We start from the raw sequence: 230,686 nt of genomic DNA, 5'->3' as shown, positions 1-230,686 counted from the left end.
CGTGATGAAGTCGAAGATGCTATTCGTCAGAGTACCAGCGGGCCGCAAAAGATGGTCGGGCCGCTGATTGCCGTCCCGGTGACGGAACTGTATATCGAGCTGGAAGGCGACAAACAGATCCAGCGTAAGCGCAGCTATATCCATTTCTGGCTGCCGGAGTCGTTGGTGGTTGAGGGGAATCAGAACGTTGAAGCGCGTAAAATCGGCATTTATGAGGGCCAGGTCTGGCACAATGAACTCTCGGTGAAGGCCGAGTTTAACGCTGAACGTTTGCGTGATTTAAACCATCCCAACGTCAGCGTCGGCAAACCGTTTATCGTGGTTGGCGTGGGGGATGCGCGCGGGATCGGTGTGGTGCAAGCGCCGCAGATCAATGGGGAATCACTGGCTGTTGAGCCAGGGACGGGGCTGGATGGAGGGGCTCAAGGGATCCACATTCCGCTACCTGACGCGAGCTGGGCGGAGCAAAACCTGAGCATGGCGCTGTCGTTGAATTTGAGCGGAACAGGAGATTTCTCCGTTGTTCCGGTTGGCCGTAACAGTGAAATGACTTTAACCAGCAACTGGCCGCATCCCAACTTTCTGGGGGATTTCCTCCCGGCGAAGCGCGAAATCAGCGAATCAGGATTTAAGGCCCAGTGGCAGAGCAGCTGGTTTGCGAATAACCTCGGCGAACGCTTTGATGGCGAAAAGATTGGCTGGAAGGGAATGCCTGCATTTAGCGTTGCCGTCGCCACACCAGCGGATCAGTATCAGTTAACGGACAGAGCCACCAAATATGCCATTCTGCTGATTGTACTGACCTTTATGTCTTTCTTCGTGCTTGAAAGTATGACCAGCCTGCGTCTGCACCCGATGCAGTATCTGCTGGTGGGGCTATCGCTGGTGATGTTTTATCTGCTGCTACTGGCATTGTCTGAGCACATTGGTTTTACGGAGGCGTGGATTACGGCAAGCCTGGTGGGGGCGTTGATGAACGGGGTGTATCTGCAGGCGATATTACAGAGTTGGCGGAACAGTATTTTGTTCACCGTGGCGCTACTGGGGCTGGATGGGGTGATGTGGGTGCTGCTACGTTCACAGGACAGCTCTTTACTGCTGGGAACCGGCGTGCTGTTGGTGGCGTTGTGTGGCGTGATGTTCCTGACGCGTCATCTTGACTGGCACTCGCTGGCACAGCCAAAACCAAAGCCGACAGAAATTCCGAAGCCTCAGCCTGCGCAGAGTGACGAGTTTCGCTTATGGAAATAGGGCTGTGGTGAAATGAAAAACGGCGCATAATGCGCCGTTTTTTTACCTGTAAGGATTGAATTAATCCTGCAGGTCGCCGCAGAAACGGTAGCCTTCACCGTGAATGGTGGCGATGATTTCTGGCGTATCCGGCGTAGATTCGAAATGTTTACGAATGCGGCGGATAGTCACGTCAACGGTACGGTCATGCGGTTTCAGTTCGCGACCGGTCATTTTTTTCAGCAGTTCTGCGCGAGACTGGATTTTGCCCGGATTCTCACAGAAGTGAAGCATTGCACGGAATTCGCTGCGTGGCAGTTTATACTGCTCGCCGTCAGGACCAATCAGAGAGCGGCTGTTGATGTCCAGCTCCCAGCCGTTGAACTTGTAGCTTTCGACGCTACGGCGTTCTTCGCTGACAGTACCCAGGTTCATGGTACGGGACAGCAGGTTACGAGCACGGATAGTCAGTTCGCGCGGGTTAAACGGCTTGGTGATGTAATCGTCTGCGCCGATTTCGAGGCCGAGAATTTTATCGACTTCGTTATCACGGCCCGTCAGGAACATCAGCGCAACGTTAGCTTGTTCGCGGAGTTCGCGCGCTAACAGGAGGCCATTTTTCCCAGGCAGATTGATATCCATAATCACAAGGTTGATGTCATATTCAGAGAGAATCTGATGCATTTCCGCGCCATCTGTCGCTTCGAATACATCATAGCCTTCTGCTTCGAAAATGCTTTTCAACGTGTTGCGTGTTACTAACTCGTCTTCAACGATAAGAATGTGCGGGGTCTGCATGTTTGCTACCTAAATTGCCAACTAAATCGAAACAGGAAGTACAAAAGTCCCTGACCTGCCTGATGCATGCCGTAAATTAACATGATCGGCGTAACATGACTAAAGTACGTAATTGCGTTCTTGATGCACTTTCCATCAACGTCAACAACATCATTAGCTTGGTCGTGGGTAGTTTCCCTCTGGACCCGACAGTGTCAAAAACGGCTGTCATCCTAACCATTTTAACAGCAACATAACAGGCTAAGACATGCCGGACACCCAATAAAACTACGCTTCGTTGACATATATCAAGTTCAATTGTAGCACGTTAACAGTTTGATGAAATCAACGTATCCAAATGTTTGCTTTCATCACAAAATTGCAATATTACAACTAGTTGCACGAGCTAATTAATAAATGTAATGAATCCAACCAATGCGATCCATTTTAAAATAAATTATCATGGATAAACAGAGGGATATACAACTTTTGTTAACATAAAAAGCAATAGTACAGTTTGGAAATAGTTTAGCATTTTTTACCGGATGCGAAATCCTTTTTCAGTGACTTCTGTTAAAAAAATGTAAATTTGCGCTGCGTAATATGTTGATGTGCGTCACATTATTACTTGCAGACTGACCAAAAAGAGTATCGAAATGCGTTTAACAATTATTCTGGTTGCCCCTGCCAGAGCGGAAAATATTGGCGCGGCTGCCCGTGCGATGAAGACCATGGGATTCACTCAATTACGTATCGTTGACAGCGAGGCGCATCTGGAACCCGCCACGCGATGGGTCGCGCATGGATCGGGCGACATTATTGATAATATTAACGTTTTTCCAACGTTGGCCGAGGCGCTTCACGACGTTGATTTTACTATTGCGACCACCGCGCGTAGCCGAGCGAAGTTCCATTATTACGCCACCCCGGTCGAACTGGTTCCCCTGTTACAGGAGAAATCAACGTGGATGGATCATGCTGCGCTGGTATTTGGTCGTGAAGATTCTGGGCTGACCAACGAAGAATTAGCGCTGGCAGATGTACTCACTGGTGTACCGATGGTCGCTGACTATCCTTCACTCAATTTGGGGCAGGCGGTGATGGTGTATTGCTATCAATTAGCAGGTTTAATACAACAACCGGCTAAAAACGTTGAGGTGACAGATGAGCTTCAGCTCCAGGCATTGCGCGCACGCGTTTTGCGTTTATTAGCCACGCTGAACGTTTCTGACGACATCAAACTCACGGACTGGTTGCAACAGCGAATGGGTCTGTTGGGGCAGCGAGACACGGCAATGTTGCATCGTTTTTTACATGATATTGAAAAAAACATCACAAAATAAAATTTCGAACAGTTTTTGTTGTGTAGTGTTTTGTTCTTGGTTCAAGTGGGCTCGACATGCTGTATTGGTTGAAAGTAAAAGGGCAAGCAGTTGCTCATGAACAAGTTTCGGAATGTGATCAATTTAAAAATTTATTGACTTAGGTCAGCAGATACTTTAACCCTAAAAGAATACAAGACAGACAGATAATAATTACAGAGCACACAACATCATGAAACGCATCAGCATCACTATTACCACAACCATCACCATTACCACAGGTAACGGTGCGGGCTGACGCGTACAGGAAACACAAGAAAAAGCCCGCACCTAAACAGTGCGGGCTTTTTTTTCGACCAAAGGCAATGAGGTAAACCATGCGAGTGTTGAAGTTCGGCGGTACATCAGTGGCAAATGCAGAGCGCTTTCTGCGGGTTGCCGATATTCTGGAAAGCAATGCCAGACAGGGGCAGGTCGCGACCGTTCTCTCTGCCCCCGCAAAAATTACCAACCATCTGGTGGCAATGATTGAGAAGACCATCGGTGGTCAGGATGCTTTAGCCAATATCAGCGATGCCGAACGCATTTTCTCTGAGCTGCTGGTGGGTCTTGCCGCCGCACAGCCGGGTTTCCCGCTGGCGCAGCTCAAAGCCTTTGTTGAACAAGAGTTTGCCCAGATTAAGCACGTCCTGCACGGCATCAGCCTGCTGGGACAGTGCCCGGACAGCATCAATGCCGCGCTTATCTGCCGTGGTGAAAAAATGTCGATTGCTATCATGGCCGGCCTGCTGGAAGCACGCGGGCATAACGTGACGGTCATCGACCCGGTGGAGAAATTGCTGGCTGTCGGCCATTACCTCGAATCTACCGTTGATATCGCCGAATCTACGCGCCGCATCGCCGCCAGCCGTATTCCTGCGGACCACATGATTCTGATGGCAGGGTTTACCGCTGGAAATGAAAAAGGTGAGTTAGTGGTGTTGGGGCGTAACGGCTCTGACTACTCTGCCGCCGTACTGGCCGCCTGTTTGCGTGCCGATTGTTGTGAAATCTGGACCGATGTCGACGGCGTATATACTTGCGATCCGCGTCAGGTACCCGACGCCCGACTGCTGAAGTCGATGTCTTATCAGGAAGCGATGGAGCTTTCTTACTTCGGCGCTAAAGTGCTGCACCCGCGCACCATTACCCCTATTGCCCAGTTCCAGATCCCGTGCCTGATTAAAAATACCGGCAATCCGCAAGCGCCCGGCACGCTGATCGGTGCCAGCAGTGATGACGATGATTTGCCGGTAAAAGGTATTTCTAACCTCAATAACATGGCGATGTTTAGCGTTTCCGGCCCTGGAATGAAAGGTATGGTGGGCATGGCGGCGCGCGTTTTTGCCGCAATGTCGCGTGCGGGCATCTCGGTAGTGCTGATCACCCAATCCTCTTCTGAATACAGCATCAGCTTCTGCGTCCCGCAGGGCGACTGCGCGCGTGCGCAACGCGCCATGCAGGATGAATTCTATCTCGAACTGAAAGAAGGCCTGCTGGAGCCGCTGGCGGTGACTGAGCGTCTGGCCATCATCTCGGTCGTTGGCGATGGTATGCGCACCCTGCGCGGCATCTCGGCGAAGTTCTTTGCCGCGCTGGCTCGGGCGAACATCAATATTGTAGCGATCGCCCAGGGCTCGTCTGAGCGTTCTATTTCGGTGGTGGTGAATAACGATGACGCGACCACCGGCGTACGCGTTACCCATCAGATGCTGTTCAACACCGACCAGGTGATTGAAGTGTTTGTGATTGGCGTAGGCGGCGTGGGCGGTGCGCTGCTGGAGCAGCTTAAACGTCAGCAAACCTGGCTCAAAAAGAAACATATCGATCTGCGTGTGTGCGGCGTGGCGAACTCGAAGGCGCTGCTGACCAACGTCCACGGTCTGAATCTGGAAAACTGGCAGTCGGAGCTGGAGAGCGCGAAAGAGCCTTTCAATCTTGGGCGCTTAATTCGTCTGGTGAAAGAATACCATCTGCTCAATCCGGTGATTGTCGACTGTACGTCAAGCCAGGCGGTAGCAGACCAGTATGCCGACTTCCTGCGCGAAGGCTTCCATGTGGTTACGCCGAACAAAAAGGCCAACACGTCGTCGATGGATTACTACCATCAGCTGCGTTTTGCCGCCGCGAAGTCACGTCGTAAATTCCTGTACGACACCAACGTGGGCGCGGGCTTGCCAGTTATTGAAAACCTGCAAAATCTGCTCAGCGCAGGTGATGAACTGCAACGTTTTTCAGGCATTCTTTCTGGCTCACTGTCGTTCATTTTCGGCAAGCTGGATGAAGGCATGAGCTTCTCGCAGGCCACCACCCTGGCGCGTGAGATGGGCTATACCGAACCCGATCCGCGTGACGATCTTTCCGGTACGGACGTGGCGCGTAAGCTGCTGATCCTGGCCCGTGAAACCGGTCGTGAGCTGGAGCTTTCTGACATTGTCATTGAGCCGGTCCTGCCAAAAGAGTTTGATGACTCCGGTGATGTTTCCGCGTTTATGGCGAAATTGTCGCAGCTGGATGACGTCTTTGCCGCGCGCGTGGCGAAAGCCCGTGATGAGGGAAAAGTATTGCGCTATGTTGGCAATATCGAAGAGGACGGCGTTTGTCGCGTGAAAATTGATGCAGTAGACGGCAACGATCCGCTGTTTAAAGTGAAAAACGGTGAAAACGCGCTGGCGTTCTATAGCCACTATTATCAGCCGTTACCGTTGGTTCTGCGCGGATATGGCGCGGGTAACGATGTGACGGCGGCGGGCGTCTTTGCCGACCTGCTACGCACCCTTTCATGGAAGTTAGGAGTCTGACATGGTGAGAGTTTATGCCCCGGCTTCCAGTGCCAATATGAGCGTCGGGTTTGATGTCCTCGGTGCGGCGGTAACTCCGGTGGACGGTTCGCTGTTGGGCGATGTGGTGTCCGTTGAGGCGGCTGACCAGTTCAGCCTGAACAACCTCGGACGTTTTGCCAACAAGCTGCCGCCTGAGCCGCGAGAAAACATTGTCTATCAGTGCTGGGAGCGATTCTGTCAGGAGCTGGGTAAAAGCGTTCCGGTGGCGATGACGCTGGAAAAAAATATGCCGATTGGCTCCGGGTTAGGCTCCAGCGCCTGTTCCGTCGTGGCGGCGTTAGTTGCTATGAACGAACACTGCGGTAAGCCGCTCAACGATACGCGCCTGTTAGCGATAATGGGCGAACTTGAAGGGCGTATCTCCGGCAGTATTCATTACGATAACGTTGCCCCGTGCTTTTTGGGCGGCATGCAGTTAATGATTGAAGAAAACGGCATTATTAGCCAGCAGGTGCCAGGCTTTGATGAGTGGCTGTGGGTATTGGCGTATCCGGGGATTAAAGTGTCGACAGCAGAAGCGCGGGCAATTCTACCTGCGCAGTATCGCCGTCAGGACTGTATCGCTCACGGGCGGCATCTGGCGGGATTCATCCATGCCTGCTATTCCCGTCAGCCTCTTCTGGCCGCGAAGCTGATGAAAGATGTCATTGCTGAGCCGTATCGTACCCGCTTGCTGCCAGGCTTTAGCCAGGCGCGTCAGGCGGTAGCCGAAATTGGCGCACTGGCCAGCGGTATATCTGGGTCTGGGCCGACGCTGTTCGCCTTGTGCGATAAGCCGGATACGGCGCAGCGCGTAGCAGACTGGCTGGGTAAAAATTACCTGCAAAATCAGGAAGGCTTTGTTCATATTTGCCGGCTGGACACGGCGGGCGCACGGGTACTGGGATAATCAATGAAACTGTATAATCTGAAAGATCACAACGAACAGGTCAGCTTTGCACAGGCCGTCACGCAAGGGCTTGGCAAGAATCAGGGATTGTTTTTTCCGCACGATCTACCGGAATTCAATCTGACAGAAATCGATGAGATGCTGAACCAGGACTTCGTTAGCCGCAGCGCGAAGATCCTGTCTGCATTTATTGGTGATGAGATCCCTCAGGAGATTCTGGAAGAACGCGTGCGCGCGGCATTTGCCTTTCCGGCACCGGTTGCTCAGGTTGCCGCGGATGTCGGCTGTCTGGAACTGTTCCACGGCCCAACGCTTGCATTTAAAGACTTTGGCGGGCGCTTTATGGCGCAGATGCTGACGCACATTAGTGGCGACAAACCGGTAACGATTCTGACGGCGACCTCCGGAGATACCGGGGCGGCCGTTGCGCATGCCTTTTATGGCCTGAAAAATGTGCGCGTGGTGATCCTCTACCCGAACGGCAAGATCAGCCCATTACAGGAAAAACTGTTCTGTACGCTGGGCGGTAACATTGAAACTGTGGCGATTGATGGCGATTTTGATGCCTGCCAGGCGCTGGTGAAACAGGCGTTTGACGACGAAGAGCTGAAGGTGGCTCTGGGGCTGAACTCAGCTAACTCAATTAACATCAGCCGTCTGCTGGCGCAAATCTGTTACTACTTTGAGGCTGTGGCCCAACTGCCGCAAGAGGCGCGTAATCAACTGGTGATTTCCGTTCCCAGCGGTAACTTTGGTGATCTGACTGCCGGGCTGCTGGCGAAATCACTGGGCTTGCCGGTGAAGCGTTTTATCGCGGCGACTAACGTCAACGATACGGTTCCGCGCTTCCTTGCAGAAGGTGAGTGGGCGCCGAAAGCGACTCAGGCGACGTTATCGAATGCGATGGATGTCAGCCAGCCGAACAACTGGCCGCGCGTGGAAGAGCTGTTCCGCCGTAAAATCTGGCGTCTGAATGAACTGGGTTATGCCGCTGTCGACGATGCGACGACCCAGGACACCATGCGTGAACTACATGAGATGGGCTACACCTCAGAGCCGCATGCGGCAGTGGCTTACCGCGCGCTGCGTGACCAGCTAAACCCTGGCGAGTATGGCCTGTTCCTCGGTACTGCGCATCCGGCGAAGTTTAAAGAAAGCGTTGAAGAGATTCTTGACCTGACGCTGGCGTTGCCAAAAGAACTGGCGGAACGCGCGGATCTGCCGCTGCTTTCTCATCACCTGCCTGCTGATTTTGCTGCGCTGCGTAAGCTGATGATGACCCGCGGATAACGGTTGTGCCCGCTGGCATTTTGCTTAGCGGGCCAACAAAACCTGTAGGCCGGATAAGGCGTTAGCCGTCATCCGGCCTTTTTACTATTGCTCGTGGCGTTTAAATACCAGTTCGCCGTTTCCTGATGCTTCTTCATCAAAGAAATAGCCTTCGCTGTTAAATGCGGTCAATTGTTCCGGCTGCGTTAAGCGGTTCTCAATAATGTAGCGACTCATCAGGCCGCGCGCTTTTTTGGCATAGAAACTGATGACTTTGAACTTGCCGTTTTTCTCGTCGAGGAAGACTGGTTTGATAAGCTCAGCGTTGAGTTTTTTCGGCTTCACGGATTTAAAATACTCATCCGAGGCGAGGTTGATCACCACGCTGTCGCCTTGCGCTTCCAGCGCTTCGTTAAGTTTATCGGTGATGGTATCTCCCCAGAACTGGTAGAGATCTTTACCCTTCGCATTGGCCAGACGAATGCCCATCTCCAGACGGTAAGGCTGCATCAAATCCAACGGACGTAAAACGCCGTATAGCCCGGACAGCATCCGTAAATGCTGTTGAGCGAAGTCGAAATCCGCCTCGCTGAAGGTTTCAGCCTGCAACCCTGTATAGACGTCGCCTTTAAACGCCAGGATGGCCTGACGTGCATTGTCCGGCGTGAAGTCAGGCTGCCAGTCATGGAAACGGGTGGCGTTCAGATCCGCCAGCTTGTCGCTAATCCCCATCAGCTTGCCAATCTGCGGCGCAGAGAGCTGGCGCGCCACGTGAATAAGCTGCTGGGAGTGATCCAGCAGTTCGGGCAGCGTAAAACGTGTCGTTGCCAGCGGGCTTTGGTAGTCGAGCGTTTTTGCAGGTGAAATCAGAATCAGCATATCCAGTCCTTGCAGGAAATTTACTGCGACTTTAGCAAAAAAAACGACTGAATTGATCGATGGTTGCGATTGCCGCGCTATTCGCGCGGCGTTTCATCCCAGCTATCGGGCGCAAGCTGTTGTCTGATATCAGGATAACGGCGCGGATCGAATTCTGGGCGCACCCCGAGTTTACGCTGGCGCAGATAGTCGCTGGCGATGGTATGGACAACCGGAGAAAGCAGCAGAATCGCCGTCAGGTTAGTGATGGCCATACAAGCCATAATGATGTCGGCCAACTGCCAGACGAGTGGGAAGCTGACTAACGTTCCCCCAACAACGGTACTCACGGTAGCGATACGTAATAGCCAGATGACGCGGATGTTGTCCAGCTTCAGGAAAACGAGGTTGTTTTCCGCATAAATGTAGTTGGCGACGATAGAGCTAAAGGCAAACAGAATCACAATAAAAGCCACGAATCCGGCTCCCCATTCACCCGTCAGCGAGACCATGGCTCTTTGCAGCAACTGGATGCCTTCCATTGGCACATAAGTGGTGCCATTACCCGCCAGTAAAATGATCATTGCGCTGGCCGTACAAAGAATTAGCGTATCGCCCAATACACCAATCATTTGCACAATGCCTTGTGCTGCAGGGTGTGGCGGCCAGGATGCTGCCGAGGCAGCTGCGTTCGGGGTTGAGCCCATTCCGGCTTCATTAGAGAACATACCGCGTTGAAAGCCGCTGGCAATAGCCTGGCTCAGCGTATACCCGGCGGCACCGGCCGCGGCCTCCTGCCAGCCAAAGGCGCTTTTTATGATGGTCATGATAATGCCGGGGAGCTGTCCGAAATGCCAAAGGCAGATGACGAGGCTACAACCGATCCACAGCAGCGCCATCATCGGAACAAACCATTGCATCAGGCGTGCGACGCCTTTAATGCCGCCGACGATGACCACTAATGACGCGATTGCCAGTGCGATACCGGATAAGAGGGGAGGGATGTCAAAAGCAAAATCCAGCGCACGAGAGACTGAGTTCGCCTGAACGCTGTTAAAAATCAGGCCATAGGCAATGAGTAAAAAGATGGCAAACAGCACGCCCATCCAGCGCATGCCCAGCCCACGGGCCATATACCATGCAGGACCGCCGCGAAACTGTCCCTTGCTGTCGCGCTCTTTATACAGTTGGGCAAGTGAGCACTCAGCGAATGAGGTTGCCATACCAATGACCGCCGAGACCCACATCCAGAAAATGGCTCCCGCGCCGCCGGCGGCGATCGCCAACGCCACACCTGCCAGATTTCCGCTACCGACGCGCGCGGCAAGACTGGTGCACAATGCCTGAAAGGAAGTTAAACCGCCCGGCTGCGGGCTGATGCTGTTTTTAAGACTTTTGCCAAACTGGCGAATATAGCGGAACTGCACGAACCCTGTACGCCAGGTGAACCAACATCCTGCGCCAAGCAGGAGGTAGATCATCACCGATCCCCAGAGTATTTCATTAATAAATGAGAAAAAATCAGGCATTAACATCCCTCTTGTTGATGCCGGTAAGCGCGAATAATCCCGTGTAAGCGCTACCAATTATCGACCAGTATATACCTTATAAGGTGATTGATTGCGGGAGTTTACCATAACAATGGGTATATCTTTAATTGCGCATCACGGGCTGTGAGATGCGTAATCAGGGCTGAGCAGCGGGTCGGACAATCCAGGCGGTTGCGCTGAGAGTGCGTCGTGCTATCATCAGGGAAGATCGGTTACATCCCCCTAACAAGCTGTTTAAAGAGAATCGCTATCATGACGGACAAATTGACCTCCCTTCGTCAGTTCACCACAGTAGTGGCCGACACCGGAGACATCGCGGCAATGAAGCTGTATCAGCCTCAGGATGCCACAACTAACCCTTCTCTCATTCTTAACGCAGCGCAGATCCCAGAATACCGCAAGCTGATTGATGATGCTGTAGCCTGGGCTAAGCAGCAGAGCAACGACCGCGCGCAGCAGATCGTCGACGCGACCGACAAACTGGCAGTAAATATCGGTCTGGAGATCCTGAAACTGGTCCCGGGTCGTATCTCTACTGAAGTTGACGCTCGTCTGTCCTACGACACCGACGCGTCCATCGCGAAAGCAAAACGTCTGATCAAAATGTACAACGATGCTGGCATCAGCAACGATCGCATTCTGATCAAACTGGCTTCAACCTGGCAGGGCATCCGTGCCGCTGAGCAGCTGGAAAAAGAAGGCATCAACTGTAACCTGACTCTGCTGTTCTCCTTCGCGCAGGCGCGCGCATGTGCAGAAGCAGGCGTATACCTGATTTCTCCGTTTGTTGGTCGTATTCTGGACTGGTACAAAGCCAACACCGACAAGAAAGAGTATGCACCGGCAGAAGATCCGGGTGTGGTTTCCGTAACCGAAATCTACGAGTACTACAAACAGCACGGTTACGAAACCGTGGTGATGGGTGCGAGCTTCCGTAACGTCGGCGAAATCATTGAGCTGGCAGGCTGCGATCGTCTGACGATTGCACCAGCACTGCTGAAAGAGCTGGCGGAAAGCGAAGGCACTATCGAACGTAAACTGTCCTTCTCTGGCGAAGTGAAAGCGCGTCCTGCACGCATCACCGAAGCTGAGTTCCTGTGGCAGCACAACCAGGATCCGATGGCTGTAGACAAACTGGCGGACGGTATCCGTAAGTTTGCTGTAGACCAGGGTAAACTGGAAAAAATGATCGGCGATCTGCTGTAATCATTAACGCGTGGCCCGGATATGGGTCACGCTACCTCTTCTGAAACCTGTCTGTCCTTCCCTTCGCAGTGTATCATTCTGTTTAACGAGACTGTTTAAACGGAATAATCATGAATACTTTACGCATTGGCTTGGTTTCCATTTCTGACCGTGCTTCCAGCGGCGTTTACCAGGATAAAGGCATCCCGGCCCTTGAAGAGTGGCTGGCATCTGCCCTTACCACCCCTTTTGAGCTGCAAACGCGACTGATCCCGGATGAACAGGCGATCATCGAACAGACCTTATGTGAGCTGGTGGATGAAATGAGCTGTCATCTGGTGCTGACTACCGGCGGAACGGGTCCGGCCCGCCGCGATGTAACGCCTGATGCCACGCTGGCCGTAGCCGACCGCCAGATGCCGGGCTTTGGCGAGCAGATGCGCCAGATAAGCCTGCACTTTGTGCCAACGGCTATTCTCTCCCGCCAGGTTGGTGTGATTCGTAAACAGGCGCTGATCCTGAATCTGCCTGGCCAGCCAAAATCGATCAAAGAAACGCTGGAAGGCGTGAAAGATGCTGACGGTAAGGTTATCGTGCCGGGTATATTTGCAAGTGTACCGTATTGTATACAGTTGCTGGATGGGCCGTATGTGGAAACCGCGCCGGCTGTAGTAGCATCTTTTCGTCCTAAAAGCGCAATTCGCGATACAAACGCCTGAAAGTAGCTCGATCGTGACATAAGTGCCAATGATAGTGGAGTATTGAATTGTTTACGATATAGTAATTTTTGCTTTACATATATCGAAAGACAGATTCAATAACTCCACTGACTCATGGTTTGCTATGTCACAACACACTCGACCGCTGAATCGCCAGGATTATAAAACTCTTACGCTTGCTGCCCTCGGCGGTGCGCTTGAGTTTTATGATTTCATTATCTTCGTCTTCTTTGCCGCTGTTGTTGGCGAACTCTTCTTCCCGGCAGATATTCCTGAATGGCTACGTCAGGTGCAAACCTTCGGTATTTTTGCCGCCGGATATCTGGCGCGTCCGCTGGGTGGCATCATCATGGCGCACTTTGGCGATCTGGTCGGGCGTAAGAAAATGTTCACCCTGAGCATTTTGCTGATGGCGATACCGACGCTGGCGATTGGTCTTTTGCCTACCTACGCCTCAATGGGGATCCTCGCGCCGCTGCTGTTACTGCTGATGCGCATTTTGCAAGGCGCTGCCATCGGTGGAGAAGTGCCGGGCGCGTGGGTGTTCGTGGCGGAACACGTACCGGAGCGCCGCATCGGCATTGCCTGTGGCACGCTGACCGCCGGGCTGACGGTGGGGATTCTGCTGGGATCGGTGGTTGCAACGCTGGTGAATACCAGCCTGACGCAGCAGGCGGTGCATGACTACGGCTGGCGTATCCCGTTCCTGCTGGGGGGCGTGTTTGGGCTGGTGGCGATGTACCTGCGTCGCTGGTTGCAGGAAACGCCCATCTTCCTCGAAATGCAGCAGCGTAAAGCGCTGGCGCAAGAGCTACCGGTGAAGTCGGTGGTGAGCAAACATAAAAAAGCGGTGGTCATTTCCATGCTGCTGACCTGGCTGTTATCGGCCGGGATTGTGGTGGTGATCCTGATGTCGCCAGTCTGGTTGCAGAAGCAGTATGGCTTTGCACCCGCGCTAACGTTACAGGCTAACAGTGTCGCTACCATTATGCTGTGCGTCGGTTGTCTGCTGGCCGGGTTTATTGTCGACCGGGTCGGCGCCAGCAAAACTTTTATTGTCGGTAGCCTGCTGCTGGCTTGCTCGAGCTGGTTTTTCTATCACCTGACCGGCAGCCATCCTCAGCACTTGTTCTTGTTATACGGGCTGGTAGGGTTGTGCGTTGGTGTGGTGGGAGCAGTGCCTTATGTGATGGTGCGGGCGTTTCCGGCAGAGGTCCGCTTTACCGGAATCTCCTTTTCTTACAACGTGTCGTACGCCATTTTTGGTGGTCTGACGCCAATCGCCGTGACGATGTTAATGAGCGTGTCGCCAATGGCTCCGGCCTGGTATGTGCTGGCGTTATCGCTGGTGGGGTTAGGTCTGGGGATTTGGCTGCGACAGGATATTTATCATCGCGATACGAGTGTACAGGGAGAGTTACAGCGCTTGTAAGGAATATCCCCCCGTTCGGGGGGATAGCGTCAGTTTAGTGCGCTTCACCGATCGGCAGGATGGTACGGCCAAACTGTTCGTTCAGCACTTCACCCATCGCCAGGTAAATGGCGCTTGCGCCACACACTAAGCCAATCCAACCGGCAACGTGAATGATCGCTTCGTTACCTGCAATGTTGCCAACCGCCAGCAGTGCGAACAGCACTGTCAGGCTCAGGAAGACAAACTGCAACGCGCGGTTAGCTTTCAGCGTGCCGAAGAACATGAACAGTGTGAACACGCCCCACAGACCCAGGTACACGCCCAGGAACTGACCATTGGTTGCATCCGCCAGGCCCATTTTCGGCATGATCAGGATTGCAACCAGCGTCAGCCAGAACGAACCGTAGGAGGTAAAGGCGGTTAAACCGAAGGTGTTGCCTTTTTTATATTCCAGCAGACCGGCAAATATTTGCGCGATACCGCCGTAGAAAATGCCCATCGCCAGAATAATAACGTCAAAGGCGAAGAAACCCGCGTTGTGCAGGTTAAGCAGAATGGTGGTCATGCCAAAGCCCATCAGGCCCAGCGGTGCCGGATTAGCCAACTTAGTGTTGCCCATAATTCCTCAAAATCATCATTGATTGAATGGTGAAATAGTTTCCCCAAATAACGATCACTGTCTTCGGGGCGCGGCATGATAATCAGGGGAGAGGGCACTGTCTATGATCTAACGAAGGGAAAATGAATTATTTTCCCTGTGATGGGCATCACGTTTACGCATGGTTGATCATTTTGCTAAGACAGACGATTTGAAGTACCACCGGGAACTGAGGGATTTGGTGGACGATCTGGTGAGAAATACCCATAGCCAGATGGCGCTGCTTCATGCGCGCGGCAGTGGTTATTCCAGTTCAAAGGCTTTCGCATCAACCGCGTGTCTGCCCCGCATGTTTTCTATGGCTTCTGAATCAAAATGAGTGAAATTAGTCGTCGCCAATAACTTTCAGCGTTGCCATATCAGAGGAGTTTACCGACTGGCCTGAGAAGGTGATTTTGGACACGCAGCGTTTGTTGTCGTTGTCGCTATTAATATTGATCCAGTTGGTCGTTTGTCCCTCTTTAATGGATGACGGGATGTTCAGGCTTTGGCTGGAAGTGCGCGCTGCTTTGAAGTAGACGGATGCGCCGTTAAGTTTAATATCGCCGCGATCGGCGGTGAGCTGAATGCGCTTTACTACCCGGCAAACGGGTATTCTCAGCGTGAGATCGTTGGTTGCGTTGCGGGGCATGGCAATCATCCCCAGAACTTTATGATCGTTAGCGTGCGCGGCGCTGCTCAGCAGCAGGCCCATAAGCAGGCTGGTGGAAAGGGTTAACACGGATTTCATGGAATTTCTCTTTGACGGCTGTAAAAGTGTGTGACATCAGACCATCTTACCGCCGACGGGAAACCGTTTCATGGTCGTAATCTTTTCTTTTTATTACAATTTTCACATGAATAACCGTGCTGGTGTTGATTTGTTTTGTGAATTGATTTTGATTGGAAACTATTTGTTTTTTTGCCTTTCTGCCTTTTTACCTTAATTTTATCGCCACTGTGCTAAAAAAAATTTTCATGCCCCCCTTGATGACGTGGGTTACGACCCCATCTTGTAGACAACCGCAGTGGTGAGTCTGAAAAAAAACGATTCAGGGTAGTTGAAACCGCACGTTTCGCCCTTATTACAGATTCACAACCACATGATGACCGAATTTTTAGTGGAGACGTTTAGATGGGTAAAATTATTGGTATCGACCTGGGTACTACCAACTCTTGTGTAGCGATTATGGATGGCACTACTGCACGTGTGCTGGAGAACGCCGAGGGCGATCGCACCACGCCTTCTATCATTGCTTATACCCAGGATGGTGAAACTCTGGTTGGTCAGCCGGCTAAACGTCAGGCAGTGACAAACCCGCAAAACACCCTGTTTGCGATTAAACGCCTGATTGGCCGCCGCTTCCAGGACGAAGAAGTACAGCGTGATGAAGCCATCATGCCGTACAAAATCATCGGTGCTGACAACGGTGATGCATGGATTGATGTAAAAGGTCAGAAAATGGCACCGCCGCAGATTTCTGCTGAAGTGCTGAAAAAAATGAAGAAAACGGCTGAAGATTACCTGGGCGAACCGGTAACTGAAGCGGTTATCACCGTACCTGCATACTTCAACGATGCTCAGCGTCAGGCAACCAAAGACGCCGGTCGTATCGCAGGTCTGGAAGTAAAACGTATCATCAACGAACCGACCGCAGCGGCGCTGGCTTACGGTCTGGATAAAGAAGTCGGCAACCGTACTATCGCGGTTTATGACCTCGGTGGTGGTACTTTCGATATCTCTATTATCGAAATCGACGAAGTTGACGGCGAAAAAACTTTCGAAGTTCTGGCAACCAACGGTGATACCCACCTGGGTGGTGAAGACTTCGACAGCCGTATGATCAACTACCTGGTTGACGAATTTAAGAAAGATCAGGGTATCGACCTGCGTAACGACCCGCTGGCGATGCAGCGTCTGAAAGAAGCCGCTGAGAAAGCGAAGATCGAATTGTCTTCCGCTCAGCAGACCGACGTGAACCTGCCGTACATTACTGCAGACGCGACTGGTCCGAAACACATGAACATCAAAGTGACCCGTGCGAAACTGGAAAGCCTGGTTGAAGACCTGGTTAACCGTTCTATCGAGCCGCTGAAAGTTGCTCTGCAGGATGCTGGTCTGTCTGTTTCCGACGTTCAGGACGTTATCCTGGTCGGTGGTCAGACTCGTATGCCGATGGTACAGAAGAAAGTTGCTGAGTTCTTCGGTAAAGAGCCGCGTAAAGACGTTAACCCGGACGAAGCAGTGGCAATCGGTGCTGCCGTTCAGGGTGGTGTATTGACCGGTGATGTGAAAGACGTGCTGCTGCTGGACGTTACCCCGCTGTCTCTGGGTATCGAAACCATGGGTGGCGTGATGACTCCACTGATCGCGAAAAACACCACTATCCCGACCAAGCACAGCCAGGTGTTCTCTACCGCTGAAGACAACCAGTCTGCGGTAACCATCCACGTGCTGCAGGGTGAACGTAAACGCGCCGCTGATAACAAAGATCTGGGTCAGTTTAATCTGGATGGTATCAGCCCGGCTCCGCGCGGTATGCCGCAGATCGAAGTTACTTTTGACATCGATGCCGACGGTATCCTGCACGTTTCCGCGAAAGACAAAAACAGCGGTAAAGAGCAGAAGATCACCATCAAGGCTTCTTCTGGTCTGAACGAAGAAGAAATTCAGAAAATGGTTCGCGAAGCAGAAGCGAACGCAGAATCTGACCGTAAGTTTGAAGAGCTGGTTCAGACTCGTAACCAGGGTGACCATCTGCTGCACAGCACTCGTAAGCAGGTTGAAGAAGCAGGCGACAAACTGCCAGCTGATGACAAAACTGCCATCGAGTCTGCACTGACCGCGCTGGAAACTTCTCTGAAAGGTGAAGACAAAGCGGATATCGAAGCGAAAATGCAGGCGCTGGCACAGGTTTCCCAGAAACTGATGGAAATCGCTCAGCAGCAGCACGCACAGCAGCAGGCTGGCGCAGCAGGCGCTGATGCTTCTGCAAACAACGCGAAAGATGACGACGTTGTCGATGCCGAGTTTGAAGAAGTGAAAGACAAAAAATAATCGCCCTTTGAACGGGTAATTACTGGCACGGGCGAAGAGGTTTCCTCTCCGCCCGTGCACGCATGTTAGGGGCAGATAAAAAGAGATGGCTAAGCAAGACTATTACGAGATTTTAGGCGTTTCCAAATCAGCGGAAGAGCGTGAAATCAAAAAGGCCTACAAGCGCCTGGCCATGAAATTTCACCCGGACCGCAACCAGGGTGATAAAGAGGCCGAAGCCAAGTTTAAAGAGATCAAAGAAGCGTACGAGATCCTGACCGATGCGCAAAAACGTGCGGCTTACGATCAGTACGGTCATGCAGCGTTTGAGCAAGGCGGCATGGGCGGCGGCGGTTTTGGCGGCGGGGCTGACTTCAGCGATATCTTTGGTGACGTGTTTGGCGATATTTTTGGCGGCGGTCGTGGTCGTCAGCGCGCCTCACGTGGTGCTGATTTACGTTACAACATGGATCTCACTCTGGAAGAAGCCGTGCGTGGCGTCACCAAAGAGATCCGTATTCCGACTCTGGAAGAGTGTGACGTCTGCCACGGCAGCGGTGCGAAGTCAGGCACTCAGCCGCAGACCTGTCCAACCTGTCATGGTTCTGGTCAGGTACAGATGCGTCAGGGCTTTTTTGCCGTACAGCAGACCTGTCCACACTGTCAGGGCCGCGGTACGCTGATCAAAGATCCGTGCAACAAATGCCACGGTCATGGTCGCGTTGAGAAAAGCAAAACGCTGTCCGTTAAGATCCCTGCAGGGGTTGATACCGGTGACCGTATTCGTTTAGCGGGTGAAGGTGAAGCCGGTGAACATGGCGCACCAGCAGGTGATTTGTACGTTCAGGTGCAGGTAAAACAGCACCCAATTTTCGAACGTGAAGGCAATAACCTGTACTGCGAAGTACCGATTAACTTTGCGATGGCAGCGCTGGGCGGCGAGATTGAAGTCCCAACGCTGGACGGTCGCGTGAAGCTAAAAATTCCGGGCGAAACGCAAACTGGCAAACTTTTCCGCATGCGTGGAAAGGGCGTCAAGTCTGTACGCGGTGGCGCTCAGGGCGACCTGCTGTGCCGCGTGGTGGTTGAAACCCCTGTGGGCCTGAACGACAAGCAGAAGCAACTGCTCAAAGATCTGCAGGACAGCTTTGGCGGCCCGACCGGAGAACAAAACAGTCCGCGCTCCAAAAGCTTCTTCGACGGTGTGAAGAAGTTCTTTGACGATCTGACGCGCTAAGCTTACTGCCGTATATTCTAAAAAGCCTGAAATTGGAAAATCTCAGGCTTTTATTTTTGGTTCTGTTCTCACTTCCACTCCAGGCTTACCTGTTCAACAACGATATTTGTCTCTGCTTTCTCCGGCAAGGTATGTGCGACACTTGCAAATCCGGGTAATGTCTTCCATACCAATGGGTCTCCAATAACAAAAATGTGTTTTTTAGCACGGGTAAGGGCCACGTTCAGAAGATTAGGTTTGCTCGAAGCCCATTCTGCGCCGCCGCGATTGTGTACATCACATCCAAGAACAAAAATAACGATGTCGTTTTCTTTCCCCTGAAAAGTATGGACTGTACCAACACAGCTTTTTTGCCACTCTTTAATTTCTTTATGTTTTAGTCGCGGTGAGTATTGTTGCCAGCTGGCCAGCTCTCTTTGTTCAATCAGTTCCAACAAAGCATATTTAACAGCCTTGAATGGAGTAATAACGTAAATAGACCCCAGATCTATATTTTCCGTGAGTAGACGGTCCAGCAGTGTAATCAGGCTTTGACCGTGACTATCTCGGTACTGCTTGTCTCCCAAACCGCCTCTTGAAACCAACCAGTGGTTTTCAAGTTCGCCATTGACAAGACGGCTACAGATTTTGTCTGTATCAAGCCCGTGAATCATCCGGTTATTGTATGCCAGTTTATTAGCAATACTGAACATGGGTTCGATACAACGGCGATGTACCCATAATGGGATCCCAATCCAGATGTTATTGTTCATCATCTCTAATTTGCAGCCCCAATGATTGACGCGATCGGCAACCTGTTGGACTGAGAGCTTTTCTGGATTCCACTTTTCAGCATGCTCGTGTAGAAGGTCCTGACAAAGGTGCCTAACCAGTGATGGAGAGGTGGTGAATACAGGCTCAATCTGTAACGGATCGCCCACAACGAGTACGCGTTTGGCGCGCCATATAGCGCCGACGGCCTGTTGAGGTGATGCCTGGCCAGCTTCATCGATCATTACCCAGCCAAGCTCGCCGCCTTTTACTCCATGCAGCATACGTCCCACTGAGGCAAAGGTTGTAGAGAGTACCGGGACAAACATGCATAACGTTTGCCACCAGGGGAGTGGCGTGGGCTCAAGATGAGGGGAATTTAAAAAATTCCTCAGGCGGAGCAGGAACATTTCTCTAAAGCGATCAACGCTCCACATTGCCTCGTAAAGCCAGGCTTGATGAAGATCCATCGCAGCCATAAACAACAGTGAGCGTTGGCGGTTGATCTGAGCGTTTTGCCAGAATGCGGTGCGCTGTAAGCCAGCATTATCGATGGGTTTATGGCTATCAGGTAGAGCTATTCCTGAAAACTTATCCTTCAGGCCCCGCAATTTTTGTTCTATTTCCTCGCGCTGCAGGGCAATCCTGTCTATTTCTTGCTGTAAGCGGCGTTTTTGGGCGTCTGCCTCATTCAGTTGTTTACGCTGTTCAGAAATGAGCTGTGTTTTGTGTATTAATGATGCGCTAAGCGTTAAAAGATGCTGTTGTGTGTTACGTAATGATGTCTGGTAAGTCTGTACCTTTTTACGATTGAGCAAACGAGTCAGCAGGCCAGGTGCATCGGCTTCTTCTATTTTTTGCTGTTGCTTGGCATGCTGAATCTGTTTTTCAATTACGTCCTGCTCAGCTTCAAATTCCTTAAGTGCGCTAAGCCGCTCTTGACATCGCACTGCCGCTTTTGCCATGTCCGAAGACAAAACATCAGATGAACAGTAAGGTTTTTTTGCCAGCAGTTCGGCTAATTCTGCTAACTGTTTTTGCAGCTCTTCTGTTGTTTTCAGGCAGTGAATGAAATGCTGCTTTGCTGCGGTAAAAGAGAGTTTATTGTGGCAAGACTTCCAGCGCCAAAGGCTGAGAAAGTTTTCGTTGTCCGGTCTAGCCATTTCGACTGATGTGTCGCGTAAAAAATGCTCATCAAACAGTAATCTTTGGGCGAATTTTGTACGATTTGTTTTTCTTCCAAGAGCTACTGAAATTAATCCCCAACACTGTTTTTCTGTCGCAAGAGGACGAAAGAGATGGTAATTACGCTCAGTTCCTTTTCCATCTTTATCTCTTTTATGCGCAGATTTGGGCAGGGATTTTGCTGCAACTTGATTTGCGGTCGGTGACAAATAGTCAAGAGAACGAAATTCTTCGGCCAGCGATTTCTTTTGCGGTAATTCGTTAGAGATATTTTCTACGGCTGCATTATTGGATGAGGCCACAATCATTTCGAAACCGGTCAGTTCCGGGACGATAAAGCCTTCATGGGTAAGCGTATCTTCCACATTGCTGAAGCCCGCAAGGATTCTCGCTCGTTCAACGACATTATGCGCAACTAAATCACGCAGCAACGTCGTTTTCCCCGTTCCCGGAGGCCCATTTACTGATAGTAATCCACCTTCAGCAAGCTCTTCTACCGCCGTATTTATTGCAAACTGCTGCATTAATGACATCGCGTGCTCTGGCTCTGAAGGCCAACGCCCCAGAGGCATTTTAGTCGGATGCAGCTTATCGATAATGGCTGTTAGTCCTTTCTGAGAATAGAGATCCGGGTTTCTGTGAACAAGGTGAGTGAGGTAAGTATTGAGTGTTCGGCATCGAGTGTCTTCCAATGATGACATTGCATCTTCAATATCCTCAAAAAAGAAGCTATTTAAGATGGGAAGTACTAATGCCTTTTCATTGTCGCTTATGAGGTCTTCCGTTTCGCTAGCTTCTTCTTGTTCCGTGTCCTGGCTCTCATTGTTGCCGTTAAACCAGTCAATTTGTATTGCATATTGCCATTCAGGTGCAAAGTCCGCCCATGATGTTAAATGAGTGTCGAGCAGCGTGAGAATATTGCTTGCGCGCAATACTCCCGGGCCTTTTTCCCTTACGGGCTCTAACGTAACGCAGAAATCATTGAATGTATCGGCAAGATGCATACAATCGACCGCGAAGACTGATGAGTCGAGTTTGTGGAATTGACGTTTTTTAAGATGGCCCAACGCCCAGGGTAGCGAACTTACCGACAGTTTATCTCTCGTGGGTACACCTTCTCCGTTCAACTGCATCTTAGCAAAACAGGTTGTCCCTTCCTGATCCAAGCGCTGTTCGCATTCGTCGTCATTTTCCTCATTTGTTCCAAGAACCTCCTGACTAATACGGCTGACGATATTTTTCTCAAATAGCCCTACGTGAACAATAAATGATGCCTTCGGCGGAATGTCATATTGCTGGCGTAATTTCTCTGAATGCCACGGAAGTGAAGCATCACCTAATGTAATGAGTTTTTTTAGTGGGATCAGCAGGCTTTTATCTTTTCTTTCAAGCGTATAAGGCTGAAAAAATTCTATGCGTTGCCAGGTTCTCAATATTTCTTGCGGGAGAGGTGTCGAGTCCATCTTAGCTCTTTGATTATTATCCCAATATATCAATGAATACGAGAATACTCTGATCCAAGAATTTTTGAAGATCTGAGAGGAGGAATCATTCTCTCTGGCGGTAATGGCACAGGCAGAACATCTTGATGATTGCTGAAATTTTTACTCGTAAAATCCGATCTATCCATAATGAATAATCTAATTTTAACGAGCTTTTTGAGGGTGTAAGATAGTATTTACGAAGTATTCACCCAATAGAGAGAATAAAAGTGAAACATCTGCATCGTTTTTTTAGTAGTGACGCCTCGGGGGGCATCATTCTGATCATCGCAGCCGTGGTCGCTATGCTGATGGCAAATATCGGGGTTACCAGCGGATGGTACCACGCCTTTTTGGAAACGCCCGTTCAACTGCGGGTTGGCGCGCTTGAGATCAACAAAAATATGCTGCTGTGGATCAACGACGCGTTGATGGCGGTGTTCTTCCTGTTGATTGGTCTGGAGGTGAAGCGCGAGTTAATGCAAGGCTCGCTGGCCAGCCTGCGTCAGGCGGCGTTTCCGATCATTGCCGCTATCGGGGGCATGATTGTCCCGGCGCTGCTGTACCTGGCATTCAACTATGCCGATCCCATCACCCGTGAAGGGTGGGCGATCCCGGCGGCAACGGATATCGCTTTTGCATTAGGTGTGCTGGCGCTGTTGGGCAGCCGTGTGCCGCTGGCGTTGAAAATCTTCCTGATGGCGTTGGCGATTATTGATGACCTCGGCGCTATCGTCATCATCGCGCTGTTCTATACCAGCGATCTCTCGCTGCTGTCGCTGGGTGTTGCCGCATGCGCGATCCTCGTTCTGGCGGCATTGAATCTGTGCGGTGTAAGACGCACCGGTATTTATATTCTGGTTGGCGTAGTGCTGTGGACGGCTGTACTGAAGTCCGGTGTGCATGCAACCCTGGCGGGCGTGATCGTGGGCTTCTTCATTCCATTGAAGGAAAAACACGGACGTTCACCGGCGAAGCGACTGGAGCATGTTCTGCATCCATGGGTGGCATACCTGATCCTGCCACTGTTTGCCTTCGCTAACGCAGGCGTTTTACTGCAGGGCGTCACTATTGATGGACTGACCTCGATATTACCGCTGGGGATCATTGCCGGCCTGTTGATTGGCAAACCGTTGGGTATCAGTCTGTTTTGCTGGCTGGCGTTACGCCTCAAGGTGGCGCAATTGCCGGAAGGAACGAATTTCCAGCAGATTATGGCGGTCGGTATTCTTTGCGGCATTGGCTTTACGATGTCGATTTTTATTGCCAGCCTGGCGTTTGGCAACGTCGATCCTGAGCTGATTAACTGGGCGAAACTGGGGATCCTGATTGGCTCCTTACTGTCGGCGGTTATTGGTTACAGCTGGTTACGCACTCGGTTGAACGCGTCAGCCTGACGGGATAACCCTTTTGTGACAATTTTCAGGGAGAGAGTATGTCTCATATAAACTACAACCACCTGTACTACTTTTGGCATGTCTATAAAGAAGGTTCGGTGGTTGGTGCAGCAGAAGCGCTTTATCTGACACCGCAGACCATTACCGGGCAGATTAAAGCGCTTGAGGAACGCTTGCAGGGAAAGCTGTTCAAGCGCAAGGGGCGTGGGCTGGAGCCCAGTGAGTTAGGCGAATTGGTTTTTCGTTATGCGGATAAGATGTTCACCTTAAGCCAGGAAATGCTGGATATCGTGAACTACCGCAAAGAGTCTAATTTACTGTTCGATGTCGGTGTGGCAGATGCGTTGTCCAAGCAGCTGGTCAGCAGCGTGCTGGATGCCGCTGTGGTTGAAGATGAACAAATCCATCTGCGTTGTTTTGAATCAACGCATGAGATGCTGTTGGATCAACTCAGTCAGCATAAGCTGGATATGATCATCTCCGACTGCCCGATCGATTCTACGCAGCAGGAAGGGTTGTTCTCAGTGCGGATAGGCGAGTGCAGCGTGAGTTTTTGGTGCACCAAACCGCTGCCTGAAAAACCATTTCCGGCCTGTCTGGAAGAGCGCCGATTGTTGATCCCTGGGCGCCGTTCGATGCTCGGACGTAAGTTGCTGAACTGGATCAACTCACAAGGATTGAATGTCGAGATCCTCGGCGAGTTTGACGACGCTGCGCTGATGAAAGCGTTTGGGGCAACGCATAATGCTATTTTTGTTGCACCTACGCTGTATTCGCACAATTTCTATGCCGATGATTCTATTGTTGAAATTGGACGCGTAGAAAATGTGATGGAAGAGTATCACGCCATATTTGCGGAAAGGATGATCCAGCATCCGGCGGTGCAGCGTATCTGCAATGCGGACTACTCGGCGCTCTTTACGCCAACGAACAAATGACAGACATAAAAAAACCCGCTTGCGCGGGTTTTTTCACAAAGCGACAACAAGCAGGCGATTAAGCCAGTTTGTTGATCTGTGCAGTCAGGTTTGCTTTATGACGTGCAGCTTTGTTTTTGTGGATCAGACCTTTAGCAGCCTGACGGTCCACGATTGGTTGCATTTCGTTAAATGCTTTCAGTGCAGTAGCTTTGTCGCCAGCTTCGATAGCTGCGTATACTTTCTTGATGAAAGTACGCATCATAGAGCGACGGCTAGCGTTGTGCTTGCGGGCCTTTTCAGACTGAACGGCGCGCTTCTTAGCTGATTTGATATTAGCCAAGGTCCAACTCCCAAATGTGTTCTATATGGACAATTCAAAGGCCGAGGAATATGCCCTTTTAGCCTTCTTTTGTCAATGGATTTGTGCAAATAAGCGCCGTTTAAATTGCAGCACTCGTTGCGTAGTGATGGCGCAGGATTCTACCAGCTTGCGTGGCGTGAATACAGCTTTTCCACGAGAAAAATTGCATTGGCGTGCCCGTGAAGGTCTGCAATTTGTTTCATAACAATGAAAACAATCCTCTTTCTGTTTCGTAGAAACAATCGCCGGTTAACGTTGACCGCGGTACAGGGTATACTTTCACGATTTTCACTGTTTTGAGCCAGACATGAAGCTGATACGAGGCATACATAATCTCAGTCAGGCCCCGCATGGGTGTGTGCTGACTATTGGTAATTTCGACGGCGTGCACCGTGGTCACCGTGCGTTGCTGCAGGGTTTACGGGAAGAAGGGCGCAAACGCAATTTACCGGTGATGGTGATGATTTTCGAGCCGCAGCCGCTAGAGCTGTTTGCGACCGACAAGTCACCTGCGCGCCTCACTCGCCTGCGCGAAAAACTGCGTTATCTGGCGGAATGCGGCGTGGACTACGTGCTGTGCGTGCGTTTTGACAGGCGCTTTGCGGCATTAACGGCGCAGACCTTCATCAGCGATCTGCTGGTTAAGCGCCTTGGTGTACAATTTCTTGCCGTTGGTGATGATTTCCGCTTTGGCGCTAGCCGTGCGGGCGATTTCTTGTTATTACAGGAAGCGGGCGCTGAGTATGGTTTTGATATCACCAGCACCCAAACCTTCTGCGAAGGCGGTGTGCGCATTAGCAGCACCGCGGTACGTCAGGCGCTGGCAGAAGATAACCTGCAACTGGCCGAAAGCCTGCTTGGGCATCCTTTTACTATCTCAGGACGTGTCGTTCACGGTGATGAATTAGGGCGCACCATCGGTTTTCCGACGGCAAACTTACCGCTGCGTCGCCAGGTTTCTCCGGTGAAAGGGGTTTATGCAGTTGAAGTGATGGGACTGGGTGACAAACCGTTACCCGGCGTCGCCAACATCGGCACCCGCCCGACGGTAGCAGGCGTACGCCAACAGTTGGAAGTGCATCTATTGGACGTTGTAATGGACCTGTATGGTCGCCATATAGATGTAGTACTGCGTAAAAAAATACGCAGCGAACAGCGATTTGCCTCGCTGGATGAGCTAAAAGCGCAGATTGCGCGTGATGAGTTGACTGCCCGTGAATTTTTTGGGCTAACAAAACCGGCTTAATGCCTATACGAGTTTTAAATACGGAACCGAGAATCTGATGAGTGACTATAAATCAACCCTGAATTTGCCGGAAACAGGGTTCCCGATGCGCGGCGATCTCGCCAAGCGCGAACCGGGAATGCTGGCGCGTTGGACTGATGATGACCTGTACGGCATCATTCGTGCGGCCAAAAAAGGCAAAAAAACCTTCATTCTGCATGATGGCCCTCCTTATGCGAATGGCAGCATTCATATTGGTCACTCGGTTAACAAGATTCTGAAAGACATTATCGTGAAGTCCAAAGGACTCACGGGTTATGACTCGCCTTACGTTCCGGGCTGGGACTGCCACGGTCTGCCGATCGAGCTGAAAGTAGAGCAGGAATACGGCAAACCGGGCGAGAAGTTTACCGCCGCTGAGTTCCGTGCCAAGTGCCGCGAATACGCAGCGACCCAGGTTGACGGTCAGCGTAAAGACTTTATCCGTCTTGGCGTACTGGGCGACTGGTCGCATCCGTACCTGACCATGGACTTCAAAACCGAAGCCAACATCATTCGTGCGCTGGGTAAAATCATCGGTAACGGTCACTTGCACAAAGGTGCGAAGCCGGTGCACTGGTGCGTTGACTGCCGTTCCGCGCTGGCGGAAGCGGAAGTTGAGTATTATGACAAAACCTCCCCGTCCATCGACGTGGCGTTCCACGCCGCCGATCAGGACGCAGTGAAAGCGAAATTTGGCGTTTCTGACGTCAACGGCCCGATCTCTCTGGTTATCTGGACCACTACCCCGTGGACGTTACCGGCGAACCGCGCAATCTCTCTGGCACCTGATTTTGACTATGCGCTGGTGCAGATTGACGGCCAGGCTGTGATTCTGGCGAAAGATCTGGTTGAAAGCGTCATGCAGCGTATTGGCGCGGCTGAATACACCATTCTCGGCACCGTTAAAGGCGCTGAGCTGGAACTGCTGCGCTTTACCCATCCGTTTATGGGCTTTGATGTGCCAGCTATCCTTGGCGATCACGTTACGCTGGATGCGGGTACCGGTGCGGTTCATACCGCTGGCGGTCACGGTCCGGATGACTACGTCATCAGCCAGAAATACGGTCTGGAAATCGCTAACCCGGTTGGCCCGGACGGCGCATACCTGGCGGGTACTTATCCGGATCTGGACGGCGTGAACGTCTTTAAAGCCAACGACAAAATCGTTGCGCTGCTGAGCGAAAAAGGTGCGCTGCTGCACGTTGAGAAGATGCAGCACAGCTACCCATGCTGCTGGCGTCACAAGTCACCGATCATCTTCCGTGCGACGCCGCAGTGGTTCGTCAGCATGGATCAGAAAGGCCTGCGCGCGCAGTCCCTGAAAGAGATCAAAGGCGTGCAGTGGATCCCGGACTGGGGCCAGGCGCGTATTGAATCGATGGTTGCCAACCGCCCTGACTGGTGTATCTCTCGTCAGCGTACGTGGGGTGTGCCGATGTCTCTGTTTGTTCACAAAGACACCGAAGAGCTGCATCCGCGCGCTATCGAACTGATGGAAGAAGTGGCTAAACGCGTTGAAGTTGACGGCATCCAGGCGTGGTGGGATCTCGATCCGAAAGATATCCTCGGTGACGAAGCTGACCAGTATGTCAAAGTCCCGGATACGCTGGACGTGTGGTTCGACTCTGGTTCAACCCACTCCTCCGTCGTGGACGTACGTCCTGAGTTTGCAGGCCATGCGGCAGATATGTATCTGGAAGGCTCTGACCAGCACCGTGGCTGGTTCATGTCATCTCTGATGATCTCCACCGCCATGAAAGGCAAAGCACCTTATCGCCAGGTACTGACTCACGGTTTCACCGTTGATGGTCAGGGCCGTAAGATGTCCAAGTCTATCGGTAACACCGTTTCTCCGCAGGATGTGATGAACAAACTGGGCGCGGATATTCTGCGTCTGTGGGTGGCTTCAACCGACTATACCGGTGAAATGGCCGTTTCTGACGAAATTCTGAAACGTGCTGCCGACAGCTATCGTCGTATCCGTAACACCGCGCGCTTCCTGCTGGCGAACCTGAATGGGTTCGATCCGGTTAAAGACATGGTGAAACCGGAAGAGATGGTGGTGCTGGACAGGTGGGCGGTAGGTTGTGCGCAAGCGGCGCAGGACGAAATCCTGAAAGCCTATGAAGCCTATGACTTCCACGAAGTGGTACAGCGCCTGATGCGCTTCTGCTCCGTCGAAATGGGTTCGTTCTACCTTGACATCATCAAAGACCGTCAGTACACCGCAAAAGCGGACAGCGTGGCGCGTCGTAGCTGCCAAACTGCGCTGTTCCATATCGCTGAAGCGCTGGTTCGTTGGATGGCGCCGATCATGTCCTTCACCGCCGATGAAATCTGGGGCTACCTGCCGGGCGATCGTGAGAAGTACGTCTTTACCGGTGAGTGGTACGAAGGTCTGTTTGGCTTAGGCGAAACCGAAGCGATGAACGATGCCTTCTGGGACGAGCTGTTGAAAGTGCGTGGCGAAGTGAACAAAGTCATCGAACAGGCGCGTGCGGATAAGAAAGTCGGTGGTTCTCTGGAGGCTGCAGTGACCCTGTACGCTGAACCTGAGCTGGCGGCGAAACTGACCGCGCTGGGCGAAGAGTTGCGTTTTGTACTGCTGACCTCTGGTGCGACGGTTGCGGATTATGCAGCGGCTCCTGCTGATGCTCAGCAGAGCGAACTGCTCAAAGGTCTGAAAATCGTACTGAGCAAAGCCGAAGGTGAGAAATGCCCGCGCTGCTGGCATTACACTACCGACGTCGGCCAGGTGGCGGAACATGCAGATATCTGCGGACGCTGTGTCAGCAACATCGCCGGTGATGGCGAACAACGTAAGTTTGCCTGATGAGTAAGCCTCTTTGTTCAACAGGACTACGCTGGCTGTGGCTGGTGGTAGTCGTGCTGATTATCGATTTAGGCAGCAAATACCTGATCCTCCAGAACTTTGCTCTGGGGGATACGGTGTCGCTGTTTCCGTCGCTTAATCTGCACTACGCGCGTAACTATGGTGCGGCGTTTAGCTTCTTAGCCGACAGCGGCGGCTGGCAACGTTGGTTCTTTGCCGGAATCGCCATCGGTATTTGCGTCATCCTGATGGTGATGATGTATCGCTCGAAGGCGACCCAGAAGCTGAACAACATCGCGTATGCGTTAATCATTGGCGGTGCACTGGGCAACTTGTTCGACCGCCTGTGGCACGGCTTCGTGGTTGATATGATTGACTTTTACGTCGGCGACTGGCATTTCGCGACCTTCAATCTGGCCGATACTGCTATCTGTATCGGCGCGGCATTGATTGTTCTCGAAGGCTTCCTGCCGTCGAAAGAGAAAAAAGCCGCATAAAAAAATGCCGGATGGCGCTATGCTAATCCGGCCTACAATATACTGCGATCCTTGTTGGCCCGGTAAGCGTATCGCCACCGGGCAAACAGGCGGCAGCAATTTTAAAGAGCAACCTGCATGTCTAAATCAGTACAGAGTAACAGTGCGGTGCTGGTGCACTTCACCCTTAAGCTCGACGATGGCTCCACCGCAGAGTCAACCCGCAATAACGGCAAGCCTGCGCTGTTTCGCTTGGGCGACGGTTCTCTGTCTGAAGGACTGGAACAACACCTGCTGGGGCTAAAAGAAGGTGATAAAACCACTTTTGCTCTGGAACCGGATGCCGCCTTTGGCGTGTCAAGTCCGGACTTAATTCAGTATTTCTCGCGTCGGGAATTTATGGACGCGGGCGAGCCAGAAATTGGCGCTATCATGCTCTTTACCGCAATGGACGGCAGTGAGATGCCTGGCGTGATCCGCGAAATCAACGGTGATTCGATCACGGTTGATTTCAACCATCCGCTGGCCGGGCATACCGTTCATTTTGATATTGAAGTACTGGAAGTCGAACCGGCACTGGAGGCGTAAAATGCAGATCCTGTTGGCCAACCCGCGCGGTTTTTGCGCTGGCGTAGACCGCGCTATCAGCATTGTGGAAAACGCGCTGGCTATTTATGGCGCACCGATTTATGTCCGTCACGAGGTGGTGCATAACCGCTATGTGGTGGATAGCCTGCGCGAGCGCGGCGCTATTTTTATCGAGCAAATCAGCGAAGTGCCGGATGGCGCGATCCTGATTTTCTCCGCTCATGGCGTATCTCAGGCGGTGCGTAACGAAGCCAAAGGCCGTGACCTCACGGTTTTTGATGCGACCTGCCCGCTGGTAACGAAAGTGCATATGGAAGTTGCCCGCGCCAGTCGTCGTGGCGAAGAATCCATTCTGATTGGGCACGCCGGGCACCCGGAAGTCGAAGGCACAATGGGCCAGTACAGCAACCCGCAAGGGGGAATGTATCTGGTTGAATCACCGGATGATGTGCTGAAACTGAATGTGAAAAATGAAGGAAAATTATCCTTCATGACGCAGACAACGCTTTCCGTTGACGACACTTCTGACGTTATTGATGCGCTGCGTCAACGCTTCCCGAAAATTGTCGGGCCGCGCAAAGACGATATCTGTTATGCCACCACCAACCGTCAGGAAGCGGTTCGCGCGCTGGCGGAACAGGCTGATGTTGTGCTGGTGGTCGGCTCGAAGAACTCCTCTAACTCCAACCGTCTGGCTGAACTGGCCCAGCGAATGGGGAAAGCGGCGTATTTGATTGACGATGCGACCGACATTCAGGAAGCGTGGGTGAAAGAAGCGAAGTGTGTGGGCGTGACGGCCGGAGCCTCGGCGCCGGATATCCTGGTGCAAAACGTGATTGCTCGCCTGCAAGAGCTTGGCGGTGGGGAAGCGATCCCACTGGAAGGCCGCGAAGAGAACATCGTTTTCGAAGTGCCGAAAGAGCTGCGTGTGGATGTTCGTGAAGTAGAGTAAGTCTTTCCGGTTACGATTATGAGAAGATGCCAGACTTAACGTCTGGCATTTTTTATGGAGAAACCATGCGCTTACCGATCATTCTTGATACCGATCCCGGCATTGATGATGCCGCGGCCATTGCCGCCGCGCTGTTTGCCCCTGAGCTGGATCTGCAACTGATGACCACGGTAGCAGGCAATGTGTCGGTGGAAAAAACCACCCGTAATGCGTTGCAACTGCTGCACTTCTGGAATGCGGATGTTCCGCTGGCGCAGGGAGCATCAATGCCGCTGGTGCGACCGCTGCGTGATGCCGCTTCCGTGCACGGCGAGTCCGGTATGGAAGGGTATGAATTTGTCGAGCACGACCGGCAGGCGATGGCAAAACCCGCCTTCCAGGCGATTCGCGATGCGCTGATGCATGCCCCGCAGCCCGTGACGCTGGTGGCAATTGGCCCGCTGACCAACATTGCGCTGCTGCTGACCCATTATCCTGAATGCGTATTCAACATTCACCGTCTGGTGATTATGGGCGGCTCTGCCGGACGCGGGAACTTCACACCCAACGCCGAGTTTAATATTGCTATCGATCCCGAGGCCGCCGCGAAAGTCTTCCAGAGCGGGCTGGAGATTGTGATGTGTGGGCTGGATGTCACTAATCAGGCTATGCTCGCCCCGGACTATCTGGCGACGCTCCCCCAACTTAACCAGACGGGGAAAATGCTGCATGCGCTGTTTAGCCATTACCGTAGCGGCAGTATGAATACGGGGCTGCGAATGCACGATCTGTGCGCTATTGCCTGGCTGGTGCGCCCGGAACTATTTACCCTGCAGTCGTGTTTCGTGGCGGTTGAAACCCAGGGCGAATATACCTCGGGTACGACGGTGGTGGACATCGAAGGGCGCCTGGGGCATCCGGCAAATGCGCAGGTTGCGCTGGGCCTGAACGTTGAAGGTTTCCAGCAGTGGGTGGCAGAGGTATTTGCCCGCGCGCTGTAATCAGGTGTTGTGCAACGGCACCTTCTCACTGAGATAATCAATCATCGCCCGCATTCTGGCGGGCATATGTTGATTGCGCGTCCATAGCAGCCACAGTTCCCCGCTGTAGTCGCTGATAAATTCCCATTCTGGCAGTACCTGGACAATCTCGCCATTGGCGAGTGCCTCGCTGGCGGTGAACAGTGGCAGGCTGCCGATTCCCAGATCCTTTTTTACCGCGTCCAGACGCACACCGGTGTGGTTGGCGGCGTAACGGCCATAAGTCTGAATGGTCTCCATGCGCTCACCGCGTCGAAACTTCCAACGTGAATCCGCAGGTGTCTCGCCAAGACTGATACAGCTATGCTCGCGCAGTGCCTGCGGATGCTCGGGCGTACCGTGCTTGCGTAAGTATTCGGGGGTTGCGCATATCACATGACTGACCGGCATCAGCGGTTTCCCGTACAGGCCCGGGGAGGGCGACTGGCTGATGCGCAGTGCAAGGTCGACGCCGTCGTCGATTAAATCCATATACCGGTCTTCCAGCCGAAGGCAGACGTCCACTTGCGGGTAGCGCGCAAAGAATTCGGCCATCAGCGGATGAATGACAAATCGCCCCACCGCTTTCGGCACGCTGAGGGTCAGTTGCCCTTGCGCGATGGTTTGTCGACTGCTGCCTGAGTCGACAGCCATTTGTGCCGCATGCAGCATTTCCTGCGCGTGTGCATACACAATTTTGCCCGTTTCGCTGAGCGCCAACTTGCGCGTCGTACGGTGCAGCAGCTTACTGCCCAACGCCTTCTCAAGACGTGAAGCGCTGCGGCTAATAGCGGAAGGCGTAGCACCCGAGGCTTTGGCGGTGGCGGAGAAGCTCCCTTGCTCGATAATCAACACAAAGGTAGCAAGGTCGGGAAGAAGGTTAGGATTCATTTGTGCGTACCAGGCAAAGATGCATTGAACCAGCGCAGGATTATCGCCGTCAGTAAAGTGAATATACTCTTCCCATCAAAAGGAGAGCAATCATGACTGAACGTCTTTATTACACCAGCGATAACACTGAAGGCCAGGCTAACTTACTGAGTTGCTCGGCTGAGCCGGATGGACGGTACGCGGTGGTACTGGATAGAACTCTTTTTCACCCGCAGGGAGGCGGGCAGCCTGCGGATGCTGGCTGGATTGATGATGAGCGGGTTGAAACAGTCCTCGCGCGCGGTGACGATGTGGTGCACATCGTGGCAAAACCGCTCCTCCCCGGCATCGTGAACCTGCGTGTGGATGCCGCGCTGCGTCAACTGCACGCCCGCCTGCACTCGGCAGGACATCTTATCGGCCTGGCGGGTACAGCGTTCGGCTGGCTCCCGGTGAAAGCACACCATTGGCCCAATGAGGGGCGCATTACTTTCGCCGCCGGTGAAAACGGCACGTTACCGGATACGCTATCGCTGCAGGAGAAAATCAACGCCTGGCAGGCAGACAATCTCTCCAGACAAGTGACATTCACCGATGGGTTGCGGCAGGTTGGATTTGGTCATCTCCTTGCTTATCCCTGCGGAGGGACGCATGTTGCGCATCTCTCTGAGATTGGGCCGGTGACGATTACTCAGGTGAAGATGAAAAAAGGGCAAATGATCGTCAACTACACGCTCGTGCCATAAAACCACACTCGCGAAAATATCTACGCAGACTGGCTGGTTTGTGCTCGTATTTCCGTCGTTTTCCCATCATTTTGCGCCATACTGAGTAAGTTTGACTTCTTTCCTGTGCTCCAGCAATGATTCATCCTGCGGGATGAATCATGTCTTTTACTGATATTCCCCTCTGTTTATCATTAAATTCTAATTATGGGTGTTTTCAGCTAGCGGCCTCCGGGCGCGCTGGTTACTCTGAAAACGGTTTACGCAATTTTTATAAAAGAGAATAGCTATGCATGAAGCACAAATCCGTGTCGCAATTGCCGGCGCCGGTGGCCGCATGGGACGGCAGTTAATCCAGGCCGCCATGGCGATGGAAGGTGTTCAATTGGGTGCCGCGTTAGAGCGCGAAGGCTCGTCCTTACTGGGAAGTGATGCCGGAGAATTAGCGGGGGCCGGAAAAACGGGCGTTACCGTGCAAAGCAGCCTTGACGCGGTGAAAGATGATTTCGATGTTTTCATCGATTTTACCCGTCCGGAAGGCACGCTGGCGCATCTGGCGTTTTGTCGTCAGCACGGTAAAGGGATGGTGATTGGCACCACCGGCTTTGACGATGCCGGTAAACAGGCTATTCGTGATGCCGCGCAGGAGATTGCGATCGTTTTCGCCGCGAACTTTAGCGTCGGCGTGAACGTTATGCTTAAGCTGCTGGAAAAGGCGGCGAAAGTGATGGGCGATTACACCGATATCGAGATTATTGAAGCCCACCACCGCCATAAAGTGGATGCGCCGTCAGGTACTGCGCTGGCGATGGGCGAGGCAATTGCCGGGGCGCTGGATAAAGATTTAAAAGAGTGCGCTGTCTATTCACGAGAAGGTTACACCGGCGAGCGCGTACCGGGCACGATCGGTTTTGCCACGGTGCGGGCGGGGGATATCGTCGGTGAGCATACCGCGATGTTTGCTGATATTGGCGAGCGTATTGAGATCACGCATAAAGCGTCCAGCCGCATGACTTTTGCCAATGGCGCAGTGCGATCGGCGATTTGGCTAAAATCAAAGTCAAATGGTCTTTTTGATATGAAAGATGTGCTTGATTTACGCAATTTATAGCTTTTATTACCCTTCGTGATGTGGTTATTGTAATCATAATTTATTGATTACATAGGGCAATATTTTATTGCCCTTTTATTTTTGGGTTTTTGATGTGTTTTTTATATTAAATCGTCATTTATCTGTGTTTTGTTGGGTGTTTCTGTTATCTCAATGTAAATTTTGATCAAATGGTCCACTTTTTTCTCTCTCGCATTCTATTTTTACACTCTTTACCTGCCGCAAGCGTTTTCCACCTCGAGTTAGCTGATCTTTTTGCCTGTTAAATCGTGTGATTTATCCCAGTGGCGCAAAATAATAATAAAAATTGCCCTTTTGGGTAGACTTTTACGTGGGCTATCTCTAGAATGCCGCCGTTTGCCAGAAATCCATAGGTAAGCAAATTTGCATTGATTCATGAGGTGTTAATGAATTAATATGCAAATAAAGTGAGTGAATATTCTCTGGAGGGTGTTTTGATTAAGTCAGCGCTATTGGTTCTGGAAGACGGAACCCAGTTTCACGGTCGGGCCATAGGGGCAACAGGTTCGGCGGTTGGGGAAGTCGTTTTCAATACTTCAATGACCGGTTATCAAGAAATCCTCACTGATCCTTCCTATTCCCGCCAAATCGTCACTCTTACTTATCCTCATATCGGTAATGTCGGCACCAATGAAGCCGATGCAGAATCTTCACAAGTACATGCGCAAGGCCTGGTCATCCGCGACCTGCCGCTGATTGCCAGCAACTTCCGCGATACTGAAGACCTCTCTTCTTACCTCAAGCGCCATAACATTGTGGCGATTGCTGATATCGATACCCGTAAGCTGACGCGTTTGCTGCGTGAAAAGGGCGCACAGAACGGCTGCATCATCGCGGGAGATAACCCGGATGCGGCGCTGGCACTGGAAAAAGCAAAAGCTTTCCCTGGCCTGAACGGTATGGATCTGGCGAAAGAGGTAACCACCGCGGAGCCTTATAGTTGGACGCAGGGGAGCTGGACGCTAGCCGGTGACCTGCCGGAAGCAAAATCCGCTGATGAGCTGCCGTTCCACGTTGTGGCTTACGATTTCGGTGCCAAACGTAACATTCTGCGTATGTTAGCGGACCGCGGCTGCCGCCTGACGGTTGTACCGGCGAAAACCTCTGCAGAAGACGTTCTGAAGATGAATCCGGACGGTATCTTCCTGTCCAATGGCCCTGGCGACCCGGCGCCGTGCGACTACGCAATTACCGCGATTCAGAAATTCCTCGAAACCGATATTCCGGTATTTGGCATCTGCCTCGGCCATCAACTGCTGGCGCTGGCGAGCGGCGCGAAGACCATTAAGATGAAGTTTGGCCACCACGGCGGCAACCATCCGGTAAAAGATATTGATAACAACACCGTGATGATCACCGCACAGAACCACGGTTTTGCTGTAGATGAAGCCTCCATGCCTGCCAACCTGCGCGTGACCCACAAGTCACTGTTCGACGGCACCTTACAGGGGATTCATCGTACCGATAAACCGGCGTTTAGCTTCCAGGGGCACCCTGAAGCGAGTCCGGGTCCGCACGACGCTGCACCGTTGTTCGACCACTTTATCGAGTTAATTGAGCAATACCGTCAGTCCGCGAAATAATCAGGAGTAAAAGAGCCATGCCAAAACGTACAGACATAAAAAGTATCCTGATTCTGGGCGCGGGTCCGATTGTTATCGGTCAGGCGTGTGAGTTTGACTATTCCGGCGCGCAGGCGTGTAAAGCCCTGCGTGAAGAGGGTTACCGCGTTATTCTGGTGAACTCCAACCCGGCAACCATCATGACCGACCCGGAAATGGCCGATGCCACTTACATCGAGCCGATTCACTGGGAAGTGGTACGCAAAATTATTGAGAAAGAACGCCCGGATGCGGTGCTGCCAACCATGGGCGGTCAGACAGCGCTGAACTGTGCGCTGGAACTGGAACGCCAGGGCGTACTGGCTGAGTTCGGCGTGACCATGATTGGCGCAACGGCGGATGCCATTGATAAAGCGGAAGACCGTCGTCGCTTCGATATCGCGATGAAGAAGATTGGTCTCGACACCGCACGTTCAGGCATCGCTCACACCATGGAAGAAGCGCTGGCGGTTGCCGCTGACGTTGGCTTCCCGTGCATTATCCGCCCTAGCTTCACCATGGGCGGCACCGGTGGCGGTATCGCCTACAACCGCGAAGAGTTCGAAGAAATCTGCGAACGCGGTCTGGATCTTTCCCCAACCAACGAGCTGCTGATTGATGAATCACTGATTGGCTGGAAAGAGTACGAAATGGAAGTGGTGCGTGATAAAAACGACAACTGCATCATCGTCTGCTCCATCGAAAACTTCGATGCGATGGGCATCCATACCGGTGACTCCATCACCGTAGCACCTGCCCAGACGCTGACCGACAAAGAATATCAAATCATGCGTAACGCCTCGATGGCGGTACTGCGTGAAATCGGCGTAGAAACCGGCGGTTCTAACGTCCAGTTTGCGGTAAACCCGAAAAACGGTCGCCTGATTGTCATCGAGATGAACCCGCGCGTATCCCGCTCTTCGGCGCTGGCGTCCAAAGCTACCGGCTTCCCGATTGCGAAAGTCGCCGCCAAGCTGGCCGTAGGTTACACCCTCGACGAACTGATGAACGACATCACCGGTGGCCGTACTCCGGCCTCGTTTGAACCGTCCATCGACTACGTTGTGACGAAAATACCACGCTTCAACTTCGAGAAATTCGTTGGTGCTAACGACCGCCTGACCACGCAGATGAAATCTGTCGGTGAAGTGATGGCGATTGGCCGTACCCAGCAGGAATCGTTGCAGAAAGCGCTGCGCGGTCTGGAAGTGGGCGCGACCGGCTTCGACCCGAAAGTAAGCCTGGACGACCCGGAAGCACTGACTAAAATCCGTCGTGAGCTGAAAGACGCTGGCGCTGAGCGTATCTGGTACATCGCCGATGCCTTCCGTGCTGGCCTGTCCGTCGATGGCGTGTTCAACCTGACCAACATCGACCGCTGGTTCCTGGTGCAGATTGAAGAGCTGGTACGTCTGGAAGAAAAAGTCACCGACCTTGGCATCAACGGCCTCGACGCTGACTTCCTGCGCGTACTGAAGCGTAAAGGCTTCGCCGATGCGCGTCTGGCGAAACTGGCCGGCGTTCGCGAAGCGGAAATCCGCAAACTGCGCGACCAGTACAATCTGCACCCGGTCTACAAACGCGTGGATACCTGTGCGGCAGAATTTGCCACCGACACTGCTTACATGTACTCCACCTATGAAGATGAGTGCGAAGCGAACCCGTCCGTTGACCGCGATAAAATCATGGTGCTGGGCGGTGGTCCAAACCGTATCGGTCAGGGCATTGAATTTGACTACTGCTGTGTACACGCCTCGCTGGCGCTGCGCGAAGACGGTTACGAGACCATCATGGTCAACTGTAACCCCGAAACCGTTTCAACTGATTACGACACCTCTGACCGCCTGTACTTCGAGCCGGTCACGCTGGAAGACGTACTGGAAATCGTGCGTATCGAGAAGCCGAAAGGCGTCATCGTACAGTACGGCGGACAGACCCCGCTGAAGCTGGCGCGTGCGCTGGAAGCGGCAGGTGTACCGGTTATCGGTACCAGCCCGGATGCCATCGACCGCGCCGAAGACCGCGAGCGTTTCCAGCAGGCGGTTGACCGTCTGAAGCTGAAACAACCGGCGAACGCTACCGTAACGGCTATCGAACAGGCTGTTGAGAAGGCGAAAGAGATTGGCTACCCGCTGGTAGTGCGTCCGTCGTATGTTCTCGGTGGTCGCGCGATGGAAATCGTCTACGACGAAGCCGACCTGCGTCGCTACTTCCAGACCGCAGTCAGCGTTTCTAACGATGCGCCGGTACTGCTGGACCGTTTCCTTGATGACGCGGTTGAAGTGGACGTGGACGCTATCTGCGACGGTGAAATGGTGCTGATTGGCGGCATCATGGAGCATATCGAACAGGCGGGCGTACACTCCGGTGACTCCGCATGTTCTCTGCCTGCTTACACCCTGAGCCAGGAAATTCAGGATGTGATGCGCCAACAGGTGCAGAAACTGGCCTTCGAACTGCAGGTTCGCGGTCTGATGAACGTCCAGTTTGCGGTGAAGAATAACGAAGTTTACCTGATTGAAGTGAACCCGCGTGCGGCACGTACCGTTCCGTTCGTCTCCAAGGCAACTGGTGTACCGCTGGCGAAAGTCGCGGCGCGCGTGATGGCCGGAAAAACGCTGGCACAGCAGGGCGTAACCAAAGAAGTAATCCCTCCGTACTACTCGGTAAAAGAAGTGGTGCTGCCGTTCAACAAATTCCCGGGCGTTGACCCGCTGTTAGGGCCAGAAATGCGCTCTACCGGGGAAGTGATGGGCGTGGGCCGTACCTTCGCGGAAGCGTTCGCCAAGGCACAGTTGGGCAGCAGCTCCACCATGAAAAAACAGGGTCGTGCGCTGCTCTCCGTTCGCGAAGGTGATAAGGAGCGCGTGGTGGACCTGGCAGCGAAACTGCTGAAGTTTGGCTTCGAGCTGGATGCGACGCACGGGACCGCGATTGTGCTGGGTGAAGCGGGTATCAATCCACGTCTGGTGAACAAGGTGCATGAAGGTCGTCCGCACATTCAGGACCGTATCAAGAATGGCGAGTACACCTATATCATCAACACCACCGAAGGTCGTCAGGCGATTGAAGACTCCAAGTTGATTCGCCGCAGCGCGCTGCAGTACAAAGTGCATTATGACACTACGCTGAACGGCGGTTTCGCCACAGCGATGGCGTTGAATGCCGATGCCACCGAGAAGGTAACATCGGTGCAGGAAATGCACGCGCAGATCAAAAAGTAATAAACAAAAGGTCCGGTGAATATTGCTCTAACCGGACCTGTAATATAATTTTGAAAGGGTTTCTGTAAAGAAACCCTTTTTTTGTCTTGCGTAAGGTCATTCCTGGACAAGTCCGTTTCCGTAACCACATTTTCAATGTAATAAGCACGATATTGCTCACACTAATCAACATTCAAGTCGCATACTATCCTTTATATCCACAATTTTAATATGGCTTAGTTTTTATTAATTTGGACAGGCCGTAGCCAGATTTTTAATTTGTGAAAATGGTGTGCTTATGTGTGAAAAATATGTTGAAAGACCGCTTTATTTGTTAATTGCTGACTGGATGATGGCCGAGGATCGTTGGATCACCGCAAAGGAAATTTCCCGCCATTTTGATATTGAGCACTGCAAAGCAATTAATACGCTCTCTTATATTCTGTCGGAAGTGGGAGAAATTGTTTGTGAAGTTAAGATGATCCCTAATCAGATTGCCGGTCGGGGTTGTCAGTGCCAGCGTCTGGTGAAAGTCGTGAGTATTGACTCTCATCTCTACAGCCGACTGAATCACAATTTGCAGGAGAAAAAGGTGAGCATGGCGAAAACGCCACGCCTGTCTGCCGTTCCTCCAACAGAGCTCAACCGTGAGCAGAAATGGCAGATGATGCTCTCCAAGAGTATGCGTCGCTAATAATCAGTTTGCCTGATGGCGGCATAAACGGTGATTGACGCGTAGGCCGGATAAGCGTGAGCGCATCCGGCATCAATTACTGTGCTGATTTGGGTTTTACGTCCGTTGTGCCTTTTAGGCGTGGCCGGTTTTCTTCGACCCGCGTTAAGGGCAGTGTTTCGTGTAGACCTGTGTGGCAGCGGATTGCAAGATCCTGATACTCTTTGGTGTTTAGCCGTTTCCAGTGCAGTTCCTGGTCCGTGACTTCACGCAATACGCGAGCGGGTGAGCCAACCAGCATCTGCCTTGCCTCTCCCTGAAATCCGGCTTTGACAAAGCTCATGGCGGCGACAATGCTCTCTTCGCCAATCACTGCGCCGTCCATAATGACGCTGTTCATGCCGATCAGCGCATCTCTGCCCACCACGCAACCGTGCAGGATTGCGCCATGGCCGATGTGTCCGTTCTCATGCACAATGGTATCGGTGTCACAGTAGCCGTGCATGATGCAGCCATCCTGCAAATTAGAACCAGCCTCCAGGATCAAGCGACCATAGTCACCGCGCAATGACGCGTGCGGGCCAATATAAACTCCGGCACCCACTATGACATCGCCAATCAGCACGGCGCTGGGATGGACAAAGGCATCCGGATGTACCACCGGAATCAGTTCCTCAAAGGCGTAGTAGCTCATCGTTTTATCTCGGTTTTATTGCCGGATCAGCGAATCGCTATCCGGCATCGGCTCATTAACGACCTTTCCACACCGGGTCGCGTTTTTCTGCAAACGCCTGCGGACCTTCAAGCGCATCTTCCGAATGCAGTACAGATGGATAGTGCTTCAGCACGCCGCTGCGGATGTAGCGGTAGCCTTCTTCCACCGGCATTTCGCTGGTGGTGCGGTAAATCTCTTTCAGTGCGGCGATCGCGAGCGGGGCGCTATTCACCAACTGCTGCGCCAGTTCACGCGCGCTATCCATCAGTTCGCTCTGGCTGACAACGCGGTTGACGATGCCCCAGCGCAGCGCTTCTTCGGCGCTCATTCGTCTGCCGGTCATCACCATTTCGTTGACGATTGCCGGTGGCAGCAGCTTAGGCAGACGCAGTACGCCACCGCTGTCTGGCACGATCCCGAGCTTGGCTTCCGGTAGTGCGAAGCTGGCGTTATCCGCGCAGACGATAAAATCCGCTGCCAGCGCCAATTCAAAACCACCGCCAAACGCATAGCCGTTTACCGCAGCGATGACCGGTTTATCGAGGTCGAAGATTTCGGTTAAACCGGCAAAGCCGCCTGGGCCAAAATCGGCATCCGGCGCTTCACCTTCAGCCGCCGCTTTTAAGTCCCAGCCCGCAGAAAAGAATTTCTCACCGCCGCCGGTGATAATCGCTACGCGTAATTCCGGGTCGTCACGAAAATTAAGAAACGCTTCACCCATGGCAAAGCTGGTTTTGGCATCAATGGCATTGGCTTTAGGCCGGTCGAGGGTAATTTCCAGAATCGGGCCGTTACGGGTCAGATGTAATGATTCACTCATAGTTCATCTCCAATAAATAGATTTTCCGGCAGGAAGAATTCCTACCGGAAGGGTTATTTCAGATTTTTTTTGATTATTTTTCCTGAACAATTGCGCGGCAGGTCGGTTCTTATCTCCATAAAAGAGGGAACCTTGAATTTCGCCATATTGTTTTCGCAGAAGCTGAAGAACTCGGCTTCGCTTAATGTTTCACCGTCATTAAGGACGATAAACGCTTTAATGGCTTCATCACGGATTGAATCTTTAATACCGACAACCACAATGTCCTGAATTTTCGGATGCGCAGAAATAATATTTTCCAGCTCGATGCAGGAGACATTTTCCCCGCCGCGTTTAATCATGTTGCAGCGTCTGTCGACGAAATAAAAATAGCCATCCTCATCCTGATAGCCTGAATCACCGGTATGTAACCAGCCCCCGGGCTCCAGCGCTTTGGCGGTAGCCTCCGGCTGCGCGTAGTACTCTTTGAAGATGGTTTTGCCCGGCACGCCTTTAATACAGATTTCGCCAATTTCTCCGGCGGGCAGGGGACGGTTGTGATCGTCACGGATTTCGGCTTCATAGCTAAATCCCACGCGGCCAATGGAGGGCCAGCGTCGTTTGTCTCCGGGACGGTCGCCGATAATACCGACGATGGTTTCAGTCATACCGTAGGAGGTCAGCAGCCTGACGCCAAAGCGTTCGGTAAAATCGTCTTTTTCCTGCTCGGATAAATTGAGATAGAACATCACTTCGCGCAGGTGATGCTGTCTGTCGGTTGGTGCAGCGGGCTGCACCATTAGCGTTCTGATCATCATCGGAATGCATTCAGTAACCGTCGCCTTATATCTATGCACCTGATTCCAGAACGCCCTGGCACTGTACTTCTCTAGCAGCACAAAGGTGCTGCCAGCGGAGAATGCGGGCATTGCGGCGGTACACTGACAGTCGATATGAAACGCGGGCATCACCGTCATGTAGACGTCATCATCGCGCAGGGCGATTTGCCAGGCAGAGTAGTAGCCTGCAAACCGCAGGTTGTAGTGGGTAATTACCACCCCTTTAGGCCGTGAGGTGGTGCCTGAGGTAAACAGAATTTCCGCCGTATCGTCAGTGGATAACGCGGGCGTATAGCACAGCGTGGTGGACTGGCGGGATTGCAGTTGGGTAAAGTGACTCACACCGTCGTCAGTCGGAAGCTGTTCGCCAATCAGACAGATATGATTAAGCGGGGTGCTATTTTCCAGCCGTATCTGGCGGTACATAGGATAAAACTGGGCGCTGGTGACCAGCAGACTTACCTGGCTGTTTTGCAGGATCCAGGCACTTTCTTCACCCAGCAAGCGGGCATTAATCGGTACCATGATGGCGCCAATTTTTGCCAGCCCAAACCAGCAAAAAATGAATTCCGGACAGTTATCCAGATGCAATGCGACCTTATCGCCCTTGCGGATCCCTAAGGAATGGAACAGGTTTGCCGTGCGGTTAATCTCTTCATTGAGCGAGGCATAGCTAAACTGCCGAACGACTCCTTCGCAGGATTCGAAAATTAACGCCGTTTTATCTCCGTACACCCCGGCCAGGTCGTCCCACATCTGACGTAAGTTTTGTCCGCCAACGATATCCATATTGCTTTATCCACTGAAATCAGGCGTGAGCGCTAACCATCGAGGGGTCAGCGCGTCGCGTTTATTCCTCAACTCTGGCCAGGCCTTTGCCGACCAGCTCATTTATGTCTGCTTCGCTATAACCAATATTTTTCAGAATGGCGGCAGTATCCATGCCATGTGACGGCATGCCGCGCCAGATTTTCCCCGGGTTGTTTTTAAATTTCGGCATGATGTTTGGCCCTTTGCAGGTGCGGCCATCCATTGTTTGCCACTGAGTAATAGATTCACGGGCAACGTACTGCGGGTTGCCTTCCAGTTCAGGAATAGTCAGCACCTTCGCGCAGGCGATGTTCAGCTCAGCAAAGCGCGTCTGGACTTCGGCGATGGTGTGCGTTGCCAGCCAGGCGTCCAGTTTCTCTTCCACAAGCGGGCCGTAAGGGCATTCCACACGATGGATAAGCTGGGTGCCTTCCGGGACTTCCGGTGTGCCAAGAATGTGGGCGAGGCCAATATCCTTGAAGCATTCGTTGATTTGCGTGATGCCGACCAGCTCCATGACGATATAGCCATCGGCGCATTTATACAGGCCGCAGCCAGCGTAATATGGGTCTTTGCCTTTGGTCATGCGTGGGCAAATTTCGCCGCCGTTGAAGTAATCCATCATGAAATACTGACCCATGCGCAGCATCACTTCGTACATAGCGATATCGATGCTTTCACCTTTACCCGTTTCGCGCACTTTGTGCAGGGCTGCCAGCGCTGCTGTCGTTGCGGTCATCCCGGAGAAGTAATCGGCGGTGTATGGGAAGGCGGGCATTGGCTGATCCACGTCGCCGTTTTGGATCAGATAGCCGCTGAACGCCTGTGCGATGGTGTTATACGCCGGAAGATTGGTGTACTCCTCGGTTCCAAACTGGCCGAAGCCGGAAAGGTGGGCGATAACCAGTTTCGGGTTATGTTCCCACAGCACTTCATCGGTAATACCGCGGCGGGCAAAGGCTGGGCCTTTACTGGCTTCAATGAAAATATCGGTGGTTTCCATCAGCTTCAGAAACGCTTCCCGGCCTTCATCTTTGAAAATATTCAGCGACAGGGCGTGCAGGTTACGGCGTGAGAGCTGCGGGTAGTTAGGCTGCACGCGGATGGTATCGGCCCATGCGACGTTTTCAATCCAGATAACCTCGGCGCCCCATTCGGCGAACATCTGTCCGGCGAAAGGACCGGCAATTTCGATCCCTGAAAAGACAACGCGTACCCCGGAAAGCGGGCCGAAGGCTGGCATTGGTAAATGATTCATCATTTTTCTCCTGGCATTTATGGGTGTCCATGTAGGCCGGATAAGGCGCTCGCGCCGCCATCCGGCATTGAGTGCCTGATGGCGACGCTAAGGCGTCTTATCAGGCCTACAGGTTGCGTCGTTCTATCGGTATTGCTTGAGTACCGCACGACCCAACGTCAGGATCTGCATTTCGTCAGAACCACCAGAAACACGGTCAACGCGCAGGTCACGCCAGAAACGCGTGATGCGGTGGTTGCCCGCGATACCAACACCTCCCAGTACCTGCATGGCGGTGTCTACCACCTCGAACGCGGCGTTGGCGCAGAAGTATTTACACATTGCCGCGTCACCCGAAGTAATGGTGCCGTTATCCGCTTTCCATGCGGCTTCCAGCAGCATGTTTTTCATGGAATTCAGTTTGATCGCCATGTGCGCGAACTTCTCCTGGATCAGCTGGAAACGGCCGATCGTTTCGCCAAACTGTACGCGTTGGTTGGCGTAACGCGCGGCGTCTTCAAAAGCGCACATTGCCGTACCGTAGTTGGTCAGCGCGACGAGGAAGCGTTCATGGTCAAACTCTTCTTTTACGCGGTTGAAACCATTACCTTCCCGACCGAACATGTCTTTCTCGTCCAGTTCAACGTCGTCAAAGGTGATTTCACAGCAGCTATCCATGCGCAGACCGAGTTTCTCCAGCTTGTTGACCTTGATACCCGCCTTGCTCATGTCAACAAACCACTCGGTATAAACAGGTTTATCCGGCGATGCACCATCTCTCGCCATCACCACGATGTACGGGGTATAGGCGCTACTGGTGATAAAGCACTTACTGCCATTAAGATAAACCTTACCATCTTTGCGTGTATAAGTGGTTTTCAGACTGCCAACATCCGATCCCGCTCCCGGTTCGGTGATAGCAGAGTTCCACATCTGCTTACCGGTCCCCTGGAACGCCATGATTTTATCAATTTGCTCTTGGGTACCTTCACGCAGAAAAGTGTTAAAACCGCCTGGTAATTGGTACAACACGTAAGTCGGTGCACCAAGACGTCCGAGTTCCATCCAAACAGCGGCAACGGTGACAAAACCGGCTTCAAGTCCGCCATGTTCTTCCGGGATCAACAGGCTATCGATGCCCATATCCGCCAGCGCTTTTACAAAACGCTCAGGGTAGACGCTGTCGCGATCGCACTCGGCAAAATAAGCTTCCCAGTTCTCACTGGCCATCAGTTCACGAATACCGGCGACAAACAGTTCCTGCTCGTCATTTAAGTTGAAATCCATCTTTCAGCCTCTTGATCAATTGGGTTAATAAGAATTACTTGTCTTTCCAGTGCACTTTGGCGTCTTTAATAAAGGACAGCGTCACCATGATGTTGACGAAGAACAGCGGACATCCCCCGGCGATAATTGCGGTCTGAATGGGCTTCAACCCACCCAGCGCCAGCAGAACGATGCCGATGACGCCGACCAGAACGGACCAACCGATACGCACCAACAGCGGCGGTTCTTCACCATCACGAACTTCGCGACAGGTGGACATCGCCAGGGTGTAGGAGCAGGCGTTGATCAGCGTGACGGTGGCAATAAAGCAGAGGATAAAGAATCCCCACATGGTGGCGGTGCTGAGCGGTAAAGCAGCCCAGGTTTCGATAATGGCGCGCGCCACGCCGTGTTGTTCAATTAGCTGCGGGATGTTGAGAATGTTTTTATCCATCAGCAGCAGCGTGTTGCTGCCAAGGACGGTCCACAGGATCCAGGTGGATGCGGTCAGGCCCAGTACCATCCCGAAACACAGTTCACGTACGGTACGACCGCGAGAAATACGTGCCAGGAAGATACTCATCTGGATGGCGTAAATGACCCACCACGCCCAGTAGAAAACAGTCCAGCCCTGCGGGAAGCCGCCTTTGCCGATGGCATCGGTATAGAACAGCATGCGTGGCAGATGCATCAGCAGCATGCCGACCGAGTCGGTGAAGTAGTTCATGATGAAGCTGGCGCCGCTGACGATAAACACCCAGCCGAGCATCAGGAAGCTCAGGTAACTACGTACGTCGCTGGCGATCTTGACCCCTTTTTGCAGGCCGCAGGCCACGCAAATGGCGTTCAATATGATCCAGCAGGTAATGATGATGGCGTCGAGTTGCAGCGTATGCGGAATACCGAACAGCCATTGCATACACTCGGTTACCAGCGGGGTAGCGAGACCGAGGCTGGTGCCCATCGCGAAGATCAGCGCCACCAGATAGAAGTTATCGACGATGGTGCCGAACAAGCCCTTAGCATGCTTCTCGCCAACTAACGGCACCAGTGTGGAACTGGGGCGGATAACGTCCATTTTGCGTACAAAGAAGAAGTAGGCGAACGCGACTGAAAGGAAGCTGTAGGTTGCCCACGGCAGCGGTCCCCAGTGGAACAAGCTGTACGCCAGAGCTATCTCTTTTGCGCCAACGGAGTTGGGGGCGAGAGCAAAAGGCGGGGTAGAGATATAGTAGTAGATCTCGATGGAACCCCAGAACAGCACCGCGGCGGATGTACAGGAAGCGAACATCATAAAAATCCAGCTGGCGGTACTAAACTCGGGTTTTTCGTCGCCTAATTTCTTTTTCGAATATGGGCCAAAGACCAACCAGAACCAACCGAAGAGCATGACGACCATATACCATTCGAATGCCCAACCCCAGACGTTGGTGACATAACTGAATACCGCATTAATAACGACGTTAGCGGCATCAAGATCTCTTACTGTTAGCCAACAAAGTATCCCAACAATTATTAATGGCGGAAAAAAAACCTTCGGTTCAATTCCCGACTTTCTCTTTTCATTTTTCATAAGTGAATTCCAGTGTGAAAACGAAATTTATTTAGCGTGCCCGTATGTGATTGTTTGTTTATTTGTTATTAATGATTTGTTGATAACTTTTTAACCTCTGGGGCGCCTCAGTGAGTAACTCATAATGGGTATTCACTTCCGGCTATTCTGTTATCTGTGTCACACTTTTTTATGCTGGTTATTTTGTCTGGAAATCCAAATAATTCTTTTATTAATCATAATGTTAATGTTGATTTTTTAACTTTTTTAAGTGACTGGCGTTCAATATTGTTGAACCAGCAAACAATATTGAAAATTTTCGTAATTGACATGTTTCTTTCAATATTGGTGAGGTGCATAACACTATTGAAAGTTACGAATATCAATGTGTGACATTTTCAATATTGGTGATTAATGTTTTATTTCCGAATTAAAGAGCGTGATATCTGTATTTAACACCGCCGATATAAATACGTTTCCTTCATGATTTCTGGAGATGCAATGAAGATAATTACTTGCTACAAATGCGTACCTGATGAGCAGGATATTGCGATTAATAATGCTGATGGAACACTCGATTTCAGCAAAGCGGATGGCAAAATCAGCCAATATGATCTGAATGCGATCGAAGCGGCTTGCCAGTTAAAACAGCAGGTGGGAGAGGCTCAGGTTGTGGCCATGAGCGTCGGCGGCAAAGCGCTGACCAATGCAAAAGGGCGCAAAGATGTGCTCTCCCGTGGCCCTGATGAACTGATTGTTGTCATTGACGATCAATTTGAACAGGCGCTGCCGCAACAAACCGCCACTGCGCTGGCTGCCGCCGCACAAAAATCAGGTTTTGATCTGCTTATTTGCGGCGACGGTTCTTCCGATCTTTATGCTCAGCAGGTTGGTCTGCTGGTGGGCGAAATGCTGAACGTGCCGGCGATTAACGGCGTGAGTAAAATCCTCTCTCTTACCGACAGCACGCTGACGGTAGAGCGTGAACTGGAAGATGAAGTTGAAACCCTGAGTATCCCGCTTCCTGCGGTGATCGCGGTCTCTACCGACATCAACACCCCTCAAATCCCTTCCATGAAAGCCATTCTTGGTGCAGCGAAAAAACCGGTCCAGGTCTGGTCGTCTGCGGACATTGGGCTGAACGGCGCGCAAGCGTATTCGGAACAACAGGTTGCCGCACCGAAGCAGCGCGAGCGTCAGCGCGTTGTGATTGAAGGTGACGGTGAAGAACAGATTGCCGCGTTTGTCGAGAATCTTCGCAAAATCATTTAATTATCAGGGGATGTTATGAACAAATTTTCCAGTGTCTGGGTATTCAGCGATACCCCTTCTCGTCTGCCGGAACTGATGAATGGTGCGCAGGCTTTAGGTGAAAACGTTAACACGTTTGTGCTCAGCGATGAGGACGGCGCGGCGGCATGCCATTTAGGGGCGGATCATGTCTGGCTGCTCAGCGGCAAACCAGAAGACCGTATGGTTGAAGACTACGCCGATGCGATGGCCGAAACCATTCGTCAGCACAGCGAGGGCGGCGCGGTGCTGCTGCCGAATACGCGTCGGGGCAAGCTGTTAGCGGCAAAGCTGGGCTTTCGCTTGTCGGCTGCGGTTTCAAACGACGCCAGCGCAGTCGAAGTACAGGACGGAAAAGCGGCGGTCAAACATATGGTCTACGGCGGCCTGGCGATGGGAGCAGAAACAATCGCTTCACCGTTTGCTGTGATCACACTCAGCAGTGGAACGTTTGACGCGCAGCAACCGGATACCGCTCGCAGCGGCGAGGTGCACACCGTCCAGTGGCAGGCTCCGGCTATCGCCGTGACCCGTACGGCCACTCAGGCGCGTCAGAGCAATAGCGTTGATCTCGACAAAGCCCGTCTGGTGGTCAGCGTGGGGCGCGGTATCGGTAGCAAAGAAAATATCTCGCTGGCCGAAGCGCTGTGCCAGGCGATTGGCGCTGAGCTGGCCTGTTCCCGTCCAGTGGCGGAAAACGAGAAGTGGATGGAGCACGAACGCTACGTCGGCATTTCCAACCTGATGCTCAAACCAGAACTGTACCTGGCCGTGGGGATCTCCGGACAGATCCAACATATGGTCGGCGCCAACGGCGCGCAGACGATTTTCGCCATCAACAAAGATAAAAATGCGCCGATCTTCCAGTACGCAGATTTTGGCATCGTTGGCGATGCGCTGAAGATCCTGCCTGCGCTGACGGCTGCTCTGGCGCGTTAAACCATTCGGGCAGGATGCGAAAGTATCCTGCCACTGACAGGAGTACGTATGTCCGAAGATATCTTTGATGCCATCATCGTGGGTGCAGGTCTGGCCGGTTCGGTTGCGGCGCTGGTGCTGGCTCGGGAAGGTGCACAGGTGCTGGTCATCGAGCGCGGCAATTCTGCTGGCGCGAAGAATGTCACCGGTGGGCGCATGTATGCCCATAGCCTGGAACGCATCATTCCCGGCTTTGCTGAGCAGGCCCCCATTGAACGCATCATCACCCACGAAAAACTCGCCTTTATGACCGACAAAGGGGCGATGACCATCGACTATTGCAATGGTGAAGAGGCCGCATCGTCGCAGGTTTCTTATTCCGTCTTACGCAGCAAATTTGACGCCTGGCTGATGGAGCAGGCCGAGGAGGCGGGAGCCCAGCTTATCACCGGTATTCGGGTAGATAATGTTGTGCAGCGCGAAGGCAAAGTTGTGGGCGTGGAAGCCGACGGCGATATTCTGGAAGCCAAAGTGGTGATCCTCGCTGACGGGGTGAATTCTTTGTTGGCAGAAAAACTGGGCATGGCAAAGCGCGTTGAGGCATCGCATGTTGCCGTTGGCGTAAAAGAGCTGATCGAATTGCCAAAATCGGTGATTGAAGATCGTTTCCAGTTACAGGAGAACGAAGGCGCAGCCTGCCTGTTTGCCGGTTCGCCAACCGATGGGTTGATGGGCGGGGGCTTCCTCTATACTAATGAAACGACCCTTTCTCTGGGGCTGGTCTGCGGTCTTCATCATCTGAAAGATGCTAAAAAATCGGTCCCACAAATGCTGGAAGATTTCAAACAGCATCCGGCGGTTGCCCCACTGATCGCTGGTGGCAAGCTGGTGGAATATGCCGCGCACGTCGTACCGGAGGCCGGTATGAATATGCAGCCTGAACTGGTGGGTGACGGAGTGCTGATTGCCGGTGATGCTGCCGGAATGTGTATGAACCTCGGCTTTACCATCCGTGGTATGGATCTCGCCATATCTGCAGGCGAAGCGGCGGCGAAAACGGTGCTTTCCGCGATGAAGCGCGACGACTTCAGCAAGCAGTCGCTGGGCGAATACCGTCAGCATCTCGATGATGGTCCAATGCGCGATATGCGCATGTATCAGAAGCTTCCCGCTTTCCTTGATAACCCACGCATGTTTACCGCCTATCCCGAAATGGCGGTCAGTATCGCGCGCGACCTGTTCACCGTGGATGGTTCCGCTCCGGTGCCAATGCGCAAAAAAATCCTGCGTCATGCGAAGAAAGTGGGCTTCATCAACCTGATGAAAGATGGCCTGAAAGGAGTGACCGTATTATGACATCTCCCGTCAATGTGGACGTCAAACTGGGCGTCAATAAGTTTAATGTGGATGAAGACAGCCCGCACATCATTCTCAAAACCGATCCTGATAAACAGGCGCTGGAAGTACTGATTAAGGCTTGTCCAGCCGGACTGTATAAAAAGCAGGACGACGGCAGCGTTCGTTTTGATTACGCCGGATGCCTGGAGTGCGGAACGTGCCGCATTCTCGGACTTGATACAGCGTTGGAAAAATGGGAATACCCGCGCGGGACATTTGGCGTGGAGTTTCGCTACGGCTAATAAGTACGAGGTTGTGCACCCGTAGGTCGGATAAGACGCGGTAGCGTCGCCATCCGGCAATCATGTGGCGCCAATGCCGGATGGCGGCGTAAACGCCTTATCCGGCCTACAGATGACGCTTTGCCCGTGTTGAAACAGGAAGTCGCTATGCAGCAGCCCAGGAACTTTGATGACATCAAATTTACCTCTATTCACCGCCGGATAATGCTGTGGGGAAGCGGTGGGCCATTTCTGGATGGTTATGTGCTGGTGATGATTGGCGTAGCGCTGGAACAGCTCACGCCAGCGTTGAAACTGGACGCTCAGTGGATTGGTCTGCTGGGGGCCGGCACGCTCGCCGGTCTGTTTGTGGGGACGTCGCTGTTTGGCTACATTTCCGATAAGGTCGGGCGGCGCAAAATGTTCATCATCGATATTATCGCCATTGGCGTGATATCGGCGGCAACCATGTTTGTTTCCTCGCCCGTTGAGCTGTTGGTGATGCGCGTGTTGATCGGCATTGTGATTGGTGCCGATTATCCGATTGCTACCTCGATGATTACCGAGTTCTCCAATACCCGCCAGCGCGCTTTCTCCATCGGTTTTATCGCCGCGATGTGGTATGTCGGCGCCACCTGTGCCGATCTGGTCGGTTACTGGCTGTATGATGTTGAGGGCGGATGGCGCTGGATGCTGGGCAGCGCGGTGATCCCCTGTATTTTGATCCTGATTGGGCGCTTCGATCTTCCTGAATCGCCGCGCTGGCTGCTGCGTAAAGGTCGGGTGAAAGAGTGTGAAGCGATGATGATCAAACTGTTCGGCGAACCGGTGGTGTTCGACGAAGAGGCGCCGCAGGAGACGCGCTTCCTGCAGCTGTTTAACCGCCGTCATTTCCCGTTTGTCCTGTTTGTTGCCGCTATCTGGACCTGTCAGGTGATCCCGATGTTCGCCATTTATACCTTTGGTCCGCAGATTGTTGGACTGTTGGGGCTTGGTGCCGGGAAAAGCGCGGCGTTGGGCAATGTGGTGATAAGCCTGTGCTTTATGCTGGGGTGCATTCCACCCATGTTCTGGCTCAATAGCGCGGGCCGTCGGCCATTGTTAATTGGCAGCTTTATTATGATGACGCTGGCGCTGGCCGTGCTGGGGTTAATTCCTGATATGGGAGCGTGGCTGGTGGTGCTGGCGTTTGCCGTGTACGCCTTTTTCTCGGGGGGACCGGGAAATCTTCAGTGGCTGTACCCAAATGAACTGTTCCCTACCGACATTCGCGCATCTGCCGTCGGGGTGATTATGTCCTTAAGCCGCATCGGCACCATTGTTTCAACCTGGGCGCTGCCGGTGTTCATTACCAAATACGGGATCAGCAATGTCATGCTGATGGGCGCAGGAATTTCGCTGATTGGCCTGCTGGTGTCCATCGCTTTCGCCCCGGAAACGCGAGGTCTGACGCTGGCGCAAACCAGTCAAATGACGATTCGCAGTAAGCCCGTGACCAGGGCGAGTTATTAGGAGTGTTCTGTATTTTCCCTGCAACTCAGTCAGTTAGCCTACAGTTAACTGGGTATATCACTGAAAACAACTGAAAAGCAGGGAGAACACCATGCAAAAACATATCCTGATCACCTCAATTTTTACCGCAGCAGCACTATTTACCGTAGCCGGTTGTTCCTCAAACCAGGCGGTTAAAACCACCGATGGCAAAACAATCGTCACTGACGGCAAACCGCAAGTCGATGATGATACTGGCCTGGTGTCGTATAAAAATGCGCAAACGGGTAAGACGGAACAGATTAACCGCGATCAGGTTAAGGATATGAGTGAGCTGGACAACTAACCCAGTTTTTTCCATTCATCTACTCAATAATATTGACTGTTAGCCTGCGGATTAACTGACTAAACTCACTGTTATTACAATAATGCAGTGAAACAGGCTAATCATGATCCTCATCATTTATGCGCATCCCTATCCGCAGCACTCGCATGCGAATAAGCGGATGCTTGAACAGGCAAGGACGCTGGAGGGCGTGGAGATCCGCTCGCTCTACCAGCTCTACCCCGACTTCAATATCGATATTGCCGCTGAACAGGATGCGCTGGCACGCGCTGATTTGATCATCTGGCAGCATCCGATGCAGTGGTACAGCACACCTCCATTACTCAAGCTGTGGATGGATAAAGTCCTTTCGCACGGCTGGGCGTATGGCCATGGCGGTACTGCGCTGCACGGTAAACATCTGCTGTGGGCGGTGACGACCGGCGGCGGTGAAAACCACTTCGATATTGGCTCCCATCCCGGATTTGATGTGCTTTCTCAACCCTTACAGGCGACGGCACTTTATTGTGGTCTCAAATGGCTACCGCCGTTTGCGATGCACTGTACGTTTATCTGTGATGATGAAACCCTGCAAGCGCAGGCGCGTCACTACAAACAGCGTCTGATGGAATGGCAGGAGGCACGCCATGGATAGCCATACGCTGATACAGGCGCTGATTTATCTCGGATCGGCGGCACTAATTGTCCCCATCGCCGTACGGCTGGGACTCGGGTCTGTACTGGGGTATCTTATCGCCGGGTGCATTATCGGCCCATGGGGCCTGAGGCTGGTAACGGACGCCGAATCCATCCTGCATTTTGCGGAGATCGGTGTGGTGCTGATGCTGTTTGTTATCGGCCTTGAACTGGATCCGCAACGTTTGTGGAAACTGCGAGCCTCGGTGTTCGGCGGCGGCGCATTGCAAATGGTGGTTTGCGGAGGCCTGATTGGTGTGTTCTGTATGTTCCTCGGTCTGCGCTGGCAGGTAGCGGAGCTGATCGGCATGACACTGGCGCTTTCCTCTACGGCTATCGCTATGCAGGCAATGAATGAACGCAACCTGATGGTTTCGCAAATGGGTCGCAGCGCCTTTGCCGTGCTGCTGTTCCAGGATATCGCTGCTATTCCACTGGTGGCGATGATCCCATTACTGGCAGCGAGTGGCGCATCAACAACGCTTGGGGCGTTTGCATTGTCTGCCCTTAAGGTAGCGGGCGCACTGGTGCTGGTGGTGCTGTTAGGTCGTTATGTCACACGTCCTGCCTTGCGTTTTGTCGCCCGTTCGGGCCTGCGGGAAGTGTTCAGTGCCGTTGCGCTGTTCCTCGTGTTTGGCTTCGGTCTGCTGTTGGAAGAGGTTGGATTGTCGATGGCGATGGGGGCATTCCTGGCTGGGGTGCTGCTGGCAAGCTCTGAGTATCGCCACGCGTTGGAAAGCGACATTGAACCATTTAAAGGACTGCTGCTGGGGCTGTTTTTCATCGGTGTAGGGATGTCTATCGACTTTGGTACGCTGATTGATAATCCCTTGCGCATTATCATTCTACTGGTCGGTTTCCTGGTTATCAAAACCGTCATGCTGTGGTTGATAGCGAAACCGTTGCAGGTGCCGAACAAGCAGCGTCGCTGGTTTGCCGTATTATTAGGGCAGGGCAGTGAGTTTGCCTTTGTGGTGTTTGGCGCGGCGCAAATGGCAAATGTGCTCGATCCTGACTGGGCGAAATCGCTGACGCTGGCGGTGGCGTTGTCGATGGCGGCTACGCCGATTTTGCTGGTGATTTTGACGCGTCTGGAAAAATCGGCGACTGAGGAAGAGCGGGAAGCCGATGAAATCGATGAGGAACAACCTAGGGTGATCATCGCCGGGTTTGGGCGATTTGGCCAGATAACCGGTCGTTTGCTGTTGTCGAGCGGGGTCAAAATGGTGGTTCTTGATCATGACCCGGACCATATCGAAACGCTGCGTAAATTCGGGATGAAGGTTTTCTATGGCGACGCGACCCGGATGGATCTGCTGGAGTCTGCCGGGGCGGCGAAAGCTGAAGTCATTATTAATGCCATTGACGATCCGCAAACCAGTCTGCAATTAACCGAAATGGTTAAAGAGCATTTCCCGCATCTGCAAATTATTGCTCGTGCGCGCGACGTGGATCATTACATCCGCCTGCGCCAGGCGGGCGTGGATATGCCGGAACGTGAAACCTTTGAAGGTGCATTGAAGACCGGACGTCTGGCGCTGGAAGGTCTCGGGCTTGGGCGCTATGAGGCACGTGAGCGGGCTGACGTATTCCGCCGATTCAATACCATGATGGTAGAGGAGATGGTGAGAGGGGAAAATGACGCGACTTCCCGCGCGGCCGTTTATAAACGCACCAGCGCAATGCTGAGTGAAATTATTGCGGAAGATCGTCAGCACTTATCGTTAATTCAACGCCATGGCTGGCAAGGCACGGATGAAGGTAAGCATACGGGCGACGTCGCCGATGAGCCGGAAGTGAAACCGTCAGCATAGGGTAAAAAATGTGATGTTCTGCAAACTTTACTGCTAATTGACTGTTTTTGAACTACTGTAATGCTGGCGTACCACCTTAAATAGGTCGGTTCGCCAGCAGAACGGAAAATTTTCCTGTTCATCCTCTTTCCGCCAGTCGACGAAAGATTGCGCTTTCCGTATAGTGGCGACAATTTTTTTGTATCCGGGAAACATTCAATGATCAGTCTGATTGCGGCGTTAGCGGTAGATCGCGTCATCGGTATGGAAAACGCCATGCCGTGGAACCTACCTGCCGATCTCGCCTGGTTTAAACGTAATACCTTAAACAAGCCGGTTGTCATGGGACGCCACACCTGGGAATCCATCGGGCGACCGTTACCTGGGCGTAAAAATATCGTCATCAGCAGTAAGCCAGGCACCGACGATCGCGTGCAGTGGGTGAAGTCTGTGGATGAAGCAATTGCGGCCTGCGGCGATGAACCTGAAATTATGGTAATTGGCGGTGGGCGTGTGTATGAGCAGTTCCTGCCAAAAGCGCAGAAACTGTATCTGACGCATATTGATGCGGAAGTTGAAGGGGATACGCATTTCCCGGACTACGAACCAGATGACTGGGAGTCGGTGTTCAGTGAATTCCACGATGCCGACGCGCAAAACTCTCACAGCTACTGCTTCGAGATTCTGGAACGTCGTTAATACTGTAAGTGCCGGATGGCGGTGAAACGCCTTATCCGGCCTACTTTTGTGCCAGATGTAGGCCTGATAAGCGTAGCGCCATCAGGCATAAACCTATCAGGCGTTGACCGCTTCGCCAGGATCCAGATTCAGATGGCGATTTGACGGCTGCACGAAGTACTGTTTGTCTTCCCAGCGCAGACAGGTGAGATCGCCTCCCCAGCAACACCCCGTATCCAGCGCGTAAATGCCTTCTGGCGTGCCTTTACCCTCCAGCGATGCCCAGTGCCCGAATGCAATGCTGTACGCTTCACTGACAGGTCCAGGAATGGCAAACCACGGCTTCAGCGGGGCAGGTGCGTCTTCTGGTGACTCTTTGCTGTACATATCCAACTGACCGTTAGGGAAGCAGTAACGCATGCGGGTAAAGGCGTTGGTAATAAAACGCAGGCGCGCCAGCCCGGTCAGTTCCGGGGTCCAGTTATTGGGCATGTCGCCGTACATCGCATCAAGGAAGAAGGGATACGAGTCGCTCGACAGCACGGCTTCAACATCGCGAGCACAGTCTTTTGCCGTCTGCAGGTCCCACTGTGGGGTGATACCGGCATGCGCCATCACCAGCTTCTTCTCTTCGTCTACCTGCAACAGCGGTTGACGGCGGAGCCAGTTAAGTAATTCGTCGGCATCCGGTGCTTCGAGCAGCGATGTGACCCTGTCTTTAGGTTTATTACGACTGATACCGGCGAATACGGCCAGCAGGTGTAAATCGTGATTACCCAATACTAACCGCACGCTGTCGCCCAGTGATTTCACGTAGCGCAAAACGTCCAGCGAGCCCGGTCCACGAGCGACCAGATCGCCGGTGAGCCATAGGGTGTCTTTTTCGGAATTAAAGTCTACCTGATGCAGCAAGGCTACCAGTTCATCGTAACAACCGTGAACGTCGCCAATAAGGTATGTCGCCATAGTTATTGTTTTAATGAATGAGTGTTGGAACGGCGAGTCGGAATACGGGAATATCGATGGTAAAGGCGATGCCTTGTTCATCGATCATTTCGTAATGACCCTGCATGGTGCCCAGCGGTGTTTCAATCACCGCACCGCTGGTGTACTGGTACTCTTCGCCGGGTTCGATGTGGGGCTGGACGCCAACCACGCCTTCACCCTGAACTTCGGTTTCGCGGCCATGACCATTAGTGATCAACCAATAACGCCCCAACAGCTGCACAGGCGCTCGCCCCAAATTGCGGATAGTTACGGTGTAAGCAAAAACGTAACGTTCATCATCAGGTGAGGATTGCGCCTCAATGTAGACGCTTTGTACCTGAATGCACACTCGGGGCGAATTGATCATGTTTAACTCTCCTTCGATGGCGCGTTTTCTGACAGATAGTTAGCCATCCGGCAGTATTGCGCGACAGAGATATTTTCCGCTCGCATCGCCGGATCAATGCCCAGCTCTGTCAGTACTTCAACGCTAAACAGGTTGCCGAGACTGTTACGTACCGTTTTACGGCGCTGATTAAACGCTTCGGTGGTAATACGGCTCAGCACACGAACATCTTTAACCGGGTACGGCATCGTCGTATGAGGGACCAGACGCACAACGGCTGAATCAACTTTAGGCGCTGGCGTAAATGCGGAAGGCGGTACTTCAAGTACCGGGATCACATTGCAGTAATACTGCGCCATGACGCTTAATCGACCATACGCTTTACTGTTTGGCCCTGCAACCAGACGATTGACCACCTCTTTTTGCAACATGAAATGCATGTCGGCAATGGCATCAGTATAGGAAAAAAGATGGAACATGAGCGGCGTGGAGATGTTGTACGGCAGGTTGCCGAATACGCGCAGCGGCTGTCCCATCGTTTGTGCCAGTTCGCCGAAGTTCATGGTCATGGCATCTTGCTGATAAATTGTCAGCTTAGGCCCTAAAAACGGGTGTGTCTGTAGGCGTGCTGCCAGATCGCGGTCGAGTTCAATGACCGTGAGCTTGTCCAGACGTTCGCCTACTGGTTCGGTCAATGCCGCCAGGCCCGGGCCGATTTCGACCATAGCCTGACCTTTCTGCGGGTTGATAGCAGAGACAATACTTTCGATCACAAACTGATCGTTGAGGAAGTTCTGCCCGAAACGTTTACGGGCTAAATGGCCCTGATGGACTCGATTATTCATTGGTATTAACAATCATTTTGATGGCGAGATTAAGCGCCGTAATAAAACTGCCGACATCTGCTTGTCCACGGCCCGCGAGTTCAAGTGCGGTGCCGTGATCGACGGATGTGCGAATAAAGGGCAGGCCCAGCGTGATATTCACACCGCGACCAAATCCCTGGTATTTTAGCACGGGGAGACCCTGATCGTGGTACATTGCCAGCACGGCATCCGCGTGGTCGAGATATTTGGGCTGAAACAGCGTATCTGCGGGCAGCGGACCGTTTAATTTCATTCCCTGCGCACGCAGTTCATCGAGTACCGGAATGATGGTATCTATCTCTTCCGTTCCCATATGACCGCCTTCACCAGCATGCGGGTTAAGACCACACACCAGAATATGCGGATCGGCAATGCCGAACTTGGTGCGTAAATCATGATGCAAAATGCCGATCACTTCCTGAAGCAGGGCGGGCGTAATGGCGTCGGCAACGGCTCTGAGCGGCAAATGCGTGGTTGCCAGGGCAACGCGCAGCTCTTCGGTCGCCAGCATCATAACAACTTTCTTTGCCTGTGAGCGCTCTTCAAAAAACTCGGTATGTCCGGTAAACGGGACGCCAGCGTCATTGATAACGCCCTTGTGAACCGGGCCGGTGATCAGCGCCGCAAACTCACCTTGCAGACAACCATCGCAGGCGCGAGCCAGCGTATCCACCACATATTGCCCGTTTTCTACCGCCAACTGACCCGCGACAACAGGTGCCCGCAGCGCAATCGGTAACAGCGTCAATGTGCCTGCTGATTGCGGTTTGGCTGGGGTATCTGGAGAGTATGGGAGGAGTGAAAGCGGTAAACCGAGCATCGCTGCCCGGTCATTGAGGAGTGCTGCATCCGCACAGACAACGAGTTCTACAGGCCACTCGCGCTGGGCGAGTTGAACCACCAGGTCCGGGCCAATCCCGGCGGGTTCGCCGGGAGTGATAACAACGCGTTGAGCACGAGTCATTAGTTGCTCAGAACTTTAACGTAAGCGCTGGCGCGCTGTTCCTGCATCCAGGTTGCTGCTTCTTCCGAGAATTTACGGTTCATCAGCATACGGTAAGCTCTGTCTTTCTGCGCTGCGTCAGTTTTATCAACGTTACGCGTATCCAGCAGTTCGATCAGATGCCAACCGAAAGAGGAGTGCACCGGGGCGCTCATCTGGCCTTTGTTAAGTTTGGTCAGCGCATCGCGGAAAGCAGGGTCGAAAATATCCGCTGCAGCCCAGCCCAGATCGCCGCCCTGGTTGGCAGAGCCTGGATCCTGAGAAAACTCTTTAGCGGCTGCCGCGAAGGTAGTTTTACCGCTCTTAATATCTGCCGCGATTTGTTCCAGCTTCAGACGCGCCTGCTGATCGGTCATGATCGGCGACGGCTTAAGCAGAATGTGGCGAGCATGAACTTCAGTCACGGAGATGCTCTGGCTTTGGCCACGCATATCGTTGACTTTCAGGATGTGGAAGCCGACACCGGAACGAATTGGGCCAATGATATCGCCTTTTTTCGCAGTGCTTAACGCCTGGGCAAAGATACCCGGCAGCTCCTGAATACGTCCCCAACCCATCTGACCGCCTTTCAGCGCCTGCTGGTCAGCGGAATAAGTAATAGCCAGTTTTCCGAAATCACTACCGTTACGCGCTTCATCAACAACAGAGCGCGCCTGGCTTTCAGCTGCGTTAACCTGGTCGGACGTTGGGTTTTCCGGTAATGGGATCAGAATGTGGCTCAGGTTCAGCTCGGTGCTGGCATCGTTTTGGTTGCCTACCTGCTGCGCCAGGGCATCCACTTCCTGAGGCAGGATAGTGACGCGACGGCGAACTTCGTTGTTACGCACTTCGGAGATGGTCATCTCTTTGCGGATCTGGCTACGATAGGTTGAATAGCTTAAGCCATCCTGTGCCAGACGGCTGCGCATCTGATCCAGCGTCATGTTGTTCTGCTTGGCGATGTTGGCAATAGCCTGATCCAACTGCTCATCAGAGATTTTAACACCCATCTTCTGACCCATTTGCAGGAGGATTTGATCCATGATCAAACGTTCCAGGATCTGATGACGCAGCGTGGCGTCATCCGGTAATTGCTGACCTGCCTGACCTGCATTCAGTTTTACTGACTGCATTAAGCCATCGACGTCGCTTTCCAGAACGACGCCGTTATTGACGACGGCTGCGACTTTATCGACTACCTGTGGGGCAGCGAAACTGGTATTCGCGATCATGGCGATACCGAGAAGCAGCGTTTTCCAGTTCTTCATACTTTTTCCATTTCAATTAACCGCAATGCGGATTACGTTGTAAATCAATCAGATCATAAAGCGCTTTGATACGGCAAAATGTTCGAACGTAACATTTGAGTCGTGCCGAGACCGTAGTTTGAGCTCAGGCCGCGGAGTTCGATATTAAAGCCGATCGTGTTGTCATAAATCGCGTGCTGCATTTTGTCATCCCAACCGTTCAGCTTACGCTCGTAGCCAAAGCGAATGGCGTAACAGCAGGAGTTGTACTGTAAGCCCAACATTGAATCTGCTTCTTTGTTCACGTTGGTATCGAAGTAGTAAGCACCGACAATCGACCAACGCTCAGCAATCGGGAAGCTTGCTACCGCGCCCACCTGCGAAATCCCGTTTTTATACTGATCTGCCGTAGAGTAGTAAGACGGCAAAGTAGCCTGGATATACTCCGAACTGGCGTAACGGTAGTTCAATTGCAGCATCCGGTTTTCATCGCGACGGTATTCAATACTGCTGCTGCTGGTTGCAACGCTGTCCAGACGCGTGTCGTACTGGATTCCACTGCGTAAACCCCAACGATCGGAGATGCGCCAGTAGGTATCGCCTGCCCATACCAGTGAACCTGTTTTGTCGTCATTCTCCCATTCTGTATGGTCATCGCCAGTGCGTGACTCGGTGAAATAGTAGATTTGACCCACAGAAATATTAAAACGTTCAACGGCCGCGTCATCATAAACGCGAGATGTGACCCCGGTCGTTACCTGGTTGGCAGAAGCGATACGGTCCAGACCACTATAGGTGCGGTCACGGAACAGGCCGCTGTAGTCAGATTGCAGCAGGGAGGAGTCATAGTTATTGATATGACTTTGGTTGCGATACGGGACGTACAGGTACTGCGCGCGCGGCTCCAGCGTCTGGGTATAACCCGGCGCCAGCATTTGCATGTCACGCTCGAATACCATCTTGCCGTCGACTTTAAACTGCGGCATGACGCGGTTGGCGGAATCATCAAGCTTAGTGGCATTATTGGTGTTATACCAATCCAGGTTGGTCTGCTGGTAGTGCGTTGCCAGCAGCTTCGCTTCGGTATTGACACTGCCCCAGTTATTCGACAACGGCAGATTGATCGTCGGTTCCAGGTGAACACGCGTTGCTTCCGGCATGTAATCCTTGGTATTAACGAAATGCACCGCTTGCCCATAAATCCGGGTATCGAACGGACCGACGTCATTCTGATAGAAATTAACGTCTAGCTGTGGCTGAGCGGAGTAGCTACTGTTGTTCTGATCAGCAAAGACCTGGAACTGCTTGGTCGATACCGTGGCGTCAAAGTTCTGCACCGCGTATCCGACGCTGAATTTTTGCGTGGCGTAGCCATCGGTACTGGAACCGTACTTGTTGTCAAAGTCGTTAAAGTAGCTGGAGTCGCTGACCTTGGTGTAGTCGACGTTGAAACGCCACACCTGGTCCATCACCCCAGAGTGCTGCCAGTAGAACAGCCAGCGACGTGAATTGTCATCATTCGGATGTTCGTCCTCGTACACTTTATCGGAATTCAGATAGTCGAACTCCATCAAGCCCGCACCCGCCTGGGTGAGGTAGCGGAATTCGTTCTCCCACATGATCCCGCCGCGACGGTGCATATAGTGCGGCGTGATGGTGGCGTCCATATTGGGCGCAATGTTCCAGTAATACGGGAGGTAGAACTCAAAATAGTTATTGGTGGAATATTTTGCGTTCGGGATCAGGAAACCGGAACGGCGCTTATCGCCGACGGGTAACTGTAAATAAGGACTATAAAAGACTGGAACCGGACCCAGTTTAAAACGGGCGTTCCAGATCTCTGCGACCTGTTCTTCACGGTCGTGGATAACTTCGCTACCGACGACGCTCCAGGTATCGGAACCTGGCAGACAGGAGGTAAAGCTACCGTTTTCCAGAATGGTATAACGGTTTTCCCCACGTTGTTTCATCAGGTCAGCTTTCCCGCGCCCCTGACGGCCGACCATCTGGTAATCACCTTCCCAGATGTTGGTATCTTTGGTATTCAGATTGGACCAGCCCTTCGGCCCCTTCAGAATAACTTGATTGTCGTCATAATGGACATTGCCCAGCGCATCGACGGTACGAATTGGCTCCGGCTGGCCTTCAGCCTGCTTCTGATGAAGCTGCACTTCGTCGGCCTGCAGGCGGCTGTTACCCTGTGCGATATCCACGTTGCCGGTAAACACCGCGTCATCGGGATAATTCCCTTTTGCGTTGTCGGCATTGATGGTGACGGGTAACTCATTAGTCTCGCCCTGTACCAGAGGACGGTCATAGCTCGGCACGCCCAGCATACACTGTGAGGCGAGATCGGCTGCCAGGCCCTGATGGCTATAGAGGGCACTGGCAATCATGGTGGCCAGAAGAGTGGGAATACGTTTTTTCATACGTTGTATTTATTGTTCCATCATCAGTAGCGTCGCGCGTGACAAACGGTCACAGCCTAACTTATCTCATCTTCACTTCGCTAGTATTAATCCTGCCCATTTTATACCTGCCACCTTTCAAGCTGCATCTTCGTTGTCTTCCTCGTTCACCCCAGTCACTTACATGGGTAAGCTCCAGGGGACTCACTACGTTGCGGCCTTGCTGCAACTCGAAATCCAACGGGTATAGCGTTTGTGGTGTTAGGCACGGCATTGAATGACAGGTATGATAATGCAAATTATAGGCGATGTCCCACAATTGACCGCAGCCGTAAATCGGTAAAAGCACCTTATATTGTGGGACATAGCCTGGCTGAGAGCGGAAAGATTTGGGGAGTCTATGCAGTATTGGGGAAAGATAATTGGTGTAGCCGTGGCCTTAATGATGGGCGGCGGCTTCTGGGGTGTGGTTCTGGGGCTGTTAGTTGGCCACATGTTCGACAAAGCCCGCATGCGCAAAATGGCGTGGTTTGCCAACCAACGTGAACGCCAGGCGCTGTTTTTTGCCACCACTTTTGAGGTGATGGGACATCTGACCAAATCCAAAGGTCGCGTCACGGAAGCCGATATTCATATCGCCAGCCAGTTGATGGATCGGATGAATTTGCACGGTGACTCGCGAACGGCAGCACAACATGCCTTCCGGGTAGGAAAATCGGATAATTACCCATTACGTGAAAAGATGCGTCAGTTTCGCAGCGTCTGTTTTGGTCGATTCGATCTGATCCGCATGTTTCTGGAGATTCAGATCCAGGCGGCATTTGCCGATGGGTCGTTGCATCCTAACGAACGTGAAGTGCTGTATGTGATTGCTGAAGAGTTGGGGATCTCACGCACCCAATTTGATCAGTTCCTGCGCATGATGCAGGGCGGCGCACAGTTTGGCGGCGGATATCAGCAGCAGTCTGGCGGCGGTGGCTGGCAGCAGGCGCAACGTGGCCCGACGCTGGAAGACGCCTGTAATGTACTGGGTGTGAAAACGACCGACGATGCGACTACCATAAAACGGGCTTACCGTAAGCTGATGAGCGAGCACCATCCGGACAAACTGGTTGCGAAAGGTCTGCCGCCAGAGATGATGGAAATGGCGAAGCAAAAAGCGCAGGAAATCCAAAAAGCTTACGAGCTGATTAAGGATCAAAAAGGATTCAAGTGATTGAATTGCCGGATGCGGCTAGCGCCTTATCCGGCCTACGTTAATGAATGTAGGCCGGGCAAGCGAAGCGCCCCCGGCATAAATTGGCTCAGAATTTAAAAATCCGCCGGGACTTTAAACGTCATACTGTTGCCGTATTCGGGATGCGTGATGGTTAACATCTCTGCATGCAGCAACAGGCGCGGCGCTAACGCCAGAGCTTCCGGCGGAGCATAGAAGCGGTCGCCCAGGATCGGATGCCCTAAAGCCAGCATATGCACACGCAGCTGGTGGGAGCGTCCGGTAATGGGTTTGAGCACCACCCGGGCGGTGTTATCCGCTGCGAACTCCACGACTTCATACTCTGTCTGCGCCGATTTCCCGGTCTCATAACACACTTTTTGCTTTGGCCTGTTTGGCCAGTCACAAATCAGCGGCAAATCAACCAGACCCTCGGCCGGAGCGGGATGCCCCCAGACGCGTGCAACATACTGCTTTTTCGGTTCGCGCTCGCGAAACTGGCGTTTTAGCTCGCGCTCTGCCGCTTTGGTTAGCGCGACTACAATCACGCCGCTGGTGGCCATATCCAGACGATGCACGGATTCAGCCTGCGGATAATCGCGCTGAATACGCGTCATCACGCTGTCTTTGTGCTCATCCAGACGACCTGGCACAGACAACAAGCCGCTCGGCTTGTTGACCACCATAATGTGTTCATCCTGATACAGGATGACCAGCCAGGGTTCCTGCGGCGGATTGTAGTTTTCCATCCCCATGTATGGCTCCGTTACTGATGCGTCACGACGATCAAGCGCAGGGCATCGAGACGCCAGCCCGCCTGATCCAGGCTTTCCATCACCTGCTGACGGTTGCTTTCGATTGCGCTAAGTTCGTCATCACGGATGTTCGGGTTAACGGCACGCAGCGCTTCGAGACGGGAAAGTTCTGCCGTCAGCTTCTCGTCAGCTTCTTTACGCGCTGCGTCGATCAGCGCGCGGGCTGATTTTTCCACCTGCGCTTCACCGAGTTGCAGAATGGCATGAACATCCTGCTGCACGGCGTTGACCAGTTTGCTGCCGGTGTGGCGGTTAACGGCGCTGAGCTGACGGTTAAAGGTTTCGAACTCCACCTGTGCAGCAAGGTTATTGCCGTTTTTATCCAGCAGCATGCGTACCGGCGTTGGTGGCAGGAAGCGGTTTAGCTGCAGTTGTTTCGGTGCTTGCGCTTCAACAACATAGACCAGCTCAACCAGCAGTGTACCAACAGGTAATGCTTTGTTTTTCAACAACGAAATAGTGCTGCTTCCGGTGTCGCCGGAGAGGATCAGATCCAGACCATTGCGGATCAGCGGATGCTCCCAGGTAATAAATTGTGCATCTTCACGCGACAGGGCGACATCGCGCTCGAACGTAATGGTGCAGCCATCTTCCGGCAGCCCAGGGAAATCCGGCACCAGCATATGATCGGACGGCGTCAGCACGATCAAATTGTCGCCACGGTCATCCTGATTAATACCGACGATATCAAACAGGTTCATGGCGAAGGCGATCAGGCTGGTATCGTCGTCCTGTTCTTCAATACTCTCAGCCAGTGCCAGCGCTTTTTCGCCGCCGTTAGAGTGGATCTCCAGCAGGCGATCGCGACCTTGCTCCAGCTGTGCTTTCAGCGCGTCATGCTGTTCGCGGCAGGTTTTGATCAGATCGTCAAAGCCCTCGGTATTTTCTGGTTCAGCCAGGTAGCCGATCAGATTGTTATAGACCGTGTCATAGATGGTACGGCCGGTCGGGCAGGTGTGTTCGAACGCATCCAGACCTTCGTGGTACCAGCGCACCAGCACAGATTGCGCGGTTTTTTCCAGGTACGGAACGTGAATCTGAATATCATGCGCCTGACCAATACGGTCCAGACGGCCAATACGCTGTTCCAGCAGATCCGGGTTGAACGGCAGGTCAAACATCACCAGATTGCTGGCGAACTGGAAGTTACGCCCTTCGGAGCCGATTTCAGAGCACAGCATTACCTGGGCGCCGCTATCTTCTTCGCTAAACCATGCTGCGGCGCGGTCACGCTCAATGATCGACATCCCTTCATGGAATACGGCGGCGCGGATACCTTCGCGCTCGCGCAGAACCTGCTCCAGCTGAAGCGCGGTAGTGGCTTTCGCGCAGATAACCAGCACTTTTTGCGAGCGGTGGCTGGTCAGGTAGCCCATCAGCCATTCCACGCGCGGGTCAAAGTTCCACCAGGTGCCGGTGTCGCCTTCGAATTCCTGATAAATCTGTTCCGGGTAGAGCATGTCGCGCGCCCGGTCTTCTGCACTTTTACGCGCGCCCATAATGCCGGAGACTTTAATCGCCGTCTGGTATTGGGTCGGCAGCGGCAGCTTGATGGTATGCAGTTCGCGTTTCGGGAAGCCTTTCACGCCGTTACGGGTGTTACGGAACAGGACGCGGCTGGTGCCGTGGCGGTCCATCAGCATCGAAACCAGCTCCTGACGCGCGCTCTGTGCGTCTTCGCTGTCGCTGTTTGCCGCCTGCAATAGCGGCTCAATGTCCTGCTCGCCAATCATGTCGCCTAACATGTTCAGCTCATTGTTACTCAGCTTGTTGCCTGCCAGTAGCATCGCGACGGCGTCGGCGACCGGACGATAATTTTTTTGCTCTTCAACAAACTGGGCGAAATCGTGGAAACGGCTCGGGTCCAGCAGGCGCAGGCGCGCGAAGTGACTTTCCATGCCCAGCTGTTCCGGTGTAGCGGTTAGCAGCAGGATGCCCGGCACACGTTCTGCCAGTTGTTCAATGGCCATATATTCGCGGCTGGGCGCGTCTTCGCTCCATACCAGGTGATGGGCTTCATCGACAATCAGCAGATCCCACTCGGCGTCACACAGGTGCTCCAGACGCTGTTTATTACGACGGGCAAAGTCCAGCGAGCAGATGACCAGTTGTTCGGTTTCAAACGGGTTGTAGGCGTCGTGCTGCGCTTCTGCATAACGCTCATCATCAAACAGTGCAAAACGCAGGTTGAAGCGGCGCAGCATTTCGACCAGCCACTGGTGCTGTAATGTCTCTGGGACGATGATCAGCACGCGCTCTGCGGCGCCGGACAGCAGTTGTTGATGCAGGATCATCCCGGCTTCAATGGTTTTACCTAAACCCACTTCATCTGCTAGTAAAACGCGAGGGGCATGACGACGGCCAACATCATGGGCAATGTTCAGCTGGTGAGGAATCAGGCTGGTACGTTGACCACGCAAACCACTCCACGGCATACGGTATTGTTCGCTCTGAAATTTACGTGCGCGATAGCGCAGAGCAAAGCGATCCATACGGTCAATCTGGCCGGCAAACAGGCGATCTTGTGGTTTACTGAATACCAGTTTGCTGTCGAGCAGTACTTCACGCAGCGTGACACCGGTTTCTTCGGTATCCAGGCGGGTTCCGATATAGGCAAGCAGGCCGTTTTCTTCTTTTACTTCATCGACATGCAGTTGCCAGCCTTCATGGCTTGTTATCGTATCGCCAGGATTGAACATCACGCGGGTCACGGGGGAATCACTGCGCGCATACAGACGGTTTTCGCCCGTCGATGAGAAAAGTAAAGTGACGGTTCGCGCATCCATGGCGACAACAGTACCAAGTCCCAATTCGCTTTCTGTATCGCTGATCCAGCGTTGACCAAGTGTAAAAGGCATATATGTTCGGCTCTATATCTTTAATTGCAGGCAATACTCGTCATTTTCCGGGCTAGTCCCCGTTATTGAGAGCATACGACCCCGCTACCAGGCTAATAAATCAGTGGTAGTGGTGTTAAATGGGTCCAGGAATGGAAAGGGCGCTATGGTACTGGATGGCGGCGGTTTCGTCACGCGTCAAAATAACCCCAGTTGTCCTGTGAGTAGTGTAGCAAAATTATCGTCAATAAAGGGAAGAATTCCCTCGGCAACGGGTTGGATCTGGCGGGTCAGATAATGCTCGTAATCGAGCACAGATAGCTGATAATCAACAGGTTCTGGGCCATTGACCGTCCAGACATATTTTATGGTTCCGCGATTCTGATACTGTGGCGGACGCCCCAGCTTTACATTCTGCTCATCGGCTAACCGCGCAGCGCGAACGTGTGGTGGAACATTTCGCTGGTATTCACTTAACGGGCGACGCAGGCGCTTGCGGTACACCAGTTGTTCATCCATTTCACCGGCCATCAGACGGTCAATAGTCTCGCGAACAAACTCCTGATAAGGTTCGTTACGAAAAATTCGCAGGTATAGCTCCTGCTGAAACTGTTGGGCCAGCGGCGTCCAGTCGGTTCGTACCGTTTCCAGTCCCTTAAACACCATACGTTGCTCAGCACCGTCCTGAATCATCCCCGCATAGCGTTTTTTACTGCCGGTATCTGCACCGCGAATGGTCGGCATCAGAAAGCGACAAAAATGGGTTTCAAATTCCAGTTCCAGCGCGCTGGTCAGATTTTGTTGCTTCAGCGATTGCGCCCACCAGGTGTTGACATAGCTCACCAGTTCCCGACCAATTCGGGCTGCATCGTCTTCTGAGTGCGCCTTTTTCAGCCAGACAAAGGTCGAGTCGGTATCGCCATAAATGACATCGTAACCCTGAGCCTCAATTAACGCTTTGGTCTGGCGCATGATCGCATGGCCGCGCATGGTAATGGACGAGGCCAGTCTCGGGTCGAAAAAGCGACAGGCAGTGGTGCCCAGCACGCCGTAAAATGCGTTCATGATGATTTTCAACGCCTGCGAGAGTGGCTTATTGCCACGGCGTTTTGCTTCTTCGCGCCCGTGCCAGATCTGAGTAACGATTTCAGGCAGGCAGTGCTTTTCGCGTGAAAACCAGGCGTCAAGGAAACCTTCGGTGCTGTGTTCCGGATCCGGCTGCGCCATCCCTTCGATAAGCCCCACCGGATCGATTAAAAAAGTACGAATTATTGAGGGATACAGGCTTTTGTAATCCAGCACCAGTACCGAGTCGTATAAGCCTGGGCGTGAGTCCATCACGTAGCCGCCGGGACTGGCGTGCGCGGGGACTTCACCCAGATTCGGCGCCACATAACCCGCCCGGTGCATTCGTGGCAGGTAGAGATGTCCGAAGGCGGCAACTGAACCACCGTGCCGGTCGACCGGCAGACCGTTGACCGTCGATCGTTCCAGCAGAAATGGCATGATCTCGGTTTTATGAAAAATGCGCGTGACCAACTCACAGTCTTTGAGATTGTAGGTGGCAAGCGCGGGCTTATCCTGGGCAAATCGACGGTCGATTTCGTCCATTCTGTCCCACGGATTATCAATCGACTTCCCTTCGCCCAGCAGCTCCTGTGACACCGTTTCCAGTGAAAATGACGAGAAATTCCAGAACGCGGATTTTAGCGCCTCAATACCGTCGATAATCAGGCGGCCTTTAGCCTGAGCGAAAAATATGCCGTTTTTGAAGCCATGCTCGCGCCACTCAAGCTCGCTGCTATCACGGCCAAAACGCAAGGGAATGCGGTAACGTTCGGCGTGCTGTTGCAGGACGCGTAAATCGAATTGCACGACGTTCCAGCCGATTATCACATCAGGATCGTGACGGGCAATCCAGTCATTGAGTTTTTCCAGCAACTGCGGGCGGCTTGCAACGTACTCAAATTCAAAATCAAGCGTAGAGGCGTCGCCGTTTGCCGGGCCGAGCATGTAGACAATACGCTGCCCGCAGCCTTCCAGACCGATGCAATAGAGTTCGCCGTGGCGCGTGGTTTCGATATCCAGCGATACCCATTTTAGCGGTGGTCGATAGTCAGAGTTCGGCTTCAGGCGGGCATTGACTAGCATGTCATTATGTCTGTCGCCTTCGACCCAAACAGGGGAGGTGATAAAGCGCTCCATGAGATACCGCTCAGGTGGGCGTACGTCGCCCTCATAGACGGTGACTGCGTTTTCGCGCAGCAGTTTTTCCAACCGCATGAGCTGGCGATGTGAGCGGCAATACAGGCCGGAAACAGGCTGGCGGTGGAAGTCTTGCAATTGCAGCGATTTCAGGCGATAGCCGTTTTCAGTGCGTAATAATGACATTACGCGAGGAACCTGACTGGTGGGAATAAACGCGACCGACTCCTGAGGCGCGAGCGTGACCTGCAGCGGCCCATTGTCTGTAGCCAGCCAGAATGAGACCTCAGTTCCCTGTGGGGTGTCCCGCCAGTGCCGGGTTAAAATAAAACCTGCTTGCGCCACGCTGCGTATCCATCAAAAAACCAGGCATTATTATAGCCTGGTTCTGATAGATTAGCTGTGATTTTATACAGTTGTCATACTCAGAAGAGGTTACTGCCCGTAATACGCTTTAGCACCGTGTTTACGCAGATAATGTTTATCTAACAGGGTTTGCTGCATATTCGGCAATTGCGGCGCGAGCTGGCGACAGAAGATCCCCATATAGGCGACTTCTTCCAGCACGATGGCGTTATGCACCGCGTCTTCGGCATTTTTTCCCCAGGCAAACGGACCGTGAGAGTGCACCAGCACGCCAGGCATCTGCGCGGCGTCAATACCTTGTTTCTCAAAGGTTTCAACGATCACGTTGCCGGTTTCCCATTCATATTCGCCGTTGATTTCTTCGTCGGTCATTTTCCGTGTGCAGGGAATCGAACCGTAGAAATAGTCCGCATGGGTGGTCCCCGTTGCCGGAATCGACTGACCCGCCTGCGCCCAGATGGTTGCATGGCGCGAATGGGTGTGAACAATGCCGCCAATGGTCGGGAACGCCTGATACAGCAAACGGTGTGTTGGGGTATCTGAGGAAGGTTTCTTCGTACCTTCTACAACTTCACCCGTGGCGATACTGACTACCACCATATCGTCGGCGGTCATTACGCTGTAATCGACTCCCGAAGGTTTAATCACAAACACGCCGCGCTCGCGATCGACGGCGCTGACATTCCCCCAGGTCAGGGTGACCAGATTGTGCTTAGGCAACGCCAGATTGGCTTCCAGTACCTGATGTTTGAGATCTTCTAACATGATGCTCTCCGATGAATCTTGCCGGATGGCGCTACGCTTATCCGGCCTACAAATCGCACATTCTTGTAGGCCGGATGAGGTGTTTACGCCGTCATCCGGCAGTTGTTAACGTTTGAAGCCGTAATACACTTCGTTCCAGCGCAGCGCGTCCTTAAAGGCCGGCAGGCGGGTATCGTTATCGATCACCGCGATCTCGATATCGTGCATTTCAGCAAACTGGCGCATATCGTTCAGATCCAGCGCGTGGCTGAACACGGTGTGGTGTGCGCCACCGGCCAGGATCCAGGCTTCAGAAGCGGTTGGCAGATCCGGTTGAGCTTTCCACAGCGCGTTAGCGACAGGCAGTTTTGGCAGGGAGTGCGGCGTTTGCACTGTGTCGATGCAGTTAACCAGCAGGCGATAGCGATCGCCGAGATCGATCAGGCTGGCAACCACTGCCGGGCCGGTTTTGGTGTTGAAGATCAGACGGGCAGGATCGTCTTTACCACCAATGCCGAGGTGCTGTACGTCGAGGATCGGTTTCTCTTCCACCGCGATGGACGGGCACACTTCCAGCATGTGCGAGCCGAGCACCAGATCGTTGCCTTTCTCGAAGTGGTAGGTGTAATCCTCCATAAATGAGGTGCCGCCCTGCAGACCAGTTGACATCACCTTCATGATGCGAAGCAGAGCGGCGGTTTTCCAGTCGCCTTCGCCCGCAAAGCCGTAGCCTTGCTGCATCAGACGCTGTACGGCCAGACCAGGGAGCTGTTTCAGGCCGTGTAAATCTTCAAATGTGGTAGTGAAGGCGTGGAATCCGCCCTGTTCCAGGAAGCGCTTCATCCCCAGTTCAATACGGGCCGCTTCCAGGACGTTCTGACGTTTTTCACCGTGGACTTGCGTCGCCGCAGTCATGGTGTAGGTGCTTTCGTACTCATCGATTAGCGCGTTGATTTCGCCGTCGCTAATTGCGTTCACTACCTGCACCAGATCGCCCACGGCCCAGGTGTTTACCGAGAAGCCGAACTTGATCTGCGCAGCGACTTTATCGCCATCGGTGACCGCAACTTCACGCATGTTGTCGCCAAAACGGCAGACTTTAAGGTGGCGGGTATCCTGTTTGGACACGGCCTGGCGCATCCAGGAGCCAATGCGTTCGTGCGCTTGTTTATCCTGCCAGTGACCGGTGACCACGGCATGCTGCTGACGCATACGCGCGCCGATGAAGCCGAACTCACGACCGCCGTGCGCAGTTTGGTTCAGGTTCATAAAGTCCATATCAATGCTGTCCCACGGCAGGGCGGCGTTGAACTGGGTGTGGAACTGCATCAGCGGCTTGTTGAGAATAGTCAGGCCGTTAATCCACATTTTTGCCGGGGAGAAGGTATGCAGCCAGACCACCATCCCTGCACAGCGATCGTCGTAGTTTGCGTCACGACAGATAGCGGTAATCTCATCAGGGGAAGTGCCTAGCGGTTTTAATACCAGCTTGCAGGGCAGTTTGGCTTCAGTATTCAGTGCGTTAACGACGTGCTCGGCATGTTGGGTTACCTGACGCAGGGTTTCAGGGCCATACAGATGCTGGCTACCAATCACAAACCACACTTCATAGTTATCAAAAATCGTCATTGTCGTGTCCTTAATGTGTCAGGGTTGCCAGGTCTACCGGGGCTTGTTGCGCCGGAGCGGCAGTCGGAAGGTATTGCTGTTCAGCGCTTACTGCCCACTGCTGATAGCGGCGGTAAAGCTGTTCAAAACGTTGAGCCTGCTCTGGGCGAGGTTGCAGCGTGTTTTCCACGGCGCTTGCCATCTGCTGTTGAGCGGCAGGGATATCGGCGTGTACTTTCGCGGCAACGGCGGCGAAGATAGCCGCACCGAGTGCGCAGCACTGGTCTGAAGCGACAATCTGTAGCGGACGGTTCAGCACGTCACAGCAGGCCTGCATGATGACCGGGTTCTTGCGCGCGATACCGCCAAGCGCCATCACGTTGTTAACCGCAATGCCTTGTTCGGTGAAGCATTCCATAATGGCGCGCGCGCCAAAGGCGGTGGCGGCAATCAGACCACCGAACAGCGCTGGCGCGTCGGTTGCCAGGTTCAGATCGGTAATCACCCCTTTCAAACGCTGGTTGGCATTGGGCGTACGGCGACCGTTGAACCAGTCGAGCACGACCGGCAGATGCTCCAGTGATGGATTTTTCGCCCATGCTTCGGTGAGTGCAGGCAGCAGCTGTTTTTGACTGGCTTTAATCTGGGTCTGCAGTTCCGGATGCTGTACGGCAAGCTGTTCCAGCGGCCAGCTCAGCACGCGGCTAAACCAGGCATAGATATCACCGAATGCAGACTGACCAGCTTCGAGGCCAATAAAATTCGGCACCACGCTGCCATCAACCTGGCCGCAAATGCCTTTCACCGCACGCTCGCCAACGCTTTGCTTATCGGCAATCAGAATGTCGCAGGTTGACGTGCCGATGACTTTCACCAGCGTGTTAGGCTGTGCACCTGCGCCGACCGCGCCCATATGACAGTCAAAAGCACCGCCTGCAATCACCACACTTTCCGGTAGTCCAAGACGCTGTGCCCACTCGGCGCACAGGGTGCCAACCGGCAGATCCGCGGTGAAGGTATCGGTAAACATTGGGTATTGCAGATGGCGGTTGAGGATGGGGTCGAGTTCGTCAAAGAAACTGGCTGGCGGCAGACCACCCCAGCTTTCATGCCACAAAGATTTATGCCCGGCGCTGCAGCGACCGCGACGAATATCCTGTGGGCGTACGGTGTTGGAGAGCAGGGCCGGAACCCAGTCGCATAGCTCAATCCACGAAACCGCAGCTTCGGCAACTGCGTGGTCCTGACGAGTTACATGCAGGATTTTGGCCCAGAACCATTCGCTGGAATAAATGCCGCCGATATAGCGGGAGTAATCGATCTTGCCCGGTGTATGGCACAGGCGGGTGATTTCTTCGGCTTCTTCTACTGAGGTGTGATCTTTCCACAGGACAAACATCGCATTCGGGTTTTCCGCGAACTCCGGACGCAGCGCCAGTACATTACCGTCTGCATCGATGGGGGCCGGGGTTGAGCCGGTACTGTCAACGCCAATACCGACCACTTCCGCGCGCTGCTCAGCGCTCAGTTCGGCCAGTACGGTTTTCAGCGCCGCTTCCATGGATTCAATGTAGTCGCGCGGATGATGGCGAAACTGGTTGTTTGGGCCATCGCAATACTGCCCTTCCTGCCAACGTGGGTACCACTCAACGCTGGTGGCGATCTCTTCGCCGGTGGCACATTCCACCGCCAAAGCGCGTACTGAATCACTACCAAAATCGAGGCCAATTGCAATCGCCATCGTCTTACTCCATCCAAAAATACGGGTATGGATAAACAGTAGTGAGTAGCGATAAAAACCGTCAGGCAGGATCCGCTAATCTTATGGACTAAAATGCTGTGGCATCACAAAGTGTGACGCTGTGCAAATAATCAATGTGGACATTTCTGCCGTAGTTATAGACACTTTTGTTAGCCGATTTTGACGTTGGCGTAGTACATGTTTTTTACAAAGAGCTTTTCACAAGCGGGGTTGATGGTCCATTGCCGCAAATACAGCGGCCCGCAGGGGCGACAGCGATGATGTCTGGCGTAATATGGACAAATTGTTTCTTGGCAGGACGTAGGGAGTATTGAAATTATGGCTGAAACGCAAAACGATCCCCTGTTGCCAGGTTATTCGTTTAACGCGCATTTGGTGGCCGGATTAACCCCCATCGAGGCGAACGGATACCTGGATTTTTTTATCGACAGGCCGCTGGGTATGAAGGGTTATATCCTTAATCTCACCATCCGTGGCGAAGGGGTTATCAATAATCAGGGTAAGCAGTTTGTCTGCCGGCCTGGCGATATTCTGTTGTTTCCACCTGGAGAAATTCACCACTACGGGCGCCATCCTGATGCCAGCGAGTGGTATCACCAGTGGGTTTACTTTCGCCCGCGCGCCTACTGGCAGGAGTGGCTGACCTGGCCGGCCATTTTTGGCCAGACCGGTTTTTTCCGCCCGGATGAAGCACATCAGCCGCATTTTAACGAGCTGTTTGGGCAGATAATTAACGCCGGGCAGGGAGAAGGTCGCTATTCCGAACTGCTGGCGATTAATTTACTGGAACAGTTGTTGCTCCGACGTATGGAAGCCATCAATGAATCGCTACACCCTCCCATGGACAACCGCGTCCGCGATGCCTGTCAGTACATCAGCGATCACCTGGCGGACAGCAATTTTGATATCGCCAGCGTCGCGCAGCACGTCTGCCTGTCGCCTTCCCGTTTGTCGCATCTGTTCCGTCAGCAGCTGGGTATCAGCGTTTTGAGCTGGCGCGAGGATCAGCGCATCAGCCAGGCGAAGCTATTACTGAGTACCACACGTATGCCCATTGCCACCGTAGGTCGCAATGTTGGCTTTGACGATCAGCTCTATTTCTCTCGTGTTTTCAAAAAATGTACCGGTGCCAGTCCGAGCGAGTTTCGTGCAGGATGTGAATAAAAAGTGAATGATGTATCCTGAAAGTTGTCATAACTCGCAATCTATTCAGACAATTGATGGCTTGACGAAGTTGAGAGGGGTTATCAAAATCCCTGCTTCGTAAATTTGACGGACACATTATGCAAGCATTGCTGGAACACTTTATTCTCCAGTCCGCCCTGTACTCTCTGATCGCCGTACTTCTGGTGGCTTTTTTGGAGTCGCTGGCGCTGGTTGGTCTGATTCTGCCCGGGACCGTGATGATGGCGGGGTTGGGCGCGCTGATTGGCAGCGGCGAACTGAACTTCTGGCATGCCTGGCTTGCGGGCATCATTGGTTGCCTATTGGGGGACTGGATCTCCTTCTGGCTGGGCTGGCGCTTTAAAAAGCCGTTGCACCGTTGGTCGTTCATGAAAAAGAACAAGGCGTTGCTGGATAAAACCGAGCACGCCCTGCATCAGCACAGCATGTTTACTATTCTGGTGGGGCGTTTTGTCGGACCGACGCGCCCGCTGGTGCCGATGGTTGCAGGCATGCTGGATCTGCCTGTCGCTAAATTTATCGTCCCGAATATTATTGGCTGCGTGCTGTGGCCACCGTTCTACTTCCTGCCGGGGATCCTGGCGGGGGCAGCAATCGATATTCCTTCTGATATGCAGAGCGGGGATTTTAAATGGTTGCTGCTGGCGACGGCGGTGTTGCTCTGGGTGGGAGGGTGGTTTTGCTGGCGGCTGTGGCGCAGTGGCAAAGCGGCTGTTGATCGCTTAACGGCGTATTTCCCCCGTAGCCGTTTGCTGTATCTGGCGCCGTTGACGCTCGGGATCGGCGTGGTCGCGCTGGTGGCGTTACTGCGCCATCCGCTGATGCCGGTGTATATCGATATTCTGCGCAAAGTGGTGGGTTACTGACGACACCTTTGCCGGATGGCGGCTTCGCCTTATCCAGCCTACAAAAGGTGCGACCTGTAGGCCGGATAAGGCGTTCACGCCGTCATCCGGCAACGCATTATGCTTTAATGCCCAATAGCGCCGAGGCGCTGGCGTTGCCGCTTAACAGATCGTCCGTTTTGCCCAGCCAGGCGATGCGCCCGTCGGCGACCACAATCGAGCGGGGCGCAATTCGCGCCGCATCTTCTACGCTGTGAGAAACCATCAGTAACGTCAGCTGCTTCTCGCGACAGACTTCGGCGACCAGCGTTAGCATCTCCTGGCGCAGCGCAGGATCGAGCGCAGAGAACGGTTCATCAAGCAGTAAAATAGGTTGTTCCCGCACCAGACAACGCGCCAGCGCCACGCGCTGTCTCTGCCCGCCGGAAAGCTCGCCGGGGAGGCGCTCCAGTAGAGAGTCGAGTCCCATTTGTTGGGCGATGTGGAGCATTTTCTCCCGCTGCGATGCGTTCAGTTTTAATCCCGGATTCAGGCCCAGGCCGAGGTTTTGCTGTACGCTCAGATGGCTAAACAAGTTGTTTTCCTGAAACAGCATAGAGACAGGACGGCGTGAGGGAGGTGATGTGGTGTGATCTTCACCGTCAATCATCATGGTACCGCTGGCGGGCGTGAGGAAGCCGGCAATCAGATTCAAAAGCGTACTTTTCCCGGCGCCGCTGGGCCCGAGTACAGCTATTTGCTCACCGCGCGCGACCGACAGCGTAAAGCGCATAGGCAAATGATGATAAAGCCATGTGATATCAATCAGTTTTAACATTTCGACCCGGCAATTTCTCAATAACGGTAAACAGCGTAAAGCACAGGATCAGCAGTAATAACGCCGTAACCGCGCCATCCTGACTGCGATAAGAGCCAATCTGCTGATATAAATAAAATGGCAGGGTACGGAAATCCTCATTACCAAATAACGCCACTACGCCAAAATCGCCAATCGACAGGACGCAGGCAAACGCCATCGCCTGCGCCAGCGGGCGCTTCAGGGCGCGCAGTTCAACCACTTTCAGGCGCGACCATCCCTCAATGCCCAACGACTGGCACAACATACTGTAGCGCGCAGTGACGTCACGCATTGGGTTTTCCAGCACCTTCAGCGCGTAAGGGATCGCCATCAACGCATTGGTAAAAATAACAATACCGTCGGCAGATTCGGGAAGCCCAATGGTGTTATTGAGCAGCAGAAAGAAGCCGGTAGCTAACACGATGCCCGGCATGGCGAGGATCATCATGCCGCTCAACTCCAGCATCTGACCTGCCAGCAGTTGCTGTCGGGCACGAAGTTCACGACTGCTCCATAACAGCATCATGGTGAGTACGACGCATAACGCTCCTGCTGCTAATGCGATGCGCAGCGAGGTTCCCAGCGCCTGCCACAGCACTGGCTGCATCAGTACATCCAGAACATGGCGGTTTAAGCCATCGACAACTACCGCCAGCAGCGGCGGCAGCAACAGCAACAGGGCAAGAATAATCAGGATTGCGTCAGCCAGTCGGCTGTGCAGGCGATCGTCGGGATCGCGCCAGCCTTGTAACAGGGTAGCACCGGGAGCAATCGCCCGGCTCAGACGTTGGCTGAGGAGCACCAGCGCCAAACAACAAACCATCTGGATCAACGCCAGCATGGCTGCGCGGGCAGGATCGTAATCAAAATTCAGCGCCTGATAGATAGCCAGCTCGATGGTGGTGGCCTGTGGCCCGCCGCCAAGCGACAGAACGGTGGCGAAGCTGGCGAAGCACAGCATAAAGATGAGTGCCGCGACGGGCAGAATCTGACGACGCAGCCACGGCCATTCAACAAAACGGAAGAAATGCCAGCCACGCATACCCAACTGAGCGGCTAACTGCCGCTGTTCGCCGGGAATATTCTCCAGCGACTGTAACAGCAGGCGGCTGGCCATCGGCAGATTGAAAAAGACATGCGCCAGCAGAATGCCCTGCAAACCGTATGGCGAAAACGTCCACTCCAGCCCGAATGTATGCCAGAGCGAGGCCAGCCAACCCTGGCGGCCGTAGACGCTAAGAATACCGAATACCGCGACCAGCACCGGCAGGATTAACGTCATCGCGCACAGACGCAGTAGCGCCAGACGTCCTGGAAAACGACGACGATAGAGCGCTCTGGCGAGGAAAATCGCCGGGACAACCGACAGCACAGCAGATAAAAAAGCCTGCCAGAAAGAAAAGCGCACCACGTGCCACAGGTAGTCGTCTTGCCACAGCAAGAGCCACTCTCCCTGCGGGGCGTTAAACCACAGTGCCAGAAATGCGGCCAGGGCAACGGCCACCATCAGCGTGGCGGCGGTAAGCCCTGGAACCAACCAGCCGGGGATTAACGGCTGACGGCGCGTTGCCATTCGCTAATCCATGTCTGACGTTGAGCCGCAACTTGCTGCGGCGTAAATTCCAGCGCGGTGGCCGGTTTATTCAGTTGCTCGAATCCTGGCGGCAGGGCGACTTGCGTCACGGGATACATCCAGTTGCCGGTCGGAATCGCATTCTGGAATGCCGGGGACACCATAAACTTCAGGAATTTCTCGGCCAGTTCCGGCTGCTTGCTGGCCGCAGTACGGGCGGCGACTTCCACCTGCAAATAGTGGCCTTCGCTAAAGTCGGCTGCGGCGTAGTTGTCTTTTTTATCGGCGATGATGTGATAGGCCGGAGAGGTGGTGTAGCTGAGCACCAGATCGCTTTCACCTTTCAGGAACAGGCCGTAGGCTTCGCTCCAGCCCTTGGTGACGGTGACGGTTTTGGCTGCCAGTTTCTGCCACGCCTCTGGCGCTTTATCGCCATAGACTTTCTGCATCCATAGCAGCAGACCCAATCCAGGCGTGCTGGTGCGCGGATCCTGATAAATGACGCGCCATTTTTGGCCGCTCTCTACCAGTTCTTTCAGGCTTTTGGGCGGATTCTTCAGCTTGTTCTTATCATAAACGAAGGCGAAATAGCCGTAGTCAAACGGAACGAAGGTATCGTTTTTCCAGCCGCCGGGTACGTTAACGGCGTCGTTTGCAACACCACTTTTGGCAAACAGTTTGGTTTGTGTAGCGGCTTCCAGAAGGTTGTTATCCAGACCCAGCACGACGTCGGCTTTGCTGTTTTTTCCTTCCATGCGCAAGCGGTTAAGCAGTGAGACGCCATCTTCCAACGCGACCAGTTTTAGCTCGCAGTTGCAGTCAGCTTCAAAGGCTTTTTTGATTGTCGGGCCCGGGCCCCAGTCAGCTGCGAACGAGTCGTAGGTATAGACGGTCAGTACAGGTTTAGCGAAGGCAGGCGCTGCGCACAGCAGTAAAAGCGGAAGACATTTTTTAAACACTTTGCACCTCAAGAGTTGGGTGGCAAAGGACTTGAGATAAGCCTCAAATCCCTTCGCCGGCATTATCCGGATCAGGTTCGACGGGTATCTCTCAGCCAGCATATTGCATAGCACCCCGTTGAGAACGGCGTTAGTGTAGTGATTTTGTTGCCGGGCAGCAATTAAGAGCTGGCTCTTATGGATCCGGCGGCGCAAACCACGCCGATTTAAAATCAAACCAGCCGAGGGTATTCATGCGCAGCCCGCGCATACTGCGCTGTCCCTGAATGATCAGCCAGTGGTGGATTAATGGCACAATGGCCTTTGTGGCGAGCAGCTGTTGGCACCATGCTGCCAGGCTCATTTCGCCCGTTCGCCAGCGAGCCGCATCGTTTTCCCAGTCCCGCGAGATACAGTTTTGCAGCAAAGGGACTTCGCACAAATGGGCGAACAGTGAGAAGTCCAGCGGGAGGGTAAAGTTGGCGCTGTTGAGCCAGATATCGCTGACGATTTCACCTGCATGCCATTGATCGTAGTCGATCTCCTGAATATTCAACTGTACCTGATGCTGCGCCAGCAACGTTTTCATGATCTGCGCGATAATCCGGTGTTCGATATGATCGCGATAGTAGGTGATCGTCAGCGTTTCCAGCCCGGCGGGTTTTTCACCATGGCCAGGTTTGGCGTGGTGCCAGCGGGGAAGCAAACCGTAGGCGGGAAACCACAACCGCTGGTACTGTTCATCGGCGTGGCAGATTAAATTCGTTGGCGAGAGAACGCGGCTTGCCCACTCACGGACCTCCTGATTAGCGCCACGGTGGCTACGCGCATCAAACAGCAGGTAGTAGCAGCCTTCTTCGAGGCGGCTTTCGATCGCCTTTTCATCCTCTGTGGGACCTTTTAGCGTCAACCCGCCGCCAGGTTCTTCTCCGATGTCGGGTAATACCCAAACATTAACTTCGTCGATTAGCGCCCGGTAGCCAAAGTAATCATCAAATGCATGAATTTTCAGTTGGTTATTGGTGTTGCGCATTACCGCATACGGACCGGTACCAATCGGGTGGCTGGAAAAGTTGTTTAGCGTTTCCCATTCTCGCGGCAGGATCATGGCCGGGACCTGCCCCAATAGCCAGGGAAGCCAGCGGTCTGGCTGGGCCAGATGGATATCCAGCGTCCAGGCCGTGGGAGAAACTATTTGCGTGATGTGTGAGTACAGTGGCAGGGTGTTAATGCGCCTCAGCGAGGCGATAACATCTTCCATTTCCAGCTCGCGGCCATGATGAAAATGGATCCCCGGGCGCAGGAAGAATCGCCAATGCAAAGGTGAAATTTGCTGCCAGTGATGGGCAATGTCCGCTTCCAGTTCCCCATTTTCCTCATTTACCCGAATTAAGGCACTGAAGATTTGGCGGGCGATATGGGTTTCGGAGCGGCGTAATGCCGTACCGGGGAGCAGGTTGTGCATCGGGCGATAATAGAGAACGCGCATGATATGCCGACCCTGGCGAAAGCTGCGGCCAAGGTGGGAGACCAGCATTTGCCGGACGGCCGTTTTGTCACCGACAAGCTGCACCAGTTGATCGATACGATCCTGTTCCAGTAGGTCTTCCGCGCGCTGCTGCTGGAGCGCCAGCCCGGTATAGAGGAATGTCAGTCGCGAGCGTTTACCTCGTCCAACTTCAGCTTCCCACGTCAACCAGCCACGATCCTGCATGGTATTAAGCAGCGTACGCATATGGCGACGCGAGCAGCTCAGTAGATCCGCCAGCTCGTTGAGCGTCGTGTCTTGCGTCTTACCGTCACAGCATTGCCACAGACGGATGAACTGTTGTTGCAAACGACCAGAAGACATAAAAGGGGAACTCCTGCGGAAAACTCAGCAATTTTATAATCCCTATATTAAGCCAATAATAGATTCCGATGAAGCGATGAGACAACGAAGGGGTCATCTATGCGTCAGTTCTGGTTGAAGTACTTTACCGCGACAGAAAAATCGTCCTGGTTGGCTTGCCCGAGTGCCCCGCAGCGCTTAAAGATGCTCGAAGAGCTGATGCAGTGGGAGATGACATCTGACTCCTGAATTGGAAATTGCAGACATCATGTGTGACTGAGTATTGGTGTTAATCGCCGCGCCAGCAGGTATTATCTGCTGGCTTTTTTCGTTTCAGCTGCGCTTAAAAGGAAAGATATGCTCTGGATTATGACCATGGGACGGCGCCTCAACGGCGTTTACGCGGCATTTATGCTGGTCGCTTTTATGATGGGCGTGGCGGGGGCATTGCAGGCACCCACGCTGAGTCTGTTCCTGAGCCGTGAAGTCGGGGCGCAGCCATTTTGGGTCGGGCTGTTTTACACCGTCAATGCGATTGTCGGGATCGTAGTCAGCCTTGGCCTTGCGAAACGATCCGACAGCCAGGGCGATCGACGTAAGTTGATCATGTTCTGCTGCCTGATGGCAATTGGCAATGCGTTGCTGTTTGCCTTTAATCGTCACTATCTTACGCTGATCACCTGCGGTGTGCTGCTGGCCTCGCTGGCGAACACCGCCATGCCGCAGCTGTTTGCGCTGGCGCGGGAATATGCTGATAACTCCGCGCGTGAAGTGGTGATGTTTAGCTCGGTGATGCGTGCGCAGCTTTCACTGGCCTGGGTAATTGGCCCACCGCTGGCTTTTATGCTGGCGCTGAATTACGGCTTTACGGCGATGTTTTCCATTGCCGCAGGGATTTTTGCCATTAGCCTGGTGCTGATTGCGCTGATACTGCCGTCAGTTGCTCGGGTGGAGCAGCCTGTAGATGTGCCGCTGGAACAGACCGGCGGTTGGCAGGACAAAAATGTGCGTATGTTGTTTATTGCCTCCACGCTGATGTGGACCTGCAACACCATGTACATCATCGATATGCCGCTGTGGATAAGCCTCGAACTGGGCTTGCCGGACAAGCTGGCCGGGATTCTAATGGGGACGGCAGCTGGACTGGAAATTCCGGCGATGATTCTTGCGGGCTATTACGTGAAGCGCTTTGGCAAACGGCGAATGATGATCGCGGCCGTAGCGGCAGGTGTGCTGTTTTATCTTGGTTTGATCTTCTTTCACAGCCGTACGGCGCTGCTGGTGCTGCAACTGTTTAACGCGGTATTTATCGGTATTATCGCCGGGATAGGCATGCTGTGGTTTCAGGATCTGATGCCCGGACGTGCGGGATCAGCGACCACATTATTTACCAACAGTATTTCAACGGGAGTCATTCTGGCTGGGGTGATTCAGGGGGCAGTTGCGCAAAGCTACGGTCACTATGCTGTCTATTGGGTAATTGCGGTGATTTCGGTGGTGACGCTGTGGATGACCGGGCGGGTGAAGGATGTTTAGTCCGGTGCAATCCCGGCGTCGCTGTGCTCGACCGGACGACATTTCGTATTCGCTTTTGTCGTTTTTGTAGGCCGGATAAGGCGTTTACGCCGCCATCCGGTAACCTCTCCTTACGGCCTGATCGCGTTACGCTTATCAGGTCTATCCCTCTTTTTTCATCTTGCACGTAAATGTAATGTTGATCACATAACGATCATTTTCCTCTTCCTGGATCTTCTTTTTTCTACTGTTACGCGTATACAGTTACGCGTAACAGTTATTAAAAAAGGAGTTTTTTATGAAAAACCTATTCGACCTTACCGGCAAACGCGCGTTGATTACCGGTTCCGCTCAGGGCATTGGTAACCTGCTGGCCAGCGGTCTGGCGGCGCACGGTGCTGAGATTGTGATTAACGACATCACCCAGCAGCGGGCGCAGGCGGCGGCGGACAAACTGGTGGCCGAAGGCTATCGCGCCGTTGGCTATGGATTTGATGTCACCAACGGGGAAGAGGTGGCGCGCGCCATCGCGCAAATCGAAAAGGAAGTTGGGGCCATTGATATTTTAATTAACAACGCCGGAATTCAGCGTCGTTACCCCTTCACCGAATTCCCTGAGGCTGAATGGGACAAAGTGATTGATGTAAACCAGAAATCGGTCTTTCTGGTGTCGCAGCAGGTTTCCCGCTACATGGTGCAACGCCGCCGCGGGAAGATTATTAATATCTGCTCAATGCAAAGCGAATTAGGTCGTAAAACCATTACTCCATACGCGGCGTCAAAAGGTGCGGTCAAAATGTTAACCCGTGGCATGTGCGTGGAACTGGCGGAATACAATATTCAGGTCAACGGCATTGCTCCCGGCTATTTCGCCACCGACATGACCACCGCGCTGGTCAACGATGAAGCATTCTCCGCCTGGCTGTTCCAGCGCACTCCCGCCGCTCGCTGGGGTAACCCGGAGGAGCTGATCGGCGCGGCGGTTTATCTTGCCGCGCCCGCTTCTGACTTTGTGAATGGGCATCTTCTGTTTGTGGACGGCGGCATGCTCGCCGCGGTCTGATAAATAATGGGCCGCAGTCGTGGCTTGCCAGCGAAAACAATAATCCAAGGAGTGAGTATGAATATGCTCGCAAAACTGCCAGCACGTCGCTGGTGGTATTTAATGCCGATTATTTTTATTACCTACAGCTTAGCTTATCTTGACCGCGCCAATTACGGCTTTGCCGCTGCCGCGGGTATTGAACATGACTTGGGGATTACTCAGGGAACTGCATCGTTAATTGGCGCGTTATTCTTCCTGGGCTACTTCTTTTTCCAGGTGCCGGGCGCGATGTACGCCGTTAAGCATAGCGTGCGCAAAATGATTTTTTACAGCCTGATCCTTTGGGGGCTTTGTGCCGCGGCGACCGGCTTTGTCAGCAATATCCCAACGCTGATGGCGATCCGCTTTATTCTCGGCATCGTCGAAGCGGCGGTGATGCCCGCGATGCTGATTTATATCAGCAACTGGTTTACCAAAACTGAACGCTCGCGCGCCAACACCTTTTTAATTCTCGGCAACCCGGTCACAGTGCTGTGGATGTCGATAGTCTCCGGCTACCTGATTGAAGCCTGGGGCTGGCGCGAAATGTTTATTATCGAAGGTATCCCGGCGGTGATCTGGGCGTTCTGCTGGGTGATTCTGGTACGCGACAAACCGGCGGATGCGGGCTGGTTGAGCGAGCAGGAGAAACAGGCATTACAGCAGGCGATGGATCGCGAGCAGCGCGACATCAAACCGATGCGTAACTACGGTGAAGCGATGCGTTCACGCAGCGTCATTATGCTTTGCGCGGTGCATGCGCTTTGGAGCATCGGGGTGTATGGCTTCATGATGTGGATGCCGTCAATCCTCAAAAATGCGGCGCAGATGGACATCGTGGCGGTGGGCTGGCTGGCAGCGGTGCCGTATCTGGCGGCGATTTGCCTGATGCTGACAGTCTCCTGGCTGTCCGATAAGTTCCAGAACCGTAAACTGTTTATCTGGCCGCTGCTGTTGATTGCCGCTATCGCGTTCTTTGCCTCGTGGCTGTTGGGCAACCAGTCCTTCTGGCTCTCCTACGCGCTGCTGGTTGTGGCCGCCGCCTGTATGTATGCGCCTTACGGGCCGTTCTTTGCGCTGATCCCCGAACTGCTGCCACGCAACGTCTCCGGCGTGTCGATGGGGATGATCAACAGTTTTGGCGCGTTAGGGGCATTCCTCGGCGCGTGGCTGGTGGGTTACCTCAACGGCGTGACCGGCGGGCCGGGCGTCTCCTACACCTTCATGGCGATTGCTCTGCTGGCGTCGGTGGTGCTGATGTACTGCGTTCGTGCGCAAAATGAAACCACGTCGCCGTCGGCTGAGATGGCTACGCGTTAAGGTTGAGCGAGGAGTGCAGTCGCTAACCGGCTGTGATAAGGTTCTCTGCGAGCATAATGGGCTGTTGGTCGTAGAGAACCTCATGAAAAACAATCGGATGACATTACAGGATATCGCTAATCTGGCCGGGCTGAATAAGATGACGGTCAGCCGTTATCTGCGTGACCCGAATCAGGTGTCGCAACGCAGCCGCGAATTGATTTCGAAAGTGATGGAAGAGAACAACTACATCCCCAACCGCGCCCCGGAAATTCTGCTCAACGCACGCAGCAAAACCATTGGTGTGCTGATCCCCTCGTTTCGTAATCAGATCTTTGCCGACGTGCTGGCGGGGATTGAATCCGTCACCTCGGCCTGCCAGTACCAGACGCTGATCGCCAACTACGAATATGATGCCGAGCGTGAAGAACGTGAGGTGCTGAACTTGCTCTCTTACAATATCGACGGCCTGATCCTCACGGGAAAGCTGCATACCGAGCGGATGATCCAGTACGTGCGCGCCAGCGGCGTACCGGTGGCGGAACTGATGGATATTAGCGGCCAGTATCTTGATATACAGGTTGGGTTTGATAACGAAAAAGCCGCGTTTGAAATGACGCAGGCTTTTATTGACAGCGGTAAACGCAGCATTGCTTTCTTTGGCTCGATGGATGACCCCCGAGACCTCAGCCGTTTTCGCGGCACCGAGAAAGCGCTGGCGGCGCAGGGACTGGAAGCGTACCACCTGGCGCCAAAAACTATTTCGTCGGTGGCGCTGGGACGCAAGATGTTCCAGCAGGCGATGGGGGAAAAGCCGGATATTGACGCTATTTTCTGTACCAACGATGACCTGGCGGTTGGCGCGCTGCTGGAGTGTCAGGCACAGCAGTACGATGTGCCGGGAAAAATGGCGATTGCCGGTTTCCACGGGCTGGAAATTGGCCGTGCGCGGCTGCAAAAAATCGCCAGTGTGATTACGCCACGCTTTGAGATTGGCAAAACGGCGGCGGATATTCTGATTAAGCGTTTGAACGGGAAAGCTGCGCCGGGCAGCGTCAATCTTGGCTACCAAATCTATTACGGCGATACGCTTTAGGCGAAGAGAAAGGGCTGGCCACAGTGCGGTGACCAGCGGAAGAGATTACTGCATAAACGCTGGCTGCTTGTCTTCGTACTCGGTGATGGCCGCTTCATGCTGCAGCGTCAGCCCGATGCTGTCCAGACCGTTCAGCATGCAGTGACGGCGGAAGTCGTCAATTTTAAAGCTGTAGGATTTATCGCCTGCTTTCACCACCTGCGCTTCCAGATCCACTTCAAATTTAATGCCCGGATTGGCTTTCACCAGCGCGAACATTTCATCTACCTGCGCGTCGCTCAGGGTCACCGGCAACAGTTGGTTATTGAAACTGTTGCCGTAGAAGATGTCGGCGAAGCTTGGTGCGATAACAACTTTAAAGCCGTAATCGGTCAGTGCCCACGGCGCATGTTCGCGTGAAGAGCCGCAGCCAAAGTTTTCCCGTGCGAGCAGAATGGATGCCCCTTTATATTCCGGGAAGTTTAAAACGAACTCAGGATTCGGTTGTTGGCCCTTTTCGTCCAGGAAACGCCAGTCGTTAAACAGATGGGCGCCAAAACCGGTGCGCGTAACCTTCTGCAAAAACTGTTTAGGGATAATTGCGTCGGTATCAACGTTGGCGGCATCCAGTGGGACAACCAGGCCGGTATGCTGGGTAAATTTCTCTGCCATGGTAGTTTCCTTATTTGATGCTGCGAATGTCGGCAAAATGACCGGTTACGGCGGCAGCGGCGGCCATGGCCGGGCTGACTAAATGCGTGCGACCACCGCGGCCCTGACGACCTTCAAAATTACGGTTGCTGGTGGATGCGCAGCGTTCGCCTGGGTTCAGGCGGTCATTGTTCATCGCCAGGCACATGGAACAGCCCGGTAAACGCCATTCAAAACCGGCTTCGATAAAGATCTTATCCAGACCTTCTGCTTCCGCCTGCGCTTTCACTGGACCAGAGCCCGGCACCACCAGTGCCTGCACACCCGGCGCAACTTTGCGCCCTTTGGCGATTTCTGCCGCGGCGCGTAAATCTTCAATACGCGAGTTGGTGCAGGAACCGATGAACACTTTATCGATAGTCACTTCCGTTAACGGAATACCCGGTTTCAGCCCCATATACGCCAGCGCTTTTTCAGCTGATGCACGCTCAACGGGATCGGCAAATGACGCCGGGTCGGGAATATTATCGTTCACCGAGATGACCTGACCCGGGTTTGTTCCCCAGGTGACCTGCGGAGCGATCTCTTCTGCCTGCAGGGTAACGACGGTATCAAACGTCGCGTTGTCGTCGGTTTTCAGGGTTTTCCAGTATGTAACCGCGTGGTCAAAATCCTCGCCCTTCGGTGCGTGTAAACGACCCTGAACATAGTTAAATGTCGTTTCATCCGGTGCGACCAGACCCGCTTTGGCGCCCATTTCAATGGCCATATTGCACAGGGTCATCCGGCCTTCCATGCTCAATGCACGGATGGCTTCGCCACAAAACTCAACCACGTGTCCGGTACCGCCTGCGCTACCGGTTTTACCGATAATAGCCAGCACAATATCTTTGGCGGTAATGCCAGGGGCTGCTTTACCGTTGACTTCAATCTTCATGGTTTTGGCGCGCCCCTGTTTCAGGGTCTGCGTCGCCAGAACGTGTTCAACTTCAGAGGTGCCAATGCCAAACGCCAGTGCGCCGAACGCGCCGTGTGTAGCGGTGTGGGAATCGCCGCAGACGATGGTCATACCCGGCAACGTCACGCCTTGTTCTGGCCCCATCACGTGAACGATACCCTGATACGGATGGTTCAGGTCGTACAGCTCGACGCCAAATTCGTTACAGTTCTTAATCAGCTCCTGCATCTGGATGCGCGCCATCTCACCCGACGCGTTGATGTCTTTGGTCTGGGTAGAGACGTTGTGATCCATGGTGGCAAAGGTTTTACCTGGCTGGCGTACCTGACGGCCATGCGCGCGCAGTCCATCAAACGCCTGCGGAGAGGTCACTTCATGCACCAGATGCCTGTCGATGTACAACAGTGGGGTTTCGTTTTGCGCCTCAAAGACGACGTGCGCATCAAACAATTTTTCGTACAACGTTTTGGCCATGATTACACCCCTTCTGCGACGTAACGGGCAATGATGTCGCCCATTTCATCGGTACTGACTGCGGCAGCGCCACGGGCTAAGTCACCGGTGCGAATGCCTTCTTCTAATGCGCGGTTGATGGCGCTCTCAATTGCGGTTGCCGCATCATTGGCATCCAGGCTGTAGCGCAGCAGCAGCGCCAGCGACAGGATCTGGGCGATAGGGTTGGCAATGTTTTTCCCGGCGATGTCCGGAGCTGAACCGCCAGCAGGCTCGTACAAACCAAAACCCTGCTCATTCAGGCTGGCGGACGGTAACATGCCCATCGAACCGGTGATCATGGCGCACTCATCGGACAGAATGTCACCAAACAGGTTAGAGCACAGCAACACGTCGAATTGGGATGGATCTTTAATCAACTGCATTGTCGCGTTGTCGATGTACATATGCGCCAGTTCAACGTCTGGGTATTCATTAGCAATTTCATTGACGATTTCGCGCCACAGAATAGACGTTTGCAGTACGTTAGCTTTATCAATCGACGTAACTTTACGGCGACGTTTGCGAGCGGATTCAAACGCGATACGTGCAATACGTTCGATCTCGAAACGGTGATAAACCTCGGTATCAAAGGCTTTTTCATGTTGTCCGCTGCCTTCGCGGCCTTTTGGTTGACCGAAGTAAATCCCGCCAGTCAGTTCGCGTACGCACAGGATGTCGAAACCGTTCGCGGCAATATCTGCGCGCAGAGGGCAAAACGCTTCCAGCCCCTGGTAGAGCTTAGCTGGGCGCAGATTGCTGAATAATTTGAAGTGCTTACGCAATGGCAGCAGCGCGCCACGCTCTGGCTGCTGGTTTGGCGGCAGGTTTTCCCATTTCGGGCCGCCAACGGAGCCAAACAGAATGGCGTCAGCTTGTTCACAGCCTTCAACCGTTGCAGGTGGCAGCGGCTGACCGTGGTTATCGATCGCGGCACCACCCACGTCGTAGTGGCTGGTGGTAATGCGCATGTTAAAACGGTTGCGGATTGCGTCCAGTACCTTCAGGGCTTGCGCCATCACTTCCGGGCCAATACCGTCACCCGGCAAAACAGCAATATGATAATTCTTCGACATCACACGGTTTCCTTGTTGTTCTCGTTGTTCTGAGCTTTGCGTTGCAATTCTTTTTCGACTTCTTCGGCGCGCCAGATGTTGTTCAGCACATGCACCATCGCTTTAGCAGAAGATTCGACGATATCTGTCGCCAGACCGACGCCGTGGAAACGACGACCGTTATAGTTGGCAACGATATCCACCTGACCCAGAGCATCTTTACCGTGCCCTTTGGCGGTCAGGCTGTATTTCACCAGTTCGATGTTGTACTCAGTTACACGGTTGATAGCCTGATAAATAGCATCGACTGGACCGTTACCGTTCGCCGCTTCGGCTTTAACTTCTTCACCGCAGGCCAGCTTGACGGAGGCGGTGGCGATGTCGTTTGAGCCGGACTGCACGCTGAAGTAATCCAGACGGAAATGCTCTGGCTCTTCCTGCTGTTTATTAATGAAGGCCAGCGCTTCCAGGTCGTAATCAAATACCTGACCTTTTTTATCCGCCAGTTTCAGGAATGCGTCATACAGGTTGTCCAGGCTGTATTCATTTTCTTTATATCCCATCTCGTCCATACGGTGTTTCACCGCGGCGCGTCCGGAACGGGAGGTCAGGTTCAGCTGTACCTGGTTCAGACCAATGGATTCAGGCGTCATGATTTCGTAGTTTTCACGGTTTTTCAGTACGCCGTCCTGATGGATGCCGGAGGAGTGGGCAAAGGCGCCGCTTCCGACAATGGCTTTGTTTGCCGGAATTGGCATGTTGCAGATTTGGCTGACTAACTGACTGGTACGCCAGATCTCCTGGTGATTGATGCGGGTCTGTACATTCAGGATATCTTTACGCACCTTGATCGCCATGATCACTTCTTCCAGTGAGCAGTTACCGGCGCGTTCGCCGATACCGTTCATCGCGCCTTCCACCTGACGCGCTCCGGCGTGAACGGCTGCCAGCGCGTTGCCGACGCCCAAACCTAAATCATCATGGGTGTGTACGGAGATGATGGCTTTATCGATATTTGGTACGCGTTCATACAGGCCAGAAATGATTGCCCCAAATTCGAAAGGCATGGTGTAACCGACGGTATCGGGGATGTTAATGGTTTTGGCACCCGCGTTAATAGCAGCTTCAACAACGCGAGCCAGATCGGCGATAGGGGTTCGGCCTGCATCTTCGCAGGAGAACTCCACGTCATCGGTATAATTACGCGCACGCTTAACCATGTAGACCGCGCGCTCAATGACCTCATCCAGCGTACTGCGTAATTTCGTCGCGATGTGCATCGGCGAGGTGGCGATAAAGGTATGAATACGGAAAGCTTCAGCAACTTTCAGCGATTCTGCGGCAACATCGATATCTTTTTCTACGCAGCGTGCTAAGGCGCAAACGCGGCTGTTTTTAACCTGACGAGCAATGGTCTGAACTGACTCAAAGTCGCCCGGTGAAGAAACGGGGAAACCCACTTCCATCACGTCAACGCCCATACGCTCAAGGGCCAGCGCAATCTGCAGTTTTTCTTTCACACTCAGGCTTGCCTGTAACGCTTGTTCACCATCGCGTAAGGTGGTATCGAAAATAATGACTTGCTGGCTCATGGTTTAGGTCCTTGGTTTCTTAGGGCGCCTTGCTTCGAGCATAAAAAAACCCGCGCAACGGCGCGGGTTTTTGTCTTAACTGGAGCTGACTTAATGCTGAATGTCGTCCACCAGTCTACCGCGCAATGAAGATGCGTTTAGTAGTAGTAGACCGTTGAAACGAGCAATGTAAGTCATCAATTAAGCTCCAGGCGAATGCGATATGCTTTTAGTGGTACTGGATATGAAGACTGATGTCAACCCTCACCCTGGCAAATGCCTCACTTGAGGGGGGAAGTTTCGGCAAAACTTAAGCGAATTGTGCTGAATTTTTTTGGGTACATAAAATTAATCAGTTGATGGTTGTACATGTTTTTCATGGTTTGACATATTTGAGCATAATTATTTGCATTTATTGTAACGGCGAACTGGAGAAAACTCCGCCTCTGGGATTTTTTATCCTCATGATTTATTTGTTTTTATAGTGACTATGAATGGGTTGGAACGGTGTGATACCACATAATTGATAAATTAATGTTAACTTTTAATGTATTAATAATATAAACATTTAATTAAAACTTAAATATACATTCACTGTATGTATGATTGTGTATTCGCCGCGCTTATGGTTATATTGTTTTTGAAATTTAAACATATGAATCACCGTGCAGTGACACCTGCCACACTGCGCTCGCATTGGTCTTTTGTTCATTTAGGTTTGTGCCTTTATGTTTTCCTAATTTTAATGTTTTTTCTTTTTCTCATCTTATATGTATGGTAAATCATATTAACGGAGATTATTTCTTCACTCCGTCTGGGAAAAGGGAGTTTAGAGTGACAGTGGAGTTAAATATGCCAGAAGTAAAAATAATAGATAAAACAAATATTATAGATATGGGGAAACCACAGCTTCGCATGGTTGATCTTAATTTATTAACCGTCTTTGATGCGGTGATGCAAGAACAAAACATTACCCGTGCCGCGCATACTTTGGGGATGTCGCAACCCGCTGTCAGTAATGCGGTCGCGCGCCTGAAAGTGATGTTTAATGATGAGCTTTTTGTTCGTTATGGACGCGGTATCCAGCCGACAGCAAGAGCCTTCCAGCTATTTGGTTCTGTTCGCCAGGCATTGCAATTAGTGCAAAATGAACTGCCTGGCTCGGGCTTTGAACCAGCCAGCAGCGAACGCGTATTCAATCTTTGCGTGTGCAGCCCATTGGATAATATCCTGACGTCGTTGATTTATAATCGGGTTGAGCAAGTTGCACCAAACATTCATGTCGTATTTAAATCTTCACTCAATCAAAATACAGAGCATCAATTACGTTACCAGGAAACTGAATTCGTTATTAGCTATGAAGAGTTCCGACGTCCTGAATTTACCAGTATTCCGTTATTCAATGACGAAATGGTGTTAGTGGCAAGTAAAAAGCATCCGCGCATTAGCGGCCCTTTACTGGAAAGTGATGTCTATAATGAACAGCATGCGGTGGTGTCACTTGATCGCTTCGCATCATTCAGCCAACCGTGGTATGACACACCGGATAAACAATCCTGCGTGGCTTATCAGGGCATGGCATTAATTAGCGTTCTTAATATTGTGTCGCAAACGCATTTGGTCTCTATTGCGCCACGTTGGTTAGCAGAAGAATTTGCCGATTCTTTAGAACTACAGATCTTGCCTTTACCGTTAAAATTGAACAGCCGCACATGCTATCTTTCATGGCATGAAGCCGCAGGCCGAGATAAAGGGCATCAATGGATGGAAGAGCTGTTAGTCTCCGTTTGTAAGCAGTAGCATTTGGCAGAGTAAACCGGGCGGTACATCCTGTTTATTCTGCTTTTAAGTTTATAACTGAAATTTTATGCTGAACTCTATTTTTTACGTCTGTCCAAAAGTGTCAAAAAATAGAGTAATTGCTGTAAGCTCCCATTTTTAAGCGATTTTTTATCATACTGATTGCTTATGCTGGTTTAATTCTCCGTTTATTCGCGTCTTTCCTCCTTTTTATTCTTATTTACTCCAGTGCCACCCCTTCGGAGTCAATTGCCATGCGTCATCGTCAGCGGTTAATGTGTTGTTAAACCGTAATTCATTATAAGAGTGAGGCAAGCCATGGAGATGTTGTCTGGAGCCGAGATGGTCGTCCGATCGCTCATCGATCAGGGTGTGAAGCAGGTATTCGGTTATCCCGGGGGGGCCGTTCTCGATATTTATGATGCGCTGCATACGGTCGGCGGTATTGATCATGTGCTGGTTCGCCATGAACAAGCTGCGGTACATATGGCTGATGGCCTTGCGCGCGCCACGGGAGAAGTGGGTGTTGTATTAGTTACCTCCGGACCGGGGGCGACCAACGCGATTACCGGAATCGCAACGGCTTACATGGATTCCATTCCGCTGGTGATCCTCTCCGGACAGGTCGCAACGTCGCTGATTGGCTACGATGCCTTCCAGGAGTGCGACATGGTAGGTATATCCCGCCCGGTGGTAAAACACAGCTTCCTGGTCAAACAAACGGAAGATATCCCACAGGTGCTGAAAAAAGCCTTCTGGCTGGCAGCAAGCGGTCGCCCAGGACCGGTGGTGGTGGATTTGCCGAAGGATATTCTGAATCCGGCGAAGAAACTGCCTTATAGCTGGCCGGACTCGGTGAGTATGCGCTCGTATAATCCGACGACGACGGGACATAAGGGACAGATCAAACGGGCGCTACAGACGCTGGTCGCGGCGAAGAAACCGGTTGTCTATGTGGGCGGTGGAGCGGTCAATGCTGCTTGCCATGAGCAGTTAGCTCAGATTGCTGAAGCGCTGAATCTGCCGGTTGTCTCCTCGCTAATGGGGTTGGGCGCGTTTCCGGCCACGCATCGTCAGGCGCTGGGTATGTTAGGGATGCACGGTACCTACGAAGCGAATATGACCATGCATCATTCCGATGTGATCTTTGCTGTCGGCGTTCGCTTTGACGATCGAACGACGAATAACCTGGCAAAATATTGTCCGAATGCGACCGTGCTGCATATCGACATCGATCCGACCTCTATTTCTAAAACCGTTACTGCGGATATTCCGATTGTGGGTGATGCCCGTCTGGTGCTGGATCAAATGCTCGAACTGCTGGAGCAGGAGAAATCACAGCAGCCACTGGATGATAACCGTGACTGGTGGCAACAGATTGAGCACTGGCGCGCCCGTCAGTGTCTGAAATATGACACGCAAAGCGAAAGCATTAAGCCGCAGGCGGTGATTGAAACCATCTGGCGTCTGACGAAAGGGGAGGCGTATGTGACCTCTGACGTTGGCCAGCATCAGATGTTTGCCGCACTTTATTATCCGTTCGATAAACCGCGTCGCTGGATTAACTCAGGCGGCCTCGGCACGATGGGATTCGGTTTACCTGCGGCGTTAGGGGTGAAAATGGCGCTCCCGGATGAAACGGTAGTGTGCGTCACCGGGGATGGCAGCATTCAGATGAATATCCAGGAACTGTCGACGGCGCTGCAATATGAACTGCCGGTGCTGGTACTCAACCTTAACAACCGTTATCTCGGCATGGTCAAACAGTGGCAGGACATGATCTACTCCGGGCGTCACTCACAGTCTTACATGCAGTCGCTACCCGATTTTGTGCGCCTTGCTGAGGCTTATGGGCATATCGGTATCCAGATTAATCATCCAGATGAACTGGAGAGCAAGCTGGGTGAAGCGCTGGAGCATGTGCGTAACCATCGCCTGGTGTTTGTCGATGTCACTGTCGATGGCAGTGAGCATGTCTACCCGATGCAGATTCGTGGGGGTGGGATGGATGAAATGTGGTTAAGCAAAACGGAGAGGACCTGATTATGCGCCGGATATTATCAGTATTGCTGGAAAACGAGTCAGGTGCATTGTCGCGTGTGATTGGCCTCTTCGCCCAGCGCGGATATAACATTGAAAGTCTGACCGTCGCGCCGACCGACGATCCGACCTTATCGCGGATGACGATTCAGACGGTGGGGGATGAGAAAGTCCTTGAGCAGATCGAAAAGCAGCTTCACAAACTGGTGGATGTTCTGCGCGTTAGCGAGCTGGGGCAGGGTGCCCACGTTGAACGAGAAATCATGCTGGTGAAAATCCAGGCCAGCGGTTATGGCCGGGAGGAGGTGAAACGCAACACGGAGATTTTCCGCGGGCAAATCATCGACGTGACGCCGTCTATCTACACAGTACAACTGGCGGGCACCAGCGACAAGCTGGATGCGTTTCTGGCAACCCTACGTGAAGTCGCCAAAATTGTGGAAGTTGCTCGTTCCGGTGTGGTGGGACTCTCCCGTGGCGATAAAATTATGCGCTAATCGTCAACCGTAGGCTTGGTAAGCACAGCGATATCAGACCTCATCGTGGAGGTCATGCCGGATAGCGGCATAAACGTCTTATCCGGCCTACATGTAACGTACCCGTTTGCGCTGATGCTACCTGCTGCGCTTTTTTTTGCGAAATCAGCAGTAACCAGAGACAAAAGCGGTTGCCGCAGTCATTATTCTGCGCTTAGATGTTAAGAAGTTTAACCCATGCCATCTAAAAGGTTATGGTTTGTACATTTTACGCAAGGGGCAATTGTGAAACTGGATGAAATCGCTCGGTTGGCCGGCGTTTCGCGAACGACTGCAAGCTACGTTATTAATGGCAAAGCAAAGCAATATCGCGTAAGCGACAAAACGGTTGAAAAAGTCATGGCGGTGGTGCGTGAGCATAATTACCACCCGAATGCCGTGGCGGCCGGGCTGCGTGCTGGACGCACACGTTCTATCGGGCTGGTGATCCCGGATCTTGAGAACACAAGCTATACCCGGATCGCAAACTATCTGGAACGCCAGGCGCGTCAGCGTGGGTATCAGCTGTTGATTGCCTGCTCTGAAGATCAGCCGGATAACGAAATGCGCTGTATTGAGCATCTTTTACAGCGCCAGGTCGATGCCATTATTGTGTCGACTTCTTTGCCGCCTGAGCATCCGTTCTACCAACGCTGGGCAAACAGTTCATTCCCGATTGTGGCGCTGGACCGTGCACTGGACCGCGAACATTTTACCAGCGTTGTGGGTGCGGATCAGGATGATGCGGAAATGCTGGCAGAGGAGTTACGCAAATTCCCTGCTGAAACCGTCCTCTATCTGGGCGCGCTTCCTGAATTATCCGTCAGTTTCCTGCGCGAGCAGGGTTTTCGTACCGCGTGGAAGGACGATCCGCGTGAAGTCCATTTCCTGTACGCCAACAGCTATGAGCGGGAAGCAGCTGCGCAGTTGTTTGATAAATGGCTGGAAACGCACCCAATGCCTCAGGCGTTGTTTACCACGTCGTTTGCCCTGTTGCAGGGCGTGATGGATGTGACCCTGCGTCGTGATGGGCAACTGCCGTCTGATTTAGCGATTGCGACTTTTGGCGATCACGAACTGCTCGACTTCCTACAGTGCCCGGTACTGGCAGTGGCACAGCGCCATCGCGATGTCGCAGAACGCGTGCTGGAGATTGTACTGGCAAGTCTGGACGAACCGCGTAAACCAAAACCAGGTTTAACGCGTATACGGCGTAATCTGTACCGTCGTGGTATTCTCAGCCGTAACTAAGTTTCCTCAATTGATGACGTCGGCGGGATAAGCCTCTGACGTCTTCAATTTTTCTATTCTCAGAAATAACCGCATTATATTTAAGAATATTCTTTAGAATTATCTGAAATTCATTCTTGAAATACCCCGAATTAAAAATGCAACTATCCATTTTTGGGTTATTGATACGTAACGACGCGTTACGCTTGTATTATTTTGTTACATGCTTGTATGGATTTGCCGAATTAACAAACACTTTGCTCTCGTATTGCGGCCATCTGGTGCTTACCTCGACTCTGCGCGGCGTACAGACCGATTAACTGGTACTGTTAACTCGCTGCATATTGTCCTAAAATGCCGCTCGCGTCGCAAACTGACACTTTATATTTTCTTTGGATGATATTCAGTTGTTTTAAACAATGATGAGTTGTTGGATTTTTTTCTTACAAATATTCATGACGTTAATTTGCTTCGTTTGCTGTACGGAATTTGTTCAACGCTGATATTAGCCGTAAACAATGGGTTTTTTGCTCCGCTAAGCGCCGTGACTTGCTTGACAAGGTTTTCCTCCGCTCCGTAAACTCCTTTAAGTGGGAATTTGTGGGATAAAGTGGTAATTGGGGGTGAGGCTGGCATGTTCCGGGGAGCAACGTTAGTTAATCTCGACAGTAAAGGGCGCTTATCCGTGCCTACCCGTTATCGGGATCAACTGCTTGAGAGCGCTACCGGTCAAATGGTTTGCACCATTGACATCCATCACCCGTGCCTGCTGCTGTACCCCCTGCCTGAATGGGAAATAATCGAGCAGAAGCTATCGCGTCTGTCGAGCATGAATCCAGTTGAGCGTCGCGTACAGCGCTTATTGTTGGGTCATGCCAGCGAATGTCAGATGGATAACGCTGGTCGATTACTGATAGCACCCATTCTGCGGCAACACGCAGGGCTAACGAAAGAAGTGATGCTGGTTGGGCAGTTCAATAAGTTTGAGCTGTGGGATGAAACGACCTGGTATCAACAGGTCAAGGAAGATATCGACGCTGAGCAGTCTGTTACTGGCGCGTTGTCGGAACGATTGCAGGATTTGTCTCTATAAAATGACGGAAAATTATAAACATACAACGGTGTTGCTGGATGAAGCCGTAAACGGCCTGAATATTCGTCCAGACGGCATCTACATTGACGGGACATTTGGTCGCGGTGGTCACTCACGTCTGATCCTCTCCCAGCTTGGCGAAGAGGGACGTTTACTGGCAATCGATCGCGATCCGCAGGCTATTGCCGTTGCAAAAACGATTACCGATCCCCGTTTCTCCATCGTACATGGACCTTTCTCTGCGCTGGCTGACTATGTCGCCGAGCGTGGACTGACCGGTAAGATCGACGGGATTCTACTCGATCTGGGCGTTTCTTCACCGCAGCTCGATGACGCAGAGCGCGGTTTCTCGTTTATGCGTGACGGTCCGTTAGACATGCGTATGGACCCAACACGCGGTCAGTCAGCGGCCGAATGGCTGCAAACCGCCGATGAAGCAGACATTGCCTGGGTGATTAAAACCTTTGGCGAAGAGCGCTTCGGCAAACGCATTGCGCGCGCCATCGTCGAGCGCAACCGCATCGAACCGATGACCCGCACCAAAGAACTGGCGGAAGTCATTGCGGCGGCAATGCCGGTGAAGGACAAATTCAAACATCCCGCGACCCGTACCTTCCAGGCGGTGCGCATTTGGGTGAACAGTGAACTGGAGGAGATAGAGCAGGCGCTAAAAAGCTCGCTCAGCGTGCTGGCTCCAGGTGGTCGCCTTTCGATCATCAGTTTCCATTCGCTTGAAGACCGCATTGTGAAACGCTTTATGCGTGAACAAAGCCGTGGTCCTCAGGTACCGGCTGGAATACCGATGACCGAAGCGCAGATCAAAAAGCTGGGCGGCCGTGAGTTAAGAGCACTAGGCAAGATGATGCCGGGTGAAGAAGAGGTAGCTGAGAATCCTCGTGCCCGTAGTTCAGTTCTGCGTATTGCAGAGAGGACGAACGCATGATCAGCAGAGTGACAGAAGCCCTAAGCAAAGTTAAAGGATCGATAGGAAGCAACGAGCGCCATGCCTTGCCTGGCGTGATCGGTGACGATCTTTTGCGGTTTGGGAAGCTGCCACTCTGCCTGTTCATTTGCATTATTTTGACGGCGGTTACCGTCGTGACAACAGCCCACCATACGCGGTTACTGACCGCGCAGCGTGAGCAGCTGGTTCTGGAGCGAGATGCGCTGGATATCGAATGGCGTAACTTGATCCTTGAGGAGAACGCGCTCGGCGACCATAGCCGTGTTGAACGGATCGCAACGGAAAAGCTGCAAATGCAGCATGTCGATCCCTCACAAGAAAATATCGTAGTACAAAAATAAGGATAAACGCGACGCATGAAAGCAGCGGCAAAAACGCACAAACCAAAACGCCAGGAAGAACAAGCCAACTTTATCAGTTGGCGTTTTGCGTTACTGTGCGGCTGTATTTTGCTGGCACTGGGTTTTCTGCTGGGTCGCGTTGCCTGGCTGCAAATCATCGCGCCAGACATGCTTGTGCGTCAGGGTGATATGCGCTCTCTACGCGTCCAGGAAGTGTCTACATCACGCGGAATGATTACCGACCGCTCTGGTCGTCCGTTGGCGGTGAGCGTTCCGGTTAAAGCTATATGGGCCGACCCGAAAGAAGTACATGATGCAGGCGGTGTGAGCGTTGGCGAACGCTGGAGAGCGCTGTCAACCGCGCTGAATCTCCCGCTCGATCAACTGGCTTCCCGCATTAACGCCAACCCGAAAGGGCGCTTTATCTATCTGGCGCGTCAGGTAAACCCTGACATGGCTGACTACATCAAAAAACTGAAGCTGCCAGGTATCCACCTGCGCGAAGAATCCCGCCGTTACTATCCTTCCGGAGAAGTGACTGCTCACCTCATAGGCTTTACTAACGTTGACAGCCAGGGGATTGAAGGCGTTGAGAAGAGCTTCGATAAGTGGCTCACCGGACAACCGGGTGAACGTATTGTACGTAAAGACCGTTATGGCCGCGTCATTGAAGATATCTCCTCTACCGACAGCCAGGCGGCGCATAACCTCGCGTTGAGCATTGATGAGCGTTTACAGGCACTGGTTTACCGCGAACTGAATAACGCCGTGGCGTTCAACAAGGCGGAGTCAGGCAGTGCGGTACTGGTGGATGTAAACACCGGTGAAGTGCTGGCCATGGCCAACAGTCCGTCCTACAACCCGAACAATCTCACCGGTACGCCAAAAGACGCGATGCGTAACCGTACCATCACCGACGTGTTTGAACCGGGTTCTACCGTTAAACCGATGGTGGTGATGACCGCGCTGCAGCGTGGCGTGGTACGCGAAAATACCGTCCTCAACACTATCCCTTACCGAATTAATGGTCACGAAATCAAAGACGTGGCGCGTTATAGCGAATTAACCCTCACCGGGGTTTTGCAGAAGTCGAGTAACGTCGGTGTTTCCAAGCTGGCGTTAGCGATGCCGTCCTCAGCGTTAGTAGATACTTACTCACGTTTTGGGCTGGGAAAAGCGACCAATTTGGGGTTGGTCGGAGAACGCAGTGGCTTATATCCTCAAAAACAACGGTGGTCTGACATAGAGAGGGCCACCTTCTCTTTCGGCTACGGGCTAATGGTAACACCGTTACAGTTAGCGCGAGTCTATGCAACGATCGGCAGCTACGGCGTTTATCGTCCACTGTCGATTACCAAAGTTGACCCTCCTGTTCCGGGCGAGCGTATCTTCCCGGAAGATACCGTGCGTACCGTCGTGCATATGATGGAAAGCGTGGCGCTGCCCGGCGGCGGCGGCGTGAAGGCGGCGATTAAAGGCTATCGTATCGCCATTAAAACCGGTACAGCGAAAAAAGTAGGGCCAGATGGCCGCTACATCAACAAATACATTGCTTATACCGCAGGTGTTGCGCCTGCGAGTCAGCCGCGCTTCGCGCTGGTTGTTGTTATCAACGATCCGCAGGCGGGTAAATACTACGGTGGCGCCGTTTCCGCGCCGGTCTTTGGTGCCATCATGGGCGGCGTACTGCGTACCATGAACATCGAGCCGGATGCGCTGACAACGGGCGATAAAAATGAATTTGTGAATAATCAAGGCGAGGCAACAGGTGGCAGATCGTAATTTGCGCGACCTTCTTGCTCCATGGGTGCCGGGTGCACCGGAGCGAGCACTGCGGGAGATGACGCTTGACAGCCGTGTGGCTGCATCGGGCGATCTCTTTGTCGCAGTATTGGGTCATCAGGCGGACGGGCGTCGGTATATCCCGCAGGCGATAGCGCAAGGTGTGGCTGCCATTATTGCAGAAGCAAAAGATGAAGCTACTGATGGTGAAATCCGTGAAATGCACGGCGTTCCGGTCATCTATCTCAGTCAGCTTAACGAACGTTTATCTGCACTGGCAGGCCGTTTTTACCACGAGCCTTCTGAGAAAATGCGTCTGGTCGGTGTGACCGGGACCAACGGTAAAACTACCACCACCCAATTGCTGGCACAGTGGAGCCAACTGCTTGGCGAAACCAGCGCGGTAATGGGAACAGTAGGCAATGGCCTGCTGGGCAAAGTGATCCCGACGGAAAATACCACCGGTTCAGCCGTTGATGTCCAGCATGTGCTGGCGGGGCTGGCAGCGCAGGGCGCAACGGTTGGCGCGATGGAAGTCTCTTCACACGGTCTGGTTCAGCATCGCGTGGCGGCGCTGAAGTTTGCCGCATCAGTATTTACTAACTTAAGCCGTGACCATCTCGACTACCACGGCGACATGGAACATTATGAAGCCGCGAAATGGCTGCTGTATTCCACGCACCATTGCGGTCAGGCCATCGTCAATGCGGATGATGACGTCGGTCGTCGCTGGCTGGCGAAACTCCCGGATGCGGTTGCCGTTTCGATGGAAGACCACATCAACCCGAACTGTCATGGTCGTTGGTTAAAAGCGGTTGACGTGAAGTATCACGACAGCGGGGCAACGATTCGTTTTACCTCCTCATGGGGCGACGGCGAAATTGAAAGCCGCCTGATGGGGGCGTTTAACGTCAGCAATCTTCTGCTGGCGCTGGCAACGCTGTTGGCACTGGGCTATCCGTTAGCTGATTTACTGAAAACGGCGACACAATTGCAGCCGGTTTGCGGACGTATGGAAGTGTTCAGCGCGCCGGGTAAAACCACCGTGGTGGTTGATTACGCCCATACGCCAGATGCGCTGGAAAAAGCGCTGCAGGCGGCACGTTTGCACTGTACAGGCAAACTGTGGTGCGTCTTTGGCTGCGGCGGCGATCGCGACAAAGGCAAACGTCCGTTGATGGGCGCAATCGCCGAGCAGTTTGCAGATGTTGTCGTGGTGACTGATGACAACCCACGTACCGAAGAGCCGCGCGCCATTATTAACGACATTCTGGCGGGTATGCTGGATGCCGGACAGGCGAAGGTGATGGAAGGGCGCGCAGAAGCCGTGACAAACGCCATTATGCAGGCGAAAGAAAACGACGTGGTGCTGGTGGCCGGGAAAGGTCACGAAGATTACCAGATCGTTGGCTCGCAGCGTCTCGACTATTCTGACCGCGTGACCGCAGCGCGTCTGCTGGGGGTTATCGCATGATTAGCGTAACGCTCAGCCAACTGGCGGAGATCCTCCGTGGCGAACTGAAAGGGGCCGATCTGACCCTTGATGCCGTAACAACCGATACGCGTAAAGTGACGCCGGGCTGCCTGTTTGTGGCGCTGAAAGGCGAACGCTTTGATGCCCATGATTTTGCAGACAAAGCGCAAGAGAGCGGGGCGGGTGCGCTGCTGGTCAGCCGCCCGTTGGACACCAACCTGCCGCAGCTGATTGTTAAAGATACGCGTCTGGCGTTTGGTGAACTGGCGGCGTGGGTTCGCGCTCAGGTTCCGGCGCGCGTTGTCGCGTTGACCGGCTCATCCGGTAAAACGTCCGTCAAAGAGATGACGGCTGCCATTCTGAGCCAGTGTGGTAACACCCTATATACCGCGGGCAATCTGAATAACGACATCGGCGTACCGATGACGCTGCTGCGCTTAAACAACGATTACGACTATGCCGTGATTGAGCTCGGCGCCAACCATCAGGGCGAAATCGCCTGGACCGTCGGCCTGACGCGTCCGGAAGCGGCGCTGGTGAACAACCTGGCCGCCGCGCACCTGGAAGGCTTCGGCTCTCTGGCGGGCGTTGCGAAGGCAAAAGGTGAGATTTTTACCGGCCTGTCTGCGAACGGTATCGCCATTATGAATGCCGACAACAACGACTGGTTGAACTGGCAAAGCATCATCGGCGATCGCAAAGTCTGGCGCTTCTCCCCGAATGCGGCCAACAGCGACTTTTCTGCGACCAACGTTCATGTGACCTCGCATGGCACGGAATTTTCTCTGCAAACGCCGACCGGAAGCATTGATGTCCTGCTGCCGTTGCCGGGTCGCCACAATATCGCTAACGCCCTTGCGGCGGCGGCGCTTTCTATGGCGGTAGGCGCGACGCACGAGGCGATCAAAGCGGGTTTGAAAGATCTGCAGGCGGTACCAGGACGTCTGTTCCCGATTCAACTCGCAGAAAATCAGCTGCTGCTGGACGACTCCTATAACGCGAACGTCGGTTCGATGACCGCAGCGGTGCAGGTGCTGTCTGAAATGCCGGGCTATCGCGTACTGGTCGTTGGCGATATGGCAGAGCTTGGCGCAGAAAGTGAAGCATGCCATGTACAGGTAGGTGTTGCTGCGAAAGCAGCAGGTATCGACCGTGTACTGAGTACAGGAAAACTGAGTCAGGCAATTAGCGACGCCAGTGGCGTTGGCGAACATTTTGCGGATAAAAGCGCGCTGGCCGCGCATCTTAAAGCATTGATTGCAGAACATCAGGTCATGACGATTTTAGTGAAGGGTTCACGTAGTGCCGCCATGGAAGAGGTAGTACGCGCATTACAGGAGAATGGGACATGTTAGTTTGGCTGGCCGAACATTTGGTCAAATATTATTCCGGCTTTAACGTCTTTTCCTATCTGACGTTTCGCGCCATCGTCAGCCTGCTGACCGCGCTGTTCATCTCTTTGTGGATGGGCCCGCGCATGATTGCCCGCTTGCAAAAAATGTCCTTTGGACAGGTTGTACGTAACGACGGTCCTGAATCGCACTTTAGTAAACGTGGTACGCCAACCATGGGCGGGATCATGATCCTCACCGCGATTGTTATCTCCGTTCTGTTGTGGGCATATCCGTCGAACCCGTACGTATGGTGCGTGCTGGTGGTATTGATTGGCTACGGCATTATCGGTTTTGTCGATGACTACCGCAAAGTGGTGCGAAAAGATACCAAGGGCCTGATTGCTCGCTGGAAGTACTTCTGGATGTCGGTGATTGCGCTGGGTGTAGCCTTTGCGCTGTACCTCGCCGGTAAAGATACCCCGGCTACCGAGCTGGTGGTGCCGTTCTTTAAAGATGTCATGCCGCAGTTGGGGCTGTTCTACGTGCTGCTGGCGTACTTCGTGATTGTGGGTACTGGCAACGCGGTAAACCTCACCGATGGCCTGGATGGTCTGGCGATTATGCCGACCGTGTTCGTGGCAGCGGGTTTTGCGCTGGTGGCATGGGCGACCGGTAACATGAACTTTGCCAACTATCTGCACATTCCCTATTTACGCCATGCCGGTGAGTTGGTGATCGTCTGTACGGCGATTGTCGGCGCGGGGTTAGGCTTCCTGTGGTTTAACACCTATCCGGCGCAGGTCTTTATGGGCGACGTCGGTTCGCTGGCGCTGGGCGGCGCGCTGGGCATTATTGCCGTGCTGCTGCGTCAGGAGTTCCTGCTGGTAATCATGGGCGGCGTATTTGTTGTGGAAACGCTGTCGGTCATTTTGCAGGTTGGCTCCTTTAAGCTGCGCGGACAGCGCATCTTCCGTATGGCGCCGATTCACCATCACTATGAACTGAAAGGCTGGCCGGAACCGCGCGTAATTGTGCGCTTCTGGATTATTTCGCTGATGCTGGTGCTGATTGGCCTGGCAACGCTGAAGGTACGTTAATCATGGCTGATTACCAGGGTAAAAAAGTCGTCATTATCGGTCTGGGATTGACCGGGCTGTCCTGCGTGGATTTCTTTCTGGCGCGTGGTGTGACGCCGCGTGTGATGGATACCCGCGCAACGCCACCTGGCCTGGATAAATTGCCGGAAGCGGTTGAGCGTCATGTTGGCAGCCTGAATGATGATTGGCTGCTGGCCGCCGATCTCATCGTCGCCAGCCCTGGTATTGCCCTGGCGCATCCTTCGCTGAGCGCCGCTGCTGATGCAGGGATCGAAATTGTGGGTGACATCGAGCTGTTCTGTCGTGAAGCGCAGGCGCCGATCGTCGCGATCACCGGTTCCAACGGGAAAAGCACCGTCACCACGTTGGTGGGAGAAATGGCGAAAGCGGCTGGTGTGAACGTGGGTGTTGGCGGAAATATCGGCCTGCCCGCGCTGATGCTGCTGGATGACGAACGTGAGCTGTATGTACTGGAGCTGTCGAGCTTCCAGCTGGAGACAACCTCCAGCTTACAGGCTGTAGCCGCCACCATTTTGAACGTCACCGAAGATCATATGGACAGGTATCCGTTTGGCTTGCAGCAGTACCGTGCGGCCAAACTGCGCGTCTATGAGAATGCGAAAGTGTGTGTGGTTAATGCCGATGATGCGCTGACCATGCCGATTCGCGGAGCGGATGAGCGCTGCGTGAGCTTTGGCATCAACATGGGTGACTATCATCTCAATCGTCAGCAGGGTGAAACCTGGCTGCGGGTGAAGGGCGAAAAAGTCCTGAACGTGAAAGAGATGACGCTTACCGGCCAGCATAACTATACCAACGCACTGGCTGCGCTGGCGCTGGCGGATGCTGCGGGTCTGCCGCGGGCATCCAGCCTGAAAGCGCTGACTACCTTTACCGGTCTGGCTCATCGTTTCCAGTTGGTACTGAATCATAACGGTGTGCGTTGGATTAACGATTCAAAAGCCACCAACGTTGGCAGCACAGAAGCGGCACTGAATGGTCTGCACGTTGACGGTACGTTGCACCTGCTGCTGGGCGGCGATGGGAAATCGGCCGACTTTACGCCGCTGCAACGCTACCTGACTGGCAACAACATTCGTCTGTACTGCTTTGGTCGCGATGGCGCGCAGCTTGCCGCTCTGCGTCCTGAGGTTGCGGAACACACTGAAACCATGGAGCAGGCAATGCGTCTGCTCGCACCGCATGTGAAGCCGGGTGATATGGTGCTGCTGTCGCCAGCCTGTGCCAGCCTTGACCAGTTCAAGAGCTTTGAGCAACGCGGTGACGTCTTTACCCGCCTGGCGAAGGAGTTGGGTTGATGCGCTTCTCTCTCCCTCGTCTGAAAATGCCGCGCGTACCGGGACTGGGTGTCCTGGCGTGGATCTTCGCGGCACTTAAAGGCTGGGTGATGGCTTCGCGTGATAAAGACGCGGACAGCCTGATCATGTATGACCGCATGCTGCTGTGGCTGACTTTTGGTCTGGCAGCGATCGGTTTTGTGATGGTGACATCGGCATCAATGCCCGTAGGGCAACGTCTGGCGGGCGATCCCTTCCTGTTTGCTAAGCGTGACGCGCTGTATATCTTCCTCGCGTTCTGTCTGGCGATGGTGACGCTGCGTCTGCCGATGGAGTTCTGGCAGAAGTACAGCACGACGATGCTGATCGCCTCGATCATCATGTTGTTGATCGTTCTGGTGGTGGGGAGCTCCGTTAACGGGGCATCGCGCTGGATCGCGCTGGGGCCGCTGCGTATTCAGCCTGCGGAATTCACCAAGCTGTCGCTGTTCTGTTATCTCGCTAACTACCTGGTGCGTAAAGTCGATGAAGTGCGTAACAACCTGCGCGGCTTCTTAAAACCGATGGGTGTGATTCTGGTGCTGGCAGTCTTACTGCTGGCGCAGCCTGACCTTGGTACGGTAGTGGTGCTGTTTGTCACGACGCTGGCGATGCTGTTTCTCGCTGGTGCGAAACTGTGGCAGTTCATTGCCATTATCGGCATGGGGATTTCGGCGGTGGTGCTGCTGATCCTTGCCGAACCGTATCGTATTCGCCGCGTAACCTCCTTCTGGAACCCATGGGAAGATCCGTTTGGCAGCGGCTACCAGTTAACGCAATCGCTGATGGCTTTTGGTCGCGGTGAGGTTTGGGGTCAGGGGTTAGGTAATTCAGTGCAAAAACTGGAGTATTTACCGGAAGCGCACACCGACTTCATCTTCGCCATCATTGGGGAAGAGCTGGGTTATATCGGTGTGGTATTGGCACTTTTAATGGTATTCTTCGTCGCTTTTCGCGCGATGTCGATCGGTCGCAAAGCACTGGAAATTGACCACCGTTTTTCAGGCTTTTTAGCCTGCTCCATCGGGATTTGGTTCAGCTTCCAGGCCCTGGTAAACGTCGGCGCGGCAGCAGGTATGCTGCCAACAAAAGGTCTGACGTTACCGCTGATCAGTTATGGTGGTTCCAGTTTGTTGATTATGTCGACGGCCATCATGTTTTTGTTACGTATTGATTATGAAACGCGTCTGGAAAAAGCCCAGGCGTTTACACGAGGTGCACGATGAGTGGTCAACCGAAGCGGTTAATGGTGATGGCAGGCGGTACCGGTGGGCATGTGTTCCCGGGGCTGGCGGTCGCGCACCATTTAATGGCCCAGGGCTGGCAGGTTCGTTGGCTGGGCACCGCCGATCGTATGGAAGCGGACTTAGTGCCGAAGCATGGCATTGAAATTGACTTTATTCGCATCTCCGGTTTGCGTGGCAAAGGTGTCAACGCGCTGCTTGCCGCCCCCGTGCGTATTTTTAATGCCTGGCGTCAGGCGCGCGCCATTATGAAGCAGTTTAAGCCTGATGTGGTGCTGGGGATGGGCGGCTATGTGTCCGGCCCTGGCGGTCTGGCTGCCTGGTCATTAGGCATCCCGGTTGTCCTGCATGAGCAGAACGGCATTGCGGGATTAACCAACAAGTGGCTGGCGAAGATTGCAACGAAGGTGATGCAGGCTTTTCCTGGCGCTTTCCCGAATGCGGAAGTGGTGGGTAACCCGGTACGCACCGATGTTCTGGCGCTGCCGTTGCCCGAAGCGCGTCTGGCGGGGCGTGAAGGCCCGGTTCGCGTGCTGGTCGTCGGGGGATCTCAGGGCGCACGCGTATTGAACCAGACGATGCCGCAGGTTGCCGCAAAGCTTGGTGACGCGGTGACTATCTGGCATCAGAGTGGCAAAGGCGCGCAGCAAACCGTTGAACAGGCGTATGCCGACGCGGGACAACCGCAGCACAAGGTCACTGAGTTTATTGATGATATGGCAGCTGCCTACGCGTGGGCGGATGTTGTAGTTTGTCGCTCCGGCGCGCTGACGGTAAGCGAAATTGCCGCTGCGGGTTTGCCTGCGCTGTTTGTGCCTTTCCAGCACAAAGACCGACAGCAGTACTGGAATGCGCTGCCGCTTGAGAAAGCGGGCGCCGCTAAAATTCTTGAGCAGCCGCAGTTTACTGTGGATGCCGTCGCGAACACCCTTTCCGGGTGGTCGCGAGAAACCTTATTAACCATGGCAGAACGTGCGCGCGCCGCATCCATACCGGATGCCACAGAGCGTGTTGCTAATGAAGTGAGCCGGGCTGCCCGGGCGTAATTGTGGTGATGCCTTTTGCATCGCATGAACTAAGAAGTTAATGGCTAAAGAATGAATACACAACAACTGGCAAAACTGCGTTCCATCGTGCCCGAAATGCGTCGCGTTCGGCACATTCACTTTGTCGGCATCGGTGGTGCTGGTATGGGCGGTATTGCCGAAGTTTTGGCCAATGAAGGTTATCAGATCAGCGGTTCTGACTTAGCGCCGAACCCGGTGACGCAGCAGTTGACGAATCTGGGCGCCACGATTTTCTTCAACCATCGCCCTGAAAATGTGCGTGATGCGAGCGTGGTGGTGGTATCCAGCGCGATTTCTGCGGATAACCCGGAAATTGTTGCGGCGCATGAAGCGCGTATTCCGGTGATCCGTCGTGCTGAAATGCTGGCGGAGTTAATGCGTTTTCGTCACGGTATCGCCATTGCCGGGACGCACGGTAAAACCACGACCACAGCGATGGTCTCCAGTATCTACGCAGAAGCGGGGCTGGATCCGACGTTTGTCAACGGCGGTCTGGTGAAGGCCGCAGGCGTCCATGCGCGTCTGGGTCATAGCCGTTATTTAATTGCGGAGGCGGATGAGAGCGATGCGTCGTTCCTGCATTTGCAGCCGATGGTAGCGATTGTTACCAATATCGAAGCCGATCATATGGATACCTACCATGGCGACTTCGAAAATTTAAAGCAGACGTTTATTAATTTCCTGCATAACTTGCCGTTTTATGGTCGTGCGGTTATGTGCGTTGACGACCCGGTGATCCGCGAGTTGTTGCCGCGAGTTGGTCGTCAAACCACAACCTATGGTTTCAGCGATGATGCTGATGTGCGCGTCGAAGATTACCAGCAGATTGGTCCACAAGGACACTTCACGCTGCTGCGTCAGGGGATGGCCGATTTACGCGTGACGTTGAACGCACCGGGCCGTCACAATGCGCTGAACGCGGCGGCGGCGGTGGCAGTGGCAACAGAAGAAGGCATTGAAGACGACGCAATTCTGCGCGCGCTGGAAAGTTTCCAGGGCACCGGACGCCGTTTTGACTTCCTCGGCGAATTCCCGCTGGAGCCGGTAAACGGTAAAGCCGGGACGGCGATGCTGGTGGATGATTATGGTCATCACCCAACGGAAGTGGATGCCACGATTAAAGCTGCTCGCGCGGGCTGGCCGGACAAAAATCTGGTAATGCTGTTCCAGCCGCACCGCTTTACGCGTACACGCGATTTGTATGACGACTTTGCCAACGTGCTGACTCAGGTCGATGCGCTGTTGATGCTGGATGTATACGCCGCGGGTGAAGCTGCGATTCCGGGGGCTGACAGCCGCTCGCTGTGCCGTACGATCCGTGGTCGCGGTAAGATCGACCCGATTCTGGTATCCGATCCGGCTCAGGTGGCAGACATGTTGGCGCCGGTATTAACCGGCAACGATCTGATTTTGGTGCAGGGCGCTGGAAATATCGGCAAAATCGCGCGTTCCTTAGCTGAAATCAAACTGAAGCCGCAAAACCCGGAGGAAGAACAACATGGCTGATAAAATCGCGGTCCTGTTAGGGGGAACCTCCGCAGAGCGTGACGTTTCGCTGAATTCCGGCGCGGCCGTACTGGCAGGGTTACGCGAAGGTGGTGTCGATGCCCATCCGGTTGACCCTAAAGAGGTTGATGTCACTCTTCTGAAATCTATGGGTTTTCAGAAGGTGTTTATTGCGCTGCATGGCCGTGGCGGGGAAGATGGCACGTTGCAGGGCATGCTGGAGCAAATTGGCCTGCCATATACCGGCAGCGGCGTCATGGCTTCCGCAATTTCGATGGACAAACTGCGCAGCAAGTTGCTGTGGCAGGGCGCAGGTTTACCCGTCGCGCCTTGGGTCGCATTGACTCGCGCTGAATTCGAAAAAGGTCTTAGCGATGAGGTGGTTACGGAGATTTCTGCGTTAGGTTTGCCGCTGATTGTGAAGCCAAGCCGTGAAGGCTCAAGCGTAGGGATGTCAAAAGTTGAAGAAGAAAATGCTTTGCATGGTGCATTAGCATTGGCTTTTCAGCATGATGAAGAAGTACTGATCGAAAAATGGCTCAGTGGCCCGGAATTTACAGTTGCGATGCTTGGTGAAGAAATTTTACCGTCAATACGTATCCAACCCGCGGGAACCTTCTATGATTATGAGGCGAAGTATCTCTCTGATGAGACACAATATTTCTGCCCTGCCGGTCTGGAAGTCGAACAAGAGGCACGTTTACAGGAATTAGTCCTGAAAGCGTGGACCGCATTGGGCTGTAAAGGTTGGGGTCGCATTGACGTCATGCTGGACAGCGATGGCCAGTTTTATCTGCTGGAAGCGAATACCTCTCCGGGTATGACCAGCCACAGTCTGGTGCCGATGGCGGCGCGTCAGGCGGGCCTGAGCTTCTCGCAGTTGGTGGTAAGAATTCTGGAGTTGGCGGACTGATATGTCGCAGGCTGCGCTGAACACGCGAAACGGTGATGAAGAAGAAGTAAACTCCTCACGCCGCAATAATGGAACGCGTCTTGCAGGAATATTGTTCCTGCTGACAGTGCTGTGCACCGTGTTTGTCAGCGGCTGGGTAGTGTTGGGATGGATGGAAGATGCGCAACGTTTGCCTTTATCGAAACTGGTGTTAACCGGCGAACGGCATTACACGCGCAATGACGATATTCGTCAGTCCATTCTGGCGCTGGGCGCTCCGGGAACCTTTATGACTCAGGATGTGAACATCATTCAGAGTCAAATTGAACGCCTCCCCTGGATTAAACAGGCGAGCGTCAGAAAGCAATGGCCCGATGAATTGAAGATTCATCTGGTTGAATATGTGCCCATTGCGCGTTGGAATGACCAACATATGGTGGATGCTGAAGGAAATACGTTCAGTGTTCCAACCGGTCGGGCCAATAAGCAGGTATTACCCATGTTGTATGGACCGGAAGGCAGCGCAAGTGAAGTGTTGCAAGGGTTCCGCGATATGGGGCAGGTGCTGGCTAAGGATAGATTCACCCTGAAGGAAGCGGCGATGACCGCTCGTCGTTCCTGGCAGTTGACGCTGAATAACGATATTAAGCTGAACCTGGGCAGGGGCGATACGATAAAACGTTTGGCTCGCTTTGTGGAACTCTACCCGGTTTTACAGCAGCAGGCGCAAACCGATGGCAAACGGATTAGCTACGTTGATTTGCGTTATGACTCAGGAGCGGCAGTAGGCTGGGTTCCCTTGCCTCCTGAGGAATCTAATCAGCAACAGAATCAGGCACAGGCAGAACAACAATGATCAAGGCGACGGACAGAAAACTGGTAGTTGGACTGGAGATTGGCACCGCGAAGGTAGCCGCTTTAGTAGGGGAAGTTCTGCCCGACGGTATGGTCAATATCATTGGCGTGGGCAGTTGCCCATCGCGAGGTATGGATAAAGGCGGGGTGAATGACCTTGAGTCAGTGGTGAAGTGCGTACAGCGCGCCATTGACCAGGCTGAACTGATGGCAGATTGCCAGATTTCCTCGGTGTATCTGGCTCTTTCCGGTAAACATATTAGCTGTCAAAATGAAATTGGTATGGTGCCCATTTCCGAAGAGGAAGTGACGCAGGAAGATGTGGAAAACGTAGTACATACGGCAAAATCCGTACGCGTTCGCGATGAACATCGTGTTCTGCACGTTATTCCGCAGGAATACGCCATCGACTACCAGGAAGGCATTAAAAATCCGGTCGGTCTTTCCGGCGTGCGTATGCAGGCAAAAGTCCATCTTATTACCTGCCACAACGACATGGCGAAGAACATTGTCAAAGCCGTTGAACGTTGTGGTCTGAAAGTTGACCAACTGATTTTTGCCGGGTTGGCAGCCAGTTATTCCGTGTTGACGGAAGATGAACGTGAGCTGGGTGTCTGCGTGGTGGATATTGGTGGTGGTACAATGGACATCGCTGTTTATACTGGCGGGGCGTTGCGCCACACTAAAGTGATCCCTTATGCAGGGAATGTAGTGACCAGCGATATCGCGTATGCCTTTGGTACGCCGCCGAGCGATGCTGAAGCCATCAAAGTGCGTCATGGATGCGCGCTGGGCTCCATCGTGGGTAAAGACGAAAGCGTTGAAGTGCCAAGCGTAGGTGGTCGTCCACCGCGTAGCCTGCAACGTCAGACCCTGGCAGAGGTCATTGAGCCGCGTTATACCGAGCTGCTCAACCTGGTCAACGAAGAAATTTTGCAATTACAAGAACAGCTTCGCCAGCAGGGTGTGAAACATCATCTGGCGGCGGGGATTGTGTTAACCGGTGGCGCTGCGCAAATTGAAGGTCTTGCGGCCTGCGCACAGCGCGTGTTCCATACGCAAGTACGTATTGGCGCACCGCTGAATATCACTGGTCTGACGGATTATGCCCAGGAGCCTTATTATTCAACGGCAGTGGGGCTGCTTCACTACGGGAAAGAATCCCATTTGAGTGGTGAGGCTGAAGTTGAAAAACGCGTTACGGCATCAGTTGGCTCGTGGATCAAACGACTCAATAGCTGGCTGCGAAAAGAGTTTTAATTTTTAAAGAGACCAACGCACATTAACGGTCTCAGGCGACAGGCACAACGGAGAGAGAAACTATGTTTGAACCTATGGAACTAACCAATGACGCGGTGATTAAAGTCATCGGCGTCGGCGGCGGCGGCGGTAATGCCGTTGAACACATGGTGCGCGAGCGCATCGAAGGTGTTGAATTCTTCGCGGTGAATACCGACGCTCAGGCGTTGCGTAAAACGGCGGTTGGACAGACCATTCAGATTGGTAGCGGCATCACCAAAGGTCTGGGCGCGGGTGCAAACCCGGAAGTCGGCCGTAATGCGGCAGACGAAGACCGTGAAGCTCTGCGTGCAGCGCTTGACGGCGCAGACATGGTGTTTATCGCAGCAGGCATGGGCGGCGGTACCGGTACCGGTGCAGCGCCAGTGGTTGCTGAAGTAGCAAAAGATTTAGGTATTCTGACCGTAGCTGTCGTGACTAAGCCTTTCAACTTTGAAGGCAAGAAGCGTATGGCATTCGCGGAGCAGGGTATCACCGAGCTGTCCAAACATGTGGACTCTCTGATCACTATTCCGAATGACAAGCTGCTGAAAGTGCTGGGTCGCGGAATCTCCCTGCTGGATGCGTTTGGCGCAGCGAACGACGTGCTGAAAGGCGCAGTCCAGGGTATCGCTGAACTGATTACTCGTCCGGGCCTGATGAACGTCGACTTTGCAGACGTGCGCACCGTGATGTCCGAAATGGGCTACGCGATGATGGGTTCAGGCGTGGCAAGCGGTGAAGACCGTGCAGAAGAAGCGGCTGAAATGGCTATCTCTTCTCCGCTGCTGGAAGACATCGATCTGTCTGGCGCGCGCGGCGTGCTGGTCAACATTACTGCGGGCTTCGACCTGCGTCTGGATGAGTTCGAAACCGTCGGTAACACGATTCGTGCCTTTGCATCGGATAATGCGACCGTGGTTATCGGTACCTCCCTGGACCCGGATATGAACGACGAACTGCGCGTCACCGTTGTTGCGACTGGAATTGGTATGGACAAACGTCCTGAAATCACTCTGGTGACCAACAAGCAGGTACAGCAGCCGGTAATGGATCGTTACCAGCAGCACGGCATGGCGCCGTTGACGCAAGAGCAGAAACCGGTAGCGAAAGTGGTTAACGACAATACGCCGCAAACCACCAAAGAGCCGGATTATCTGGATATCCCAGCATTCCTGCGTAAGCAAGCTGATTAAGAATTAGCTGGAATTTGGGAATTGTGGCTCTTTGTGCTAAACTGGCCCACCGAATGTATAGTACACTTCGGTTGGATAGGTAATTTGGCGAGATTATACGATGATCAAACAAAGGACTCTTAAACGTATCGTTCAGGCGACTGGCGTCGGTTTGCATACCGGCAAAAAAGTCACCCTGACATTACGCCCTGCGCCGGCCAACACCGGGGTCATCTATCGTCGCACCGACTTGAATCCTCCGGTAGATTTCCCGGCCGATGCCAAATCTGTGCGTGATACCATGCTCTGTACGTGTCTGGTCAATGAGCATGATGTACGGATTTCAACCGTAGAGCACCTTAATGCTGCTCTGGCGGGTTTAGGTATCGATAACATCGTTATTGAAGTTAACGCACCGGAAATCCCGATCATGGATGGCAGTGCCGCTCCGTTCGTTTATCTGCTGCTTGATGCAGGTATTGAAGAACTGAGCAGCGCCAAAAAATTTGTTCGCATCAAAGAGACCGTTCGTGTCGAAGATGGCGATAAGTGGGCTGAGTTTAAGCCGTATAATGGTTTTACGTTGGATTTCACCATCGACTTTAACCATCCGGCGATCGACTCCAGCACGCAGCGCTACGCGATGAACTTCTCTGCGGATGCGTTCATGCGTCAGATCAGCCGTGCGCGTACTTTCGGCTTCATGCGTGATATCGAATATCTGCAGTCCCGCGGCCTGTGCCTGGGCGGCAGCTTCGATTGTGCCATCGTTGTTGACGATTATCGCGTATTGAACGAAGACGGCCTGCGTTTTGAAGATGAATTCGTTCGTCACAAAATGCTCGACGCGATCGGTGACTTGTTCATGTGTGGTCACAACATTATTGGTGCATTTACCGCGTATAAATCCGGTCATGCATTGAATAACAAACTGCTGCAGGCGGTCCTGGCAAAACAGGAAGCCTGGGAATATGTGACCTTCCAGGACGATGCAGAACTGCCGTTGGCGTTCAAAGCACCATCGACCGTACTGGCATAACGACATACGCTGTCGCATAAATTCGACTGGTAAATCTGGCACTCTCTCCGGCCAGGTGAGCCAGTCGTTTTTTTATCTTCCGAGTGCAAACCACCTTATCTGAAGCGACTTTTTCCCCACAGGTAGATTAAAATACCGTTCGATCGCTGCTTTCTTAAGCATATTTACCCGCGACTTGCTGTCATTACTGCTGTGGTGCGAACGCATTAATGGTAAGATTTGTGCGCAAAAAATGGTTTTGCATTTGTAACCCCAAACGCAGGGTATATCAGGTGGCAATAACGTGAGTGGAATACTGACGCGCTGGCGACAGTTAGGCAGACGGTACTTCTGGCCGCATCTCCTGTTGGGGATGGTCGCGGCTAGTTTTGGCCTGCCCGCGCTCGGTAATGCTGCTGAACCTAATACTCCCGCGAAGGCGACCGCCAGCAATCACGATCAAGGTGCTAAAGTTAACTTTAGCCAGCTTGCTTTGCTGGAAGCGACCAATCGGCGCCCAAATTTTACCGTCGATTACTGGCATCAACATGCTATTCGTACGGTTATCCGCCATCTTTCTTTTGCCATGGCACCTCAGGCGTTGCCCGTTGCCGAAGAGCCATTGCCAATCCAGGCGCACCATCTTGCGTTACTGAATACGCTCAGCGCGATGCTGACGCAAGAAGGCACTCCGCCCGCGACAGTAAGTCGCGTGACATACGCACACTTTACCTCTCAGGCCGCGTTTAGCGTTCCGGTCTGGATCAGCCAGCTGCAGGGTATCCGCGCTGGTCCTCAACGCCTCAGCTAAAAAAGAACCTTCCAACTTATAATTTTTGACTCCGCACCGCGGGGCGTTTGAGATTTTATTATGCTAATCAAATTATTAACGAAAGTATTCGGTAGCCGTAACGAGCGTACGCTGCGTCGTATGCGTAAAGTGGTCAATGTCATCAACGCGATGGAACCGGAGATGGAAAAACTCTCCGATGATGAACTGAAAGCGAAGACCGCTGAATTCCGCGCTCGTCTGGAAAAAGGTGCCAGCGTTGAGAGCCTGATCCCGGAAGCGTTCGCAGTAGTGCGTGAAGCGAGTAAGCGCGTGTTCGGTATGCGTCACTTCGACGTTCAGCTGCTGGGCGGTATGGTGCTTAACGATCGCTGCATCGCGGAAATGCGTACTGGTGAAGGTAAAACCCTGACCGCGACGCTGCCAGCCTACCTGAACGCATTAAGCGGGAAGGGCGTACACGTGGTTACCGTGAACGACTATCTGGCTCAGCGTGATGCCGAAAATAACCGCCCGCTGTTTGAATTCCTCGGCATGACCGTTGGTATCAACATGTCTGGCCTGCCTGCGCCAGCCAAGCGTGAAGCCTATAACGCCGATATTACTTACGGTACCAATAACGAATACGGCTTTGACTACCTGCGTGACAACATGGCGTTTAGTCCGGAAGAGCGTGTTCAACGTAAACTGCACTATGCGCTGGTCGATGAAGTCGACTCCATCCTGATCGATGAAGCGCGTACGCCGCTGATCATTTCCGGCCCGGCTGAAGACAGCTCGGAAATGTACAAAAAAGTTAATAAAATCATCCCGCACCTGATCCGTCAGGAGAAGGAAGATTCCGACACGTTCCAGGGCGAAGGCCACTTCTCTGTTGATGAGAAAGCGCGCCAGGTTAACCTGACCGAGCGTGGTCTGGTACTGATTGAAGAGCTGCTGGTTAACGAAGGCATTATGGACGAGGGCGAGTCACTGTACTCTCCTGGTAACATTATGCTGATGCACCACGTGACTGCCGCACTGCGTGCACACGTGCTGTTTACCCGCGACGTAGATTACATCGTGAAAGACGGCGAAGTTATCATCGTCGATGAACACACCGGTCGTACCATGCAGGGGCGTCGCTGGTCCGATGGTCTGCACCAGGCTGTTGAAGCTAAAGAAGGCGTAGAGATCCAGAACGAGAACCAGACGCTGGCATCTATTACCTTCCAGAACTACTTCCGTTTGTACGAAAAACTGGCCGGTATGACCGGTACAGCCGACACTGAAGCGTTTGAATTTAGCTCCATCTACAAACTGGATACCGTGGTTGTGCCGACCAACCGTCCGATGATCCGTAAGGATTTACCGGATCTGGTGTACATGACCGAAGCGGAAAAAATTCAGGCGATCATTGAAGATATTAAAGAGCGTACTGCAAATGGCCAGCCGGTACTGGTAGGTACTATCTCCATTGAAAAATCGGAAGTAGTGTCTAACGAGCTGAGCAAAGCGGGTATCAAACACAACGTTCTGAACGCCAAGTTCCACGCCAACGAAGCTGCAATCGTCGCCCAGGCGGGTTATCCGTCAGCCGTGACTATCGCGACGAACATGGCAGGTCGTGGTACCGATATCGTGCTGGGCGGTAGCTGGCAGGCGGAAGTTGCCGAGCTGGAAAACCCAACTCCGGAACAAATCGCGCAGATTAAAGCCGAGTGGCAGGTTCGCCATGACGCGGTATTAGCAGCCGGTGGCTTGCATATTATCGGTACCGAGCGTCACGAATCTCGCCGTATCGATAACCAGCTGCGTGGTCGTTCGGGCCGTCAGGGTGATGCGGGCTCTTCCCGTTTCTATCTGTCGATGGAAGATGCGCTGATGCGTATTTTTGCCTCTGACCGCGTGTCAGGCATGATGCGTAAACTGGGTATGAAGCCTGGCGAAGCCATTGAACACCCATGGGTGACCAAAGCAATTGCTAACGCGCAGCGTAAAGTGGAAAGCCGCAACTTCGATATTCGTAAGCAGTTGCTGGAATATGATGATGTCGCCAACGACCAGCGTCGTGCTATCTACACCCAGCGTAACGAACTGCTGGACGTAACTGATGTTAGCGAAACCATCAACAGCATCCGCGAAGATGTCTTCAAAGCAACTATTGATGCCTATATTCCGCCGCAGTCTCTGGAGGAAATGTGGGATATCCCGGGTCTGCAGGAACGTCTGAAAAACGACTTCGATCTTGAGATGCCGATTTCAGAGTGGCTGGATAAAGAGCCTGAGCTGCACGAAGAAACGCTGCGTGAACGTATCCTGGCAAACGCCATCGAAGTTTATCAGCGTAAAGAGGAAGTTGTGGGCGCGGAGATGATGCGTCACTTCGAAAAAGGCGTGATGCTGCAAACTCTCGACTCCCTGTGGAAAGAGCACCTTGCTGCGATGGACTATCTGCGCCAGGGTATCCACCTGCGTGGTTATGCGCAAAAAGATCCGAAGCAGGAATACAAGCGTGAATCTTTCTCTATGTTTGCGTCAATGCTGGAATCACTGAAATACGAAGTGATCAGCACCCTGAGCAAAGTTCAGGTGCGTATGCCTGAAGAAGTCGAAGCTATGGAGCAGCAGCGTCGTGAAGAAGCTGAGCGCTTAGCGCAGATGCAGCAATTGAGCCATAAAGGCGACGATTCTGCCGCGGCAGAAGAGCTGGCAGCACAAACTGGCGATCGTAAAGTGGGTCGTAACGATCCGTGTCCTTGCGGCTCTGGCAAAAAATACAAACAGTGCCACGGCCGTCTGAGCTAAGAAAATAACTTACTGAAAAGGCGCAGAATTCTGCGCCTTTTTTATGGACGATAAAGATGAAAATACTGCAAATCGCCGTCGGGATTATTCGTAATCATCAACATGAAATTTTTATCACCCAGCGTGCGGCTGATGCCCACATGGCCAATAAGCTGGAGTTCCCCGGCGGGAAAATTGAAGCGGGCGAAACACCGGAGCAGGCGCTGATTCGCGAGCTACAGGAAGAAGTGGGGATCACGCCGACTCAAAGCTCATTGTTCGAAAAGCTGGAGTATCAGTTTCCGGACAGGCATATCACTCTGTGGTTCTGGCTGGTTGAAAGCTGGGAAGGCGAGCCGTGGGGAAAAGAGGGGCAACCGGCGCAGTGGATTGCGCAAGATGCTCTGAATGCGCAGGATTTCCCGCCCGCGAATGCACCGGTCATTGAAAAGCTGATAGCTGGCTAATGGTGCTGTAGGCCGGATAAGGCAACGCCGCATCCGGCAAATTATGGCGGGGGCGCTACGCATGCCCGCCCAACGTTTTAGTTCGTAGGCCTGATAAGCGCAGCGCCATCAGGCAAAACAACATAAAATGCCGGATGCGGCGTTGCCTAATCCGACCCACCGTTTTAGCAGAATTACTTCTGTTCTTCACTCCAGTCGTCGCTTTCTGACAGATCGCCAGAGCTTGGGATGCGTTTCTCTTCTGCGGCCCACTCTCCCAGATCGATTAACTGGCAGCGCTTGCTGCAGAATGGGCGAAACGGACTGACCTCAGCCCATACTACAGGCTTGCCGCAGGTTGGGCAGTTGACGATGGTTTGTTCAGACATGTTGACTCCTTAACAGCACGCCAGTTCAAAATCGAGGCGCTCAGGCACCTGACCATTCTCGCTATCCAGCGGCATAAAACGGATGGCAAAACGGCTCTTATGACCAGAAATTTGCGGATAAAGTAGCGAATCAAGCGGCAGCTGCAAGCGTAGCAGATCTGCATCTTCGCCGTTGTCCTGATAAAAACCATTCAGGCTGGTTTGCTTACGAAACGGCGCTGAGTTGCGAATTAAATCCAGTACCAGCGACAGCGCCTGATTGAGCGGATTCAGGCTGGCAAGCCAGGTTTCAACCTGCGCGTCACGATGCGACTGTGCCAGGTGTAACCAGATATGCAGGGTCGGCAGATCGAAACTGCAGCACCCGCCAGGAATACTTAAACGCTGACGGACGAGACCAATCAGACGATCTTCGCGCAGCGTCTGTCCAATACGCGGGGCAGAAATCAGAATGCTACCTGCACTTTTTAACTGCTGACGCAAAGAGTCGATTCTGCTTTGATCAACGCCGGGAACTTCGACCCAGGCCTGGAGTTTACGCTGCTGTCGTTCCAGTTCCTTGAGGAGTTCGGTGCGGACTTCGCCGCGTTCAAATACATCCAGTAAATCTCCGATATTGCGGAAAAAATGCAGAGCGCCGGCATGGTCAGCAATGGGCAAATTAACGGAGAGCTGTTGGATTAAAAACTCAATGCGCAGCCATGTGCGCATCTTCTCATTGAGAGGGTGTTCAAAAAGGACCTGGGTGTGCATTACGGTTTTTCCTGTGAGACAAACTGCGACGCGCATTGCAAATAGAGCGCGTGCAGGCGGGCGACATCCGAGGCGATGGCTTCCGGTGCGCCATTATTATCAATAACATCGTCTGCCACGGCCAGCCGCGCTTCACGCGTTGCCTGGGCAGCAAGAATTTGTTCAACATGCTCACGCGTGACGTCATCACGCTGCATGGTGCGTCTGAGCTGGGTTTCGGGGGTGACATCCACCACGAGTACGCGGTCGGCTTTTTTATACAGCGAATTTTCCACCAGCAAAGGGACAACCCATAGCAGATAAGGAGAGGTTGCTTGCTGAAACTGACGCTGCGTTTCCTGCTGAATAAGCGGATGGAGCAGGGCATTCAGCCAGCTTTTCTCCTCAGGATTGGAAAAAATGCGTTCGCGTAAAATGCGTCGCTGCAACGATCCGTCTGCGGCTATAACGTCGGAACCAAAATGTTCTTCGATCGCCTTAAGAGCAGGTGTGCCGGGTTCAACCACCTGGCGCGCAATAATATCTGCATCAATGACGTTTATTCCGAGGTCAGCGAACGCATTTGCAACGGTGCTTTTACCACTGCCAATGCCGCCGGTTAAGGCTACCGTATACCTCATAGATGCCGATCCTGGAGTTTAAGTTTGATTATCAAACAGTTAAAAGTTATGCGTGCGAAGGCGAGGCTGCTGCAGGATTAACCTACTATTCGCCAGGTAAATTTATGGGATTGTAGCGTAAAAAAAGAGAATTTCGCAGTCTTGCGCGGCATTGATTAGTGCGTATGATAGCGTCACTGGAGTTGTGAGTTTCGATTTTTCGCCATTAACCCCAGGAATCCGCACATGCGTATCGAAGAAGATCTGAAGTTAGGTTTCAAAGACGTTCTTATCCGCCCTAAGCGTTCTACTCTCAAAAGCCGTTCCGATGTTGAGCTGGAACGTCAATTTACCTTTAAGCATTCAGGTCAGACCTGGTCCGGCGTACCTATTATTGCTGCGAACATGGACACTGTCGGGACGTTTGCCATGGCAACGGCACTGGCATCCTTCGACATCCTGACCGCTGTGCACAAACACTATTCTGTTGAAGACTGGGCCGCCTTCATCGCAGAGAGCTCTGCCGATGTGCTCAAACACGTAATGGTTTCAACCGGTACGTCTGATGCAGATTTCGAAAAAACTAAACAGATTCTGGCGCTCAACCCCGCGCTGAACTTTATCTGCATTGATGTGGCCAATGGCTACTCAGAGCATTTTGTTCAGTTCGTGTCGAAAGCGCGTGAAGCATGGCCGACAAAAACGATCTGTGCGGGCAATGTGGTCACCGGTGAAATGTGTGAAGAGCTGGTGCTCTCCGGTGCTGATATTGTCAAAGTCGGCATTGGCCCAGGTTCAGTATGTACCACACGTGTAAAAACCGGCGTTGGCTATCCACAGCTTTCTGCAGTTATTGAATGCGCCGATGCAGCCCACGGTCTGGGAGGCATGATTGTCAGCGACGGCGGTTGCACAATGCCGGGTGACGTGGCAAAAGCGTTCGGTGGCGGCGCAGACTTCGTGATGCTCGGCGGCATGCTGGCTGGTCATGAAGAAAGTGGCGGCAAAATTGTTGAAGAGAACGGTGAGAAATTCATGCTGTTCTACGGTATGAGCTCTGAATCTGCAATGACGCGTCACGTAGGTGGTGTTGCACAGTACCGCGCTGCAGAAGGTAAGACCGTCAAGCTGCCACTGCGCGGCCCGGTTGATAATACCGCTCGCGATATCCTCGGCGGTTTGCGTTCTGCTTGTACCTATGTGGGCGCATCCCGTCTGAAAGAGCTGACCAAACGTACAACGTTTATTCGTGTACAGGAACAAGAAAACCGTGTTTTCAATAGCCTGTAAGAACAGCTAGTTCTGTGAAATGCCTGATGGCGTTACGCCGCCATCCGGCATTTGAATTTATCCTACTCCGCTCATCGCATCTCCCAAATGGAAAATCGGTAAATACATCGCGACGACTAGGGTACCGATGATAAGCCCCGTAATGATCAGCAACGCAGGCTCAAGTAATGCAGCCAAATTCTCAGCCTGAGCCAGGGTTTTCTCGCCATGGTGATGCGCAAGATTGCGCAGCATTGCATCCAGCGAGCCGGAAGCTTCACCAGTTCTGACCAGCTGTATACACAATGGGCTGAATTCACCACTATTTTTAAGCGCTAACCAGATCGGTTTTCCAGCGCTGATATCCTGCTGAACCAGTGCTAAACGTTGCGACCAGAAAGGGTTAGCCAGCGTTTCGGTAACGCTCTCAAGACCCTGCAAAAAGGGAATGCCCGCATTTTGCGTTAACGCCAGAACAGTGAATATCTGCGTGAGTTTTTGCCCTCTCACCATCGGCCCTATGACCGGGAGGCTGAGCAGCAATTTCTGGCGCAGAATGAGCCAGTACGGTTTCTGCTTTATCAAATGATGTGTGGCAACTGCTACCAGGCCAAGTGCTACCGCCAGCCATCCCCATTGGCTGCTACAGTGTGCGATGGTAATAATCCACTGAGTGAGCGCCGGTAGCGGGGTGTTGAACGTCTGGTAAATAGCGGCAAACTCAGGGAGTACAAACTGCAGCATCGCAAATACGACCATTACCGCCATGGTGATAATGATAATCGGATAGCGCAGGGCTTTTTTAACTTTATCAGCAAGTTGCTGTTGTTTCTTTTGCTGGTGTGCGAGTTCAAAACAGCAGTCGTCCAGCTTACCCGTAAGCTCTCCGGTGCGGATCATTGCCTGGTAAAGGGGCGGAAAAACGTGTTGCCATTGTGATAGCGAGGTGGAGAGGGTAATGCCCTGTTCCATATCGTAAGCCAGCGTACGCAGTAGCGCCTGCCATTGACTGCTGGGATGCTGTTCAGCAAGCAGAGCCAGCCCTGTTGAGAGCGTTAACCCTGCTTTTAGCAATGTCGCCAACTGGTGTATGGTTTCGGCACTTCTTGTGCGGCTCCAGTGCGAGGTTTTGACACGCATACGTTTAATGCGCAGTGGCGTAATCTGTTGTTCCTCAAGAGCCAGTATCAATGACGGTCGGGTATCGGCCCATAGCGTTCCTTCCAGCGATTTACCTTCGTTGTTAATGCCTTGCCAGCGCCAAAGCTGTTTAGCGGACATGAGGCATGCCCAGTACACGAATCAGCTCTTCAAATGTCGTTAATCCTTGCTCGACGGCCTGACAGCCATTCTCGAAAAGCGTTCTCATTCCTGATTGCTGAGCATCAGATTCCACTTCGTCTACGGATGTGCCACTGGCAATACTCTGACGTAATGCCGGAGTAACAGGGAGCACTTCAAACAATGCCGCACGACCATAAAATCCGTGATAACAATGTTTGCAGCCAGGGGCCTGCCAATTCGGTAGTGGTGTAGGCCAGACAGCTTTCGGGAGCGTGATAGGCGTACTCTGACGTTGTCGGCAATGGGGGCACAACTTTCTGACCAACCGCTGTGCAATAACGAGCGTCAGCGCGGAGGCGATCATCCAGCGTGCGACACCCATTTGTTGCAGGCGCACCAGCGTTTCACTGGTGGAATTGGTATGCAGCGTAGAAAGAACCAGATGGCCGGTTTGCGCGGCTTTAAGGGCTATTTCGGCCGTTTCGCCATCGCGGATTTCACCCACCATGATAATGTCGGGATCCTGGCGCAGCAGAGCACGTAAGACTCCCTGAAAAGTCAGGCCGGCACGTGGGTGAATTTGCGTCTGGTTGAGACCTGCGATCGGGATCTCTACCGGATCTTCCACGCTACAAAGATTCACATCCGGGGTGTTTCGGGTTTGCAGCGCACTGTACAGCGTGACCGTTTTGCCGCTTCCGGTAGGCCCGGTAACCAGAATCAGCCCCTGAGGCTGCTGCAAGGCTTGCGAAAATGCGGTCAGCTGCGCGTCTTGCATTCCCAGCGCGGCGATCTCCAGTGACTGATCGACCTGATGAAGTAGCCGCAACACGACCTTTTCGCCGTAGCGACAGGGCAGGGTGGCGATGCGAAACGAGACCGGCTCTCCTGAAATCTCAACGGTAAATTGTCCGTCTTGTGGAAGCCGATGCTCGGCGATATCCAGGCTGCCTAATACTTTTAACCTTGCGGTGATGGCAATGCCCATCTCGGTCGTGACTTCCGGTAAAGCGTGAAGCACGCCATCTACGCGTAATCTGATTCGATAGTGATTTTCCTCGGGTTCAAAATGAATATCAGAAGCCCGTTGCGTCAGAGCGGAATGAAACGTCTGATTCAGCAAGTCTGCTGCGCTGGCGCTGCTTTTCGTGACCACTGCCGGGAGCATTGTCTGCGGTGTATGTGTGTGGCCTTCCATTTGCTGACGTGTCCAGCAGACAATGTCGATGCGCCGGGTGGTGGCAAAATGCAGCGCATCCAGCAGCTCGTGTGATGGGGCGTCTACGACGGCGATATGCACTACTTCATTGTCTGCATCCAGTAATATTGCCTGATAACGTTGGCATAGCGCCGTAAGTTGGGTGGTGTTCATCTCTGTTCCTTAGTGGGTATCAAAGCGGAAAACGTCTTCACAGGCCTGCTGCAATGCGCTGTCGTTCTGGATGACGCAGTTTCGGTTCCAACCGGTAATGCCGTTGGCATTGTCCCAACCTGGCGTCATGGTGATGCTTAGCCCGTTCAGGCTTTCCTGCCCACTAAGACTGACAACTCCCTTTTCAACGCTCATGGCTGAGACGTAACGGGTAGTTGTTGGAGAGGGAATACCATTCGTTCCGGCATCGCAGGTATCTGTTCCGCCATGCTCCAGTGCACAGAGCTCAACCGCCGTGCGATAGGGGACAAAGGTTTGCAGCATGTCTGTCAGCGCGGCTTTGCGCAGATAGTTTTGATATGCCGGAATGCCGATGGCGCTAAGGATGGCAATAATGCCAATTACCACCATGAGTTCGATAAGTGTAAAGCCTCGTTGCTTGTTCATCGTTCGCTCCTTGAGTTTGCTGGCGCTACTTTGGCAAACCGACTGGAGGACGACGAGAGACAAAAAACAAAACGGGAAAGCGGGTTCAGAGGATTTTTACGAAATTACAGAGTCAGACAATGTATTTGCGAAGAGACTCGAAGAAACTGCCGGATGGTGGTGTAAATGCCGTATCCGGCTTACAGAATAAACTTGTGTAGTAGGCCCGATAAGCGAAGCGTCATCGGGCAATACAATCAGCAATTAGCGAAATCGCATGGAGAGATCGAGTGCGCGAACATGTTTGGTCAGTGCGCCAACGGAGATAAAGTCGACACCGGTTTCGGCAAATTCTCGCAGCGTTTCATGGGTGACGTTGCCCGACACTTCCAGACGCGCCTGGCCGTTGGTGCGTTTTACCGCTTCGCGCATTTGGTCAGTTTCGAAGTTATCGAGCATGATGATGTCGGCCCCGGCTTTCAGCGCGTCGTCCAGCTCATCCAGGCTTTCTACTTCGACTTCAACCGGCACATCCGGGTGCAACCAGAAGGCTTTTTCGACGGCCTGACGTACCGAGCCGGAAGCAATAATGTGGTTTTCTTTTATCAGGAAGGCGTCGGACAGCCCCAAACGATGATTCGCGCCGCCGCCGCACAATACGGCGTATTTTAGCGCGGTACGCAGTCCCGGCAGTGTTTTACGCGTATCCAGCAGTTGGGTCTTGGTTCCCACTAACAGGTCGACGTATTTACGCACTTCGCTCGCTACACCTGAAAGCGTCTGCACAAAATTCAGCGCAGTACGTTCACCGGTCAGTAAAACGCGGGAAGGGCCGTCCAGTTCAAACAGCGGCTGATTGGCCTTTATGCTGTCGCCATCTTCGACATGCCAGGTGATGTTGACATCATCGCCAGCCAGCTGAATAAAGACCTCTTCCACCCAACGTTTTCCACAAAAAACGCCATCTTCGCGGGTGATTACGGTGGCATGGGAGCGCATGTCTTCGGGTAAAAGCTGCGCGGTGATATCGTTATTGGCATCAACTTCTCCGCCTAAATCTTCACGCAGCGCCTGAGCTACAGCGGCAGGGATATCCAGATTTATGCGTTCCAACAGCGCGTCACGTCGGTAGTCAGGGTTATAGCGGCGAGGCGGCATGATAAAACTCCAAATAGCTAACGAATCATAAGGTGGAAACATGCTACCCTGAACCAGATATGAGCACCACCAATAAGGAGATTCTGCATGTTGTTAGACGAGGGCTGGCTGGCAGAGGCGCGACGCGTTCCCTCTCCGCATTACGATTGCCGCCCGGATGACGAAAACCCTTCTCTGCTGGTGGTGCATAATATCAGCTTGCCGCCCGGCGAGTTTGGCGGCCCGTGGATAGACGCGCTGTTTACGGGCACGATTGATCCCAACGCCCATCCTTATTTTGCCGGGATCGCCCATCTGCGTGTTTCGGCCCATTGTTTGATTCGCCGTGACGGTGAAATCGTGCAATATGTGCCTTTTGATAAACGCGCCTGGCATGCGGGTGTGTCGAGCTATCAAGGGCGAGAACGCTGTAATGATTTTTCAATTGGTATTGAGTTGGAAGGGACGGATACGCTGGCCTATACCGATGCGCAGTATCAGCAACTGGCTGCCGTGACGAATACTCTGGTTACGCGTTATCCGGCCATTGCTAACAACATGACAGAACATTGCAATATTGCGCCCGAGCGTAAGACCGATCCCGGGCCGTCCTTTGACTGGGCAAGGTTCCGCGCCCTGGTCACCCCCTCGTCGCACAAGGAGATGACATGACGCTGTTTACAACATTATTGGTGTTGATTGTTGAACGCCTGTTTAAGCTGGGTGAGCATTGGCAGCTTGATCACCGGATTGAAGCTTTTTTCCGCCGGACTAAGCATTTCTCGATGATGCGTACGGTAGGCATGACTCTTATTGCGATGGGAGTGACATTTCTGCTACTGCGCGCACTTCATGGGCTGTTGTTTAATGTTCCGTTGCTGGTGGCGTGGATCTTAATTGGCTTGCTGTGCATCGGTGCTGGCAAGGCGCGCCTTCACTATCACGCTTACCTGAACGCTGCTGCTCGCGATGATGCTCACGCCCGTGATGCGATGGCCAGCGAGCTGACGCTTATCCATGGGGTTCCGCCGGACTGCGATGAGCGTGAATTCTTGCGCGAACTGCAGAACGCGCTGTTATGGAACAACTTCCGCTTTTATCTGGCACCGTTATTTTGGCTGATTGTCGGTGGTCCGTGGGGACCTGTGACGCTGGTTGGTTATGCTTTTTTACGTGCCTGGCAGTCCTGGCTGGCGCGCTATCAGACACCGCACCAGCGTCTGCAATCAGGTATTGATGCGATCCTGCATGTGCTGGATTGGATCCCGGTGCGTCTGGCAGGCGTGGTCTATGCGCTGCTGGGACACGGCGAGAAAGCACTTCCGGCCTGGTTTGCGTCGCTTGCGGATCTGCACACGTCGCAATATCAAGTGCTTACTCGTCTGGCGCAGTTCTCGCTGGCGCGTGAACCGCATACTGATAAAGTCGAAACGCCAAAAGCGGCTGTCTCAATGGCGAAGAAGACCTCGTTTGTGGTGGTGGTGGTTATTGCGGTGCTCACCATTTATGGGGCATTAGTATAGCGTTGTGCCGGATGGCGCTAACGCTTATCCGGCCTACAATGAAAAAACGTGTAGGCCCGGTAAGCGTTAGCGCCACCGGGCAGTGCAACGGTTTAGTTCGTATCAGCAGGCGGCACGCCAAAATCTGGCATGCCGTTTTCGTCCCAACGCACGAGCTTCAGACGAGTGTGGCGGTTTGGGTCGTACAGCGGATCGCCCTCGATTTCGGTGTAGTTTCTCGCGTGATACACCAGCACATCTTCACCTTCCGGCGTTTGTGTAAAGCTGTTGTGTCCTGGCCCAAACTGGCGGTTTTCATAACTGGTGGTAAAGACCGGGCGCGGTGATTTGTGCCAGTTCTGTGGGTTGAGCGGATCGGCGTTGAGGTCAATCCACAATAATCCCATACAGTAGTTCTCATCGGTGGCGCTGGCGGAATAGCTGATAAACAGCTTATCGCCATGAACCATGACGGCAGGACCTTCGTTGACCCAAAAACCCCGGCATTCCCAGTCATACTCAGGGTGGCTTAGCATGATCGGCTCGCCTTTAATCGTCCAGGGATTTTCCAGCTCTGCGAGATAGATATTGGAGTTTCCGGCGATATCGGGAGACTTCTGCGCCCAGAGGTACCACTGTTTTCCCTGATGGTTAAAGGTGGTGGCATCAAGCGCAAAGGTATCAAACTGCGTTTTAATCTGACCTTTCTCAGTCCACTGGCCGGTCAGCGGATCGGCGTCGGCACATTCGAGCGCAAACATGCGATGCTGGAACATCCCCAGCTTGTCGAGCGACTGTGTATGGGTGGCAGCAAAATAGATGTACCACTTGCCTGCCAGATGATGGATTTCGGGCGCCCAGATGAGTTGGCTCATGGGGCCGCTTTCTGGTTTGCGCCAGACGACAACCTGGGCGGCGGTGCGCAACCCTTCCAGCGAGTCGGCCCGGCGTATCTCCAGGCGGTCATATTCGGGTACTGAAGCAATGAAATAATAGTGGCTACCGTCACGTAAGATAAACGGATCGGCACGCTGTTCAATAAAGGGATTTGGCCACTGATTCATTAGGCTTTCCTTACGGTTTCAGTCGTTTTTATATCGTGGTATTCATTCAGTTCACGGTAGTTGGCGCGGCGCTTTTCTAAATCTGTCTGGATTTGTTGCATAAACTCGCGGTCAACTTTCAGCAGACGAACCACGCCTGCGGTAATCAGGTAGCCTACGCCCGGTATGATGGTAAACAGCAGCATAATACCGTTAATGGCAGAGTCGCTTTGCGCTTTCGCCCCAGCGTCGTAGCCGTACCAGGAGAGCAGGAAGCCGACCATCGCTCCGGCAATCGCCAGGCCTAGTTTCAGGAAGAACAGGTTACCGGAGAAGCTGATTCCGGTGATGCGTTTACCGGTTTTCCACTCGCCATAGTCATCGACATCCGCCATCAGCGACCAGTGCAGCGGAGAAGGAATTTGGTGCAGGATGTTGAGCAGGAAGTAGAGCACCATAATCATCATGGTTGCTTTCGGATCGAAGAAGTAAAACGCGGCAGAGAAAATCGCCAGGATAATATTGGTCCAGAAGAAGACTTTCAGTTTGCACCAGCGATCGGTTAATACCTTCGCCAGCATACTGCCGATCATCATGCCGACCACACCAAGACTGATAAACAGCGTTGCGAACTGCGTGCTTTGCTGCATAACCCAGGTCACGTAGTACATGGTGGCAGCCATGCGAATAAAGCCCGGACAGACGTTGCACAGTGTTAACAGCAGAATTTTTACCCACTGATCGTTCTTCCACACGTCTTTCAGATCGGCTTTTAAATCATCATTGGTCTGGACAGCAGGGCGTACGCGTTCACGGACCGTAGCGAAGCAAAACAGGAACATACACATGCCGATGAAAGCCAGAACCGCCATCGCCATCTGATATCCTTTGGCTTTGTCTTCCCCGCCGAACCAGTCGGCCATTGGCAGCAAGGTGAGAGACAGAAGCAGGGTTGCAATGCCTACCAACACAAAGCGATATGACTGGCAGGCGACGCGTTCCTTCGGATCGTTGGTGATGACGCTACCGAGCGAGCAGTAGGGAATGTTGATCGCTGTATAAGTAATAGATAGCAGGAAGTAGGTAACGAACGCATAGATAACTTTGCTGTTATAGGTCCACTCAGGGGTGGTAAACATTAGTACGCTGAATAATGCGTACGGGAAAGCCATCCATAAAAGCCATGGACGAAATCGACCATATTTACTACGGGTGCGGTCGGCCATCGCGCCCATTATAGGGTCGGTAACGGCGTCGATAACGCGTACTGAGAGCAGTAATACGCCGACCAGTGCAGGTGCCAGACCAAAAATGTCTGTGTAAAAATAGTTAACAAACAACATGATGGCGCCAAAGATGATGTTGCATCCGGCGTCGCCCATTCCATAGCCGATCTTTTCTTTCACCGTGAGCTTACTGGTTTCCATCAACTGCTCTCCATTAATGAGATATGGAGAGAATTATTGTCCGGCACTGGTGTTTTTGCGTTGCAGGATAACGCCGCTGATATGGACTAAACAGTCGTGAGTGGGAAAGTGTGAGACAGGTAACAACCCCCACCTGACGCAGGTGGGGGGAGGGGGGATTAATGCGTTTTAACCGCGCCGGCCGTTTTCTGTTTACACAGGTAGCCGATGCCAAGAATGGCAATCCATACAGGGATTAAGTATACCGAGATCGCCATGCCCGGCGTCATCAGCATAATCACCAGTACTGCAGCCATGAAAATCAGGCACACCCAGTTACCCAGCGGATAGAGCAGCGCCGGGAAGCGGGTGGTAACACCCTGCTGCTGTTTGGCTTTGCGGAACTTCATGTGCGCCAGGCTAATCATTGCCCAGTTGATCACCAGTGCGGAAACCACCAGCGCCATCAGCAGGCCAAAGGCGGATTCCGGTGCCAGGTAGTTGATCAGCACACAAAGAGCCGTCACCAGTGCGGAAACCAGAATGGTGTTCACCGGTACACCGCGTTTATCTACGTTCATCAGCGCTTTCGGCGCATTGCCCTGTTGTGCCAGACCGAACAGCATACGGCTGTTGCAGTATACGCAGCTGTTATAGACAGAAAGGGCGGCAGTCAGCACTACGATGTTCAGGGCATTAGCAACAAAGGTGTCGCCCAGCTCGTGGAAAATAAGGACAAACGGGCTGGTATCGGCCGTGACACGCGTCCACGGCATCAGGGAAAGCAGAACCGCCAGCGAACCCACATAGAAAATCAGGATACGGTAGATAACCTGGTTGGTCGCTTTGGGAATGCTTTGCTCCGGGTTATCCGCTTCTGCTGCGGTGATCCCGACCAGCTCCAGCCCACCGAAAGAGAACATAATAATAGCCATCATCATCACCAGACCGGTGAAGCCATGCGGCAGGAAGCCTCCCTGGTCCCACAGGTTGCTGACGCTGGCCTGCGGGCCGCCGTTACCGCTAAACAGTAACCAGCCGCCGAACAGGATCATCGCTACGACGGCAATGACTTTAATAATGGCGAACCAGAACTCCATCTCACCAAACACTTTCACGTTGGTCAGGTTGATGGCGTTGATCAACACAAAGAAGGCAGCCGCAGACACCCATGTTGGGATCTCCGGGTACCAGAACTGGATGTATTTACCCACGGCAGTTAGCTCAGCCATGGCAACCAGCACGTACAGCACCCAATAGTTCCAGCCGGAAGAGAACCCCGCGAAACCGCCCCAGTATTTATAAGCAAAGTGACTAAATGAGCCTGCAACGGGCTCTTCAACCACCATTTCACCTAACTGACGCATAATCAAAAAGGCGATAAAGCCGGCAATAGCGTAACCCAGAATAATACCCGGCCCTGCAGACTGGATAACGGATGCGCTACCAAGGAATAACCCGGTACCAATCGCGCCACCCAGCGCGATTAGCTGTATATGGCGGTTCTTAAGGCCGCGCTTGAGCTGATCGCCATGCTGTTGACTTTCCATCATGAAACCTCGTGTGTGGTTTTACTCTTCATATTTCGAGTGCTTATTTTTTGAACTACGCAGCAATGCGTGTGTAAGTTTGCAATTCCGTTTGTTGTATTAATTTGTTTACAGATGCTTTTGATGAAATGTTGCCTTAATACTTTTGTCTTGATCAGAATAATGATATGCGAGCGCGAATGCACCTGCTTTATGCGGGGAAGATGACGAGTTGAATAAAAAGAAACCATTTGTAAATGCGAGTTTATCTACCACAAAATTTCCATTTTGAATTTCTATTCAATAATAGTGGTTGATATATCGATAAATAAGCAGGTGAATCGGTTCAGATGAGATAATCTTTCGTTTCAATTCCGTTAAAACTACCCCGGGGTGGGTAAATTTAACATTTGTGCATAGTTACATGTTTGAAACGTTATTTCTGTAATGTTGTTAAAATATGCCTCCTTTACTGATTTCAATCAAAACCTGTATGGACAGAAGGTGAATACTTTGTTACTTTAGCGTCAAGAACATGAAATTGGTAAGACCAATTGACTCCGGGCAAATGGCTTAAGACAGGAAATCATGGCCTACAGCAAAATCCGCCAACCAAAACTCTCCGATGTGATTGAGCAGCAGCTGGAGTTTTTAATTCTTGAGGGGACACTTCGCCCCGGAGAAAAACTCCCACCGGAACGCGAGCTGGCAAAACAGTTCGACGTCTCCCGCCCCTCCTTACGCGAGGCGATCCAACGCCTTGAAGCGAAGGGCTTACTGCTTCGTCGTCAGGGCGGTGGCACTTTTGTTCAGAGCAGCCTGTGGCAGAGCTTTAGCGACCCACTGGTAGAGCTGCTCTCCGACCATCCTGAATCCCAGTTTGACCTGCTTGAGACGCGCCATGCGCTGGAAGGTATTGCGGCTTATTACGCTGCACTGCGCAGCACGGATGAAGACAAAACGCGTATCCGTGAACTCCACCATGCGATCGAGCTTGCTCAACAGTCCGGCGATCTTGACGGCGAATCTGATGCGGTACTCCAGTATCAAATTGCTGTCACCGAAGCGGCACACAATGTGGTGCTGCTCCATTTGCTAAGGTGTATGGAGCCGATGCTGGCCCAGAACGTTCGGCAAAACTTCGAATTGCTGTATGCGCGTCGTGAAATGCTGCCACTGGTTAGCAGTCACCGTACCCGTATTTTTGAAGCAATTATTGCCGGGAAGCCGGAAGAGGCGCGTGAAGCGTCCCACCGTCACCTGGCGTTTATCGAAGAGATCCTGCTGGACAGAAGCCGTGAGGAAAGCCGTCGTGAACGCGCCTTACGCCGTCTGGAGCAACGAAAGAATTAGTGATTTTTCTGGTAGAACGTTAACCAGAAGATGTTGTAAATCAAGCGCCATATAAAGTGCGCGGCAACTAAACGCAGAACCTGTCTTATTACGCTCTCTGGCGAGAACGTAATGGGACAGGTTCCAGATAACTCAACGTATTAGATAGATAAGGAATACCCCCATGTCAGAACGTTTCCCAAATGACGTGGATCCGATCGAAACTCGCGACTGGCTACAGGCGATCGAATCGGTCATCCGTGAAGAAGGTGTTGAGCGTGCTCAGTATCTGATCGACCAACTGCTTTCAGAAGCTCGCAAAGGCGGCGTGAAAGTAGCGGCAGGTGCAGGGGCCAGCAATTATGTAAACACTATTGCCGTTGAAGATGAACCGGAATACCCGGGCAATCTGGAGCTGGAACGTCGTATTCGTTCTGCTATCCGCTGGAACGCCATCATGACCGTACTGCGCGCGTCTAAAAAGGACCTCGAGCTGGGTGGCCACATGGCATCCTTCCAGTCCTCCGCAACGGTATATGATGTTTGCTTCAACCACTTCTTCCGTGCACGCAACGAGCAAGATGGCGGCGATCTGGTGTATTTCCAGGGTCACATCTCTCCGGGCATCTATGCACGCGCATTCCTGGAAGGTCGTCTGACTGAAGAGCAGATGAACAACTTCCGTCAGGAAGTACATGGCAAAGGCCTGTCTTCCTACCCGCACCCGAAACTGATGCCAGAATTCTGGCAGTTCCCGACCGTATCTATGGGTCTGGGCCCAATCGGTGCTATCTACCAGGCTAAATTCCTGAAATATCTGGAACACCGTGGCCTGAAAGATACCTCTAAACAGACCGTTTACGCCTTCCTGGGCGACGGCGAGATGGATGAGCCAGAATCTAAAGGTGCGATCACCATCGCGACCCGTGAAAAACTGGACAACCTGGTCTTTGTTATCAACTGTAACCTGCAGCGTCTTGACGGCCCGGTAACCGGTAACGGCAAGATTGTTAACGAACTGGAAGGCATCTTCGCGGGCGCTGGCTGGAACGTTATCAAAGTCATGTGGGGCGGTCGTTGGGATGAGTTGCTGCGTAAAGACACCAGCGGTAAACTGATCCAGCTGATGAACGAAACCGTTGACGGCGACTACCAGACCTTCAAATCCAAAGATGGCGCATACGTACGTGAGCACTTCTTCGGTAAATACCCGGAAACCGCAGCACTGGTTGCTGACTGGACTGACGAGCAGATTTGGGCTCTGAACCGTGGTGGTCACGATCCGAAGAAAGTCTATGCTGCACTGAAAAAAGCGCAGGAAACCAAAGGCAGAGCAACTGTAATCCTGGCCCATACCATCAAAGGTTACGGCATGGGTGACACTGCTGAAGGTAAAAACATCGCTCACCAGGTTAAGAAAATGAACATGGACGGCGTGCGTTATATCCGCGACCGTTTCAACGTTCCTGTGACCGATGAGCAGGTTGAAAACCTGTCTTACATCACCTTCCCGGAAGGTTCTGAAGAGCACACTTATCTGCACGCTCAGCGTCAGAAACTGCATGGCTACCTGCCAGCTCGTCAGCCGAACTTCACCGAGAAGCTGGAACTGCCAGCTCTGGAAGACTTCGGTGCGCTGCTGGAAGAGCAGAACAAAGAAATCTCCACCACTATCGCTTTCGTTCGTGCCCTGAACGTGATGCTGAAGAACAAGTCGATCAAAGATCGTCTGGTTCCGATCATCGCTGACGAAGCGCGTACTTTCGGTATGGAAGGTCTGTTCCGTCAGATTGGTATCTACAGCCCGAACGGTCAGCAGTACACCCCGCAGGACCGTGAGCAGGTTGCTTACTATAAAGAAGACGAGAAAGGTCAGATCCTGCAGGAAGGTATCAACGAACTGGGTGCAGGCGCATCCTGGCTGGCTGCTGCGACTTCTTACAGCACCAACGATCTGCCGATGATCCCGTTCTACATCTACTACTCCATGTTCGGGTTCCAGCGTATTGGTGACCTGTGCTGGCAGGCAGGCGACCAACAGGCTCGTGGCTTCCTGATTGGTGGTACTTCTGGTCGTACTACGCTGAACGGTGAAGGTCTGCAGCACGAAGATGGTCACAGCCATATTCAGTCTCTGACTATCCCGAACTGTATCTCTTACGATCCGTCTTACGCGTACGAAGTTGCGGTCATCATGCACGATGGTCTGGAGCGTATGTACGGTGAGAAACAAGAGAACGTTTACTACTACATCACCACGCTGAACGAAAACTACCACATGCCGGCAATGCCAGCAGGTGCCGAGGAAGGTATCCGTAAAGGTATCTACAAACTCGAAACCCTCGAAGGTAAGAAAGGTAAAGTTCAGCTGCTGGGCTCCGGTTCTATCCTGCGTCACGTGCGTGAAGCAGCACAGATCCTGGCGAACGACTACGGTGTAGGTTCTGACGTTTACAGCGTAACCTCCTTCACTGAACTGGCGCGTGATGGCCAGGATTGTGAGCGCTGGAACATGCTGCACCCGATGGAAACTCCGCGCGTTCCGTACATCGCTCAGGTGATGAACGACGCTCCGGCAGTAGCATCTACTGACTATATGAAACTGTTTGCCGAACAGGTTCGTACTTATGTACCGGCTGATGATTATCGCGTACTGGGTACTGACGGTTTCGGTCGCTCTGACAGCCGTGAAAACCTGCGTCACCACTTCGAAGTTGATGCTTCCTACGTGGTTGTAGCGGCCCTGGGCGAACTGGCTAAACGTGGCGAAATCGATAAGAAAGTGGTTGCAGATGCAATCATCAAATTCAACATCGATGCAGATAAAGTTAACCCGCGTCTGGCGTAAGAGGTAAAAGAATAATGGCTATCGAAATCAATGTACCGGACATCGGGGCTGATGAAGTTGAAATCACCGAGATCCTGGTCAAAGTAGGCGACAAAGTTGAAGCTGAACAGTCGCTGATCACCGTAGAAGGCGACAAAGCCTCTATGGAAGTTCCGTCCCCTCAGGCGGGTATCGTTAAAGAGATCAAAGTCTCTGTTGGCGACAAAACTGAGACCGGCAAACTGATCATGATTTTCGATTCCGCCGACGGTGCAGCAGCAGCTGCACCTGCTCAGGCAGAAGAGAAGAAAGAAGCAGCTCCGGCAGCAGCACCTGCTGCCTCTGCGGCGAAAGACGTACACGTACCTGACATCGGCGGTGACGAAGTAGAAGTTACCGAGATCATGGTTAAAGTGGGCGATACCGTTGCGGCTGAACAGTCTCTGATCACCGTTGAAGGTGACAAAGCCTCTATGGAAGTTCCGGCGCCGTTCGCAGGTACCGTTAAAGAGATCAAAATCAACACGGGTGACAAAGTGTCTACCGGTTCCCTGATTATGGTCTTCGAAGTGGCGGGCGCTGCGCCTGCTGCTGCACCGGCTCAGGCGGCTGCTCCGGCAGCAGCGGCGGCTCCGGCTGCTTCCGGCTCGAAAGAAGTTAACGTACCGGATATCGGTGGTGACGAAGTTGAAGTCACTGAAGTGATGGTTAAAGTGGGCGATAAAATTGCCGCTGAGCAGTCACTGATCACCGTTGAAGGCGATAAAGCGTCGATGGAAGTTCCGGCACCGTTCGCAGGTACCGTGAAAGAAATCAAAATCAGCACCGGCGACAAAGTTAAAACCGGTTCTCTGATTATGGTCTTCGAAGTCGAAGGCGCAGCACCTGCAGCCGCTCCTGCACAAGCAGCTGCTCCGGCTCCGGCCGCTGCACCAGCGCCTGCGCAAGCCGCAGCTCCGGCCGCAAAAGCGGAAGGCAAATCTGAGTTTGCTGAAAACGACGCTTATGTTCATGCAACGCCGCTGATTCGTCGCCTGGCGCGTGAATTCGGTGTGAACCTGGCGAAAGTGAAAGGTTCTGGCCGTAAAGGTCGTATCCTGCGTGAAGACGTTCAGGCTTACGTGAAAGACGCTATCAAGCGTGCTGAAGCGGCTCCGGCTGCAGCAGCAGGTGGCAGTATCCCGGGCATGCTGCCTTGGCCGAAAGTGGACTTCAGCAAGTTTGGTGAAATCGAAGAAGTGGAACTGGGCCGTATCCAGAAAATCTCTGGTGCTAACCTGAGCCGTAACTGGGTGATGATCCCGCACGTTACTCACTTCGATAAGACCGATATCACCGATCTGGAAGCGTTCCGTAAACAGCAGAACGCCGAAGCTGAAAAACGTAAACTGGACGTGAAATTCACCCCAGTAGTCTTCATCATGAAAGCCGTTGCCGCAGCTCTGGAACAGATGCCGCGCTTCAACAGCTCCCTGTCTGAAGACGGTCAGCGCCTGACCCTGAAGAAATACATCAACATCGGTGTAGCGGTTGATACTCCGAATGGTCTGGTTGTTCCGGTCTTCAAAGACGTGAACAAGAAGAGCATTACCGAGCTGTCTCGTGAACTGACCGTGATCTCCAAGAAAGCGCGTGATGGCAAGCTGACCGCTGGCGAAATGCAGGGCGGTTGCTTCACCATCTCCAGCATCGGTGGCCTGGGTACTACCCACTTCGCGCCGATTGTGAACGCGCCGGAAGTGGCTATCCTCGGTGTCTCCAAGTCCTCTATGGAGCCAGTGTGGAACGGTAAAGAGTTTATGCCGCGTCTGATGATGCCGATTTCGCTCTCCTTCGACCACCGTGTAATTGACGGTGCGGATGGTGCGCGCTTTATCACCATCATCAACAACATGCTGTCTGACATTCGCCGCCTGGTGATGTAAGCGAAAAAGCCGGCCCGACGGCCGGCTTTTTTCTGGTAATCTCATGAAGTCAGTGAGGTTATTGTGCGAAAGACAAATCGGTTGCCGTTTGTTGTTTCAAAATTGTTAACAATTTTGTAAAATACGGGCGGATAGAACGACCCGCTGGACGACGGGTATAAATTAAGAGGTCATGATGAGCACTGAAATCAAAACTCAGGTCGTGGTACTTGGGGCAGGCCCTGCAGGTTACTCTGCTGCCTTCCGTTGCGCAGATTTAGGTCTGGAGACCGTCATCGTAGAACGTTACAGCACCCTTGGCGGTGTTTGTCTGAACGTCGGCTGTATCCCTTCTAAAGCGCTGCTGCACGTAGCAAAAGTTATCGAAGAAGCCAAAGCACTGGCTGAACACGGTATCGTTTTTGGCGAGCCGAAAACCGATATCGACAAGATTCGTACCTGGAAAGAAAAAGTTATCACTCAGCTGACCGGCGGTCTGGCGGGTATGGCCAAAGGCCGTAAAGTGAAAGTGGTTAACGGTCTGGGTAAATTTACCGGGGCAAACACCCTGGAAGTTGAAGGCGAAAACGGCAAAACCGTGATCAACTTCGACAACGCAATCATCGCGGCGGGTTCCCGTCCGATCGAACTGCCGTTTATTCCGCATGAAGATCCGCGCGTGTGGGATTCCACCGATGCACTGGAACTGAAAACTGTTCCTAAGCGCCTGCTGGTAATGGGCGGCGGTATCATCGGTCTGGAAATGGGTACCGTGTACCATGCGCTGGGTTCAGAGATCGACGTGGTTGAAATGTTCGACCAGGTTATCCCGGCTGCCGACAAAGACGTGGTTAAAGTCTTCACCAAGCGCATCAGCAAGAAATTCAACCTGATGCTGGAAACCAAAGTGACCGCCGTTGAAGCGAAAGAAGACGGTATCTACGTTTCCATGGAAGGTAAAAAAGCCCCTGCCGAAGCTCAGCGTTACGATGCTGTGTTGGTTGCTATCGGTCGTGTACCGAACGGTAAAAACCTCGACGCGGGCAAAGCTGGCGTGGAAGTTGACGACCGTGGCTTCATCCGCGTTGACAAACAGCTGCGCACCAACGTGCCGCACATCTTTGCTATCGGCGATATCGTCGGTCAGCCGATGCTGGCACACAAAGGTGTTCATGAAGGTCATGTTGCCGCTGAAGTTATCGCCGGCAAGAAACACTACTTCGATCCGAAAGTTATCCCATCCATTGCATACACTGAACCAGAAGTTGCATGGGTTGGTCTGACCGAGAAAGAAGCGAAAGAAAAAGGCATTAGCTACGAAACCGCCACCTTCCCGTGGGCTGCTTCTGGCCGTGCTATCGCTTCCGACTGTGCAGACGGTATGACCAAACTGATTTTCGACAAAGAATCTCACCGTGTTATCGGTGGTGCGATTGTCGGTACCAACGGCGGCGAGCTGCTGGGCGAAATCGGTCTGGCGATCGAAATGGGTTGTGACGCTGAAGATATCGCGCTGACCATCCACGCGCACCCGACTCTGCACGAGTCAGTGGGTCTGGCGGCAGAAATCTTTGAAGGCAGCATTACCGACCTGCCAAACCCGAAAGCGAAGAAGAAGTAATCTTCTCCCTTTTGTGAAAACGCCTCTTCGGAGGCGTTTTTTTTTGCCTGAAGCTACCCGTTATTTCGGGCAACATGCCGGGTGGCGCTAGTGCTAACCCGGCCTACGGCTTAACCTCGCTTTACGGTGCTACAGGTTGCCAGTTTTTATCCGGATGGAATGTGGTTAACGCTTGTGCTTTCTGCTGTGATTCAACACCGAGATCGGCCTGATAGACTTTATCATCACCGTTAATCATAAAACTCATCACGCCGGTGTGATCGTAGCTAACGGGCCAGGCCACCATGGCAAAGCCGCTGGTTTTATCGGGAAGGATACGAAAATGATAGCCGTGATAGCCCGTGCCCGGTTCCTGTGGACTAAAGGCCGGGCCAAGCGGGCTTGGCGCTTCGCCGGGCGAAACAGGCCAGTACAGACCATCCTTTTTCCCTTCAGAACTGACAATCTTTTGCGCGTATTTCTGGTTCATCGCAAAATAGCTCTGCTGAGCATCCACATAGGCGTGCAACGCCTCGATGGCAGCAAGTTCGTTGCGTCCAATCTCACGGGTCAGGATCTCTTCGGCCGCTTCCTTGATATCAAATTGCCAGCCTGAAGCGTTTTTGACGACCGGGATTGGCAGTTGCCAGTCGCTGTCCCCAACCACAAGATGCGCCGTATTGCCGTCGATAACGGTGCTATGGCGAACCTTCCAGTCGCGCAGGAAGCGGTCAACCGCATCAGGATCGACGCCTTCTGGCGGCAGAAAATCACGCCAGTTTTCCCCGAGCAGATTGCTCATTGCACTTTCATTTTGCTCACTGATCGCGTTTGCCAGCGCATCGGTTGCCTGGTCTGGTGTACTGAAGGATTGTTGTGCCATCGCGGTGGCCGAAACCATGAACAACACCATTCCACTGAGTAGTTTATTTTTCATGTCGGTTCCCTTAACGATGACGGAATTCACGGTGTTCAGCACGCCCGCCAGAAGGCTGGCGCGATGGCTGATTACGGGCGACCTGCCGGCTCTGGGCACCTCGCTGTTGCTGTGCCTGCCAGTTGGCGGAGCGGCTGTCGTTACCGCTCAGCGCATTGGCGCGCGGCTGATTGGTTCGCTGTTGAAGATTGCGCTGTTGCACATTGCGTTGCTGCGCCGGTTGCGTGACCCGTTTCTCCTGTCGCTGGGCGACTGCCTGGCGATTCTCACGTTGCTGTGTGCTTGTCCGTTTTGCGGTTTGCGGCTTGGTATCGTAACCGCGGTAGTTATTACGCTGTGAAATTTGCTTCAGCTGTTGGCTGGACGCCTGACGCTGAGCGTCTTTCGTGCCCGAGCGCGCTGTCTGTGGGAATGTTTTCCCCGTTGATTTTTCCATTTGGCTCATCGCAGCCTGGCGCTGGCTATCACGATTGACCGGTCTTTGCTGGGTCGAACTTAAGCCCGTAGCTGTGTTAGTGGAGTGGAAGCGGTTATTGAGTTGGTTATTTGGGTATGGCACACCCTCACGATAGGCCGGGTTGTGCTGCCAGGTACGGTTGGCGTCTGTCAGTCGTTGTCCACTGATTTTATTGAAGTTATCAACGTTAATGTTGATGTTGTTATCACCATTACGGTTATAGCCGCCATGGTTATCCCAGTCATCATTATGATGGTGATCGTCGTCATCCCAGTCGATGTTGCTGAAGATGGCATAGGTTGTGGCAACACCGAGGCTGAAGCCTAAACCGTTAACGAAGCTGTTGCCAAACTGCTCGCCGGGCGTTGGTGGCAGATAGGTTGGCGGATAGGCGGTATTCGGCCAGGTACCGTAAACCGTATTCGGGTTATAGGTTGGAACGTACACCACCTGCGGATCGGCGGATTCAATCTTGATAACCGTTGGGCTTGTTGAGGTGGTCGTGGCTGTTGTGGTCGCTGAACTGGTCGTCGACTCGCTGGTGGCGGTTTTAGCTGGCGCTGCTTTGGTCACAGTAGTGACAGTCTGTTGCGGTGTTGATTGCAACGCACCGGTCTGTTGCGCCAGCGCACGCAGACGTTGAACGGAATCCATGACATCTTTCGGTTGTGCGAGGAAAGCATCGCCCAGGCTTTGTACCCACGGCGGATTTTCACCCATCAGCGACATCAACTGAGGAAAGGCGACCAGCGATTTCACGCTGGGATCCCAGGGCTGGCTGGCAACGGCCTGAATGGCGGCATCGCCCTGCATTTTGGGATTGTCTTTTGACCACTGTGCGGCCTGGATGACGTTAGCCGGATAAGTTGAGGCCATCAAAATTTGCGACAGCAGCGAGTCTGGATAGAGCGCAATAGGTGCAACCCACTGATCGATTTGTGCTGCCGAGTAGGTTGGTGCCACAACGGGCGCTGTTTGGTCGGCCGGGGCAGGGGCCGCTACGGGAGCTGGAGCCGGTGCTGACGGTTGCTGTGCAACGGGGGCCGGAGCTGCAGGTTCCGTTGTGCGACTTTTAACGAACATCACGCCAGAGGCGGCAAACAGCCCGGCACTGCACAAAAGGACAAGCAGATGTGGCTTAAGGGGCAACTTCATAAAATGACTCCAACGAGACAAGCGCTGTGCCGTGAGGCGTTCCTGTTGCCGCGAGTATTATTCACCCGTGTTAGACAGTTTTGACTTTTATTGGGGATTCGCCCGGTAAGTCCGGAAAAAGAGTGTGAAGATTTATTACACAATTATATCTGATGGCGGGAAAATCGCTGGAATATTCAGCCGATCGCGCTTAAAAATCAACCGTTTCAGGGAGGTTTCAGGCAGCCTAAATTGCGTTGCGCCTTGTCGCTATACCATTCTTAACGATTCAGCCAATTTTTTATGTTGCTTTTTTGTAAACGGATTAACACTTAGTGAAAATCCTGTTATTGTGCCTTATGCGGTACCGGGCATTTACCCTACTAACTACTGTCTCACAGGAGCGTGAAGAGAATCGCCCATCTACAAAAGCGCCGCATTATGACAATGAGAGCGAGGAGATATCGTCGTGCTAGAAGAATACCGTAAGCACGTAGCTGAGCGTGCTGCCCAGGGGATTGTGCCAAAACCTTTAGACGCAACCCAAATGGCTGCACTTGTCGAGCTGCTGAAGACCCCGCCTGTGGGCGAAGAAGAATTCCTGTTAGACCTGTTGATCAACCGCGTTCCTCCTGGCGTAGATGAAGCCGCTTATGTTAAAGCTGGTTTTCTCGCCGCTGTCGCGAAAGGCGACACCACCTCCCCGTTGGTTACCCCGGAAAAAGCCATTGAACTGCTGGGCACTATGCAGGGTGGTTACAACATTCATCCGCTTATCGACGCGCTGGACGACGCAAAACTGGCGCCAATTGCCGCTAAAGCGCTCTCTTCAACACTGCTGATGTTCGATAACTTCTACGACGTAGAAGAAAAAGCCAAAGCGGGCAACGAATATGCGAAGCAGGTAATGCAATCCTGGGCTGATGCCGAATGGTTCCTGAACCGTCCTGCCCTGGCTGAAAAAATCACCGTTACCGTCTTTAAAGTGACGGGTGAAACCAACACCGATGACCTTTCTCCGGCACCGGATGCATGGTCTCGCCCGGATATCCCTCTGCACGCGCTGGCGATGCTGAAAAACGCCCGTGAAGGTATCGAACCGGATCAACCGGGCGTTGTTGGCCCGATCAAACAGATCGAAGAATTGCAGAAAAAAGGTTACCCGCTGGCTTATGTGGGTGATGTTGTTGGTACCGGTTCTTCGCGTAAATCCGCGACCAACTCCGTGCTGTGGTTCATGGGTGACGACATTCCTCATGTACCGAACAAGCGCGGCGGTGGCCTGTGCCTCGGCGGCAAAATTGCACCTATTTTCTTCAATACCATGGAAGATGCGGGCGCACTGCCGATTGAAGTGGACGTGTCGAACATGAATATGGGCGACGTGATTGACGTTTACCCGTTCAAAGGCGAAGTACGCAACCACGAAACCGGCGAACTGCTGGCAAGCTTTGAGCTGAAAACTGAAGTCCTGATCGACGAAGTTCGCGCCGGTGGCCGTATTCCGCTGATCATTGGTCGCGGCCTGACTACCAAGGCGCGCGAAGCGATGGGTCTGCCACACTCAGACGTATTCCGTCAGGCGAAAGACGTGGCGGAAAGCAGCCGTGGCTTCTCCCTGGCACAGAAAATGGTTGGCCGCGCCTGTGGCGTGAAAGGTATCCGTCCGGGCGCGTACTGCGAACCGAAGATGACCTCCGTCGGTTCTCAGGATACCACTGGCCCAATGACCCGTGACGAGCTGAAAGACCTGGCGTGCCTGGGCTTCTCTGCTGATCTGGTGATGCAGTCCTTCTGCCACACCGCGGCCTATCCGAAGCCGGTGGACGTCAATACGCACCATACGCTGCCAGACTTCATCATGAACCGTGGTGGTGTCTCCCTGCGTCCGGGCGATGGCGTTATCCACTCCTGGCTGAACCGTATGCTGCTGCCGGATACCGTTGGCACCGGTGGTGACTCCCATACCCGTTTCCCTATCGGGATCTCCTTCCCGGCAGGTTCTGGTCTGGTGGCGTTTGCTGCGGCGACCGGCGTGATGCCGCTGGATATGCCGGAATCCGTTCTGGTGCGTTTCAAAGGCAAAATGCAGCCGGGCATCACCCTGCGCGATCTGGTTCACGCCATTCCGCTGTACGCGATCAAACAGGGTCTGCTGACCGTTGAGAAGAAAGGTAAGAAAAACATCTTCTCTGGCCGCATCCTTGAAATCGAAGGTCTGCCGGATCTCAAAGTGGAGCAGGCGTTCGAACTGACCGATGCCTCCGCTGAGCGTTCCGCTGCCGGTTGTACCATCAAGCTGAACAAAGAGCCGATCGTTGAGTATCTGAACTCTAACATCGTTCTACTGAAGTGGATGATCGCAGAAGGTTATGGCGATCGTCGTACGCTGGAACGTCGTGTGCAGGGCATGGAAAAATGGCTGGCGGATCCGCAGCTGCTGGAAGCCGACGCTGACGCAGAATACGCGGCGGTGATCGACATCGATCTGGCGGATATCAAAGAGCCAATCCTGTGTGCACCGAACGATCCGGACGATGCGCGTCTGCTTTCTGACGTACAGGGCGAGAAGATTGACGAAGTGTTCATCGGCTCCTGCATGACTAACATCGGGCACTTCCGTGCCGCTGGTAAGCTTCTGGATGCGCACAAAGGCCAGCTGCCGACGCGTCTGTGGGTGGCTCCGCCAACCCGTATGGACGCCGCTCAGCTGACTGAAGAAGGCTACTACAGCGTATTCGGTAAGAGCGGTGCGCGTATCGAAATTCCAGGCTGCTCTCTGTGCATGGGTAACCAGGCGCGTGTAGCCGACGGCGCAACGGTGGTGTCGACCTCTACCCGTAACTTCCCGAACCGTTTAGGTACCGGGGCAAACGTCTACCTGGCTTCTGCGGAGCTGGCGGCGGTTGCGGCGCTGATCGGCAAACTGCCGACGGCGGAAGAGTACCAGACCTATGTGGCGCAGGTAGATAAAACGGCCGTAGATACTTACCGTTATCTGAACTTCGACCAGCTGTCTCAGTACACCGAGAAAGCCGATGGTGTGATTTTCCAGACCGCGGTGTAATGCGCTAACGCGTTTTGTGTAAAAACACATCAATGCCCGGAGAAGTCTGCTTCTCCGGGCATTTTTATTTCTATTCCTTATACCCGCTACGCTTTTTTTCTGCCGCGCTGCTGCGATAATTACAGCAAGGCGCAATGCGGTATTGGCGCATTGCCGGGAGCAGAGGAAGACATTATGGATTACGAATTTCTGCGCGATATTACCGGAGTGGTAAAAGTGCGTATGTCCATGGGCCACGAGGTGGTGGGGCACTGGTTTAATGAGGAAGTGAAAGAAAACCTGGCCTTACTTGATGAAGTGGAACAGGCAGCGCGTGCGGTTAAGGGCAGTGAGCGCTCCTGGCAGCGAGCAGGGCATGAATACACGCTCTGGCTGGATGGCGAAGAAGTGATGGTCCGCGCTAATCAGCTGGAGTTCTCTGGCGATGAGATGGAAGAGGGGATGAGCTACTACGACGAAGAAAGTTTTTCGCTCTGTGGTGTAGAGGACTTTCTTCAGGTTGTGGCGGCATACCGCGAATTTGTGCAACAGCGTTAATTCATGCGGAGCCTGAGGGCTCCGCAAAACTTTCTATTTAACGTAGGCCAGCAGGCTCAGGGAGTCACGCGCCAGCGCTTTGCATTTCTTTGCCGTTGGGATGCCGATACCGCTGAGATCGCGGTAGCTGTCTTCACCCAGCGCTTTCATATTGAAGGTGTCGTAATTACTCAGGTCCCACTGGTTTTGCTGGGCAAAAAAGACCAGTGCGCGACGAATCTGCCCATTAGGCAAATTCTGGTATCCACAGTCATTTTTCAGAAAAACAAAAACTGCCGTTAAATCGGCCATATCTTCGGCTTCGGACTCGCTGAGCGCGTAGCTATTTGCGCATACGGCCATCAGGCTGCCGAACAAAACTGTTCTGAAAAACGTCTTCATTGCTTCTACCACTGCATCACGGAATTTAAACGTTAGCATACTGCGAGCGAAGCGACGACCTTTATTATTAGCCGTTCACTTGACCTTCCCGTAAGGGGAAGGCTTATGCTTAAAAGATAGCCTGCTTAAGCTGCTGAATATAAGGAAGTGATTATGCAACGTCGTGACTTTTTAAAGTACTCCGTGGCGCTGGGCGTCGCGTCAGCGTTACCTCTGTGGAGCCGGAGCGTATTTGCCGCAGACCGCCCTGCATTGCCCATTCCTGACCTGCTAACCGCGGATGCCTCAAACCGTATGCAATTGGTGGTGCAAGCCGGAAAATCGAGCTTTGCTGGTAAAACAGCGACGACCTGGGGATATAACGGCAATTTACTCGGACCTGCGGTCAAGCTGAACAAAGGGCAATCGGTGACCGTGGATATCCATAACCAGCTTGCCGAAGAGACGACGTTGCACTGGCACGGTCTGGAAATCCCCGGTGAAGTCGACGGTGGGCCGCAAGGCATTATCCCGGCGGGCGGGAAACGTTCAGTGACCTTCACGCCGGATCAGCGGGCGGCAACATGCTGGTTCCACCCGCATCAGCATGGAAAGACCGGCCGTCAGGTAGCGATGGGGCTGGCCGGACTGGTGCTGATTGAAGATGAAGAGATTCGCAAGCTGATGCTGCCTAAGCAGTGGGGCATTGATGATGTACCGGTGATTATTCAGGACAAACAGTTCTCTGCTGATGGGCAGGTTGATTATCAACTGGACATCATGACCGCCGCCGTCGGCTGGTTTGGCGATACGCTGCTGACCAACGGGGCGATTTATCCTCAGCATGCCGCACCGCGCGGCTGGCTGCGTCTGCGTCTGCTGAATGGTTGTAACGCGCGCTCGCTGAACATTGCAGCCAGCGACAATCGTCCTTTGTACGTCATTGCCAGCGACGGTGGACTGTTGGCGGAGCCGGTAAAAGTGACCGAACTTCCTATGCTGATGGGCGAGCGCTTTGAAGTGCTGGTGGATGTCAGTGACGGCAAAGCTTTTGATCTGGTCACTCTGCCAGTCAGCCAGATGGGGATGGCGATCGCGCCATTTGATAAGCCGCACCCGGTGATGCGCGTTCAGCCGCTGCTGATTACCGCTTCCGGCACGCTACCAGATTCGCTGATATCCATGCCATCGCTGCCGTCACTGGAAGGGCTGACGGTGCGCAAACTGCAATTGTCGATGGATCCGATGCTCGACATGATGGGCATGCAAATGCTGATGAAGAAATACGGCGCTCAGGCCATGGCGGGGATGGATCATGGGAAGATGATGGGCCATATGAATAATGACAATATGGGCCACGGCAATATGAATCATGGCAATATGAACCACGGTGAGATGGGGAATATGCAGCATGGCGATATGGGCAATATGAAGCATGGATCATTCGACTTCCATAATGCCAACCGAATTAATGGTCAGGCGTTTGATATGAATAAACCGATGTTTGCCGCGGCGAAAGGGCAGCATGAACGCTGGGTGATTTCCGGTCAGGGCGACATGATGCTGCATCCGTTCCACATTCACGGCACGCAGTTCCGCATTCTGTCTGAGAACGGCAAAGCGCCAGCCGCACACCGCGCGGGATGGAAGGACACGGTGCGGGTAGAAGGCGGCGTGAGCGAGGTGCTGGTGAAGTTTGACCACGACGCGCCAAAAGAGCATGCCTATATGGCGCACTGTCATCTGCTAGAGCATGAAGATACCGGGATGATGCTCGGCTTCACTGTCTAAAAAAATCGCGTTGTGCTTATCCGGCCTGCGGAAATCTCTCGTAGGCCGGATAAAACACAGTCTCTTTACAGCGTTTCATCGCACGACTCCCTCCTCCTGCAAATTCTGCTATTGCACATAAAGTAATCGCCTTTGAAGCCGATAATCATTGGGTACCCAATGTGAGTTCAATGGATGAAATACTATGATTAAAAATGTGCGCGTTATTACCGGCATTCTTCTGGTTCTCGCCATTTTCTGTTTGCTACAGGTCGTGACAGGAAGCTTTTTTTATTCTGCGGTAAACAATGATCGCCATAATTTCCAGAACTCAGGCACCCTGAACGCCCAACAGGAAAATCTGAGTGATAGCGTCAATACGCTGATTAAAACCCGGGTAACGGTAACCCGTGTAGCAATTCGTTTCTTAAAGAACCAACGCGATCCGGCCTCACTGGCGGCAATTGATACTTTGCTGAAAACGGCGAGTGAGTCAATGAAGAAGGCTGAGGGATACTTCGCGCATTATCAGTCATTGCCGCAGGTGTCGGGGCAGAATCCGCAAATTGCATCTGAAATGGAAAAACAGTATCGGCAGATGCACGACGTGATGGCGTTATCGATAGAGTATCTGCGCGCGAATAACTATCAAGCCTATGGCGATCTTGATGCTCAGAAGGCGCAGGATGAGATGGAAGCCAGCTATGACCAGTGGCGTAACGAAAATAACGCGCTGCTTCAGCACGCGGCGGCGGAGAATCAGCACAGCTTTACCCGCATGCAATGGACATTAGGGGCAATTGTCGTCGCTGTGCTCATCGTTCTGGGCATGATCTGGAGCGGGTTGCAGCATATGCTGCTTAAACCCCTGGCGCAGATTATGGAGCATATTCGCATTATTACCCGTGGTGATTTGACCCATCAACTCGACGTCCAGGGACGTAATGAAATGGGGCGTTTGGCGACGGGCTTAGATGAAATGCGACAGTCGCTGATTTCGACAGTCACGTCGGTGCGTAACAGCTCAGAAACGATTCATAGCGGCGCAGCGGAAATCTCATCAGGTAACAACGATTTGTCTTCGCGTACCGAGCAGCAGGCCGCTTCACTTGAAGAGACAGCCGCCAGCATGGAACAGCTTACCGCGACCGTGAAGCAAAATACGGACAATGCGAAACAGGCAACTCAACTGGCTAAGAATGCGTCTGATACTGCCGCACGTGGTGGACGGGTTGTTGATACTGTCGTGCATACAATGAGTGAAATTGCCGGTAGTTCACAGCAAATTGCGCAGATCACCAGCGTCATCGACAGTATTGCTTTCCAGACCAATATCCTGGCGCTCAATGCGGCGGTTGAGGCTGCCAGAGCAGGAGAGCAGGGCCGCGGATTTGCTGTTGTGGCGGGCGAAGTCCGTACCCTGGCAAGCCGTAGCGCTCAGGCAGCCAAAGAGATCAAGGCGTTGATTGATAACTCAACCCACAGCGTGGGGATGGGATCTCAGCAGGTGTCGGACGCGGGTAAAACAATGAAAGAGATTGTCGCTGCGGTTACCCGCGTGACGGACATCATGGGGGAAATCGCCTCAGCCTCGGAAGAACAGAGTCGGGGGATTGAGCAGGTGAGCCTCGCGGTCTCGCAGATGGACAGTGTCACACAACAAAACGCCGCGCTGGTAGAGGAGTCTGCCGCCGCCGCCGCTTCGTTGGAACAACAAGCTGAACAGTTACGCCTGGCCGTGGCGGCATTTCGCATCACTCGCGATGCCTCCAACAGTGAGCATCGAAAACCACCTAAGGATACTCCACGAGCGACCTCCGCGGGGAGTTCGCCACAAGACCCACACTGGGAAACGTTTTAGCCACAGTCTGCCGTGCGCTCCTGGTGTTGATTAATAAGCGTACAAAAAACGCCGCAAACGGGTTCTCCTGTGAACTATCAGAGGAACCCGCTCTCTTTACTGGTATACTTCATCAACTGAATTGTTTGTATGCTGTCGCAAGTTTTGTGGTTAGAGCGGGTCGCCGTCTGTCAGTCGGTGTATCAACGTAAGCGCTTTCTTTCGATCTGCATGATGTGTCAACTGATAAAAATCAGTGAGTTATAGGGTTTATGAAACATACTGTTGAAGTGATGATCCCGGAAGCGGAGATCAAAGCGCGTATTGCTGAACTGGGGCGCCAGATTAACGAACGTTACAAGGACAGCGGCAGCGATATGGTGCTGGTTGGTCTGTTACGTGGCTCATTTATGTTTATGGCGGATCTGTGCCGTGAAGTGCATGTCTCCCACGAAGTCGATTTCATGACGGCATCCAGCTACGGCAGCGGAATGTCTACCACGCGTGATGTTAAAATCCTGAAAGACCTGGATGAAGACATTCGTGGCAAGGACGTGCTGATTGTCGAAGACATCATCGACTCCGGCAACACGCTGTCTAAAGTGCGTGAAATTCTGAGCCTGCGCGAGCCGAAATCCCTGGCTATTTGTACGCTGCTGGATAAACCATCTCGTCGTGAAGTGAATGTTCCGGTCGAGTTTATCGGCTTCTCTATTCCAGATGAGTTTGTGGTCGGTTACGGCATTGACTATGCCCAGCGTTATCGCCATCTGCCGTATGTTGGCAAAGTGGTGCTGCTGGACGAGTAATCCCGCAGGCGTCTGATGGCGCAGGTTTGTAGGCCGGGTAAGGCGTAGCCGCCTCCCGGCAATGTCACATCATTTATGGTTGCTGTGTTTCTGACTCAGGTTAGACAAGCCCTGACGATAGCGCTGCTCCAGCGTTTCACGACTGGTGGCGGTAACGTCCAGATCGCGCAGCAGACCGTCATGAATACCGTAAGCCCAGCCGTGAATAGTGACTTTCTGACCACGCTTCCAGGCTGAACGCATAATGGTTGAGTGGCCCAGGTTATAGACCTGTTCCATCACATTCAGTTCGCACAGGGTGTCCATGCGACGTTCCTGCGGCATTTCACCCAGCAGTGAGCTGTGTTTGAACCAGATATCGCGGATGTGCAGTAACCAGTTATCAATCAGCCCCTGTTCTTTATTTTCAATCGCCGCCTGGACGCCACCGCATCCATAGTGGCCGCATATAATAATATGTTCCACTTCCAGCACATCCACCGCATACTGAACCACTGAGAGACAGTTCAGGTCGGTGTGAATAACCAGATTAGCAACATTACGGTGAACAAATAATTCACCCGGTTCAAGACCGGTTAAACGTTCAGCGGGAACGCGGCTATCGGAACATCCAATCCATAGAAAACGCGGATTCTGGGCATGCGTCAGCGTTTCAAAAAATCCGGGATCCTCTTCTACCAGCATCTTTGACCATAGTGCATTGTTGCTGATGAGTGTATCTATGTCTTTCATGGAGTTGTACGACCCGAAGCCAGATAAATTCGATGGGCTAATATAGGGTAACTCCAGCATTAATTAAACTATATATAAAATGTCAGAACGTAAGGTAAGTAAAAAACCATGACCATTGCTCTGGAACTTCAACAACTTAAAAAAACCTATCCCGGTGGCGTTCAGGCGTTACGCGGCATAGATTTGCAAGTCGAAGCGGGTGATTTTTATGCGCTTTTGGGACCGAATGGCGCAGGAAAATCCACCACCATTGGGATAATCAGCTCGCTGGTGAATAAAACCTCCGGGCGGGTGAGCGTCTTCGGATACGATCTCGAAAAAGATACGGTTAACGCGAAACGCCAGCTTGGTCTGGTACCGCAGGAGTTTAACTTTAACCCGTTTGAAACCGTGCAGCAGATCGTGGTCAACCAGGCGGGTTACTACGGTGTTGAGCATAAAGAAGCGGTCAAACGCAGCGAATTATATTTAAAGCAGCTCGATTTATGGGAAAAGCGTAACGAGCGTGCGCGCATGCTTTCCGGCGGGATGAAGCGCCGTCTGATGATTGCCCGTGCGCTGATGCACGAGCCAAAATTACTCATCCTGGATGAACCAACGGCGGGCGTCGACATTGAGCTGCGTCGTTCAATGTGGGGCTTTTTAAAGGATTTAAACGATAAAGGCACCACCATTATTCTGACCACCCACTATCTCGAAGAAGCGGAAATGCTGTGTCGCAATATCGGCATTATTCAGCACGGCGAGCTGGTGGAAAATACCTCGATGAAGAGTCTGCTCTCCAAGCTGAAATCCGAGACCTTTATCCTCGATTTGGCACCCAAAAGTCCGCTGCCGAAACTGGAAGGTTATCAGTACCGACTGGTCGACACTTCCACACTGGAAGTGGAGGTTCTGCGTGAACAAGGGGTCAACAGCGTCTTCTCTCAGCTGAGCGCACAGGGGGTTCAGGTATTGAGTATGCGTAACAAAGCGAACCGACTGGAAGAACTGTTTGTTTCTCTGGTTCATGAAAAACAAGGAGATCGCGCATGATGCAGCTTTACTGGGTTGCGCTGAAAAGCATCTGGGCGAAAGAGATCCACCGCTTTATGCGGATCTGGATCCAGACGCTGGTTCCTCCCGTCATTACGATGACGCTCTATTTTATTATCTTTGGTAACCTGATCGGCTCGCGTATCGGCGAAATGCATGGTTTTAGCTACATGCAGTTTATTGTGCCGGGGCTGATTATGATGGCGGTGATCACCAACTCGTACGCGAACGTGGCATCGTCATTCTTTAGCGCCAAGTTTCAGCGCAATATCGAAGAGCTGCTGGTTGCCCCGGTGCCGACGCACGTGATTATCGCCGGTTTCGTCGGCGGCGGCGTGGCGCGTGGCCTGTGCGTAGGCATTCTGGTCACGGCTATTTCACTGTTCTTCGTACCGTTCCAGGTGCATTCCTGGGTCTTTGTGGCGCTCACGCTGGTGTTAACGGCGGTGCTGTTTTCGCTGGCTGGCCTGCTGAACGCAGTTTTCGCCAAAACCTTTGACGATATCAGCCTGATCCCAACTTTCGTGCTGACGCCGCTGACCTATCTGGGTGGAGTGTTCTATTCGTTAACGCTGCTGCCGCCGTTCTGGCAGGGACTGTCGCATCTGAACCCGATTGTCTACATGATTAGCGGCTTCCGCTACGGCTTTCTGGGGATTCATGATGTTCCGCTGGTTACCACGTTTGGTGTGCTGGTGGTGTTTATCGCGGCGTTTTACTTGCTGTGCTGGTATCTGATTCAGCGTGGACGCGGTCTGCGTAGCTAATTCTTTCTTCCTCTCCTTGCCCAGGAGAGGAAGACTTTTGATGCTTATCACCATTACCGATTTATCACCCTGATAAACTACTTGCCTGCTAAGGAGGTAGGCAATGTTAGGTTGGGTTATTACCTGTCATGACGATAAGGCACAGGATATGCTACATCGTCTGGAGAAAAAGTACGGCCCGTTGGTCCAATGCCAGTCGGTAAATTTTTGGCGTGGGCTCAGCGCGAATATGCTCAGTCGCATGATGTGCCATGCCCTGCATGCTACAGACTCAGGCGAGGGCGTGATCTTCCTGACGGATATGGCCGGGGCCGCGCCTTACCGTGTAGCGTCGTTAATGAGCCATAAACATCCCAAGTGTGAAGTGATTTCAGGTATCAGCTATCCTTTGCTTGAGCGAATGCTTTCGTCGCGGGAATCGATGAGCAGTTCTGCGTTTCGCGATTGCATCGTCGCGCTTGGCGGCCCCGAAGTCTCCAGCCTCTGGCATCAACAACAAAAAAATCCCCCCTTCGTGTTGAAGCATGATTTGTATGAGTATTAATCATTGGTATTGATGATGCTTTTGCTACAATAACCGAGGTTTCTCGCCTCGGTTATCTCATATGGTTATGCGCGTTCTGCTTGTTGTAGTGCTCCTGTTCTCTGGCAGCGTCGCCGCGGCTTTGCCTGCTCGCTATATGCAAACCACCGAAGCGGCCGCCGTATGGGCGCAGATTGGCAATAAGATGGTGACGGTCGGGAATATTCGCGCCGGGCAGATCCTTGCCGTAGAGCCGATTGCGGCAGACTATTACGAATTCACCTTTGGCTTTGGCACCGGGTTTATTGATAAGGGACATCTGGAGCCGGTTCAGGGGCGGCAGAAAGTTGACGATGGTCTGGGCGATCTCAATAAACCGCTCAGCAATCAAAGCCTGATTACCTGGAAAGATACACCGGTTTATAATGCCCCAGATGTCGGTAGCGCGCCGTTTGGCGTGCTGGCAGATAATCTGCGCTATCCCATTATCAGTAAGCTTAAAGACCGACTCAACCAGACCTGGTACCAGATCCGCATTGGCGGCAGACTGGCTTATGTTAGCGCTCTGGATGCGCAGGAAGACAACGGCATCCCGGTGTTAACGTATCACCATATTCTTCGCGATGAAGAGAATACCCGCTTTCGCCATACCTCCACGACGACCTCCGTACGCGCGTTTAGTAACCAGATGGCCTGGCTACACGATCGCGGCTACACGACGCTGACGATGTATCAACTGGAAGGCTATGTACGCAACAACATGAATCTCCCGGCGCGGGCGGTGGTGCTGACGTTCGACGATGGCCTGAAGTCGGTGAGTCGTTATGCTTATCCGGTGTTGAAACAGAACGGTATGAAGGCGACGGCGTTTATTATCTCGTCACGCATTAAGCGCTACCCGCAGAAGTGGGATCCGAAATCGCTACAGTTTATGAGCGTCTCTGAACTGAATGGGATCAGGGACGTGTTCGACTTCCAGTCGCATACTCATTTCCTGCACCGTGTGGATGCCAATCACCGGCCAATCCTGCTGAGTCGCAGCTATCACAACATTCTGTTTGATTTTGCCCGTTCTCGCCGGGCGCTGTCCCAGTTCAATCCTCACGTCCTGTATCTTTCGTATCCGTTTGGTGGGTATAACGCCACGGCGGTAAAAGCGGCGGGCGATGCGGGATTCCACATGGCGGTGACCACGGTGAGAGGGAAGGTGAAGCCGGGAGATAATCCGATGCTGCTCAAAAGGCTGTATATTTTACGCACGGATTCGCTGGAAACGATGTCGCGGCTGATTAGCAATCAGCCGCAGGGGTAGCTTATTCGTAGGTGACCTGGAAAGTCACCGTGGTGCCGAAAACGCCCGCAGTCACCGGTTCAGAGCCGGTTTTCACCAGTTTCGCCTTCATGGTGTAATCAACGGAATAGACCGGATCGCCAACTATTTCACCCATCGCCAGGGTAAATCTGGAGCCATTGGCGTACAGATGATGGCTTGCTTCCGAACTGAGTTGTACCCCAACGCCACCCGCGGCGGTAATGGCAGAATTGCTGGTGATAGCATTAGTAAAATAGCCTTTATCCGCCGTGGTGTGCGAGGAGCTAATGGTGGAGTATACCGCCTTAGTATTAACGCAGGTGCCGGTAATCTGAAACGACACCTCTTTGGTGCTGTCGTTTTCCAGGTCGGAACGATACCAGTCTCCCAGGTCAACGGTGGTGGGCGCGCGTAACGCGCAGGTCGGCTCGTTTAAGGGAATATTAAACGACATTTCCGAGATGTTGATCAGCGGGCGGGGGTGATCATCGACTGTTCCCGTCATCGGATTGCCCAACGCTATTTCCCCCAGCGGGCCGCCGATGGCGGTTAGCATGGTCGTACCGCTCGGTACGCCTTTAAAATCGGGATACTGGTAAATCTCCATCCGCGCACGCCAGATTTGGTCGTCAACAATGCCTTCATCTTCATGGATGTCACCGGTGACAGTCCACCCACCAGTGCCAGGCGGAAACCAGGCTGCGATGCGGTTATCGTCAGGGTAAATCGCAATGGTATAATAAATGCCCGGGATATTGGTTCTGAAGGTGGCTTTGTTATCCACGTAACCCCACGCTAGCGCGGTATCTGTCTTCTGGTAAACGTTATCGCCGTCATCGCCGACAACACAGTAAGACGTTAACGAAGGCTGTATCTCCATCAGGATTGTGGTGCTTATTTGCGTAGGCGCAGTGATGGTTCCCGGCGGCAGCGGTGTGATCACTGGTTGTACGCCTGGCGTCATAATCTGTCGCGCATTGTTATCATTGAAACGACACTCAAAGGCCGCATGGGCTGCGCCCGATGCGCCCAGGATCACCAGTGCCAGTGATAAACGACTCAATTTCATCATAAATCCTTTTATTCGTATTTGACGTCTACAACGACATTGCTGGTGACGATGCCTGCGGTGACTGCCCCGATATTCTGATAGCGCGCATAGAACTGATAATCCGTTAAATACTGTGCGCTGCTTTTGTTCGAGACATCGTACATCACCGCTGAACTGCCATCGCTGTTCAGTACGTTGGTTTTATAGTCGCTGGAAAATATCACCACGCCGACATTTTCCGCCGCGCCTGCCGTGGCGTCGTTTTTAAATACCTGATTCTGGTTGTTCCAGAACCCGGACTGCGGGCTGAAGCTGAACGTCAGTTGTTTAATGCCGCTACTGACATAGCATTCATCAACGTGGAGTGTAAACGGCGTGCCGCCCGCTTCGTCGGTGGGGGTGTAGCGGTTGCTGCCGTCGGCGTTATAAAACCAGCTGCGCATTACGGTTGGCAGATACACATCATCGCCGTTTTCCACGCTGAATTTACAGGTGGTATCAACAATTGTCGCATTGAGGTTCGCATCTAACTCTCCTGCATGGCTGAAACCTGCCAGGCAAAACAACCCAGCCAGCAGCGTCAGGACTCGTCGGCGTAGAAAAAACGGTAGTGAGTGCATTCGTGTGGTCTCTGGGTTTTATTTATAGGTAATAACAAAGGTGATAGGGGCGGAGACTGCGCCAGGATCCACCTTGGTAATATCTTCTCCTTTGGCGACGACGATACGGGAGCTGAAGAGCATCGAAGATGCTCCTTCGAGAGGAGTCCAGGGCATAATAAAATATTTTCCTGAGCATAACATTTCGACATCTCTGTCAACGTTGCCATACCAGAGTTCAAAGGCGGCATTATTACCAGCTGCATAGGAATTACCGTCGGCATTAACCCCGGAACAGCTCCCGCCAGCACCGGGCTTCGCTTTTATGTCGAGGCCGGAAACGCCAGAACAGTCGGTATAGTTAATTTTAAACTGTACCACCCGTGATTTTTTGGCTATCTCTGATTTAAACACATCACCATAGTTAATGATGCTGGTCGGGGTACCTGCCATATCAATAATTTGAGCGTTACAGGTGGTACTGGTAATTTCAGCGTTAAACGTCATTTCGACGTCATCGGTTCCTGTAATGGCCGCCGTTGTCGTTGCTGAGAATAAAATGGCAGAAAGAGACAGGACGGTTAAAAAGTTAATATTTTTCATCAAAGCGCTCCGTATTCTGCGCAACTTATTCATAACTAAAGTTGAAGGTAGCAATCGTCGTGAACTTGCCGATGGTCATAAGACCGGACTGTGTCTCTCGCAGGGTGGCCGTCAGCGACACTTCTTTTTGATCAATTTCGTCTCGTGTCCACACCAGACCGCCAGTATCCGAGCTATCGCCAATGGTGAAAGGGGCATCTATTGCTATGCTGCGGGCAATCTCAAGGGCCGCATATTCTGCGCCACCCTCGGCTTTCGCAATTTGATTTGCCAGACCGGTGGTTAACCGGCTGTCAGCCGTTCCGTTAATCGTGGTTTTTAATGACGTCAATGACTCCGGGCACTCGACAATCACCAGTTTAAATGTCGCTGAGGCTTTACCCGCTTGCCCATCAGCAAGCGGGATAAAGACGTTAGAACGGCCAGGAATGAATACTGTTATATTTTGTTTGGTGTCACTGCCGAGCCCACCCACCAACTTCATATCACAGGTGGTTTCTCTAATGTTGGCGGTCAGGGTGGCATCCAGGGTGCTTTCTTCTGCGAACGCGGTTCCAGAGGCCGCTATTAACACAAAGGCGGCAACAGGCAGGCTGAGATAGCTTTTATTTCTGTTTACTCTCATGGTTTTTCCCTAAACATAAAATCACAATGAAATGGCTGCTAATACAGCGTCACTCCAGCTTTGGCAGATAATTACGGGTAGGTCACAACAAAGGTGACAGGGGCAGAAACGTTACCCATCTCGACAGTCGCCGCAGTTTGCCCCTCCGCAGCGACAATCCTTGACTGCATCGGGTATTGCCCGCTTCCGTTGGATATCGTCACCACCTGCGCTGCTGGCGGTGTCGTGCAGGAAAGCTGCACGCCGGTATCCACCGCGCCGCTCCAGATTTCAAACGCCGTTTTCAGGCCGCCGTCATACGATTTACCGGAGCACTTACCGCCTGAGCCCGGTTTGGCGGCGACCGTCGCGCTGGTCACGCCGGAGCAGTTGCTCAACTGGATTGAAAGCGGGACGGTGCTTTTGCCGATATCCGAACGATAAATATCGCCATATTTAATTTCGGCAGTGCTGGCACCGCTGCCGTCTACCACTTTTGCCGTGCAGGTTCCGGTGACGACGGTCGAGGTAAATTTCATCTTCGCCGAAGTGGTCCCGGAAATAACGGCGCTGCTGGCTACTCCCGAAAAGAGAACGGCAGAAACGGATAACGCGAGTAAAGCTGGGGTCAATTTCATGATAGTGCTCCGTATTCTGCGCAATTTATTCGTAGCTGAATTCAAAGGTAGCGGTGGCTTCAAAAGTGCCAGTGGTTACCCTGCCATCCTGTGTCGCCTGTAACACGGCAACCAGGGGCACTTCGCCAGCTTTAATTTCATCGTTTGTCCAGATCAGACTCTCGCCTGCGGCCGTTGAGTTGATCACGAACGGTGCGTTTGGCGTTGTCATACGTGCGATAGACACGGCGGTATAGTCGGCTCCGCCATTTTCTTTTTTAATGGCGTTAAGAATGCCCGTGGTTAAATAACCTGATTGACTCCCGGTTATTTTTGTTTTTAACGACGTCAGCGTCGGCGGGCATTCCACGATCATGATTTTGAAATTACCCTGTGCGGCCGCGTTGCCAGCCCGGTTGGCTGATGTGCCAAAGTCGTTAATTCGCACGCCAATATCGTTGCCGATTTTCAGCGTCTGGTCGGTGTCCGAGCCACTGCCGCCCTGTAGCTTCATATTGCAGGTGGTTTCGTTCACGGAGGCAGTAAAGTTGACATCAAGGTTAGTCCCTCCCGCCAGCGCTGCTCCTGAGGCCGCCATCGCGATGAGAGCGACAACAGGCAGTCTGAGCATATTTTTTTTCATATTCCCTCTCACTGATTTTCCCTAAGGTTACATCTGGCAAACATGGTCACTCAGAACCGGCGTTAACCCTGCTTTCGTTGTATTTCCTGTTACCTGATAATGAACGGTACAGGTACTTTCTTTGCCGCTGCCCCAAACCACACGCAGCACGCCCTGATCCTCAACGCCGCGCACATAGGCCTGGCCCGCCTGGCCCACGGTGCCGATAGGCTCGTTCTTTTCATTCAGTACATCTGCACCCAATGGAATAAAACCTTTATCGCTGCGCTGTAATTCCAGAATCAGTGAACGGCCTTCATCGGTTTCAAAATTCACCAGTACCACAGCACCGCTGCGCGGTACGGTCACGGCGCTGGTGTTTTTCACTTCAACGTCAGTTTCCAGTGTGCTGATATCCAGCGATACGCGGTTCTCACGGTAAGCCGACATATACGGCATGATGCCGTAGCCGGATTTGCCTATTTCACTGTTGCCGTAGCCGATGCCAGCCCCCTCTGCGCCGCTGGCCTTCACCAGCGCCAGCGCATCGGCATCACCGATACTGCCCGGTGCGAACGCTACCCCGCCAGAGTGCAGCACCATACCGCCGCTATAGGTGGCTGAATACTGTTTACTATTATCATCGCTATACGATGCTGAAACGCCCAGTGGACCATAACTGCTGTTCAGCGAGGTAAAACCGCTCACCTGATTAAGGTTGCCGTAGTTGCCACCGCCGCTGGAGGAGGCACTCACGGAATAACTGATATCGTTATTTTTCGTATTGCCACTGGCCGTTGAGTTGAAGCTGGCGCCGCCCTTCATATCTGAGTGCAGCCCCATATTGATATTGCTGAACCCGCCTGAACGATCGTAGCTATTCGAGAAGACGTTCAGCGGGATGCTGAGACTCAGATAGATGCTGTCATCTTTGGCTCCGTTTTGATCGTAGGAGCGTTGTAGCGACAGGCTGTAACTACCGTAAGCAAAACTGTTGTTGTAGCCGAGGCTGTAATTGGAGGTAGAGCTGTCGCCATTCCAGTAATCCTGCCAGGTCCCGCTGACGTATACCGATCCGTAAGTAGAGTCGCTGGACTGTAGCGGCTGGTTAATACTGATCTGTACCTGATTTTTAGTGCGCTGGTAATCGGAATAGAGTTCGGCGCTAGACTGGTAAGCCTGGTTTTCATATTTCTGCCGCTTAACGCTATCCCGAAGGGAAGCGGCGTCGTTCAGGCTGAGATAATCTTCGGTTGAAAAACGATAAGCCGCCACGTTAAAGGAGGTATTCGTCGCCTCGACCATTTTACTGTAGGTCAGGCGATAGCTTTGCCCGCTTAACGTCCCCAGCTCGTCAACTTCGGCATGAGATTGGGTAATGTCGAAAGCAAATGCGCCGATGCGGGTGTTCATGGCCAGCCCCAGTAGCCCGGCATAGAAATCCATGTCGGTATACTGCGCGCCGATATAGCCGGTAAAGGTATTATTCAGACCGTAGTAAAACTGGGCGTAACCGACCTGCGGTTTGTCAGCGTAAGAATCGTTGTTCAACTCACCGACGCCGATATCCCAGCGCGTAGCGCCGGGGCGCAGCATTTGAGTCACGGAGGAGAAGGGCACGGTAAACGTGCGCTTGCTGCCATCAGATTCTTCAACGGTAACCAACAGGTCGTTACCGTAGCCGGTGGTGCTGAGGTCGTTTATCTCAAAGGCACCCGGTGGTACGGTAGTTTCGTAGATTTTATTGCCGCTTTGCGTAACGGTAACTTTGGCGTTACTGTTCGCCACACCGCGAATGACCGGCGCATAGTTGCTGGTGCCGATCGGTAACATACGGTCATCGTTATACATCCGTGCGCCACGCAGGCTGAAGGAGTCAAACGCATCGCCACGGGTGTAGGAATCGCCGAGCACCATTTGCGCGCTTAATGGCGTAATATCACGCTGTAAATAGATATCCTGGCTGGTGTATTTGCTGCCGTTGTCTTTATCCCAGTTCAGGTTGCCGCGTGAGCGTAAACGCCACGGCCCCATATTCAGACCATAACGCAAGCCCATATATGCCGTGTCGGATGTACTGCCGTTGCCTTCGCTATGCCAGGCGTTCATATCATAAGAAACGAGGGCGGCAGGGACGCCATCTTCCCACAGGGAGGGATCGACATAGCCCGCAGGGCGTTTCAGGATATAAATCTGGGGGAAGTTCAGATCGAGCGCCTGTTTACCTGTGTCATAATTTGCAGATGCACCGGGGTAATATTTTTTAATATCTATACAAGATGCATTATCGTCAGCAGCGTAATCACTGCTAATTGTTTTTGTATCAACGCCGGCTTGTGCTAATAATAATGGCGTAATACAGGCGCTGGCGCGAGACGTACCATTTTCTTTGAAAGTAACTTCAGAGGTGATTTTTAAATTATTATTAAGGTTAATTTTAACCCGATAAACCCCGGCTAATACCGGGTTGCCATTCGCAAAACGGCTGACATCAATGTTTGTACCGCTGTTGAATAAGAATTGATCGTTAAATTCTACAGTCTCTTCTGTTTCCGGTACGGATTCCACAGCGCAAACAGAAAATGGAAGTGCGGCACTGACGGCAAGACATAATAGCGAACGTTTAAAAAGCATGGCATTCCCGCATAGTTAGCGTGGGTAGTTCCTTACCCACGACATCGACGCAAATAATAATTATTCAGATTAGTTAATTTTGGCTTCGCGTTTCTCAGAACCGCCGTTATCGTTAATGGTGTAATACATAACGGTTCCGCCGGTGTTATTTGTTAAACCTTTAACCGGCATATTGATATTACTAAAAGGCAGTATAGATTTACTTTCTACTTCGTAATTCTTGCCGCCGACTTTAAACGAGACGCTGGAAATAGAAACGTTGTAAGGCGCGTCATTTTGGGCAACCAGAGAAAGGGTATTCCCCTCTTTTTTCTGCGACCATTTGATATGCTCTGCGGCGTCGCCTGGCGTGCCTTTTAAGCTGTCCGGGCGGAAGAAAAGCTTGATGCGAGTACGAAACGCGAGCTGCAGCTGGTTCAGGCTTTCACCTTCTTTAGCTTTAGATTTTGGCGGAATCTCCAGAACGTTAAACCAGAACAGCGATTCACGATCCTGCGGCAAAGCGCCACCCATATAGGTAATACGCACCGACTGACCTTTTTGCGGATCAACACGAGAAACCGGCGGGGTAATGACAAACGGCAGCTTGAGTTCTTGTGGATTGGTTCCGTCACGCCCGTCATCCAGCCAGGTTTGCACCAGCAGCGGCTTATTGCCCCGGTTATCGAGGTTAACAATCACGTCTTTGGAGGATTGCGGATAGATAATACGCGTCCCGGAAATGACGATATCGGCGCTGGCCGGGAGAGAGGCGCAAATTGCTGCGGCAAAGCAGGTGGTTTTTAATCCCTTATAAAATGTCGTGCTGATCATTTTCCACTTCCTGTTGGAATGTTATTAAAAACCCCCTAACAATGTTAAGGGGTTGATTTTATATACTTAAAAAAACAGGACTTAATTATAGATAACGGTAAATGCTACCTGTGCCTGTACGGTACCAGCGGTTACCGGGTTGTTTGTTGTATCCCAGCCCTGACCTTGGGTATAGGCTACGCGGTAGAATAAATTGCCAATGCCGTTGGTGACAGTCGCGATCTGGGTGTTATTGGTCTGGTCAACTTTTACCTGATCTGTGTTGCTATTGCCGTTGTTAGACAATACCAGGTTTACGTTGGCAGCAGCATCTTGCAGGTTTGCCGGTGGCACCAGCATACCTTCAGAAGTGGAGGTGGAACCGCCCCAGGAGTCAAACTGTGCAGAGGCGCTGGTGACAGTTGCGGGATCGCACTCGGTCAGGTTCAGCGTGAAGTTCTTTTCACCTAAGGTGCTGCCGGCGCCCAATGCGTTAGCAAAGTCTTTCACAAACACGGTGTCCAGGTTAACGTCGAAGTCGTTACCGTTCTGGTCGATTTTGTTATCGACGGAAATTTTACAGGTATTGCTAGACACCAGTCCGTGGAAAGTAACAGTACCGGTATCCGATGGTACATCTGCCGCCATTGCAGAACCTGCGCTTATAACTAATGCGACTGCTGCTGCCAGACTATATTTCTTAAAAGACATTTTAATATCCATATTTTTGCTAAATAAAAACAAACGACACATATTGTATCGTGTTGTATTTTGAATTAAATTAATTCGAAGAGAGTTTATCGAATGTCGTTATGAAAAGAAATGACTGGTGTTGTTATAAAAAATAAAATAGATATTAAGTGTCGCTAATACTGTATAGTATACATAAGGTTACATTGGTATCTGGGTTGCATTAAATATAATATATTTATATGGATGCGCTATTTAAAATAAAGGTGAATTTTATTTTGTATTTTTGAAATTCACTTGATAAATGTATTTACCAAGTGAATTCTTAAAAAAAATATCAGGCAACCTGGACCGGAATGGCTTTCGCGGTGCGCTTCATTTCGTTGTCGCCTTCAAAGTAGGCCACTTTCGGCCGCCATGTCCGGGCTTCTGCATCAGACATGGTGACGAAGCTGGCGATAATCACAATATCGCCAACCTCAGCGCAGTGCGCCGCGGCACCGTTGACCGAGATGATTTTAGAGCCGCGTTCAGCCGCAATCGCATAGGTTGAGAAGCGTTTTCCATTGGTCACGTTCCAGATATCAATCGCTTCGTTTTCCAGAATACCGGAGGCATCAAGGAAATCTTGGTCAATGGCACAGGAACCTTCGTAGTGCAGGTCCGCCTGCGTGACTTTTACGCGGTGGAGCTTGCCTTGCAGCATGGTGCGAATCATAACTTCTATACCCTGTCGTTTATCTTGGCTAAGCAGGCGATTGTGGCCTGCTTTGGAAATTATCAGGCAGTATTGCCCGATTTTTAACCCCTGTCTACTGGGCTAATGTAACGCTTTGATTATCGATCAGACGCGCCTGTCCCAGCCATGCGGCGACCAGAATGACCGCGCGTTTGCTGTTTTCGGTGAGTTCAAGCAGCGTGTCGGCATCACGGATCTGAATATCGTCGGCGCGAAAGCCTTTTTCGTTTAGCTCCTGCTCGGCAATGGCAATAATTTCCTCCTGGTCGCGTTCACCAGCCTGTAATTTTTCCCCGATGCGGCTCATTACTTTGTATAAGCCAGGGGCGATTTTACGCTGCTCTGCCGTCAGGTACCCGTTACGCGAGCTGAGTGCCAGACCATCTTTGGCGCGGATAATCGGCACGCCGACAATCTCAATGTCGTAGCCCATATCGGCGACCATTTTACGAATCAGCGCCAGTTGCTGGAAATCCTTCTCGCCGAAGCAGGCGATATCCGGCTGAATTAGGTTAAAAAGTTTGCTGACGATGGTGGAAACGCCGCGGAAGTGGCCTGGGCGGCTCGCACCTTCCAGCATGGTAGAGAGTCCCGGAACATCAACGTACGTCTGGCCTTCCAGTCCCTGCGGGTAGATTTCCTCAACGGCTGGAGCAAAGACATAATCGACTTTGCGTTTGTTCAGCTTTTCGCAATCTTCCTGCAGCGTGCGCGGATAGCGTACCAGATCTTCCGGTCTGTCGAATTGCATCGGGTTGACGAAAATGCTGACGATGACCACATCAGCCCGGGCTTTTGCCTCATCGACCAGTTTCATATGACCGTCGTGCAGATTACCCATGGTGGGAACCAATGCGATGCGTTTGCCTTCCAGACGCAGACGACGAATATGCTGGCGCAGCAGCGGCAGGGTTTCAATAATTAACACAACAAGGCTCCTTAATGGAAACTGTGTTCTTCGCCCGGATAAACGCCGGACTCCACTTCAGCCATATACTGCCGCACGGCGGCGCGCATGTCGCCTGCTTCATTGAGGAAATTCTTGGCAAATTTCGGGATGTGGCCGCCGGTAATGCCAAACGCGTCGTGCATAACGAGAATTTGCCCGTCGGTGACGTTACCGGCACCAATACCAATCACCGGAATCGACAGCGCTTCCGTGACGCGCTTCGCCAGCTCAACCGGCACGCACTCCAGCACCAGCAACTGTGCGCCAGCGGCTTCTAAGGCCAGCGCATCATCCAACAGTACCTGTCCGGCGTCGCCGCGGCCCTGAATTTTATAACCGCCGAAGATATTCACCGACTGGGGCGTTAATCCCAGATGACCACAAACCGGCACGGCGCGTTCAGTGAGCATTTTCACCGTATCGACCAGCCAGGCGCCGCCTTCAATTTTGACCATATTAGCGCCCGCACGCATGACTACAGCAGCGTTTTCAAACGCCTGTTCCGGGGTGGAGTAAGCCATAAACGGCAGGTCGGAGAGCAATAGACAGTTGGGTGCGCCACGACGCACGGCACGAGTGTGGTAAGCGATATCCTCAACAGTCACGGGCAGGGTGGAGTCGTGCCCTTGTACCGTCATGCCCAGCGAGTCGCCAACCAGCATCACATTGATACCTTCGTCGGCAAATAACTTCGCGAAGCTGTAGTCATATGCGGTGATAGTTGCGAAGCGCTTTTTCTCTTGCTTGCATTTCTGCAGCAGTGAAATGGTGGTGGGTTTCATAACATTTCCTGATGATGAAAGTCATATTTATCGGCATTCTAACAGTCACATTCAGGGGGGCAATTGTTTTAAGCAATCGTTTGGCGCTAAAGCAGTAAACGCTAAAGGGGAAAGGATACTTTACCAGTGTGCAGGTTTTGCAACACCAAGTTGGGTGAGGTGCTGATGCAGGCTTGTACCATCCGGAAAAATAAGTTCAGAAGCAATTTCGAATAACGGCCACAGCATAAAACCACGGTTTTTCATGTCGTAGTGCGGTACGGTCAGACGTTCGGTGTTAATCACTTCATCGCCAAACAGCATAATGTCGAGGTCCAGCGTTCGTGGCCCCCAGCGTTCGGCTTTGCGCACCCGACCCTGTTGTAACTCAATGTGTTGGGTGTGATTGAGCAATTCTTCCGGCGCGAGGGTGGTTTCCAGCGCGACGGCGGCGTTCAGGTAATCGGGTTGATCCTGTGGGCCTAATGGTGGCGTACGGTAAAATGAGGAGACAGCCACGATTCGGCTGTCAGGGATTTCACCGATCGCTTTCACGGCAGCATTAACCTGCTCCAGAGGGGAGGCTAAATTACTGCCGAGGGCGATATATACCCGCCGTTTTTCACGCTGCATCTGTGTCACCACCTTGATGCGACTCGAAATTTGTTGGGTATACGTGATGGGTCATGCGGAACCTTCACGGCGTGGCGCGCGTTTACGCGGGCGACGATGGCGCCGACGTGCGTCTGGCTCTTCATCCAGCTCGTTCAGCATACCTTTTTGTTCCGGCGGCGCAGAAACCTGGAATTCACCCCACCATTTCGCCAGTCGCTGCAATTCCGCATTGTGTTCGACTTCGGCACGCAGCGCTAACAGGTCGTAAGCTGCGCGGAACTTTGGATGTTCCATCAGCTTCCAGGCGCGTTTACCCTGGCGACGGGACATCCGTAGCTGCAACTGCCAGATATCGCGGGTCAGCGAGGTCAGACGTTTCGGGATCGCCAGCGAGCGGCAGGCTTCGTCCAGCACGTCGTTCATTGCCAGCGCGAAAGCGTCGTAGTAGGCCAGACCGCTTTCTTGCGCAATTTTCTGTGCGGCTTCCAGTAGCGGATACCAGAACATTGCCGCGAACAAGAAGGCCGGGTTAACGCGCATATCATTGTGAATGCGGTTATCGGTATTCTTCAATACCTGGGCAATGATGCGTTCCATTGGGCTGTCACCGTCTTCGGTGAAGTAGCGCGTAATGGTGGGGAACAGCGGCTGGAACAGGCTGTACTCACGCAGCTTTTTATAGGTTTCGTATCCATAGCCCGCCTGTAATAGTTTGAGTGCTTCTTCAAACAGGCGTGCAGGAGGAATATCGTTAAGCAACGTTGCCAGACGCGGGATAGGCTCCGCGGTTTCCGGGCTGATACGCATGTCGAGCTTGGCGGCAAAGCGTACGGCGCGCAGCATGCGCACGGGATCTTCGCGATAGCGCGTTTCCGGATTACCGATCAGGCGAATGATGCCCTCTTCGAGATCCTGCATTCCCCCGACGTAATCACGTACGGTGAAATCGGCTACGCTGTAATACAGGCTGTTAATCGTGAAGTCGCGACGCTGGGCATCTTCTTCAATGGAGCCGAAGATGTTGTCGCGCAGCAGCATTCCGTTTTGTCCGCGCTGGGATGTTGTGCGATCGGACTCGCTGCCTTCATGATGACCGCGGAACGTCGCCACTTCGATAATTTCAGGGCCGAACATGACATGGGCCAGACGGAAACGGCGACCGACCAGGCGACAGTTACGAAACAGTTTGCGCACCTGATCTGGCGTTGCGTTAGTGGTGACATCAAAATCTTTCGGCTTTTTGCCCAGCAAAAGATCGCGTACACCACCGCCAACCAGCCATGCCTCGTATCCGGCCTTATTGAGCCTGTACATTACCTTCAGGGCATTTTCACTGATATCTTTGCGGGAGATAGAGTGCTGCTCACGCGGAATTACCGTCATATGTGGACGGGCGACGGCGAGCTCAGCCTCGCGCTCCTCGCGGCTTAGCACCTTGCGGCAAAAATTAGCGACTCGGGTAAAAATAGTGCACCTCGGTAGTGTCAAACTTCAATCAGAACAAGTGTTGCTGTGTAAAAATAGCGGCTAATCATAGCTCAGCATGATGCATTTGAGAATGCCGGATTTAAGATCGCCGATTCAGGCACCGCTGTCAGACGCCAGTTCTCAACGGCAAACGCCAGGATCTGGTCGACACGCATCTCCTGCCACGGGATATCGGCACGTTGGCCGAGAAAGCGTAGCGCGGCAATAATCACCGGACGCGGATCGCCTTGTGGCAGCGCAGGTGCATGATTTTGTTTTGAAAGTTTAGCGCCTTGTTCGTTGAGCGCCAGTGGAAGATGAATATAGTCAGGCGCTTGCCAGCCAAACTGCTGATACAAAGAGATTTGCCGCACTGTGGGTTCGATAAGATCGGCACCGCGTACAATCTCCGTTACGCCCTGAAAGTGGTCATCAACCACCACGGCGAGGTTATAGGCAAACAGCCCGTCGCGACGGTGAATGATAAAATCTTCCCTCGCAAGCTGCGGGTCAGCCTGAATCTCACCGCGCAGTTGGTCCGTAAACTGCATTACCGGATGGCGTTGCTTGATGCGCACTGCCGCCTGCTCTGGTCCGTGGCGTAACTCACGGCAGTGACCGTCGTAAATACCGCCGACGCTTTGAATACGCGCCCGCGTGCAGGTGCAGTAATAGCTTAGATCCTGCTGATGCAGCCAGGTGAGCGCCTCGCGGTAGGCGTCATGACGCTGGGATTGCCATAAAATGTCGCCATCCCAGTACAGTCCGTAATGTTCCAGCTGACGCAGAATCGTATTTGCAGCACCGGGAACTTCACGAGGGGGGTCAATATCTTCAATGCGCACTCGCCAGATTCCGCGCCGGGCACGAGCCTGCAGGTAACTGCCGAGGGCGGCAATCAGTGAACCGAAATGCAGTTCGCCGGAGGGGGAAGGGGCGAAGCGGCCAATATAATGTGAATCGCTCATTTTGCGGACTAACAAATAATAAGGCGGGAGATGCTCCCGCCTGTAGTAAACGTGGTAAAAATGACCGGAATTAACCTGCCATTTGTTTTTCGCGGATTTCTGCCAGCGTTTTACAGTCGATGCACAGATCGGCTGTCGGACGCGCTTCCAGACGGCGAATACCAATTTCTACGCCGCATGATTCGCAGTAGCCGAAATCTTCGTCTTCTACTTTCTTCAGCGTCTTCTCGATCTTTTTGATCAGTTTGCGCTCACGGTCACGGTTACGCAGCTCAAGGCTGAATTCTTCTTCCTGTGCGGCGCGGTCCACCGGATCAGGGAAGTTAGCCGCTTCGTCTTGCATATGAGTTACGGTGCGATCGACTTCATCCCTAAGTTGATTGCGCCATGCCTCAAGAATACGCCTGAAGTGCGACAGCTGGGCTTCGTTCATATACTCTTCGCCCGGTTTCTCCTGGTACGGCTCCACCCCAGCGATGGCGAGAATACTCAGGGACGATGTTTTACGGTTTTGCCCTTCTTGCATGTTGCTTCTCCTTAACACGCACTATCGATCCCCATGTTCGGGGGAAAAATCAGGTCGCTATAAATAGCAGATGCTTTTCCGGATAGCAATTATCTAAACGTAACACTTGACAACCCTGTGAGGAAAAGCGTATTTGCCCACGCGCCCGGAATACTAATTGACCAGATATTTACACCATTACAAGGTAATGGGCAACGGCTCTTTAAGAGTCATACCGTGGGCAGAAAGTTCCGCTTTATAAACCAGAATTTCTACCCCCTTAAGCTGTGCTTCAACTAATAATTGCGCATATTTCGCATCGATATGGCGCGCGGGTGAAAACCGTGTAATGGCTGAATGTAGCACGGCGAAAAATATCACTGCCCGCTTGCCTTCAGCCGCTACGCTCATCAATTCCCGAAGATGCTTCTGACCTCGTTCAGTGATGGCATCGGGAAAATAACCCTGCTCTTTTTCCGCCAACGTGACTGATTTCACTTCAATATAGCAGTCAGGTCGGGAATCTGCCTGTAACAAAAAGTCGATGCGGCTCCCTTCGGCGCCGTATTTTACTTCACTTTTCAAGATGCTGTAGCCTGAAACTTCTGAAATTAACGATTGCTGAATCGCCTCTTTCGTTAATCTATTGGCCCACAGCGTGTTAACACAAATAAATGCCCCGGATTGAGTTTGCGTTAATTCCCAGGTATGTGGATATTTGCGTTTAGTATTTTCTGATGTCGAATACCAGACGGTGTCACCCGGGGTGGCGCATCCGGTCATCGCGCCAGTATTTGGGCAGTGTAGCGTTAACGTTGTGCCATCCGGTGTGATCACATCCGCTAAAAAGCGCTTATAGCGCTGAATGAGCGTTGCAGGTTGTAAAGGTGGAGAAAATTGCATAAACAGTCCCTTTGATTATTCAGTCAGCGTCCAGCGTTGCAACTGCGTATAACGCGTGCGTCCTCGTGCAAATGAGGAGGAATAAAGCGCAAACTCCGTGACCGGAAATGACCAGCCAAAGCCCGGTGGCGGGATTGGCACCGCGTGACCGGCATCGCGTAGCAGCGTGATATGCGGATGAAACGGCTGCGGGCTTTGGTAGCATCCACTGCGCGCGGCCTGTGCCCGCAGCATATTCGCCAGTTGCAGCAGCCCGCGCGGCGGCTGACGCATACCCAGCCACACGACCCTGGAGCGCAGCCATTGCCCGGCATCATCGAATTTGAGCGTAAAACCCGGCTGGCGAATACGCCCCGCGAGCTGCGACAGCGCCTGTTGCTTCTCGTCGCTGACGTCGCCTAAAAAGGCCAGTGTCAGATGCAGATTATCGGCGGCGACGGGACGACCCGCTTCAGGGGGGAACTGCGCGGCTCGCCAGTGGATTAGCTGCTCCCGAACCTCGCCTGGCAATTCAATCGCAAAGAACAGCCTTTTTGGCTCAGACATGATGGATACTCGGTTATGAATTAACGCGATGCTACAATGCAGCGCGAAGAATGTTAACCCTCTGGAGCCATTTGTGACGTCGTTGCCCGTTGCCGCCGTAGTGCCTGAACTGCTTACCGCCCTTGATGCCTCGTCGCAGGTTCTGCTGACGGCGCCGACCGGTGCCGGGAAATCGACCTGGTTGCCGTTGCGGCTTCTTGAGCATCGCGGTATCCAGGGGCGGATTATTTTGCTGGAGCCGCGTCGCCTGGCAGCGCGTAATGTGGCGCAGCGATTAGCGGAATTGCTGAACGAAAAGCCGGGTGAAACCGTGGGTTATCGCATGCGCGCACAAAGTTGCGTAGGGCCGCAGACCCGGCTGGAGGTAGTAACAGAGGGCGTCCTGACGCGGATGATCCAACGCGATCCTGAGTTGGCGGGCGTCGGGTTAGTGATTCTCGACGAATTTCACGAACGGAGTTTACAGGCTGACCTGGCGCTGGCGCTATTGCTGGATGTGCAGCAAGGGCTGCGGGACGATCTGAAACTGTTGATCATGTCCGCCACTCTGGATAACGGGCGTTTGCAGCAGATGTTGCCCGATGCGCCGACGATCGTTTCTGAAGGCCGCGCATTTCCCGTTGAGCGACGGTATCAGCCGTTGGCGGCGCATTTGCGTTTTGATGAAGCGGTGGCGATAGCGACGGCGGAGCTATTGCGCCATGAAAGCGGGTCACTGCTGCTATTTTTACCGGGTGTGGGCGAAATCCTGCGCGTACAGGAACAATTGGCTACGCGTGTGGGCAGCGATGTTGTGCTGTGTCCACTGTATGGCGCGTTAACGCTTTCCGAGCAGCGTCAGGCGATTGTGCCGGCGCCACAAGGCAAACGCAAAGTGGTGCTGGCCACCAATATTGCTGAAACCAGCTTGACGATCGAAGGCATCCGGCTGGTGGTGGACTGCGCCCAGGAGCGCGTGGCGCGCTATGACGTGCGTACCGGTCTGACGAGACTGATTACCCAGCGCATCAGCCAGGCTTCGATGACTCAGCGAGCGGGGCGCGCAGGGCGTCTGGAGCCCGGTATTTGCCTGCATCTGCTTGCCAAAGAGCAGGCAGAAAGAGCGGCAGCGCAGGGTGAAGCGGAAATATTGCAGAGCGATCTGTCCGGGCTACTGATGGAGTTGCTGCAATGGGGATGTACCGACCCTGAGCAACTGAACTGGCTGGATACGCCGCCCGCCATCAACCTGCAGGCGGCAAAACGGCTGTTGCAGATGCTGGGCGCGCTTGAGGGCGACAGGCTTAGCGCCACGGGGCAGAAAATGGCGGCGTTGGGTAACGATCCTCGTTTAGCGGCGATGCTGGTCGGTGCCAAAAATAATACCGAAGCGGCTACGGCGGCAAAACTGGCTGCGATTCTGGAAGAGCCGCCGCGCGGTGGCAGTACCGATCTAACCGTGGCATTTTCGCGAAACCAGCCTGCCTGGCAGCAGCGCAGTCAACAGTTGCTGAAACGGCTTAATGTTAGCAGCGGACAGCCGGACAGCACGCTGCTCTCCCCGTTGCTGGCGCGGGTGTTTGCCGATCGGATCGCGCGTCGACGTGGGCAGGAAGGACGCTATCAACTGGCGAATGGCATGGGCGCAATGCTGGATGCCGATGATGCCTCAGGACGCCATGAATGGTTGATAGCGCCACTTTTGTTGCAGGGCAGCGCTTCTCCAGACGCGCGTATCTTGCTGGCTCTGCCGCTGGATATCGAGTCGCTGATGCAGGCATGTCCTGGACTGCTACAACAGTCCGACACCATCGAATGGGATGAGACTCAGGGAACGTTAAAGGCATGGCGTCGGTCGCGCATTGGTCAGCTCACGGTAAAAGTACAGCCATTGGCCAAACCCTCGGAAGAGGAGTTGCATCAGGCGATGTTGAACGGCATTCGCGATAAAGGGCTAAGTGTGCTCAACTGGACGCCGGAAGCCGAGCAGTTTCGACTGCGTCTGCAATGTGCGGCAAACTGGTTGCCAGAGTATGACTGGCCCGCGGTAGATGAGGAGTCTCTGCTGGCGTCGCTGGAGACCTGGCTGCTGCCGCACATGAGCGGTGTACACTCGTTACGTGCATTAAAAGCACTCAATGTGGGACAGGCGTTGCGCGGTTTACTGGACTGGTCAATGTTGCAACGTCTGGATAGTGAGCTGCCTGCGCATTACACTGTGCCGACGGGAAGCCGGATTGCCATTCGCTATCATGAGGATAATCCTCCAGTATTGGCAGTTCGGATGCAGGAAATGTTTGGTGAAGCAAAGACCCCAACCATTGCCCAGGGGCGTGTGCCGCTGGTGCTGGAGCTGCTGTCTCCGGCCCAAAGACCTCTACAGGTGACGAGCGATCTGAGCGCGTTCTGGCAGGGATCGTACCGCGAGGTGCAAAAAGAGATGAAAGGGCGTTATCCCAAACATGTCTGGCCGGACGATCCGGCGAATACCGCGCCAACGCGGCGTACCAAAAAGTATTCGTAATGTAACGGTAGGCCGAATAAGGCGTTATGCCGCATCCGGCGAAAGAGCGGTAATAATTGAGAGATTTCTTCTTCTGTCGCAGGACGGAAGAACAGAGAATCGGGCCCTTGCGCCTGAATGTTGCGGAGAAAAAGCATGGCGGGGAATGACCGCGAGCCAATTGGACGTAAAGGAAAACCCTCGCGTCCGGTGAAACAAAAGGTGAGCCGTCGTCAACTCAGAGATGAAGAGTATGACGACGATTATGATGATGATGACTATGAGGATGAAGAACCGATGCCGCGTAAGGGTAAAGGCAAAGGGCGTAAGCCTCGTGGTAAGCGCGGCTGGTTCTGGCTGCTGGTAAAACTGTCGATTGTCTTTTTGGTGCTGATCGCCATTTATGGCGTTTATCTGGATCAAAAAATTCGTAGCCGTATTGATGGCAAAGTCTGGCAGCTTCCTGCGGCAGTATATGGCCGTATGGTTAACCTTGAGCCAGAAATGCCTATCGGCAAGAACGAGATGGTGAAGCTGCTGGAGGCCACGCAGTACCGTCAGGTGACGAAGATGACGCGTCCGGGTGAATTTACCGTGCAGGCGAAGAGCATCGAGATGATTCGTCGTCCGTTTGACTTCCCGGACAGTAAAGAAGGGCAGGTGCGTGCGCGTCTGACCTTTGACGGCGATCATCTGGATACCATCGAGAATATGGATAACAACCGCCAGTTCGGTTTCTTCCGTCTCGATCCGCGTTTGATCACCATGCTCTCTTCACCTAACGGCGAGCAGCGCCTGTTTGTTCCGCGTAGCGGCTTCCCGGATCTGCTGGTGGACACGCTGCTGGCGACCGAAGACCGTCACTTCTATGAGCATGACGGTATCAGCCTTTATTCCATTGGTCGTGCGGTGCTGGCGAACCTGACGGCAGGCCGTACAGTTCAGGGGGCCAGTACGCTGACTCAGCAACTGGTGAAAAACCTGTTCCTGTCCAGCGAGCGTTCCTACTGGCGTAAGGCCAACGAAGCCTATATGGCGCTGATCATGGATGCGCGTTACAGCAAAGACCGCATTCTTGAGCTGTACATGAACGAAGTCTATCTCGGACAAAGCGGTGATAACGAGATTCGCGGCTTCCCGCTGGCGAGCCTCTATTATTTCGGCCGTCCGGTAGAAGAGCTGAGCCTCGACCAGCAGGCGCTGCTGGTGGGGATGGTTAAAGGGGCATCGATCTACAACCCGTGGCGTAACCCGAAACTGGCGCTGGAGCGTCGTAACCTGGTTCTGCGTTTGCTGCAGCAGCAGCAGATTATCGACCAGGATCTGTACGACATGCTGAGTGCGCGTCCGTTAGGCGTACAGCCGCGTGGTGGGGTTATCTCCCCGCAGCCTGCCTTTATGCAGATGGTGCGTCAGGAGCTACAGGCGAAGCTGGGCGATAAAGTTAAAGATCTCTCTGGCGTGAAGATTTTCACCACCTTTGATTCCGTGGCGCAGGACGCTGCAGAAAAAGCGGCGGTGGAAGGTATTCCGGTGCTGAAGAAACAGCGTAAGCTGAGCGATCTGGAAACGGCAATTGTGGTGGTTGACCGCTTTAGCGGTGAAGTTCGCGCTATGGTCGGTGGAGCCGAACCGCAGTTTGCGGGCTATAACCGTGCGATGCAGGCGCGTCGTTCGATTGGTTCTCTGGCCAAGCCTGCGACCTATCTGACCGCGCTCAGCCAGCCGAAGCTGTACCGCCTGAATACCTGGATTGCCGACGCCCCGATTGCGCTGCGTCAGCCGAACGGCCAGGTGTGGTCGCCGCAGAACGATGACCGTCGCTATAGCGAAAGCGGGAAAGTGATGCTGGTGGATGCGTTAACGCGTTCAATGAACGTGCCAACGGTAAATCTGGGGATGGCGCTGGGTCTGCCTGCGGTAACCGATACCTGGTTGAAGCTGGGCGCGCCGAAAGATCAGCTTAATCCGGTTCCGGCCATGCTGCTGGGGGCGTTGAACCTGACGCCAATCGAAGTTGCTCAGGCGTTCCAGACTATCGCCAGCGGCGGGAACCGTGCGCCGCTGTCGGCGCTGCGTTCGGTGATTGCCGAAGATGGTACCGTGCTGTACCAGAGCTTCCCACAGGCCGAGCGTGCCGTTCCGGCGCAGGCGGCGTATATGACGCTGTGGACCATGCAGCAGGTGGTTCAGCGTGGTACAGGTCGCCAGCTCGGCGCGAAATATCCTGGCTTGCATCTGGCAGGGAAAACCGGGACCACCAACAACAACGTGGATACCTGGTTTGCCGGGATCGACGGCAGCCAGGTGACCATCACCTGGGTAGGCCGTGATAACAACCAGCCAACCAAGCTGTACGGTGCCAGCGGCGCGATGTCGATTTATCAGCGTTATCTGGCAAACCAGACGCCAACACCGCTGGTGCTGACGCCACCGGAGGATGTGGTGGATATGGGCGTAGACTACGACGGTAACTTCGTTTGCAGCGGGGGTATGCGCACGCTTCCAGTATGGACCACCGATCCGGATTCACTGTGCCAACAAGGTGAGATGTTGCAGCAGTCGGGTAATCCGTTCGATCAATCTTCCCAACAGCCGCAGCAACAGCAGCCTCAACAGCAGCAACCGCCGCAGCAGGAGAAGAAGGACGGCGATGGCGTGGCCGGTTGGATTAAAGAGATGTTTGGCGGTAACTAACGCCTGCCTAAAAACCCGCTTCGGCGGGTTTTTCTTTTTTGCGCTATTTGGTTTTAGCTTGCCTTACCTGACGGCGCTGCACTTATCAAGCCTACGGGATTAAGGCAGCCATCCGGTACGTTATCCGTTAAAACATTTCAGCCTAATTTATTAACCCTTTCTTTTCATCTGGTTATTTCTTAACCCCTCAGTTTTAGTAGGGACGCGTATTGCTTGCTATCTCGCCAGAGTTTCGAATATTATGCTGCCGTTATAATAATAATTCTCGTTTACGTTATCATTCACTTTCATCAGAGAAATACCAATGGCGCGTCTTAAAACTGCTCAGCCAAGTTCATCGCTGCGTAAAATCGCAGTAGTGGTAGCCACAGCGGTTAGCGGCATGTCTGTCTATGCACAGGCGGCGGTTGACCCGAAAGAAGAAACCATCACCGTAACTGCTGCACCTGCCGCACAAGAAAGCGCATGGGGGCCTTCGCCGACGATTGCCGCGAAACGTTCCGCCACTGCCACAAAGACTGATACGCCTATCGAAAAAACCCCACAGTCTGTTTCGGTTGTGACGCGTGAAGAGATGGATATGCATCAACCAGGGTCGGTAAAAGAGGCTTTAGCCTATACCCCTGGTGCTGCCGTTTCTACGCGTGGCGCTTCCAGCACTTATGATTTCGTTATTATTCGTGGCTTCTACACGCCAGGCCCAACACCAAACAATTACCTTGATGGCGTCAAGTTACAGGGTGATTACTACAGCTCTGCCGTTGTTGATCCTTACATGCTTGAACGCGTCGAGCTTATGCGCGGGCCAACATCTGTTCTTTACGGGAAAAGTAATCCGGGTGGCTTGATCTCCATGGTTAGCAAAAGCCCGACATCAGAGCCGTTAAAAGAAATTCAATTCAAAATGGGGTCGGATAATCTGTTCCAAACCGGTTTTGATTTCAGCGATTCCCTGGATGACGACGGCGTGTACTCATACCGCCTGACAGGGTTGGCACGTTCTAATGACGAACAACAAGATTTTGCGAAGCAGAAGCGTTATGCCATTGCTCCCGTGTTTAGCTGGAAGCCTGATGACCGAACCAACCTGACTCTGCGAGCAAACATTCAGAATGAGCCTTCAACAGGTTATTACGGCTGGCTGCCGAAAGAAGGTACGGTTGAGCCATTACCTGATGGTTCCCGTTTGCCTGTGAGCTTTACGGATTATGCGCCGAATAATACCTATTCGCGATATGAGCGAATGGTTGGCTACAGCTTTGAACACAGTTTTGATGACACCTTCACTGTGCGCCAAAATTTGCGTTATAGCCAAATCAAAACATCTCAACAGAGTGTGTACGGCTTCGGCGCAGTGGGGAATCAATTGACCCGTCAGATTATCGTCGCCGATGAACGCTATAATGATTTTGGCGTAGATACTCAATTGGAAAGCAAGTTCGCGACGGGAGATGTTGGACATACTCTGCTTACCGGCGTCGACTATTCGCGTCTGCGAAACGATATCGATAACGCCTACGGAAGCGCACCGCCTTTAGATATGAATAATCCGGTGTATGACGATGTTGACTTCCCTGACGCGAAACCGTTCCAGCTTAACACGCAGCACCAAACTGGTGTGTATGTACAGGACCAACTGGAATGGAATAAATGGGTTGCAACGCTGGGAGGCCGCTATGACTGGTCTCAGCAGGCAACAACTATTCGTTCCAGTAATCAGAAAGTTGAACGTAACGATGAGCAGTTCACCTGGCGCGGTGGGATAAACTATCTCTTTGACAATGGTATTACGCCATACTTTAGCTACAGCGAATCGTTCGAGCCGAATCCTTCTAAAGCATGGGCAGCAACACCTGCCGACAACGTTGCTTATGCACCGTCAAAAGGTAAGCAATATGAAGCTGGCGTAAAATATGTTCCAAAAGATCTGCCCGTTGTTGTTACTGCCGCGGTATATGAGCTAACGAAAACGAATAACCTGACTACCGACCCGCTTAATCCGTATGCGCAGGTTCCGGCGGGTGAAATCCGTTCTCGTGGCGTTGAATTAGAAGCAAAAGCCGCAGTGAATGCGAACATTAACCTGACAGCGTCTTATACGTATACCGATGCGGAATATACAGAAGACACGACGCTTAAAGGTAAAACACCTGTGCAAGTACCAAAAAACATGGCTTCTCTGTGGGGGGATTACACCTTCTACGAAGGCCCGCTGTCAGGGTTAACGTTGGGCACAGGCGGTCGTTATGTTGGCTCTAGCTATGGCGATCCGAAGAACACCTTCAAAGTGGGTAGCTCAACCGTGATGGATGCAGTCGTTAAATACGATCTTGCGCGCCTGGGTATGGCAGGTTCTAGTGTTGCCGTTAACGTTACAAACCTGTTTGACCGTGAATATGTTGCCAGCTGCTTCGATACCTATGGCTGCTTCTGGGGCGCAGAACGTCAGGTCGTTGCAACTGCAACCTTCCGTTTCTAATTTCTCTTTGGGCACGCTTTGCGTGCCCGTTTTACAAGTTGGCTGCTATGCAGGAAAACAGATCCCATCCCGACACCACTTTTGCGTTGCGTAATGTCTCCTTTCGTGTGCCTGGCCGCACGCTATTGCATCCTCTCTCATTAACTTTTCCTGTGGGAAAAGTGACTGGTCTTATCGGCCACAACGGTTCCGGTAAATCGACGTTATTGAAAATGCTGGGACGTCATCAGCCGCCGTCAGAAGGTGAAATCCTGCTCGATGAACAGCCGCTGGAGAGCTGGAGCAGCAAAGCGTTTGCCCGCAAGGTCGCCTATCTGCCGCAGCAGTTACCGCAGGCGGAAGGGATGACAGTGCGTGAACTGGTGGCGATTGGTCGTTATCCATGGCACGGGGCGCTGGGGCGTTTTGGCGTTGCCGACAGAGAGAAAGTAGAAGAAGCGATTTCGCTGGTCGGTTTAAAACCGTTGGCGCACCGTCTGGTCGATAGCCTGTCGGGCGGAGAACGCCAACGTGCGTGGATTGCCATGCTGGTAGCGCAGGACAGCCGCTGCCTGCTGCTTGATGAACCAACATCCGCGCTGGATATCGCCCATCAGGTTGACGTGCTGGCGCTGGTGCACCGCTTAAGCCAGCAGCGCGGGCTGACGGTGGTTGCGGTGCTGCATGATATCAACATGGCGGCCCGTTACTGCGATTACTTAGTTGCGTTGCGCGGCGGTGAGATGATTTCTCAAGGAACGCCAGCTGAACTGATGCGCAGTGAAACTCTGGAACAAATTTACGGTATCCCGATGGGCATTTTGCCGCATCCGGCCGGTGCCGCACCCGTGAGTTTTGTCTATTAATGATCGGATTACATCATATTACCCGTCGGCGATTGCTTACGGCGATGGCGCTGTCGCCTCTGCTGTGGCGGATGAATACGGCGCACGCCGCGGCGGTTGATCCACAGCGCATTGTAGCGCTGGAATGGCTGCCGGTAGAGCTGCTGTTGGCGCTGGGGATTACGCCGTACGGCATCGCAGATATCCCTAACTACAAGCTGTGGGTCAGTGAACCTCCTCTGCCTGATTCGGTGATTGACGTCGGGCTACGTACGGAGCCCAATCTCGAACTGTTGACCGAAATGAAGCCCTCATTTCTGCTCTGGTCGGCAGGCTATGGTCCTTCCCCTGAAAAGCTGGCGCGGATTGCACCTGGCCGGGGATTTAACTTCAGCGATGGCAAAAAGCCGCTGGCCGTTGCGCGACAATCGCTGCAGGAAATGGCGCAATTGTTCAATCTGCAAGCCTCTGCTGAACGCCATTTGACTGAGTACGATCGTTTTATCGCCAGCCTGAAACCGCGCTTCATTCAACGTGGCGCGCGCCCCGTATTGCTTACGTCCTTGCTTGATTCGCGACATATGCTGGTGTTTGGCTCAAACAGCCTGTTCCAGGACGTACTGGACGAATATGGGATCCCAAATTCCTGGCAGGGAGAAACAAACTTCTGGGGTAGCACTGCCGTGAGTATTGACCGTCTGGCTGCTTATAAGGATGTCGATGTGCTGTGCTTTGATCACGGCAACGATAAAGAGATGGCTGCGCTGATGTCTACGCCATTATGGCAGGCGATGCCGTTTGTCCGTAGCGGACGTTTTCAACGTGTGCCTGCCGTTTGGTTTTATGGCGCAACGCTATCGGCCATGCATTTTGCCCGTATTCTGGATAATGCGTTGGGAGGCAAAGCGTGAGCAGGAAACTTGAAATGCCGGATGGCGGCGCAAAAAGCGCCTTATCCGACCTACGGTTCGGGCGCTTTCCAGGCCGGATAAGGCGAAGCCGCCATCCGGCGTTGCTGTTGTTGGTGCTGTTTGTTGCGGCCTGCTGGCTGACATGGGTTAACTTCTCCGTTGCGCTACCGCGCAGTCAGTGGCAACAGGCTATCTGGTCACCGGATATCGACATCATTGAGCAGATGGTTTTTCACTATAGCCTGCTGCCGAGGCTGGCGATTTCTCTGCTGGTCGGCGCCGGGCTGGGGCTGGTCGGCGTATTGTTTCAGCAGGTGTTGCGTAACCCTCTGGCGGAGCCAACCACGCTGGGTGTTGCGACCGGGGCGCAGTTGGGTATTACCGTCACGACGCTGTGGGCAATCCCAGGCGCGCTGACCACGCAATTTGCGGCGCTGGCAGGGGCATGTGTTGTTGGGGCGCTGGTGTTTGGCGTTGCCTGGGGCAAGCGCCTTTCTCCGGTGACGTTAATCCTTGCCGGGCTGGTGGTCAGCCTGTACTGCGGGGCGATTAACCAGTTGATGGTTATCTTCCATCACGATCAGCTGCAAAGCATGTTTTTATGGAGCAGTGGCACGCTAACGCAAACCGACTGGAGCGGCGTACAGCGTCTGTGGCCGCAGCTGCTGGGCGGCGTGATGCTGACTCTGTTGTTATTACGCCCAATGACGTTGATGGGACTGGATGACGGCGTGGCGCGTAACCTTGGTCTGGCGTTGTCGCTGGCGCGTCTGGCGGCGTTATCGCTGGCCATTGTCATCAGCGCCTTACTGGTTAACGCGGTTGGGATTATCGGCTTTATTGGTCTGTTTGCACCGCTGCTGGCGAAAATGCTCGGTGCGCGTCGTTTGCTGGCTCGTCTGGTGCTGGCCCCGCTGATTGGTGCGTTGATCCTCTGGCTCTCCGACCAAATGATTCTGTGGTTGACCCGCGTATGGATGGAAGTCTCCACCGGTTCAGTGACGGCGCTGATTGGCGCACCGTTGCTGCTGTGGTTATTGCCGCGCTTAAGGAGTATGAGCGCCCCGGATATGAACGCCAGTAATCGCATCGCCGCTGAGCGTCAGAATGTGCTGATGTTTGCGCTGGCAGGTGGTGCAATCTTATTGTTGACTCTGGTGGTGGCGCTGTCGTTTGGCCGCGACGCACATGGCTGGACTTGGGCCAGCGGTGCGATGCTGGATGAGCTGATGCCCTGGCGCTGGCCTCGCATTCTGGCGGCCCTGATTGCGGGGGTGATGCTGGCGGTAGCGGGCTGTATTATTCAGCGTCTGACCGGCAACCCAATGGCCAGTCCGGAAGTGCTGGGCATTAGCTCCGGTGCGGCATTTGGCGTGGTGCTCATGCTGTTTTTGGTCCCCGGAAATGCTTTTGGCTGGCTGCTGCCTGCCGGAAGCCTCGGGGCCGCGGCTACTCTGCTTATCATTATGATTGCCGCCGGGCGCGGTGGTTTTTCACCGCACCGTATGCTGCTGGCCGGCATGGCGCTCAGTACGGCGTTTACTATGCTGCTGATGATGCTGCAGGCCAGCGGCGATCCGCGCATGGCGGGCGTGCTGACCTGGATCTCCGGTTCAACCTATAACGCGAGCGGAGAGCAGGTACTGCGTACCGGGATTGTGATGGTGATTCTGCTGGCGCTGACGCCGCTGTGCCGCCGTTGGCTGACAATTTTACCGCTCGGCGGCGATACGGCGCGGGCTGTCGGTATGGCTATCACGCCATCACGCGTGGGGTTACTGCTGCTGGCGGCAGGGCTGACGGCGACAGCCACCATGACTATTGGACCGTTGAGCTTTGTCGGGCTGATGGCGCCGCATATTGCCCGTATGATGGGTTTTCGTCGGGCGATGCCGCATATGCTGATTTCTGCGCTGGCGGGTGGCGTGTTGCTGGTCTTTGCTGACTGGTGCGGCAGGATGGTGCTGTTTCCGTATCAGATCCCGGCGGGGTTATTGTCGACGTTTATTGGCGCGCCGTACTTTATCTATCTGCTGAGAAATCAGAGCCGCTGAGGCTGACCCCTTTCATGTAGGCCGGATAAGACGTTTTGCATCGACATCCGGCAATAAAAAAGCCGGGTGGGGGCTTCGCCTTACCCGGCCTACATTTCTGCACGTTCTCTTTTTTACAATTTCGCAAACACCCGGCGCGCGGCGTCGATGGTGTTATTGATATCTTCTTCACTGTGCGCCACGGACATAAAGCCCGCTTCGAATGCGGACGGCGCCAGATAAATTCCTTCATCCAGCATCATGTGGAAGAAACGCTTGAAGCGTTCAACGTCGCATGCCATCACATCCTGATAGCAGGTCACGGTTTCTGCATCGGTGAAGAAAATCCCGAACATCCCGCCCACATGGTTAACTACCAGCGGAACATTCGCTTCTTCGGCTGCTTCCAGCAGACCTTCCGCCAGACGTGTCGTCAGTTCGTTCAGCGTTTCATGAATACCCGGCTGAGCGACTTCGGTCAGACAGGCATAACCTGCCGCCATCGCGATTGGGTTACCGGAAAGCGTCCCCGCCTGGTAAACCGGACCGGTCGGCGCCAGCGCGTCCATCACATCGCGGCGGCCACCGAATGCGCCAACGGGCATTCCGCCACCGATGATTTTACCGAGGCAGGTCAGATCCGGCACGACACCGTAATAATCCTGCGCACCAGCCAGTGCTACGCGGAAACCGGTCATCACTTCATCAATGATTAACAGTGCGCCAAACTCATCGCACAGGGCACGCAGACCCGGCAGGAATTCCGGCAGCGGCGGGATGCAGTTCATGTTGCCCGCAACCGGTTCAACGATGATGCAGGCGATCTCCTGCGGGTACTGTTCAAATGCTGCACGTACTGAAGAGAGATCGTTGTAGGTGCAGGTCAGGGTGTGTTTCGCGAAATCGGCCGGAACGCCCGGAGAGTTCGGCTGACCCAGCGTTAACGCGCCGGAACCGGCTTTAACCAGCAGGCAATCGGCGTGGCCGTGGTAGCAGCCTTCAAATTTGATGATTTTATCGCGACCGGTGAAACCGCGCGCCAGACGGATGGCGCTCATCGTCGCTTCCGTACCGGAGTTCACCATACGCACCATGTCCATGGTCGGCACGAGTTCAGTGACCAGCTCCGCCATTTTGACTTCCATTTCGGTCGGTGCGCCGAAGCTTAAACCGCGCTCCGCTGCTTCAATCACCGCATTACGGATTGCCGGGTGATTATGGCCCAGCACCATCGGTCCCCAGGAACCGACGTAGTCAACATAGGCTTTACCATCGACATCGTACAGATACGCGCCGTCGGCTTTTTCGATAAACAGCGGAGTACCACCCACGCCAGTAAAGGCGCGAACGGGGGAGTTAACGCCGCCTGGGATAAGTTCGCGTGCTGCGCTGTAGAGATTTTCAGACTTACTCATGGATGGGGTCCTGGTTCGTAGAAAAAGTAAATGCCCGCTATTCTAGTTATTCAGAGAAGGTTATGAAAGTTTTACGCATTTGAAACAATACGATTTGCAGGGGATTTTCGTGAAATGTGCGAGTAGAATGCCGATTCCGTATTTGTATTACCAATTAATGATCATCTGATGAAGACAGACACTCCCTCTTTTGAAGCACAACAAATTGTGCGTTTACGCCGCAGGGATCAAATTCGTCGTCTCCTGGAACGAGACAAAACGCCGTTGGCGATCCTGTTGATGGCTGCCGTAGTGGGTACAGTGACAGGGCTTGTTGGCGTGGCATTTGAGAAAGCGGTGACCTGGGTGCAGAATCAGCGCATTGGCGCGCTGGCTCAGGTTGCGGACCATGCCATTCTGCTGTGGCCGCTGGCGTTTATTCTTTCCGCGTTGCTGGCGATGGTCGGCTATTTCCTGGTGCGTAAGTTTGCGCCGGAAGCCGGTGGTTCGGGGATCCCAGAGATTGAAGGCGCGCTGGAAGAGCTGCGACCGGTGCGCTGGTGGCGCGTTCTGCCGGTGAAATTTATTGGCGGCATGGGCACGCTGGGAGCCGGCATGGTGCTTGGGCGAGAAGGACCGACCGTGCAGATTGGTGGTAACCTCGGGCGCATGGTGCTGGATATTTTCCGTATGCGTAGCGCAGAAGCGCGACATACCTTATTGGCTACCGGTGCGGCAGCGGGTCTTTCGGCGGCGTTTAACGCTCCGCTGGCGGGGATCCTGTTCATTATTGAAGAGATGCGCCCGCAGTTTCGCTATAACCTCGTGTCGATCAAAGCCGTGTTTACCGGCGTTATAATGTCGAGCATTGTGTTTCGTATTTTCAACGGCGAAGCCCCGATTATTGAAGTCGGAAAGTTGTCTAATGCGCCAGTAAATACACTGTGGCTGTATCTGGTGCTCGGACTTATTTTTGGCTGTGTCGGGCCGTTGTTCAACACTATGGTGTTGCGTACCCAGGATATGTTCCAGCGCTTTCACGGCGGTGAAATTAAAAAATGGGTGCTGATGGGCGGAGCGATCGGTGGCCTGTGCGGGATCCTCGGATTAATTCAACCTGAAGCGGCAGGCGGTGGCTTTAACCTGATCCCGATTGCCGCAGCAGGCAATTTTAGCGTCGGTCTACTGCTGTTTATTTTTATCACCCGGGTGATCACCACGCTGCTGTGCTTCTCATCCGGCGCGCCCGGTGGGATCTTTGCCCCGATGCTGGCGTTGGGCACGTTGCTTGGTACGGCGTTCGGTATGGCTGCGGCAGCCTCTTTTCCGCAGTATCACCTGGAGGCCGGAACCTTTGCCATTGCCGGAATGGGGGCTTTGTTGGCTGCTTCGGTGCGTGCGCCGCTCACGGGTATTGTGCTGGTGCTGGAGATGACTGATAACTATCAGCTCATTTTGCCAATGATTATTACCTGTCTTGGCGCAACACTATTAGCCCAATTTATGGGCGGAAAGCCGCTATACTCGACTATCCTGGCTCGTACGCTGGCAAAACAGGAAGCGGAGCAGGCGGCGAAAAGCCAGGGGACTGCCGCTGGCGAGAATACTTGAACGAAATACCAGGGTATTAGATAATGGCCCAAAATATTGGGTTGAAATTTACCCAATTGCCGATGTCGTTTGGAGCAAAATATGAGTGATGACGTAGCGCTGCCACTGCAATTTACTGAAGCAGCAGCCAATAAAGTAAAAAGCTTGATCGCTGACGAAGAAAACCCGAATCTGAAATTACGCGTGTATATCACTGGCGGTGGTTGCAGCGGTTTCCAGTACGGTTTCACCTTTGATGACCAGGTGAATGAAGGTGATATGACCATTGAAAAACAAGGTGTTGGTCTGGTCGTTGATCCGATGAGTCTGCAATATTTGGTGGGCGGTGCGGTTGACTATACCGAAGGTCTGGAAGGTTCCCGCTTCGTTGTGACTAACCCGAATGCGAAAAGCACCTGCGGGTGTGGTTCTTCTTTCAGCATCTGATTGCTGTCTGTAATACCGATGGTCTGATGGTGTAGGCCCGGTAAGCGTAGCGCCACCGGGCAATGTGCCGGATGGCGGCGTAAACGCCTTATCCGGCCTACATGTTCTGTATCGTCACATCAACGCCCGTTATCATCCAGCGCAAACGTCGGCAATTTCAGATGCCAGCGAATGGCGGCAAGCCGAATCAGCAGGGTGACAATCATCCCCATCATACTGGCGTTTTCCAGTGAAACATCAAAGGTATAAAACGCCGTTGCATGCACGATCCCGCCGATAATACAGGCTGTGGCATAGATCTCGGTGCGCAAAATCATCGGGACTTCACGTGCTAACACATCGCGAATGATCCCACCACCAACGCCGGTAATCACCCCCATACAAATCGCCACCAGCGGCCCTGTTCCTGCGAGAAATGCCTTGTTGACGCCAATACCCACGAACACCGCCAGGCCAACGGCATCCAGCACCGGAAGGATCCATTTCGGTATGCGTCTTGGTTGACGTACCAACAGGATCGTCAGCATGCTGGTGATCATCGCCACCACCAGATCGGTCGGATCCTTAACCCAAAAAACCGGTCCATTATCCAGCGCCATATCGCGGATCGTACCACCACCAACGGCGGTAACCACGCCGAGTACCAGGACGCCAAACGGATCCATACGTAATTTTCCGGCCAGTAATACGCCAGAGATTGCAAATACCGCGGTGCCGACAATATCAAGCCAATAGACGAGCATTTTTAAATCCTCACAACAGACCTGGTGGGGCAGGCGCTAATTTATCTGTGAAAGCGCATTACAGAGTTGTTTTGCGGCGAGGATAATACGCGGGCTCGCGCGTTCGAACCAGTCACTATTAAGTGTAATAATGGGTATTTTTAGCTGGTTTCCCCAGTATTGCTCAATTTTCAGAGTTTCACCCGGACCGCCTGTTGCAACAATAGCCTGGGGGGCTCGTGCCAGGACCTGCTCACGGCTAACCTGCGGCCAGGGAACCCGACTACCGGCAAAGATGTTTTCTCCGCCGCATACCTCAAGAACTTCGTGCTGAATAGAACCTTTTCCACTGGTAAACAGAGGATTGGCGCCAAACTGGAGAAACACGCGTTTTTTCGGTTTGTTGGCATACTGAGATTTAAGTAAAGCATAGTCATCAAGCATGGTTTGCGCCGCCTGTTTAGCTTGTTCAGGCTTGGGGCTCCATGCCGCCAACTGGCGTAGCGCATCGGCAACCTGCTCAATGGTAACGGCGTCCACCCAGATGACCTTAATACCCAGAGAGGTCAGTTGATTCACCTGCCGCTCAGCATTTCCCCCGCGCCAGGCGACAACCAAATCAGGTTTCAGCGCCACAATACGTTCAAGATTCATCCCTTGCCAGGTTGAGACTTCCTCAATATTTTTGGCTTCTGGCGGGTAGTTTGAATAGCTGCTGACGCCAACGGGGGTAATGCCAGCGGCAAAAGCGAGTTCAGTATTGGCAGGAGAAAGCGTCACAACACGCGGCGCGGCGTAAAGGAACGCCGGGAGAGTGAAAAGCAGGGCGACCAGCGCCCTGGAGAGTAATTTAGCCATGCGCCAGTTTCTGTACCAGCGTTTCAACCATCAGACTTGACTGCTTCGCGGCAACCACCAGGAATTCGTCAAAGCTGAGATGGGACTGCTGATCGGCAACGTCAGAGATAGCGCGAACCACGACAAATGGCACGTTAAAGTTGTGGCAAACGTGCGCAATTGCGGTCGCTTCCATCTCAACGGCAATCGCCTGCGGGAAGTTATGCTTAATTTTAGCCAGTCCCACGGAACCATTAATGAAGGCATCGCCACTGACGATAAGTCCGCGAACGGCGTTCAGATTGAGTTCGGCGATGCAAGACTCTGCGGCAGCAATCAACGCAGGATCGGCTTTAAAACCAGCCGGGCAGCCCGGTAGCTGACCAAATTCATAGCCAAAGGCAGTGACGTCGGCGTCATGATAGCGCGCTTCGTCAGAAACTACGATATCCCCGACTTTCAGCGTAGAGGCCAGGCCACCTGCAGAACCGGTATTAATGATGGCGTCCGGCTTGCAGCGTTCAAGCAGCAGCGTAGCGCCCAGTGCCGCAGCCACTTTACCGATACCCGATTTCAGCAGCGCAACCTCAGTACCGTTCAGTTGCCCGGTGTAAATTTCACAACCGCCGAGCGTGATGGTCTGACGGTTTTCGATTTTGTCACGCAGCAGCGTAACTTCTTCTTCCATTGCACCAATGATGCCGATTTTCATAGATTTACTCGCGATAAGCCAGATTTGAGGGCATAGTCTATCATGCGCTTAAGGGGTAGCGCATTTCTCAGGCGGGAGAGGACATGGCACAGATCGATTTCCGAAAAAAAATAAACTGGCATCGTCGTTACCGTTCGCCGCAGGGCGTGAAGACTGAGCATGAGATCCTGCGTATTTTCGAAAGCGATCGCGGACGTATTATCAATTCACCGGCCATTCGCCGACTGCAACAAAAAACGCAGGTCTTTCCGCTGGAGCGTAATGCGGCAGTACGCACGCGCTTGACGCACTCGATGGAAGTTCAGCAGGTTGGGCGCTATATCGCGAAAGAGATCCTCAGCCGACTGAAAGAACTAAAGCTGCTGGAGCAGTATGGCCTGGATGAACTGACAGGGCCATTTGAGAGTATTGTCGAAATGTCCTGCCTGATGCATGACATTGGCAATCCGCCGTTTGGCCATTTCGGGGAGGCGGCAATTAATGACTGGTTTCGCCAGCGACTGTATCCCGCAGACGCAGAAAGCCAGCCCCTAAGTGATGACCGTTGCCAGGTGACGGCATTACGATTGCGTGAAGGCGAGGAGTCGCTGAATGATATTCGCCGCAAGGTGCGCCAGGACCTGTGCCATTTTGAAGGCAATGCACAGGGTATTCGCCTTGTGCATACGTTGATGCGTATGAACCTTACCTGGGCGCAGGTCGGCGGTATTTTAAAATATACCCGTCCGGCGTGGTGGCGCGGCAGTGCACCCGAGACGCACAACTATTTAATGAAGAAACCGGGTTATTACCTTTCTGAAGAACCGTATATTGAGCGGTTGCGTAAAGAATTATCATTAGCGCCTTACAGTCGCTTTCCATTAACCTGGATTATGGAAGCTGCCGATGATATCTCTTATTGCGTGGCGGATCTGGAAGATGCCGTTGAGAAAAGAATCTTTAGCGTCGAGCAACTTTATCACCACCTGCATGAGGCGTGGGGGCAGCATGATAAAGGTTCCCTGTTTAGCCAGGTTGTTGAGAACGCCTGGGAGAAGTCACGTTCAAATACATTAAGCCGGAGTACCGAAGATCAGTTCTTTATGTATTTACGCGTCAATACGCTGAATAAACTGGTGCCATATGCGGCCCAGCGGTTTATTGATAATTTGCCGCAGATTTATGAAGGCAGCTTTAATCATGCGCTGCTAGAAGATGCCAGTAGCTTCAGCCAGTTACTGGGTGTTTATAAAAATGTGGCGGTAAAACATGTATTTAGCCATCCGGATGTTGAGCAACTGGAATTACAGGGCTATCGGGTGATCAGCGGGTTGCTGGAGATCTATCAACCGTTATTGAAAATGTCTCAGTCAGATTTTTCTGAACTGGTCGACAATGAAAGAGTAAAACGTTTTCCTATCGAGTCCCGTTTATTTCAGAAGTTGTCTACCCGCCATCGTCTTGCGTATGTTGAGGCGGTTAGTAAAATATCGACGGGGTGCGCCGAGTCTTCGGTTCTGGAATATTATTATCGCTGCCGGTTGATCCAGGATTATATCAGCGGGATGACAGATTTGTATGCCTGGGATGAATATCGTCGCTTGATGGCCGTAGAACAATAAATACTCATTTGTAAAGACGGCCAATAAAATTTTACTTTTTCCTTAAACTCAATTCCGGAACTTAGCGTTATAAAACGACTCTGACGTATACAGCAATTTTGCGTTACCTGTTAATCGAGAACGAAACACATGAAAAAAACCACATTAGCAATGAGTGCACTGGCTCTGAGTTTAGGTTTGGCGTTGTCCCCCCTGTCTGCTACAGCGGCTGAGACGTCGTCTTCAGCAATGACCGCCCAACAGATGCCAAGCCTGGCCCCGATGCTCGAAAAAGTGATGCCATCGGTGGTAAGTATTAACGTCGAGGGGAGCACGACGGTAAATACGCCGCGCATGCCGCGTAATTTCCAGCAGTTCTTCGGTGATAATTCACCGTTCTGCCAGGACGGTTCTCCGTTCCAGAGTTCACCGTTCTGCCAGGGCGGCGCACCGGGCGCTGGCAACGGCGGCGGCCAGCAGCAGAAATTTATGGCGCTCGGTTCCGGCGTAATTATTGATGCTGCGAAAGGGTATGTCGTGACCAACAATCACGTGGTGGATAACGCCACGGTGATCAAAGTTCAGTTGAGCGATGGTCGTAAATTTGATGCGAAGATCGTGGGTAAAGATCCGCGCTCCGATATCGCGCTGATCCAAATTCAGGATCCGAAAAACCTGACGGCGATTAAGCTGGCAGATTCCGACGCGCTGCGCGTGGGTGATTACACCGTGGCAATTGGTAACCCGTTTGGCCTCGGTGAAACGGTGACTTCCGGTATTGTTTCTGCGCTGGGACGTAGTGGCCTGAATGCGGAGAACTATGAAAACTTTATTCAGACGGATGCTGCGATCAACCGGGGTAACTCCGGTGGTGCGCTGGTCAACCTGAACGGTGAGCTGATCGGTATTAACACCGCGATCCTCGCGCCGGACGGCGGTAACATCGGTATCGGTTTTGCGATCCCAAGCAACATGGTGAAAAACCTGACCTCGCAGATGGTTGAGTTTGGCCAGGTTAAACGCGGTGAGCTGGGCATTATGGGTACCGAGCTGAGCTCTGAGCTGGCGAAAGCGATGAAAGTTGACGCCCAGCGTGGCGCATTCGTCAGCCAGGTGATGCCGAACTCTTCCGCAGCGAAAGCGGGGATTAAAGCTGGGGATGTGATTACCTCCCTGAATGGCAAACCGATCAGCAGCTTCGCCGCCCTGCGTGCGCAGGTCGGTACGATGCCGGTTGGCAGCAAAATCACCCTGGGTCTGCTGCGTGACGGTAAGCCGGTCACCGTGAACCTGGAATTGCAGCAGAGCAGCCAGACTCAGGTTGACTCCAGCTCTATCTTTAAAGGCATCGAAGGTGCCGATATGAGCAACAAAGGCCAGGACAAAGGTGTCGTGGTAAGCGACGTGAAACCGAATTCTCCGGCTGCACAGATTGGCCTGAAGAAAGGGGATGTGATTATCGGCGCGAACCAGCAACCGGTGAAAAACATCGCTGAACTGCGCAAAATCCTCGACAGCAAACCGGCTGTGCTGGCGCTGAACATTCAGCGCGGTGACAGCTCCATCTATCTGTTGATGCAGTAATCTCCCTGAACCCCTTCCTGCACAGGAAGGGGTTTCTTTTTGTGATACTTCCCACAACTCCATACTTCTCCCTTTCGCTTTGTGCATTTGCACAATGTCGCCGCTTATTATCTTCCCTATGCTTGAGCTCTGCTCACAGGAGGGTTTTATGGCTGGTTGGCATCTTGATACCAAAATGGCGCAGGATATCGTGGCGCGTACCATGCGCATCATTGATACCAATATCAACGTAATGGATGCCCGTGGGCGGATAATCGGCAGCGGCGATCGCGAACGTATTGGTGAATTGCACGAAGGCGCACTGCTGGTGCTTTCGCAAGGGCGGGTGGTCGATATCGACGATGCGGTTGCACGTCACTTGCACGGTGTACGACAGGGGATAAACCTGCCGCTGCGTCTGGAAGGCGAAATCGTTGGCGTTATCGGCCTTACCGGCGAGCCGGAACATCTGCGCAAATACGGCGAGTTAGTGTGCATGACCGCCGAGATGATGCTGGAACAGTCGCGCTTGATGCATCTGTTAGCGCAGGATAGCCGTCTGCGTGAAGAGCTGGTGATGAACCTGATTCAGGCGGAAGAGAATACGCCAGCGCTGGTGGAATGGGCTCAGCGTTTAGGCATTGATTTGAACCAGCCGCGCGTGGTGGCGGTATTGGAGGTCGATAGTGGCCAGCTTGGCGTCGACAGTGCAATGGCGGAGCTACAGCAATTGCAGAATGCGTTGACTACGCCCGAACGTAATAATCTGATTGCGATTGTTTCTCTGACTGAGATGGTGGTGCTGAAACCGGCGCTCAATCAGTTTGGCCGCTGGGACGCTGAAGATCATCGTAAGCGCGTTGAGCAGCTTATTGCCCGTATGAAAGAGAACGGACAGCTGCGGTTTCGCGTATCGCTGGGCAACTATTTTACCGGGCCCGGTAGCATTGCCCGTTCGTATCGTACGGCGCGCACTACCATGATGGTCGGTAAACAGCGGATGCCGGAAAGCCGTAGCTATTTCTATCAGGATTTGATGCTGCCAGTGCTGCTGGACAGCCTGCGCGGTGGCTGGCAGGCCAATGAGCTGGCGCGTCCTTTGGTGAGGCTGAAGGCGATGGATAACAACGGGTTGCTGCGTCGGACATTGGCGGCATGGTTTCGTCATAATGTCCAGCCGCTGGCCACCTCAAAGGCACTGTTTATTCACCGCAATACGCTGGAATATCGCCTGAATCGTATTTCAGAACTGACCGGGCTGGATCTGGGAAACTTTGACGACCGACTGCTGCTGTATGTGGCGTTACAACTGGATGAACAGCATTGATTAATTGCCTGATGGCGCTAGCTTATCAGGCCTACGAGGATATACCTGTAGGCCGGATAAGGCGTAAGACGCCGCCATCCGGCAACAAACGGCTTATTTACGCGTCAGTTTTTCGAGATCGGCTTCAATTTCGCTGATCTTGTTGGTCACAACGCTTTCAAGATGACGTAAATCATCAAGGATCTTGCGTTTAAGATCGACTTCGCTGCGATCGCGCTGGCAGATCTGATCCAGTTCGTCGATCACATAGCGCAGGTTGGGACTGATCTCCTGCACTTCTTTGTAACCCTGGCCGACGCCATCGGCAACCACCGTTTTGCGCTGACGGGGATATTTGAACTTCACGCTCTTGGCAAAAAACTCGCCTTTATCCTTCTGGAAATATATTTTCAGGATATCGTTGTTGGCTTCTTGCCGCAGGCTGTAACGATCGATCTCTTCAGGATTAGTAATGCCCAGACTTTTCAGATTGTCATACATAGCGGTACCCTTAAGCTCACTATAACCATTGAATAATTAACGAAAAGCCTTGTTTATGCCACTCGCAGATGTAAAAAAAGCGGGCTAAGCCCGCTTTTTCAAATCGCTGTTAGTCGATGGTGCGTAACAGCTCGTTGATTCCCACTTTGCCACGCGTTTTGGCATCGACTTTCTTCACAATCACCGCGCAGTACAGGCTGTATTTGCCATCTTTTGACGGCAGGTTGCCGGAGACGACCACGGAGCCTGCCGGAACGCGACCATAATGCACTTCGCCAGTTTCACGATCGTAAATACGGGTGCTCTGACCGATGTACACGCCCATAGAAATAACAGAGCCTTCTTCGACGATTACGCCTTCAACCACTTCAGAACGTGCGCCGATGAAGCAGTTGTCTTCGATGATGGTCGGGTTAGCCTGTAACGGCTCCAGTACGCCGCCGATGCCAACGCCGCCGGACAGGTGTACGTTTTTACCGATTTGCGCGCAGGAACCGACTGTCGCCCAGGTATCAACCATCGTACCTTCATCAACATAAGCGCCGATGTTTACGTAAGATGGCATCAGCACGGTGTTACGGGCGATAAACGCACCCTGACGCACGGCCGCAGGCGGAACCACACGGAAACCTTCCTTCTGGAAGCGCGCTTCGTCATAGTTGGCGAATTTCATCGGTACTTTATCGAAGTAACGGCTTTCCGCACCTTCGATGACCTGATTATCGTTAATACGGAAAGAGAGCAGGACCGCCTTTTTCAGCCACTGATGCGTGACCCACTGACCCTCAATCTTCTCTGCGACGCGCAGTGCACCGGAATCCAGTAAAGAAATAACCTGATTCACCGCTTCGCGGGTTACGGTATCTACATTTGCCGGAGTAATGTCGGCACGGCGCTCGAAAGCGGACTCAATAACGTTCTGTAACTGCTGCATTGTTAAACTCTTTCCATAATAAATAAAAACATCACCCTTTATCGTTTGGATTGAGGGCCTCTGTCAACCGTTGATGCACTTCCTGCTGCAGCTCATTATTAAGGGCGCGCCGGTCGGCGGTGGCGATTATGAATAAATCTTCTACTCGCTCGCCAATGGTTGTAATTCGGGCTCCATGCAGCGAAATTCCCAGATCGGCAAAAATCTGCCCGACCCGCGCCAGCAGGCCGGGCTGGTCGAGAGCGATAAGCTCCAGGAATGATTTTCGGTCGGTATGGGTCGGCAAAAAGGTGACCTCAGTATCGACGGTAAAGTGGCGTAATTTTGCCGGCTGGCGACGCGGTTGCGGTGGCTGCCAACTGCGCTGCGTGATGGCCTGTTCCAGTCCAAAACGGATCGCTTCATGTCGGTCTGAAGACAGCGGGCTGCCGTCCGGTTCCAGTACGATGAACGTATCCATCGCCATCCCATCGCGGGTAGTGAAAATCTGCGCATCGTGGACGCTAAGATTACGCCTGTCCAGTTCAGCGCAGACGGCGGCAAACAGGTAAGGACGGTCAGGGCTCCAGATGAAAATTTCTGTCCCGCCGCGCGTGGCCTGTGGGCTGAGCAGGATCAGCGGCTTGCTGAGATCGTGTTGCAGCAGATGGCGCGCATGCCAGGCCAGCTGATTTGGGCTGTGACGCACGAAGTAGTTGGCGCGACAGCGTGACCAGATGTGGTGCAACGCTTCTTCATCAATGTTGTCCATTCGCAGTAGCGCCAGCGCCTGAAGCTGATGATGGCGTACACGCTCACGCATATCCGGCGTATTTTGCATGCCACGACGCAGTTGTTTTTCCGTTGCGAAGTACAGCTCGCGTAGCAGGCTTTGCTTCCAGCTATTCCACAGTGTTTCGTTGGTGGCGCAAATATCCGCGACGGTCAGACACACCAAAAAGCGCAGACGGTGTTCCGTTTGTACCTCTTCGGCGAATTGCTTGATCACTTCGGGATCCTGAATATCGCGGCGCTGAGCGGTCACCGACATCAGCAAATGCTGGCGCACCAGCCACACGATCAGCTGCGTTTCGCGGGAATTCAGGCCGTGCAGTTCGGCGAACTTGAGCACGTCCTGAGCGCCGAGCACCGAGTGATCGCCGCCGCGGCCTTTGGCGATATCGTGGAACAGCGCGGCAATCAGAATCAACTCCGGCTGTCGCAGACGCGGCCATAGGTCCACACACAGCGGATGGCGCTGACGGGTCTCTTCGTTGGCAAAACTTTCCAGCTTGAGCATTACGCGGATGGTGTGTTCATCCACCGTATAGGCATGAAACAGGTCAAACTGCATTTGGCCGACAATATGCGACCATTGCGGCATATAGGCCCACAACACGCTGTGGCGATGCATCGGCAGCAGACCGCGGCTCACCGCGCCCGGATGGCGTAACATACTGAGAAACAGCGATCGCGCTTCCGGGATGTAGCACAGCGGTTGGGTTAAATGACGGCGGGCATGACGCAGATGGCGCAACGTGGTGGAGTAAATCCCGCTGATCGCGCTGTTACGCACCATGATGTAAAACATCCGCAGTATCGCTTCGGGTTTGCGGATAAACAGATCGTCGTTGCGCAGATCGATCAACGTGCCGCGCAGTTGGAAGTCGTCATCAATCGGGCGAGGTTTTTCATCGGCGGGCATGGCGAGGATCGCCTCGTCGAACAGTTGCAACAGCATGTGATTCAGTTCGCTGACCCGTCGGGTGACGCGGAAATAGTCTTTCATCATCCGCTCGATAGGTTCGTTGCCTTCGCCGCCGTAGTTAAGCCGTTGCGCCACGCTGAGCTGGCGGTCAAACAGCAGGCGGTTGTCGTAACGACTAACGACCAGATGCAGGGCGAAGCGAATCCGCCACAGGATATGCAAACATTCATTGAGCTCGGCACGTTCTGCCAGCGTCAAAAAGCCGAAACCGACCATTTCGTCCAGTGAGGTGGCGCCAAAATGGCGACGGGCCACCCACTGCAGGGTATGGATATCGCGCAGGCCGCCGGGACTGCTTTTGATATCCGGCTCCAGGTTGTAGCTGGTGCCGTGATAACGCTGGTGGCGCTGATTTTGCTCTTCCACTTTGGCGGCGTAAAACTTATCGGATGGCCAGAAACCTTCGCTAAAAATATGCTTTTGCAGCTCAAGAAACAGCGCCACATCGCCAATCAGCAGGCGTGTTTCTATCAGGTTGGTGGCGACGGTTAAATCTGATAATCCTTCCAGCAGACACTCTTCCAGCGTACGCACGCTATGTCCAACCTCCAGCCTCACGTCCCATAGCAGCGTTAACAGCTCACCGACTTTCTCGGCCTGCGCATCAGGCAGCTTTTTACGACTCAGGATCAGCAGGTCAATATCGGAAAGCGGATGCAATTCGCCGCGCCCGTAGCCGCCAACGGCAACCAGTGCCAGATCGGCAATCTGACCGAAACCGGCTTCAATCCACAGACGCTGAAGCAGCTGGTCAATAAATTCGGTGCGGGCCTCAATGAGCTGTTCTGCAGAAATTCCACTGTCAAACGCTTCGCCTAACCAGCTCTGGAAGGTGTCGATATGCGCTTTAATGCCGGAGCAGTTGAGGTCGTGTTGTGGCCATGTCCCTGGGTTTTGTGGCTGGCCTGGCAGGGTGGGGAGGGCAGTATTTGCGTGCTGTTCAGGAAGAGTATTCATTATGCGCCACCCATTAAAAAGCCGGATGACGCTTACGCTTATCCGGCCTACGGGAGAGTGCTATTTGTAGGCCTGATAAGCGACAGCGCCATCAGGCAAAACATTATTCGCCGTGTGTGATGATCGCCGGGATGGTGTCATCCTTGCGTAACGTCAGAATTTCACAGCCGTTTTCCGTCACTACAATAGTATGCTCGTACTGTGCAGACAAGCTCCGGTCTTTGGTTTTCACCGTCCAGCCGTCTTTCATGGTACGGATACGGTAATCACCGGCATTCAGCATCGGTTCTACGGTGAAGGTCATACCCGGCTGCAGTACCACACCGCCGTCGTCTGCATCGTAGTGCAGAACCTGCGGCTCTTCATGGAAGCCGCGACCGATACCGTGACCGCAGTATTCACGAACGACAGAGAAACCTTCACCTTCCGCGTATTTCTGAATTGCAGCGCCCAGCGTGCGCAGGCGAATACCCGGTTTCACCATCCGCAGTGCCAGATACAGGCTTTCCTGCGTGACGCGGCACAGACGCTCGCCCAGAATAGTTGGTTTGCCGACGATGAACATTTTCGAGGTGTCACCGTGGTACTCATCTTTAATCACGGTAACGTCGATGTTGACGATATCGCCGTCTTTCAGGAGCTTGGCGTCGTCCGGGATCCCGTGGCACACCACTTCATTAATAGAGATACATACGGATTTCGGATAGCCGTGATAGCCCAGGCAGGCGGAAATGGCCTGCTGCTCATTCACGATATAGTCATTACAGAGGCGATCCAGCTCGCCGGTGCTGACGCCCGGTTTAACAAACGGCGCGATCATTTCCAGTACATCAGCGGCCAGGCGGCCAGCGACGCGCATTTTTTCGATTTCTTCAGGGGTCTTGATTGAGATAGCCATAAATTCTGTCCATCAGTGTCGATTATTTCGACAATAATTGTGTAAGTGCTGTCAATGGTATCAGTCTGGGGTGTACCCTGCCAAATTGAGAATCATTCTGAACTTCGCCTTTCGTGCCACAAATGCGTTGGCTACATTTTTTCACCCCAGTCACTTACTGGTTGTAAGCTCCCGGGGATTCAAAATTTTGCCGCCTTCCTGTAACACGAAATTCATCGTTCATTCAGCACAGACCGCCAACAATTATTGGTGTCGGTGGCGTATTTGTGGTATAAAGCGCGCCGGACTTCCGATCCATTCGAAGACTACACACGATGGACGGGAGCGACAAATCTCACTTTGTGTAACAACACACACGTATCGGCACATATTCCGGGGTGCCCTTTGGGGTCGGTAATATGGGATGCGTGGAGGCTTAACCCCAACTTTTATATATAGAGGTTTTAATCATGGCAACTGTTTCCATGCGCGACATGCTCAAGGCTGGTGTTCACTTCGGTCACCAGACCCGTTACTGGAACCCGAAAATGAAGCCGTTCATCTTCGGTGCGCGTAACAAAGTTCATATCATCAACCTTGAGAAAACTGTACCGATGTTCAACGAAGCTCTGGCTGAACTGAACAAGATCTCTGCTCGTAAAGGTAAAATCCTTTTCGTTGGTACTAAACGCGCTGCAAGCGAAGCGGTGAAAGAAGCTGCTAACAGCTGCGACCAGTTCTTCGTGAACCATCGCTGGCTGGGCGGTATGCTGACTAACTGGAAAACCGTTCGTCAGTCCATCAAACGTCTGAAAGATCTGGAAACTCAGTCTCAGGACGGTACTTTCGAAAAGCTGACCAAGAAAGAAGCGCTGATGCGTACTCGTGAGCTTGAGAAACTGGAAAACAGCCTGGGCGGTATCAAAGACATGGGCGGTCTGCCGGACGCTCTGTTCGTAATCGATGCTGACCACGAGCACATTGCTATCAAAGAAGCAAACAACCTGGGTATCCCAGTATTTGCTATCGTTGATACCAACTCTGATCCGGACGGTGTTGACTTCGTTATCCCGGGTAACGACGACGCAATCCGTGCTGTGACCCTGTACCTGGGCGCTGTAGCTACTACCGTTCGTGAAGGCCGTTCTCAGGATCTGGCTTCCCAGGCGGAAGAAAGCTTCGTAGAAGCTGAATAATAAGGCACGCTCGTTAGAGCCCTTATAGACCAGGTAGTATCACGTTTGGTTAGGGGGCCTGTATATGGCCCCCTTTTTCACTTTTAAATCTGTGCGGTTTCATGCCGGGCAGATCAAATCTTCCGAGGATTTTAGAATGGCTGAAATTACCGCATCCCTGGTAAAAGAGCTGCGTGAGCGTACTGGCGCAGGCATGATGGATTGCAAAAAAGCACTGACTGAAGCTAATGGCGACATCGAGCTGGCAATCGAAAACATGCGTAAGTCCGGTGCAATCAAAGCGGCGAAAAAAGCAGGCAACGTTGCTGCTGACGGCGTAATCAAAACCAAAATCGACGGCAACATCGCTTTCATTCTGGAAGTTAACTGCCAGACTGACTTCGTTGCTAAAGATGCTGGTTTCCAGGCATTTGCTGACAAAGTACTGGACGCTGCCGTTGCTGGCAAAATCACTGACGTTGAAGTTCTGAAAGCACAGTTCGAAGAAGAACGTGTTGCTCTGGTTGCTAAAATCGGTGAGAACATCAACATCCGTCGCGTTGCTTCCCTGGAAGGCGAAGTTCTGGGTAACTACCAGCATGGTGCTCGTATCGGTGTTCTGGTTGCTGCAACTGGCGCTGACGAAGAACTGGTTAAACAGCTGGCAATGCACGTTGCTGCAAGCAAACCAGAATTTGTTAAGCCGGAAGACGTTTCCGCTGAAGTGGTAGAAAAAGAATACCAGGTTCAGCTGGACATCGCTATGCAGTCTGGCAAGCCGAAAGAAATCGCAGAGAAAATGGTTGAAGGCCGCATGAAGAAATTCACCGGCGAAGTTTCTCTGACCGGTCAGCCTTTCGTCATGGAACCGAGCAAATCTGTTGGTCAGCTGCTGAAAGAGCATAACGCTGACGTAACGGGTTTCATCCGCTTTGAAGTGGGTGAAGGCATCGAGAAAGTTGAGACTGACTTTGCAGCAGAAGTTGCTGCGATGTCCAAGCAGTCTTAATTTTTAAAGGAGCCGCCTGAGGGCGGCTTCTTTTTGTGTCTGGCTTGTAAATTCAGCGAACCGCTATAGTGGTCATGCTGAAAAGCGACATACAATGTCGCCGGAATTAACTCATCTCATTCGTTGACAGTCTCAGGAAAGAAACATGGCTACCAATGCAAAACCCGTCTACAAACGTATTCTGCTTAAGTTAAGTGGCGAAGCTCTGCAAGGTTCAGAAGGCTTCGGTATTGATGCAAGCATCCTCGACCGCATGGCTCAGGAAATCAAAGAGCTGGTTGAGCTGGGTATTCAGGTTGGCGTAGTGATTGGTGGTGGTAACCTGTTCCGTGGCGCTGGTCTGGCGAAAGCGGGGATGAACCGCGTTGTGGGCGACCACATGGGCATGTTAGCCACCGTAATGAACGGTCTGGCGATGCGCGATGCGCTTCACCGCGCCTATGTGAACGCTCGCTTGATGTCCGCAATTCCTCTGAACGGCGTGTGTGATAACTACAGTTGGGCAGAAGCTATCAGCCTGCTGCGTAACAACCGCGTTGTTATTTTGTCTGCGGGTACCGGCAATCCGTTCTTCACCACCGATTCTGCAGCCTGCCTGCGCGGTATTGAAATTGAAGCGGATGTGGTTCTGAAAGCCACCAAAGTCGATGGCGTATTTACTGCCGACCCGGCTAAAGATCCAACGGCGACTATGTACGAACAGTTGACCTACACTGAAGTACTGGATAAAGAGCTGAAAGTAATGGATCTTGCCGCGTTCACGCTGGCTCGTGACCACAAATTACCGATTCGTGTCTTTAACATGAACAAACCAGGTGCACTGCGCCGTGTTGTTATGGGTGAAAAAGAAGGCACGTTAATCACGGAATAATTCCCGTTGCGGCTAAATGCAGGTAATATTCCGCTTTAATGTCGCGGGATACGTCCCTCAAAATTAATCAAGACTATACTTGTCACATCTTGCGTGGCGGGTATGGTCTGACTGAAACAAGCTTTCAAGGATTCGTAACGTGATCAACGATATCAGAAAAGATGCTGAAGTACGCATGGACAAATGCGTCGAAGCGTTCAAAAACCAAATCAGCAAAATTCGCACGGGTCGTGCTTCTCCTAGCCTGCTGGATGGTATTGTCGTGGAATATTACGGCACGCCGACTCCGCTGCGCCAGCTGGCAAGCGTAACGGTTGAAGATTCCCGTACCCTGAAAATCAACGTATTTGACCGTTCTATGGGTCCAGCCGTTGAGAAAGCAATCATGGCTTCCGACCTCGGTCTGAATCCAAGCTCTGCGGGCTCTGACATCCGCGTTCCGCTGCCGCCGCTGACCGAAGAACGTCGTAAAGATCTGACCAAGATCGTACGTGGTGAAGCTGAAGGCGCGCGTGTTGCGGTACGTAACGTACGCCGTGATGCAAACGACAAAGTGAAAGCGTTGTTGAAAGAAAAAGAGATCAGCGAAGATGATGATCGCCGTTCTCAGGACGACGTACAGAAACTGACTGATGCAGCAATCAAGAAAGTTGATGCGGCGCTGGCAGAGAAAGAAGCAGAACTGATGCAGTTCTGATTCGCCTGTACGCTAAAAACGCCGCTTAGAAGGCCTGAGAAGGCTGGATGGCGGCGTTTTGCTTTTTTCTGTCTACATACTCTAAATATTTCAAGTTGCAGGAAGGCGGTGACGCCAAAGGCCGAGTAAAGCCAACGTACATGCAACTTGAAGTATGACGAGTAAAATTCTTCTGGATGTCCGATGAAGCAATTAACCATCCTGGGATCAACCGGTTCCATTGGTTGCAGTACGCTGGATGTAGTACGCCATAACCCGGAAAAATTTCGTGTTGCTGCGTTGGTGGCGGGTAAAAATGTTGCCCGTATGGTAGAGCAATGCCTGGAGTTTGCGCCTCGCTATGCGGTAATGGATGATGAAAAAAGCGCGGCACAGGTAAAAGCTGCTCTTTTGGCACAGGGTAGCCGTACCGAGGTGATGAGCGGGCAGCAGGCTGCCTGTGATATGGCTGCGCTGGATGATGTTGAGCAGGTCATGGCGGCGATTGTCGGCGCAGCGGGTTTGCTGCCGACGCTGGCGGCAATTCGTGCGAGTAAAAGCATTTTGCTGGCGAATAAAGAATCGCTGGTGACCTGCGGTCGTCTGTTTATGGACGACGTGAAACGCCACAAAGCGCAGCTTTTGCCGGTAGATAGCGAGCATAACGCGATTTTTCAGAGTTTACCGCAACCTATCCAACACAATCTGGGATACGCTGACCTTGAGCAAAACGGCGTCATGTCAGTTCTGCTTACCGGGTCTGGTGGCCCATTCCGTGAAACGCCATTGCGCGATCTGGTCTCTATGACCCCCGATCAGGCATGTCGTCATCCGAATTGGTCGATGGGACGAAAAATTTCTGTCGATTCCGCCACCATGATGAACAAAGGTCTGGAATACATTGAAGCGCGTTGGTTATTTAATGCCAGTGCAAGCCAGATGGAAGTGCTGATCCACCCGCAGTCGGTTATTCATTCGATGGTCCGTTATCAGGATGGTAGTGTTCTGGCGCAGTTGGGTGAACCTGATATGCGTACACCTATTGCCCATACGATGGCATGGCCAGAACGTGTGACGTCTGGTGTTAAGCCTGTCGACTTTTGCAAACTCAGTGCGTTGACGTTTTCCGCACCTGACTACCAGCGTTATCCGTGCCTGAAACTGGCGATGGACGCGTTTGAGCAAGGTCAGGCGGCGACGACCGCACTCAATGCCGCGAATGAAATTACCGTTGCCGCATTCCTGGCGCAGCAGATCCGATTTACCGATATTGCCGATCTCAATTTATCCGTACTGGATAAGATGGATTTGCAGGAACCACAGAGCGTTGACGACGTGTTGAAGGTCGATGCCATCGCGCGGGAAGTCGCCAGAAAAGAAGTGATGCGAATCTCAAGCTGATGATAATCCCTCTACGGAGAATCGTGCTATTTGTTAGCGTTGGGCTTCAGTGATATAGTCTGCGCCACCCGATCGCGGGTATTTGCTTTTTTTCGGTCGGGTAAGCCGTGGTTTGACACGGCTTTTTTGTGGATAGGCTTCAGTATTCCTGAGTACCGTAAATCCTTTCAGGGACTAATAACGCGTTATGTTGTCTGCAACTAAACCATTAAGCGAAAATTTGCCAGCACATGGTTGTCGCCATGTCGCAATTATCATGGATGGCAATGGCCGCTGGGCGAAAAAGCAAGGGAAGATTCGCGCCTTTGGGCATAAGGCTGGAGCAAAATCCGTCCGCCGGGCTGTCTCTTTTGCTGCAAATAACGGTATTGATGCGTTAACGCTGTATGCCTTTAGCAGTGAGAACTGGAACCGACCTGCGCAGGAAGTGAGCGCGTTAATGGAACTGTTTGTGTGGGCACTTGATAGCGAAGTGAAAAACCTGCATCGCCATAACGTACGCCTGCGTATTATCGGGGATATCAGTCGATTTAACTCACGTTTGCAAGAACGGATTCGCAAATCAGAAGCGATTACCGCCCAGAATACCGGGTTGACGCTGAATATTGCAGCGAATTACGGTGGACGGTGGGATATTGTCCAGGGAGTCAGGCAACTGGCACAACAGGTGCAGGACGGTGTGCTGCATCCTGAGCAAATCGATGAAGAGATGCTTGGGCAGCAAATTTGTATGCATGAGCTGGCTCCTGTGGATTTAGTGATAAGGACTGGGGGAGAGCACCGAATTAGTAATTTTCTGTTGTGGCAAATTGCCTACGCCGAACTTTACTTTACCGATGTTCTCTGGCCCGATTTCGATGAACAAGACTTTGAAGGTGCGCTGCATGCCTTTGCTAATCGTGAGCGTCGTTTCGGCGGCACCGAACCCGGTGATGAAAAAGCCTGATGGGGGTCGCTTTTGCTGAAGTATCGCCTGATTTCTGCTTTTGTTTTAATACCCGTTGTCATCGCGGCGCTGTTTTTGCTGCCGCCGGTGGGGTTCGCCATTGTTACGTTGGTCGTCTGTATGTTGGCCGCCTGGGAATGGGGACAGTTAAGCGGTTTTACCACGCGTACGCAGCGAGTCTGGCTGGCGGTTTTGTGCGGGCTATTGCTGGCACTGATGCTATTTTTGCTGCCAGAATACCATCGCGATATCCATCAACCGCTGGTTGAAGTATCGCTGTGGGCGTCGCTGGGCTGGTGGGTCGTAGCGCTATTACTGGTATTGTTTTACCCAGGGTCTGCGTCGGTCTGGCGTAATTCCAAAACATTACGCATAATTTTCGGCGTGTTAACCATTGTCCCGTTCTTTTGGGGAATGCTGGCGCTACGTGCATGGCACTATGATGAGAATCATTATAGTGGCGCGCTATGGCTGCTATATGTCATGATCCTCGTTTGGGGAGCAGACTCTGGTGCGTATATGTTTGGTAAGCTTTTTGGCAAACATAAGCTGGCACCGAAGGTTTCTCCTGGTAAAACCTGGCAGGGTTTTATTGGCGGACTCGCCACTGCGGCCGTGATCTCATGGGGTTATGGCATGTGGGCGAATCTTGAAGTTGCGCCTGTCACCTTGCTCATTTGCTCCATCGTTGCAGCCCTGGCCTCCGTGCTGGGTGACCTGACCGAGAGTATGTTTAAGCGTGAAGCAGGTATTAAGGACAGTGGTCACTTAATTCCAGGACACGGCGGTATTCTGGATCGTATTGATAGCCTGACGGCTGCGGTACCGGTCTTTGCCTGCCTGTTGTTACTGGTGTTCAGGACGCTCTAACGGATGGTCTTATGCTGAGTATTCTCTGGAATTTGGCTGCGTTCATCATCGCACTTGGTGTGCTTATCACCGTGCATGAATTTGGTCATTTCTGGGTTGCGCGGCGCTGCGGAGTCCGCGTCGAACGCTTTTCCATTGGCTTTGGAAAAGCGCTTTGGCGGCGTACCGATAAATCAGGTACGGAATACGTCATCGCCATGATTCCCCTCGGCGGTTACGTCAAAATGCTGGATGAGCGCGCTGAACCGGTCGCACCGGAATTGCGCCATTACGCCTTCAACAATAAAACGGTTGGACAACGTGCTGCTATTATCGCCGCGGGTCCGATTGCAAACTTCCTTTTTGCTATTTTTGCTTATTGGCTGGTGTTTATCATTGGTGTCCCTGGCGTTCGTCCTGTTGTTGGTGAAATAACACCCAACTCGATTGCTGCACAGGCGCAAATTCAGCCGGGTACGGAACTAAAAGCGGTTGATGGCATCGAAACCCCTGATTGGGATGCAGTGCGATTGCAACTGGTATCCAAAATCGGCGATGAGCATACAACCCTCAGCGTGGCGCAGTTTGGCAGCAACCAGCGGCAGGACAAAACGCTGGATTTACGCCATTGGGCATTTGAGCCAGACAAAGAGGATCCTGTCTCTAGTTTGGGCATGCGTCCGCGTGGTCCGCAGATTGAACCGGTACTGTCAGAAGTGCAGGTTAATTCCGCTGCAAGTAAGGCAGGTTTGCAAGCTGGCGACAGGATCGTTAAAGTCAATGGTCAGTCACTGACGCAATGGATGACGTTCGTGACTCTGGTGCGCGATAATCCGGATACGCCGTTAGCGCTAGATATTGAAAGGCAAGGAAGTTCCTTGTCTTTAACGTTAACCCCAGATTCAAAACAGGTTAACGGGAAGGCAGAAGGTTTTGCGGGCGTGGTGCCTAAAGTTATTCCTCTGCCTGATGAGTATAAGACTGTACGCCAGTATGGGCCATTCAGCGCCATCCTCGAAGCCTCGGATAAAACGTGGCAGTTGATGAAGCTGACGGTCAGTATGCTGGGAAAATTGATTACCGGTGATGTAAAACTGAACAACCTCAGTGGGCCGATTTCTATCGCCCAGGGGGCTGGGATGTCAGCGGAGTTCGGGATTATTTATTACCTGATGTTCCTTGCGCTTATCAGCGTGAACTTAGGGATAATCAACCTGTTTCCGTTGCCCGTTCTTGACGGGGGGCATCTGCTGTTCCTGGCGATTGAAAAGCTGAAGGGCGGTCCGGTATCCGAGCGGGTTCAAGACTTTAGTTATCGCATTGGCTCTATCTTGCTGGTGTTGTTAATGGGGCTTGCACTTTTCAATGATTTCTCTCGGTTGTAAGAGAGTGTTAGGAAGAACGCATAATAACGATGGCGATGAAAAAGTTGCTCATAGCGTCGCTGCTGTTTAGCAGCGCCACCGTATACGGTGCTGAAGGGTTCGTAGTGAAGGACATTCATTTCGAAGGCCTACAGCGAGTCGCCGTTGGTGCGGCTCTCCTCAGTATGCCGGTGCGCACAGGCGACACGGTTAATGATGAAGACATCAGTAATACCATTCGTGCTCTGTTCGCCACCGGTAACTTTGAGGATGTCCGCGTCCTGCGCGATGGTGATACCCTTCTGGTTCAGGTAAAAGAACGTCCGACGATTGCCAGCATCACTTTCTCCGGTAACAAATCGGTGAAAGATGACATGCTGAAGCAAAACCTCGAGGCGTCTGGCGTGCGTGTTGGCGAGTCTCTGGATCGCACAACGCTTGCCGATATCGAAAAGGGCCTGGAAGATTTCTACTATAGCGTCGGTAAGTACAGCGCCAGTGTGAAAGCGGTGGTGACGCCGTTGCCGCGTAACCGTGTTGACCTCAAGCTGGTCTTCCAGGAAGGTGTTTCGGCGAAGATCCAACAGATCAATATCGTCGGCAACCATGCCTTCTCAACTGACGAACTTATCTCTCACTTCCAGTTGCGTGACGAAGTGCCGTGGTGGAACGTGGTAGGCGATCGTAAATACCAGAAACAGAAGCTGGCGGGCGATCTTGAAACCCTGCGCAGCTACTATCTGGATCGCGGTTATGCTCGCTTCAATATTGATTCCACTCAGGTCAGCCTGACGCCGGATAAAAAAGGCATCTACATCACCGTTAACATCACTGAAGGCGAGCAGTACAAGCTTTCTGGGGTTCAGGTGAGCGGTAACCTGGCCGGGCACTCCGCCGAAATTGAGACCCTGACGAAGATCGAGCCAGGTGAACTCTATAACGGCACCAAAGTGACCAAAATGGAAGATGACATCAAGAAGCTTCTGGGTCGCTATGGCTATGCCTATCCGCGCGTTCAGTCGCAGCCTGAAATCAACGACGCTGACAAAACCGTTAAATTGCGTGTAAACGTGGATGCGGGTAACCGTTTCTATGTGCGTAAGATCCGTTTTGAAGGTAACGACACTTCTAAAGACTCCGTTCTGCGTCGCGAAATGCGTCAGATGGAAGGCGCATGGTTGGGCAGCGATCTTGTCGACCAGGGTAAAGAGCGTCTGAACCGTCTGGGTTACTTTGAAACCGTTGATACTGATACTCAGCGTGTTCCGGGCCGCCCGGATCAGGTTGATGTAGTCTACAAGGTTAAAGAGCGTAACACCGGTAGCTTTAACTTCGGCGTCGGTTACGGTACCGAGAGCGGCGTGAGCTTCCAGGCTGGCGTTCAGCAGGATAACTGGTTAGGTACCGGTTATTCTGTCGGGATTAACGGCACCAAAAACGATTACCAGACCTATACTGAGTTGTCTGTCACTAACCCGTACTTCACCGTTGATGGTGTGAGCCTTGGTGGCCGCGTCTTCTATAACGACTTTGAAGCGGATGATGCAGACCTGTCCGATTATACCAACAAAAGTTATGGTACAGACGTGACGCTGGGCTTCCCGGTCAACGAATACAACACGTTGCGCGCGGGCTTGGGTTATGTACATAACAAACTGTCCAATATGCAGCCGCAGATCGCAATGGATCGTTATCTTGAGTCGATGGGACAATCCGCTGATACCAGCAGTTTTGCCGCTGATGATTTCACCTTTAACTACGGTTGGACATACAACAAGTTAGACCGTGGTTATTTCCCGACAGACGGTTCGCGTGTCAACCTGAACGGTAAAGTCACCATTCCGGGTTCTGACAACGAATACTACAAACTGTCGATGGATACCGCGACCTATATGCCGATCGATGACGACCACAAGTGGGTTGTTCTGGGTCGTACCAAGGTAGGTTATGGGGATGGCATTGGCAGCAAAGAGATGCCGTTCTACGAGAACTTCTACGCCGGTGGTTCCAGTACCGTGCGTGGCTTCCAGTCCAACACCATTGGTCCGAAAGCGGTCTATAAAAAGGGTGCTAGCACAGACTGGAATGACGGCGATAACGAAGAATGTACTCAGGATTCAGGCTGTAAATCAGATGATGCGGTAGGTGGTAACGCCATGGCTGTCGCCAGCCTGGAATTTATTACCCCGACGCCGTTTATCAGCGATAAGTATGCTAACTCGGTCCGTACTTCCTTCTTCTGGGATATGGGTACCGTTTGGGATACTAACTGGGATCCGTCATCTGCGCCGTCGGATGTGCCGGACTATAGTGATCCGAGCAATATCCGTATGTCAGCGGGTATCGCGTTACAATGGATGTCCCCATTGGGGCCGTTGGTTTTCTCCTACGCCCAGCCGTTCAAGAAGTACGATGGAGACAAAGCGGAACAGTTCCAGTTTAACATTGGTAAAACCTGGTAACTGTTCTTCGCAAAGGAATGTAGTGGTAGTGTAGCGATGACTTTAGGCGATCTTGCATGGGATCGCCTGGCCACGCAAAGAACTGCACCTTCGGGTGCAAATGGGATGGTAAGGAGTTAATTGTGAAAAAGTGGTTATTAGCTGCAGGTCTCGGTTTAGCGATGGCAACGTCCGCACAGGCTGCTGACAAAATTGCAATCGTCAATATGGGTAGCCTGTTCCAACAGGTTGCACAGAAGACGGGTGTTTCTGCTACGCTGGAAAACGAGTTCAAAGGCCGTGCCAGCGAACTGCAGCGTATGGAATCCGATCTGCAATCTAAAATGCAGCGTCTGCAATCAATGAAAGCGGGTAGCGATCGTACCAAGCTGGAAAAAGACGTTATGGCTCAGCGCCAGACTTTCTCTCAGAAAGCTCAGGCTTTCGAGCAGGATCGTGCACGTCGTTCCAACGAAGAACGTGGCAAACTGGTTACTCGTATCCAGACAGCTGTGAAATCTGTTGCCAGCAGCCAGAGCATTGATCTGGTCGTTGACGCAAACACCGTTGCATACAACAGCAGCGATGTAAAAGACATCACCGCTGACGTACTGAAACAGGTTAAATAAGTAATGCCTTCAATTCGACTGGCTGATTTAGCAGAGCAGTTGGATGCAGAATTACACGGTGATGGCGATATCGTCATCACCGGCGTAGCGTCCATGCAATCTGCGCAAACTGGCAATATCACGTTCATGGTGAATCCTAAATACCGTGAACACTTAGGCGTATGCCAGGCGTCTGCCGTTGTGATGACGCAGGACGATCTTCCTTTTGCTAAGAGTGCGGCGCTGGTAGTGAAGAATCCCTATCTGACCTATGCACGTATGGCGCAAATTTTAGATACCACGCCTCAGCCTGCACAGAACATTGCACCCAGTGCAGTGATCGATGCAACGGCGAAGCTGGGTAATAATGTCTCTGTGGGCGCAAATGCGGTCATTGAGTCTGGCGTAGAACTGGGCGATAACGTGGTTATCGGTGCAGGTTGTTTCGTCGGAAAAAATACCAAAATCGGTGCAGGTTCACGCTTGTGGGCGAATGTGACGATTTACCACGACATCCAGATCGGTGAAAATTGCCTGATCCAGTCCAGCACCGTCGTTGGATCTGATGGATTTGGTTACGCGAACGATCGTGGTAACTGGGTGAAGATCCCCCAGCTTGGTCGCGTGATTATCGGCGATCGCGTCGAGATCGGAGCTTGTACCACCATTGACCGTGGTGCTCTGGACGATACTGTGATCGGTAATGGTGTTATCATTGATAACCAGTGCCAGATTGCGCATAACGTTGTGATTGGCGACAATACGGCGGTAGCCGGTGGCGTCATTATGGCGGGTAGCCTGAAGATTGGCCGTTATTGCATGATTGGCGGTGCCAGCGTGATCAATGGGCATATGGAAATATGCGACAAAGTTACGGTAACTGGCATGGGTATGGTGATGCGTCCTATCACTGAACCTGGCGTCTACTCCTCAGGCATTCCGCTACAACCCAACAAGGTATGGCGTAAAACAGCTGCACTGGTGATGAATATTGATGATATGAGCAAGCGCCTCAAAGCGATTGAGCGCAAGGTTAATCAACAAGACTAAAGCACCGTTTTTGCATGTCTGACTTTTCGGCCTGTCCCATTCATACGATTGCGACAGGCCGTGTTATTATTGCCTTTTAGTATATTTTGACAGGAAGAGTATTTTGACTACTAACACTCATACTCTGCATATTGAAGAGATTTTAGAACTTCTGCCGCACCGTTTTCCGTTTCTGCTGGTTGACCGCGTGCTGGATTTTGAAGAAGGTCGTTTTCTGCGCGCAGTGAAAAATGTATCCGTTAACGAGCCTTTCTTTCAGGGCCACTTCCCGGGTAAACCTATTTTCCCTGGCGTATTGATTCTGGAAGCGATGGCACAGGCTACCGGTATCCTCGCGTTTAAAAGCGTAGGAAAACTGGAACCAGGCGAACTGTATTATTTCGCGGGTATTGATGAAGCACGCTTTAAGCGTCCTGTCGTGCCTGGCGATCAGATGATCATGGAAGTGACTTTCGAGAAAACGCGCCGTGGCCTGACCCGTTTTAAAGGGGTTGCGCTGGTCGACGGTAAAGTTGTGTGCGAAGCAACGATGATGTGTGCCCGTAGCCGGGAGGCCTGATACGTGATTGATAAATCCGCCTTTATTCACCCGACCGCCATTGTAGAAGAGGGCGCCAGCATTGGTGCCAATGCTCACATTGGCCCATTTTGTATTGTTGGACCCCATGTTGAAATTGGTGAGGGTACCGTACTGAAGTCTCACGTTGTCGTGAATGGCCATACAAAAATTGGTCGCGATAACGAGATCTATCAGTTTGCCTCCATCGGTGAAGTTAACCAGGATCTTAAATATGCTGGCGAACCGACCCGTGTGGAAATTGGCGATCGCAACCGCATCCGCGAAAGCGTCACCATTCATCGTGGCACAGTGCAGGGCGGTGGAGTGACGAAGGTGGGCAGCGATAACTTACTGATGATTAATGCGCACGTCGCGCATGATTGTACGGTAGGCAACCGCTGTATTCTGGCGAATAACGCCACGCTTGCCGGACATGTTTCGCTTGATGATTTTGTTATCATCGGCGGCATGACTGCGGTGCATCAGTTCTGCATCATCGGTGCGCATGTGATGGTTGGCGGCTGTTCTGGTGTAGCCCAGGACGTGCCTCCGTACGTTATCGCCCAGGGCAACCACGCGACGCCGTTTGGCGTCAATATCGAAGGTCTGAAGCGTCGTGGATTCACCCGCGAAGCGATTACCGCGATTCGTAACGCCTACAAAGCGTTGTACCGTAGCGGTAAAACGCTGGAAGAAGTGAAACCAGAAATCGCGGAACTGGCGAAACAGTACCCCGAAGTTCAGGCTTTCAGCGACTTCTTTGAGCGCTCAACGCGTGGCCTGATTCGTTAATGACTGAACAGCGTCCTTTAACGATTGCCCTCGTCGCCGGAGAAACCTCCGGCGATATTCTTGGTGCAGGGTTAATCCGTGCACTCAAGGCTCGCGTTCCCAATGCGCGCTTTGTTGGCGTTGCGGGGCCGCTGATGCAGGCCGAAGGTTGTGAAGCCTGGTACGAAATGGAAGAGTTGGCGGTCATGGGCATTGTTGAAGTGCTCGGACGCCTGCGCCGTTTACTGCATATTCGTGCCGACCTCACTCGCCGATTCACCGACTTAAAGCCGGATGTTTTCGTCGGCATTGATGCACCTGATTTCAATATTACCCTCGAAGGGAATTTGAAAAGACAGGGCATTAAAACCATTCATTATGTCAGTCCGTCCGTTTGGGCGTGGCGACAGAAACGCGTTTTCAAAATAGGCAGATCCACCAACATGGTGCTGGCCTTTCTGCCTTTCGAAAAGGCGTTTTATGACAAATTTAACGTCCCGTGCCGCTTTATCGGTCATACCATGGCAGATGCCATGCCGTTGGACCCGGATAAAAATGCGGCGCGTGATGTTCTGGGCATTCCTCATGACGCTCACTGCCTGGCGCTACTGCCAGGAAGCCGTGGTGCAGAAGTGGAAATGCTCAGCGCCGATTTTCTGAAAACGGCGCAGCTATTACGCCAGCATTATCCGGATCTCGAAGTGGTGGTGCCGTTGGTGAATGCCAAACGTCGCGAGCAGTTTGAACGCATTAAAGCGGAAGTTGCACCGGAGCTTTCTGTACATCTGCTCAATGGGATGGGACGTGAAGCAATGGTGGCCAGCGATGCCGCACTGCTGGCTTCTGGTACCGCCGCGCTGGAATGTATGCTGGCAAAATGCCCGATGGTGGTTGGCTACCGTATGAAACCCTTCACCTTTTGGCTGGCGAAGCGCCTGGTGAAAACGGATTACGTTTCGCTACCGAACCTGCTGGCGGGAAGAGAACTGGTTAAAGAGCTGTTGCAGGAAGAGTGTGAACCGCAGGCGCTGTCGCAAGCGCTGTTGCCGTTACTGGCGAATGGCAAAACCAGCCATGCGATGCACGACACATTCCGTGAACTGCACCAGCAGATCCGTTGCAATGCTGATGAGCAGGCGGCGGATGCGGTCCTGGAGTTAGCGCAATGATTGAATTTGTGTATCCGCATACGCATTTAGTGGCGGGTGTGGATGAAGTCGGGCGCGGCCCTTTGGTCGGTGCGGTCGTCACTGCTGCCGTCATTCTGGATCCGGCTCGCCCTATTATCGGTCTTAATGACTCCAAAAAACTGTCAGAAAAACGTCGCCTGGCGCTGTTTGATGAAATTAAAGAAAAAGCGTTAAGCTGGAGCCTGGGTCGGGCGGAACCGCATGAAATCGACGAGCTGAACATTTTGCATGCCACCATGCTGGCCATGCAGCGTGCTGTTGCGGGTCTGCATATTGCGCCCGAATACGTGCTGATTGACGGCAATCGTTGCCCGGCATTACCGGTACCGTCGATGGCGGTGGTCAAAGGCGATAGCCGCGTGGCGGAGATTAGCGCCGCATCGATTCTGGCAAAAGTCACTCGTGATGCTGAAATGGCGGCGCTGGATACGGTTTTTCCACAGTATGGTTTTGCACAGCACAAAGGCTATCCAACCGCATTTCATCTGGAAAAATTGGCACTGCATGGTGCGACTGAGCACCATCGCCGCAGCTTTGGCCCCGTCAAACGCGCACTGGGACTCTCGTCCTGATTCTTGTGTCGAAGGAATCTGAAGATGTCTGAACCACGTTTCGTCCACCTACGGGTGCACAGCGACTACTCCATGATCGATGGGCTGGCGAAAACCGGGCCGCTGGTAAAAAAGGCGGCCGCGTTAGGCATGCCTGCGCTGGCGATCACCGATTTTACCAACCTGTGTGGTCTGGTGAAGTTTTACGGAGCGGGCCACGGTGCGGGTATCAAGCCGATAGTTGGCGCAGATTTTCATGTCCGCAGTGAGCTGTTGGGCGATGAACTCACGCAGCTCACCGTGCTGGCCGCAAATAATACCGGCTATCAGAACCTGACGTTGTTGATTTCGAAAGCCTATCAGCGCGGCTATGGCGCAGAAGGACCGGTTATCGACCGGGACTGGTTGGTCGAGCTAAAAGAAGGTTTGATTTTGCTCTCCGGCGGTCGCATGGGCGATGTCGGACGCAGCCTGCTGCGCGGCAATAGCGCACTGGTTGACGAGTGCGTGGCGTTTTACGAAGAACATTTTCCCAATTGCTATTTCCTCGAATTGATTCGCACCGGCAGGCAAGATGAAGAAAATTATCTGCACGCAGCCGTAGCACTGGCCGAAACGCGTGGTCTACCGGTGGTGGCGACTAACGATGTCCGCTTCCTGGAAACCGGAGATTTCGACGCACATGAAATCCGCGTAGCGATCCACGACGGGTTCACCCTTGATGACCCGAAACGCCCGCGTAACTATTCGCCGCAGCAATACATGCGCAGCGAAGATGAGATGTGCGAGCTGTTCTCGGATATTCCGGAAGCACTGCAAAACACTGTCGAGATAGCCAAACGCTGCAACGTGACGGTGCGTCTGGGCGAATATTTCCTGCCGCAGTTCCCGACCGGCGATATGACCACCGAGGATTTCCTCGTGGCGAAATCACGCGAAGGTCTGGAAGAACGTCTCGAATTTTTGTTCCCTGACCCTGAAGTTCGTGCGCAGAAGCGCCCGCCTTACGATGAACGTCTGGAAGTTGAACTTAAAGTTATCAACCAGATGGGATTCCCTGGCTACTTCCTGATCGTTATGGAATTTATCCAGTGGTCGAAAGATAACGGCGTACCGGTAGGCCCGGGACGTGGTTCCGGCGCTGGCTCACTTGTCGCCTATGCGCTGAAAATTACCGATCTCGATCCGCTGGAATTTGACCTGCTGTTCGAACGTTTCCTTAACCCGGAACGTGTCTCAATGCCCGACTTCGACGTTGACTTCTGTATGGAGAAACGCGACCAGGTTATCGAGCACGTGGCGGAAATGTACGGTCGTGATGCGGTTTCGCAGATTATTACCTTTGGTACGATGGCTGCAAAAGCAGTTATCCGCGACGTGGGCCGTGTGCTGGGGCATCCGTACGGTTTCGTTGACCGTATTTCGAAACTGGTGCCGCCCGATCCGGGCATGACGCTGGCAAAAGCCTTTGAAGCCGAACCGCAACTGCCGGAAATCTATGAGGCAGATGAAGAGGTTAAAGCGCTGATCGATATGGCGCGTAAGCTGGAAGGCGTCACGCGTAACGCCGGTAAGCACGCCGGTGGTGTGGTTATCGCACCGACAAAAATTACTGATTTTGCGCCGCTGTACTGCGATGAACAGGGGCTGCACCCGGTTACTCAGTTTGATAAGAACGACGTGGAATATGCCGGTCTTGTGAAGTTCGACTTCCTCGGCCTGCGTACGCTCACCATCATCAACTGGGCGCTGGAAATGATCAACGCGCGCCGTGAAAAGAACGGTGAGCCACCGCTGGATATTGCGGCTATCCCGCTGGATGACAAGAAAAGCTTCGATATGCTGCAACGCTCGGAGACCACGGCTGTCTTCCAGCTTGAATCCCGCGGTATGAAAGACCTGATCAAACGTCTGCAGCCTGACTGCTTCGAAGACATGATCGCACTGGTGGCTCTGTTCCGCCCTGGTCCGCTACAGTCGGGGATGGTAGATAACTTTATCGACCGTAAGCATGGTCGCGAAGAGATTTCCTACCCGGACGTACAATGGCAGCATGAGTGTCTGAAACCGGTACTGGAGCCGACCTACGGCATTATCCTGTATCAGGAACAGGTTATGCAGATTGCCCAGGAGTTGTCCGGGTACACCCTTGGCGGCGCGGATATGCTGCGTCGTGCGATGGGTAAGAAAAAGCCGGAAGAGATGGCTAAGCAGCGCGGCACCTTTGAAGAAGGGGCGAAAAAGCGCGGCGTAGACGGCGAACTGGCGATGAAAATCTTTGACCTGGTGGAGAAATTCGCCGGTTACGGATTTAACAAATCGCACTCCGCAGCCTATGCGCTCGTCTCTTACCAGACGCTGTGGCTGAAGGCGCATTATCCTGCTGAGTTTATGGCGGCGGTAATGACCGCCGATATGGATAACACTGAGAAAGTGGTCGGGCTGGTAGATGAATGCTGGCGTATGGGGCTCAAAATCCTGCCGCCGGACATCAACTCCGGGCTTTACCATTTTCACGTGAATGATGATGGCGAGATTGTTTATGGCATCGGCGCGATAAAAGGCGTGGGTGAAGGACCAATTGAAGCTATTATTGAGGCGCGTAACGAAGGCGGTTACTTCCGTGAGCTGTTTGATCTCTGTGCGCGCACGGATATCAAAAAACTTAACCGCCGGGTGCTGGAAAAGTTAATTATGTCCGGGGCGTTTGATCGCCTTGGCCCGCATCGTGCGGCGTTGATGAATTCGCTCAACGATGCGCTAAAAGCCGCCGATCAGCATGCAAAAGCCGAAGCCATCGGTCAGGCCGATATGTTTGGCGTGCTGGCGGAAGAACCGGAGCAAATTGAACAATCCTATGCCAGTTGCCAACCGTGGCCGGAGCAGGTGGTATTAGATGGTGAGCGTGAAACGTTGGGGCTTTACCTGACGGGACACCCCATCAACCAGTATTTAAAAGAAATTGAGCGCTATGTCGGAGGCTACAGGCTGAAAGACATGCATCCGACAGAACGTGGTAAAGTCACCACGGCTGCGGGGCTCGTCATTGCTGCGCGGGTAATGGTCACCAAGCGCGGCAATCGTATCGGCATCTGTACACTGGATGACCGTTCCGGACGTCTGGAAGTTATGTTGTTTACCGATGCTCTGGATAAATACCAGCAATTGCTGGAAAAAGACCGCATACTTATCGTCAGCGGACAGGTCAGCTTTGATGACTTCAGCGGCGGGCTTAAAATGATGGCCCGTGAAGTCATGGATATTGACGAAGCCCGGGAAAAATATGCTCGCGGGCTTGCTATCTCGCTGACGGACAGGCAAATTGATGACCAGCTTTTAAACCGACTCCGTCAGTCTCTGGAACCCCACCGCTCGGGGACAATTCCAGTACATCTCTACTATCAGAGGGCGGATGCACGTGCGCGGTTGCGTTTTGGCGCGACGTGGCGTGTCTCTCCGAGCGATCGTTTGCTAAACGATCTCCGTGGCCTTATTGGTTCGGAGCAGGTGGAACTGGAGTTTGACTAATACAGGAATACTATGAGTCTGAATTTCCTTGATTTTGAACAGCCGATTGCAGAGCTGGAAGCAAAAATCGATTCTTTGACTGCGGTTAGCCGTCAGGATGAGAAACTGGATATTAACATCGATGAAGAAGTGCATCGCCTGCGTGAAAAAAGCGTAGAACTGACGCGTAAAATCTTCGCCGATCTTGGCGCATGGCAGGTAGCCCAACTGGCGCGCCATCCACAGCGTCCGTACACCCTGGATTATGTCCGCCTGGCGTTTGATGAATTTGATGAGCTGGCGGGCGATCGTGCCTATGCGGATGATAAAGCTATTGTCGGCGGTATCGCGCGTCTGGATGGCCGTCCGGTGATGATCATTGGTCATCAGAAAGGCCGTGAGACCAAAGAAAAGATTCGCCGTAATTTCGGCATGCCAGCGCCGGAAGGCTATCGCAAAGCGCTGCGTCTGATGGAAATGGCCGAGCGTTTCAACATGCCGATCATTACCTTCATCGACACCCCAGGGGCTTACCCGGGCGTGGGCGCGGAAGAGCGTGGTCAGTCAGAAGCGATCGCGCGCAACCTGCGTGAAATGTCGCGTCTGAGCGTACCGGTAATCTGTACCGTTATCGGTGAAGGTGGTTCCGGTGGCGCGCTGGCGATCGGTGTAGGCGATAAAGTGAATATGCTGCAATACAGCACCTATTCCGTTATCTCCCCGGAAGGTTGTGCTTCAATTCTGTGGAAAAGCGCCGACAAAGCACCGCTGGCCGCAGAAGCGATGGGAATTGTTGCCCCGCGTCTGAAAGAGCTGAAGCTTATCGACTCTATCATTCCGGAACCGTTAGGCGGCGCACACCGCAATCCGGAAGTGATGGCTGCGTCCCTGAAAGCACAGCTGCTGGCCGATCTCGCCGATCTCGACGTGTTAAGCAAAGACGATCTGAAAAACCGTCGTTACCAGCGCCTGATGAGCTACGGTTACGCGTAAACTGCATTAATTCCGAAAAGGGCCGCAACGTTGTGGCCCTTTTTTTTACCTGCGGTTTGACCAGGCTATGATTAACTAAGGTTTTTCCAGGAGGAACGCATGAATATCATTGCCATCATGGGACCGCATGGCGTCTTTTATAAAGATGAGCCCATCAAGGAACTTGAGCGTGCGCTGCAACAGCAGGGATTTCAGATTATCTGGCCGCAGAATAGCGTTGACCTGCTGAAGTTTATCGAACATAACCCGCGAATTTGCGGCGTCATTTTTGACTGGGATGAATATAGCCTGGAGCTGTGCAGTGACATCAACCAGCTCAACGAGTATCTCCCGCTCTACGCCTTTATTAATACCCATTCGACGATGGATGTCAGTGCGCACGACCTGCGTATGGCGCTGTGGTTTTTTGAGTATGCGCTGGGTCAGTCTGAAGATATTGCCACCCGCATCCGTCAGTACACCAGCGAATACCTCGATAACATCACGCCTCCGTTCACCAAGGCGCTGTTTACCTATGTGAAGGAAGGAAAGTATACCTTCTGTACGCCCGGGCACATGGCGGGTACGGCGTACCAGAAAAGCCCGGTCGGCTGCCTGTTCTATGATTTCTTTGGCGGCAATACGCTGAAAGCCGACGTGTCCATTTCCGTAACCGAACTGGGTTCATTGCTTGATCATACCGGACCACACCTCGAAGCGGAGGAGTACATCGCTCGCACCTTTGGTGCTGAGCAGAGCTATATGGTGACCAACGGCACCTCGACATCGAACAAGATTGTCGGCATGTATGCTGCGCCTGCAGGCAGTACGTTACTGATTGACCGCAACTGCCATAAGTCGCTGGCGCATTTGCTGATGATGAGCGATGTGGTGCCAATCTGGCTGAAGCCTACGCGTAACGCGTTGGGAATCCTCGGCGGTATACCCCGTCGGGAATTTACCCGCGCAAGTATTGAACGCAAGGTAGAAGAGACGACTCAGGCGCAATGGCCGATACACGCGGTGATCACCAACTCCACCTATGACGGGCTGCTTTATAACACCAACTGGATCAAGCAAACCCTGGATGTGCCCTCCATCCATTTTGATTCAGCCTGGGTGCCGTATACCCATTTTCATCCGATCTATCAGGGAAAAAGCGGGATGAGCGGCGAACGGGTACCGGGAAAGCTGATTTTTGAAACCCAGTCCACCCACAAGATGCTGGCGGCGTTGTCACAGGCTTCGCTGATCCACATTAAGGGTGACTATGATGAAGACACGTTTAACGAAGCCTTTATGATGCATACCTCCACGTCTCCGAGCTATCCGATTGTGGCGTCGATAGAAACGGCGGCGGCAATGCTGCGTGGCAATTCCGGCAAGCGGTTAATCAATCGTTCGGTGGAACGGGCGTTGCATTTCCGTAAAGAAGTGCAGCGTCTGCGCGAAGAGTCGGATGGCTGGTTCTTTGATATCTGGCAGCCGGAAAAGGTCGATGAAGCAGAATGTTGGCCGGTAGCGCCAGGTGAAGACTGGCACGGATTTAATGATGCTGATGCCGACCACATGTTCCTCGACCCGGTGAAGGTCACGATTCTGACGCCGGGAATGGATGAACAGGGAAATATGAGCGAAGAGGGGATCCCCGCGGCGCTGGTGGCGAAATTCCTTGATGAACGCGGCGTCGTCGTCGAAAAAACGGGACCGTATAACCTGTTGTTCCTGTTCAGTATTGGCATTGATAAAACCCGGGCGATGGGGCTGCTACGTGGCCTGACGGAATTTAAGCGCTCGTACGATCTGAATTTACGCGTGAAAAATATGCTGCCGGATCTGTATGCTGAAGATCCCGATTTCTATCGCAATATGCGTATTCAGGATCTGGCACAGGGGATCCATAAGCTGATCCGCCAGCACGATCTCTCCGGACTGATGCTGCGGGCATTTGATACCTTGCCGGAAATGAAAATGACACCGCACCAGGCCTGGCAGCGGCAGATCAAAGGTGAGGTGGAAACCGTGGCGCTTGATCAACTGGTAGGACGCGTGTCCGCCAATATGATCCTGCCTTATCCTCCCGGCGTGCCGCTCTTGATGCCCGGGGAAATGATCACTGCTAAAAGCCGGGCTGTCCTCGATTTTCTTCTGATGCTGTGTTCAGTGGGGCAGCGCTACCCGGGATTTGAAACCGATATCCATGGCGCTAAACTGGGCGAGGATGGTGTGTATCGCGTGAGAGTCTTAAAAATGGCATAACGACTTGCCTGACCCTAAGACGTACGAGTAACGTGCTGAGAGAAAAATGAAAGAGGCGATGACGCTATGCTGGGATTAAAACAGGTTCACCATATTGCCATTATTGCGACGGACTACGCGGCGAGTAAGGCATTTTACTGCGATGTGCTTGGCTTTACACTGATGAGCGAAGCCTATCGGGAAGAGAGAGACTCGTGGAAAGGCGATCTGGCATTGAACGGCCAGTATGTGATTGAGCTTTTTTCTTTCCCGTTTCCACCTTGCCGTCCGAGCCGACCGGAAGCCTGCGGTTTGCGTCATCTGGCGTTCAGTGTGGAGGATGTGGAAAAGTCGATCGCGCATCTGGAAGCACACCACGTGAAGTGTGAATCCATACGTATCGATCCATTTACAGGTAAACGCTTTACGTTTTTCAACGATCCGGACGGATTGCCCCTCGAACTGTACGAGATGTAAGGCTTGTCATTGTGGTGTTAGCCCGGTAACGTGCCGGGCAATGCCATTGTAAGTAACCATCATGACGACACTCACGCTGAACACTTCACTGCTGAATTTTCAATCGATTCTGGTCGCCTTTAGCGGCGGGCTGGATTCCACCGTATTGCTGCATCAACTGGTGCAGTGGCGAGTGCAGCATCCTGAGGTCGCTTTACGCGCAATCCATATTCATCACGGATTAAGCCCACATGCAGACAGTTGGGTGCAGCACTGTGAGTCAGTATGTATGCAGTGGCAGGTGCCGCTGGTGGTTGAGCGGGTACACCTTGAGGATGATGGTCTGGGCATCGAAGCTCAGGCACGACGCGCGCGCTATCAGGCATTTGCGCAGACCTTACTACCGGGCGAGGTGCTGATGACCGCCCAGCATCTCGATGACCAGTGTGAAACCTTTTTGCTGGCGCTTAAGCGCGGTAGTGGTCCTGCCGGACTTTCCGCCATGGGCGAAAACTCACCGTTCGCCGGAACCCAGCTGATTCGACCGCTGCTGGCGCAAACGCGAGAGGCGCTAGAAGCATGGGCGCGGCAGCATGAATTATGCTGGATTGAAGATGAAAGCAATCAGGATGATACCTACGATCGCAATTTCCTCAGATTGCGCGTTACCCCATTGCTGCAACAGCGCTGGCCGCACTTCGCGCAAGCCGTAGCTCGCAGCGCCGCGCTGTGTGCTGAGCAGGAGAGTTTACTGGATGAACTGCTGGCCAGCGATTTAGCCGATTGCATCACAGCCCACGGCACATTGTTACTGGTACCGTTAATGATGGTGAGCGACGTGCGTCGTGCCGCGCTGCTTCGTCGCTGGCTGGCGGGGTTAAATGCGCCGATGCCTTCTCGTGATGGACTGGAACGTATCTGGCAGGAAGTGGCGCTGGCGCGGGAAGATGCCTCACCCTGTTTTCGCCTTGGGGAGTATGAGGTCCGTCGTTATCAGTCACAGCTGTGGTGGGTGAAGTCAGTCGATGGGCAAAGCGAAACCGTTATCCCATGGTTAGAGTGGAAAACACCGTTGGCGCTGCCTGCCGGATTGGGTTCGGTTCAGTTAATCTCTGCGGGTGAATTGCGCATGCCGCAAGAGGATGAAACCGTCAGCATTCGTTTCAAAGCACCAGGCTTATTGCATATTGTCGGGCGTAACGGTGGACGGAAATTAAAGAAAATCTGGCAGGAGCAGGGGATCCCGCCCTGGCGACGAGATACCACACCGCTGCTGTTTTACGGCGAAACGTTGATTGCGGCTGCGGGTATTTTCGTGACGCGTGAGGGAGCGGCGGAAGATGAAGAAGGCGTGAGTCTGGTTTGGCGTGGAAAGTAGGCCGGATAAGATGCTTTGCACCGTCATCCGGCACCAAAATAATCAGGATTCGCTGACCACCACAGTACCGATCTGCGGGTGGCTGAAGCTGGCAATTTTGTCGAGGCGAAGCTCCCGGGTTTCACCTGCGACATCTGCGACCAGATACTCCACGTTTTTGCGTGAAACCAGGTCGTTCGCTTTCGCCTGCAAAACTTCGCCATCTTTTAACGCCAGCGTCAGTAACAAATGGTGCTGGCAGGCGAGTTCAAGATTGTCGTAATCATCGCAGTTGATGGGTTGATACGTTTCATTCATTGACATAATCGCTCACCAGTAAGTTCGCGGCAGCATAGGCCGCTTTTTCCCTGACCGACTCTGGAAGGGCGCTGTCTGCCGCCACTTCATTAAGCACCTTCAATACGCAACCCAGCGCATCCGGGATATACCCTAAGTCTCCGCTGGCGATTTCCGCGTACCGCTTGCGTATTAACTCACAATATTTTTCCACATGCCCTCCTGTCAGCACTCTGACTTAACCGTGGATGCAAGTCTAAGCCTACGAAGATAAACTCTGTTTAGCAAGGTGACTATACCATACTCATTCAAGCAATATCAGCGTCTTGATAGATGAGCAGTTAGCAGCCTTTTGCCGCAGTTTTCGCTACAATGTGCGCCTGATTCGAAAGGAGTTCTCCCATGGCGCTTAAAGCGACAATTTATAAAGCCGTCGTCAACGTAGCGGATCTTGACCGCAACCAGTTTCTTGACGCGGCCTTGACGCTGGCGCGTCACCCCTCTGAAACCCAGGAGCGCATGATGCTGCGCCTGCTTGCCTGGATTAAATATGCCGATGAGCGGCTGCAGTTCACGCGTGGCCTGAGCGCGGAAGACGAGCCTGAAGCATGGCTGCGTAACGACCATCTGGGCATCGATCTTTGGATTGAGTTGGGTCTGCCGGATGAGCGCCGTATCAAGAAAGCCTGTACCCAGTCTGGTGAGGTTGCTCTGTTTGCCTACAACAGCCGTGCGGCTCAGATCTGGTGGCAGCAAAACCAGAACAAATGTGCGCAGTTTAAAAATCTCACCGTGTGGTATCTGGATGATGAACAGCTGGCGCAACTGAGTGATTTTGCTGGTCGTACAATGGCGCTGCAGGCGACTATTCAGGACGGCGCTATTTGGCTGTCCGACTCTCAGAACAATCTGGAAATTCATCTGACCGCGTGGCAGCCGCGTTCATGATTGTTCTCTCCCGAAACGTCTCTATCCCTGATAATGAGCTGGAAATCACGGCGATTCGGGCACAAGGCGCGGGTGGTCAGCACGTTAACAAGACCTCGACGGCTATCCATTTGCGCTTTGACATTCGGGCCTCGAGCCTGCCAGAGTATTACAAGGAACGCCTGCTGGCTGCCAGCCATCATCTGATTAGCGGCGATGGCATTATTATCATTAAGGCGCAGGAATACCGTAGCCAGGAGCTCAATCGGGAAGCGGCAATCTCCCGACTGGTGGCGGTGATAAAAGAATTAACCGCGGTGCAAAAAAGCCGACAGGCAACTCGCCCTACGCGCGCCTCGAAAGAGCGCAGGTTGTCATCGAAGGCGCAAAAGTCCACAGTGAAAGCACTGCGTGGGAGAGTTCGTCGAACGCAAGACTGACGAGCGGGAATAAAAATTTATAAGGAATTGATAGTGAAAACAGCAATATTGTCCGTAGTCGCTGCCTGCACGCTTTTTTCCTTGATCGGCTGTAATAACCGTACTGAAGTTGAAGTACTACAGCCGACGCGGGCGGCAGAATTAAAACCGATGCAGCAAAGCTGGCGTGGCATCTTACCTTGTGCGGACTGCGAAGGGATTGAAACCTCTCTGTTTCTGGAAAAAGACGGTACATGGGTGATGAACGAACGCTATCAGGGCGTACGGGATGAACCGTCTTCGTTTGCCTCTTATGGCACATGGGCGCGTACAGCCGACAAACTGGTGCTGACCGACAGCAAAGGTGAGAAGTCGTACTACCGGGCTAAAGGCGAGGCGCTGGAAATGCTCGATCGTGAAGGTAACCCGATTGAGTCACAGTTTAACTACACGCTCCAGCCGGTTTCCGCCAGCTTACCGGTGACGCCAATGCCGATGCGAGGCATGTATTTCTATATGGCTGACGCGGCAATCTTTACCGACTGCGCAACGGGTAAACGGATGCCGGTGGCGAATAACGCTCAGCTTGAACGCGACTATTTAGCCGCTCGTGCGGAAAACGGACAGTCCGTACTGCTGACGCTTGAGGCGCATTTCACGTTGGAGTCAAACCCGGATACGGGTGAGAAAGTGAAAACGTTGATGGCGGATAAAGACGCGAAATTTATCCCTGGTAAAGCGTGTAATTAATCGATAGAAAAAAGGCCCTGATAATCAGGGCCTTTTTGTTGGTATTAGCCTTTAATGGCTTTGACCAGGAAGTCGATGATGTCGCCGGTTTTAATCAGCTCTTTCTCGCCGTTACGACGGTATTTGTATTCGATATCGTCGTTATCGAGGTTACGGTCGCCCAGCACGATGGTGTGTGGGATACCGATCAGTTCCATATCGGCAAACATCACGCCCGGACGCTCTTTACGATCGTCCATCAGCACTTCGATACCCTGCGCGCGCAGCTCAGCGTACAGCTTTTCAGCCAGCTCCTGCACACGGTAGGATTTGTGCATGTTCATCGGCAGAATAGCGACCTGGAACGGGGCAATGGCATCTGGCCATACGATGCCACGATCGTCAAAGTTCTGTTCAATAGCCGCGGCAACCACGCGAGTGACCCCGATACCGTAACAGCCCATAGTCAGCGTCTGGTTACGGCCATCTTCGCCCTGAACAGCGGCTTTCATCGCTTCAGAGTACTTGGTACCCAACTGGAAGATGTGGCCGACTTCGATACCGCGTTTGATCATCAGCGTACCTTTGCCGTCCGGGCTAGGATCGCCGGCGACCACGTTACGGATGTCAGCAACTTCCGGGGTGGCCACATCGCGATCCCAGTTGATACCGAAATAGTGTTTACCGTCGATGTTGGCACCGGCAGCGAAATCGCTCATTACTGCAACGGTACGGTCGATAACCACCGGAATTGGCATATTCACCGGACCGAGCGAGCCAGGACCTGCTTTTACCAGCGCACGAATTTCTTCTTCGGTGGCAAAGGTCAGTGGGCTGGCAACCTGCGGCAGTTTTTCTGCTTTGACTTCGTTCAGCTCGTGATCGCCACGAACCAGCAGGGCGACCAGCGGGTAGCTGCTGCCTTCAACCGCTTTCACCAGCAGGGTTTTCACGGTTTTTTCGATAGGCAGGTTGAACTGCTCAACCAGTTCGGCGATGGTTTTAGCGTTCGGCGTATCTACCAGCGTCATTTCCTGGGTTGCTGCCGCGCGCGGCTCTTTCGGCGCAACGGCTTCGGCGAATTCGATGTTCGCCGCATAGTCGGAAGAGTCGGAGAAGATCACATCGTCTTCGCCGCTCTGCGCCAGCACCTGGAATTCGTGAGAGGCGCTGCCGCCAATAGAACCGGTATCCGCTTGTACTGCACGGAAATCCAGCCCCATACGGCTGAAGATTTTGCTATACGCAGCGTACATCGCGTCGTAGGTTTCCTGTAGGGATTCCTGAGAGGTGTGGAAAGAGTAGGCATCTTTCATCAGGAATTCGCGGGAGCGCATTACGCCGAAGCGCGGACGGACTTCGTCACGGAATTTGGTCTGGATCTGATAGAAGTTCAGCGGCAGCTGTTTGTAAGAGCTCAGCTCGTTACGGATCAGGTCGGTGATCACTTCTTCATGCGTTGGGCCGAGGACGAACGAACGATCGCCACGGTCAGCAATACGCAGCAGTTCCGGGCCGTATTGTTCCCAACGGCCGCTCTCTTCCCACAGTTCAGAAGGCTGAACGACCGGCATCAACACCTCGATCGCACCGGCGTTGTTCATCTCTTCACGCACGATGTTTTCGACTTTTTTCAGGACGCGCACGCCGGTCGGCAGCCAGGTATATAACCCGGAGGCCAGCTTGCGGATCATCCCGGCGCGCAGCATCAGCTGGTGGCTGATGACTTCGGCGTCGGCAGGTGTCTCCTTCAGAGTGGAGAGCAGATATTGGCTAGTACGCATGTTGTTACGGTTCCAGTTGAACGATCGAACAGGCTCAAAACGAGCCTGGCACAAAACAAAAGTGGTTTAGTTTACCAGCGAGAAAGGGATGTCAAAAGAGTACGCGACGCAAATTAGCGGGCTTCCAGAGCAAAGACCTCAAATCCTGACGGCGTGACGCGCCAGCGGACGTTAAAGTCCAGCAGCCAGACGGCGTAGGTTTTGCCTTCTTCCTCGTTTTTACGGTAGGCAGGACGCGGATCCTGCGCCAGCACTTCGGCAATAAACTGACGAAGATGCGGGTAACGTTGTTCGAGCTTCGGTAGCTGCTCCGCGAGATCTTCACTGAACGTCACGTCTACGCTGGCCTGGGGGGCATCCTGAGCATAGCTGGCACGAGCATCGGGTAACGATTCGGCAAACGGCAGATACGGTTTTATATCTACGACTGGCGTGCCATCAACGAGATCCAGCCCACCGAGTTCGAGGATCACGTGCTCTTTATGGCAGCGGATGCCCCGTAGCTCAACCAACGACATGCCAACAGGGTTAGGACGAAACGTTGAACGCGTGGCAAAGACACCCATTCTGGCGTTGCCGCCAAGGCGGGGAGGGCGCACGGTCGGACGCCATCCACCTTCCATTGTCTGATGAAAAACAAAAATCACCCATAAATGACTGAAGGCTTCCAGGCCGCGAACGGCATCGGCCTGATTATAAGGTGCGAGCAAATGCAGTTCACCGCTGGCGCTTTTCACCAGACCGGGCTGGCGTGGAACGGCGAACTTTTCTTTATAAGGTGAGCGGATAACGCCTATTTGCTCGAACTGAAAATGGCTCATTTCGCCGAAATGTTCAGTGCAGAACCGATACAAACCGCCTGGCGATAGCAACCCGGCGTTCCGCTGGTCACTTCGCAACTGTGCAGCAATACCGCATTAGCTTTCATTTTTGATGCGTTAATCTGCATGCGTTTGCGTGCGGTTGGAATGCTCGGAGGGGAATCCTGGTTTGAAGCCTGGCAGGATTCACCGCTAACTTCGCCAAGATCGCGGAACGGTTTGCCTACTAAATCTTCAGCGTTAGTAATGATTCTTACCGGCGTAGCGCGCGGTGCTTTCGGTTTTTCCGGCTCCGCTTTCGGCGGGGTTGCGGTGCTTTGAACGGGTTCAACAGGGGATCTGCTTAACATAGAACAGCCGCTCAGCAAGAGTGCTACTAAACAGATCGGTAAAGCACGCATAATATTTCCTCAATGAATGATCTAAACGTCAGATATTGAATCAGGTGCTTGCATAAATGACAAGACGGGCAAGCGCCCGTCCTGATGATATTACAGATTCTGTAAACAGCCTAAAATTACCAGCCCTTAACAGCACCGCCGTTGAAGACTTTGTTTGCTGCTTCGTACACTTCGTCAGACTGGTATGCTTCAACGAATTTCTTCACGTTCTCAGCATCTTTATTGTCTTCACGAGTCACAATCAGGTTTACGTACGGGGAATCTTTATCTTCAACAAAGATCCCGTCTTTTGCCGGAGTCAGGCCGATCTGGCTGGCGTAGGTGGTGTTGATGACCGCCAGTGCGATTTGTGCATCGTCCAGGGAACGTGGCAGTTGCGGTGCTTCAAGTTCAACCAGCTTCAGGTTTTTCGGGTTTTCAATCACGTCCAGCGCGGTCGGCAGCAGGCCAACACCGTCTTTCAGTTTGATTAAGCCCACTTTTTGCAGCAGCAGCAAGGAACGACCAAGGTTAGTCGGGTCGTTTGGAATCGCGACCTGGGAACCGTCCTGCAGCTCATCCAGTGATTTGATTTTTTTGGAGTAGCCCGCAATCGGGTAAACAAAAGTATTGCCTACAGCAACCAGCTTGTAACCGCGATCTTTGATCTGCTGGTCCAGGTATGGTTTGTGCTGGAAGGCGTTAGCATCGATATCGCCTTTGCTCAGCGCTTCGTTAGGCAGAACGTAATCGTTAAACGTGACCAGCTCAACGTCCAGACCGTATTTTTCTTTTGCTACTTTCTGCGCGACTTCTGCAACCTGCTGCTCTGCGCCAACAATAACGCCCACTTTGATGTGATTAGGATCTTTTTCATCCTGACCGCAACCCACAAGTGCCAGAGAACCGATCAGGGCTCCAACTGCCGCAAAGGTTTTGAATTTGAACGCCATGCTTATTTCCTTTTCTTAATGAGTTTTTAGTGTTGTGTGCAACGTTATTTGTGCGTGACAGCCCGGACGATGCGATCGCCGGATAACTGAATTAAATAAACCAGAACGACGAGCAATACCAGTACTGTATTCATTACGGTAGCGTTGTAACCAATATAGCCGTACTGATAGCCAATCTGTCCAAGACCACCGGCACCGACGGCACCGCCCATCGCGGAGTAACCAACCAGCGTGATAAGGGTGATGGTGGCCGCATTGACCAGTCCTGGCAGCGCTTCTGGCAGTAATACCTTACGTACAATTTGCAGCGGCGTGGCGCCCATCGCACGAGAGGCTTCTATCAGCCCGGTCGGGATTTCGAGCAGCGCGTTTTCCACCATACGGGCGATAAACGGCGCGGCACCGACGGTCAGCGGAACGATAGCTGCCTGCAGTCCGATAGAGGTGCCTACGATCATGCGGGTGAACGGAATCATCCACACCAGTAAGATGATGAACGGGATGGAACGGAAAATGTTCACCAGCGCAGAGAGCGTACGGTAGAGCTTCGCGTTCTCAATAATTTGCCCCGGACGCGTTACGTACAGCAACACGCCGACCGGCAGACCAATCACAAAGCCAAAAAAACCGGACACAAAGGTCATTGCCAGCGTTTCCCATACGCCGCGAACCAGCAGCCACATCATCGGCTCAGACATAACCCAGTACCTCTACTTTTACATGGTGTTCCTGCAACCAACTGATGGCTGCTTGTGTATCTTCCTGTGTGCCGTGCATTTCAGTCAGCATGATGCCGAACTTTACACCGCCGGCGTAATCCATCTGCGCGCTAATAATGTTGTTATTCACATTAAAGCGACGGGCCGTCTCAGAAAGCAGCGGTGCATCGACCGAATGACCGGTGAATTCCATACGCAGCATCGGCACGCTGTCTGCTTCCGGCTCCGCTTTTAAACGTTCCAGATAATCTTCCGGAATATCCAGGTGCAGCGTGGACTGGATAAATTTCTGTGCCAGCGGCGTTTTCGGGTGTGAGAACACTTCACTAACGGTGTCTTGCTCAATCAGTTCACCATTACTGATGACCGCCACGCAGTCACAAATACGTTTTACAACGTCCATCTCGTGAGTAATCAGCAGAATGGTGAGTCCCAGACGACGATTAATATCTTTCAATAATTCCAGAATCGAGCGTGTCGTTGCCGGATCGAGTGCGCTGGTGGCTTCATCGCACAGCAACACTTTGGGATTACTTGCCAGCGCACGGGCGATCGCCACACGCTGTTTTTGTCCACCGGAAAGGTTGGCCGGGTAGCTATCGTGCTTGTCTCCAAGACCAACCAAATCTAACAGTTCTGTTACGCGGCGTTTGATCTCTTCTTTTGGCGTGTTATCCAGTTCCAGCGGTAGTGCGACGTTACCGAACACCGTACGGGAAGAGAGCAGGTTAAAGTGCTGAAAAATCATGCCGATTTGACGGCGAGCTTTAGTCAGCTCCGACTCAGAAAGCGTGGTCAGCTCCTGACCGCCAACCTGAACGCTGCCTTCGGTAGGGCGTTCGAGTAGGTTAACGCAGCGGATTAGCGTACTTTTACCGGCACCGGAGGCGCCAATAACGCCATAAATCTGCCCGGCAGGAACATGCAGGCTGACATTATTTAGCGCCTGAATGGTGCGAGTCCCCTGCTGGAACACTTTGGTGATATTCGAAAGTTTAATCATTGGTTATTTATTATCGTAATTAAGTTAGCCGTGGCATTTTCGTCTGTCAGGTACGGTCGAAGCCGTCAACAAGATGGATGTTAAGGCATCCAGACGTCTAAATCAATCGGGCTTTGCACGATGAGCACTTTCTTGCCCGCTGAAACATGCGATACTAGAGCCACATGCCTTATTCAGGAGCTATAAAAGGTGGCAAAGTCTGTACCCGCAATTTTTCTCGACCGTGACGGTACCATTAATGTGGACCACGGTTATGTACATGAGATCGACGAGTTTGAGTTTATCGACGGCGTTATTGATGCCATGCGTGAACTTAAAAAGATGGGTTACGCGCTTATTATCGTGACGAACCAGTCTGGTATCGCGCGTGGTAAATTTACTGAGGCGCAGTTTGAAACGTTGACCGAATGGATGGACTGGTCGCTGGCCGATCGCGACGTTGAGCTGGATGGTATCTACTACTGCCCGCATCACCCGCAGGGTACTGTAGAAGAGTATCGTCAGGCCTGCGACTGCCGTAAACCGCATCCTGGCATGTTTATCTCCGCCCGAGACTTCTTGCACATCGATATGGCCGCTTCTTATATGGTAGGCGACAAAATTGAAGATATGCAGGCGGCGGCAGCTGCGAATGTTGGCACGAAGGTATTGGTCCGCACAGGCAAACCCGTCACGCCGGAAGCAGAAAATGCGGCAGATTTGGTCATAAATAGTCTGGCAGACCTGCCAATGGCGATAAAAAAGCAGCAAAAGTAAGCGTTGTGGATAAAAGGTGAGCGGTTGAAACAAAAATGCATTTTTCCGCTTGTCTTCCTGAGTCGACTCCCTATAATGCGCCTCCATCGACACGGCGGATGTGAATCACTTCACACAAACAGCCGGTTGTTCGGTTGAAGAGAAAAACCTGAAAATGAGGGTTGACTCTGAAAGAGGAAAGCGTAATATACGCCACCTCGCGACAGAG

Annotated in this window: 200 protein-coding genes, 1 pseudogene, 1 riboswitch and 1 other annotated feature (1 of these 203 only partly in view); of the genes and pseudogenes, 118 read left to right on the top strand and 83 right to left on the bottom strand. The window is 52.9% G+C overall.

Features of this window, described 5'->3' with window-relative positions; genetic code table 11:
* Positions 1 to 1,251, top strand: the 3' portion of a protein-coding gene (creD, locus tag OGY37_RS22905; protein WP_286621976.1) for a cell envelope integrity protein CreD. Its footprint begins 111 nt before the window's first position; only the last 1,251 of its 1,362 coding nucleotides appear in the window; the start codon falls outside the window, past its left edge; the stop codon is at positions 1,249 to 1,251.
* Positions 1,252 to 1,311: 60 nt separating this feature from the next.
* On the opposite strand, the gene arcA is transcribed toward creD, so the two are convergent.
* The gene (arcA, locus tag OGY37_RS22900; RefSeq protein WP_001194359.1) at positions 1,312 to 2,028 is read right to left on the bottom strand and encodes a two-component system response regulator ArcA; all 717 of its coding nucleotides are present in this window, start codon (positions 2,026 to 2,028) and stop codon (positions 1,312 to 1,314) included.
* A gap of 95 nt (positions 2,029 to 2,123) precedes the next feature.
* Here arcA and yjjY point away from each other — a divergent pair, with 95 nt between their 5' ends.
* The 6 genes from yjjY (at position 2,124) to thrC (ending at position 8,390) form a co-directional block, all read left to right on the top strand.
* Complete coding sequence (yjjY, locus tag OGY37_RS22895; RefSeq protein ID WP_042998021.1) at positions 2,124 to 2,264, top strand: YjjY family protein; 141 nt, start codon at positions 2,124 to 2,126, stop codon at positions 2,262 to 2,264.
* Between the two features lie 399 nt (positions 2,265 to 2,663).
* Complete coding sequence (locus tag OGY37_RS22890) at positions 2,664 to 3,350, top strand: tRNA/rRNA methyltransferase (protein ID WP_148362470.1); 687 nt, start codon at positions 2,664 to 2,666, stop codon at positions 3,348 to 3,350.
* 206 nt (positions 3,351 to 3,556) lie between these two features.
* Positions 3,557 to 3,683 (top strand) — a sequence feature (Thr leader region).
* Positions 3,562 to 3,627: a thr operon leader peptide gene (gene thrL / locus OGY37_RS22885; RefSeq protein WP_032337689.1), complete on the top strand. Its 66-nt coding sequence runs from the start codon at positions 3,562 to 3,564 to the stop codon at positions 3,625 to 3,627. Its footprint overlaps the feature before it by 66 nt.
* Positions 3,684 to 3,706: 23 nt before the next feature.
* Complete coding sequence (gene thrA / locus OGY37_RS22880) at positions 3,707 to 6,169, top strand: bifunctional aspartate kinase/homoserine dehydrogenase I (protein WP_149384476.1); 2,463 nt, start codon at positions 3,707 to 3,709, stop codon at positions 6,167 to 6,169.
* A gap of 1 nt (position 6,170) precedes the next feature.
* Positions 6,171 to 7,100: a homoserine kinase gene (gene thrB, locus OGY37_RS22875; RefSeq protein ID WP_128611311.1), complete on the top strand. Its 930-nt coding sequence runs from the start codon at positions 6,171 to 6,173 to the stop codon at positions 7,098 to 7,100.
* A 3-nt stretch (positions 7,101 to 7,103) separates the two neighbouring features.
* On the top strand, positions 7,104 to 8,390 hold the full coding sequence (thrC, locus tag OGY37_RS22870; protein WP_286554456.1) for a threonine synthase: 1,287 nt from the start codon (positions 7,104 to 7,106) through the stop codon (positions 8,388 to 8,390).
* Positions 8,391 to 8,474: 84 nt separating this feature from the next.
* Here thrC and yaaA read toward each other — a convergent pair whose 3' ends face one another.
* Both yaaA and OGY37_RS22860 read right to left on the bottom strand, forming a co-directional pair.
* The gene (gene yaaA / locus OGY37_RS22865; protein WP_149281237.1) at positions 8,475 to 9,248 is read right to left on the bottom strand and encodes a peroxide stress protein YaaA; all 774 of its coding nucleotides are present in this window, start codon (positions 9,246 to 9,248) and stop codon (positions 8,475 to 8,477) included.
* A gap of 77 nt (positions 9,249 to 9,325) precedes the next feature.
* The gene (locus OGY37_RS22860; protein ID WP_286621973.1) at positions 9,326 to 10,756 is read right to left on the bottom strand and encodes an alanine/glycine:cation symporter family protein; all 1,431 of its coding nucleotides are present in this window, start codon (positions 10,754 to 10,756) and stop codon (positions 9,326 to 9,328) included.
* A 273-nt stretch (positions 10,757 to 11,029) separates the two neighbouring features.
* Between OGY37_RS22860 and tal the strand changes: the two genes are divergently transcribed.
* The 3 genes from tal (at position 11,030) to OGY37_RS22845 (ending at position 14,113) form a co-directional block, all read left to right on the top strand.
* Complete coding sequence (gene tal, locus OGY37_RS22855; RefSeq protein ID WP_003829752.1) at positions 11,030 to 11,983, top strand: transaldolase; 954 nt, start codon at positions 11,030 to 11,032, stop codon at positions 11,981 to 11,983.
* 110 nt (positions 11,984 to 12,093) lie between these two features.
* A complete protein-coding gene (gene mog, locus OGY37_RS22850) occupies positions 12,094 to 12,681 on the top strand; it encodes a molybdopterin adenylyltransferase (protein WP_003018973.1) in 588 nt (195 codons plus the stop codon).
* Between the two features lie 124 nt (positions 12,682 to 12,805).
* Positions 12,806 to 14,113 (top strand): MFS transporter, encoded by a 1,308-nt coding sequence (locus OGY37_RS22845; protein ID WP_003829746.1) that lies wholly within the window; start codon positions 12,806 to 12,808, stop codon positions 14,111 to 14,113.
* A 34-nt stretch (positions 14,114 to 14,147) separates the two neighbouring features.
* Here the strand turns inward: OGY37_RS22845 and satP are convergent, their stop codons facing one another.
* Together satP and OGY37_RS22835 are read right to left on the bottom strand one after the other, a co-directional pair.
* A complete protein-coding gene (gene satP, locus OGY37_RS22840; protein WP_003829744.1) occupies positions 14,148 to 14,714 on the bottom strand; it encodes an acetate uptake transporter in 567 nt (188 codons plus the stop codon).
* 364 nt (positions 14,715 to 15,078) lie between these two features.
* On the bottom strand, positions 15,079 to 15,483 hold the full coding sequence (locus tag OGY37_RS22835; RefSeq protein ID WP_181509548.1) for a DUF2541 family protein: 405 nt from the start codon (positions 15,481 to 15,483) through the stop codon (positions 15,079 to 15,081).
* A gap of 384 nt (positions 15,484 to 15,867) precedes the next feature.
* On the opposite strand from OGY37_RS22835, the gene dnaK reads away from it, so the two are divergent.
* On the top strand, positions 15,868 to 17,790 hold the full coding sequence (gene dnaK / locus OGY37_RS22830; RefSeq protein ID WP_003829739.1) for a molecular chaperone DnaK: 1,923 nt from the start codon (positions 15,868 to 15,870) through the stop codon (positions 17,788 to 17,790).
* Between the two features lie 85 nt (positions 17,791 to 17,875).
* Positions 17,876 to 19,006: a molecular chaperone DnaJ gene (gene dnaJ, locus OGY37_RS22825; RefSeq protein ID WP_286621970.1), complete on the top strand. Its 1,131-nt coding sequence runs from the start codon at positions 17,876 to 17,878 to the stop codon at positions 19,004 to 19,006.
* 68 nt (positions 19,007 to 19,074) lie between these two features.
* On the opposite strand, the gene OGY37_RS22820 is transcribed toward dnaJ, so the two are convergent.
* Complete coding sequence (locus OGY37_RS22820) at positions 19,075 to 22,404, bottom strand: DEAD/DEAH box helicase (RefSeq protein WP_286548859.1); 3,330 nt, start codon at positions 22,402 to 22,404, stop codon at positions 19,075 to 19,077.
* A 248-nt stretch (positions 22,405 to 22,652) separates the two neighbouring features.
* Here OGY37_RS22820 and nhaA point away from each other — a divergent pair, with 248 nt between their 5' ends.
* Together nhaA and nhaR are read left to right on the top strand one after the other, a co-directional pair.
* Complete coding sequence (gene nhaA, locus OGY37_RS22815; protein ID WP_286621968.1) at positions 22,653 to 23,819, top strand: Na+/H+ antiporter NhaA; 1,167 nt, start codon at positions 22,653 to 22,655, stop codon at positions 23,817 to 23,819.
* Positions 23,820 to 23,857: 38 nt separating this feature from the next.
* Complete coding sequence (nhaR, locus tag OGY37_RS22810; protein WP_003829732.1) at positions 23,858 to 24,757, top strand: transcriptional activator NhaR; 900 nt, start codon at positions 23,858 to 23,860, stop codon at positions 24,755 to 24,757.
* A 58-nt stretch (positions 24,758 to 24,815) separates the two neighbouring features.
* Here nhaR and rpsT read toward each other — a convergent pair whose 3' ends face one another.
* Entirely contained in the window at positions 24,816 to 25,079 is a 264-nt protein-coding gene (gene rpsT / locus OGY37_RS22805; protein WP_003018940.1) for a 30S ribosomal protein S20, read from the bottom strand.
* A 105-nt stretch (positions 25,080 to 25,184) separates the two neighbouring features.
* On the opposite strand from rpsT, the pseudogene OGY37_RS22800 reads away from it, so the two are divergent.
* The 7 genes and pseudogenes from OGY37_RS22800 (at position 25,185) to rihC (ending at position 32,196) form a co-directional block, all read left to right on the top strand.
* Positions 25,185 to 25,400, top strand: a pseudogene (locus tag OGY37_RS22800) (DUF2575 domain-containing protein).
* 7 nt (positions 25,401 to 25,407) lie between these two features.
* Positions 25,408 to 26,346: a bifunctional riboflavin kinase/FAD synthetase gene (ribF, locus tag OGY37_RS22795; protein ID WP_003829725.1), complete on the top strand. Its 939-nt coding sequence runs from the start codon at positions 25,408 to 25,410 to the stop codon at positions 26,344 to 26,346.
* A gap of 37 nt (positions 26,347 to 26,383) precedes the next feature.
* The gene (ileS, locus tag OGY37_RS22790) at positions 26,384 to 29,200 is read left to right on the top strand and encodes an isoleucine--tRNA ligase (protein ID WP_003829724.1); all 2,817 of its coding nucleotides are present in this window, start codon (positions 26,384 to 26,386) and stop codon (positions 29,198 to 29,200) included.
* Complete coding sequence (gene lspA / locus OGY37_RS22785) at positions 29,200 to 29,697, top strand: signal peptidase II (RefSeq protein ID WP_003018932.1); 498 nt, start codon at positions 29,200 to 29,202, stop codon at positions 29,695 to 29,697. Before ileS ends, lspA begins: the two co-directional genes overlap by 1 nt.
* A gap of 117 nt (positions 29,698 to 29,814) precedes the next feature.
* Complete coding sequence (fkpB, locus tag OGY37_RS22780; protein ID WP_003018929.1) at positions 29,815 to 30,264, top strand: FKBP-type peptidyl-prolyl cis-trans isomerase; 450 nt, start codon at positions 29,815 to 29,817, stop codon at positions 30,262 to 30,264.
* A 1-nt stretch (position 30,265) separates the two neighbouring features.
* Positions 30,266 to 31,216, top strand: coding sequence for a 4-hydroxy-3-methylbut-2-enyl diphosphate reductase (ispH, locus tag OGY37_RS22775; protein WP_003018925.1), 951 nt, complete (start codon positions 30,266 to 30,268; stop codon positions 31,214 to 31,216).
* A 65-nt stretch (positions 31,217 to 31,281) separates the two neighbouring features.
* On the top strand, positions 31,282 to 32,196 hold the full coding sequence (rihC, locus tag OGY37_RS22770; protein WP_125362749.1) for a ribonucleoside hydrolase RihC: 915 nt from the start codon (positions 31,282 to 31,284) through the stop codon (positions 32,194 to 32,196).
* On the opposite strand, the gene OGY37_RS22765 is transcribed toward rihC, so the two are convergent.
* Complete coding sequence (locus tag OGY37_RS22765; protein ID WP_286621966.1) at positions 32,197 to 33,105, bottom strand: LysR family transcriptional regulator; 909 nt, start codon at positions 33,103 to 33,105, stop codon at positions 32,197 to 32,199. It lies immediately after the preceding gene.
* Positions 33,106 to 33,197: 92 nt separating this feature from the next.
* Between OGY37_RS22765 and OGY37_RS22760 the strand changes: the two genes are divergently transcribed.
* The 5 genes from OGY37_RS22760 to caiF all read left to right on the top strand — a co-directional run bounded on the left by OGY37_RS22760 (position 33,198) and on the right by caiF (position 40,439).
* The gene (locus tag OGY37_RS22760) at positions 33,198 to 33,830 is read left to right on the top strand and encodes an alanyl-tRNA editing protein (RefSeq protein ID WP_003829712.1); all 633 of its coding nucleotides are present in this window, start codon (positions 33,198 to 33,200) and stop codon (positions 33,828 to 33,830) included.
* Positions 33,831 to 34,098: 268 nt separating this feature from the next.
* Positions 34,099 to 34,920, top strand: a complete 822-nt coding sequence (dapB, locus tag OGY37_RS22755) for a 4-hydroxy-tetrahydrodipicolinate reductase (RefSeq protein ID WP_003829711.1) — start codon at positions 34,099 to 34,101, stop codon at positions 34,918 to 34,920.
* Between the two features lie 455 nt (positions 34,921 to 35,375).
* The gene (carA, locus tag OGY37_RS22750) at positions 35,376 to 36,524 is read left to right on the top strand and encodes a glutamine-hydrolyzing carbamoyl-phosphate synthase small subunit (protein WP_003018918.1); all 1,149 of its coding nucleotides are present in this window, start codon (positions 35,376 to 35,378) and stop codon (positions 36,522 to 36,524) included.
* 17 nt (positions 36,525 to 36,541) lie between these two features.
* Positions 36,542 to 39,766, top strand: coding sequence for a carbamoyl-phosphate synthase large subunit (carB, locus tag OGY37_RS22745; RefSeq protein WP_003829707.1), 3,225 nt, complete (start codon positions 36,542 to 36,544; stop codon positions 39,764 to 39,766).
* Positions 39,767 to 40,043: 277 nt separating this feature from the next.
* Complete coding sequence (caiF, locus tag OGY37_RS22740) at positions 40,044 to 40,439, top strand: carnitine metabolism transcriptional regulator CaiF (RefSeq protein WP_003829705.1); 396 nt, start codon at positions 40,044 to 40,046, stop codon at positions 40,437 to 40,439.
* A 76-nt stretch (positions 40,440 to 40,515) separates the two neighbouring features.
* On the opposite strand, the gene caiE is transcribed toward caiF, so the two are convergent.
* From caiE to caiT, 6 genes are all read right to left on the bottom strand, one after another.
* Positions 40,516 to 41,112 carry a carnitine operon protein CaiE gene (gene caiE / locus OGY37_RS22735; protein ID WP_063941086.1) on the bottom strand — a complete coding sequence of 199 codons (597 nt, stop codon included), beginning with the start codon at positions 41,110 to 41,112 and terminating at the stop codon, positions 40,516 to 40,518.
* Between the two features lie 55 nt (positions 41,113 to 41,167).
* Positions 41,168 to 41,953, bottom strand: coding sequence for a crotonobetainyl-CoA hydratase (gene caiD / locus OGY37_RS22730; protein ID WP_063941087.1), 786 nt, complete (start codon positions 41,951 to 41,953; stop codon positions 41,168 to 41,170).
* A 53-nt stretch (positions 41,954 to 42,006) separates the two neighbouring features.
* Positions 42,007 to 43,560, bottom strand: coding sequence for a crotonobetaine/carnitine-CoA ligase (gene caiC, locus OGY37_RS22725; RefSeq protein ID WP_191228881.1), 1,554 nt, complete (start codon positions 43,558 to 43,560; stop codon positions 42,007 to 42,009).
* A 61-nt stretch (positions 43,561 to 43,621) separates the two neighbouring features.
* Positions 43,622 to 44,839, bottom strand: coding sequence for an L-carnitine CoA-transferase (gene caiB / locus OGY37_RS22720; RefSeq protein WP_126319874.1), 1,218 nt, complete (start codon positions 44,837 to 44,839; stop codon positions 43,622 to 43,624).
* Positions 44,840 to 44,962: 123 nt separating this feature from the next.
* The gene (gene caiA / locus OGY37_RS22715; RefSeq protein ID WP_063941089.1) at positions 44,963 to 46,105 is read right to left on the bottom strand and encodes a crotonobetainyl-CoA dehydrogenase; all 1,143 of its coding nucleotides are present in this window, start codon (positions 46,103 to 46,105) and stop codon (positions 44,963 to 44,965) included.
* Between the two features lie 34 nt (positions 46,106 to 46,139).
* Positions 46,140 to 47,657 carry an L-carnitine/gamma-butyrobetaine antiporter gene (gene caiT / locus OGY37_RS22710; RefSeq protein ID WP_003829695.1) on the bottom strand — a complete coding sequence of 506 codons (1,518 nt, stop codon included), beginning with the start codon at positions 47,655 to 47,657 and terminating at the stop codon, positions 46,140 to 46,142.
* A 480-nt stretch (positions 47,658 to 48,137) separates the two neighbouring features.
* On the opposite strand from caiT, the gene OGY37_RS22705 reads away from it, so the two are divergent.
* The 9 genes from OGY37_RS22705 (at position 48,138) to folA (ending at position 56,467) form a co-directional block, all read left to right on the top strand.
* Entirely contained in the window at positions 48,138 to 48,908 is a 771-nt protein-coding gene (locus OGY37_RS22705) for an electron transfer flavoprotein FixA (protein ID WP_032942343.1), read from the top strand.
* Between the two features lie 15 nt (positions 48,909 to 48,923).
* On the top strand, positions 48,924 to 49,865 hold the full coding sequence (locus OGY37_RS22700; protein WP_148362461.1) for an electron transfer flavoprotein subunit alpha/FixB family protein: 942 nt from the start codon (positions 48,924 to 48,926) through the stop codon (positions 49,863 to 49,865).
* Positions 49,866 to 49,913: 48 nt separating this feature from the next.
* Positions 49,914 to 51,200: an FAD-dependent oxidoreductase gene (locus OGY37_RS22695; protein ID WP_275145867.1), complete on the top strand. Its 1,287-nt coding sequence runs from the start codon at positions 49,914 to 49,916 to the stop codon at positions 51,198 to 51,200.
* Positions 51,197 to 51,484 (top strand): ferredoxin-like protein FixX, encoded by a 288-nt coding sequence (gene fixX / locus OGY37_RS22690; RefSeq protein ID WP_000203736.1) that lies wholly within the window; start codon positions 51,197 to 51,199, stop codon positions 51,482 to 51,484. The genes OGY37_RS22695 and fixX overlap by 4 nt, the downstream gene beginning before the upstream one ends.
* Before the next feature lie 147 nt (positions 51,485 to 51,631).
* Entirely contained in the window at positions 51,632 to 52,975 is a 1,344-nt protein-coding gene (locus tag OGY37_RS22685; RefSeq protein WP_003829621.1) for an MFS transporter, read from the top strand.
* A 91-nt stretch (positions 52,976 to 53,066) separates the two neighbouring features.
* On the top strand, positions 53,067 to 53,300 hold the full coding sequence (locus OGY37_RS22680) for a YgdI/YgdR family lipoprotein (protein ID WP_003018880.1): 234 nt from the start codon (positions 53,067 to 53,069) through the stop codon (positions 53,298 to 53,300).
* A gap of 103 nt (positions 53,301 to 53,403) precedes the next feature.
* Positions 53,404 to 53,934, top strand: a complete 531-nt coding sequence (gene kefF / locus OGY37_RS22675; protein WP_286621962.1) for a glutathione-regulated potassium-efflux system oxidoreductase KefF — start codon at positions 53,404 to 53,406, stop codon at positions 53,932 to 53,934.
* Positions 53,927 to 55,789, top strand: a complete 1,863-nt coding sequence (gene kefC, locus OGY37_RS22670; RefSeq protein WP_149335407.1) for a glutathione-regulated potassium-efflux system protein KefC — start codon at positions 53,927 to 53,929, stop codon at positions 55,787 to 55,789. Before kefF ends, kefC begins: the two co-directional genes overlap by 8 nt.
* Before the next feature lie 198 nt (positions 55,790 to 55,987).
* Positions 55,988 to 56,467 (top strand): type 3 dihydrofolate reductase, encoded by a 480-nt coding sequence (folA, locus tag OGY37_RS22665; protein WP_003018873.1) that lies wholly within the window; start codon positions 55,988 to 55,990, stop codon positions 56,465 to 56,467.
* A gap of 96 nt (positions 56,468 to 56,563) precedes the next feature.
* On the opposite strand, the gene apaH is transcribed toward folA, so the two are convergent.
* Genes apaH through lptD form a run of 6 tightly spaced genes read right to left on the bottom strand, consistent with a single transcriptional unit; the run spans position 56,564 to position 63,303 of the window.
* A complete protein-coding gene (gene apaH, locus OGY37_RS22660) occupies positions 56,564 to 57,412 on the bottom strand; it encodes a bis(5'-nucleosyl)-tetraphosphatase (symmetrical) ApaH (RefSeq protein WP_003829612.1) in 849 nt (282 codons plus the stop codon).
* A gap of 10 nt (positions 57,413 to 57,422) precedes the next feature.
* Positions 57,423 to 57,800 carry a Co2+/Mg2+ efflux facilitator ApaG/CorD gene (gene apaG / locus OGY37_RS22655; protein ID WP_003018867.1) on the bottom strand — a complete coding sequence of 126 codons (378 nt, stop codon included), beginning with the start codon at positions 57,798 to 57,800 and terminating at the stop codon, positions 57,423 to 57,425.
* A gap of 2 nt (positions 57,801 to 57,802) precedes the next feature.
* Positions 57,803 to 58,624 carry a 16S rRNA (adenine(1518)-N(6)/adenine(1519)-N(6))-dimethyltransferase RsmA gene (gene rsmA, locus OGY37_RS22650; RefSeq protein WP_003829609.1) on the bottom strand — a complete coding sequence of 274 codons (822 nt, stop codon included), beginning with the start codon at positions 58,622 to 58,624 and terminating at the stop codon, positions 57,803 to 57,805.
* On the bottom strand, positions 58,617 to 59,609 hold the full coding sequence (gene pdxA / locus OGY37_RS22645) for a 4-hydroxythreonine-4-phosphate dehydrogenase PdxA (RefSeq protein WP_126319277.1): 993 nt from the start codon (positions 59,607 to 59,609) through the stop codon (positions 58,617 to 58,619). Before pdxA ends, rsmA begins: the two co-directional genes overlap by 8 nt.
* On the bottom strand, positions 59,609 to 60,895 hold the full coding sequence (gene surA, locus OGY37_RS22640) for a peptidylprolyl isomerase SurA (protein ID WP_003829603.1): 1,287 nt from the start codon (positions 60,893 to 60,895) through the stop codon (positions 59,609 to 59,611). The genes pdxA and surA overlap by 1 nt, the downstream gene beginning before the upstream one ends.
* A gap of 53 nt (positions 60,896 to 60,948) precedes the next feature.
* On the bottom strand, positions 60,949 to 63,303 hold the full coding sequence (gene lptD / locus OGY37_RS22635; RefSeq protein WP_286621961.1) for an LPS assembly protein LptD: 2,355 nt from the start codon (positions 63,301 to 63,303) through the stop codon (positions 60,949 to 60,951).
* Positions 63,304 to 63,682: 379 nt separating this feature from the next.
* Between lptD and djlA the strand changes: the two genes are divergently transcribed.
* Entirely contained in the window at positions 63,683 to 64,498 is an 816-nt protein-coding gene (djlA, locus tag OGY37_RS22630) for a co-chaperone DjlA (protein ID WP_008786173.1), read from the top strand.
* Between the two features lie 95 nt (positions 64,499 to 64,593).
* Here djlA and rluA read toward each other — a convergent pair whose 3' ends face one another.
* The 6 genes from rluA to araB form a co-directional block, all read right to left on the bottom strand.
* Positions 64,594 to 65,253: a bifunctional tRNA pseudouridine(32) synthase/23S rRNA pseudouridine(746) synthase RluA gene (gene rluA / locus OGY37_RS22625; RefSeq protein ID WP_003018849.1), complete on the bottom strand. Its 660-nt coding sequence runs from the start codon at positions 65,251 to 65,253 to the stop codon at positions 64,594 to 64,596.
* Between the two features lie 11 nt (positions 65,254 to 65,264).
* Positions 65,265 to 68,171, bottom strand: a complete 2,907-nt coding sequence (gene rapA, locus OGY37_RS22620; protein WP_063941096.1) for an RNA polymerase-associated protein RapA — start codon at positions 68,169 to 68,171, stop codon at positions 65,265 to 65,267.
* A gap of 177 nt (positions 68,172 to 68,348) precedes the next feature.
* The gene (gene polB, locus OGY37_RS22615) at positions 68,349 to 70,700 is read right to left on the bottom strand and encodes a DNA polymerase II (RefSeq protein ID WP_286621959.1); all 2,352 of its coding nucleotides are present in this window, start codon (positions 70,698 to 70,700) and stop codon (positions 68,349 to 68,351) included.
* 90 nt (positions 70,701 to 70,790) lie between these two features.
* A complete protein-coding gene (gene araD, locus OGY37_RS22610; protein WP_286621957.1) occupies positions 70,791 to 71,486 on the bottom strand; it encodes an L-ribulose-5-phosphate 4-epimerase in 696 nt (231 codons plus the stop codon).
* 105 nt (positions 71,487 to 71,591) lie between these two features.
* The gene (araA, locus tag OGY37_RS22605; RefSeq protein WP_003829590.1) at positions 71,592 to 73,094 is read right to left on the bottom strand and encodes an L-arabinose isomerase; all 1,503 of its coding nucleotides are present in this window, start codon (positions 73,092 to 73,094) and stop codon (positions 71,592 to 71,594) included.
* A gap of 10 nt (positions 73,095 to 73,104) precedes the next feature.
* Positions 73,105 to 74,814: a ribulokinase gene (gene araB / locus OGY37_RS22600; protein WP_003829588.1), complete on the bottom strand. Its 1,710-nt coding sequence runs from the start codon at positions 74,812 to 74,814 to the stop codon at positions 73,105 to 73,107.
* Between the two features lie 339 nt (positions 74,815 to 75,153).
* Between araB and araC the strand changes: the two genes are divergently transcribed.
* Together araC and OGY37_RS22590 are read left to right on the top strand one after the other, a co-directional pair.
* Positions 75,154 to 75,999, top strand: coding sequence for an arabinose operon transcriptional regulator AraC (gene araC / locus OGY37_RS22595; protein ID WP_003829586.1), 846 nt, complete (start codon positions 75,154 to 75,156; stop codon positions 75,997 to 75,999).
* Between the two features lie 119 nt (positions 76,000 to 76,118).
* Positions 76,119 to 76,886, top strand: coding sequence for a DedA family protein (locus OGY37_RS22590; RefSeq protein ID WP_003837398.1), 768 nt, complete (start codon positions 76,119 to 76,121; stop codon positions 76,884 to 76,886).
* A 97-nt stretch (positions 76,887 to 76,983) separates the two neighbouring features.
* Here OGY37_RS22590 and thiQ read toward each other — a convergent pair whose 3' ends face one another.
* The 4 genes from thiQ to sgrR all read right to left on the bottom strand — a co-directional run bounded on the left by thiQ (position 76,984) and on the right by sgrR (position 82,066).
* Entirely contained in the window at positions 76,984 to 77,682 is a 699-nt protein-coding gene (gene thiQ / locus OGY37_RS22585; RefSeq protein WP_286621953.1) for a thiamine ABC transporter ATP-binding protein ThiQ, read from the bottom strand.
* Entirely contained in the window at positions 77,666 to 79,276 is a 1,611-nt protein-coding gene (gene thiP / locus OGY37_RS22580; RefSeq protein ID WP_279275186.1) for a thiamine/thiamine pyrophosphate ABC transporter permease ThiP, read from the bottom strand. Before thiP ends, thiQ begins: the two co-directional genes overlap by 17 nt.
* Positions 79,252 to 80,235 (bottom strand): thiamine ABC transporter substrate binding subunit, encoded by a 984-nt coding sequence (thiB, locus tag OGY37_RS22575; RefSeq protein WP_286621948.1) that lies wholly within the window; start codon positions 80,233 to 80,235, stop codon positions 79,252 to 79,254. The genes thiP and thiB overlap by 25 nt, the downstream gene beginning before the upstream one ends.
* 30 nt (positions 80,236 to 80,265) lie before the next feature.
* A riboswitch (TPP riboswitch) is annotated at positions 80,266 to 80,363 on the bottom strand.
* Positions 80,364 to 80,410: 47 nt separating this feature from the next.
* Complete coding sequence (gene sgrR, locus OGY37_RS22570) at positions 80,411 to 82,066, bottom strand: HTH-type transcriptional regulator SgrR (protein ID WP_148362453.1); 1,656 nt, start codon at positions 82,064 to 82,066, stop codon at positions 80,411 to 80,413.
* 99 nt (positions 82,067 to 82,165) lie between these two features.
* Here sgrR and sgrT point away from each other — a divergent pair, with 99 nt between their 5' ends.
* The 5 genes from sgrT to idnR all read left to right on the top strand — a co-directional run bounded on the left by sgrT (position 82,166) and on the right by idnR (position 87,039).
* On the top strand, positions 82,166 to 82,294 hold the full coding sequence (gene sgrT, locus OGY37_RS22565; protein ID WP_003829577.1) for a glucose uptake inhibitor SgrT: 129 nt from the start codon (positions 82,166 to 82,168) through the stop codon (positions 82,292 to 82,294).
* Between the two features lie 108 nt (positions 82,295 to 82,402).
* On the top strand, positions 82,403 to 83,581 hold the full coding sequence (locus tag OGY37_RS22560) for a sugar efflux transporter (protein ID WP_003829576.1): 1,179 nt from the start codon (positions 82,403 to 82,405) through the stop codon (positions 83,579 to 83,581).
* 277 nt (positions 83,582 to 83,858) lie between these two features.
* Positions 83,859 to 84,623, top strand: coding sequence for a gluconate 5-dehydrogenase (idnO, locus tag OGY37_RS22555; RefSeq protein ID WP_123268699.1), 765 nt, complete (start codon positions 83,859 to 83,861; stop codon positions 84,621 to 84,623).
* A gap of 57 nt (positions 84,624 to 84,680) precedes the next feature.
* Positions 84,681 to 85,964, top strand: a complete 1,284-nt coding sequence (locus OGY37_RS22550; protein WP_003829574.1) for an MFS transporter — start codon at positions 84,681 to 84,683, stop codon at positions 85,962 to 85,964.
* Between the two features lie 82 nt (positions 85,965 to 86,046).
* Positions 86,047 to 87,039: a DNA-binding transcriptional regulator IdnR gene (gene idnR, locus OGY37_RS22545; protein WP_126956898.1), complete on the top strand. Its 993-nt coding sequence runs from the start codon at positions 86,047 to 86,049 to the stop codon at positions 87,037 to 87,039.
* A 45-nt stretch (positions 87,040 to 87,084) separates the two neighbouring features.
* On the opposite strand, the gene leuD is transcribed toward idnR, so the two are convergent.
* The 5 genes from leuD to leuL form a co-directional block, all read right to left on the bottom strand.
* On the bottom strand, positions 87,085 to 87,690 hold the full coding sequence (gene leuD, locus OGY37_RS22540) for a 3-isopropylmalate dehydratase small subunit (protein WP_003829572.1): 606 nt from the start codon (positions 87,688 to 87,690) through the stop codon (positions 87,085 to 87,087).
* 10 nt (positions 87,691 to 87,700) lie between these two features.
* Positions 87,701 to 89,101 carry a 3-isopropylmalate dehydratase large subunit gene (gene leuC, locus OGY37_RS22535; RefSeq protein WP_063941101.1) on the bottom strand — a complete coding sequence of 467 codons (1,401 nt, stop codon included), beginning with the start codon at positions 89,099 to 89,101 and terminating at the stop codon, positions 87,701 to 87,703.
* A 2-nt stretch (positions 89,102 to 89,103) separates the two neighbouring features.
* The gene (gene leuB / locus OGY37_RS22530; protein ID WP_003829570.1) at positions 89,104 to 90,195 is read right to left on the bottom strand and encodes a 3-isopropylmalate dehydrogenase; all 1,092 of its coding nucleotides are present in this window, start codon (positions 90,193 to 90,195) and stop codon (positions 89,104 to 89,106) included.
* Positions 90,195 to 91,766, bottom strand: a complete 1,572-nt coding sequence (gene leuA, locus OGY37_RS22525) for a 2-isopropylmalate synthase (protein ID WP_003829569.1) — start codon at positions 91,764 to 91,766, stop codon at positions 90,195 to 90,197. Before leuA ends, leuB begins: the two co-directional genes overlap by 1 nt.
* A 90-nt stretch (positions 91,767 to 91,856) precedes the next feature.
* The gene (gene leuL / locus OGY37_RS22520; RefSeq protein ID WP_048998978.1) at positions 91,857 to 91,943 is read right to left on the bottom strand and encodes a leu operon leader peptide; all 87 of its coding nucleotides are present in this window, start codon (positions 91,941 to 91,943) and stop codon (positions 91,857 to 91,859) included.
* A gap of 654 nt (positions 91,944 to 92,597) precedes the next feature.
* Between leuL and leuO the strand changes: the two genes are divergently transcribed.
* From leuO to mutT, 23 genes are all read left to right on the top strand, one after another.
* Entirely contained in the window at positions 92,598 to 93,545 is a 948-nt protein-coding gene (gene leuO, locus OGY37_RS22515) for a transcriptional regulator LeuO (protein ID WP_020996231.1), read from the top strand.
* Positions 93,546 to 93,863: 318 nt separating this feature from the next.
* Positions 93,864 to 95,588: an acetolactate synthase 3 large subunit gene (gene ilvI, locus OGY37_RS22510; protein ID WP_020996230.1), complete on the top strand. Its 1,725-nt coding sequence runs from the start codon at positions 93,864 to 93,866 to the stop codon at positions 95,586 to 95,588.
* A gap of 2 nt (positions 95,589 to 95,590) precedes the next feature.
* On the top strand, positions 95,591 to 96,082 hold the full coding sequence (ilvN, locus tag OGY37_RS22505) for an acetolactate synthase small subunit (protein WP_003829566.1): 492 nt from the start codon (positions 95,591 to 95,593) through the stop codon (positions 96,080 to 96,082).
* Between the two features lie 264 nt (positions 96,083 to 96,346).
* Positions 96,347 to 97,351: a catabolite repressor/activator gene (gene cra / locus OGY37_RS22500; protein WP_003018794.1), complete on the top strand. Its 1,005-nt coding sequence runs from the start codon at positions 96,347 to 96,349 to the stop codon at positions 97,349 to 97,351.
* A 613-nt stretch (positions 97,352 to 97,964) separates the two neighbouring features.
* Positions 97,965 to 98,423 (top strand): division/cell wall cluster transcriptional repressor MraZ, encoded by a 459-nt coding sequence (mraZ, locus tag OGY37_RS22495; protein WP_003018792.1) that lies wholly within the window; start codon positions 97,965 to 97,967, stop codon positions 98,421 to 98,423.
* Position 98,424: 1 nt separating this feature from the next.
* Positions 98,425 to 99,366 carry a 16S rRNA (cytosine(1402)-N(4))-methyltransferase RsmH gene (rsmH, locus tag OGY37_RS22490; protein ID WP_003018789.1) on the top strand — a complete coding sequence of 314 codons (942 nt, stop codon included), beginning with the start codon at positions 98,425 to 98,427 and terminating at the stop codon, positions 99,364 to 99,366.
* Complete coding sequence (ftsL, locus tag OGY37_RS22485; RefSeq protein WP_000625651.1) at positions 99,363 to 99,728, top strand: cell division protein FtsL; 366 nt, start codon at positions 99,363 to 99,365, stop codon at positions 99,726 to 99,728. The genes rsmH and ftsL overlap by 4 nt, the downstream gene beginning before the upstream one ends.
* Positions 99,729 to 99,743: 15 nt before the next feature.
* Positions 99,744 to 101,510: a peptidoglycan glycosyltransferase FtsI gene (gene ftsI / locus OGY37_RS22480; protein WP_003829538.1), complete on the top strand. Its 1,767-nt coding sequence runs from the start codon at positions 99,744 to 99,746 to the stop codon at positions 101,508 to 101,510.
* Positions 101,497 to 102,984, top strand: a complete 1,488-nt coding sequence (gene murE / locus OGY37_RS22475; RefSeq protein WP_003829536.1) for a UDP-N-acetylmuramoyl-L-alanyl-D-glutamate--2,6-diaminopimelate ligase — start codon at positions 101,497 to 101,499, stop codon at positions 102,982 to 102,984. Before ftsI ends, murE begins: the two co-directional genes overlap by 14 nt.
* Complete coding sequence (murF, locus tag OGY37_RS22470) at positions 102,981 to 104,339, top strand: UDP-N-acetylmuramoyl-tripeptide--D-alanyl-D-alanine ligase (protein WP_003829534.1); 1,359 nt, start codon at positions 102,981 to 102,983, stop codon at positions 104,337 to 104,339. The genes murE and murF overlap by 4 nt, the downstream gene beginning before the upstream one ends.
* Entirely contained in the window at positions 104,333 to 105,415 is a 1,083-nt protein-coding gene (mraY, locus tag OGY37_RS22465) for a phospho-N-acetylmuramoyl-pentapeptide-transferase (protein ID WP_003018774.1), read from the top strand. The genes murF and mraY overlap by 7 nt, the downstream gene beginning before the upstream one ends.
* Positions 105,416 to 105,417: 2 nt before the next feature.
* The gene (gene murD, locus OGY37_RS22460) at positions 105,418 to 106,734 is read left to right on the top strand and encodes a UDP-N-acetylmuramoyl-L-alanine--D-glutamate ligase (RefSeq protein WP_286621945.1); all 1,317 of its coding nucleotides are present in this window, start codon (positions 105,418 to 105,420) and stop codon (positions 106,732 to 106,734) included.
* Positions 106,734 to 107,978, top strand: a complete 1,245-nt coding sequence (gene ftsW / locus OGY37_RS22455) for a cell division protein FtsW (protein WP_003829529.1) — start codon at positions 106,734 to 106,736, stop codon at positions 107,976 to 107,978. The genes murD and ftsW overlap by 1 nt, the downstream gene beginning before the upstream one ends.
* Positions 107,975 to 109,042 (top strand): undecaprenyldiphospho-muramoylpentapeptide beta-N-acetylglucosaminyltransferase, encoded by a 1,068-nt coding sequence (murG, locus tag OGY37_RS22450; RefSeq protein ID WP_003829528.1) that lies wholly within the window; start codon positions 107,975 to 107,977, stop codon positions 109,040 to 109,042. The genes ftsW and murG overlap by 4 nt, the downstream gene beginning before the upstream one ends.
* Positions 109,043 to 109,093: 51 nt before the next feature.
* Positions 109,094 to 110,569, top strand: a complete 1,476-nt coding sequence (murC, locus tag OGY37_RS22445; RefSeq protein ID WP_003018763.1) for a UDP-N-acetylmuramate--L-alanine ligase — start codon at positions 109,094 to 109,096, stop codon at positions 110,567 to 110,569.
* Positions 110,562 to 111,482 carry a D-alanine--D-alanine ligase gene (locus tag OGY37_RS22440; RefSeq protein WP_149281209.1) on the top strand — a complete coding sequence of 307 codons (921 nt, stop codon included), beginning with the start codon at positions 110,562 to 110,564 and terminating at the stop codon, positions 111,480 to 111,482. The genes murC and OGY37_RS22440 overlap by 8 nt, the downstream gene beginning before the upstream one ends.
* Position 111,483: 1 nt before the next feature.
* Positions 111,484 to 112,317: a cell division protein FtsQ gene (gene ftsQ / locus OGY37_RS22435; RefSeq protein WP_003018758.1), complete on the top strand. Its 834-nt coding sequence runs from the start codon at positions 111,484 to 111,486 to the stop codon at positions 112,315 to 112,317.
* Complete coding sequence (gene ftsA, locus OGY37_RS22430) at positions 112,314 to 113,576, top strand: cell division protein FtsA (protein ID WP_003018755.1); 1,263 nt, start codon at positions 112,314 to 112,316, stop codon at positions 113,574 to 113,576. The genes ftsQ and ftsA overlap by 4 nt, the downstream gene beginning before the upstream one ends.
* 62 nt (positions 113,577 to 113,638) lie before the next feature.
* On the top strand, positions 113,639 to 114,790 hold the full coding sequence (ftsZ, locus tag OGY37_RS22425) for a cell division protein FtsZ (protein WP_003018753.1): 1,152 nt from the start codon (positions 113,639 to 113,641) through the stop codon (positions 114,788 to 114,790).
* A 100-nt stretch (positions 114,791 to 114,890) separates the two neighbouring features.
* The gene (gene lpxC / locus OGY37_RS22420) at positions 114,891 to 115,808 is read left to right on the top strand and encodes a UDP-3-O-acyl-N-acetylglucosamine deacetylase (protein ID WP_006686706.1); all 918 of its coding nucleotides are present in this window, start codon (positions 114,891 to 114,893) and stop codon (positions 115,806 to 115,808) included.
* A gap of 283 nt (positions 115,809 to 116,091) precedes the next feature.
* Complete coding sequence (gene secM / locus OGY37_RS22415; protein ID WP_003829520.1) at positions 116,092 to 116,598, top strand: secA translation cis-regulator SecM; 507 nt, start codon at positions 116,092 to 116,094, stop codon at positions 116,596 to 116,598.
* 60 nt (positions 116,599 to 116,658) lie between these two features.
* The gene (secA, locus tag OGY37_RS22410; RefSeq protein WP_003829517.1) at positions 116,659 to 119,364 is read left to right on the top strand and encodes a preprotein translocase subunit SecA; all 2,706 of its coding nucleotides are present in this window, start codon (positions 116,659 to 116,661) and stop codon (positions 119,362 to 119,364) included.
* Positions 119,365 to 119,420: 56 nt separating this feature from the next.
* On the top strand, positions 119,421 to 119,810 hold the full coding sequence (mutT, locus tag OGY37_RS22405) for an 8-oxo-dGTP diphosphatase MutT (protein ID WP_063941107.1): 390 nt from the start codon (positions 119,421 to 119,423) through the stop codon (positions 119,808 to 119,810).
* A 173-nt stretch (positions 119,811 to 119,983) separates the two neighbouring features.
* Here mutT and yacG read toward each other — a convergent pair whose 3' ends face one another.
* Genes yacG through coaE form a run of 3 tightly spaced genes read right to left on the bottom strand, consistent with a single transcriptional unit; the run spans position 119,984 to position 121,551 of the window.
* Positions 119,984 to 120,178: a DNA gyrase inhibitor YacG gene (gene yacG, locus OGY37_RS22400; protein ID WP_003018740.1), complete on the bottom strand. Its 195-nt coding sequence runs from the start codon at positions 120,176 to 120,178 to the stop codon at positions 119,984 to 119,986.
* Between the two features lie 9 nt (positions 120,179 to 120,187).
* Positions 120,188 to 120,931: a cell division protein ZapD gene (zapD, locus tag OGY37_RS22395; protein ID WP_003829513.1), complete on the bottom strand. Its 744-nt coding sequence runs from the start codon at positions 120,929 to 120,931 to the stop codon at positions 120,188 to 120,190.
* A complete protein-coding gene (gene coaE / locus OGY37_RS22390; RefSeq protein WP_003829511.1) occupies positions 120,931 to 121,551 on the bottom strand; it encodes a dephospho-CoA kinase in 621 nt (206 codons plus the stop codon). Before coaE ends, zapD begins: the two co-directional genes overlap by 1 nt.
* 225 nt (positions 121,552 to 121,776) lie before the next feature.
* On the opposite strand from coaE, the gene OGY37_RS22385 reads away from it, so the two are divergent.
* Positions 121,777 to 122,820 (top strand): GMP reductase, encoded by a 1,044-nt coding sequence (locus OGY37_RS22385; protein WP_003829510.1) that lies wholly within the window; start codon positions 121,777 to 121,779, stop codon positions 122,818 to 122,820.
* Positions 122,821 to 122,877: 57 nt separating this feature from the next.
* On the opposite strand, the gene hofC is transcribed toward OGY37_RS22385, so the two are convergent.
* The 4 genes from hofC to nadC all read right to left on the bottom strand — a co-directional run bounded on the left by hofC (position 122,878) and on the right by nadC (position 127,039).
* Complete coding sequence (hofC, locus tag OGY37_RS22380; protein WP_149384456.1) at positions 122,878 to 124,080, bottom strand: protein transport protein HofC; 1,203 nt, start codon at positions 124,078 to 124,080, stop codon at positions 122,878 to 122,880.
* Complete coding sequence (gene gspE / locus OGY37_RS22375) at positions 124,070 to 125,455, bottom strand: type II secretion system protein GspE (RefSeq protein ID WP_284968565.1); 1,386 nt, start codon at positions 125,453 to 125,455, stop codon at positions 124,070 to 124,072. The genes hofC and gspE overlap by 11 nt, the downstream gene beginning before the upstream one ends.
* Positions 125,456 to 125,464: 9 nt before the next feature.
* A complete protein-coding gene (gene ppdD / locus OGY37_RS22370) occupies positions 125,465 to 125,902 on the bottom strand; it encodes a prepilin peptidase-dependent pilin (protein ID WP_003829506.1) in 438 nt (145 codons plus the stop codon).
* 243 nt (positions 125,903 to 126,145) lie between these two features.
* Positions 126,146 to 127,039, bottom strand: a complete 894-nt coding sequence (gene nadC / locus OGY37_RS22365; RefSeq protein ID WP_003829503.1) for a carboxylating nicotinate-nucleotide diphosphorylase — start codon at positions 127,037 to 127,039, stop codon at positions 126,146 to 126,148.
* Positions 127,040 to 127,126: 87 nt separating this feature from the next.
* Between nadC and ampD the strand changes: the two genes are divergently transcribed.
* Both ampD and ampE read left to right on the top strand, forming a co-directional pair.
* The gene (ampD, locus tag OGY37_RS22360; RefSeq protein WP_286621933.1) at positions 127,127 to 127,690 is read left to right on the top strand and encodes a 1,6-anhydro-N-acetylmuramyl-L-alanine amidase AmpD; all 564 of its coding nucleotides are present in this window, start codon (positions 127,127 to 127,129) and stop codon (positions 127,688 to 127,690) included.
* Positions 127,687 to 128,541 carry a beta-lactamase regulator AmpE gene (gene ampE, locus OGY37_RS22355; protein WP_286621931.1) on the top strand — a complete coding sequence of 285 codons (855 nt, stop codon included), beginning with the start codon at positions 127,687 to 127,689 and terminating at the stop codon, positions 128,539 to 128,541. The genes ampD and ampE overlap by 4 nt, the downstream gene beginning before the upstream one ends.
* A 92-nt stretch (positions 128,542 to 128,633) precedes the next feature.
* Here ampE and OGY37_RS22350 read toward each other — a convergent pair whose 3' ends face one another.
* The 3 genes from OGY37_RS22350 to aroP form a co-directional block, all read right to left on the bottom strand.
* Positions 128,634 to 129,584 (bottom strand): glycoside hydrolase family 43 protein, encoded by a 951-nt coding sequence (locus OGY37_RS22350; protein WP_126319236.1) that lies wholly within the window; start codon positions 129,582 to 129,584, stop codon positions 128,634 to 128,636.
* Complete coding sequence (locus tag OGY37_RS22345; RefSeq protein WP_003829494.1) at positions 129,584 to 130,990, bottom strand: glycoside-pentoside-hexuronide (GPH):cation symporter; 1,407 nt, start codon at positions 130,988 to 130,990, stop codon at positions 129,584 to 129,586. The genes OGY37_RS22350 and OGY37_RS22345 overlap by 1 nt, the downstream gene beginning before the upstream one ends.
* Before the next feature lie 158 nt (positions 130,991 to 131,148).
* Positions 131,149 to 132,522, bottom strand: coding sequence for an aromatic amino acid transporter AroP (gene aroP / locus OGY37_RS22340; RefSeq protein WP_286621928.1), 1,374 nt, complete (start codon positions 132,520 to 132,522; stop codon positions 131,149 to 131,151).
* Between the two features lie 564 nt (positions 132,523 to 133,086).
* Here aroP and pdhR point away from each other — a divergent pair.
* The 4 genes from pdhR (at position 133,087) to lpdA (ending at position 140,182) form a co-directional block, all read left to right on the top strand.
* Positions 133,087 to 133,851, top strand: a complete 765-nt coding sequence (gene pdhR, locus OGY37_RS22335; RefSeq protein ID WP_003018699.1) for a pyruvate dehydrogenase complex transcriptional repressor PdhR — start codon at positions 133,087 to 133,089, stop codon at positions 133,849 to 133,851.
* A 163-nt stretch (positions 133,852 to 134,014) separates the two neighbouring features.
* A complete protein-coding gene (aceE, locus tag OGY37_RS22330) occupies positions 134,015 to 136,678 on the top strand; it encodes a pyruvate dehydrogenase (acetyl-transferring), homodimeric type (RefSeq protein WP_048214932.1) in 2,664 nt (887 codons plus the stop codon).
* A gap of 14 nt (positions 136,679 to 136,692) precedes the next feature.
* On the top strand, positions 136,693 to 138,582 hold the full coding sequence (gene aceF, locus OGY37_RS22325; protein ID WP_286621925.1) for a pyruvate dehydrogenase complex dihydrolipoyllysine-residue acetyltransferase: 1,890 nt from the start codon (positions 136,693 to 136,695) through the stop codon (positions 138,580 to 138,582).
* A 175-nt stretch (positions 138,583 to 138,757) separates the two neighbouring features.
* Complete coding sequence (gene lpdA / locus OGY37_RS22320; protein ID WP_003829486.1) at positions 138,758 to 140,182, top strand: dihydrolipoyl dehydrogenase; 1,425 nt, start codon at positions 138,758 to 138,760, stop codon at positions 140,180 to 140,182.
* A gap of 121 nt (positions 140,183 to 140,303) precedes the next feature.
* Here the strand turns inward: lpdA and OGY37_RS22315 are convergent, their stop codons facing one another.
* The gene (locus OGY37_RS22315; protein ID WP_286621924.1) at positions 140,304 to 141,098 is read right to left on the bottom strand and encodes a DUF2950 family protein; all 795 of its coding nucleotides are present in this window, start codon (positions 141,096 to 141,098) and stop codon (positions 140,304 to 140,306) included.
* A gap of 10 nt (positions 141,099 to 141,108) precedes the next feature.
* Positions 141,109 to 142,710, bottom strand: a complete 1,602-nt coding sequence (locus OGY37_RS22310) for a DUF3300 domain-containing protein (RefSeq protein WP_286621922.1) — start codon at positions 142,708 to 142,710, stop codon at positions 141,109 to 141,111.
* Positions 142,711 to 143,158: 448 nt separating this feature from the next.
* On the opposite strand from OGY37_RS22310, the gene acnB reads away from it, so the two are divergent.
* Both acnB and yacL read left to right on the top strand, forming a co-directional pair.
* Positions 143,159 to 145,756 carry a bifunctional aconitate hydratase 2/2-methylisocitrate dehydratase gene (gene acnB / locus OGY37_RS22305; protein ID WP_286621920.1) on the top strand — a complete coding sequence of 866 codons (2,598 nt, stop codon included), beginning with the start codon at positions 143,159 to 143,161 and terminating at the stop codon, positions 145,754 to 145,756.
* A 174-nt stretch (positions 145,757 to 145,930) separates the two neighbouring features.
* The gene (gene yacL, locus OGY37_RS22300; RefSeq protein WP_003018670.1) at positions 145,931 to 146,293 is read left to right on the top strand and encodes a protein YacL; all 363 of its coding nucleotides are present in this window, start codon (positions 145,931 to 145,933) and stop codon (positions 146,291 to 146,293) included.
* A 33-nt stretch (positions 146,294 to 146,326) separates the two neighbouring features.
* Here yacL and OGY37_RS22295 read toward each other — a convergent pair whose 3' ends face one another.
* Positions 146,327 to 146,674: a YacC family pilotin-like protein gene (locus OGY37_RS22295; protein WP_003018667.1), complete on the bottom strand. Its 348-nt coding sequence runs from the start codon at positions 146,672 to 146,674 to the stop codon at positions 146,327 to 146,329.
* A gap of 153 nt (positions 146,675 to 146,827) precedes the next feature.
* Between OGY37_RS22295 and cueO the strand changes: the two genes are divergently transcribed.
* From cueO to hpt, 3 genes are all read left to right on the top strand, one after another.
* Positions 146,828 to 148,444, top strand: a complete 1,617-nt coding sequence (gene cueO / locus OGY37_RS22290) for a multicopper oxidase CueO (protein WP_286621918.1) — start codon at positions 146,828 to 146,830, stop codon at positions 148,442 to 148,444.
* A gap of 184 nt (positions 148,445 to 148,628) precedes the next feature.
* A complete protein-coding gene (tcp, locus tag OGY37_RS22285; RefSeq protein WP_063941119.1) occupies positions 148,629 to 150,284 on the top strand; it encodes a methyl-accepting chemotaxis citrate transducer in 1,656 nt (551 codons plus the stop codon).
* A 251-nt stretch (positions 150,285 to 150,535) separates the two neighbouring features.
* Positions 150,536 to 151,072, top strand: a complete 537-nt coding sequence (gene hpt / locus OGY37_RS22280; RefSeq protein ID WP_003018658.1) for a hypoxanthine phosphoribosyltransferase — start codon at positions 150,536 to 150,538, stop codon at positions 151,070 to 151,072.
* A 69-nt stretch (positions 151,073 to 151,141) separates the two neighbouring features.
* Here hpt and can read toward each other — a convergent pair whose 3' ends face one another.
* Entirely contained in the window at positions 151,142 to 151,804 is a 663-nt protein-coding gene (gene can / locus OGY37_RS22275) for a carbonate dehydratase (protein ID WP_003018654.1), read from the bottom strand.
* A gap of 108 nt (positions 151,805 to 151,912) precedes the next feature.
* Here can and OGY37_RS22270 point away from each other — a divergent pair, with 108 nt between their 5' ends.
* The 4 genes from OGY37_RS22270 to OGY37_RS22255 all read left to right on the top strand — a co-directional run bounded on the left by OGY37_RS22270 (position 151,913) and on the right by OGY37_RS22255 (position 155,441).
* Entirely contained in the window at positions 151,913 to 152,839 is a 927-nt protein-coding gene (locus OGY37_RS22270; protein WP_079937064.1) for an ABC transporter ATP-binding protein, read from the top strand.
* Entirely contained in the window at positions 152,836 to 153,606 is a 771-nt protein-coding gene (locus OGY37_RS22265; protein WP_008786229.1) for an ABC transporter permease, read from the top strand. Before OGY37_RS22270 ends, OGY37_RS22265 begins: the two co-directional genes overlap by 4 nt.
* Before the next feature lie 103 nt (positions 153,607 to 153,709).
* Positions 153,710 to 154,150, top strand: a complete 441-nt coding sequence (locus OGY37_RS22260; protein WP_286621915.1) for a PTS sugar transporter subunit IIA — start codon at positions 153,710 to 153,712, stop codon at positions 154,148 to 154,150.
* Between the two features lie 61 nt (positions 154,151 to 154,211).
* On the top strand, positions 154,212 to 155,441 hold the full coding sequence (locus OGY37_RS22255; protein ID WP_286621914.1) for a polysaccharide deacetylase family protein: 1,230 nt from the start codon (positions 154,212 to 154,214) through the stop codon (positions 155,439 to 155,441).
* 1 nt (position 155,442) lies between these two features.
* On the opposite strand, the gene OGY37_RS22250 is transcribed toward OGY37_RS22255, so the two are convergent.
* The 18 genes from OGY37_RS22250 to thpR all read right to left on the bottom strand — a co-directional run bounded on the left by OGY37_RS22250 (position 155,443) and on the right by thpR (position 171,106).
* A complete protein-coding gene (locus tag OGY37_RS22250; RefSeq protein ID WP_286621912.1) occupies positions 155,443 to 156,510 on the bottom strand; it encodes a fimbrial protein StkG in 1,068 nt (355 codons plus the stop codon).
* A gap of 11 nt (positions 156,511 to 156,521) precedes the next feature.
* A complete protein-coding gene (locus tag OGY37_RS22245) occupies positions 156,522 to 157,112 on the bottom strand; it encodes a fimbrial-like protein (protein WP_174785172.1) in 591 nt (196 codons plus the stop codon).
* Positions 157,113 to 157,130: 18 nt separating this feature from the next.
* On the bottom strand, positions 157,131 to 157,694 hold the full coding sequence (locus OGY37_RS22240) for a fimbrial protein (protein ID WP_126319226.1): 564 nt from the start codon (positions 157,692 to 157,694) through the stop codon (positions 157,131 to 157,133).
* Between the two features lie 25 nt (positions 157,695 to 157,719).
* Positions 157,720 to 158,319, bottom strand: coding sequence for a fimbrial protein (locus tag OGY37_RS22235; RefSeq protein ID WP_126319224.1), 600 nt, complete (start codon positions 158,317 to 158,319; stop codon positions 157,720 to 157,722).
* Between the two features lie 71 nt (positions 158,320 to 158,390).
* Positions 158,391 to 158,936, bottom strand: a complete 546-nt coding sequence (locus tag OGY37_RS22230; protein WP_126319222.1) for a fimbrial protein — start codon at positions 158,934 to 158,936, stop codon at positions 158,391 to 158,393.
* A gap of 25 nt (positions 158,937 to 158,961) precedes the next feature.
* Positions 158,962 to 159,558, bottom strand: a complete 597-nt coding sequence (locus OGY37_RS22225; protein WP_286621908.1) for a fimbrial protein — start codon at positions 159,556 to 159,558, stop codon at positions 158,962 to 158,964.
* A 27-nt stretch (positions 159,559 to 159,585) separates the two neighbouring features.
* Complete coding sequence (locus OGY37_RS22220) at positions 159,586 to 162,171, bottom strand: outer membrane usher protein (protein WP_286621906.1); 2,586 nt, start codon at positions 162,169 to 162,171, stop codon at positions 159,586 to 159,588.
* Positions 162,172 to 162,240: 69 nt separating this feature from the next.
* On the bottom strand, positions 162,241 to 162,984 hold the full coding sequence (locus tag OGY37_RS22215) for a fimbrial chaperone (protein ID WP_126319216.1): 744 nt from the start codon (positions 162,982 to 162,984) through the stop codon (positions 162,241 to 162,243).
* 81 nt (positions 162,985 to 163,065) lie between these two features.
* Positions 163,066 to 163,674 (bottom strand): fimbrial protein, encoded by a 609-nt coding sequence (locus OGY37_RS22210; protein ID WP_286621904.1) that lies wholly within the window; start codon positions 163,672 to 163,674, stop codon positions 163,066 to 163,068.
* A 316-nt stretch (positions 163,675 to 163,990) separates the two neighbouring features.
* Entirely contained in the window at positions 163,991 to 164,371 is a 381-nt protein-coding gene (panD, locus tag OGY37_RS22205; RefSeq protein ID WP_126319212.1) for an aspartate 1-decarboxylase, read from the bottom strand.
* A 94-nt stretch (positions 164,372 to 164,465) separates the two neighbouring features.
* Positions 164,466 to 165,320, bottom strand: coding sequence for a pantoate--beta-alanine ligase (panC, locus tag OGY37_RS22200; RefSeq protein ID WP_126319210.1), 855 nt, complete (start codon positions 165,318 to 165,320; stop codon positions 164,466 to 164,468).
* Between the two features lie 11 nt (positions 165,321 to 165,331).
* Positions 165,332 to 166,123, bottom strand: a complete 792-nt coding sequence (gene panB, locus OGY37_RS22195) for a 3-methyl-2-oxobutanoate hydroxymethyltransferase (RefSeq protein ID WP_126319208.1) — start codon at positions 166,121 to 166,123, stop codon at positions 165,332 to 165,334.
* A gap of 120 nt (positions 166,124 to 166,243) precedes the next feature.
* On the bottom strand, positions 166,244 to 166,735 hold the full coding sequence (gene folK / locus OGY37_RS22190; RefSeq protein ID WP_126319206.1) for a 2-amino-4-hydroxy-6-hydroxymethyldihydropteridine diphosphokinase: 492 nt from the start codon (positions 166,733 to 166,735) through the stop codon (positions 166,244 to 166,246).
* Positions 166,736 to 166,786: 51 nt separating this feature from the next.
* On the bottom strand, positions 166,787 to 168,184 hold the full coding sequence (gene pcnB, locus OGY37_RS22185; protein ID WP_204192014.1) for a polynucleotide adenylyltransferase PcnB: 1,398 nt from the start codon (positions 168,182 to 168,184) through the stop codon (positions 166,787 to 166,789).
* A gap of 71 nt (positions 168,185 to 168,255) precedes the next feature.
* Positions 168,256 to 169,152 carry a tRNA glutamyl-Q(34) synthetase GluQRS gene (gene gluQRS, locus OGY37_RS22180; RefSeq protein WP_286621902.1) on the bottom strand — a complete coding sequence of 299 codons (897 nt, stop codon included), beginning with the start codon at positions 169,150 to 169,152 and terminating at the stop codon, positions 168,256 to 168,258.
* Between the two features lie 70 nt (positions 169,153 to 169,222).
* Positions 169,223 to 169,678 carry an RNA polymerase-binding protein DksA gene (dksA, locus tag OGY37_RS22175; protein WP_003829221.1) on the bottom strand — a complete coding sequence of 152 codons (456 nt, stop codon included), beginning with the start codon at positions 169,676 to 169,678 and terminating at the stop codon, positions 169,223 to 169,225.
* A 177-nt stretch (positions 169,679 to 169,855) separates the two neighbouring features.
* Complete coding sequence (sfsA, locus tag OGY37_RS22170; protein ID WP_286621900.1) at positions 169,856 to 170,560, bottom strand: DNA/RNA nuclease SfsA; 705 nt, start codon at positions 170,558 to 170,560, stop codon at positions 169,856 to 169,858.
* Between the two features lie 15 nt (positions 170,561 to 170,575).
* Positions 170,576 to 171,106 (bottom strand): RNA 2',3'-cyclic phosphodiesterase, encoded by a 531-nt coding sequence (gene thpR / locus OGY37_RS22165; protein WP_286621898.1) that lies wholly within the window; start codon positions 171,104 to 171,106, stop codon positions 170,576 to 170,578.
* Positions 171,107 to 171,179: 73 nt separating this feature from the next.
* On the opposite strand from thpR, the gene hrpB reads away from it, so the two are divergent.
* The 6 genes from hrpB (at position 171,180) to fhuB (ending at position 182,553) form a co-directional block, all read left to right on the top strand.
* Positions 171,180 to 173,609 (top strand): ATP-dependent helicase HrpB, encoded by a 2,430-nt coding sequence (gene hrpB / locus OGY37_RS22160; protein WP_286621896.1) that lies wholly within the window; start codon positions 171,180 to 171,182, stop codon positions 173,607 to 173,609.
* 135 nt (positions 173,610 to 173,744) lie between these two features.
* A complete protein-coding gene (gene mrcB / locus OGY37_RS22155; protein WP_048214900.1) occupies positions 173,745 to 176,285 on the top strand; it encodes a bifunctional glycosyl transferase/transpeptidase in 2,541 nt (846 codons plus the stop codon).
* A 304-nt stretch (positions 176,286 to 176,589) separates the two neighbouring features.
* On the top strand, positions 176,590 to 178,764 hold the full coding sequence (gene fhuA, locus OGY37_RS22150; RefSeq protein WP_286621892.1) for a ferrichrome porin FhuA: 2,175 nt from the start codon (positions 176,590 to 176,592) through the stop codon (positions 178,762 to 178,764).
* 47 nt (positions 178,765 to 178,811) lie between these two features.
* Complete coding sequence (fhuC, locus tag OGY37_RS22145) at positions 178,812 to 179,609, top strand: Fe3+-hydroxamate ABC transporter ATP-binding protein FhuC (RefSeq protein WP_003829206.1); 798 nt, start codon at positions 178,812 to 178,814, stop codon at positions 179,607 to 179,609.
* Positions 179,609 to 180,499, top strand: a complete 891-nt coding sequence (gene fhuD, locus OGY37_RS22140; RefSeq protein ID WP_286548977.1) for a Fe(3+)-hydroxamate ABC transporter substrate-binding protein FhuD — start codon at positions 179,609 to 179,611, stop codon at positions 180,497 to 180,499. The genes fhuC and fhuD overlap by 1 nt, the downstream gene beginning before the upstream one ends.
* Positions 180,500 to 180,513: 14 nt before the next feature.
* Positions 180,514 to 182,553, top strand: coding sequence for a Fe(3+)-hydroxamate ABC transporter permease FhuB (gene fhuB, locus OGY37_RS22135; RefSeq protein WP_286622027.1), 2,040 nt, complete (start codon positions 180,514 to 180,516; stop codon positions 182,551 to 182,553).
* Positions 182,554 to 182,666: 113 nt separating this feature from the next.
* Here fhuB and hemL read toward each other — a convergent pair whose 3' ends face one another.
* Positions 182,667 to 183,947, bottom strand: a complete 1,281-nt coding sequence (hemL, locus tag OGY37_RS22130; RefSeq protein ID WP_286548979.1) for a glutamate-1-semialdehyde 2,1-aminomutase — start codon at positions 183,945 to 183,947, stop codon at positions 182,667 to 182,669.
* A 168-nt stretch (positions 183,948 to 184,115) separates the two neighbouring features.
* Between hemL and clcA the strand changes: the two genes are divergently transcribed.
* From clcA to erpA, 3 genes are read left to right on the top strand one after another with little or no spacing between them, the layout of a single operon-like run.
* Complete coding sequence (gene clcA / locus OGY37_RS22125) at positions 184,116 to 185,537, top strand: H(+)/Cl(-) exchange transporter ClcA (RefSeq protein ID WP_126319194.1); 1,422 nt, start codon at positions 184,116 to 184,118, stop codon at positions 185,535 to 185,537.
* A gap of 23 nt (positions 185,538 to 185,560) precedes the next feature.
* Positions 185,561 to 185,626, top strand: a complete 66-nt coding sequence (yadW, locus tag OGY37_RS22120; RefSeq protein WP_122973801.1) for a small protein YadW — start codon at positions 185,561 to 185,563, stop codon at positions 185,624 to 185,626.
* A complete protein-coding gene (erpA, locus tag OGY37_RS22115) occupies positions 185,619 to 185,963 on the top strand; it encodes an iron-sulfur cluster insertion protein ErpA (RefSeq protein WP_003829201.1) in 345 nt (114 codons plus the stop codon). Before yadW ends, erpA begins: the two co-directional genes overlap by 8 nt.
* A gap of 119 nt (positions 185,964 to 186,082) precedes the next feature.
* Here the strand turns inward: erpA and OGY37_RS22110 are convergent, their stop codons facing one another.
* Genes OGY37_RS22110 through mtnN form a run of 3 tightly spaced genes read right to left on the bottom strand, consistent with a single transcriptional unit; the run spans position 186,083 to position 188,234 of the window.
* Positions 186,083 to 186,706, bottom strand: coding sequence for a TRIC cation channel family protein (locus tag OGY37_RS22110; protein ID WP_003829199.1), 624 nt, complete (start codon positions 186,704 to 186,706; stop codon positions 186,083 to 186,085).
* Between the two features lie 36 nt (positions 186,707 to 186,742).
* Complete coding sequence (gene btuF, locus OGY37_RS22105; RefSeq protein WP_003829197.1) at positions 186,743 to 187,543, bottom strand: vitamin B12 ABC transporter substrate-binding protein BtuF; 801 nt, start codon at positions 187,541 to 187,543, stop codon at positions 186,743 to 186,745.
* Positions 187,536 to 188,234 carry a 5'-methylthioadenosine/S-adenosylhomocysteine nucleosidase gene (gene mtnN, locus OGY37_RS22100; protein WP_043018479.1) on the bottom strand — a complete coding sequence of 233 codons (699 nt, stop codon included), beginning with the start codon at positions 188,232 to 188,234 and terminating at the stop codon, positions 187,536 to 187,538. The genes btuF and mtnN overlap by 8 nt, the downstream gene beginning before the upstream one ends.
* An 83-nt stretch (positions 188,235 to 188,317) precedes the next feature.
* Between mtnN and dgt the strand changes: the two genes are divergently transcribed.
* The 3 genes from dgt (at position 188,318) to cdaR (ending at position 192,704) form a co-directional block, all read left to right on the top strand.
* Complete coding sequence (gene dgt / locus OGY37_RS22095) at positions 188,318 to 189,835, top strand: dGTPase (protein ID WP_148362425.1); 1,518 nt, start codon at positions 188,318 to 188,320, stop codon at positions 189,833 to 189,835.
* A 129-nt stretch (positions 189,836 to 189,964) separates the two neighbouring features.
* A complete protein-coding gene (degP, locus tag OGY37_RS22090) occupies positions 189,965 to 191,398 on the top strand; it encodes a serine endoprotease DegP (protein WP_003018567.1) in 1,434 nt (477 codons plus the stop codon).
* A gap of 148 nt (positions 191,399 to 191,546) precedes the next feature.
* Complete coding sequence (gene cdaR, locus OGY37_RS22085) at positions 191,547 to 192,704, top strand: DNA-binding transcriptional regulator CdaR (protein WP_286621890.1); 1,158 nt, start codon at positions 191,547 to 191,549, stop codon at positions 192,702 to 192,704.
* Between the two features lie 93 nt (positions 192,705 to 192,797).
* On the opposite strand, the gene OGY37_RS22080 is transcribed toward cdaR, so the two are convergent.
* The 4 genes from OGY37_RS22080 to map all read right to left on the bottom strand — a co-directional run bounded on the left by OGY37_RS22080 (position 192,798) and on the right by map (position 197,720).
* Entirely contained in the window at positions 192,798 to 193,184 is a 387-nt protein-coding gene (locus tag OGY37_RS22080) for a DUF3461 family protein (protein ID WP_003018562.1), read from the bottom strand.
* A gap of 109 nt (positions 193,185 to 193,293) precedes the next feature.
* Positions 193,294 to 194,118: a 2,3,4,5-tetrahydropyridine-2,6-dicarboxylate N-succinyltransferase gene (dapD, locus tag OGY37_RS22075; RefSeq protein ID WP_003829186.1), complete on the bottom strand. Its 825-nt coding sequence runs from the start codon at positions 194,116 to 194,118 to the stop codon at positions 193,294 to 193,296.
* A gap of 31 nt (positions 194,119 to 194,149) precedes the next feature.
* Entirely contained in the window at positions 194,150 to 196,822 is a 2,673-nt protein-coding gene (gene glnD / locus OGY37_RS22070; protein WP_126319189.1) for a bifunctional uridylyltransferase/uridylyl-removing protein GlnD, read from the bottom strand.
* Positions 196,823 to 196,925: 103 nt separating this feature from the next.
* Positions 196,926 to 197,720 (bottom strand): type I methionyl aminopeptidase, encoded by a 795-nt coding sequence (gene map / locus OGY37_RS22065; protein ID WP_286621887.1) that lies wholly within the window; start codon positions 197,718 to 197,720, stop codon positions 196,926 to 196,928.
* A 449-nt stretch (positions 197,721 to 198,169) separates the two neighbouring features.
* On the opposite strand from map, the gene rpsB reads away from it, so the two are divergent.
* The 20 genes from rpsB (at position 198,170) to tilS (ending at position 221,711) form a co-directional block, all read left to right on the top strand.
* Complete coding sequence (rpsB, locus tag OGY37_RS22060) at positions 198,170 to 198,895, top strand: 30S ribosomal protein S2 (RefSeq protein WP_003018553.1); 726 nt, start codon at positions 198,170 to 198,172, stop codon at positions 198,893 to 198,895.
* Between the two features lie 136 nt (positions 198,896 to 199,031).
* Positions 199,032 to 199,883: a translation elongation factor Ts gene (gene tsf / locus OGY37_RS22055; RefSeq protein WP_003018551.1), complete on the top strand. Its 852-nt coding sequence runs from the start codon at positions 199,032 to 199,034 to the stop codon at positions 199,881 to 199,883.
* A gap of 145 nt (positions 199,884 to 200,028) precedes the next feature.
* Positions 200,029 to 200,754, top strand: a complete 726-nt coding sequence (pyrH, locus tag OGY37_RS22050; RefSeq protein ID WP_003018549.1) for a UMP kinase — start codon at positions 200,029 to 200,031, stop codon at positions 200,752 to 200,754.
* 139 nt (positions 200,755 to 200,893) lie between these two features.
* The gene (gene frr, locus OGY37_RS22045; protein WP_003018547.1) at positions 200,894 to 201,451 is read left to right on the top strand and encodes a ribosome recycling factor; all 558 of its coding nucleotides are present in this window, start codon (positions 200,894 to 200,896) and stop codon (positions 201,449 to 201,451) included.
* 183 nt (positions 201,452 to 201,634) lie between these two features.
* Positions 201,635 to 202,831: a 1-deoxy-D-xylulose-5-phosphate reductoisomerase gene (gene ispC / locus OGY37_RS22040; protein ID WP_286621884.1), complete on the top strand. Its 1,197-nt coding sequence runs from the start codon at positions 201,635 to 201,637 to the stop codon at positions 202,829 to 202,831.
* Between the two features lie 187 nt (positions 202,832 to 203,018).
* Positions 203,019 to 203,777, top strand: coding sequence for a (2E,6E)-farnesyl-diphosphate-specific ditrans,polycis-undecaprenyl-diphosphate synthase (gene ispU / locus OGY37_RS22035; RefSeq protein WP_008786266.1), 759 nt, complete (start codon positions 203,019 to 203,021; stop codon positions 203,775 to 203,777).
* Between the two features lie 12 nt (positions 203,778 to 203,789).
* Positions 203,790 to 204,647 (top strand): phosphatidate cytidylyltransferase, encoded by an 858-nt coding sequence (cdsA, locus tag OGY37_RS22030; protein ID WP_003829174.1) that lies wholly within the window; start codon positions 203,790 to 203,792, stop codon positions 204,645 to 204,647.
* An 11-nt stretch (positions 204,648 to 204,658) separates the two neighbouring features.
* Positions 204,659 to 206,011 carry a sigma E protease regulator RseP gene (gene rseP, locus OGY37_RS22025; RefSeq protein ID WP_003829173.1) on the top strand — a complete coding sequence of 451 codons (1,353 nt, stop codon included), beginning with the start codon at positions 204,659 to 204,661 and terminating at the stop codon, positions 206,009 to 206,011.
* A 29-nt stretch (positions 206,012 to 206,040) separates the two neighbouring features.
* Complete coding sequence (gene bamA / locus OGY37_RS22020; protein WP_003829172.1) at positions 206,041 to 208,452, top strand: outer membrane protein assembly factor BamA; 2,412 nt, start codon at positions 206,041 to 206,043, stop codon at positions 208,450 to 208,452.
* 122 nt (positions 208,453 to 208,574) lie between these two features.
* Positions 208,575 to 209,060: a molecular chaperone Skp gene (gene skp / locus OGY37_RS22015; RefSeq protein WP_003018533.1), complete on the top strand. Its 486-nt coding sequence runs from the start codon at positions 208,575 to 208,577 to the stop codon at positions 209,058 to 209,060.
* 3 nt (positions 209,061 to 209,063) lie between these two features.
* The gene (gene lpxD / locus OGY37_RS22010; RefSeq protein ID WP_003018531.1) at positions 209,064 to 210,089 is read left to right on the top strand and encodes a UDP-3-O-(3-hydroxymyristoyl)glucosamine N-acyltransferase; all 1,026 of its coding nucleotides are present in this window, start codon (positions 209,064 to 209,066) and stop codon (positions 210,087 to 210,089) included.
* Positions 210,090 to 210,192: 103 nt separating this feature from the next.
* On the top strand, positions 210,193 to 210,648 hold the full coding sequence (gene fabZ / locus OGY37_RS22005; protein ID WP_003018528.1) for a 3-hydroxyacyl-ACP dehydratase FabZ: 456 nt from the start codon (positions 210,193 to 210,195) through the stop codon (positions 210,646 to 210,648).
* A gap of 3 nt (positions 210,649 to 210,651) precedes the next feature.
* Entirely contained in the window at positions 210,652 to 211,440 is a 789-nt protein-coding gene (lpxA, locus tag OGY37_RS22000) for an acyl-ACP--UDP-N-acetylglucosamine O-acyltransferase (RefSeq protein WP_003018525.1), read from the top strand.
* Entirely contained in the window at positions 211,440 to 212,588 is a 1,149-nt protein-coding gene (gene lpxB / locus OGY37_RS21995) for a lipid-A-disaccharide synthase (RefSeq protein ID WP_063941139.1), read from the top strand. The genes lpxA and lpxB overlap by 1 nt, the downstream gene beginning before the upstream one ends.
* Positions 212,585 to 213,181, top strand: a complete 597-nt coding sequence (gene rnhB / locus OGY37_RS21990) for a ribonuclease HII (protein ID WP_003018518.1) — start codon at positions 212,585 to 212,587, stop codon at positions 213,179 to 213,181. The genes lpxB and rnhB overlap by 4 nt, the downstream gene beginning before the upstream one ends.
* Before the next feature lie 24 nt (positions 213,182 to 213,205).
* On the top strand, positions 213,206 to 216,688 hold the full coding sequence (gene dnaE / locus OGY37_RS21985) for a DNA polymerase III subunit alpha (RefSeq protein ID WP_008786271.1): 3,483 nt from the start codon (positions 213,206 to 213,208) through the stop codon (positions 216,686 to 216,688).
* Between the two features lie 12 nt (positions 216,689 to 216,700).
* Positions 216,701 to 217,660: an acetyl-CoA carboxylase carboxyl transferase subunit alpha gene (gene accA, locus OGY37_RS21980; RefSeq protein WP_003829164.1), complete on the top strand. Its 960-nt coding sequence runs from the start codon at positions 216,701 to 216,703 to the stop codon at positions 217,658 to 217,660.
* 99 nt (positions 217,661 to 217,759) lie between these two features.
* Entirely contained in the window at positions 217,760 to 219,898 is a 2,139-nt protein-coding gene (ldcC, locus tag OGY37_RS21975; RefSeq protein WP_148362423.1) for a lysine decarboxylase LdcC, read from the top strand.
* Between the two features lie 66 nt (positions 219,899 to 219,964).
* Positions 219,965 to 220,354 carry a VOC family protein gene (locus tag OGY37_RS21970; protein ID WP_008786273.1) on the top strand — a complete coding sequence of 130 codons (390 nt, stop codon included), beginning with the start codon at positions 219,965 to 219,967 and terminating at the stop codon, positions 220,352 to 220,354.
* 61 nt (positions 220,355 to 220,415) lie between these two features.
* On the top strand, positions 220,416 to 221,711 hold the full coding sequence (tilS, locus tag OGY37_RS21965; RefSeq protein WP_148362422.1) for a tRNA lysidine(34) synthetase TilS: 1,296 nt from the start codon (positions 220,416 to 220,418) through the stop codon (positions 221,709 to 221,711).
* 42 nt (positions 221,712 to 221,753) lie between these two features.
* Here tilS and rof read toward each other — a convergent pair whose 3' ends face one another.
* A complete protein-coding gene (gene rof, locus OGY37_RS21960) occupies positions 221,754 to 222,014 on the bottom strand; it encodes a Rho-binding antiterminator (RefSeq protein ID WP_003018503.1) in 261 nt (86 codons plus the stop codon).
* On the bottom strand, positions 222,001 to 222,201 hold the full coding sequence (locus OGY37_RS21955) for a YaeP family protein (RefSeq protein WP_003018499.1): 201 nt from the start codon (positions 222,199 to 222,201) through the stop codon (positions 222,001 to 222,003). The genes rof and OGY37_RS21955 overlap by 14 nt, the downstream gene beginning before the upstream one ends.
* 188 nt (positions 222,202 to 222,389) lie before the next feature.
* Between OGY37_RS21955 and OGY37_RS21950 the strand changes: the two genes are divergently transcribed.
* Genes OGY37_RS21950 through nlpE form a run of 3 tightly spaced genes read left to right on the top strand, consistent with a single transcriptional unit; the run spans position 222,390 to position 224,083 of the window.
* Positions 222,390 to 222,935 (top strand): YaeQ family protein, encoded by a 546-nt coding sequence (locus OGY37_RS21950; protein WP_003018497.1) that lies wholly within the window; start codon positions 222,390 to 222,392, stop codon positions 222,933 to 222,935.
* On the top strand, positions 222,932 to 223,354 hold the full coding sequence (gene arfB, locus OGY37_RS21945; protein ID WP_032942412.1) for an alternative ribosome rescue aminoacyl-tRNA hydrolase ArfB: 423 nt from the start codon (positions 222,932 to 222,934) through the stop codon (positions 223,352 to 223,354). The genes OGY37_RS21950 and arfB overlap by 4 nt, the downstream gene beginning before the upstream one ends.
* Before the next feature lie 30 nt (positions 223,355 to 223,384).
* Complete coding sequence (nlpE, locus tag OGY37_RS21940) at positions 223,385 to 224,083, top strand: envelope stress response activation lipoprotein NlpE (RefSeq protein WP_085951559.1); 699 nt, start codon at positions 223,385 to 223,387, stop codon at positions 224,081 to 224,083.
* A gap of 44 nt (positions 224,084 to 224,127) precedes the next feature.
* Here the strand turns inward: nlpE and proS are convergent, their stop codons facing one another.
* The 6 genes from proS to metN all read right to left on the bottom strand — a co-directional run bounded on the left by proS (position 224,128) and on the right by metN (position 229,722).
* On the bottom strand, positions 224,128 to 225,846 hold the full coding sequence (gene proS, locus OGY37_RS21935) for a proline--tRNA ligase (RefSeq protein WP_286621882.1): 1,719 nt from the start codon (positions 225,844 to 225,846) through the stop codon (positions 224,128 to 224,130).
* A 113-nt stretch (positions 225,847 to 225,959) separates the two neighbouring features.
* Positions 225,960 to 226,667, bottom strand: a complete 708-nt coding sequence (gene tsaA, locus OGY37_RS21930) for a tRNA (N6-threonylcarbamoyladenosine(37)-N6)-methyltransferase TrmO (protein WP_003829147.1) — start codon at positions 226,665 to 226,667, stop codon at positions 225,960 to 225,962.
* Positions 226,664 to 227,068, bottom strand: a complete 405-nt coding sequence (rcsF, locus tag OGY37_RS21925) for an envelope stress sensor lipoprotein RcsF (RefSeq protein ID WP_003018477.1) — start codon at positions 227,066 to 227,068, stop codon at positions 226,664 to 226,666. The genes tsaA and rcsF overlap by 4 nt, the downstream gene beginning before the upstream one ends.
* Positions 227,069 to 227,184: 116 nt before the next feature.
* Positions 227,185 to 228,000 carry a methionine ABC transporter substrate-binding lipoprotein MetQ gene (gene metQ, locus OGY37_RS21920; protein WP_003829145.1) on the bottom strand — a complete coding sequence of 272 codons (816 nt, stop codon included), beginning with the start codon at positions 227,998 to 228,000 and terminating at the stop codon, positions 227,185 to 227,187.
* A 44-nt stretch (positions 228,001 to 228,044) separates the two neighbouring features.
* Entirely contained in the window at positions 228,045 to 228,698 is a 654-nt protein-coding gene (locus tag OGY37_RS21915; RefSeq protein ID WP_003018471.1) for a methionine ABC transporter permease MetI, read from the bottom strand.
* Complete coding sequence (gene metN / locus OGY37_RS21910; RefSeq protein ID WP_003829140.1) at positions 228,691 to 229,722, bottom strand: methionine ABC transporter ATP-binding protein MetN; 1,032 nt, start codon at positions 229,720 to 229,722, stop codon at positions 228,691 to 228,693. The genes OGY37_RS21915 and metN overlap by 8 nt, the downstream gene beginning before the upstream one ends.
* 189 nt (positions 229,723 to 229,911) lie before the next feature.
* On the opposite strand from metN, the gene gmhB reads away from it, so the two are divergent.
* Positions 229,912 to 230,478 carry a D-glycero-beta-D-manno-heptose 1,7-bisphosphate 7-phosphatase gene (gmhB, locus tag OGY37_RS21905; RefSeq protein ID WP_126319180.1) on the top strand — a complete coding sequence of 189 codons (567 nt, stop codon included), beginning with the start codon at positions 229,912 to 229,914 and terminating at the stop codon, positions 230,476 to 230,478.
* Positions 230,479 to 230,686 lie beyond the last annotated feature (208 nt).

This window comes from Citrobacter sp. Cpo030 (assembly GCF_030333005.1).
GTDB lineage: Bacteria > Pseudomonadota > Gammaproteobacteria > Enterobacterales > Enterobacteriaceae > Citrobacter > Citrobacter portucalensis.
This window is presented reverse-complemented; position numbering and strand designations above follow the sequence as displayed.

Bases quoted from the DNA above. Each gene is read 5' to 3' on its own strand.
- arcA (WP_001194359.1), bottom strand. From the start codon at position 2,028: ATGCAGACCCCGCACATTCTTATCGTTGAAGACGAGTTAGTAACACGC.
- yjjY (WP_042998021.1), top strand. From the start codon at position 2,124: ATGACTAAAGTACGTAATTGCGTTCTTGATGCACTTTCCATCAACGTC.
- OGY37_RS22890 (WP_148362470.1), top strand. From the start codon at position 2,664: ATGCGTTTAACAATTATTCTGGTTGCCCCTGCCAGAGCGGAAAATATT.
- thrA (WP_149384476.1), top strand. From the start codon at position 3,707: ATGCGAGTGTTGAAGTTCGGCGGTACATCAGTGGCAAATGCAGAGCGC.
- thrB (WP_128611311.1), top strand. From the start codon at position 6,171: ATGGTGAGAGTTTATGCCCCGGCTTCCAGTGCCAATATGAGCGTCGGG.
- thrC (WP_286554456.1), top strand. From the start codon at position 7,104: ATGAAACTGTATAATCTGAAAGATCACAACGAACAGGTCAGCTTTGCA.
- yaaA (WP_149281237.1), bottom strand. From the start codon at position 9,248: ATGCTGATTCTGATTTCACCTGCAAAAACGCTCGACTACCAAAGCCCG.
- OGY37_RS22860 (WP_286621973.1), bottom strand. From the start codon at position 10,756: ATGCCTGATTTTTTCTCATTTATTAATGAAATACTCTGGGGATCGGTG.
- tal (WP_003829752.1), top strand. From the start codon at position 11,030: ATGACGGACAAATTGACCTCCCTTCGTCAGTTCACCACAGTAGTGGCC.
- mog (WP_003018973.1), top strand. From the start codon at position 12,094: ATGAATACTTTACGCATTGGCTTGGTTTCCATTTCTGACCGTGCTTCC.
- OGY37_RS22845 (WP_003829746.1), top strand. From the start codon at position 12,806: ATGTCACAACACACTCGACCGCTGAATCGCCAGGATTATAAAACTCTT.
- satP (WP_003829744.1), bottom strand. From the start codon at position 14,714: ATGGGCAACACTAAGTTGGCTAATCCGGCACCGCTGGGCCTGATGGGC.
- OGY37_RS22835 (WP_181509548.1), bottom strand. From the start codon at position 15,483: ATGAAATCCGTGTTAACCCTTTCCACCAGCCTGCTTATGGGCCTGCTG.
- dnaK (WP_003829739.1), top strand. From the start codon at position 15,868: ATGGGTAAAATTATTGGTATCGACCTGGGTACTACCAACTCTTGTGTA.
- dnaJ (WP_286621970.1), top strand. From the start codon at position 17,876: ATGGCTAAGCAAGACTATTACGAGATTTTAGGCGTTTCCAAATCAGCG.
- OGY37_RS22820 (WP_286548859.1), bottom strand. From the start codon at position 22,404: ATGGACTCGACACCTCTCCCGCAAGAAATATTGAGAACCTGGCAACGC.
- nhaR (WP_003829732.1), top strand. From the start codon at position 23,858: ATGTCTCATATAAACTACAACCACCTGTACTACTTTTGGCATGTCTAT.
- ribF (WP_003829725.1), top strand. From the start codon at position 25,408: ATGAAGCTGATACGAGGCATACATAATCTCAGTCAGGCCCCGCATGGG.
- ileS (WP_003829724.1), top strand. From the start codon at position 26,384: ATGAGTGACTATAAATCAACCCTGAATTTGCCGGAAACAGGGTTCCCG.
- lspA (WP_003018932.1), top strand. From the start codon at position 29,200: ATGAGTAAGCCTCTTTGTTCAACAGGACTACGCTGGCTGTGGCTGGTG.
- fkpB (WP_003018929.1), top strand. From the start codon at position 29,815: ATGTCTAAATCAGTACAGAGTAACAGTGCGGTGCTGGTGCACTTCACC.
- ispH (WP_003018925.1), top strand. From the start codon at position 30,266: ATGCAGATCCTGTTGGCCAACCCGCGCGGTTTTTGCGCTGGCGTAGAC.
- rihC (WP_125362749.1), top strand. From the start codon at position 31,282: ATGCGCTTACCGATCATTCTTGATACCGATCCCGGCATTGATGATGCC.
- OGY37_RS22765 (WP_286621966.1), bottom strand. From the start codon at position 33,105: ATGAATCCTAACCTTCTTCCCGACCTTGCTACCTTTGTGTTGATTATC.
- OGY37_RS22760 (WP_003829712.1), top strand. From the start codon at position 33,198: ATGACTGAACGTCTTTATTACACCAGCGATAACACTGAAGGCCAGGCT.
- dapB (WP_003829711.1), top strand. From the start codon at position 34,099: ATGCATGAAGCACAAATCCGTGTCGCAATTGCCGGCGCCGGTGGCCGC.
- carB (WP_003829707.1), top strand. From the start codon at position 36,542: ATGCCAAAACGTACAGACATAAAAAGTATCCTGATTCTGGGCGCGGGT.
- caiF (WP_003829705.1), top strand. From the start codon at position 40,044: ATGTGTGAAAAATATGTTGAAAGACCGCTTTATTTGTTAATTGCTGAC.
- caiE (WP_063941086.1), bottom strand. From the start codon at position 41,112: ATGAGCTACTACGCCTTTGAGGAACTGATTCCGGTGGTACATCCGGAT.
- caiD (WP_063941087.1), bottom strand. From the start codon at position 41,953: ATGAGTGAATCATTACATCTGACCCGTAACGGCCCGATTCTGGAAATT.
- caiC (WP_191228881.1), bottom strand. From the start codon at position 43,560: ATGGATATCGTTGGCGGACAAAACTTACGTCAGATGTGGGACGACCTG.
- caiB (WP_126319874.1), bottom strand. From the start codon at position 44,839: ATGAATCATTTACCAATGCCAGCCTTCGGCCCGCTTTCCGGGGTACGC.
- caiA (WP_063941089.1), bottom strand. From the start codon at position 46,105: ATGGATTTCAACTTAAATGACGAGCAGGAACTGTTTGTCGCCGGTATT.
- caiT (WP_003829695.1), bottom strand. From the start codon at position 47,657: ATGAAAAATGAAAAGAGAAAGTCGGGAATTGAACCGAAGGTTTTTTTT.
- OGY37_RS22705 (WP_032942343.1), top strand. From the start codon at position 48,138: ATGAAGATAATTACTTGCTACAAATGCGTACCTGATGAGCAGGATATT.
- OGY37_RS22700 (WP_148362461.1), top strand. From the start codon at position 48,924: ATGAACAAATTTTCCAGTGTCTGGGTATTCAGCGATACCCCTTCTCGT.
- OGY37_RS22695 (WP_275145867.1), top strand. From the start codon at position 49,914: ATGTCCGAAGATATCTTTGATGCCATCATCGTGGGTGCAGGTCTGGCC.
- fixX (WP_000203736.1), top strand. From the start codon at position 51,197: ATGACATCTCCCGTCAATGTGGACGTCAAACTGGGCGTCAATAAGTTT.
- OGY37_RS22685 (WP_003829621.1), top strand. From the start codon at position 51,632: ATGCAGCAGCCCAGGAACTTTGATGACATCAAATTTACCTCTATTCAC.
- OGY37_RS22680 (WP_003018880.1), top strand. From the start codon at position 53,067: ATGCAAAAACATATCCTGATCACCTCAATTTTTACCGCAGCAGCACTA.
- kefF (WP_286621962.1), top strand. From the start codon at position 53,404: ATGATCCTCATCATTTATGCGCATCCCTATCCGCAGCACTCGCATGCG.
- kefC (WP_149335407.1), top strand. From the start codon at position 53,927: ATGGATAGCCATACGCTGATACAGGCGCTGATTTATCTCGGATCGGCG.
- folA (WP_003018873.1), top strand. From the start codon at position 55,988: ATGATCAGTCTGATTGCGGCGTTAGCGGTAGATCGCGTCATCGGTATG.
- apaH (WP_003829612.1), bottom strand. From the start codon at position 57,412: ATGGCGACATACCTTATTGGCGACGTTCACGGTTGTTACGATGAACTG.
- apaG (WP_003018867.1), bottom strand. From the start codon at position 57,800: ATGATCAATTCGCCCCGAGTGTGCATTCAGGTACAAAGCGTCTACATT.
- rsmA (WP_003829609.1), bottom strand. From the start codon at position 58,624: ATGAATAATCGAGTCCATCAGGGCCATTTAGCCCGTAAACGTTTCGGG.
- pdxA (WP_126319277.1), bottom strand. From the start codon at position 59,609: ATGACTCGTGCTCAACGCGTTGTTATCACTCCCGGCGAACCCGCCGGG.
- surA (WP_003829603.1), bottom strand. From the start codon at position 60,895: ATGAAGAACTGGAAAACGCTGCTTCTCGGTATCGCCATGATCGCGAAT.
- lptD (WP_286621961.1), bottom strand. From the start codon at position 63,303: ATGAAAAAACGTATTCCCACTCTTCTGGCCACCATGATTGCCAGTGCC.
- djlA (WP_008786173.1), top strand. From the start codon at position 63,683: ATGCAGTATTGGGGAAAGATAATTGGTGTAGCCGTGGCCTTAATGATG.
- rluA (WP_003018849.1), bottom strand. From the start codon at position 65,253: ATGGGGATGGAAAACTACAATCCGCCGCAGGAACCCTGGCTGGTCATC.
- rapA (WP_063941096.1), bottom strand. From the start codon at position 68,171: ATGCCTTTTACACTTGGTCAACGCTGGATCAGCGATACAGAAAGCGAA.
- araD (WP_286621957.1), bottom strand. From the start codon at position 71,486: ATGTTAGAAGATCTCAAACATCAGGTACTGGAAGCCAATCTGGCGTTG.
- araA (WP_003829590.1), bottom strand. From the start codon at position 73,094: ATGACGATTTTTGATAACTATGAAGTGTGGTTTGTGATTGGTAGCCAG.
- araB (WP_003829588.1), bottom strand. From the start codon at position 74,814: ATGGCGATTGCAATTGGCCTCGATTTTGGTAGTGATTCAGTACGCGCT.
- araC (WP_003829586.1), top strand. From the start codon at position 75,154: ATGGCTGAAACGCAAAACGATCCCCTGTTGCCAGGTTATTCGTTTAAC.
- OGY37_RS22590 (WP_003837398.1), top strand. From the start codon at position 76,119: ATGCAAGCATTGCTGGAACACTTTATTCTCCAGTCCGCCCTGTACTCT.
- thiQ (WP_286621953.1), bottom strand. From the start codon at position 77,682: ATGTTAAAACTGATTGATATCACATGGCTTTATCATCATTTGCCTATG.
- thiP (WP_279275186.1), bottom strand. From the start codon at position 79,276: ATGGCAACGCGCCGTCAGCCGTTAATCCCCGGCTGGTTGGTTCCAGGG.
- sgrR (WP_148362453.1), bottom strand. From the start codon at position 82,066: ATGTCTTCTGGTCGTTTGCAACAACAGTTCATCCGTCTGTGGCAATGC.
- sgrT (WP_003829577.1), top strand. From the start codon at position 82,166: ATGCGTCAGTTCTGGTTGAAGTACTTTACCGCGACAGAAAAATCGTCC.
- OGY37_RS22560 (WP_003829576.1), top strand. From the start codon at position 82,403: ATGCTCTGGATTATGACCATGGGACGGCGCCTCAACGGCGTTTACGCG.
- idnO (WP_123268699.1), top strand. From the start codon at position 83,859: ATGAAAAACCTATTCGACCTTACCGGCAAACGCGCGTTGATTACCGGT.
- OGY37_RS22550 (WP_003829574.1), top strand. From the start codon at position 84,681: ATGAATATGCTCGCAAAACTGCCAGCACGTCGCTGGTGGTATTTAATG.
- idnR (WP_126956898.1), top strand. From the start codon at position 86,047: ATGAAAAACAATCGGATGACATTACAGGATATCGCTAATCTGGCCGGG.
- leuD (WP_003829572.1), bottom strand. From the start codon at position 87,690: ATGGCAGAGAAATTTACCCAGCATACCGGCCTGGTTGTCCCACTGGAT.
- leuC (WP_063941101.1), bottom strand. From the start codon at position 89,101: ATGGCCAAAACGTTGTACGAAAAATTGTTTGATGCGCACGTCGTCTTT.
- leuB (WP_003829570.1), bottom strand. From the start codon at position 90,195: ATGTCGAAGAATTATCATATTGCTGTTTTGCCGGGTGACGGTATTGGC.
- leuA (WP_003829569.1), bottom strand. From the start codon at position 91,766: ATGAGCCAGCAAGTCATTATTTTCGATACCACCTTACGCGATGGTGAA.
- leuL (WP_048998978.1), bottom strand. From the start codon at position 91,943: ATGACTTACATTGCTCGTTTCAACGGTCTACTACTACTAAACGCATCT.
- leuO (WP_020996231.1), top strand. From the start codon at position 92,598: ATGCCAGAAGTAAAAATAATAGATAAAACAAATATTATAGATATGGGG.
- ilvI (WP_020996230.1), top strand. From the start codon at position 93,864: ATGGAGATGTTGTCTGGAGCCGAGATGGTCGTCCGATCGCTCATCGAT.
- ilvN (WP_003829566.1), top strand. From the start codon at position 95,591: ATGCGCCGGATATTATCAGTATTGCTGGAAAACGAGTCAGGTGCATTG.
- mraZ (WP_003018792.1), top strand. From the start codon at position 97,965: ATGTTCCGGGGAGCAACGTTAGTTAATCTCGACAGTAAAGGGCGCTTA.
- rsmH (WP_003018789.1), top strand. From the start codon at position 98,425: ATGACGGAAAATTATAAACATACAACGGTGTTGCTGGATGAAGCCGTA.
- ftsL (WP_000625651.1), top strand. From the start codon at position 99,363: ATGATCAGCAGAGTGACAGAAGCCCTAAGCAAAGTTAAAGGATCGATA.
- ftsI (WP_003829538.1), top strand. From the start codon at position 99,744: ATGAAAGCAGCGGCAAAAACGCACAAACCAAAACGCCAGGAAGAACAA.
- murF (WP_003829534.1), top strand. From the start codon at position 102,981: ATGATTAGCGTAACGCTCAGCCAACTGGCGGAGATCCTCCGTGGCGAA.
- mraY (WP_003018774.1), top strand. From the start codon at position 104,333: ATGTTAGTTTGGCTGGCCGAACATTTGGTCAAATATTATTCCGGCTTT.
- murD (WP_286621945.1), top strand. From the start codon at position 105,418: ATGGCTGATTACCAGGGTAAAAAAGTCGTCATTATCGGTCTGGGATTG.
- ftsW (WP_003829529.1), top strand. From the start codon at position 106,734: ATGCGCTTCTCTCTCCCTCGTCTGAAAATGCCGCGCGTACCGGGACTG.
- murG (WP_003829528.1), top strand. From the start codon at position 107,975: ATGAGTGGTCAACCGAAGCGGTTAATGGTGATGGCAGGCGGTACCGGT.
- murC (WP_003018763.1), top strand. From the start codon at position 109,094: ATGAATACACAACAACTGGCAAAACTGCGTTCCATCGTGCCCGAAATG.
- OGY37_RS22440 (WP_149281209.1), top strand. From the start codon at position 110,562: ATGGCTGATAAAATCGCGGTCCTGTTAGGGGGAACCTCCGCAGAGCGT.
- ftsQ (WP_003018758.1), top strand. From the start codon at position 111,484: ATGTCGCAGGCTGCGCTGAACACGCGAAACGGTGATGAAGAAGAAGTA.
- ftsA (WP_003018755.1), top strand. From the start codon at position 112,314: ATGATCAAGGCGACGGACAGAAAACTGGTAGTTGGACTGGAGATTGGC.
- ftsZ (WP_003018753.1), top strand. From the start codon at position 113,639: ATGTTTGAACCTATGGAACTAACCAATGACGCGGTGATTAAAGTCATC.
- lpxC (WP_006686706.1), top strand. From the start codon at position 114,891: ATGATCAAACAAAGGACTCTTAAACGTATCGTTCAGGCGACTGGCGTC.
- secA (WP_003829517.1), top strand. From the start codon at position 116,659: ATGCTAATCAAATTATTAACGAAAGTATTCGGTAGCCGTAACGAGCGT.
- mutT (WP_063941107.1), top strand. From the start codon at position 119,421: ATGAAAATACTGCAAATCGCCGTCGGGATTATTCGTAATCATCAACAT.
- yacG (WP_003018740.1), bottom strand. From the start codon at position 120,178: ATGTCTGAACAAACCATCGTCAACTGCCCAACCTGCGGCAAGCCTGTA.
- zapD (WP_003829513.1), bottom strand. From the start codon at position 120,931: ATGCACACCCAGGTCCTTTTTGAACACCCTCTCAATGAGAAGATGCGC.
- coaE (WP_003829511.1), bottom strand. From the start codon at position 121,551: ATGAGGTATACGGTAGCCTTAACCGGCGGCATTGGCAGTGGTAAAAGC.
- OGY37_RS22385 (WP_003829510.1), top strand. From the start codon at position 121,777: ATGCGTATCGAAGAAGATCTGAAGTTAGGTTTCAAAGACGTTCTTATC.
- hofC (WP_149384456.1), bottom strand. From the start codon at position 124,080: ATGTCCGCTAAACAGCTTTGGCGCTGGCAAGGCATTAACAACGAAGGT.
- gspE (WP_284968565.1), bottom strand. From the start codon at position 125,455: ATGAACACCACCCAACTTACGGCGCTATGCCAACGTTATCAGGCAATA.
- ppdD (WP_003829506.1), bottom strand. From the start codon at position 125,902: ATGAACAAGCAACGAGGCTTTACACTTATCGAACTCATGGTGGTAATT.
- nadC (WP_003829503.1), bottom strand. From the start codon at position 127,039: ATGCCGCCTCGCCGCTATAACCCTGACTACCGACGTGACGCGCTGTTG.
- ampD (WP_286621933.1), top strand. From the start codon at position 127,127: ATGTTGTTAGACGAGGGCTGGCTGGCAGAGGCGCGACGCGTTCCCTCT.
- ampE (WP_286621931.1), top strand. From the start codon at position 127,687: ATGACGCTGTTTACAACATTATTGGTGTTGATTGTTGAACGCCTGTTT.
- OGY37_RS22350 (WP_126319236.1), bottom strand. From the start codon at position 129,584: ATGAATCAGTGGCCAAATCCCTTTATTGAACAGCGTGCCGATCCGTTT.
- OGY37_RS22345 (WP_003829494.1), bottom strand. From the start codon at position 130,990: ATGGAAACCAGTAAGCTCACGGTGAAAGAAAAGATCGGCTATGGAATG.
- aroP (WP_286621928.1), bottom strand. From the start codon at position 132,522: ATGATGGAAAGTCAACAGCATGGCGATCAGCTCAAGCGCGGCCTTAAG.
- pdhR (WP_003018699.1), top strand. From the start codon at position 133,087: ATGGCCTACAGCAAAATCCGCCAACCAAAACTCTCCGATGTGATTGAG.
- aceE (WP_048214932.1), top strand. From the start codon at position 134,015: ATGTCAGAACGTTTCCCAAATGACGTGGATCCGATCGAAACTCGCGAC.
- aceF (WP_286621925.1), top strand. From the start codon at position 136,693: ATGGCTATCGAAATCAATGTACCGGACATCGGGGCTGATGAAGTTGAA.
- lpdA (WP_003829486.1), top strand. From the start codon at position 138,758: ATGAGCACTGAAATCAAAACTCAGGTCGTGGTACTTGGGGCAGGCCCT.
- OGY37_RS22315 (WP_286621924.1), bottom strand. From the start codon at position 141,098: ATGAAAAATAAACTACTCAGTGGAATGGTGTTGTTCATGGTTTCGGCC.
- OGY37_RS22310 (WP_286621922.1), bottom strand. From the start codon at position 142,710: ATGAAGTTGCCCCTTAAGCCACATCTGCTTGTCCTTTTGTGCAGTGCC.
- yacL (WP_003018670.1), top strand. From the start codon at position 145,931: ATGGATTACGAATTTCTGCGCGATATTACCGGAGTGGTAAAAGTGCGT.
- OGY37_RS22295 (WP_003018667.1), bottom strand. From the start codon at position 146,674: ATGAAGACGTTTTTCAGAACAGTTTTGTTCGGCAGCCTGATGGCCGTA.
- cueO (WP_286621918.1), top strand. From the start codon at position 146,828: ATGCAACGTCGTGACTTTTTAAAGTACTCCGTGGCGCTGGGCGTCGCG.
- tcp (WP_063941119.1), top strand. From the start codon at position 148,629: ATGATTAAAAATGTGCGCGTTATTACCGGCATTCTTCTGGTTCTCGCC.
- hpt (WP_003018658.1), top strand. From the start codon at position 150,536: ATGAAACATACTGTTGAAGTGATGATCCCGGAAGCGGAGATCAAAGCG.
- can (WP_003018654.1), bottom strand. From the start codon at position 151,804: ATGAAAGACATAGATACACTCATCAGCAACAATGCACTATGGTCAAAG.
- OGY37_RS22270 (WP_079937064.1), top strand. From the start codon at position 151,913: ATGACCATTGCTCTGGAACTTCAACAACTTAAAAAAACCTATCCCGGT.
- OGY37_RS22265 (WP_008786229.1), top strand. From the start codon at position 152,836: ATGATGCAGCTTTACTGGGTTGCGCTGAAAAGCATCTGGGCGAAAGAG.
- OGY37_RS22260 (WP_286621915.1), top strand. From the start codon at position 153,710: ATGTTAGGTTGGGTTATTACCTGTCATGACGATAAGGCACAGGATATG.
- OGY37_RS22255 (WP_286621914.1), top strand. From the start codon at position 154,212: ATGGTTATGCGCGTTCTGCTTGTTGTAGTGCTCCTGTTCTCTGGCAGC.
- OGY37_RS22250 (WP_286621912.1), bottom strand. From the start codon at position 156,510: ATGAAATTGAGTCGTTTATCACTGGCACTGGTGATCCTGGGCGCATCG.
- OGY37_RS22245 (WP_174785172.1), bottom strand. From the start codon at position 157,112: ATGCACTCACTACCGTTTTTTCTACGCCGACGAGTCCTGACGCTGCTG.
- OGY37_RS22240 (WP_126319226.1), bottom strand. From the start codon at position 157,694: ATGAAAAATATTAACTTTTTAACCGTCCTGTCTCTTTCTGCCATTTTA.
- OGY37_RS22235 (WP_126319224.1), bottom strand. From the start codon at position 158,319: ATGAGAGTAAACAGAAATAAAAGCTATCTCAGCCTGCCTGTTGCCGCC.
- OGY37_RS22230 (WP_126319222.1), bottom strand. From the start codon at position 158,936: ATGAAATTGACCCCAGCTTTACTCGCGTTATCCGTTTCTGCCGTTCTC.
- OGY37_RS22225 (WP_286621908.1), bottom strand. From the start codon at position 159,558: ATGAAAAAAAATATGCTCAGACTGCCTGTTGTCGCTCTCATCGCGATG.
- OGY37_RS22220 (WP_286621906.1), bottom strand. From the start codon at position 162,171: ATGCTTTTTAAACGTTCGCTATTATGTCTTGCCGTCAGTGCCGCACTT.
- OGY37_RS22215 (WP_126319216.1), bottom strand. From the start codon at position 162,984: ATGATCAGCACGACATTTTATAAGGGATTAAAAACCACCTGCTTTGCC.
- OGY37_RS22210 (WP_286621904.1), bottom strand. From the start codon at position 163,674: ATGTCTTTTAAGAAATATAGTCTGGCAGCAGCAGTCGCATTAGTTATA.
- panD (WP_126319212.1), bottom strand. From the start codon at position 164,371: ATGATTCGCACCATGCTGCAAGGCAAGCTCCACCGCGTAAAAGTCACG.
- panB (WP_126319208.1), bottom strand. From the start codon at position 166,123: ATGAAACCCACCACCATTTCACTGCTGCAGAAATGCAAGCAAGAGAAA.
- folK (WP_126319206.1), bottom strand. From the start codon at position 166,735: ATGCAGCGTGAAAAACGGCGGGTATATATCGCCCTCGGCAGTAATTTA.
- gluQRS (WP_286621902.1), bottom strand. From the start codon at position 169,152: ATGAGCGATTCACATTATATTGGCCGCTTCGCCCCTTCCCCCTCCGGC.
- dksA (WP_003829221.1), bottom strand. From the start codon at position 169,678: ATGCAAGAAGGGCAAAACCGTAAAACATCGTCCCTGAGTATTCTCGCC.
- sfsA (WP_286621900.1), bottom strand. From the start codon at position 170,560: ATGCAATTTTCTCCACCTTTACAACCTGCAACGCTCATTCAGCGCTAT.
- thpR (WP_286621898.1), bottom strand. From the start codon at position 171,106: ATGTCTGAGCCAAAAAGGCTGTTCTTTGCGATTGAATTGCCAGGCGAG.
- mrcB (WP_048214900.1), top strand. From the start codon at position 173,745: ATGGCGGGGAATGACCGCGAGCCAATTGGACGTAAAGGAAAACCCTCG.
- fhuA (WP_286621892.1), top strand. From the start codon at position 176,590: ATGGCGCGTCTTAAAACTGCTCAGCCAAGTTCATCGCTGCGTAAAATC.
- fhuC (WP_003829206.1), top strand. From the start codon at position 178,812: ATGCAGGAAAACAGATCCCATCCCGACACCACTTTTGCGTTGCGTAAT.
- fhuD (WP_286548977.1), top strand. From the start codon at position 179,609: ATGATCGGATTACATCATATTACCCGTCGGCGATTGCTTACGGCGATG.
- fhuB (WP_286622027.1), top strand. From the start codon at position 180,514: ATGCCGGATGGCGGCGCAAAAAGCGCCTTATCCGACCTACGGTTCGGG.
- hemL (WP_286548979.1), bottom strand. From the start codon at position 183,947: ATGAGTAAGTCTGAAAATCTCTACAGCGCAGCACGCGAACTTATCCCA.
- clcA (WP_126319194.1), top strand. From the start codon at position 184,116: ATGAAGACAGACACTCCCTCTTTTGAAGCACAACAAATTGTGCGTTTA.
- erpA (WP_003829201.1), top strand. From the start codon at position 185,619: ATGAGTGATGACGTAGCGCTGCCACTGCAATTTACTGAAGCAGCAGCC.
- OGY37_RS22110 (WP_003829199.1), bottom strand. From the start codon at position 186,706: ATGCTCGTCTATTGGCTTGATATTGTCGGCACCGCGGTATTTGCAATC.
- btuF (WP_003829197.1), bottom strand. From the start codon at position 187,543: ATGGCTAAATTACTCTCCAGGGCGCTGGTCGCCCTGCTTTTCACTCTC.
- mtnN (WP_043018479.1), bottom strand. From the start codon at position 188,234: ATGAAAATCGGCATCATTGGTGCAATGGAAGAAGAAGTTACGCTGCTG.
- dgt (WP_148362425.1), top strand. From the start codon at position 188,318: ATGGCACAGATCGATTTCCGAAAAAAAATAAACTGGCATCGTCGTTAC.
- degP (WP_003018567.1), top strand. From the start codon at position 189,965: ATGAAAAAAACCACATTAGCAATGAGTGCACTGGCTCTGAGTTTAGGT.
- cdaR (WP_286621890.1), top strand. From the start codon at position 191,547: ATGGCTGGTTGGCATCTTGATACCAAAATGGCGCAGGATATCGTGGCG.
- OGY37_RS22080 (WP_003018562.1), bottom strand. From the start codon at position 193,184: ATGTATGACAATCTGAAAAGTCTGGGCATTACTAATCCTGAAGAGATC.
- dapD (WP_003829186.1), bottom strand. From the start codon at position 194,118: ATGCAGCAGTTACAGAACGTTATTGAGTCCGCTTTCGAGCGCCGTGCC.
- glnD (WP_126319189.1), bottom strand. From the start codon at position 196,822: ATGAATACTCTTCCTGAACAGCACGCAAATACTGCCCTCCCCACCCTG.
- map (WP_286621887.1), bottom strand. From the start codon at position 197,720: ATGGCTATCTCAATCAAGACCCCTGAAGAAATCGAAAAAATGCGCGTC.
- rpsB (WP_003018553.1), top strand. From the start codon at position 198,170: ATGGCAACTGTTTCCATGCGCGACATGCTCAAGGCTGGTGTTCACTTC.
- tsf (WP_003018551.1), top strand. From the start codon at position 199,032: ATGGCTGAAATTACCGCATCCCTGGTAAAAGAGCTGCGTGAGCGTACT.
- pyrH (WP_003018549.1), top strand. From the start codon at position 200,029: ATGGCTACCAATGCAAAACCCGTCTACAAACGTATTCTGCTTAAGTTA.
- ispC (WP_286621884.1), top strand. From the start codon at position 201,635: ATGAAGCAATTAACCATCCTGGGATCAACCGGTTCCATTGGTTGCAGT.
- ispU (WP_008786266.1), top strand. From the start codon at position 203,019: ATGTTGTCTGCAACTAAACCATTAAGCGAAAATTTGCCAGCACATGGT.
- rseP (WP_003829173.1), top strand. From the start codon at position 204,659: ATGCTGAGTATTCTCTGGAATTTGGCTGCGTTCATCATCGCACTTGGT.
- bamA (WP_003829172.1), top strand. From the start codon at position 206,041: ATGGCGATGAAAAAGTTGCTCATAGCGTCGCTGCTGTTTAGCAGCGCC.
- lpxD (WP_003018531.1), top strand. From the start codon at position 209,064: ATGCCTTCAATTCGACTGGCTGATTTAGCAGAGCAGTTGGATGCAGAA.
- lpxB (WP_063941139.1), top strand. From the start codon at position 211,440: ATGACTGAACAGCGTCCTTTAACGATTGCCCTCGTCGCCGGAGAAACC.
- rnhB (WP_003018518.1), top strand. From the start codon at position 212,585: ATGATTGAATTTGTGTATCCGCATACGCATTTAGTGGCGGGTGTGGAT.
- dnaE (WP_008786271.1), top strand. From the start codon at position 213,206: ATGTCTGAACCACGTTTCGTCCACCTACGGGTGCACAGCGACTACTCC.
- accA (WP_003829164.1), top strand. From the start codon at position 216,701: ATGAGTCTGAATTTCCTTGATTTTGAACAGCCGATTGCAGAGCTGGAA.
- ldcC (WP_148362423.1), top strand. From the start codon at position 217,760: ATGAATATCATTGCCATCATGGGACCGCATGGCGTCTTTTATAAAGAT.
- OGY37_RS21970 (WP_008786273.1), top strand. From the start codon at position 219,965: ATGCTGGGATTAAAACAGGTTCACCATATTGCCATTATTGCGACGGAC.
- tilS (WP_148362422.1), top strand. From the start codon at position 220,416: ATGACGACACTCACGCTGAACACTTCACTGCTGAATTTTCAATCGATT.
- rof (WP_003018503.1), bottom strand. From the start codon at position 222,014: ATGTCAATGAATGAAACGTATCAACCCATCAACTGCGATGATTACGAC.
- OGY37_RS21950 (WP_003018497.1), top strand. From the start codon at position 222,390: ATGGCGCTTAAAGCGACAATTTATAAAGCCGTCGTCAACGTAGCGGAT.
- arfB (WP_032942412.1), top strand. From the start codon at position 222,932: ATGATTGTTCTCTCCCGAAACGTCTCTATCCCTGATAATGAGCTGGAA.
- proS (WP_286621882.1), bottom strand. From the start codon at position 225,846: ATGCGTACTAGCCAATATCTGCTCTCCACTCTGAAGGAGACACCTGCC.
- tsaA (WP_003829147.1), bottom strand. From the start codon at position 226,667: ATGAGCCATTTTCAGTTCGAGCAAATAGGCGTTATCCGCTCACCTTAT.
- rcsF (WP_003018477.1), bottom strand. From the start codon at position 227,068: ATGCGTGCTTTACCGATCTGTTTAGTAGCACTCTTGCTGAGCGGCTGT.
- metQ (WP_003829145.1), bottom strand. From the start codon at position 228,000: ATGGCGTTCAAATTCAAAACCTTTGCGGCAGTTGGAGCCCTGATCGGT.
- OGY37_RS21915 (WP_003018471.1), bottom strand. From the start codon at position 228,698: ATGTCTGAGCCGATGATGTGGCTGCTGGTTCGCGGCGTATGGGAAACG.
- metN (WP_003829140.1), bottom strand. From the start codon at position 229,722: ATGATTAAACTTTCGAATATCACCAAAGTGTTCCAGCAGGGGACTCGC.